The sequence below is a fragment of the Rhodanobacter sp. C03 genome, assembly GCF_002001175.1.
Taxonomy (GTDB): Bacteria; Pseudomonadota; Gammaproteobacteria; order Xanthomonadales; family Rhodanobacteraceae; genus Rhodanobacter.
The window spans coordinates 1-230,686 of record NZ_MUNT01000006.1; the positions used below are offsets into that span (position 1 = coordinate 1).

Sequence of the window (230,686 nt, forward strand, 5' to 3'; positions counted from 1 at the left end):
TCACGCCGTGTCGGCTTCTTCTTGGACTCGAAACTCAGCGAGGCAAAGGAACGCTGCTTCATCGGCGATGGGCTTCCTGGGAACGGCTGGCTATGATGCCGCAGACGGGAAATAAATCAGAGTGTCCTTAGGTGCGCTCTTTTTTGCGGTCGGTCACTTCGTGCTTTTCGACTTTTGCAACTTCATCGGAGTCCGCTTTGTTCAAAGAAGAAGAGTTGAAGAAAATTGTCGCAAAGCGGCGAAGCGACAGGCTCAAGGGTTACAAGTGCCTTGGTGATTACCAGGGCGGCCTCTTCGATTGCGAATTCGTCTCTCCCTATTCCAAGGGCGCGCACAACTTTGATTCGGACGTGATGGTCCTGCTACAGGACTGGAGCTCGGATCATGCGTTGCAGCGGAGTAAGGGGCCGAGCGAGCTTGGACGTGATCCCAACCTTCCTACGAACCGTAACTTGGATTCGCTGTTGAAGTCCGCCCTCGGCATGGAGTTTCATGAAACCTATACGACCAACCTCTTCCCTTACATAAAGGGTGGTGGACTCTCGTCACGCATCCCATTCGTGGACCTTGTCTTCGCGGCTGAGGAATTCGCTATCCCGCAGATCCGGATCGTTGCACCAAGACTCGTCGTTTGCCTAGGCAAGAACACGTTCAATGCTCTGCGGGTGGCGGTTGCCAAGCTTGAGTTGACGCCCGGTCTTTCTCGTTGTCACGACATGGCCGGTGCCATCGACTCTCCGTTCGACATCGAATTCGATGGGTGCAAGATTGCCATCTGGGCCCAGGCCCATCCTGGGGCATGGGGGCAACGGAATCGCAATAAGGGCGATCCCGAGCGCGCATCGAACGACTGGAAGAGGATGAGTCGTGCCGTAGGTCTGAGTTCAAACTCGTGAGACTTTGAATGAACTCCAAGGAGGCAGCGGCCAACGCTTCGGTGCGGGAAGCGCTTCGGTGCATCGAGGACAAGCTGTACGAAACCGGCATGCTGGTGACTGCCACGGGCGACAGCGAGTGCGAAGTAACGATCGCTTTCGACGACGTAGATATCGGAGATGCGAAGGTTTTTGCCTTGATGGTCCGCGTCGCTACCCGTTCTCGTGCCCGTACTTCACGATCCTGTTTTCAGACCGTCCGTCAGTACGTGTTGGAGAGGTACTCGATGCTTCAAGTCGGGCTGCCGGAGGATGTACGCGAACCTTTGCTTGATTGCGTGGGACCGATTGTGTTCGTAAACGGAGCAATGGTTCTCTGACAGGGAAGCGCACCGCGCTTAACTAACTGAGCATGTGAAATAAAGGGCAAGTTCATTTTTGGCAAGCGATAAATTAGCCTGACTCTTTTGTTTTCTGGCTTATGGCTTTGCGCCGACTTCGCGGCAGCAGATCCCTGAAGAGAGGGCATCACCATGCACACTTCCGACACCCTTCGTAACACGACGATTCCTCTTGCCGATGGATCGGGCGCGATTCCAGCGGTTGGCTTTGGTACGTTGATTCCTGATCGTGTCGCTGCCAAACAGGCGATAAAAACCGCCTTGGAAGTGGGGTTCCGCCATCTTGATGGTGCGGAGGCCTACCGCAACGAGGATGTGGTCGGTGATGCGATAAGGGAGGCCATCGCGGAGGGCACGGTTCGACGCGAAGACCTGTTCATCACCACCAAGTTGTGGAACAACAATCACCGCCCGGAGCGCGTCACGCCTGCCGTCGAGGCGAGTCTCCGTCGTCTGCAACTTGACTATCTCGATTGCTATCTGATCCATACGCCTTTCGCTTTCGAACCTGGCGATGAGCAGTATCCAAAGGATGAAGACGGTCGGCCGGCTTATGACACCGGAGTGACCTTGCTGGATACGTGGCGAGCGATGGAGCGTCTCGTTGAGGAGGGCAAGTGCAGGTCCATCGGCCTGTCGGATATCCGCCTGGAGCAGGTGCAGGCGATCGTCGCGAACGCCCGTATCAAGCCGGCGGTCGTGCAGGTCGAATGCCATCCGTATCTGCCCGAGTGGGAGTTGCTCGACTACTGTTCGAAGCATGGCATCGTGCTGCTCGCCTTCGCGCCGCTCGGGCATGGCATGGAGCCGAGGCTGACCGACGATCCGGTACTCAAGGCCATCGCGCAGCGCGTGGGCAAGACGCCTGCGCAAGTCGCGCTTGCCTGGGCAGTCCAGCGCGGCACCGCGTTCCTGACTACTTCGACCCATCCGGACCATATCCGGGAAAATTTCGATATCACTGCGCTGCCCGCCGAGGCCTTGCAGGAGATCCGGGAAGGCATCGTGACGAGCATCCGCTTGAACGGCGTCGTGGACACCGGACTGCCGGGGTTCATCCCGCGGAAGAGATGAAACAAAAAACAAAAGGGTCAGGTTCATTTATTACGAATGGGTAAATGAACCTGACCCCTTGTTCTTGCGTTCTTGCAGCAGCGCCGTTGCCGATTGTCTACGGCTGCCGTTGGCTTACGTGCCCGAGTGGAATCTTGCCCTCGAATGTCGCCCGCTGCTCTTCGATCAGGATCGGCCAGATAAACTCCACACCCACGGCGGCGATCGTCAGTTGCCAGTATTGAGTAGCCGGCGTCTCGGGTTCATTGGGCGGGATCACAGTGAACAGGCATGCAAACGAGAGGCCGATTCCGTTCTGCACCCTGTATTTATTGACCGGAGGCGCGAACTGATTGTATTTATCAAGGCTCCGATGATCGCCGCTCCCTAGCCAATCATTCGCCGCCTTGTCGTAACCAAGGGGAATCGACCCCAGCTTGTTCCCGGCGTCGTAGACATCGATCTGTGTGATGTGCAGGTCACTCGTACTGTCAGTCTTGTACAGCACGAAGATGCGACCCAACTCAGGTTCCACGCCATCGACTGGCGTCGGCGTCGGCACGCCGATGTGACACCAGCGCCAAGACAGGTTCTGTCCGTCCTCGTCATCGCGCGGTCCCGCGTAATTCAGCTCGCTTCCCCAACCGCGGTGCCGGACGTTCGCATATTCTCCCGGATCCTCGACGCGCAGGGCATTGCCGTGAATCCAGCTGGTAGTTGCACTCATGTGCCTACCTCCTTGCCGCTAGGCTTTGACGTATGCCGCCACCATGGACGATCCCCCACGATGAGGGTAGGCGGCCTTTTCCGAAGAAACAATAAAACAAAGGGCCAGGTTCATGTATTACGAATGGGTAATTGAACCTGCCCCTTATTCTTGGGCGACACGCGATTTGCGGTTGATCCAGAAAAGGGTGTCAGGGACAATTTCGGGTGATCTGAAAGAGATGGCCAAACTGTTCCTGACATCAATTTTCAATGGCGCCAGGGAAATTTCTGACAATGCAAGGAAGTTCGAAACGATTCTTCTCGCTGCAACATCCTGACCTGGTCACCAAGATGCCGTTCTCCACATCCCACTCGCGCCTTTCCGCGTTACTGCGTCCATGCTGGATACCGTTGTTTCTCTGGCCAGTCGCCTGGTCGGCGCTTGCAATAGCCGCAACACCGCCACCGAACCTGCAAGGCACCTGGGACGTGGTTCAGGTGGCAGTGGACCAGCAGGACCAGTCGCACTGGCTGTACTTTCCGGATGACCCGCGTTTGCTTGGCCGTGAACTGCGCATCAGCGCGTCCGGTATCAGCCTCAACGACGATTCCCGCGATTGCCAGAAACCTGTGCTTTCGTCGCTTCCGAAGACGTCGCTGCAAAAATTCATCGGCCAGAGTTTCCCGCGCCCGGAACATTTCCAGACGCCAACTTACCCGACACTGTCGGATTACGGCCTCAAGCTTGCCGATGCCGCGGTTTCACCGTGGCAAGCCAGCTGCACTCCCGATGCCTCCCAATGGAACCATGCATGGTTCATCCTGCTTTCACCGGATCGCCTGCTCACCAATGACGACAACAGCGGTTTCGTGCTGGTGCTTCGCCGGCGTGCCGGCAGCACGTCGATCAGGCCTTCATTTGCCTGCGACAAGGCGCAAAGTGCGGCCGAACGGACGATCTGTACCTCCCAGACTTTGGCCGGATACGACCGCAGCGTGACCGCGGCCTATCATCGTGCCCTGGCGACAGCAGGCGATGACACCTCGTCGCTCAAGCAGGAACAGATCAGCTGGCTCAACACCAGAAACGCATGCAACACCGACACAGAGTGCCTGGCGAAGAGCATGCGCGAACGGGTCGACCAACTGATGCAGCAATGAACAACTGAAGCAACTCAAGAAAAAAGTGTCAGGGATAATTTTTGGGGCGCACAGCGCAGTACTGAAATTGTCCCTGACACCATATTTTCTTCTTGTCTACATCGAGGCCGGAGGCGATGACATCGATGTTGCCGCAGCAGGCGGCGTGGCCGTGGTGGCGCCGGCGGGCTTCGCGGGTTGGGTGTCCCCAGTAGCGTATTGCCCGACCTGCAGGGCGAACGGTACCTTTTGACCGGACGGTATCGCCGCTGGATCGACGTACACCTGAATTATGTAAGTCGTCGCTGCCGCAACCGACTCGGACCAGGTGTTCGCCCCGGTCGTGCTTGTGTCGACCAGCTTTTTGTCATGGGTCTGGTCATTCACCTTGAAGTGCAGCCCGGGATTGCTCGAAACGAGATTGATCTTGACTGTCCTGCCTGCCGCGATGGCAACGGTGAAGTTGTGTGCGGCAGCGTCGGAGGCCAGTGTCCCATCTTGTTCCGACCATGGTTTGTTGGCTTCGAATGTCACTGCGGTCGTCGGCGGCTGCATGTCTTCGACGCCGTATTGCCCGATCTGCAACGCGTATTTCGCGGTATCGCCGGACTGTATCGCGGCAGGGTCTATGTAGACCCGGATCGCATACGTGGTGGCTGTCGCGTTCTGTGTCGACCAGGTGGATTCACCCGTCGTGAGGGTGTCCAGCATCAGTTTGCCGTGACTCTGGTCTTTCACCTTGAAATGCACGTTGGGATTGCGGCTGAGCAGGTTGAGCTGCAATGTCTTGCCCGCCGCGACCGCAACCGTGTAATCGAGCGAGTTGTCGGAGTGGTTGAGGTTGCCGATTTCCTGCGCCCAGACACTGTTTGCCTCGAAGGTTACTGTGACCGGCGTGTTGGCGAAGGCGGGCAGCGACATGCAGGCCGCAGCCAGGCCGAGACTCGCGCCCAGGGCGCTGCGGAGAAAATGGAAACGTGACATGTGTCGAATCCTCGCGTGATTTGGAGTTCGCTTGTGAATGCTTCGATGATTCCCCGTCTTGCATCGGCGCAGTCGCGTCGATGTTGCCTTCCTTGGGCATGGTCATGCTTCACCCCTGAGCCAGCCCGTGCGCGGACCATACGCTTACTTCGTGTGACTCGCCATATCGGGAATAAAGCGGAGATAAGGGGACGGAGGTAATTAAACCCTTCGCCATCATGAATACGTGAAAACCTCAGGGACGGAGAAATGCTTATCCCCAATTAATGTCCTCCGTCCCAGTTTCGGTCCCAGTTTCGTCGATCACGACGACCGGTGCTACCGTTCCGCCATGGTCAAATCCACCGCGGTGATCAAGTTCAAGGCGAAGCTGTCGCGCCCCGCGACGCCCAAAGGCGCGGCGTGGACCTTTCTGGTGCTGCCCGTGGCCGCGAGCGCGAAGCTGCCGACGCGGAGCATGGTCACCGTCGAGGGCAGCTTTGAAGATCAGCCCTTCCAGGCCACGCTGGAACCGGACGGCCAGGGTAGTCACTGGCTCAAGATCGACAAGGGCTTGCGCGAGGCCGCCGGTGTCGCCGCGGGCGACAGCGTCGCGTTGGAGATCGCGCCGGTGGGGAAGGAGCCCGAACCCAAGGTACCCGCCGATCTGCGCAAGGCGCTGGCTTCCAACGCGGACGCCAAGGCGACATGGGCCGACATCACGCCGGTGGCGCGACGCGACTGGATCCACTGGATCACCTCCGGCAAGAAGGCCGAGACGCGCGACAAGCGCATCGCCACCGCTTGCGACAAGCTCGCTTGCGGCAAGCGCAATGCCTGCTGTTTCGATCGCTCCGGGATGTACAGCAAGGGCAGCATGGGCGCGCCCGAAGCGGCGGAGTAGGGCAAAGCAGGGGCAAGTTCACTTGGACAAAAGGTGTCAGGGACAATGGTTGGCTGGCCAGGGATCGGCCCACGCTGGAATACGCGCCAACGCATCGAGCCAGCGAAAGATATGGGGAAACGCCTCCAGCGGCATTTCCGATTCGCGCCAGTAGGCCGCCATTGAGGCGAGAGCGAAGTCTGCGATCGTGAGCCTTTCACACGCGATAAAGCGGCGGTCCGCCAGGTGGCCATCCAGAACTTTTGCGTATCTCACAAAATCCGGCACGGACGCCTTCAGCAACGCGCTGTCCGGCTGCCCGATCCCGAATGTCGTCTTGACGACATGTTCGAAATAAAACGGCGCGACGGCGGTCGACCAGTGGCAATCGTTCCACGACAGCCAGCGCAACAGCTCGACCTGCTCGGCCGGATTGTGCGCGGGCCACATGTCCGATCCCGTCTTGATGCAGAGATGGGCCATGATGGCCCCAGACTCCCACAGCACAAGATCACCATCGATCAGCATGGGCGCCTTCATGTTGGGGTTGAGCGCCGCATAGTCAGGCGTCTTGAGCCCACCAGCCATCAAGTCAACTTCAACAAACTCCGCCTTGATGCCGAGATGCTTCACCAGCGCCAGCACACGCCGCGGCGCCTGTGCCTTGATCCAGTAGATTTTCATGGCTGCTCTCCGGTCAAGAGGTTGACCGGCACGAACTCGAATTCGGCATCGAGTTCGTTCAATGCCCATAACACGCGTAGTGAGCGGGTGGCGGCAAATCCATAGAGTTTCAGCATGATCTTTCCTTTCAGACGAAGGGTGGCTGCTGATAACTAGACGAATGGCGAAGGAGAGAATGGACATCTTCGCGAATTATTTTTCCCGGGTGTGAATTGACGCGACTGGCGTGTTTCGACACTGGCCACGCTGCCACGCTGCCACGCTGCCACGCTGCCACGCTGCCACGCTCAGGCGAAGCAGGGTTCGGACAATTTTTGATCGTCTACCAAGTCGCCAGCCTTGTCCCTGACACCATTCTTTGGAAGCGGCGACATGAGTTTTCAGGTTCACTTGGTAAAGGCGCGAAAATGAACCGGCTCCGTTCCTGATGACCTGGTCGGTCAGACCTGGATGCGGGGCCTTTGATGCATGGTGTTTGAGTGGCCCGGCATCAAAACCGCATCCGTCGATGTGTGTCGATTTGGCCATGAGTCGTTCGTCGCATGGTTGGAAGAGTACGCAGATGAGACGTACGACACCGGGAACCGACATGCGAACAGGGGCGGCAACCAGCCGTTGGCAACCCTGATCGAGACACTTCAAATCATACGGAATGACTTGTCATGAACAACACGATCCGAACCGTTTCGCGGCGGCTTGCCGTCAGCTCGGTTGTTGCTTTGCTTGGCGTGCATTGCGCCATGTCCCGTGCTGCCAACGCGTCCGCGCCACCTGCCATGCCTCCTGCGATGGCACCACCCGCGGGCATGTACCAGATCGACAAGACTCACGCGAGTCTGCAACTTCGTGTAAGCCATATGGGATTCTCGACTTACACCACGCGGTTTAGCCGCTTCGATGCAACCTTGATGTTCGACCCAAACAACCTGCCTGTATCCAAACTTGTGGCCACCGTCGACGCTGCGTCGTTGGAAATGGATGCGGCACCGAAGATGTGTGTGGATATCGTGCAAGGACCTCAGTTCCTTGATACCAAAAAGTTTCCCAAGATCGTCTTCCGCTCGGAAAAAATTCGCATGACCGGCGCCAAATCGTTTGAGATCTCGGGCACCTTGGATCTGCATGGCATCACGCGCCCACTGGTGCTGACCGGCACATACAACGGAGGGTATGCAGGCATCGCCAACATGGACCCACACGCTCGTATCGGATTCTCCGCGCATGGGACCTTCAACCGCTCGGATTTTGGTATGGGATACGGCGTGCCCGCGCCGGGCACCACCATGGGTGTGGGCGACTTGATCGACGTGTCTATCGAGGTCGAGTTCAGTGGGCCGTCATTGGCGACTACTGGCGGCTAGTCGCACTCATAGGCTGTAAGTGTCGCGTTGACGGTGTTAGCGCTCAGTGCGTGCACTAGCGCCACTTTGACACCGGACGAATCTGCCGGTGCGGGCAGGAAGTGACCGCATGCCGGGTTGAGTTGGTCACCCTTGCCGGTTGGCGCTGTGAGGCGGCACCTTCGATCGAGCAGGAAAAACCTGAGGGGGAACGTCACGGGACGTGCCGTCAAAGCGTGCACGTGCGGCATGGATATCGCCATGGCAACGGTCCGCCCATTCGATGAGACCCGCCATCGGGTCCAACAGCGATTGGCCTAGCGGGGCCAACCGATATTCAACGCCCGGCGGCTTGGTCGGGAAGACATGGCGGGTGATCAGTCCATCGCGCTCCAGATCGCGCAAGGTCTGGGTGAGCATGCGCTTGGAAATGTCATGGACAGCACGGTGAAGTTCGCTGGAGCGGTGCCGGAATCGATGTTCAACTCGACTGGCATCCGCAATATAACTGGCGCGGCAGTTTGGCGGCGCCATCGATGCTCCGGCCATCTTTAGTCAATAGCGAGGCGCTTTGGATCCACGACGTCGCACACGCGACGCGCTTTGACGTCTGTGAGCAGACCTTTCAGCCAGTCGCGATCGAGGCGTCGCTGTTGGTCGAGATGACGCAGCAGATGTTCGCCGCCTGTTGAAAGCACGGGACGGAGTTCCTTGCGGATCGGACCGAGCTTGGCGATCTGTTCGTCGAGACGAGCAATCCGGTCACGGATGAGATCCTGGACGATGGAAAGATCGCTCAGGTGCAGGAACAGGAGCGCTCCATATAACGTCTGGGATACCGGGCCGTCTTCCTCGAATTGCCGATGCAGCAGGTCCACAAACTCGGTCTTTCCCTTCGCAGTGATCTTGTAGACCGTGCGCATGCCACCGCGGGCCACGCGTTGGTGGGACACGGTCGAAATCAGGCCCTCTTTATCCATTTGCCGGATCGCATAGTAGAGCGTCCCCACCTCAACGTCGGTGTAGCACTCGATCATCGCGTTCTCGAGGCGGCGCTTGATCTCGTAAGGATGGAAGTTCCCGCGATGCAGCACGCCGAGGATGAGAAGTTTTGCCTTCATGGTGAAATAATATTAGTCTAATTAAACTATTACAACGGGAGAAGGCACATGTGGCGTGCTATCGCAGGGGTCACCGCCGGGCTGGTAGCCTGGGTTGTTGTGGTAACGGTCCTGAATTTTGGTTTGCGATGGTGGCTACCGGGCTATGTGCAGGCCGAGCCTGCGATGTTGTTCACGCTCGGCATGAAAATCGCGCGTCTTTCGATCGGGGCGCTCTCGTCCCTCGCCGCCGGTGCGCTGGTACGTACCATCACGCGCTCAAACCTGGCGCCATGGATCGTCGGATTGGTGCTGCTTGCGCTGTTTGTGCCGGACCACATCCACATCTGGAACAAATTTCCGGTTTGGTACCACCTGACATTTCTTGTCACGCTTGCGCCGCTGGCGGCGCTGGGCGCGCGGCTGGTGCCGCGTGCCAAAGTCAATCCGGGATAGACGGCGCGCCAACTTATCGTTTGACACGAGGGCGCCAAGGATCGACCAGCGACCTTCAGTCGGAAGCTCGGCTGGTTGGCGATGCCGGGCAAGTTGGGTGGCGAGCCTGGTCAACTTTGGAACGATAATGGGCCAGCTCAGAGCCACTTACATCTGTTTGATTTTTTCCGGGTAAGAGGGCGCGAAGTGGCTATGGCCCGCTTACGAAGCGGCGCCAGCTGCAGCCCGCATCTCCGCCAGCAGTGCTTCAGCCGACCATGAAGGACGCATGTCGGCTCGTTCGGCTTCGCGTACGAGTTCGCATAGCCGTTCGTTCACGGGTGCTGTTTGCCCAAGGCGTTGGGCGAGGCGCACGACTTCTCCGTTGATCCAGTCGATTTCCGTGGCACGCCCGGCCGCCAAGTCGTCCGACATCGACGATCGCGCGAGCGGATCGATCGTCAGCATCCTGCGGCCGAGCCGCTCGAACCATGCATCGGGTAAGCCGAGAACACGCGGTATCCAGCTGGCCGGAAGCGGCGTCAGCCTGGCGGGTCGTATGTCGGCCCGCTTCAGAAGCGCCAGCGCTTCTTTCTGCGCCATGCCGAGGCAGATCCGGTAGGCGCGTTGCGAGAGTTCCTCCTTCAAGGGCCGATTCGCCAGCGCGTTGATGGCATTGTTGAGATTGAGCAGCAGCTTCGCCCACTGCACCGGCAACATGTCGGCGTGCTGGATCAGCGGCAGCCCCGCGTTGCTGAACGCTTCGACGAACGGCTGCATGGCTGGCGCACGCCTGATCTCCAGTTCGCCCGCTGAGCCTTGATGAAATGCACCGGCACTGCGTTCGACGACATTGAAGGGCACCATCCCCTCCAGCACCGTGCACTGCGGCAGCGCGGCGCGCAGCACGTCCGCGTTGCCGATGCCGTTCTGGAAACTCACGACGATCGTGCCGGGGCGAAGCACGTTCGCCAGTTCTGCCGCGGCCGTGGCTGTCGCGATGGATTTGACGGTTACCAGTACGAGATCCGCTGTGGCAGCCGTCGCAGGGTCCGTCGACACCTCGATCCGCTCCCGGGGCACATGCCAGCGGCTTTCGTCGTGCCGCGACAGCGTGATGCCTTGATGGCGCAACTGGTCGGCGACGCGCGCACGCCCAATGAAATTGACGTCGCTGCCTCCGGCAAGAAGCCGTCCACCGACATAGCAACCAATCGAGCCAGCGCCGTAGATAACGATTTTTGCCATTAAGTTGCTCACGCGATGCGTTGGGAAACAGAGTGCACTCTCATCAACCGCTCGGCCCTGGAAAGTCGATTCTGCCCTCTATCTGGATCCGTTGAAGCAAAGCGGGTCCAGCTCAGAGCCACCTATGCGAAAAGTGACTCTGATCCGTTTGCGCAAGTGACGCATATGCAACGAGGCCAGGGACACATACCCTGGTATATGTCCCTGGCCTCTGGTGGGTGACGCTTGGCATCCCGTCGCATTGCAGCCACGGGTGCCCAGTCAAAAATCAGGAATGCGCGTTGGCTTCGCTGTCATTGTACTTGGTGAGCTGATTTCTGATCGCCAGCTGCACCGCATCGACCAGCGGATCGTTTTCGCCCTGCTTGGTGGCAGGTGCAATCGTTCTCGTGAAAATGCGTTTGCCATTGATGCTGGTATCAATGTAGACGATGTAAACAGAGGCCTTGTTCGGGTCCTCCGCCTGCGTATAGAGGCCACGCTTGTACTCATCGGCGGACATGCCGTCGAACGCTTTTTCGTCGACAAGACTGGTCTGTGCCATCTCGTCGCGGCTGACCATGGCATCGCCGATCAATGCACCGGCTACGCCACCAATAGCCGCCCCGGCGGCGCCATGTCTAAGCTGCGACTTCATGTTTGAGTACACCACGAAGTGGTAGACGGCGACCTGGGGTGATCCATTTTGCGCGTTGGACTGCTTGGCGATCTGGTACTGCAGCAACCTCACGGGGGAGGGTGACAAGCGCGCATCCCCGACGCGCCAGATCCCGTACTCCTTGCTGGTGATCATCAAGCTGAAGATCTGGTGGTCCTTCTCGCTAGTCGGCCGCATGTCACTTACCGTGACCGAATCCGACTTTCCCATGTCCGGAACGCTCACCTTTGTCACTACAGGTGCGCATGCGGTGCACGCGAGCGTCAACAGAGCCACAAGTATCTTTTTCATGTTTTCCCCTGTGATGAAGATACATCTGCAAAAAAAGTTCTATGCCACGATCAAAGTATGCATTCAGGTGAATTGGACGGATAGTCCGAGCTGCCACTCGGCACGGCACAGCGACAAGGTGACTGAGGTCATTGAATCCAGCTCATTCGCAACGCGCGCCATCGCCTTCGGGTTTGCATTGTGGAGGCCAGCCGTTGCTGCGCCAAAATTCGATGAATTTCATGCGCTGCAGAAAACTCTGAAATGCCGGGTCACGGTGCAAGGCAGTGAAATCGACCGTCCACAAGATCTTGCCATTGGGTTGCTGGTCGCCGAGTTCGAATTCAGCGAGTAACGGCGCGGCGTCCAATGGCGGTGCGAAAAGCCGCAACGGGCTCGCGCCACCGATCTTGGTTTCCGATGCTGCGATAGCAGCCTCGGCTTTCGGCCAGCGCGCGGGATCGAGCAACGCCTCGGTGACGGCAGCATACGCAACGGCGGCATATGCATACGCAGTTTTCTCGTCTTCCTCACTGGATTGAGTGGACAGACTGGACATCTGCCCAACGAAATGGCGTGCGGCCGTGTAGTCGTGGCGCCAGACTGCATTGCGCCAGCGCGCGGCTACGGTGAGCCATTCGGGTTCCGATTCGAGGCTCGGTAGCAAATCCAGATAATGCCTGGCTTCGTCGTGACGACCCAGCGTATCCAGCTCGGTGGCAAGATTGTAGGTGCCCCAATAGCTGAGCGGGTCGGACGAGTAGTTGGTTTCGAATTCGGAGAGAGCCTGTTCGCGATATCCGAGTCTGCCCAGCCACATTCCGACAATGGAGTGCATGATTGGATCGGTAGGGGACTGCGCGAGCGCGGCATCGTATTCCTTCTTCACCGTGGCCCAGTCGTGGTTGTGTGAAGCCACCAACCCCAAGGCCGCATGGGCATAGATATCGTCGGGGTCGAGATCAAGCGCATGCCGCGCCTCGTGCAGCGCATCGTTGTCTCTGCCGTCGTCCTCGAAGCCGGATGCAAGATTTGCCGCAAGCAAGCCATGTACAGGAGCAAAATCCGGCGCGCGTGCGGCCAGCGCATTCAGTGCGGTTTCCGCCTTGGTGTTGGCGGCTGAATCGCTCTGCGTAAGAAACACGTGGCGCAATTCGAGGTATTCGCGAAACACCTGCGGATCGACGGTTTTGGCACCGGTATGTGCCATGCCGATGTGCAAAGCCAGTGCAGAAGCCACGGCTTGCGCGATGTCCTGCTGCAGCGCGAATACGTCGGCAAATTTGCGGTCGTAGTCCTGCGTCCACAGCGTGCGACCCGACGGCGTTTCGATCAGGCGCAGGCTGATACGCAGCTGATCACCGGCCTCGTGCAAGCTGCCTTCGATGGCGTGAGTAACATGCAGGCGTTCAGCCAGCTGCTTGGCGTCGAAGCCATCCTGTTGCGCCCGCAGGGCCGACGCGCTGGAAATCAGGCGCAAGCCATTGACGTGTGCGAGCCGTGTCGTCAAATCCTCGCTCAGGCCATCGGCGAAAGCGATCTCATGGCTGTCTGCGCCGGTCGTGCGCAAAGGCAACACGACCAGGACAGGCAAAGGTGCAGGTGCTGCGATCAACGCGTGGTGCAACCACAGCAGGCCAGCAACGGTTATGACCAGCATGCATGCCATGACGGCGTTGCGCATGCGCCTGTGCGGCGTTGCAAGCGCCGGAAGCGCGACTGAGGACGAATCGGCGACAGGCGTCGACGAGATCGGCGAATCCGCAAGCTCGCCGCCAGTTGCAGGTATCGGGGACACGGGCAGGATGTCCACCGCATTCAGTACGGGTGCCAACGCCGTCGCCGAAACGATCGGCTGCGCACTTGTTGTATCAGCATTCGCACCGGACAAGACGGGTCGTGCATCGAGCAGGCGTACTTGTGCGTCGAAGCGGTAGCCGATGCCGTGAAGCGTATGCAAATAGTGTTGATCTTCAACACGTTCGCCAAGCGCCTGTCGGAGCATGGTGACGACGCGATTGAGCACGCCGGGTGTCAAATGGCTATGGCCCCAAACCGCATCGAGGAGTTCATCCCGGCTGAAAGCACGGCCCGGATGCTGCGCGAGCAAGGCAAGCACCGCAAACGCCTTCGGTTCGAGCGGCACGTCCGTGCCGGCCACGAATAGTCGCCGTCCGGCGAGATCAATTTCCACCGCGTCGAACACGATCCATCCAGCTGGATTTTCGGTTTCCATCATCGTGCCTCCCCCGAATGCTCCTATTCGGCACTCAACGGCATTGCCTGTCAAATCAAAGAGATATTTGTTGGGAAATATTGCCCCAACAAATTCCCAAGCATTTCCCAACGACACCCCAACCAGTTCCACACCGGAACATCATGCATTGCGACGTGATCAGCGTGAACCTGCTCCCGTCGGCGTTACAGGCGGCGGCATCAGCCGGACGGGGGAACGAACACCACACCTTCCATCTTTGGTGCGCCAAAGCGATGGCAATCGCACAACGCTGGACCACGGACCCAACGGGCGTAGCGATATCGCCCTTTCCCAAGACAATCCAACGCGAGAGAACGATCATGACTATTCGAAGCGAAGTGGTTTTCTTCAGCGCACTGGCGATGTTGCTGCCGCTATCGGCACCGTCCGCCGCGCAGATGGCCGGGCCGGACAACGCGCAGAATTTCCTGAACCAGCAGGCCACCGGCCTGGTCCAGGCAGTGCGTCTGGCCACCGCCAAATACCAGAACGTGTCACAAGCCATAAAGGATGGCTACCAGGCTGACGCGAACGGTTGTGTCAGCAGCCCCGACGAGGGGGCCATGGGCGTGCACTACATCAATGGCAGCCTGATTGGTGGTGGCCCTCTGGATGCCGCGCATCCGCAGGGGCTGGTGTACGAGCCGCTGGGGAACGGACGGCTGGGGCTGGTGGCAGTGGAATACATCACGATCGCCCAGCTCTGGGATGGCAGTCACACAGACGGCTCGCCGGCCAAACTGATAGGACAGGAGTTCGACTATATGGAAGCGCCAAACCGCTTCCGACTCCCGGCGGTCTACAACCTGCATGTATGGGCCTGGAAGTACAACCCGATGGGCGTGTTCTCGATGTGGAATCCGAACGTGTCGTGCGACAGCTACACGGAGTAGTTCAGCCGCGCAGTTGTGGTTTTGTTTGCCAGGCTTGTCGATCGTGGCTGGGCTCAGATGAGCTTTCATTGGCTGCACCGATGTAGGGGCAGGCGGATTGATGGTGATTTCCATCCCGAAGATTGACCGCTCCAAACTACGGTTGTTGTCCGCACCGTGGATGACTGAGCACCGCGCACCACGAGTGTCATAACGAACCGAGTTTCGCGCTGGTGCGCGAAATGGGGACTTGAAGCCAGGTTCTCGAGGTGAACCGCTTGCTTGATTGCAATGCGTTTTGCTGCGCCGGGATATCTCGATATGGCAAGTCAATTTGATGAATTCAGGAGACATAGTCATGAAAGTGCCCGCAAGAATCTCATGCCATGATTCAACGGTTTCGCAAAAAATTGCAGCAGCATTTTTTTGCATTTTCGGCTATTCATCCTTGGCGCAAGCACAAGCAAATAATGCTCAGGTCGTTGAGCAAATTGTCGGGCCCCCTGGACATACCATTTGGCAGATCACCCGACCAACGATCGACCAGGCACAGACGCAATACCCCCAGATCCAGTTCAAGCCAGGTGAATCCATACTGGTCACTGCGGCTGGTTGTGCCAACCCGGGTGGTCAGGGCAGCACATCGACGCGCTACGTCGATCCATTCGGGGATGATGCAGGGCTGCATCATGGGCAGATTTCAATACCGGGAGCGACGCAAGGGCTAGTGTCATTTACGCCAGCTCAGCCGACGCTGTACCAGATTCCTTCGAATGCCCAATTGCTTCTGTCCGATCATCTCGCACTTGGGTATGTCGACGACAACTACAAGGACAACGGATACAAGCATCACGACAACGGGCCAAACAACCAATGCCAAAACGTCAACGATGCGTCAGTGATTGTTGATATATCGACCCAGGATTCACCAGGCAACGCCCCGGCAACCGCGAATTACCTGTTCAACTTGGAAAATATCACCATTCGCCATTTGCGTTCCAAGAACAACGACACTCTGGATTTGTCGGCGGGCGTCATGGTGGAGGGTACGCCTTCCGATATCGCAAATATGTCGGCTGGCAAGTTCAAGACTGGTTCGCAGGGCGTAAATTTTCCCGTGCTGGTTGACAGTGTTACTCCAACTGACCGGATCAACATTGCCTACAGTGTGGTCAATGCAGGGAATCCAACTGCTCAGAAGACCACTACTCTCGTTACCGGTATCATTGGGCAGATATGGCAAGTTGTCCCTGTCTATGGCTCACTGCTCGGCAAAGTCACGGATGCCATCGGTAGCCTGATTAATATCGTAAATCCGGATTGTGACGGTCCGGTAGTGGCAGGATCTGTTCCAGCGACTGGGGCGGAACTCTTCGAAATGACCCATACGGGGTCTACGTATAGGCGCACGCTTGCATTTCCCGGAGTTGATTCGTCGCCCGGATGTGGTGGAAATTCGTATTATGAAGTCACTTATTCCATCACGCCTACCAGCCAATTACAGCCTGAAGACGTAGTGTTGAAGGTAAATGCGCTGACAAAAGCGACAGTGATTGGTCCGCGTGGAGTACTTCTGAAACATGTGCCGGTCGCTCCCAAAGGTCTAAAGCAGCTGTAACTTGCGAATATACCTGTGACTTGAAGCTTCAAGGACCAGGGCTTAAGCGAATTGAGAGTTTGAGACATTGTCTACCTCACATTTTCCAAATGTATGCGAGGTATCGATGCGTTCCATCTCCAAGCATTCGACGAGGTTGATATGAGTAACGACAGCGATAATCTACTGATTTTCGGCAACCCGGCACCCGTCGCGAGCTATCCCGAATATACGCGGATGACTACCCCTTTGAGTTTACCTGCGCGCTATGTCGAGTTCTTGACCACCGCGATCACGACGCCGCCACCAGCGGTACCATCGCTTACCAATAACCTTTATGTGAGGCTCTATACGCCGCTGTACTTCAGCGACTATGCACCGCCCCCGGCTCCGGTGGGCTCCCCGAATTTTAATGTCGGGAAAATCGCACAAGTGCCTCTTCTCAACAACCCTCAGGTGACGCCCGCCGGTCTGGAACTCTACGACGGTTCGCCAGTGACGGTGGAGAAGGTAAAGGGCATCGGCCCCATTTCAGGCTTTTCCGGGACAGCGAAGGACGGGACACTGTTCCAGCTTTCACTCACCCCTTCCAACGCGGAGTTGCCTGGACGGGTCGCTGGACGGGCTGCGAACCCCAATACCACTTGGGTATTTTGCCGAGCGGATCTGAGCATGGGAGGCAAGCCTCAGTTTTCGATGTCGATGGGCTTCAGCCCTGAAGATCTGCTGGTGACACTCTCCATGTATCACGAGAATGTCAGCTCTTCCATTGGCCTGGATCTGGCCCCCGCGACTGGACCGGGCGGCTATGCCAAGGTCACGCGTGCCGTTACCTACTATGGGCAGACCGTCTCAACGGTGACGGTCAATATGCAAGATGGTGCGATAGCGCCGGTGCAGATTGCGACTTCACCGTTACATCAGTTCGTTTCCACGACGGACCTGATGTCCTCCGCCTTGGCCAGCGTGCTGGGCGAAGTCGCCGGACAAACCCAGACGGACCCGTTGACGGCACTGGGTTCTCTGGACGTTCAATACCCGGAGACGCAGATCAGTTACGTGAACCGCGGCATGGCGCTGACGGGACCGGCGTGTGCCCGCCTGGCCCTGCTGCTGTCGGGATCTCCGATGCCAGGCTTTCCCGACCTTGCACAGTGGATAGGATGGTCGATGGCGAGCCTGGGTGGGCCCTATGTAAGAGACGCTCTAACTGCAACCTATACGGATTTTGAAGCTTGGCGCGCCAAGCAGGGCGTCGGGACGAAATACCCTCCGTATCGAAGCCCTCTCAACGACGGAATCGGAAAAGACATCGTCGATGCTGTCTTCGACTTGGCTTGGAAGCACTGAAGATCGCCTCACGGCTGAAAGCTCAAAGAAAAGGGGGTAGAGCTATTTTTCACGACTGGATAATGCCTCCGACCCCTTATTTATTCTTGTGGAAGCGGTCCGCCCGGGCGGCTTTTGAGGTGTTGACCATGTTTCCGAAAAATCCGATCGCCCGCGCCTTTGCTGGCATGGCGCTATCCGGTATGGCTGCCACCATGCCTTCGCTTGCGCATGCGTGCGCCTGTGGCTGCGGCGTGTTCGACGTCGGTACCAGCGCACTGCTGCCCAACGGCGCAAAAAGCACCGTGTTCCTTCAATACAGCTACCTGGATCAGCCGGAAAACTGGGGCGGCAGTTCGTCGTCGCCCGCCGCAGACAATGACGACAAGCACATCCGCAGCGAGTTTTACGTCGCCGGTTTCCAGCACACGTTCAATCGCGCCTGGGGCGTGATGGTGGAGGTTCCGTACACGCAGCGACACTTCGCCACTACCGATGACGACAGCGGATTGATCGTGAGCAACGATCACGCGGCGCTGGGCGATATCCGGATCATGGGCATGTACACCGGCTTCTCCGATGACATGTCCACCGGTGTCACGTTCGGCGCGAAGCTCGCGACTGGCGACTTCACCTACAAGGGTTTTGATCGCGACACGTCCATTGGCACCGGCACCACGGATCTTCTGCTCGGCGGCTACCACGAGATGCATTTCGGAACCGGCAACTGGGGCGGATTTGTCCAGGCCCAGCTGGATCAGCCGTTGAATACGCGCGAGGGCTATCGGCCCGGCACGGAACTGGATGCTGCCGCAGGCGTGTATCCGGGCGGTTGGACACTGGGCAACGGTGTGCACCTGACGCCAATCTTCCAGGCGCTCATGTCCATACGCAGCAAGGATCACGGCGATAATGCGGACCCGCCGGACAGCGGCTACCAGCGGCTGCTGCTGTCACCCGGACTGGAACTTCGCGTGCGCAGGTTTCGTCTCTACGCGGATGTCGAGCGGCCGGTCTACCAACACGTCAACGGCCAGCAGCTGGTGCCGCACTGGCAAGGCAAGCTGACCGCCAGTCTCAACTTCTAGCCGTTCGGATGCTCGCCAGTGAACACCGCCAGTTGAGCGGCGAAGGCACGCTTGAAGGCGGCCCGCGCTTCGGCGCGGGCGACATAGGCGGCGACGTTCGGATATTCGTCCAGCAGGCCCGATGCTTTCAACCGGAGTAGCACTCCCACCACCATCAGATCGCCCGCGCTGAACGCGCCATCGAGCCAGTCGGCATCGCCAAGGCAAGCGGAAAGTTGCTTCAGCCGGTCACGGATGCGATCCATGACAATAGGCCGGCGCTGCTCGCTCCAGGGCTGGTCGCCTTCCAGGAATTTGACGGTTACAAGATCAAGGATTGGCGGCTCCACCGTGTTGACCGCGGCAAACATCCACGCGATCGCGCGCGCCCGGGCATTCACATCGTCCGGCAGCAGACCCGCATGGCGCTCCGCGATATGGAACACGATGGCACCCGACTCGAACAGGGCGAGGTCGCCTTCCTCATAGGTGGGAATCTGCCCGAAGGGATGCAGCGCCAGATGCGCGGGTTCCTTCATCGCACTGAACGAAACCAGACGAACCTCGTAAGGCTGGCCCACTTCTTCAAGCGCCCAGCGCACGCGCATGTCGCGCGCGAGTCCCTTGCCGCGATCGGGCGACCGTTCAAAGGCGGTGATGGTGGGGATCATGGGAAGTCTTCGTGTTTGAACATACAGGTCACTTCTGTGCCGGCATGGCATTCATGTGGAAGAGCCCCCAGCCATGGCCGTCCGGGTCGATAAAGCTATGCGAGTACATGAAGCCATAATCTTCCGGCTCGTCGTGGGTCGAGCCGCCTGCGGCGAGCGCTTTGGCAACGAGGCCATCTACCTCATCACGACTCTCACAACTGAGGTTGAGCAAAACTTCGACGGCCTTGCTCGTGTCGCAGATGGCTCTGGGCGTGAAGTCACGAAACCTGGCGTGCGTAAGCAACATGACGGAAATCGTGTCGCTGACGACGATGCACGTGCCAGTGTCGTCGGTGAACTGCAGGTTTTGTGAAAAACCGAGTGCCTTGAAGAACGTCAGTGACTTCGAGAGGTCGGCGACCGGGAGGTTGATGAATACTTGTTTGCTCACGGATTTTTCCCTTGCGTTGCTGGCTGCGGTGGTGTGCGGTGCGGCACCCGATCCGGGGACGAACGGGCGTTTGTCAACCGCGCCTGGCGGCCTCGATCGCGGCGATGTCGATCTTCGTCATCCCCATCATGGCGTCGAACGCGCGCTTGGCTGCTGCAGGATCAGAGTCGGTGATTGCTGCCATCAGGACGCGCGGGGTGATCTGCCAGGACAGGCCCCACCGATCCTTGCACCAGCCGCAGGCGCTGGCCTGGCCGCCGTTGTCGATGATCGCGTTCCACAGGCGGTCGGTTTCGGCCTGATCGTCGGTGGACACCTGGAACGAGAACGCATCGGTGTGCGGAACCCCGGGACCACCGTTCAAGCCCAGGCACGGGATGCCCATCACCGTGAACTCGACCGTCAGCACATCGCTCTGCTTGCCGGCGGGATAGTCACCCGGCGCACGATGGACGGCGCCCACGGCGCTATCCGGGAACGTCTTGGCGTAGAACGTCGCGGCGTCCAGCGCGGTGCCGTCATACCAAAGGCAAATCGTGTTCTTGCTGACCATGCGGGTTCTCCTGGTTCGGGGCGGGGAGGATGCTCTTCATTCTCTTCGACGAACGACGGGCGCGCAGATCGACACGACGCCATGTCGATATGCCGGCGAGACAGGCAGGTTCCGTGATCAACCAAAGAGATGTTTAGTGCCCTTCCAAGAGAAAGGGAAGGCACTCCGCTCCCGGTTTTCCTGTCGACAATATGTCGTATATCAGCCGGGATGAAGCTGGCGCGCAGCAGCGTCGGCGGTGTCATCCGGGCGCGTGTTGAATGCGATGGCCGCGCCTGGTGCTGCCTTATGGACGGTGTTCACCACCGTCTCGAACAGTGGCAGGGTTTTCGGCGGAAGTCTGAGGCCAGCGCCGATCACCACACAGTCATAGGTGGCGCTCTTCAGTTGTTTTTCGAGCGTGGAGATGCCGGCCTCGTCGGGTGTGATCATGCACGTGTCGCCCTGCCATCCGCGTTCCTGGATCTTGGTGACGGCAACGGCGATACCGGCGTTGATCTTGTCGGCATCAAAGCCTGGGGGAAGCGACGGGTCGGAAAAATCCACGGTCTCCGGCATCTGGCCGACAAACAGGATGTGGGTCATTCGGTCTTCTCCATTCAACGGGGGAATTGAGAGCGTAACCCTGTCAGGGTCCCTTATCCTGGAAAGCTAGGGAGCCAGTGGCAATCAAGTCAGCTCAACTCCCACTCTTTCCTGCTGCTTTCACGAAGTCCACGAACGCCCGCAATGGCGCGGGCAGGTGGCGGCGGCCGGAGTAGTAGAGGTACGGGCCGGTAAAGTCCTGCCACCAAGGTTCGAGCACGGGTTCGAGCGCGCCGCTGTTCAGGTGTGGCTGCAGCCACGCTTCGAACAGATGGATGATGCCCAGGCCCTCGATGGCTGCGGCCACCTTCAGGTCCACCGCCGCGCCGAGGCGCACCAGCAGGGGGCCGTCGGGATCGACCCGTACGATCTCGCCGTCCCGCTCGAATTCCCAGGTTGGGATGGCGCCGCTGGCGAACTGTCCGCGCAGGCAGGCGTGGGCGAGCAGGTCGCGTGGATGTTGCGGCCGGCCGTGCGCCGCGAGATACGCCGGCGCGGCGGCCGTGGCCATGCGCTGGATGCGCGGCCCGATCGGCACGGCGATCATGTCCTTCTCCAGCCGCTCGTCGTAGCGGATGCCGGCGTCGCAACCGGCGGCAAGCATGTCCACATAGCTGTCTTCGACGACGACCTCCAGGCGGATGTCGGGATAGGTTTTCAGGAACGGCGCGACGATCGCCGGCAGCACCAGTCGCGCCACGACGGCCGGCACATTGAGCTTGAGCGTGCCGGCCGGGCGGTCGCGGTCGTGGTTGACCACGTCGAGCGCCGCTTCCACTTCGCCCAGTGCGGGGAACAGCCGTTCGGCCAGCCGCGCGCCGGCCTCGGTGGGTGAAACGCTGCGTGTGGTGCGGTGGAGCAGGCGTACACCGAGCCGGGTTTCGAGGCGCTGCACGCTCTCGCTCAGTCGCGAGGCTGACATCCCGCTGGCGCGCGCACCTTCGCGGAAGCCACCCGCGCGCACCACGGCCAGAAACGCAAACAGATCACGCAGATTGGCATCCATTGTTCGAAATTCCGTACGGCCCGTGCCGATTGCACCGGATTATCAGGCAACCGGCATGTGCGTACCATGCATGCATGGCGGCACCCCGGCCGCCCCTGTCTGGAGAACGACATGAGCAACCTCACGAAGGCGGGCACGTTTGCCCTGGGTGGTCGCGCGGTGAACCGCATGGGCTACGGCGCCATGCAGCTGGCCGGCCCCGGCGTGTTCGGGCCGCCGAGGGACCACGCTGCTGCGCTGGCGGTGCTGCGCGAGGCGGTGGCGAGCGGTGTAAATCACATCGACACCAGCGATTTCTACGGTCCGCACGTGACCAACCAGTTGATCCGCGAGGCGCTGCATCCGTATCCGGATGATCTGGTGATCGTCACCAAGGTCGGCGCGCTGCGTGGTGCCGACGCCTCATGGAACCCGGCGCAGAGTCCGGCCGAACTTACGTCGGCAGTGCACGACAATCTGCGCAACCTCGGCATCGACGCGCTGGACGTGGTGAACCTGCGCGTCATGGGCGACGTGCATGCGCCGGCCGAAGGATCGATCAAGGCGCAGTTCACCGCGCTGGCAGAGCTGCAGCAGCGCGGACTGATCCGCCACCTGGGCCTGAGCAATGTCACTGCGACGCAGGTGGCCGAGGCGCGCGGCATCGCCGAAGTGGCCTGCGTGCAGAACCATTACAATCTCGCTCACCGCGCGGATGACGCGTTGATCGACGACCTCGGCCGTCACGGCATCGCCTACGTACCGTTCTTCCCACTGGGTGGCTTCACCCCGCTGCAGTCGGACACCTTGTCCGACGTGGCCCGCCGACTGGGCGACACGCCGATGCAGGTAGCACTGGCGTGGTTGCTGGCGCGCGCACCCAACATCCTGCTGATCCCGGGTACGTCCTCCCTGGCGCACCTCCGTGAGAACTTGGCGGCCGCGACGATCCGGCTCGACAATGATGCGCTGGAGGAGCTGGCGATGATTGGTGCGCATGCGTGATGGTGCCGGTCTCGTAGGTTCGAAAAGGTGTCTTTCCCGTTTCGTCTGGACCGCGACATGCTGCCTTTCGTTGAACACGTCGATAAAGGACATGGTTGATGCCACCGCTCGTTTTGAACAAGAAAATCCTGCTCATTGGCGCCTCCCGCGGCCTTGGCTTCGCCCTGGCGGAGGAGTACCTCAAGCGTGGGTGGGACGTTGTCGCCACCGAGCGTGGTGCAAGCCCATCCAGACTGCACGACCTGGCTGAGGCTTACGACGGGCGGCTTGAGATCGAGAGCGTCGACATCGTCCATCCTGTTCAGGTGACCGCGCTGCGCGCACGTCTGGCATTGAGAAAGTTCGACCTGCTGTTCGTCAATGCCGGTGTCACGAATGCCGACCACGAAACGATCGCGGATGTGTCGACCGACGAGTTTGTCCGCGTGATGGTTACCAACGCCTTGAGTCCGATGCGCGTAATCGAAGTCCTGCTGGATGTCGTATTGCCCGATGGCACGATCGGCGTCATGTCTTCCGGGCAGGGAAGTGTCACCAACAACGAGAACGGACATCACGAGGTGTATCGCAGCAGCAAGGCGGCGCTCAACATGTTCATGCGCAGCTTCGCCGCCCGCCACGCCGATGATCAGAGAACACTGCTGCTCATGGCTCCGGGCTGGGTGCGGACCGACCTGGGCGGACCCGAGGCGCGCCTGAGTATCGAGGAGAGCATTCCGAACCTCGCCAACACCATCGATGCGCAGGCGGGGAAAGCAGGCCTGCAGTATCTTGATTACCTGGGCCGGCGGGTTCCGTGGTGAGCGGGGACCTGTCGATGGCCCGGAACATGACGATAGATTGGCTCGACTGATCCTGGCCGCGACGCAAGCGAGCATCGACGGCCAGCCATGTCGCGATTCGCTGTAGCGCGGGTCAGTCCGGAATTTCCGGCTCAACCAGCTTGCCGAGCAGCACCAGCGATTCCTGCCAGCCCATGTAGCACAGCTCGACCGGGATCATCTCGGGCAGGCCTTCCTGCACGATCTGCAATTCGGTGCCGCAGGCCACGGTGCGCAGGGTGATCGTGGTGGTCATCTCGCCGGGCAGGTTGGGGTCCTCGAAGCGGTCGGTGTACTGGATCCGTTCGCCCGGCACGAGCTCCCGGTAGGCGCCGCCAAAGCTGTGGCCGTTGCCGCTGGAGAAGTTGGTGAACGACATCCGGTAGCTGCCGCCGACCCGTGCGTCGAGCTGGTGCACCTTGCAGGTGAAGCCGTTCGGCGGGAGCCACTTGGCGATCGCATCGGCGTCGAGGAAGGCGCGGTAGACGCGTTCGGGCGGCGCGCGCAGCACGCGGTGGAGACGGATGGTGTTGCTAGCCATGATGGTTTCCTTTGCAGAAGATCAGCCCTGGTCTTGCAGGGCGAACGGGTAGCGCGGTGCGATCTGTCATGGTTGCGTTGGCAAACTCACCACCGGCGCGAAGCCGCCGAAGATCATCCGCTTGCCGTCGAACGGGCACTCGCTGGCGGCTGCCATGCGCGGATCATTCATGAATTTCTCCATGCCGGCATCGCGAGTGGCCTTGTCCGGCCATTCGATCCAGGAGAACACCACGGATTCGTCCTGCTCTGCCAGCACGGCGCGACGGAAATCGGTGAGCTTGCCGTCGGGCACGTTCTCGCCCCAGCACTCGACCACCCGGGTGGCGCCGAACTCCATGAAAATGGCGTCGAAGGTGCTGGCGTGCGCAATGAACTGCTCGCGGTTGGCGTTGGGTACGGCGATCACGAAACCATCGATGTAGGACATGGCTGTTTCCTCGGCAGTGGCCGGTATGGCCGCCTTCTTACTTGCGACGAACGAGTGCATGCGGGATCGACATGCCGTCGGGTCCGACAGCCAAGCTCATCGCGTTGCAGCGGAAACCATCATCGGCTGGCGTATCCCATACATCAGCGTCCGCCACAGCCACTCGATGGGACCAAAGCGGTGTCGGCGCAACCACCAGGCGCTCAGAGCCATCTGGCATATGTAGAAGATGATGCCGAAGAACAAAGTCTCGGCCGCACCAAGCCGGCCGAAATAGCCAAGTCCATAGCCAAAAAACACCCAGCTGAAGATCAGGGACTGCATCAGATAGTTGGTGAATGCCATGCGGCCGAGCGGTGCGAATGCCTGAAGGACGCTCCGGGCGCGAGTGAATTCGACCAGCGCAATAACCGATGCGCCATAGCCAAGTCCCATGAAGATGCCAGCGGCATTTTCAAGACAGGGTCTCGTCGCAGGCGGCATGTCCCAGGATGCCATCGCCTGCGTCAGGGCCGGCGAGTTCAAAAGCATCCCTAGCATCAAGCCGAGGCTGGCCACGACAAGCAACAGGCTTCGATGTCGCTGCGGGTCCCGTAGCACGCCGGAACGCCACGCCAACATGCCAACCAGGAACAGTCCCAAGGTGCGTGGGAACACGAACTCATGCAATGGCAAGATGCAAGCCAGTTCGTGCCAGCTGAAACGCAGGATTTGCCCGTACGAACCGGTTGCATAAACGTGATTGGCCTCTGACACATGCTGCTGCAGCCAGACCATGGAAGGCCAGGAGATCGGGAGAGACAGGGCCGGCATGGCGACATAGAACGCGAGCAACCCGAACGCGGCCACTGCCGTGCTCCAGATGGGCAGCCATAGCAACGGCAGCGCCACGAATCCGGCCAGGGCGTACTCAGTCAGGATGTCACCGTTCCAGATCAGCAGCAGGTGAACCAGGCCGATCGCGAGGAGTGCCGCCAGGCGCCGCACCAGCAGACGCAGCCGGCAACCGCTGCGCGCAAGTCGCTCCGACTGGATGGCCAGCCCCACGCCGAACAGGATCGAGAACAGCGCAAACGCCTTCATCTCCAGAAACATCGAGATGAAGCTCTCTACCGCACCGTTGAGCGGCGAGAGGAAGGGCGTTGCAGGAAGAAATTGCTGGAACAGCGATACCCGGAACTCACCCACCAGATTTACCGCGAGTACGCCGAACAAGGCGATGCCCCTGAGCATGTCGATAGCGTGAATCCGGTCCGCGATAGCGACAGGCTGTACCCTTTCATCGGTCGATGAAGGCACTCCTGCAGTCGTGTCGATCAGGCTCATGGTGCAGTGCCTCCGCGGGTCGTGAATCCATCGAGCCAGCGATGGCTAATGATGATGGTCGGTATCGTCATCGCCAAGTTGGCTTCCGCCCATGCTGAAGCCGCCCATGCCGCCACCCGACCCACCGCCCTTTGTGCCACCACCTCCGGCATTGCCTTTGTCGCCGCTTTCGCCCTTGCTGCGTGTTGCGGCGACGCGCGTCGGTCCCTGCATGGGAATGGAAAGTTTTGCCGGAATGGGCTCCAGGTCCAGCACCTGGCGAATGAAGTCGCGCAGCGATGTCACCAGTTCGGCCGTGTGGGTAGGGCGCCCTTCGGCCAGTTCGGTGGCAGCCTTTGCGGCAAGGCGCACCTGATCCTCCGTGCCGAGCAGAATGATGTCGGACAGGGCCGCCTCGACAGCGTCGCGTACCCGGCGTGCGCGGTCGCCGCCGGACAATGGCGCGGCAGAGGCTGAAGGCGGCGTGGCGTTTTCGGTTGAGGCAGGGTTGGAAGCGTCGGCAAGTGCCTGTTCGCGACGTTGCCGCAGATCGCGCATGTGGCTGGGGTCGACCGCGAGATTGCCGCTGAACGAACCACCCAGTGTCTTGTAAGCCGCGATGAGCGTGCGCAGGCGTTCGTTGATCTGGCGGTTCTCGCGTTCACGCCGCTGCTGGATTGCCTGCATCGCCAACAGGCGTAAGCCAACGCCAAGCAGCGTGATCACGGACAGTCCGAGCAGGGTCGAAAGAAGCGTATGCCACGAACTGAAGTCCAGGCTGCGCATGTGAAATCTCCAGAGGCTCAGCGGATAGTCTAAGGCCGGGAGCAGCATGGAGCCTGAAACTGATTTGGTCAGAGTCAACCGCAGCTACTTGCTTTGATGAGCTGGCCGTACAGGGAGCGGCCACAAGGCAAGTCAGAGTCGACTTTTCCAGCAACCGTGCTCTGATCTTTTTGACACTGTCCTTGAGGATGTCGTCGTCAGTGCAGATAGGGGAACAATACGGCGATATAAGCTGCGATGGTGACCGCGCTGAATGGAACAAGTGCCTTGTGGAACCACTCGCGCGAGGTCGAGGCGGCAATGACAGCAGCAATCAAAAAAATCAGCTGGACGCCGAGATCCAACAGGGCTGGCAGGTTGCCAAAGAGAACCAGCTGCTTGGCGATGCTCGTGACCAGCATCAGGCCGAGAATGGCGAAGAACCAGCGATGATTTGCGTAGTAATGCGTGCGCAGGTCGACCTGCCCCTCAATACCGATATCCGGCAACACCAAGCCAGCCATCAGGTACAACGGAACCGTCTGTGCCAGCACCACGGCGAAGCCGACGAAGCTCCAATCATGACGAAAGCGCAGATCGTACATCGCCCACCACACCTGCACGTCGATCACCAGCAACAGGACTGCCCACGATATGCACGGCCAGTAGGCATGCAAGCGGGTGCGGGCCAGCATCAAACCGCGAAAGCCCTGCAATACCTGGGTGATCGCGAGACCAAGAATGATCGACAGTAATACGGAGAGATAGCTGAAGGCATCCATGGTTCAATCTCGTTCGAGCACGGCCGGGTTATGGGATAGGCACGGGAAAGCAGGTGACACAGTCGAGATGACGATAGTCAGGATAGAGGTAGTTCCTCCACCTTCAAAGGTGACCGTCAAACTCGGGCCAGCGCGGAGACATTTTTTGCCGCAAGCAATTATGAAGGACACAGACATGATGCGAATCTTGTTGAGCATGATGGCGATGGTCGCGGCGACGGTCGCGTATGCACAGGACAGAACTCCGATTGCGCCGAGTGGCACGCGCGTCACGACGCAAACAGTACAACTGCTTACCGGTATGCCGGCCGCTTGTGTGTCGCTTGCGGCAGAGCACACAGCTGCCATGATTGTGCTTCCCCGCGACGAGCTCGATCGGCTGGCTGCGCCGCATACGCCAGTTGAGGAGGCTGGGTTGATGCGGCTTGATCTTCTCGCCGAATCACGCGCTCGCGAATTTCTGAAGACCCTTGGCAAGGATCATGACGACCATGGTTGTGTTGCAGTCCGCGGAAAGGTATCAATGGACACGGGCTTCCTGATTGGCTGGCTGCTGGAGCATGGTCACGCTCTCGTGATCACCAAGCGCATGCGCTTGCCGGAGCCAGTGGTCATCGTGCGGCACACCGATACGCGGCTTTTCGGTTACGAGGAGTTTCTGCTTACCGATGACAGCGTGATTTGGGGATACGGCACTTGGGTGTCGTAAGACCAAAGAACCAGTAAGAGCCCGGGTCTTCGGCGCGGCAACGTGCTTGCCACGAGCATGTTGAAGCAGCGCTATTTGTTTCCTGTGCCGTTGTCGGCTTTGCTCGCATCTCCATCCTGCTTGCCATGCATGCACATCAGCGTCTGTTGACCCAGCGCGACCAGCGTGCGCTCCGTGGCAGTCACGGCGGACACTTCGAGCTGGCAGATGGTCAAGGTTCGTCCGGAACGCACGACGCAACCGACGGCTTCCAGGTAGTCACCTCGCGCCGGAGCCAGCAGGTTGATCTTGAACTCGATGGTGAGGACCGAGCTGTCAGCGGGAACAACGTAAAACCGGCATAGCCCCCCGCCGAATCGGCGATCGCGCTGGTGCTGCCGGCATGAAAGAACCCGTGCTGTTGCGTGAGTTCCTCACGGAAGGGCAGCTGGATGCTGACTCGTCCTGGTGTCACTTCCGTGAGCACGGCGCCCAGGTGACGCATCAGGCCCTGCCGGGAAAAGCTGGTCCTGACACGCGCCTCGGCTTCTGCGTCCAGCTCACGTGGAGGGGGCGTGGATTGATCTCTCATGCTGCTTTTCCTCGGCAGGTTGAGTCGCAGGGTTTTCGGCCTGACCCTCGGGAAAACGATGCCTCATGCTGCCAGGCAAAGGCGATGGAAGCGTCTGGTTGTGCAACCAATCCAGTGCGATCGGCCAGAGTGACTCCCGGAAACGCTGGTGGAAAAACGCGAAATGTCCTATCGCGTCCTGACCAATGGCCGCTGGTGTCAGGCGCAGATGATGGCGCTCACTCTGCATATAGTAGCCAAGCAATCGGTCGATGGCCGGTACCGTGCCGAACGGATCATCTTCAATGCCAAGTGCCAGGATCGGGGCACGTATCCGGCCGAAGCGGTGAGCCAGGGTCATCCGGTCAGTTACATCGTCCGGCAGCTTGCGCCTCCGGCGCAGTGAGAGCTCGAAACGCGGTCCCATCCGTGCCCAGTCCAGCGCAACCTCCTTGGGCGTGTCCTCCATCCAGCCCAGACGTTTGCCGGGCACGTAGCCGTACACGTAAGCCAACAGTGGCATGACAACGTCCCAGCGCAGGAGCATGCGTTTTCGCTCGTTCGGCAGGTAGTCGCGCCAGTACGCGTACTGCGCGCCCATCGTGAAGATGCGGCGCACCAGATGTGCGGAGGGCGCCAGGCCAATCAGGAAGCCTCCGATGGAGTGCCCCACGACATCGATGGGTTGGCCGGGAAAGTGTGCGGCGGCGTACTGGAGGACACCCTCGAAGTCAGATGCTCCCCAATCGAGCCAATCGGCCCGGAATCTGCGCAGCGAGCCATGCGCAGACTCGCCAATACCGCGGTAGTCGTAGGTCAGCACATCGCTACCGTGGGCGTGCAGGTAGTTCGCAAACCGCGCGTAGTAAAGGCTACGCACCGAGGTCGCTGGATTGATGATCACGACCGGACGCGGTAAGGAAGACGAGCCAGGGTGGCGCCGAACGACTGCGCCCAGCGAGTAACCGTCGATGGCGTGGATGCGAACGGATTCCGGGTGATTCTGTGTCGTGGTCGAACTCATGCGTGGAAGCCTAAGCCACAATCCGGGGCAGCGGTTAGAGTCGACTTGCCCCGCCTTTGATTGCTGATGGCCGGGGGACCGATGCCTTCTTGCTTTGGAACTTCATCGAGCCGGAGGCATACTGGCGTGAATCGTTCACAAGGGGGTGGATCGTGTCTTCCGTCATTCCGCAGCCGGTTGTCGCCAAGTTTACGAGCGCCGCCATTTTTCTCGTGGTGACGTTGAATCCCGAGCCTCAGCATGAAGCGCCGGTGCGAGCGCTTTGTGGTGACCTCTCGTCGCTTTTGCGCGCGATAGGTTTCCGCGACCCTGACGGTCGCCTGTCCTGCATCATGGGCATCGGGTCGGACGCCTGGGATCGACTTTTCGGGCAGCCGAGGCCCAGCGGTTTGCACCCGTTTCGCGAGATCAGGGGACAGCACCACGCCGTCTCCACGCCGGGTGACATCCTCTTCCACATCCGTGCCATGCGCATGGACCTGTGCTTCGAGTTGGCGACCCAGCTCCTGTCCCGCCTTGGCGACGCCGTTGCAACGGCAGACGAAGTGCATGGCTTCAAGTATTTCGACGAGCGCGATCTGCTCGGCTTTGTTGACGGGACCGAGAACCCGGTGGACCAGGCCGCGATCGATGCGGCGGTCATCGGCGACGATGATGCCAGCTTCGCCGGTGGCAGCTACGTCATCGTGCAGAAGTATCTGCACGATCTGAAGGGGTGGAACGCAGTGCCGGTCGAACAACAGGAAAACATCGTCGGCAGGGCGAAACTCTCGGATATCGAACAGGCTGATGCCGCGAAGGCTCCCTACGCGCACAACGTGCTGACCAATATCGAAAAGGATGGCGAGCAGCTGCAGATCGTGCGCGACAACATGCCGTTCGGCGATGTCAGCAAGGGCGAGTTCGGCACCTACTTCATCGGCTACGCGCAATCACCGGACCGGATCGAGCAGATGCTCGTCAACATGTTTGTCGGCAACCCACCGGGCAATTACGACCGCCTGCTGGACTTCAGCAAGGCCGTCACCGGTTCGCTGTTCTTTGTCCCGTCCGCGACGTTCCTGGCGAATGTTTAGGGGAAGGTGTCAGCGCCGGTTTTCTCTAACGCAATTGAAGACGTAGCGGCAATCCCGGAAGAGAGCACGCGGTCAGCGCAACGCTGGCGTGCGTACGGCAGCAAGCCGAAATGCTGAAAGTCTGTCGTAATGCGGCTGGCACTGTTCGGCCAAGCCGCGCTGGAAGGCAGTCAGCTTGACCTCATGCTCCCGCCATGGCGCGAAGCCGGTGGAACGCTCGACCTCCGCGTACCAGTGCGGTGCCCACACGCCGTCACTGGCGCGCGGGCCGCGTGGCCATTGCAGCATCCGTGCGCTGAAGGGGATGCGCAGGCGCGTGCACAGGGCATTCAAGATGCCCAAGGGATTCTTCAGCACATCGGTGGCGTCGATCACCGGCGGCGTGGTGCCCAGCCGGTCGCATACATGATCGAACAATCGCACCTGCTGTTCGAAGCCGAGCTCCCACGCGGCGGCGTCGGGACGCTGGATGGTGAAGGAGGCCACCACTGCTTCCGGTTCGCGGATCAGGAAGCAGTTGCAGACATCGTCGAGCCAGTCCAGCGGCATATCCGGCAGCATGTGCTGGGTCATGTGTTTCTGGTACCAGAGCGGCCTGCCATCCGGGATCGGGCCGGTCAGCATCGCGGCGACTGCTGCCGCGTCCGTGTTCTGTGCGGCGATCACCTCGTCGCGTCCCGGATGCTGGACGCCGGTCTGCACCAGATAGTGCGCGTAGAACGGCTCGTCAATCACGACGGTGTCCGTCCGGTTCTCCCAGGCACGCATCATTGCGGTGGAGATATTGCGTGGCCCCGACCACATCGCGATGCGCCGTCCATCGCGAGGCGCGTTCATACGCGGGGTTCCAGCCGGCTTTCCGTCCTCACCAATTCCATGTAGAGCTGCTGCAGCCGCGCGACCATGGGGCCGCGTTTGCCGTCGCCCATCGTGCGGCCATCGATCTCGCAGGCCGGCACCACGCCGGCGAAGGTGCCGGTGACGAAGGCCTCCTCTGCGCCGTAAACCTCGGTGAGGCTGAAATTCTTCTCGAATACCGGGATGCCGTGCGCGCGGCACAGCCGGATCACGTTGGCGCGGGTGATGCCGCCGAGGCAGTAATCGCCGGTCGATGTCCACACCTCGCCACGCCGCACGATGAAGAAATGAGTGGAGTTGCAGGTGGCCACGAAGCCATGCGGGTCGAGCATGAGCGCTTCGTCGTAACCGGCCTTCTGTGCCTGGATGCAGGCGAGGATGCAGTTGAGCTTGGAATGGCTGTTGAGTTTCGGGTCCTGCACGTCCGGCGCGCCGCGCCGCACATGCACGGTGAACAGCCGGATGCCTTGCTCGACCGTAGCCGGCAGCGGCTGCTTGTATTCCGGGATGATGACGATGGTCGCGGCACCGATCACGAAGCGCGGATCCTGGTGCGGCGTGGCCTTGACGCCGCGCGTCACCATCAGCCGGATGTGCACGTCCGACTGCATGCCGTTGGCGCGCAGCGTGTCGACGATACGCTGGGTCAATTGCTCGCGGCTGAGGCCGATGTCGAGATCGATCGCGCGGGCGCCTTCGTAGAGACGATCGAGATGCTGATCCAGAAACGGCAGGCCGCCGTCGTGCAGGCGCAAGCCTTCCCAGATGCCGTCGCCCAGCACGAAGCCGCTGTCGAACACCGACACGCGCGCCTCGTGGCGTAGTTGCAGTTCGCCGTCGACGCTGATCCTGATCGTTTCGTTGCGCGGATCGCTCTGGTAGTCGTGCGTGCCTTTGCTCATGGGTTGTGTCCTGGCAAAACAGGCATCAGGGTACCTTTTCTTTGCGGGCTCCGGCATGCCCGGCATGTCAAAACAAGTGAGAGTCGGCGTTATCGCAGCGATAAAAATGGAGATCGAACTCACTTTCTCGTGGCAGCCGGTGAGTCGCTTCCCGTTGCATCATCCATAAGCGCCTGCACACCCGCTTTGTCTAGCGTGATCAATCCCGGCGCGAGGTGCTGGATGTGTCTGGTGCCTTCTCCTACTCTCCGATTCGGCGCGGGGTTATGCTTGAAAGGTCGGGGGTTGCGGTAACCGACCCGCTTAGGGGGTTGATAGACATGGCTGATGTCTTCGTTTCTTACGCACGCAGCGACAAGGCGCGGGTCGCGCCGCTGGTGGCCGCGATCGAGGCAAAGGGATGGACGGTCTGGTGGGACCCCGACATTACGCCGGGTCAGGAGTTCGACGACCAGATCGATGCCGAGATCGATGCAGCCAAGGCCGTGGTGGTGGTCTGGACTCCGGTTTCGGTGGTATCGCGCTGGGTGCGCGGCGAGGCGCGCGAAGCCGCTGAGCGCGGCATTCTCGTCCCGGTGCGATTCGAGCAGGCGCGCCTGCCGATGGACGTGCGTGCCATTCACACCACCGACCTCGACAATTGGGGCGAGGATCCCGAGAGCCCGTCGGCCCAGGAGTGCCTGCGCGCGCTCGGCAGCATGATCGCGCGCGCACAGACATCGCAATCCGGGAAGTCGGGAAACGGTTCGGCGCCGCCACCTTCGGCCAGGGGCTCCGCGCGCTTCACGATCTGCGTGCTGCCGTTCGCGAACATGAGCGGCGATCCGGAGCAGGAGTATTTCAGTGACGGCATCACCGAGGACATCATTACGGATCTGAGCAAGGTCTCGGCGCTGGCGGTCGTCTCGCGCAACAGCGCCTTCATGTACAAGGACAAGCACGTCGATGTGCCAAAAGTTGCGCGCGAACTCAAGGTCAGTCATGTGCTGGAAGGCAGCGTTCGCAAGGCGGGTGGCCGGGTGCGGATCAGCGCGCAGCTGATCGACGGCGCCAGCAACAACCATGTCTGGGCCGAGCGTTACGATCGCGACTCCAGCGATATCTTTGCGCTCCAGGACGAGATCTCCCAGGCCATCGTCAAGGCATTGAAGCTCAGATTGTTGCCCGAGGAGAAGCAAGCCATCGAGCGGCGCGGCACCGACAATGCCGAGGCCCACAATCTCTACCTGATGGCGCGACAGACATACGTGTCCGGGCAGGAGGTCGATGCGCGCTCTGCGCGAGCGATCGTTCGCCTCTGCGCACGTGCCACCGAAATCGACCCCCGCTATGCGCAGGCCTGGGTGCTCATGGCCATTGGCTATTGGCGGTTGCGGGTACTCGGCGACCGGTCCGATGACGGCATGATGTCCGTGGAACGCGCGCTGATGGTGGATCCGAATCTGGCCGAGGCGCATGCGGTCAAAGCCCAGCTTCTGCTGCTTGACGGCGACGCCGATGCGGCGGCTGCGGAAGTCGCACACGCACTCGTACTGGATCCGCAGTCGTACGAGGTCAACCGCTCGGCTGGGCGCTTGAGCTATCAGTTCCACCGGCACGAAGATGCCATTGGCTTCTATGAAAAGGCTGCGACTCTAATGGAGGCGGATATCAATTCAGTCATGATGCTGATCAGTTGTTGCACTGCATTGGGTGATGTCGACGGTGCCCAGCGCAACGCGCAACGGGCGCTCAAACGTACGGAGATCGCCTTGGCGCATGACCAGAACAACGTGGAGGTCACGACTTACAGCGCTTACGCGCTCGCCGCGCTTGGCGAGGGTGAGCGCGCCAAGGCGCGCATGAACCGCGCGCTGCTGATCGACCCCGATAATTTCAATATGCGCTACAACTTCGTGTGTGCGTTGAGTGTGCATCTGAAGGACAGAGAGGCAGCGCTGGACATGCTCGGTCCGGTGTTCGACACGATCTCGGACAATTTCATGTCCTACGCGAAAGCCGACCCCGATCTCGAGTTCCTGCGCCATGATCCGCGCTATCTGGCCATGGTCGCGACTGCCGAGGCACGCCTTGCGGCAAAGGGAACGGAGGCAATCAGGATAGATTGAGTGTCATACGGTTGAGAAAATGATGCAGGGACATTTTTCGGCGCGCTTCGTGGCCACCGACAATCCAACTTCCAGCACCGTGACCCACAGTTCACTGGGACGGCATCCGAAGGAACCGGATCTGCCGACTGAGATGCACGACAACGAGCGCTTCGGATGAGCTGATCAGGAGCTGCCCTGGGCTGAAACCACAGAAGCATGGAGTGTCATTGGGCCAGCTGATGGTCCGGCGCTCGAAGCGCCATCACTTTTCCACGAACGCCTTCAGCCGTGCCAGCGAGGCATCCCATTGCTCGGAGATCTGCTCGACGTAGCTGCGCAGCTCGTCGAGCGCTATGGGATTCAGCGCGAACAGGTTTTCCCGTCCCTCGCGTCGGCTGCTGACCACTCCGGCGCTTTCGAGAATCCGCAGGTGCTTGCTGATCGCCTGACGGGTGAGTGGCTTGCTTTCGGTGAGTTGGGCGATCGACTGGCGGTTGCCGCGACTCAACGCCAGCACGAGCGAGAGGCGGGTACTGTCGCCCAATGCGGCAAAGACGGTGGCGGTCGCATCCGATTGACGGGACAGTCGGGCGAGTGGATTACGCGACATGATGGCGGATGTTTTCCAGCTGCGCGGCCCAGCCACCCTCGTTCATGCGGAACGCCTCGGCGCGACGCCCGCTGGGAACCTTGTCGAAGCCCGTCTCGGTGATCCGCAGCAGGGTGCCGGTGGGGGTCGACTCCAGCCTGAATTCCACCAGGGTGGGCGTTTCGGCCTCGTAGTCGACGCTGGCATCGACCGCATACGGATGCCAGGTGAACGAAAACAGGTGTTCGGGCTCGATCGCCTTGATGGTTGCCTGCCAAATGACGTGCTCATAGCCCGGATGGGTAATCCGCCCCTTGGCCAGCTTGCCTGGTTCGAAGGGCGCGCCCAGCTTCACGCGAAACCACTCGCCGAACTCACGGTAGTCGGTGAGTGCGCGCCATACGCGCGATACCGGCGCCTTCAACTCGATGGACTTTTCGATGCGATCGTTCATATGCCACCTCCAGGTTGCATATAAGTCTAGGTCTGCATCTGCACATACGCAACCATAAAGTTGCTATTAGCGCCTATGTCCGAGTGAGACATAGGCGCATGAGACGCGAATGCCAAGTGCGCGTCCGGCACTGGCATAATCGGCTTGCCGATCCCGCAAACATACGGGGGATGTATCGTTGGTCAATGATCTGGCTACACCTGCCTAGCCCGACGCCAACGGCTTTCATCATGCGATCGTGATTTTGACTGATCGACAGGCATACGCCTGCGCTCGTTGATAGGGGGAGTCCAACCGTGCCTACGAATATCCGTTGCTTCGCGTCTGTCCTGTCGCCGCTCAACACCCGTCGGCATACCCTGCTGGCCGTCGCACTGGCGGGGCTCTGTACCGCTACATCCGCCGGAGCACAGGCGCCGCAGTTGTCGGCGCAGACGCAGCAGTTCGTGAAGTATGCACAGCCCGTGCTGGCGATCACTCATGTGCGGGTGATCGACGGCACCGGCGCAACGGCGCGGGAAAACCAGACGGTGTTGCTGCGTGATGGCCTGATCGCGGCAGTCGGCAAGCACGTGAAGCTGCCGAAGGATGCGACGGTGATCGACGGCAGCGGGCACACGCTGATCCCAGGCTTGGTCGGCATGCACGACCACATGTTTTACCCCGCGCCAAAGGTGAACCCGGAAGCGAAGGAGGCGATCTATCCCGAGCAGGCATCGAGTTTTCCCAAGCTGTATCTGGCCGGCGGTGTCACCACGATCCGCACCACCGGCAGCACCGAGCCGTATACGGACCTTGAGCTGAAGAAGGCGATCGACGCCGGCAAGATCCCCGGGCCGAAGATGCATACCACCGGGCCGTATCTGGAGGGCAAGGGCAGCTTCACGCCGCAGATGCATGAGCTGGTGGATGCGGTCGATGCCATCGACACGGTCAACTACTGGATCGGCGAAGGCGCGACCTCGTTCAAGGCGTACATGCACATCACCCGCGCCGAACTCTCTGCGGCGATCGCGGCGGCGCATGCGAAGCGCATCAAGGTAACCGGGCACCTGTGCACGATCGGTTTCACCGAAGCGGCCGACCTCGGCATCGACGACCTGGAGCACGGGCTGCCGGTGGACACCGAGTTCACCGCCGGCAAGCAGCCGGATGTCTGCCCGGATACCAAGCTCGCGGTGGCCAACCTGGCGACGATGAGCGTCGATGATCCGCGCATCCAGCAGCTGATCAAACACCTGGTGTCGAAGCACGTGGCGGTCACCTCGACCCTGCCGGTGTTCGAGACCTTCGTACCCGGCCGCGCGCCTGTGGATGCGCGCGTGCTGGATGCGATGCTGCCGGAGACTCGGCTGGAGTATCTGGCGACCCGCGAGCGCGTTGCCAAGACGCCCGACTCGCCTTGGGTGAAGGTGTTCAGGCTGGAAGAAGATTTCGAGCATGCCTTCGTGCAGCAGGGCGGCACCTTGCTAGCCGGGCTGGACCCCACCGGCTATGGCGGCGTCATTGCCGGTTACGGCGATCAGCATGAAGTGGAGTTGCTGGTGGAAGCCGGCTTCACCCCACGGCAGGCGATCCAGATCGCCACCCTCAACGGCGCCCGCTTCATAGGCGAGGACAAGCGCATCGGTTCCATCGAAGCAGGCAAAGCCGCTGACCTGGTATTGATCGACGGTAACCCTGCGAAGAACATCAAGGACATCGAAAACGTCGAACTGGTGTTCAAGGACGGCGTGGGCTACGACCCGGCCAAGCTGGTCAAGGCGGCCAATGGCACGGTGGGGCTGCGCTAGCGGAGGCCCGCCGTCGCTGATCCCTCAACCGATGCCGAGCCGGTGCGGCGTGTCCATTCCTGCAGGTTCACGCCTTTCACCAGCAGCCACAAGGCAAGCGACAGTTCCGCGACCAAGCATGGCATCAGGATGAAGGGGAAGAGCTGTCCTTCGAAGTCGGGGGCGAGCAGCAGCGCGAAGCTGTTGATCAGATAGCACGCTCCCGCGACCTGCATCAGCACACCGAGGACGCGTGGCAGGTATCCCGATGCGCGGATCAGATGGCCTTCCACCAGGCAGACGAATCCGAAGAAGATCAGCCCGACGCCGAAGCCGTATTCATGCAGCCGGATCGCGACGTACGACCACGCCTGCAGTTGCGCCGGCTCGAAAGCCTTGAGGTAGGGCGTTTCACCCAGCAGGAACAGCGGCACCAGCAGGTTCAACTTGTTGGCCACCAGCACAGCCGTCTGGATCAGGTTGAGCAGAAGGTTCAGCAAGGCCAGGTTCCGGCTTACCGGCCGTAGCAACACGTAGAGTGCCCACATCACGAAGACATCGCAGACATGCATCACCAGGTCGCCGGCGATGCCCAGACGCCACAGCGTTTCCGAGGCCAGGATGTTGCTGGCGGTGGCTGCTGCATTGCCGGGCACCACCAGCTTGCCGCGAATAAACAGTTCGCCGAGCGCACCGGCCACGATGATGATGAGATAGAGCAGGCCGCCGAACCTTGCATAGCTCTGCGGTGATGCCTGTCTTGCTGCTGCTGTCATCGTGAACTCCCGATCCGCAAACACTCGTTGCAGCGTGACATTCCTGGCGAAGTGCTGCCCCGGTCGCCGCGAGCCTTTCGGGATGCTGCGCCACGTTATACGACGCGCGTTGGGCGCGATACGTGCCAGATGGCATCGTGAGGATTGGGCGGTCCCATAGTTCCAGGACGATGCTTTTCTCCGGCGCCAGCTGGCTATCGTACTGGTGGGTATGGCTTTGGATACTGCAATGAGTGAATTCGAGGCATGCTCTCATCCAGAGCAGGCTTTCCACTCAAAGCAGCTATCCGACCTTTAATGCCGTCAGTTTCTTAAGGACGCATCCCGATGAAACGCTATCTGATATTGCTCGCGTTCCTTGCATGGGGTGTCTCCCCTGCTTACGCACAGGATGCGTTCAAGCCCGTGTCCACTTTCGACGCGCCCGCGATCCAGGGGCGGCCGGTGGAATTGGACAGCCAGGGCAAGCTGTTGCCGTGGCCGTACCCGCACGACATCGGTGCCTCGTACGAGTCGTACTTCCTGACGCAGTGGAGTGTGTTGCGGCGCGAGTACCACGGGCCGCGTGACTATTATTTCTTCTGCTGCGTGGATTTCGACCGCAGCACTTTCGAGCTGATACCGGATCGTCACTGGGCCAATTCCACGGGGTATCTGCGCGCGATGCTGGAGGGCTTCGTCGAGCATCTTTATCCGTATACCGGAGATCCGGAAACGATCCGGTTGCTGAAGGATTTCGTCGACTACGAACTGGCGCACGGCACCACGCCGCGCGATTACGCGTGGAGCGGCGTGCCTTACGCGTCGGCCGATCCCGGCGCGACGACGTATCGGGGGTGGAGCAAACACGCGGTGGATTTCATCGAGCCGCCGATCGTTGGCGAGGATGGCTACGGCTACCTGCGTCTGTACGAGATGACCGGCGAAGTCCGCTATCTGCAGGCGGCGATCCGCTGTGCGGATGCGCTGGTGAAAAATATCCGCCAGGGCGATGCCACCCACTCGCCATGGCCGGTGCGGGTGTATGCGCGTACCGGCAAGGTCGGCAAGCACGCCATGGGCGAATACTCGGCGAATGTGATCGAGCCGATCGAGCTGTTCGATGAGCTGATCCGCCTGCAGCTCGGTGACGTGGCTGGCTACCGGCGAGTCCGCGAACAGGCCTGGCAATGGCTGTTCCGCTATCCGATGACGGACAACGTGTGGGTCGGCTACTTCGAGGACGTGGCGCCCGACATGGCCAACATGAACAACGTGATCCCGCTGGAAACCGCGCGCTATCTGCTGCTGCATCCCGAGCTGGATCCGCACTGGAAGCAGGATGCAGCAGGGCTGATCGACTGGGTAAGGACCACGCCCAAATGGCCGAAGTACATTGTGGGTGGCGCGATGGTGACGACCGAGCAGGGCGACGGCCATCACTTCTGCTGCGGCAAGCCGAACGATTGCTGCGATAGTCACACGGCGCGACTCGCGGCTATCGAGGCGATCTACTACTGGAAGACCGAAGACGAGGATTACAAGGAACAGGCGTTTCGCTCGTACAACTGGGTCACCTACCAGCAGGGATTTCCACCCAAGGGAGTCACACCGTGGGGACAGGGGCAGTGGTGGTTCACCGATGAATTCGCGGATGGGCCGCGACGCATGATGGATGGCCTGTGGGCCGTACCGGAATGGGCGCCTGCCACGAAATCACATTTCCTCGGTAGCACGTCCGTCGTCACCCATATCGTCTACGGTCGCGGTAGCGTCACGTATGCCACCTTCGATGCCGCCGCTGATGATGTGTTGCGCCTGGACTTCACGCCGACGCGGGTGCTGGCCGATGGCCATGCGCTCGCGCCTGATGCGGAAAAGAACGCGGATGGCTATGCGTTCGACGCGGCCAGGCATGTGCTGCGTGTACACAGGTCATATGCGCGCAACGTGAGTATCGAGGGAGCCGGTGGCGTGGAACCAACACACACGGTGGACTTCGATGATCCACACGTCCCGGCGGGAACGTTGCTGCATGGCGCATACCCGAATGGCATTATCGACTGGGGCGCGAATACATGGCGAGTCGGTGTACCCGAGGGGCGCTTCGCGACGTTCAACTTGGCCGTGGCCGATGCCAGAGTCGGGCAGGCGGACTTTTCATTCGTCACGCCTCATGCGCTGGCAGGCATCACGGTATTCAACAGCGGGCCGATCGACATGTCGTTGAAGATCGACTCGCCGCCGAATCAGGTGGTGACGATCACGGTTCCGGCGGGGCGGCTGCAGCGTGTGCAGACAGGATGGAGGTCCGGCACGTTGCGCATCCGCTTGGAAGCCTTGAACGGCACGACACTTGGCAACTGGAAGTTCGACGACATACGCTACAGCGCGGGCGCTACGGTTCCAGAGGCAGCTCCGGACAGGCACTGACGCAGTAATGCGTTGTCCATGGACGGATCGCCATGATGCTGATGACACGGAATGGATCAGACAATCGGGGGCACGATGAGAGAACAACCATCGGCAAAAGCGCTGAAAGAATCAAATAGATTCTGGAATGAAAAGCCGACGAACAGGTTCTGTGTCGGCTTTTGCACGTTTGTCATCGCCGAAATTCTTGTCTACATTACGCTCCACTGGCTAATTCCGATCATTTGATCGCTGGACATGACGGCCGTGCCGCGGGCACCCGGCTACGCAGTTTTCCTCCTGAAGTCATCCGTGGCTACAGATGAACCTGCTGCTTCACCCATTCCGTGATGAGATCCAGTGCGGCCGGGTCAACCGTGATTGGGATCGAGCCGTACTCCTGCGGAGCTCCCGTTTTTGCGGGCTGCAACAGGTGATTCAGCCCCGGCAGTTCGACGATGCGGGCGTGGGCGTTTTTCGCCAGCGCGCTGCGGATGACCGGCAGATTGGCGGCAGGATCAACCTGCAGGTCGCGGGAGCCGGCGATCACCAGCGTGGGTTGCTGCAGCTTGCGCAGCGCGGGCGCGGGATCGTAGTCAAGGGTGGCGCGAAACCAGGGCGAGGAAATTTCGCTGGCCTCAGTCGCTGCACGTTCGGCGGGCATGCCAGCCTGTTCCATGATCTTCTGCGCGGCGGCGTTGGCGCTCGCCTGATCCGCTGAGTGGCGAACGGCATCGAGCAGACGTATTTCGTTGGCATGCAGCTTTTCGGCCTCAGCCTTGGGAACGCCAGAGGCGAGTGCGATGGCCAGTTGCTGCGCGGCGATGATGTCGGCGCCGGGTAGCGCGGGGGCTGATAGCAGCACGACGAAGGCAACCTGCACATCGCGGTTGGCGACCAGCGGAGCTATCTCGGCGCCTTCGCTGTGGCCGATCAGGCCGACCTTGTCCCGGGCGATGCCCGGCTGGGTGCGCAGCCAGCGGGCCGCATCCTGCGCATCGATGGCGAAATCCGCGGTGGTGGCGGTCTTGAAGTCGCCCTTCGAGGCGCCGATGCCGCGCTTGTCGTAACGCAATACCGCGATGCCGGCACGCGTGAGCCGGTCGGCGATCACCAGGAAAATCTTGTGTCCGGCCACGTCCTCGTCGCGGTTCTGCCGACCGGAACCGGCGATCATGACGACGGCCGGAAACGGCCCGTGGCCCTTGGGCAGCATCAGTGTGCCGGCGAGCAGGTCGCCGTCCTTGCCGGGAAAATTCACGTCGCGGGAGGTGTAAGGAAACGGCGGATGCGGTGTCTGCGGGCGGTCCGGTTGCGGCGCAGCGGCTCCTGCAGCGCGTCGGGAAAAATGCGCGGGCATGTTCATGCCACCCTGGGAAAAACGGCCAGTCATGCTCTGGCCATCGGCGGAAAGCGTGCCGGTGAAGCTGGCCTTGACCGAGGAGATGGCGACCGTCACGGTGCTGTCCTGTCGGTTCAGCGTCACCGGTATGCCGGAGGCATTCTGGTCGGGACTATCCATCGTGGCGGCATGCTCGGACAGATGCAGCGTCAGCCGCATCTCCATACCCGTAGGCACCTTGAGGCTGCCATCCCAGTCGCCATTGATCGGCGTTTGGGGTGACGACTGGGCAAAGGCTCCCGTGTACGGGCCAACCAGCAGCAGGCACAAAATGATCAGGCGATGGAAACGCATGGCAGTACTCCAAGTGCGAACTGTAGCGATTCGGCGAACCTTCGTATCACTCGATAGCCGCCAGCAACGGCCATGAGCTTATAAGCAGGAGTGCACTGGAGGCGAGCGTGCGTAGCGCAAGTGGATTTCGAACGCGCAGCCGGCACCATCTATGGCAATCTGTTCTGCCTACGACAGTTGGACGGCATCGCGGCATGATCTCGGCGGAACTCGACAATCCTTTCTGGGCTTCGCTGCGCAGCCGGCATCGCGCGCTGGCACAGTGTCGCGATGATGCAGCGTGTTATCCGGCGGAGTTCGCGCCATTCCTGGGCGTGGCGAGCGCGGAGACAGACGTGGCCGACGCGATCGCGTCCCTGGTCGCGCCGGGCGAAACCCTGAACCTGCTCGGCGTGGCGCCGAAGTTGCCGGGCGAATGGATTCTCGAGGCTTATGCGCCGCTGGCGCAGATGATCTGCACCGCACCGATTCCGCTGATCGACGGGCCCGAGCTGATCGAGTTGTCCGAGGCGCATCGCGCGGACGTGCTGGCGCTGACCGCGCTGGTGTATCCGCATTATTTCCGTCCACGCACGATGGAGCTTGGCCGCTACTTCGGGATTTACCAGGACGGTCGGCTGGCGGCGATGATCGGCGAGCGTCTGGGCATGGACGCGTATCAGGAAATCAGCGCGGTCTGCACGCATCCCGATTTCACCGGTCGCGGTTATGCCCGCCGTCTGGTGGCCATGTTGTCGAACGACAATCTTGAACGTGGCCGTACGCCGTTCCTGCACGTGAGCCAGCAGAATCATCACGCGAAGCTGCTGTACGAACAGATCGGTTATCGCCGACGCCGCGACATCGGCTTCTGGTCGCTGTGCCGGGCATAGGCTGGGCAGCTCAAACCCTGACGTTGTGTTTTCTCGAGCTGGATCTCAGCCCGATGTTGTTCGTCCGCTTCCGACATGCTGAACAGCCAAGGGTTTGCCATCGGGCATAATCGTCGGGGCACAATCTGCTTTCCCGCTAAGGCATCGCATGTCTGACTCAAACAAGCTCCTTGCCGAGGCCACGGCGGTGTACAAGCAGGGGAACTATCGTCAGGCATTTGATCTGGCGAAGACCCTGCTGCCGGTGGCTCCGGATCATGCGGGGCTGCATTACCTGATCGGGCTTGCCGCACTCGGCCTGAAGGAGATGCCGCAGGCAGTGAAGTACCTGCTAAGGGCGGTGACACTGGATCCTCTGCGTGGCGAGTATGCGGCGCAATTTGCGAAGGTACTTTCCCTGGTCAACCAGCAAGCCGTGGCACTGGCTCTCGTGGACCGGAGCCTGACCCTGTCGCCACTCGACCCAACGACACTGGATACCCTCGGGTTCGTGCTCGCGCGCGCCAATGAACATGAGCGTGCACGGACTCTTTACACGCGTGCGGTCGCGCAGGATCCATCCCGCGTCGACCTTCATCACCATCTCGCGAAATCGTTGATGTTCCTGGGCAAGCTGGACGAAGCGGAACAAGAAATGGAAACCTGCCTCGATCTGGCGCCGCAGTCGTGGGAGATCCATCTGACGTTGTCGCATCTGCGTACGCAGACCGTGGCGAGCAATCATCTGGAGCGCTTGCAGTCGTTGTTGCCGAAGAGTGCAGGCAACCTTATCGCGCAGATACATCTGCATCTGGCACTGTTCAAGGAATACGAGGATCTGGCCGACTATCCCAGGGCATTCGAGCACCTTGCCATCGGCAAGGCCGCGGGAAAAGTAGGACGGGACTATTCACGCGAGCGCCAGGAGGCCCTGTTCGCGGCGCTGACCCAGGCGTTGCCGAACCCGGAGACTGCTGCCGCCGGCTTTCCTACCGACGAACCCATCTTCGTCATCGGCATGCCACGTTCGGGCACGACCCTGGTCGAGCGCATCATTTCCAACCATCCGGATGTGCATTCTGCTGGCGAACTGAATAACTTTCCGGTCGCGTTCAAGCAGCTATCAGGCAGTCGCTCACGGCTCCTGCTTGATCCGGAAACCATCGACTGTGTGCCCAACCTTGACTGGCGACGGCTGGGCGAGGCCTATCTCGCCGGTACCCGACCTGCGACGGGCCACAAGCCCCATTTCATCGACAAGCTTCCGCACAATTTTCTTTATGCGGGCTTTATTGCCCAGGCGCTGCCGCAGGCAAAGATCATCTGCCTGCGGCGTGATCCGATGGATACCTGCCTTGGTAATTTTCGTCAGCTTTTCGCGCTGAAGTCGACCAACTACGACTACTCGTTCGACCTGCTCGACACCGGCCACTACTACGTCCTGTTTGATCGCCTGATGGCGCATTGGCAGCAGCTTTTTCCGGGACGCATCCTGGAAGTGGATTACGAGATGCTGGTGGACTCGCAAGAGGCGAGTTCGCGCCAATTGCTGGAGTTCTGCGGCTTGCCCTGGGACGATGCCTGCCTGCGTTTCGAGGACAATCCGGCACCTGTCGCCACGGCGAGTGTCGTGCAGGTGCGCAAGCCCATGTACCGCAGTTCCCTGAAGCGCTGGAAACACTACGAAGCGCAAACGGCCGACCTGCAGAAGCTGTTGATCGACGCGGGTATTGCACTCAGCCCATAGCTCGCCATGCGGCAAGTTGTTTTTCTTTCTTTACCTTGGCGTAAACATGCATGGCGAGAAAGACATTGTGCTTTTCTTAAGCTGGATTTCGCCCTGATGTTGCTCAACCACACCCGACATGTTGAGCAGCTGCAATGGCTTGTCATCGGGCATAATCATCGGGGTGCAACCTACTGTAACGATAAGGCACCGCATGTCTGACCCAAACAAGCTCTTTGCCGAGGCCACGGCGGTGTACAACCAAGGGAACCATCGCCAGGCATTTGATCTGGCGAAGACCCTGCTGCCGGTGGCTCCGGATCATGCGGGGCTGCACTACCTGATCGGGCTTGCCGCACTCGACCTGAAGGAGATGCCAACGGCAGTGAAGTACCTGCAAAGGGCGGTGAAACTGGATCCTCTGCGTGGCGAGTATGCGGCGCAATTTGCGAAGGTACTTTCCCTGGTCAACCAGCAAGCCGTGGCGCTGGCTGTCGTGGACCGGACGCTGACCTTGTCGCCACTCGACCCAACGACGCTGGATACCCTCGGGGTCGTGCTCTCGCGCGCGAATGAACATGAGCGCGCACGGGTTCTTTACGCGCGCGCGGCGGCGCAGGAGCCATCCCGCGTCGACCTTCATTACAACCTCTCCAAATCATTGATGTGCCTGGGCAAGCTGGACGAAGCGGAACAGGAAATGGAAGCCTGCATCGAGCTGGCACCGCAGTCGTGGGGGATCCACCTGACGTTGTCGTATCTGCGCACGCAGACCGCGACGAACAATCATCTGGAGCGCTTGCAGTCGTTGTTGCCGAAGAGTGCAGGCAACCTTATCGCGCAGATACATCTGCATCTGGCACTATTCAAGGAATACGAGGATCTGGCCGACTATCCCAGGGCATTCGAGCACCTTGCCATCGGCAAGGCCGCGGGAAAAGTAGGACGGGACTATTCACGCGAGCGCCAGGAGGCCCTGTTCGCGGCGCTGACCCAGGCGTTGCCGAACCCGGAGACTGCTGCCGCCGGCTTTCCTACCGACGAACCCATCTTCGTCATCGGCATGCCACGTTCGGGCACGACCCTGGTCGAGCGCATCATTTCGAACCACCCTGATGTGCACTCGGCTGGCGAGCTGCATAACTTCCCAGTCACGTTCAAGCAGCTATCAGGCAGTCGCTCACGGCTCCTGCTTGATCCGGAAACCATCGACTGTGTGCCCAACCTTGACTGGCGACGGCTGGGCGAAGCCTATCTCGCCGGTACCCGACCTGCGACGGGCCACAAGCCTCATTTCATCGACAAGCTTCCGCACAATTTTCTTTATGCGGGCTTTATTGCCCAGGCGCTGCCGCAGGCAAAGATCATCTGCCTGCGGCGTGATCCGATGGATACATGCCTCAGCAATTTTCGCCAGCTATTTGCGCTGGAGTCGAGCAACTATGACTACTCGTTCGACCTGCTCGACACCGGCCATTACTACGTCCTGTTTGATCGCCTGATGGCGCATTGGCAGCAGCTTTTTCCGGGACGCATCCTGGAAGTGGATTACGAGACGCTGGTGGAGTCGCAGGAGGCGAGTTCGCGCCAATTGCTGGAGTTCTGCGGCTTGCCCTGGGACGATGCCTGCCTGCGTTTCGAGGACAATCCGGCACCTGTCGCCACGGCGAGTGTCGTGCAGGTGCGCAAGCCCATGTACCGCAGTTCCCTGAAGCGCTGGAAACACTACGAAGCGCAAACGGCCGACCTGCAGAAGCTGTTGACCGAAGCGGGCATTGTGCTCAGCCCATAATTTGCCATGCAGCAAGTCGTTGGAGATGCTGTATTCCTTATGCCAGGCACCATACCTCCAGTCGCGGAATTCAGACTCATTGCCACAGATCGCTCAAGGACCGTTTCTCGGCTGTTCGAATCTGCGGTATCTTGCGGGCAGGCTGGGGAGTCAACGAGCTGATGCTGCACGGTCCATCCGTTGATCGAGTGCGATCCTGACAGGAGTCAGCATGAAAAAGTCCATGCTCGAATGTGTGCTGCTCAGTTCAAGTCTGTACCTGTTGTGCCTCCCGGCGTCGGCCCAAGAGAGCTTGCCTGGCGTGACGGTGACCGCGCCGGCGTACTCATCGCAACACGGCGGCTACCTGATCTCCGGCGATTTCAAGGTCGATCCGCGCATGCCTTCGGTGGTGTTCCCGGCACAGGCGCTGGTGAAGAACGACATCCTGAGCATCGAGCCGATCCATCTGCAGGACGACGAATACCTGGTGCTGCAGGAATGCGCATCAGCCGACTGCCACGAGGCTTCGCTGGTCCGCTTCTGGAGTTCGAGCAATATAGGTGGCGACGATGCGCGACACAATCGGGTCCAGATCACCCACGAGAACAAGTATTTCATCTGGCTCAAGCGGCTGCCGGAAGTCTCCGGCAGGAGCTGCGGCCAGGGCACGTTCCTCGGTTATAACCAAACCGTCAGTTGCGGTGGCCACTTCGCCAGTTTTCAGCAGATCAGCCCGCCCCTGATGCTGATTCCGGAAGGCGATCTGGCTGCATTTCACCAGGACGATCTGCAGAAATCCATTCAGGCCGATCCCGTGCACGTGGCGCAGCAGACGCATGAAGGCTCCACCTACGTGGTGACCTATGAAGGCGGTAGCACGGTGCGCATCCGTCGCATGCACGCGACACAATGAGTTAGTGCCTTGAGAGGGCGGAGCGGGTCGCGCCTTTTCCGAGGCTTCGCGCAAACAGCGGCCTCACCAGTTTCATTGGCACCATCTGGAATGGGCAGAGAACAAATGTCGGCAAGTGTCTTCATGCGACGCATGGCGCTGCTGTTGTCCATGCTGGCTGCGCCGGTGCTTGCCACCGAGCCGCATTTGCTGCTGACCCACGCCACGATCATCGACGGCACCGGGACGCCGGCGCAGCCGCACATGACCATCGAGATCAAGGGCGAGCGCATCGCAGGGATCTATCCCGATGCCAGCCGTCCGGTGCCGGACGGCACACGGGTGGAAGACCTGAGTGGACGTTATGTCATCCCGGGCCTGATCGATGCGCACGTGCACCTCACCGGTGCCGAGCCGGATTTCGCGCACTACCAGCCGCATCTGCAGGCGCTGCTGCGCGGTGGCGTCACCGCGATCCGCGACATGGCCGGTGACGATCGTCTGCTGGCCTATCTCGCGGCGCAGGCAAATTCGGATGCCCTGGCTTCGCCGGACATTTTCTACGTGGCGTTGATGGCCGGCCCGACGTTCTTTGCCGAAGACGCGCGCGCACAGGAAGCGTCCGCCGGCGAGCCGCTGGGCCAAGCGCCATGGATGCAGGCAATGACCCCGACCACCGATATCCCGCTTGCCGTGGCCGAAGCAAAGGGCACCGGGGCGACAGCACTCAAGCTGTATGCCAACCTGCCTGCAAGCCTGGTTGCGAAGATCACGGCGGAAGCGCATCGGCAAGGTCTGCGCGTATGGACACATGCGACGATTTTTCCGGCCACGCCAGGTGATGCGGTGGCTGCTGGCGTCGACACGATTTCACATAGCCCGTATCTGGTGTGGGAGGCGGCGCCGAAGGTGCCGGATGATTACCGCGGACGTGCCATGGGCGATTTCGCACATATCCGGCCCGACTCGCCGCAAATCCTGGCGCTGTTCAAGGCGATGAAACAGCACGGCACGATCCTCGACGCCACGCTGCTGCCGTTCGTCGACGAAGCACAGCAGCACTCGAAAAATGTGGGTGTCGGCATCATGCCGTGGAGCTATGCGGTCACCCGGCTGGCGCACCAGCAAGGCGTGCTGATCGACGTGGGCACCGACAGCTCGGGGCTTCCAGCCGATGCGCATGGGCCGGAGTTGCATGCGTTGCCGTCGGTGCACGCGGAAATGGCCTTGCTGGTCGAGCATGGCGGCTTCACCCCGATCGAGGCGATCCAGGCCGCCACGCAAGTCAGCGCGGCGGCGATGGGGCAGACGACGCTACGCGGCACGATCACGGTCGGCAAGCGCGCCGACCTTGTCGTGCTGACGGCCGATCCGACACGCGATATCCACAACACCGGCAAGATCGCCTTCGTGCTCAAGAATGGGCAAACCTACCTGCCGGACGGTGGTTGAGGTTTCGGCAGTCCGCAGACATCAGGTTGCCGTTTCGCCGCTGCATTGATCATCAACACGGCACTTGGTCGGTGATATCCACTACGCCGAGGTGGCGCAGCAGTTCGTTCTTCTCCATCGGCCTGGCGAAGAAAAACCCCTGGGCGACATCGCAACCGATTTCCTTCAGCCACGTCGCCTGGGCTTCCGATTCGACGCCTTCGGCCACGGTCTCCAGATGCAGCTTCTTGGACAGCGCCACGATCGCTTCGGTGATCTCGCGGTCTTCGCGGTTCAGCGAGCTGCCCTGGATGAAGGACTGGTCGATCTTCACCGTGCCGGTCGGCAGCTGACGCAGGTAGCTCAGGCTCGAGTAGCCGGTGCCGAAATCGTCGATCGAGAGCAGGAAGCCCTTCTGGCGCAATTGCCGCAGTTGCCGCAACGTGACCTCGGGGTTGTGCATGGCCGTGGATTCGGTGATCTCGAAGCGGATGCGCGCGGGGTCGATGCCGTTGAACACGACGGTTTCGTGCACGTTGTCCGCGAACATGGGCTCGCGCAACTCCTGCGGCGACAGGTTGATGGCGACGTACGGGGGTTCGAAACCGCGTGCCTTCCAGCATTTCAGATGTTCGATGACGGTTTGCAACACATGGGCGTCGAGCGCTGCGACCAAGCCTGCGCGTTCCGCGATCGGCACGAAAATCGTGGGGCTGATCATGCCGCGCGTCGGGTGGTTCCAGCGCGCGAGTGCTTCCAGGCCGGCGAGCTTGCCCGTGCGCAAATCGTTTTGCGGCTGGTAGTGCACGTCGATCGCACCCAGGTGCAGCGCTTCGCGCAGCTCCTGCGACAGGGTCAGGCGCTCGCGAGCAAGCGTGTGCATGCTGCGCTCGAAGAAGCGGAAGCCCGATTTGCCGAGTTCCTTGACGGTGTACATGGCGGTATCCGCATTGCGCATCAGGGTGTCGGCGTCCTCGCCATCGGCGGGCGCCACGGCTACGCCGATACTCGGCGATACGGTCACCGTGTGCCCGGCGACCACGACCGGCCGCGACACCAGGTCCAGCACTTGCTGGCAGATCGCATTCAGATTGTCGGTGTTGCGGTAGGCGCGTAGCACCAGCACGAATTCGTCGCCGCCAAATCGCGCGACGATGTCGCGTTCGCGCACACTTGCGCGCAGCGCATGGGCGACCGAACGCAGAAATTCGTCGCCGGCATGATGGCCGAACGAGTCATTGATCGCCTTGAAACCGTCGAGGTCGACGAACAGCACGGCGATGGGTTCGCGCGAATCCTTGAGCAGCTGTCGCAGCGTATCCAGCAGGTAGGTGCGGTTCGGCAGGCCGGTCAATCCGTCGTGGAAGGCCTGGAAGGTGAGCGCATTCTGCGCGCGCGTGAGTGCGGCATCCATGCGCGATTCCCGGCGTTGGATGCGCTGGCGCAGCACCGCCATCGACAGGGTGAACAGCAGCATGCAGAGCGAGATGATCGCGATGATCAGGCCCAGCCATCGACCATGCAGGGCGCTGTTCGTGCTGAGGCACCACGACCCGAAGGGAAACTCGGCGGCCGACATCGCCAGATAATGCATGCCGGCAATCGAACAACCCATCAGGGTGGCTGCGACCCAGCGCAGTGTGGCGCGATAGGTGCGCTGGCGATCGCTGGTGACGCGCATCGCGACCCCGAGGGCCACGGTGGATCCCGCGATCGCGAACAGCACCGAGAGCGCCACCCGCCAGTAGTTCCACACGATGCCCGGATCCATGCGCATCGCGAACATGCCGGTGTAGTGCATCGCGCCGATGCCGCCGCCAAGCAGCACTCCGCACAGCAGCAGTCGCCAGGGTGGCATCGCGCCGTGCGAGACCATCCACATGACCGCACCTGCAGCGACGACGATCGGTGCCACGGACAGCAGGGTCAGCCAGGCGTCGTATCCCAGCGGTGTGCCAATGTCGAAAGCGAGCATGCCGATGAAATGCATCGACCAGACGCCAATACCCATGGTCAGCGCGCCGAGCAGCAGCCAGCCGAATGCCTCCGTACCCCGGCTGCGCGCCAGATGGCGGGCGACGCTGAACGAAACGTAGGAATCCAGGGTAGCGATGACCAGGGAGGTCATAACCAGCCAAAAATTGTAAGACGCGGTCAACACGGCGTATTCCTTGAATACAGGGCGGCAAGGCAGCTGTGACGCCAGCAGCGTCAGTGCTGCCGGAACCAAGGGCGATACCATGCAAGAGCGATGCCCAGGCGCAGTTTCAAGACGGGACCGCGATGGGGTTGCCAGGGTCTCCAGGCCAATCGGCAAGACCCGGGCATTCTTTCAGCCGTGTTGAACGCATCCGCAGAACAACCTACCTTCGACGATCCCCGTGCCGCAGGAGCAAGCCGTGCCCCATCTGTCCGATTTCCCGATCACCTCACGCTGGCCGGCACGACATCCCGAGCGCATCCAGCTCTATTCGCTCAACACGCCGAACGGCGTGAAGGTGTCGATCATGCTGGAGGAGACGGGACTGCCCTACGAGCCGCACCTCGTCGACATCATGAAGGACGAAAGCCATACGCCCGAGTTCCTGTCGCTCAACCCCAACGGCAAAATCCCCGCGATCATCGATCCGGATGGCCCTGGCGGCGAGCCGCTCGGCTTGTTCGAGTCGGGCGCGATCCTGCTGTATCTGGCGGACAAGAGCGGCCAGTTCATTCCGGCCGATCCGGCGCCGCGCTGGGAGACGATCCAGTGGGTGTTCTTCCAGATGGCGTCGATCGGGCCGATGTTCGGCCAGGTGGGGTTTTTCAACAAATTTGCCGGCAAGGAGTATGCGGATAAACGTCCACTCGAGCGCTACGTTGCCGAATCGAAGCGATTGCTGGGTGTGCTCGATGCTCGGCTGAAAGGCCGCCGCTGGATCATGGGCGACGACTATACGATCGCCGACATCGCCACGCTCGGCTGGGTCAACAACCTCATCACGTTCTACGAAGCACGCGACATCGTGGCGTACGACAGCTTCAGCAATGTTGTCGCATGGCTTGAGCGTGGACTGGCTCGCCCGGCGGTGCAGCGCGGATTGAAAATTCCCAGCCGGAGTTGATGCCGTCGCGTGACGTGGTTGCCCCGGTATTGCCTCATCGCTTGCTACGAAAAGCCTTCGCCGGCGACTAGGGTGGGTGAGCTCGCGCACGCGGTGTGCCGACTTTCTGCTGCCAACCCAAAGGTGATCCCATGAACCGTCGAAATCTGCTGAAAGGCGCCGTGGCAGGTGCTTCGGCGCTTGTTCTTCGCCCCACCTTTTCACTGGCTGCCAGCATGGATGGAGCTCAGGCGCGGCTGGCTGCGCTGGAGCGCCAGCATGGCGGCCGACTGGGCGTAGCCATTCTTGATACCGGCAACGGGCGCCGCATCGGGCATCGCGCCGACGAGCGCTTTCTGATGTGCAGCACGTTCAAGCTGCTGGCCGTGGCAGCGGTGCTGGCGCGCGTCGATCGCGAGGCGGAGCGGCTGGATCGACGTATCGTCTTCGACCAGGAGGCGGTGCTGGCGTACGCGCCGGTAACCAGTCATCGCGTGGGTGCGCCAGGCATGACGGTGGCCGAGCTGTGTCAGGCAGCCATCACGGTGAGCGACAACACCGCGGCCAATCTGCTGCTGACGAGCCTGGGCGGCCCGACCGCGGTTACTGCTTATGTACGCAGCCTCGGTGACGGGGTGACTCGACTCGACCGGATCGAGCCCGAACTCAACGTGGCCAGTCCGGGTGATCTGCGAGATACCACCACGCCAAGTGCCATGCTGGCGGACCTGTCTACGTTGCTGCTGGGTGATGCGCTGTCCGCGGCGTCACGCGAGCAACTGGCTGCGTGGCTGCGTGCCACCAGCACAGGCACCGAACAGCTGCGCGCCGGCATGCCAGCCGGCTGGCGGGTCGGCGACAAGACCGGCAGTGGCGCCCAGCGTGAAACCAACGATATCGCCATCATCTGGCCGCCGCAGCGCAAGCCGCTGTTGGTGACGGCCTATTACGCAGGGTCGGCGGCGTCCAACGACGAACGTCATGCCGTGCTGGCTGAGGTCGGTCGCATCGCGGCATCGATCTGACCCCGTGCGTGGTCAGTCACCTTGTGCACCCGGATGATAGACACGCTCGGTATGCCCCACGAGTTGTTCCGGCCAGAAGTAGACCGTGCGCAGGTTGCCGGTGGTGTAGCGCTCGGCCTCGTCGTCGAAATGTTTTGAATCCGGGTGGCCGCTCTCGCCACCGGCGGTAATCGCACGAGCGTGCACCTTGGGGCCGAACTCGACCACGGCGACGAAGCTGTTGCCGCCGGTGCCGTAGTAGCGCTTCGTGCCCGGCCAGCGATGTGCGCCGAACGAGGCGAGCGAGCCCCAGCGTGACGAGGTGAACGGCACCGGGATGCTCGGTTTGGCATCGTCGAACGGTTGCACCAGGGCGCTATTGATGCGCTGGTAGCGGTTGATCTCGCCCCACGGCACGCCCCAGCTGCCGAAGTCTTTCTGCAGGCGGTCGGACGCTTCGACCAGCGCGCCCAGCCGCGCCTTCGCGCCGGCCTTCTCGGCCATGACGTCATAGATCGACAGACCTTCCGCGGTGTCAGCCTTGTCGACCTCGTCCCACAGGATGTCGCCCCAGAACACGGCGAGCGAGGTCGGCATCGAGGCGATGCCCCAGCGGTAATCCCAATGGCGCAGCAGCGCGATCTGGCCGGCCAGTTTGGTCTTGAGTGGATCGTTGGCCGGAAGCGCGTCGTAGTCGGCGACGAGGATCGGAATCTGCCGCGCAAATGCCGGCAGATAGGAATCGAATGCCGCAGTGATCAGCGACGGCAGCGTGAAGTCGCGCTGGCCGGTCAGCACGCGGGTGGCGTGCAGTCCGCGCGGATTCTCGCCGAAGGTGTCCATGTAGCGCGGGTAATCCGCACGCTTCGGGCTGTAGGGGCCGGCAGCGGAATACGGCCAGTCATTGGTGTTCATGATCCAGCCGTTCGGCGGATTGAGCAGGTGCGGGGCAGCGTCGAGCGGGAGCAGGCCCTGCCAGTCGGTCGCCGGATTGCTGCCGTCGACCGGCTTGGTGTAATCGAAGCGGTCGTCGCGCTTGGGGATGAATTGCGGATGCAGATAGGCGATCTCGCCCTTGTCGTCGGCGAAGATCGTGTTGTTGGACGAGTTCGCCTTGAGCTCGGCGACCTTCATGTAGCTGGCGTAATCGCTGGCCCTGGTGCGCAGCCAGCTTTGTTCGAGCGCTTCCATCGGCTTGTTCATCAGCGCGGTGGCGATCCACTTGCCGTCCAGCGCGCGCACGATCGGGCCGTGGTGCGTCGCGTAGGTGGTGAAGCTGCGTGTAGCCATCGAACCGTCGGCCGCGCGATAGGGAATGTTGACGGTGCGCGTGGTGACCGGCCGGAGTTCCTGGCCGTAGCGATAGAACAGCTTGCCGTCCTGGTGCACGATCGTCTCGGCGAATTCGTCGACCGCATCGAGACCGGTCGAGGTATGCATCCAGCCGATGTGGTGGTTGAAACCCTGGTAGATGAAGAACTGGCCCCAGGTGACCGCGCCATAGGCGTCGAGCCCGGCGTCGCTGGTCATCTGCAATTCCGAGCGGAAGAAGAACGAGGTATGCGGATTGATCAGCAGCAGTGCATGACCGTCGGCGCTGAGCTTGGGCGCAATCGCGATGCCGTTCGATCCGGTCGGCTCCTGCCAGCTCGACGGCGGCGCGACCCGCGCCAGCGCCTGAGGGTTATGCCCGTAGAAGGCTTCGAGCTGGTCCAGCGACACGTCTTCGATATCGCCGCCGATGCTGCCTTCGCTGAAGCTCAGCGCCATCCACGGTTCGAAATGCGCGATGACACGCGGATGCACGTCGGAATGTGTGGCGAGGTAGTAGTTCAGTCCATCGGCCCAGCTGTTCATGAGCGCCTGCAGCCAGCTCGGACTTTTCGCGTACAACGCCTTCAGCGTGACCGGGTCGATGAACAGCTTCATCCGCAGGTCCTGCCAGATCGCGGATTCACCTTCGGCCTCGGCGAGCCGGCCCATCGCGTTGAGGTAGTTGGTCTCGACGCGGTTGAAGTCGTCCTCGGCCTGCGCATAGGCCATGCCGAACACGGCGTCGGCATCGGTCTTGCCATGCACGTGCGCGATACCCCAGTCGTCGCGGGTGATCGTGACCGCCTGCGCCTCGCGCTGCCAGCGTGTTTCATCCGGCGTGCGCGCCTGGGCGGTGCCGATCAGGCCGAGTACCAGCAATCCGGCCACCGGGAGCAAGCGTGCCATGACCGGAGCCATGACTGTGGGAACGAAAAAGGTTGCACGTTTCACGAGGTTCCCTTGGAGATTGGTATCCTGCCTGCAGCCAAGATTGCCTGATTAACCGGGTGACTGCCACGGACACACCAGGGTCCCACATAGCGAGGTCGTGATGACACGGGAGTTGTCTGCGCGATGGCTTTTGTTGACGTACGCCGGGTCGGCTGTGTCACTTTCGGCTCATTTTTGGCAGCACGGGCCATGCCGTGAGCTATCTGCGCGAAGGTTGCGACATAGGCTTCGGCCTTGTGTGTCCACGCATCCGGCCAAGCCGAGCTCAGCTGCAGCTTGATGGCGTATTCTTTGCTTGATCAGGGATTGGTCTTGATGGGGATGGACATGGGGGCAAGACGCGCCGGGCATCGATGGTGGGTGCTGATCTGCCTGTGCTGCATGGCGGTCGCGGCGCAGGCTGCCGATCTGCGCGTGCATGTCATGGATGCGGCAGGCGCGTCGGTCGATGATGCGGTGTTTTCGCTGTACCCGGTGGTCGGCGGCCCGGCGCTGCCGAAGAAAGCGGCCGTGATGGATCAGCGTGGGCTGCGCTTCGTGCCGTTTGTGTTGCCGGTCCAGGCGGGGACCTCGGTGACCTTTCCCAACAGCGACAATGTGCGCCATCACGTCTATTCGTTTTCGCCGGCAAAGCGCTTTGAGTTGCGTCTTTATGCGGGCAACCACGCGTCTGCCGTGGTGTTCGACCAGCCCGGCATCGTGACGCTCGGCTGCAACATCCACGACTGGATGGTCGGTTACGTCTATGTGCTGGACACGCCGTATTTCGCCAAGACCGGCGCTGATGGCATCGCGCACCTGACTGGCCTTCCGGCCGGAACCTATGTGGCGCGTCTGTGGCAGCCACGGATAGATGGCGCAACGCCGATCGTGGTGGAGCAGCAGCTGGTGGTCGGCGAAGCTCCATTGCAGCGCGATTACCATCTGCAACTGCACGCGCCCGACCAGAGCAACATGCCGCCTGCCAATCTCGAGATGGGCCTCGGCGACCGGATGCACACGCATGGAGCTTAGATTTCGCACACGGATGACAGTGATGCTGCTGGGGTTGTTTGTGCTGGTGCAGCTACCCACGTTTTTCGCCTTCTACTACGCGACCCGGCAGAGCGCGGTGACGCAGGCGCAGACACGTCTGGAATCCGGCGCGGGGGTGTTCTCCGATCTCATGCACGCGCACGGCATCCAGCTGCTGGATGCCGTGCAGCTGATCACCAGTGACTTCGGCTTCAAGCAGGCGGTGGCGACCGGCGACACACCGACGATTCATACCGTGCTCTACAACCAGGGGCATCGCATCGCGGCGGACCTGGTCGTGCTGTCCGGGCTTGATGGTCAGGTCGTGGCGAGTCTGGATGGCACGGGCCGGCCATTGCCGGTTGGCGACTGGTCGAGTCTGCTGCATCAGGCCGAGCGCAACCAGCAGTGGTCGACGGTCAGCATGATCGGTGGCAAGCCCTACCAGCTGGTGATCGTGCCGGTGAAGGCGCCGACCCCGATCGCGTGGCTCGGCATGGGTTTCGCCCTTGACGACAAGCTGGCGGGGAGCCTGAAGGAGCAGACACGGCTGGAAGTAAGCTTTCTCGCCCAGCCAGTGCAGGGGCCGACCTGGCTCAGCTCGACCTTGCCGGCGGTGGACCCGATGCAAACCGCATCGCTGTTGACGACGGCACGCACGCCAGCATCTCATGGAACCCCGCAGCTGGTCCGGATGGGACGGGACGACTATTTCACGCTATGGCAGCCATTGCAGGCGGCCGGCAACACGCGCATCGGTGCGGTGCTGCAATTTTCGCGGGATCAGGCGTTGCAGACCTACCGGGCGCTGGAGCGCGAGCTGATCCTGATTGCATTGCTCTCGTTCATTGGATCGCTGGTCGGAGGACTGTGGCTTTCCCGCCATGTCACGCGTCCGGTATCCAACCTCGCTGTGGCCGTGCGACGCATCGAACAGGGTGACTACGCGATGGATGTCGGCGTCGTGCGTGACGATGAGCTCGGTGATCTCGCCGGTAGTTTCAATCGCATGCAGCGCGGCATCGCGCAGCGCGAGCAGCAGATCGCGCACCAGGCTTATCACGACAGCCTGACCTCCTTGCCCAATCGGGCCAGCCTGCAGGTGCAGTTGGACGGGGCGATCGACACCGCGCAGACGAAGAGCCACATGCTGGCCGTGCTGATGCTGGACATCGATCGCTTCAAGGAAATCAACGACACCATGGGCCATGCGATCGGCGATCGCGTGCTGATCGAAATGGGGAAGCGCCTGCGCGCGGGCCTGGAAGGCAACGCCATGCTGGCACGCTTCGGCGGCGATGAATTCGTGGTGTTGATCGAAGGCCGCGACGTCGAACAACTCATGCATGCAGCGAATGCGTTGTCCCAGACCGCGACCTTGCCGATGCGGATCGATTCGATGGAGCTGTTCCTCGACGCAAGCCTGGGCATGGCCGTGTATCCCGAGCACGGTGTCACCGCCGAAGAGCTGCTGCGCCGCGCCGACATCGCCATGTACGACGCCAAGCAGGCGCGCACGCGCATGCAGGTCTACCAGACCGGACGCGATGCGCTGCACCTGTATCGGCTGTCGCTGGTGAACGATCTGCGCCGCGCGATCCCGAATGGCGAACTGGAGCTGTATTACCAACCCAAGCTCAATCTCGGTAGTCGGCAGGTGGGGCATGTCGAGGCGCTCTTGCGCTGGAATCATCCGCAGCATGGGCAGATTCCACCGGATGAATTCATTCCGCTGGCCGAGCACTCAGGCATCATCCGGATGCTTACCGACTGGGTCATGCACGAAGTCATCCGGCAGTGCGCGGCATGGTCTGCACAACAGCTGGATATCGGCATAGCGCTCAACCTGTCGGCGATGGATCTGGGCTGTGGCGATCTGCCGGAACTGCTGTCTGCGCATCTGACGACATATGGGGTGGATCCCGCGCGGATCATCCTGGAGGTGACCGAGACCGCGGTGATGCGCGATGCCGTCTATGCCTTGGAGGTACTCAACCGTCTGCGCGCGTGCGGCGTGAAACTGGCCATCGACGATTTCGGTACCGGCTATTCCTCGCTCTCGCATCTGAAGCGGTTGCCGGTGAACGAGTTGAAGATCGACAAGTCGTTCGTGATGACCATGGCCGACGACAACGACGATGCGGTGATCGTGCGCTCGACGATCGAGCTGGCGCACAACATGGGACTGAAAGTCGTGGCCGAAGGCGTGGAAGATGCGCGCACGCTGGAAATGCTGCGGGGCTATCGCTGCGATGTCGCGCAGGGCTATCTGATCAGCCGTCCGTTGCCGGTCAAGCAGGTGACGGATTGGCTGCTTCACTCGCGCACGGCGGCGTTCGAATCGCTCGACTGGAATACGGCTATGGAAGAAGCATGAGCGGCGCCAGAAGCGTCACACGAAGCCAGGCACAGCATGTTCGGCTGCCCCGTTTTCGTCAGCTCCCGTACTGGCTATTGGCGCTATGCGTCATGCTGCCGATCGCACAGGTCGCGCATGCCGGCGATGGCCGGCTGCTGGCGACCGGCGGCGCCACCCAGGTCGAGGGTTCGGCAGGCGGCGGCCTGGTGCCATGGGCCGTGCTCGCTGGCTACGGTACACGCGACGAATTCGGAGGCACCGCCTACTACACGCAACTGCAGCTGCCGGACTATCGGCTGGACAGCTACGGCGCCGCGTTCACGATCGACAACCGGGTGGAATTCTCGGTGGCGCGCGATCGCTTCGATCTGGGCACCTTGGGCAAGGCCATCGGGATGCCTGGCGCGGCACTGCGGCAGGACATCCTCGGCGTGAAATGGCGGCTGGCCGGCGACCTGGTCTATGGCGACCTGCCGCAGATCAGTATCGGTGCACAGCAAAAGCACGATCTGGATTTCACCATTCCGCAGCTGGCCGGTGCGCGTCACGCTTCGGGAACGGACGTCTATATCGCGGCCACGCGGCTGGTGCTGGGTGGAGCAGGGGGCTATGACCTGCTGTGGAACGTCACGCTGCGTTCGAGCAATGCCAACCAGTTTGGCTTGCTCGGTTTCGGCGGCGACCGCGGTGATCGCCATTGGCTGGCTGAAGGCTCGCTGGCCATGCTGTTCAATCCGAACTGGGCGGTTGGGCTGGAATATCGGCAGAAGCCGGATAACCTCAGCTTTGCGCGCGAAGACCATGCCGCCGATGGCTTCCTGGCCTGGTTTCCGAACAAGCGGTTGGCGCTGGTGGCGGCGTATGTCGACCTGGGTTCGATTGCAGGCCTGGATCGCCAGCGTGGATGGTATCTATCGCTGCAGGGGAGCCTTTGACATGGCGACGTGGTTGTCTCGATTCCTGATTTCCGCTGCGTTGCTCGGCATGCTGTCGGCCTGTTCGACGGGGCCGGCACGTGCGCCTGCGACCCTGTATGACCAGCTCGGTGGCGAGCAGGGCATTGCCGCGCTGACCGATGCCGCGCTCGATCACTATGCGGCTGACCCGCGGGTGGCGCCGGCTTTCGCGCATGCCGATATCGGCCGCTTCCGCCGCATGTTCGCCCAGTATCTCTGTCAGGTTGCCGACGGCCCCTGTCACTACACCGGCGACAGCATGGCGGACGTCCATCGCGGCATGAACGTGAGCGAGACCCAGTTCAATGCGGTGGTCGAGGGCCTGACTGCGTCCATGACCTCGCTGCACATCTCCGTGCGGGTGCAGAACCGGTTACTCAGGCGGCTGGCGCCAGAACGCGGCGATGTGATCTACAAATAGGCGCCAGGAAATTGGCGCCTGGATGATCCGTGCCGGCGCTCGTGCTTTGACTATATCCAGCACAGGTACGCCAAGTGCACCGGTATTGCGCCATGCGACGTCAGCCTTGCCCAAGGTCAGTGTGCTTCAACTCACTCATCGTCACTCTTCGGCACGCTGACCTTGCCTTTGACGTTCGTGTAGTGAACGTCACCGCTGCCGTTGGCGCCCACAGTGAAATTGCCGCCGATGCCATTGGCATTGACGTCGCCGGAGCCGGTGCTGCCAACTTTGGCGTCACGGCCGATGTCGTTGAGCGTGATGTCGCCGGAACCGGTGGCACCGACGTTGACGTTGCCGCTCACATTGCTGAAAACCAGATCGCCGGAGCCGGCATGATCTGCCTGGATGTCACCCTGTACCCCGTCGACGCGCACGTCGCCGGAGCCGGTTTCGTGCAGATCGACACTGCCGACGTGCCGGGCCTTCGCATCGGCCGAGCCGAGTTTCAGGGTCAGGGCGCCCGCGATGTGATCCGCGACGAGATCACCTGAGCCGGAATTGAAATCCAGTGATGCGAGGTTGGCGGCGTTGACGTCGCCGGAACCGCTGTCGACGCTGATCGCCAGCGTTGCTGGCACGCGCACCTGCAATTTCAGATAAGCGTAGCTGGAGCCGAACAGGCTGAACGTATTTTCATGGTGATTGTTCTGGACTGCCACGGCAGCACGGTCGCCGTTGCGGCTGGTGCCAATCTGCACATCCTTCAGCCATGCCGCATCCGAAGCGCAGGCGGTGCCGCGCACCTCGATCCTGGTCAGGCCTGGCGTGCTCTGTATATCCAGGTCGGTGGAACCCAGTTTCAGCAGCAGGCTGTTCAGCCCAGCGGCATCGAGATCGGCATTGCGCGGTTCGCTGTAACGGCATTCCATCGCGCTGGCCGCGAGCGGCAGCGTGGTCAACAACAAGGCAAGAAGGGCTTTACGCACGGCGTCTACTCCAGGTGGGCAACATCCGTCAGATGCGCAAGGGGCGCTCAGCGTTTATACGTGATGTGCAGACAGGTCCGATAGCGGCTTGATGCGTGGCTTGTCGCCGGCACAGGCGGTGCCGGCGATCCTTGCATCCCGCAGGCTGCCGCGAGAATCCTGCTGTTCATGATGGTATCTAAGCGGAGGAGACGCGCATGGTGCTGCGAACGCTGGGCAATTCGGCTGGTGCACGGCCTTCATCGAGTGCCGAGAGGATGGCGGTCGGATCGGTCGACCAGACCAGATCGGTAGAGGTGGGGCGGATGGTGGCGCGCACCAGCGCATGCTCGAACGCCACGACTTCGGACAGATAAGGTATTCGTGACAGCACGTCGGGATGGTCCAGAAGAAAGCTGGCGAAATGATCCGCTTCGATCGCTGCATACGTCTCCGGCGTCTGCTGTGCGAAGTAGGCGTCGAGCAGGGCAAGTGTCTCCCGCATGCCCATCGCAACCAGCAACAGCGTCGTCGTGTAGCGAAGCGAGCGGCTCAGGTTGGAGCGACGGGCGTCGTTGATCAACTCCCGAAACACGCGAATGCCAGGATCGTGAGACAGCTCCGTGAAACGTGGCGCGCACTCTTTGTCACCGCGAATCGCAGCGGCGAGAGACGCTTCCCAGGCCGCCACCTCTTCGTGATCCGCCGCATGATCCCGGTCAGCGCAAGCAGTCAGTCTGGTTGTGACGGCATCATTTGCTACGACCGTGCGTGCCGGACGTAATAGCCACAGTTCATCCAGTGCAGCAAGCTGCCGACGCACGCCATCGATGCCGATATTTGGCAAATGCTGGGGCAGGATCTCGAACACGATCGCTCCGAGATTTGGTAGCCGCGGAATGATCTGCGCTGCGAGCTCGTAAACGCCCGCGGGGACGACATCGCTGTGTGCGTCGAGCCAGTAGCCCTGGAACGCCATGCCACCGGCCAGATGCAACTCCCATACCCGATCAAGCGGCAGCTTCGCGATCACGTCCAGCACTCGCCCGCGACCATTCTTTTCGTTGCACCAGAGATTGTGCAGATCAAGCACGATTCCGCACTCGGCCTGCGCCGCGACGGCGCCGAAGTACGCGCCGTCATCGATCTCGTCGTCTCGCCGCTGCAGGTAATTGACGCCGGTCTCGAATGCGAAGGGTCGTTTGGTGGCCTGCGCGTATTTTTCGATATTGAGCACAGCCTGATGCACGCCTGCTGGCGACTGCCGTGGTGGAAGCAGGAAGCCGGCTTCCTGACAGGTCCCGTCGCAGACTGTGCGGTTGAAGCTCAGATGCTCGCTAATCCAGACGGGATCGAGCAGGTCGATGGCGGACTTCAGTGGCGCGAGATATTCAACCGGATCGTCGACCGTTCCACCTATCGGCTGTCCGACGCCGTGCAGGAGCTTGGCCTGTGGATACTGCGCGATCTGTTGCAACAGCGCGTCGTTGGGTCGGTAGTGGTCGCCCTCGGACCCTCTGACTTTCTCCCAATACGCCTGCGGTTCGACTTCGAGGGCACCGACTGATGCGGTGTCCTCGAAGACGGCGGCGAGTTCAGGCCAATAGACCAGCCCTACGCCCAGTTCACGCACGGCGCTTATGCGCATGTTTTCCCTTAGAAGTTGCCGCCGAGTATTTCTCTCGGCTCGAGAGTCTGCGGGTTGACTACGAATTCGGAGATAGCCTGGAATTCGAGTATGCGCCCCGAGTGGCAGCCGCCACATCCCAGCTTGTTCAGGATGTTGGCGGTCACCTTGTTCATCTTCTTGAGATCAAAGGTGATGTCCGGGCTGACATAAATGCGGATGCGCTCTCCGGGCGGAAGCGGTTGCGGGTTGAGATCGCTCATGGGTTTTTCCTCGTGTCGTTGCTGCTGTTGCAGGGTTTCGAGTTTCGCCGCCCGTCATCAGGTTGATCACGGACGGCGCACCGGTCGCGGGTGGACTCAGAACGGCGACGTCGGTGTCGGTGTCAGCAGCGCATGGCGCTGAGATGGATGGAGCCGGCGCAGTCCTTCGGATCGGCTGGTCTGAATCTACGCCTGCGATCATGAGGTACCAATACGCAAGGAGGCTTAGGGCCAATGGCGGATACTCATGAATCGGCAGGCAGATCGGGAAAAGCATGCATTCATGCCGGCCGATTCGTTGGATCGAATGACTGGCGTGTGAGTTCGCTGGTGCCGGTGCGCAGCCTGTCCTATGGTTCGTCAAGCAAGACACAGGAATCGAACCATGAATGTTCTGTTGTTCGGCGCCACCGGGATGGTTGGCCAAGGCGCGTTGCGCGAATGCCTGCTCGCCGACGATGTGCTGCGGGTGCAGACGATCGGCCGCACCGCGACTGGCCAGCAACATCCGAAACTGCGCGAGCTGGTACATCAGGATCTGTTCGACTACCGCGCCATCGAGGCCGATCTCACGAACTTTGATGCCTGCTTCTTCTGCATCGGTGTGACCTCGTCCGGCGTGCAGGAGGCGCAGTACACGCGGCTCACGCATGACCTCACGCTGGCGGCCGCACAGACGCTGGTACGGCTCAACCCGCAGATGACCTTCGTGTATGTGTCCGGTGCGGGCGCAGACAGCAGCGAAGTGGGGAAGGTGATGTGGGCGCGCGTGCGCGGGCGACTCGAGAATGCGCTGCAGCGGCTGCCATTCAAGGCGGTGTACGTGTTCCGGCCCGGCATCATCCAGCCGTTGCACGGGATCCGTTCCAAGACCGGCTCCTATCGCTGGTTCTACACGTTGAGCCGGCCGTTGCTGCCGTTGTTGCGCTGGCTCCTGCCGAACACCGTGCTGAGCACCAAGATCGTTGGCCGCGCGATGCTGGCGGTTGCCCGGCATGGTGCGCCCAAGGCGGTACTGGAAGCAGCGGATATCAGCGCGATCGGGCGCGCCTGATCGATTGATAAGTGGCGTTGCATGCCTGTCCGGTTGCGGGCAAACCCGCTGCGACGGCTGCTTGAGCCAGGTCAGCCTGCGTACCCATCGTGCCGTGCCTGCCAGCCACCAGCCCAGGCCCTCTCGTCGATGACCGGTGCGATCAGGCATTCCTGCCGTAGTCGACCGGCAACGAGCACGCACAGGTACCAGTCGGCGGCCATCCTTGGTAGCCCACTCCCGCATCGTGGCTTGCAGGTCGCGCCTGTACTCCTTCCGTCGGCCGAAGCGTGGCTTCCACATCATCTTGTATGGCCGTACCTGATCGGCCACATCGCGTAGTGGCCGGTGAGATACCGCTGGCCGGCCCGCGCTGTCCGGATGGCGGCACGTTATTCAGACAGCTTCGCCCCGAAGCGGGAGCCTCATTCTCATGACCGGGACGGACGGCGCTACGCTGGGCTGGCGCCGCCTGTAGACAGTTCCTGGGAACGGCGCCGGGATCCGACTGGTGTCCACATCGTGCGGCACGAAGTACGGATCGCGTATCCAGGATTTCCGGCATCCATGCGGATGCCAGAGTACGGCCGGCTGCGTCTATCCCGTGGGTCGGCCACGCAAGGCAGTAAATCCATCGAAACATCCAATCGCAAAGGAGAGTCCCATGAATACCCATTTCGAACGCAGCGGCCCGTTGAATGAACTGACCAGCTACCCCCAGTGGGCACAGGACATGGTGGCCGATTGCGCAAGCACCAAGCAGCGCGTTCTGGATCACGATATCTGGGCCATGATGGTCGACCTGCAGCTCGACCATGAGTCCACCCGCAACTTCATGATGGGGCTGTGGCCCTTCATCGAACGGTTCCCGAGCTACATGGCGCTGAACCTGCTGAAGACCCGCTATGGCCGCAGTCCGGGTGACGATATGGCACGGCGCTGGCTGGTGCGCAACATCCGGGTCGAGCAGAACCACGCCGAATACTGGCTCCACTGGGCCGAGGGTGCCGGGGTGGCGCGTGACGATCTGCTGCATGGCGTCGCCCCGCACGGTACCGACGGACTCCCCCGTTGGTGTGAGGAGATCAGCGCCCGTGGGACGCTCGCAGCCGGCATGGTGTCGACCAATTACGCGATCGAAGGCGTGACCGGCGAGTGGTCACAGATGATCTACCAGAGTACAAAGTACCGCGAGAGCTTTGATCCAGCGATCAGGGCATCGAGCCTGCGCTGGCTGCACCTGCATGCGGCGTATGACGATGTCCATCCGTGGGAGGCATTGGATATAGTGTGTACGCTGATGGGCAAGTCACCTTCGGCCGATGAAGTGGCGCATCTGGTTGAGTGCATCAAGCGCAGCTACATGAGCATGGTCCTGCTGGGTGATCGTTGCATCCGGACGTGTCGTGACTTGTGGGTGGGGAGAGAAGCGGCAGCCTGATAGCCGTATGGAAGCGAACTGGAACTGACGGAGGGCTGCCTTGTCATCAAATCAAGATGGACATGCGATGCGTTTCGTCGGTAACAGTCTGCAGCAGCCACTATCACGGCGCCTGATGCCGTTGGCTTATGCGCTTGCGGTCGCCATTGCACTGATCATGGCGTTGACCTGGGGCGTGCTGCAGGTTCAGGTCACTCTCGCTGGTTTCCTCAACAGCGAGAGTGTCTGGTCCAAGGCCCAGAAGCAGGCGGTGATCGACCTGGACAATTACGCCATGGACGGCGCTGCCGCCGATCTGGCCAGTTTCAGGAACAACGACGGCCTGCTCCAGTCCGACCGCCATGGACGCGATGCGATCACTTCCGGTCATTTCACCCAGCGGGACATCACACAGGCATTCACCCGCGGCAACATCATGCCGGCTGCGCAGCCCGGCATGACCTTCATGCTGCAATATTTTTCCGACGCGCCGCATATGCGCGAGGCACTGGCGGCTTGGCGCTCCACCGATGCGTCGCTGGACGAGTTCGGCACGATCGCCAACGAACTGCAACAGGCCTACCGCAACGGTGGGCCGTCCGCTGCGGAGATCGCGCGGCAGCGCGCGCGCATCCATGCGCTCAATGCCTACGTGGGACCGCGCACGGACCTGTTCTCGATCGAGATGGTGAAGGGTGCGGTCTGGCTGGGCCGCTTCCTGTTCTGGGCTGTGCTGGGTGCATTCGGCATTGCGGCCCTGCTATGGCTGCGCATGGCGCGGCGCATCCTGGAGAGCATCCGCGGCAGCGAGGAGCGCTACCGACTGCTGTTTGACAGCGCCGCCGATGCGATCGTGATGATCGACGAGACCAGTGGACGCATTCTCGACGTCAACCGCACGGCTGCGGCGTGGACTGGCCGTGGTGTCGCCGAGCTGATCGGCGACCGCTATGTGCACCTGTTCAAGCAATCCCTCGTGGGGCAGCCGGCCGGTCGCGCTGCCTGCAACGTCCTGCTCGGCGATGCCGGTACCACGCGGCCGGTGGAGACCCAGAGCAGCATCACCAGCTGGGGCAATCTGCCAGTGCGCCAGGCGATCATCCGTGACATCTCCGAGCGTGTGGCGATCGAACAGGAGCGTCGGGTCGCCGCCGAGGCGCTGGCCAGCATTGCCGAGGGCGTGATCATTGCCGACGCCGATCGCCGGGTGATTTCGACCAATGACGCGCATGCCGACATCACCGGCTACACCAGTCAGGCGCTGCAGGGCCGGCGCTTTGACGAAAGCCGTCGCCTGCCTGACGGCAAGCCGTTGCCGCAGTCGATCTGGGCCGACATTGCCGCCGGCCGCAACTGGCTGGGCGAAGTACAGAGCCGGCGCAGCGACGGCAGCAGTTACCCCGAGCATCTCAGCATCAGCGCCATCCGCGACGCGGACAACCAGGTGGTGTACTTCGTTGCGGTGTTCAGCAACATCCACGAGGCAAAGGCGCATCAACACAGGCTGGAGCATCTGGCGCGGCACGACCCGTTGACGGGACTGGTCAACCGGGCCGAGTTCGAGCGGTGCTGCAGCGAGGCGATCACGCTGGCCGAGCGCGAACGGCTGGCGGTGGTGGTGCTGTTCATCGACCTGGATGCATTCAAGATCGTCAACGACAGCTACAGCCACGCGATCGGCGACCGTCTGCTGGTCAAGGTTGCCGAGCGTATCCGCCGGCAGCTGTCCGAGGGCGATGTCGCCGGGCGCATCGGTGGCGACGAGTTCACCGTATTGATCAACCGGCTCGGCGTGCGTGAGGATGCGCGTGCCGTCGTCAACCGGTTGCTGGCCACCTTGTCCGAGCCGCTGCTGGTCGACGAATATGAGGTCGTCCTCAGCGCCAGCATCGGCGTGGCCGGTTATCCACTCGATGGTGAGGATGCGGCGGCACTGATCGCCAACGCCGATGCTGCGATGTATGCGGCGAAGACCGAGGAGCGCAATACGTTCCGTTTCTACACGCCGATGATGCATGCCGATACCCGTCGGCGCCTGCAACTGGCCAGTGAGTTGCGTCAGGCACTCGTGCGCAACGAGTTCCATCTGCTTTACCAGCCCAGCGTCGAGTTGCGCAGCGGGCGCATCGTGGCGGTGGAGGCGCTGCTGCGCTGGCAGCATCCGGAGCGTGGCGAGGTGCTGCCGGGTGAATTCATTCCGGTGGCGGAAAGCCTGGGCATGATTCGCCGCATCGACGAATGGGTGCTGCAGGCGGTGTGCGCGCAGATCGAGGCATGGGATCTGGCCGGCATGCCACCGATCCGTGTCGCGGTGAACGTTTCGGCGCGCTGGTTCGGCCATCCGGCCTTCGTCGACGGCATCCGGCGCACTCTGCAGTCGCGCCACCTGTTGGCGAAGCGTCTGCTGCTGGAGATCACCGAGAGCGCGATGCTTCAGCTGGGCGATGACACCGAGCGCACCATGCGCACGTTGCATGCGCTGGGCATCGACGTGGCGATCGACGATTTCGGCACCGGCTACTCGTCGATGGCCTATCTCAAGCTGCCGGCGGTCGCCTATCTGAAGATCGATCGTTCCTTCGTCACTGGCTTGCCCGGCAGTGTGAACGACGCGGCGATTGCCGAGGCGATGCTGGCGATGTCGCGCAGTCTAGGCCTGGGCACGATCGCGGAGGGCATCGAAACCGAAGCGCAGCACGAATTCCTGCTGCAGGCCGGCTGCGCTGAAGGGCAGGGCTATCTGTATTCGTATCCGCTGAAGGCGGACGAGATCCAGCGCCTGTTGCGCCCCAACCAGCCGCAGCTTTCAGTCAGCAGGCTCCGGCTGGTACCGCCCAAGCGCACCACCTGAACTCTCCGCTGAAGTTGTCGCTTACAGCGGCGCGCAGTGGCGGTGCAGCCACTCCAGATCGGCGTCTTCCAGCAACGGACTGAGCGCGGCGCGCACACTGGCGTGGTAGTCGTCGAGCCACGCGCGTTCTTCCGGATTGAGCAGGCTCGGTTCCAGCGCGCGGCGGTCGAACGGACACAGCGTGAGCGTCTCGAACGCGTTGAACTCGCCGAACTCGGTGCGATCGGCTTCGATCACCACCGCCAGATTTTCGTGGCGGATGCCATGCCGGCCGGGCTTGTACAGGCCCGGTTCGATCGAGCTGATCATGCCCGGCGCCAGCGCCACCAGCGCGCCGCCGGCGACCGGTGGGCGGATCGACTGCGGACCCTCGTGCACGTTGAGGAAGTAGCCGACGCCATGGCCGGTGCCGTGACCGTAATCCATGCCGCAGGCCCATAGTGGCGCGCGCGCCAGCGCATCCAGTTGCGGGCCGCTGGCGCCTTTGGGGAAACGGGCACGCGACAGCGCGATCATGCCCTTCAGCACCAGGGTGGCGTCGCGGCGCTGTTCCGGCGTCGTCTCGCCGAGTGCCAGCACGCGGGTGATGTCGGTGGTGCCACCAAGATACTGGCCACCCGAATCGATCAGCAGCAGGCCTTCGGCCTGCAGCGTGCTGTGCGACTCCGGCGTGGCGCGGTAATGCGGCAGTGCGCCGTTGGCCTGGTAGCCGGCGATGGTGGCGAAGCTCTCGCCAACCCAGCCAGGCTGGGCCGAGCGCTCCTCGTGCAGCAGGCTGTCGACATCCAGTTCGGTCACCGTCATGCCGGCGGCGAGACGTTGTTCCAGTCGGCGGAAGCCGCGCACCAGGGCGGCGCCGTCGCGGCGCATCACCTCGCGGATATGATCGAGTTCGGCGGCACTCTTGACCGCCTTGAAGGCAGTACTCGGGTTGGCTGCCTCGATCCGGCTTACGGTCGGCGCAATCGCCGCGGCGATCGCGCCGACCACCCTGCCACTGTCCAGCAGCAGGTGGTCGGCGGCGCCCAGTTCCTGCAGGGTCGAGGTGATCGAGGCGTAGTCGGCGATGCCGATGCCATCGGTAGCCAGCGCCGCGACCAGCGCATCGCTGAGCTTGGCGCGGTTGACGAACAAGGTGGCGCGGCTGTCCGCCTGCACCAGCAGGTGGGCGAGAAACACCGGATTGCACTCGACGTCGCTGCCGCGCAGGTTGGTCAGCCACGCGATGTCGTCGAGGCTGGACAGCAGATGGTGGGTGGCGCCGAGCTTGTGCATCGCCTTGCGCAGGCGACTGAACTTGTCGGCGCGCCGGATGCTGGCGTAGCTCAAATCGTGCTCGACCACCGGCGCCTGCGGCAGCACGGGGCGATCCGGCCAGATGCTCCCGGGCAGATCCAGGTCAGTGCGCAGGCTGGCGCCGGTCTCGGTCAGCCGATGTTCGATCTGCCGCTGGGTGGTCAGCGCCAGACTGTCGCCAGCTGCGGCCAGCACATCGCCGTCGCGCAGATGCTGCTGCAGCCATTCCAGATGCTCGGCGGCGTGCGGCACGCGCAGCTTCATCAGGGTGACGCCGCTGCCGGCCAGCTGCTGTTCGGCCTGCGAGAAATAACGCGAGTCGGTCCACAGTCCGGCGTGTTCGCGACTGACGATCAGGGTGCCGGCCGAACCGGTGAAGCCTGACAGCCATGCGCGCGCCTGCCAGTGCTCGGGCAGGTATTCGGACAGGTGCGGATCGGCGCTGGGAACGAGGACGGCGGCGACGCCATGCTGCTGCATGGCCGCGCGCAGGGCGGCGAGACGGGCGGGGATGAGGTTGTTCATCCAGTCATGCTAGCAGGCGACCCGCGGCCGTTTCATCCATGGTGGCGACCGCGGAAATGAATCAAAACAGAGAATTCTTCGCTGCCATCTCGCAGAGGGGCGCTTCTGCAGCTAAAATGCCTAATTTCCAGCACGGCTGCTTTCCATGACCCCCCTGATTTTCGTCACCGGCGGTGTGGTGTCCTCGCTTGGCAAGGGCATTGCTGCGGCGTCGCTCGCTTCCATCCTTGAAGCGCGCGGGCTCTCGGTCACCATGATGAAGCTCGATCCGTATATCAATGTGGATCCGGGCACGATGAGCCCCTTCCAGCACGGCGAGGTCTATGTGACCGACGACGGTGCCGAGACCGACCTCGACCTCGGTCACTACGAGCGCTTCGTGCATACCCGCCTGACCGGCAAGAACTCGATTACCACCGGCAAGATCTATGAGAGCGTGATCCGCAAGGAGCGCCGTGGCGATTATCTCGGTGCGACCGTGCAGGTGATCCCGCACATCACCGACGAGATCAAGCACTGCATCCACGAGGCCACCCGCGGTTTCGACGTGGCCCTGGTCGAAATTGGCGGCACGGTCGGCGATATCGAGTCGTTGCCGTTCCTGGAGGCGATCCGCCAGTTGCGCATCGAGCATGGCCCGGAGAAGGTGGTGTTCATGCACCTCACCCTGGTGCCGTATATCAAGGCTGCCGGCGAGATCAAGACCAAGCCGACCCAGCATTCGGTGAAGGAATTGCGCTCGATCGGTATCCAGCCGGACATCCTGCTATGCCGTTGCGAGCAGCCGCTGCCCGAGGGTGAGCGACGCAAGATCGCGCTGTTCACCAACGTGCCCGAGAACGCGGTGATCAGCGCCGCCGACGTGGACATCATCTACAAGCAACCGCTGTGGCTGCACCAGCAAGGGCTGGATGACATCGTGGTGAAGAAGCTCGGCCTCGATGCGAAGCCGGCGGACTTGTCCGCCTGGCAGCGCACGGTCGATGCGGTGGAGCATCCGAAGGGCGAAGTCACCGTCGCCATCGTCGGCAAGTACGTCGAGCACAAGGATGCCTACAAGTCGCTGGGTGAGGCACTGCGTCATGGCGGCATCAAGCAGCAGACGCGGGTGAACCTGGACTGGATCGATTCCGAGCAGGTCGAGGCCGAGGGCGCCGCCAAGGCACTCGGTAACGCCGACGCGATCCTGGTGCCAGGTGGCTTCGGCAAGCGTGGTTTCGAGGGCAAGATCCTGGCTGCGAAATATGCGCGTGAGCATGGTGTACCGTACTTCGGCATCTGCTACGGCATGCACGCAGCGGTGATCGACTTTGCTCGTCACGTCGCCGGACTGGCCGAGGCCGATTCCAGCGAGAACGATCGCAATACACCGGATCCGGTGATCGCACTGATCACCGAATGGACCACTGCTGGCGGCGAGGTCGAACAGCGCAGCGACCGTTCCGATCTGGGCGGCACCATGCGCCTCGGCTCGCAGGAATGCCGCCTGAAAGCCGGCACGCTGGCGCGTGAACTGTATGGGCAGGACGTAGTGCGCGAGCGTCATCGTCATCGCTACGAATTCAACAACCGTTATCGCCAGCCGTTCGAGGACAAGGGACTGGTGATCTCGGGCAAGTCGATGGATGACCTGCTGGTGGAGATGGTCGAGCTGCCGCAGCAGCAGCACCCGTGGTTCCTAGCCTGCCAGGCACACCCGGAATTCACTTCGACGCCGCGTGACGGCCATCCGTTGTTCATCGGGTTCGTCCGTGCCGCGCGCGAATTCAAGGCGGTGCACGAAGGTGAGCGTTTGGCGACCGCGAGCGCAGCAGCGCTCGCGAACAGCGAAGCTGGCCCGAAGGGCGAGCGCCAGGAAGGCGCGAGTAAGGAGTCGATCGCATGAAGCTGTGTGGTTTCGAGATCGGGCTGAACCAGCCACTGTTCCTGATTGCCGGCCCCTGCGTGGTCGAGTCCGAGCAGTTGCAGCTGGATACCGCCGGCACGCTGAAGGAAATCACCGGTCGGCTCGGCGTGAACTTCATCTTCAAGTCCAGCTTCGACAAGGCGAACCGCTCCTCGGGCGACAGCTTTCGCGGACCGGGCATGGAAGAAGGCCTGCGCATCCTCGCCGAAGTGAAGCGCCAGATCGGCGTGCCGCTGCTTACCGACGTGCATGAATACACTCCGATGGACGAAGTGGCGTCGGTGGTCGACGTGCTGCAGACGCCAGCGTTCCTGTGCCGGCAGACCGACTTCATCCAGAAGGTGGCGCGCGCCGGCAAGCCGGTGAACATCAAGAAGGGCCAGTTCCTCGCGCCGTGGGACATGAAGCATGTGGTCGCCAAGGCCAAGGCGGTCGGCAACGACGACATCATGGTGTGCGAACGCGGCGCCAGTTTCGGCTACAACAACCTCGTCTCGGACATGCGCTCGCTCAGCGTGATGCGCGATACGAACTGCCCGGTGATATTCGACGCCACCCATTCGGTGCAGCTGCCGGGCGGCCAGGGTGCCACCTCGGGCGGTCAGCGCGAGTTCGTGCCGGTGCTGGCGCGTGCGGCGATCGCGGTCGGTGTGGCTGGCCTGTTCGCGGAAACGCACCCGGATCCGAGCAAGGCGCTGAGCGATGGCCCGAATGCGTGGCCGCTGGGCAAGATGGAAGCGCTGCTGGAAACCCTGATGGAGCTGGATGCCGTGACCAAGCGGCACGGGTTCCTGGAGCAGACGGTTTCCTGATCTACCGGGCGCAGCGATGCGCTCTTTCATTATCATCACAACGAACGCAACGGACACCGCATGAGCACTCTGATCACCCGCATCCACGCCCGTGAAATCCTCGACTCGCGCGGCAATCCGACACTGGAAGCCGAAGTCACCCTGGCCGGCGGTGGCTTTGGTCGCGCCGCGGTGCCGAGTGGTGCTTCCACCGGTTCGCGCGAGGCGGTCGAGCTGCGTGATGGCGACAAGGCGCGCTATGGCGGCAAGGGTGTGAAGAACGCGGTGGCGAATGTCAACGGTGTGATCGCCGAGGCTCTGAAGGGCTTCGATGCGGCCGACCAGAAGGGTCTGGATGCCAAGCTGATTGCACTGGACGGCACGCCGAACAAGAGCAAGCTGGGTGCGAACGCGCTGCTCGGCGTGTCGATGGCGGCGGCGCATGCGGTGGCCGCGTCGCGCGATGAGCCGCTGTGGAATTATCTCTCCAATGGCAAGCCGGGTGCGTTGCCGGTGCCGATGATGAACATCATCAACGGTGGCGAGCATGCCGACAACAATATCGACGTGCAGGAATTCATGGTGTTGCCGGTCGGCATGCCGACCTTTGGCGAAGCGCTGCGCGCCGGCGCCGAGATATTCCATGCCTTGAAGAGCGTGTTGAAAGGCCGTGGCCTGAGCACCTCGGTGGGCGATGAAGGTGGCTTTGCGCCCAACCTGCGCTCCAACATCGAAGCGCTCGACACTATTCTCGAAGCGATCCACAAGACCGGCTACAAAATCGGCAGCGAAATCCTGCTCGGCCTCGACGCGGCCAGCTCGGAGTTCTACAAGAACGGCAAGTACGACCTGGCCGGCGAAGGCAAGCAGTACAGCTCGGCCGAATTCGTCGATCTGCTGGCCGGCTGGTCGAAGCAGTATCCGATCGTCAGCATCGAGGACGGCATGGCCGAAGGCGACTGGGATGGCTGGAAGCTGTTGACCGACACCATCGGTGATCGCATCCAGGTGGTTGGCGACGATCTGTTCGTGACCAATCCGGCGATCTTCCGCGAGGGCATCGAGAAGAAGATCGCCAATTCGATCCTGATCAAGGTGAACCAGATCGGCACGTTGTCCGAGACTCTGGAAGCGATCGCGATGGCTGACGCGGCAAAGTATTCGGCGGTCATCTCGCACCGCTCCGGCGAAACCGAGGACACCACGATCGCCGATATCGCGGTGGCCACCACCGCGACCCAGATCAAGACCGGTTCGCTGTGCCGCAGTGACCGCGTGGCCAAGTACAACCAGCTGCTGCGCATCGAGGAACAACTCGGTGCCGCCGCGCGTTATGCCGGTCGCGATGCGTTCCCCAATCTGACCCGCCTGCCGGGCTGAGCGGGAAGATCGCCGACCCATGTTGCGCTGGATCGCCCTGGTTCTGATCCTGATCCTGATCGGACTGCAGCTGAAGCTGTGGACCGGCAACGGGAGCATGCACGAGGTGGATACCTTGCGGGTAGCCGTGAAGAAGCAGACCGACGAGAACGCCAAGTTGCAGCAGCGTAACCAGGCGGTCGGCGCCGATGTGCTTGACCTCAAGCACGGCGACCAGGCTGTCGAGGCGCGTGCGCGCACCGAGCTGGGACTGATCAAGCCGGGCGAAACGTTCTATCAGGTGGTCGAGCAGCCGGCCAACGCCAGCAGCACGCCACCGACACCGGCCACCTCGTCCACCGGTTCGCCATGAACGCGCCGCTGTTGTGGTGCGTGGTGCCGGCGGCCGGACGCGGCACCCGGGTCGGCGGCGATTATCCCAAGCAATACCTGCCTCTGGCCGGGCGGCCACTGATCGAACACACGCTGGAACGGCTTGCCGCGCATCCGCGGATTGCCGGTCTGCTGGTGACGTTGGGAGCGACGGATGCGCATTGGTCCGGCATGACCACACTTCATGGCAAGCCGATACTCACGGCAGTCGGTGGTGCCGAGCGCAGTGACTCGGTCCTGGCCGGGTTGAATGCGTTGCCGGATAGCGTAGGCGCGGATGATTTTGTACTGGTCCACGATGCCGCAAGGCCCTGTGTGCGGCTGGCCGATATCGGCAAGTTGATCGAACTGGCTGGCGCGGCCGACGGCGGCCTGCTGGGCGCGCCCCTGCGCGATACGTTGAAGCAAGCGGATGCCGCCGGTCGCAGCGGATTGACTGAGCCGCGGGATCAACGCTGGCGTGCTTTCACACCGCAGATGTTCCGACGTGGCGCGCTGTCCACAGCCTTGCGCGACGCCGCGCGACGCGGGGTGAATCCCAGCGACGAGGCAATGGCGATGGAGCAGGCTGGCTTCGCTCCGTTGCTGGTCGAAGGGGCTGAGGACAATATCAAGGTAACCACGGCGGCGGATTTCGCGCTGGCCGAGTTCCTGCTCGCGAGGACAGCATGATGCGCATCGGTACCGGTTTCGACGTGCATGCGTTCGGTGACGGTGACCATGTCACGCTCGGTGGCGTACGCGTGCCACATCATCGCGGGGTGATCGCGCATTCGGATGGCGATGTGGTGATTCACGCACTGTGCGATGCGATCTTCGGTGCGCTGGCGCTGGGTGATATCGGCACGCATTTCCCGCCCAGCGACGAACGCTGGCGCGATGCCGACAGCCGCCAGTTCCTGCGCCATGCGGCGATGCTGATGGCGCAGCACGGTTACGCGTTGGGCAATGCCGATGTCACGGTGATCTGCGAGGCGCCCAAAGTCGGCCCGCATGCGCCGGCGATGCGCAAAAAACTCGCTGATGACCTGGATAGCGAGATCGGCCGCATCAGCATCAAGGCCACCACCACCGAGAAGCTCGGTTTCACCGGCCGCGGCGAAGGTATCGCGGCGCAGGCCTGCGTCCTGCTCGAGCGACGCTGAGCGCTGCTTCTCCCTATTTAATGCCGGCGTGACCGGCGGAGTGTCATGTCCGAATCTGAACTTGCCCAAGCCCCGTTGCCATGGGCCTACGGTGCGCCGCCCTTGCAGGCGCAATTGCGCAGCACGCCAGAGGACTTCGTCGTCGAGGAAATCCTCGGTTATGACGCCGATGGCGCGGGCGAACATGCCTTGCTGTGGGTCGAGAAGCGTGGTGCGAACACCGACTGGGTAGCGCGCGAGCTGGCGAAGTTTGCCGGCGTGTCGCCGATGGCCGTCGGCTATGCGGGCATGAAGGATCGCCATGCAGTCACCCGCCAGACGTTTTCGGTGCAATTGGCTGGCAAGCCCGATCCGGACTGGTCGACGTTTCCGCATGCGGAGGTGAAGGTGCTGGCGGCGACCCGGCATTCGCGCAAGCTCAAGCGCGGCGCGCTGCGGGGCAATCGTTTCGTGCTGGTGCTGCGCGCGGCGCAAGGTGATCGCGACGCCGCGGAGCAAGTGCTGGCACAGATCGCTGCACGTGGCGTGCCGAACTACTACGGCGAGCAGCGCTTCGGTCGCGAAGGCGGCAATGTGGCGCAGGCGCGGGCGATGTTTGCCGGGCGCCGGGTCGAACGCGACAAGCGTTCGTTCCTGCTGTCGGCCGCACGTTCGCACATCTTCAACAGCGTGCTGGCGGCACGGGTCGAGCGCGATGCCTGGGACCAGCCGCTGGATGGCGAGATCTGGTCGCTGGCCGGTTCGCGCTCATGGTTCGGCCCGGAGCCGTTCACCGACGTGCTGGCCGAGCGGCTGGCGCGTGCGGACATCCATCCGTCCGGTCCGTTATGGGGACAGGGCGAGCCGCCGACCCAAGGCGAAGCCGGCGCACTGGAGCGCGAGATTGGTGCGGCCAACAGTGATCTGGCTGAAGGCGTGGCCGCGGCGCGCATGGATCAGGAACGACGCCCCCTGCGTCTGCTGCCGAAGGATCTGAAATGGCGCTGGCTCGGCGACGATGTGCTGGAGCTGGCGTTCGAGCTGCCGGCCGGGGCCTATGCCACGGTCGTGGTGCGCGAACTGGCGCAGAGCTAGACGGACAATAGGACGTGCCAGATTCTTGTAGGAGCGGCTTCAGCCGCGATGCTTTGCGCCATATTTTCTTCTATGGGGTGAGCTATCGCGGCTGAAGCCGCTCCTACAGTTGTTCTTCAGCCCTTCAGCAGCACCACCACCGCGCCGGTGCCCCCTTGTGCCGGCCGTGCCGAGGCAAACGCGATTACATCGTCGCGTCGGCGCAGCATCCGGTCGGTGAGGTTTTTCAATACCGGGCCGGCGGCTTTCGAGCGCAGCCCCTTGCCGTGCACGATGCGCACGCAGCGCAATCCACCATGTCTGGCCTCGGCCAGGAAGGTGATGATGCTGGCCTGCGCGGCGGCGGCATTCATCTGGTGCAGGTCGATATCGTCCTGCACGCTGAACTGGCCACGCTTGAGCTGACGCAGCAGCTTCGGCGAGTAGCCGTCGCGCAGGTAGCTCAGCTCCTCGCCCACCTCGAGCGTGGCCGGGTCGAATGCCATCTGCAGCAATTCGCCCGGCACCGCCGCCTCGTCGGCTTCCAGCATGTGCGGGTGGGGCTCCGGTTTCGGCGCGGCTGGCGGCGGTTCGACGTGATCGAGCGGGCGCACGTCGCCGATCGCCTCGCGAAACAGGCGGCTGTCGTGATCGTCGACCGCTAAAGGTGTACGGCGCTTCATGTCGCCATGGTAATGCGTGTCGCCGCTCGCGGCAGCGCGATGCATGTGAATCCGCTTGCCTGCTACGGTAGACTTCGATGGATGGAGTGCGTGCAGGGAATCACCGGCGGCGCACCCGCAGACAGCTTTCGAACGGATCATCATGCGAGTTTTGGTTAGTAACGACGATGGCGTGGATGCACCGGGCATCCGCGTGCTTGCCGAGCGCCTCGGTGCGGTCGGTCAGGTGACGGTGGTCGCGCCCGACCGCGACCGTTCCGGCGCCAGCAATTCACTCACCCTCGACGCGCCGTTGCGCGTGCTGCCGATGGGTAATGGTTATTACCGGGTAGCCGGCACGCCGACCGATTGCGTGCACCTGGCGCTGGCCGGGCTGCTGGCCGAGGAGCCCGACATCGTGGTGTCCGGCATCAACAACTCGGCGAATCTCGGTGACGACGTGATCTATTCGGGTACGGTGTCGGCGGCGATGGAAGGACGTTTCCTCGGCCTGCCGGCGATCGCGGTGTCGCTGGTCAGCCGGGATCACAAGGGTGTGCATTACGACGCGGCTGCCAACGCGGTGTTGCTGCTGATGCAGCGGCTGCTGGTCGATCCGCTGCCGGCCGACACGATCCTCAACGTCAACGTGCCGGACCGGCCATGGGCAGAGATCAAGGGCTTCGAAGTGACCCGGCTGGGACGACGCCATCGCGCCGCGCCGTGCATCAAGCAGACCGATCCACGCGGCCGGCCGATCTGGTGGATCGGACCGCCCGGTGAAGTGGACGACGCGGGTCCCGGTACGGATTTCGATGCCGTGCAGCGCGGGTTTGTTTCGGTGACGCCGATCCACGTCGACCTGACCCGTTTCCAGGCACTGGAGAAGGTCAGCAGCTGGATGCAGGCATTGAGCGACGACATGACGACCGGCCAGACCATCCACAATGATGAGGCCGCCTGAGCGATGAATGTCTATCCCATGTCGGCGGCGGATCTCAAGGGCGAGGGCATGACCTCGCAGCGCGCGCGTGATCGCCTCGTGGCCAGCCTGAAAGAGGAAGGCATCCGCGATCTGCGGGTGATCGATGTGATCCGCAACACGCCGCGCCATCACTTCATCGACCAGGCGCTGCATTCGCGCGCGTACGAAAATACCGCGTTGCCGATCGGCCATGGCCAGACCATCTCGCAACCGTGGGTGGTGGCGCGCATGACCGAGGCATTGCTCGAGTTCGGTATACCGCAGAAGGTGCTGGAGATCGGCACCGGTTCCGGTTACCAGGCAGCCGTATTGGCCTCGCTGGTGCCACAGGTGTTCACCGTGGAGCGGATCGAGGAGTTGCTGCGCCAGGCGCGCCGTCGTTTCCGTCAACTCGGCCTGACCAATCTGCGTTCGCGCTACGACGACGGCAAGCTCGGCTGGCCCGATGAGGCGCCGTTCGACGCGATCATCCTCACCGCTGCCGGCGACACTATCCCCACCAGGATTCTCGATCAGTTGAGCCCTACCGGCGTGCTGGTGGCACCGGTCGGCTCACCCAGCAGGCAGACATTGATCCGCATGCGCGGTGATGGGCAGGGCGATTTCACCCAGGAGGAACTTGGCGCGGTCAGCTTCGTGCCGCTGCTGGGCGGGATCGGTTGATGCGCCTGTTCGGAACGCTTTATGCGCGCGCGCTGGTATGGGCACGCGCCCCACGCGCGGTGTATTACCTGTGCGGACTCAGTTTTGTCGAGGCCTTCATCTTTCCGGTCATGCCCGAAGTGATGCTGGCCCCGATGATGCTGGGCAAGCGGCACAAGGCGTTTTTCTACGCCAACATCTCGCTGTTGTTTTCACTGATCGGGGCACTCGTCGGCTATGCGCTGGGGCACTGGGCTTACGAGGCGGTGAAGCCGCTGTTCAGTCCGCATATGCAGCAAACGGTCACGACCTGGGTGGAAAACCTGCGCACCGACATGAACCAGCATTGGCTGGCCATGCTGGGGGCACTGATGCTGGCTGCGCTGCAGCCAGTGATTCCGATGAAATTTGTCACCTGGGCCGCCGGTATCGTCGGCGTGCCGGTACTGCCTTTCCTCGCCTGCATTGCGGTGGGCCGGGGCAAGCGGGTATGGCTGCTCGCGTTGCTGATCAAGCTGTTCGGCGAGCGCGCCGAGCGCATGTTGCACAAGCATATCGAATGGATCGGCTGGGCCGCGCTGGTGCTGCTGGGCCTGCTCCTGGTGTGGTGGCTGTGGCCGCGTTGATGGCCAGCTGGCTGGCGGAGCGACTGTGCATGAAAAAGCTGTGTCGCCTCGCTATGCTGATGCGCATGGATCGAACTCTTCAATGGTTGATGCCTTTTGTCGTGTCCCTGCTGCTGGTCGGTTGCGGCACCATGCGCAGCTCGGTAGTAGTCGAGCCAGCGCCAGGCAGTGGTTACGATCGCGGCAGCACGACCGTGATGCCAGCCCGCACGCCAATTCCCGGTGGCAGTTATCAAGTGGCCAAGGGCGACACGCTGTATTCGATCGCTTTTCGCAATGGCGTGGATTTTCGCGATCTGGCACAGTGGAACGGCATTGCCGTGCCTTACACGATCTGGCCAGGGCAGCGACTGACGTTGTCGCCGTCGAGTAAGCCTGCCATTGTCCATGTGACCAGCACACCGTCCGCGACGCCTGCCACGCCCCCGCCTGTCGTGGCGGCGGCCCCGGTATTCGAGACAGTGAGGTCGCCACCTGCCACGTCTGCGTCCATCGACACGTCGGCGCATCCTGCTCCGGCTTCGCCGGTGCAGTTGCCGCCATTGCCGAAGCCTGGGTTGCCAACGCATCCCGCCGTGGCATCAACGACGACGGTCGTCCCGGTGGCGGGCCTGCCTACGCCGGCACCAGCAACCTTGCCACCGCCAGCTCCGGTACCGTTGGTGGCCAGCGGCCCCTCACGTGGCGTCAGCGGAGTGAACTGGCGTTGGCCGGCCGAAGGCAGCCTGATCAGTCGGTTCAAGAGTGGCGATGCGATCCCCGGTATCGAGATCGGCGGCAAGCAGGGCGACCCGGTCCGGGCCGCTGCCGATGGCGTGGTGGTTTACAGCGGCAACGGTCTGGTCGGTTATGGCGAGCTGGTGATTATCAAGCACAACGACAGCTTCCTGTCCGCCTATGGACACAACAGCAAGCGACTGGTGAAGGAAGGTCAGCGGGTCAGTGCCGGTCAGCAGATTGCCGAGATGGGTTCCACCGGCGCCACGCGCAACGAGCTGGAGTTCCAGATCCGCAAGGACGGCAATCCAGTCGATCCGCTGGGTTATCTGCCATCCCGTTGAGATAGCCGCGCAGGGTCGCGGCGATCAGTCGGGCGGCAGGATGAATCCGGCCACCACGCGGCGGCCTTCGCCCGCCAGCAGGTTGTAAGTGCGCGCGGCGGCGGCGTTGTCCATCACTTCGATACCGACGCCCTTGCGCAGGAAGCCGGCCACAAACGCGGCGGCCGGAAACACCTGGCGTTCCCCTGTTCCCAGGATCACCAGCTCCGGCTGCAGGGCCAGTACGTTATCGACATGACTGGCATCCAGTGCGCCGACGGTATTCACCGGCCAGTGCTCGATTGCCTGATCCGGTGCCAGCAGGAAGCTGGCATGAAGCTCGCGGTCGATCAGGGTGACGCTGCGGGCGCCGACCCGGCGCACGAACAAATATCCTTCGGGACGGTCGAGTGACAGGTCCATCCGGCAGCCTCTCAGCGCGGCAGGGCGATCTTCGGCTCGTCGTCGTTGCGGCGGAACAGCACGACAACATGGCCGATCTGGTGGACTTCTTCGGCCTTGGTGCCATCGACGAGCACGTCGATCTGCGCCTGCCGTTCATCTTTGTCACCGCCGGAAAGCTTCACCTTGACCAGTTCGTGGATGTCCAGCGTCAGGTTCAGTTCCTTGACCACAGCCGCTGAGGCCCCCTTGTTGCCAAGCAGGATGAGCGGGCTCAGATCGTGGGCGAGGCTGCGCAGGTAACGGATCTGCGAGGAGGAAAGGGCCATGCGGTGGTGCTCGATTCGCGGTCAGTGAACGGCAAAGGGTATCATGCAGCATCCCGATCCCCAATCTGTGACCGAAGACGACATGGCCCGCAGCAAAAGCAGCGCAGTCTGGCTGCGCGAACATTTCAACGACGAATTCGTCAAAAAAGCCCAGGCCGAGGGCTTGCGTTCGCGTGCGGTCTACAAACTGGAAGAGCTGATCGAACGTGACCGCCTGCTCAAGCCTGGCATCAATGTAGTCGACCTGGGCGCCGCGCCGGGCAGCTGGTCACAGCTCGTGCGCAACCGTCTGGGCGACACCGGCAAGGTGTTCGCACTGGACATCCTGCCGATGCAGAGTATCGCCGGGGTGGACTTCCTGCAGGGCGATTTCCGTGAAGAAACCGTGCTGCGCGAGCTGGAGTCCCGTTTGGATGGCTGCAAGCTGGATCTTGTGCTGTGCGATCTGGCCCCCAATATGAGTGGAGTGGCGCTGGCCGACCAGATCCGTGCAATGGCTCTGGCCGACTTGGCGCTGGATTTCAGTCGGCAGTGGCTGAAGCCGGGTGGGTCGTTCCTGATCAAGTTGTTTCAGGGCGTTGGCTTCGACGATTACTTGCGCAGCTTGCGTGCGGACTTCACCCGCGTAACCATGCGTAAACCAAAGGCCTCACGCGCACGTTCGCGTGAGGTGTACGCACTGGCGATGGGCCTCAAACCTTCGGCAGTGTCACCGGGCGAGAACCGTGCATGAATGAAACAGCGAAAAATGTGTTGCTCTGGGTAATCATCGCGGTGGTGCTGTTTGCCGTGTTCCAGAACTTCAATCCGCGCAGCGCGTCCTCCTCGGATCTGCCATACAGCAGCTTTGTGCAGAGCGTGGACAACGGCAACGTGGCCAGCGCCACGATCAGCGCCGACCAGCCGGCCACGCTCAGTGGCAAGCTGAAAGACGGTAGCGCGTACCGCACGGTGGCCCCGATGCTCGGTTTCTCCACCAACGCGGTGGTCAAGCAGATGCAGGACAAGGGCGTGGAAGTCCGCCAGGATCCGTCCGAGGGCTTCTCGCTGATCGGTTTGCTGATCAGCTGGCTGCCGGTGCTGCTGATCGTCGGCGTGTTCATCTGGTTCATGCGCCAGATGCAGTCCGGCGGCGGTGGTCGCGGTGCGATGAGCTTTGGCCGTTCGCGCGCCAAGCTGCAGGGCGAGGACCAGATCAAGGTCAATTTCAGCGATGTCGCCGGTTGTGACGAGGCGAAGGAAGAAGTCGGCGAACTGGTCGAGTTCCTGCGCGATCCGGGCCGCTTCCAGAAGCTCGGCGGCAAGATTCCGCGTGGCGTGTTGATGGTCGGTCCGCCCGGTACCGGCAAGACCCTGCTGGCCAAGGCGATTGCGGGCGAGGCCAAGGTGCCATTCTTCGCGATCTCCGGTTCCGACTTCGTCGAGATGTTCGTCGGCGTGGGCGCCAGCCGCGTGCGCGACATGTTCGAGCAGGCCAAGAAGCACGCGCCATGCATCATCTTCATCGACGAGATCGACGCCGTTGGCCGCCATCGCGGTGCCGGCCTCGGCGGTGGCCATGACGAGCGCGAGCAGACGCTCAACCAGTTGCTGGTCGAGATGGACGGCTTCGAGGGTACCGAAGGCATCATCGTGATCGCCGCGACCAACCGTCCCGACGTGCTGGATCCGGCGCTGCTGCGGCCGGGCCGCTTCGACCGTCAGGTCGTGGTGGGGCTGCCCGACGTGCGCGGTCGCGAGCAGATCCTCAAGGTGCACATGCGCAAGGTGCCCACTGCGAGCGACGTCAATGCCATGACGATCGCGCGTGGCACGCCGGGCTTCTCCGGCGCCGACCTGGCCAACCTGGTCAACGAGGCTGCGCTGTTTGCCGCGCGCGAGAACGCCCGCGAAGTACGCATGGTTCATCTGGACAAGGCGCGCGACAAGATTCTGATGGGTACCGAGCGTCGCTCGATGGCGATGAGCGAGGACGAGAAGAAGCTCACGGCTTATCACGAGGCTGGCCATGCCATCGTCGGCCGGTTGGTGCCCGAGCATGACCCGGTCTACAAGGTGACGATCATTCCGCGCGGGCGCGCGCTCGGCGTCACCATGTATCTGCCGGAAGGCGACAAGTACAGCATCAACCGCGTGGCGATCCAGTCGCAGTTGTGCTCGCTGTATGGCGGTCGCGTGGCCGAGGAGCTGATCTTCGGTGCCGACAAGGTCACCACCGGCGCCTCCAACGACATCGAGCGGGCGACCAAGATGGCGCGCAACATGGCGACCAAATGGGGTCTGTCCGACGAACTCGGCCCGATCACCTATGGCGAGGACGAGGACGAGGTATTCCTCGGTCGTTCGGTGACCCAGCACAAGAGCATCTCCAATGAGACCGCCAGCAAGATCGATGAAGTGGTGCGTGGCATCCTTGATCGCGCCTATGCGCGCAGCAAGGAGCTGCTGACCGCGAATCTCGACAAGCTGCACGCGATGGCTGACGCATTGTTGCAATACGAAACCATCGATGCACGCCAGATCGACGACATCATGGCCGGGCGCGAACCAGGGCCGCCAGCGGAGTGGACGAAGAATGCATCGACCGGTACGCCGCCGCCACCGCCACCGAAGGGTGATACTGGTTCGACCGTGGGCAAGGTCGAGCCAGCAACGCAGAATCGTTCCGGTCTGGATGGTTGATCCGGATTTGGACGGCCATAAGCGTTTCGACGTAGAGTGACGAAAGAGGGCGGCCATAGGCCGCTCTCTTGATTTGTATCGCCGTGATGTGAATTCGTGGCTTCGTCATGGACAAGAGTGGCAAGGCCATCTGTCAGGTCATGTTCGCGTGATTTGGCGAATGTTATGAAAAAATTTCACGAAAAGTGTTGACGCATAGCGCTGGAGCCTGAATAATTCCGCTCCTTGCTTCAACTCCTGATGCGCAGGCATCACGGCGATGAAGTTCGAACAATTTTTTCAGTGCGCCCGTAGCTCAGTTGGATAGAGTACCTGGCTACGAACTAGGTGGTCGGGAGTTCGAATCTCTCCGGGCGCACCATTTTTATACGGCGAGGCGGGGTGCTTGCACCCCGTTTTGTTTTCACGGAGTGGGTGTTTCTACTTCGCGAAAACGATGATCAAGCGACAAAGGTGTGCTTCGATACGGATTGACTGAGCGAGGCGTCACCCGTAACATTTCAAGGCTCCGGTGGTGATGCTGTCGGGGATTCGAAAGCGGGGTATAGCTCAGTCTGGTAGAGCGTTGCGTTTGGGACGCAAAAGTCGGGGGTTCGAATCCCTCTGCCCCGACCAGCGACGCAATCTGCAGTCACAGTAGATGGCGCCTGTAGCTCAACCGGATAGAGCATCGGCCTTCTAAGCCGACGGTTGCAGGTTCGAGTCCTGTCGGGCGCACCAGTTTCAAGATTTATGGTGGGTGTAGCTCAGCTGGTTAGAGTCCCGGATTGTGATTCCGGTTGTCGTGGGTTCGAATCCCATCATCCACCCCAGTTTCAAAGCCTGATTTGCAGGTGCAAGCAAGTTCAGGGGCCGTTAGCTCAGTTGGTAGAGCAGTTGACTCTTAATCAATTGGTCGAAGGTTCGAATCCTTCACGGCCCACCAATCAAACAAAACGCCGATCGCCTGCGATCGGCGTTTTGTTTTGCGGGGCGCAGGTGTGCTCGACCAGTGGCATGCCCGCGTGCCTCATCATCGATGATCGGCGGCAGCCGGAGTGGCTGCGCGGTCGCTGCTGACCGGCTTGTGCTGCAGGGCTTTGCAACCGTAAAATGATCAGCTTTCGTATAAGGTAATCATCGACTTAGACAGGCGTGGCAAGCGCACGCCGAAAGCAACGGCTGGATTTGTGGGGCTGGTAAAAATCAGTTTCATAATCATGTGGTTGCATGAGTTTTCGGGGCAAAAGGCGAGAGTGGCGGAATTGGTAGACGCACCAGATTTAGGTTCTGGCGGTTAACCCCGTGGGGGTTCGAGTCCCCCCTTTCGCACCACGCCCCGTGGGTTTCCTTCTTTTTTGTTGGCGACAGTTGTCGCCATGGCGCCTGTGGCAGGCCCACCACATTCGGTAGTACCAGGAGACGTCATGCAGGTTTCGGTTGAGAACATCGGCACGCTCGAGCGCAAGCTCACGGTGAAATTCCCCGCGGAGCGTTTCGAGACGCAGGTCAGCGCACGTATTGCGGAAATGGGCCGCACGATGCGCCTGAAGGGTTTTCGTCCGGGCAAGGTGCCGACGACGGTGATCAAGCAGCGCTTCGGTTCGCAGGTGCGTGGCGAGGTGTTGTCGGACCTGATCGGCAGCACGCTGCGCGAGGCGGTGGAGCAGGAGAAGCTGCAGCCGATCGCGAATCCGGCGATCAATACCACCGGCCAGCCGGAAAACGGCGAGATCGCCTACACCGCCACCTTCGAAATCATGCCGGAGTTTCCCGCTGTCGACGTCGCTGCGCTCGAGATCAGCCGCCCGGTCGCGGTGGTTGCCGATGCCGACATCGACAAGATGCTGGAGACCCTGCGCCAGCAGCGCCGCAGCTTCGAGGAGGTCGAGCGCGCCTCGGCCGAAGGCGATTTCGTGATGTTCGAATACGCCGCTGAAGCTGGCGACTACCGTTTCCCGGCCGAAGGTCTGGAGCGTGCCGGCAGCGTGATCGGCTCGGGTACCTTGTTCAAGGCGCTGGACGAGGCGCTGACCGGCCACAAAGCCGGTGACAGCTTCGACACGGAGATCGCGTTTCCGGAAGATTTCCGCAACGACCAGCTTGCCGGCAAGACTGCCAAGGTCGACTTCAGGATCATCAAGGTGCAGGAGCCGAAGCTGCCCGAGATCGATGGCGAATTCGCCAAGCTGTTTGGCATCGACGATGGCGACCTGGATACCTTCCGCAAGGAAGTTCGTGCAAATCTCGAGCGCGAATTGAAGGCGGCGCTGATGGCGCGCCTGAAGTCCGAGGTGGCGGAAAAGCTGGCTGATACGCATGGCGAACTGGATGTGCCGAAGCTGATGGTGCAGTCCGAGGCGCGCAACATGGCTGTGGGCAGCGTGCCGCAGGGCCAGCAGCCGCCGCCACAATTGATCGAGGCAGCCATGCCGATCGCGCGCAAGCGCGTGATCGCCGGCTTGCTGATGGGCGAAATCGCCCGCAAGCAGGAGATCAAGATCGATCGCAAGCGTGTTGCCGAGCAGCTCGCCGCAATCGCCTCGACCTACGAAGAGCCGGAAAAGGTCATTGAACTCTACAACGGCGACCCCCAACTGATGTCTGGGCTGCAGAATCGCGTGATGGAAGATCAGGTGGCCGAGTGGGTGGCGGAACATGCCAGGACCACCAACCTGGATCTGAGCTTCGATGACGTGATGCGCCCGGCCGGTGCCTGAGTGATTCAGGTGCCGTGAAAATCGGGCCTGATCTGACTTCAGGCCCGATGCGATACTGTCAGGCACATCAACCGGAGAGCTGCAATGGCCATGGATCAGATCCAGAACCTCAATTTGATACCGATGGTCGTCGAGCAGACGGCTCGCGGCGAGCGCTCCTATGACATCTACTCGCGTCTGCTGAAGGAGCGGGTGATCTTTCTGGTGGGCGAGGTCAACGACCAGGTTGCCAACGTGCTGGTCGCGCAGATGCTGTTTCTGGAGTCGGAGAACCCGGACAAGGACATCCAGTTCTACATCAACAGCCCAGGCGGCGCGGTTACCGCGGGCCTGGCGATCTACGACACCATGCAGTTCATCAAGCCGAACGTCAGCACCATGTGCATCGGGCAGGCCTGCAGCATGGGCTCGTTCCTGCTGATGGCCGGCGCCAAGGGCAAGCGTTTTGCACTGCCGAACTCGCGCATCATGATCCACCAGCCTTCGGGCGGTGCGCAGGGGCAGGCGACCGATATCGAGATCCAGGCACGCGAGATCCTGTATATCCGCGAGCGCCTGAACAGGCTGTATGTTGAGCATACCGGGCAGCCGATCGAGAAGATCGAGCTGGACATGGAGCGCGACCGCTTCATGAGTCCGGTGGACGCCAAGGCTTACGGATTGATCGACGAGGTGCTCGACAAGCGCGCCGGCGAAACGGTCAAATCGGCCTGATTTCCACGCTGTACCCACGAGCCGTGAGACGGGCTCTGCGTCTGGATGCAGACGCGGAGCCCTGTGTTATTCTCGCGGCGCATCCAGATTTACCAGCGGGATCGAAAGTATGAGCGACGACCGGCAGGGGCGTTCCAGCGACAGCGGCAAGATTCTCTATTGCTCCTTCTGTGGCAAGAGCCAGCACGAGGTACGCAAACTGATCGCGGGCCCGTCCGTGTTCATCTGCGACGAGTGCGTGGAACTGTGCAATGACATCATCCGCGAGGAGCTGGAGGAGAAGGCTGCCTCCGGGCGTACCCAGCTGCCCAAGCCGCGTGAGATCCGCGAGTCGCTGGATCAGTACGTAGTAGGCCAGACCCGCGCCAAAAAGGCGCTGGCCGTGGCGGTGTACAACCACTACAAGCGGATCGAGTCGCGCCAGAAGAGCGACGATATCGAGCTGGGCAAGTCCAACATCCTGCTGATCGGGCCGACCGGCTCGGGCAAGACGCTGCTGGCCGAGACGCTGGCGCGCCTGCTCAATGTACCGTTCACGATCGCCGACGCCACCACGCTGACTGAAGCAGGCTACGTCGGTGAGGATGTCGAGAACATCATCCAGAAGTTGCTGCAGAAGTGCGACTACGACGTCGAGAAGGCGCAGTCGGGCATCGTCTACATCGACGAAATCGACAAGATCTCGCGCAAGAGCGAGAACCCGTCGATCACCCGCGACGTGTCGGGCGAAGGCGTGCAGCAGGCGCTTTTGAAGCTGATCGAAGGCACGCTCGCCTCGGTGCCACCGCAGGGCGGACGCAAGCATCCGCAGCAGGAATTCCTGCAGGTCGACACCAAGAATATCTTGTTCATCTGCGGCGGTGCGTTCGCTGGTCTGGAAAAAGTGATCCAGCAGCGTTCCGAGACCACTGGCATCGGCTTCTCTGCCGAGATCCGCAGCAAGGAGCGCACCGAGAATCTGGGCAAGGTACTGGCCGACGTCGAACCGGCGGATCTGGTGCGTTTCGGCCTGATTCCGGAGTTCGTGGGACGTCTGCCGGTGGTGGCCACGCTGGACGAGCTGGACGAGCCGGCGCTGGTGAAGATTCTCACCGAGCCGAAGAATGCCGTGACCAAGCAGTTCAAGAAACTGTTCGAGATGGAGGAGGTGGAGCTGGAGTTCCGCCCCGAGGCGCTGCAGGCGATTGCCAAGAAGGCGCTCAAGCGCAAGACCGGCGCGCGCGGCCTGCGCACCATTCTCGAACAGGTGCTGCTCGACACCATGTACGAGCTGCCTTCACTGGAGCATGTCAGCAAGGTGGTGGTGGACGACGCGGTGATCGACGGGCAGGCCGAGCCCTACCTGATTTATCGCGGCAACCTGCAGCAGCGCGTGGCAGGCGAGAGCAGCGGCGCAGCCTGATCGCGCTCCCGCAGGCTTGTCCTGACGACGGCCCCGGTGATTTCGCCGGGGCCGTTCTGTTTTCAGTGTCCGCTGCACCTTGAGTGAGCACCTTGCAGCCACCACTTGACCTGATGATGTGCCCGGCGCAGTGTCGGGACGAAATCTGTCCGAATTCCGAGGAACCCGTCTTCCATGGCCAAGAACGCCCCCCTTCCCGCTGCGCTGGACGCTCTGCCGGTATTGCCACTGCGTGACGTGGTGGTTTATCCGCACATGGTCATCCCGCTGTTTGTCGGCCGTGACAAGTCCATGCGTGCGCTTGAGCGCGCGATGGAGGGCGAGCGGCAGATCCTGCTGGTGGCGCAGAAGAGCCCGGATATCGATGACCCGGAGATCGCCGACCTGCATCAGGTCGGCACGCTGGCCGGTGTATTGCAGTTGCTGAAGCTGCCTGATGGCACCGTCAAGGTGCTGGTCGAGGGTCAATCGCGCGTGTCGGTCGAGGATTATCGCGAGGAGGGCGGCATGCTCACCGCCCGCTCGCGCCTGATCGAGCCGGTCTACAACGCCAAGGAGCGTGAACTCGACGTGGTATCGCGCACGCTGATCTCGCTGTTCGAGCAACTGGTCAAGCAGAGCCGCAAGCTGCCGCCGGAAGTGCTGGCCAGCCTGTCCAGTATTGACGATCCATCACGCGTCGCCGACTCCATCGCTGGACATCTTTCGGTGCGCATGGCTGACAAGCAACGTGTGCTGGAAACCGCTGATGTGGGCCAGCGGCTGGAACTGCTGATCGGCCTGGTCGATGGCGAGATGGATCTGCAGCAGGTCGAGAAGCGCATTCGTGGCCGGGTCAAGTCGCAGATGGAGAAGAGCCAGCGCGAGTACTACCTCAACGAGCAGATGAAGGCGATCCAGAAGGAGCTCGGCGACAACGAGGAAGGCCCGAACGAGATCGAGGAACTGCAGAAGAAGATCGAGACATCCGGGATGCCGAAGGCCGTGCTGACCAAGGCCCGGCAGGAGTTCAGCAAGCTCAAGCAGATGTCGCCGATGTCGGCCGAAGCGACCGTGGTGCGCAACTACCTCGACTGGCTGGTCGGCGTGCCGTGGAAGAAGCGCAGCAAGGTACGCAAGGATCTGCAGATGGCGCAGGAAGTGCTCGATGCCGATCACTTCGGGCTGGAGAAGGTCAAGGATCGCATCCTTGAGTACCTTGCCGTGCAGCAGCGCGTGTCGGTGATGAAGGGGCCGATCCTGTGCCTGGTCGGTCCGCCTGGCGTGGGCAAGACCTCGCTGGGGCAGTCGATCGCCAAGGCGACCAACCGGAAATTCGTGCGCATGAGCCTGGGTGGTGTGCGCGACGAGGCCGAGATTCGTGGTCATCGGCGCACCTACATCGGCTCGATGCCTGGCCGCATCGTGCAGAACATCAACAAGGTGGGTGCCAAGAACCCGTTGTTCGTGCTGGACGAGATCGACAAGATGTCGATGGACTTCCGTGGCGATCCATCGTCAGCCTTGCTGGAGGTGCTCGATCCGGAGCAGAACCATGCATTCAACGACCATTACCTGGAGGTCGATCTCGACCTGTCCGAGGTGATGTGGATCGCCACGGCGAACTCGTTGAACATTCCCGGTCCGCTGCTCGACCGCATGGAAGTCATCCGCATTCCCGGTTACACCGAGGATGAAAAGCTCGGCATTGCGCAGAAATATCTGCTGTCGAAGCAGCTCAAGGCGAATGGCTTGAAGCCCGAAGAACTCAGCGTGGACGAAGAGGCGTTGCGCGACATCGTGCGTTACTACACGCGCGAGTCGGGCGTGCGCAGTCTCGAGCGTGAGATTTCCAAGATCTGCCGCAAGGTGGTCAAGGAGCTGACCTTGGGCGAAGTGAAAAAGGCCAAGGCTAAAACCTCCTCCGCAAAGACGGGCAAAGCCAAGGCCAAGTCGGGAGCGGGGCGGGTGCGGGTGGACTCGGCCAACCTGGATCATTACCTGGGTGTTCGTCGCTTTGATTTCGGGCGCAAGGAACTGCAGAACGAAGTCGGCCTCGTTACAGGGCTGGCCTGGACTCAGGTCGGTGGCGAATTGCTCAGCATCGAAGCCTCGGTGGTGCCCGGCAAGGGCCGATTGGTGAATACCGGTCAGCTTGGCGATGTGATGAAGGAGTCGATCCAGGCGGCGCTGTCGGTCGTGCGTGCGCGCGTCGATCAACTCGGTATCGACCCCGATTTCCATCAGAAACTCGACGTGCATATTCACGTGCCGGAAGGCGCCACGCCGAAAGATGGCCCCAGCGCGGGTGTCGCGATGTGCACGGCACTGGTTTCCGTGCTGACCAAGGTGCCGGTGCGCTCCGAAGTGGCGATGACAGGAGAGATCACCTTGCGCGGCCGCGTGCTGCCGATCGGAGGCCTGAAGGAGAAGCTGCTGGCAGCGCACCGCGGCGGGATCACCACGGTGATCATTCCGGAGGACAACAAGAAGGATCTGGCCGACATGCCAGCCAACATCACGTCTTCACTGGAAATTCATCCGGTGCGCTGGATCGACGAAGTGCTGGACATTGCATTGGAACGTCCACTGCAGCCGAATCCCGCCAAGGAACAGACTCCTGCCGCGGTGGCCGGGGAGGCGGCGGAAGTGCACTCCCGCCCGCATTGAGCATGCCTTGATCCGATCGGGTCAACTCAGGAATGCCCTGCCTTGGCGGGGCATTTTTTTGCCTGTCTTTCGTCGTTGATCGACCTGGGCGGCGCCGTAGACTTCTGGCGCCCGTTTTGCAAGCGGTTTCGTTTGCCGTCGATCTTCCGGAAACGTTGCTGTGGCTTGTGTTGCGGATTCCAGCAAGGCACTGGTATAAAGGCGTTACCGCAGTCCCGGCGTTGCTTCAGTCAGCGCAGCGATGCGGGGTTGCGTTACGGCGCCTTGCAAGAGCCAACCATCCATGCCGGCGTTGTCCTGTCCCAGGACGGACCGCGTTTGGCGAAAACCGAATAAGGGAGTTTTTTCTAATGAATAAAACCGATCTGATCAATGCCATCGCCGAAAAGGCCGAGCTGACCAAGGCCGATGCCGGCCGCGCTCTCGAAGCCTTCTTCGAAACCGTGCAGAAGTCGTTGAAGAAGGGTGAGGACGTCTCGGTGGTGGGCTTCGGCACGTTCACTGTGCGCAAGCGCGCTGCCCGTACCGGTCGCAACCCGCGCACCAACGAAGCGATCAAGATCAAGGCGTCGAAAGTGCCCGCGTTCAAGGCTGGCAAGACCCTCAAGGATGCCCTAAACTAAGCGGCTGACGCTTGGTTTCGGGTGCTTAGCTCAGCGGTAGAGCGTCGCCCTTACAAGGCGGTGGTCGTAGGTTCGATCCCTACAGCACCCACCAGAAAAATGCGGAGTGGTAGTTCAGTTGGTTAGAATGCTGGCCTGTCACGCCGGAGGTCGCGGGTTCGAGTCCCGTCCACTCCGCCACAGTTCGCAAGGGCGCCCGTGTGGCGCCCTTGTCATTTAGGCAGAACGCATCCGTGTGGTGCTTCGGTCGACCGGGTACGAAGCTGGCGATGGCCCGTGCCATCCATGCATCACGCGCTTCATGCGCCTTCAACCACGTTGCGGGAAGATTTCAATGCTGCAGGCAATGCGTAACAAGATGCATGGATGGCCGTCCATCGTCCTTCTTGGTGTTTGCGTTTTTGCGATGTCGTTCTTCGGCATAGAGACCTACTTCATGTCGCATACGGATTCGTTCGTGGCGAAGGTCGGCAAGCATGAGATCAGCCAGAACGACTACCAGACCCGGATGAATCAGCTGCGGCAGCAGATGAGCACCGAGCAGGGTGAACATTTCGATGCCAGCATCTTCGAGAAGCCCGAAACGAAGCAGCACGTGGTCGATGGGCTGATCGATCAGCAACTCCTGCTGCAGGCCAATGACGACTGGGGCATGCGCGTGGCCGACCAGGCCGTGCGTGATTACATTGCCCAGATCCCCGTATTCCAGGTCAACAACCAGTTCGATGCAACCAGCTATCGCGCGTGGCTGGCCAGCCAGCGCAAGACGCCGGAAATGTTCGAGGACGATATCCGCTCCTCGCTGGCAACCCAGCTGCTGCCGAGCGCCATCAACGACAGCACGATCACCAGCGACGATCAGGTCGATCGTTTCCTGAGCCTGCTTACCCAGCGCCGCGATCTGCATTACTTCCTGCTGCCGAAGCCGAACCTGACGGACAACCAGGTCAGCGATGCGCAGATCGAGACCTATTACAAGGCGCACCTGGCCGACTACATGAACCCCGAGCAGGTCTCGGTGAAGTACATCGAAGTCGACGGTGCCGCTCTCAAGCTCGACACCACGCCTAGCGACGATGATCTGAAGAAGCGATACGAAGACGAGAAGCAGCGCTTCGTGCAGCCGGAACAACGGCTGGTTTCGCATATCCTGATCAACGTGCCGGCCAACGCCACACCGGATCAGCAGAAAGCGGCGCTGGCCAAGGCCGAGAAGATTGCGGCTGAAGCCAACCCCGGTGATTTTGCCAAGCTGGCCGCACAGGATTCCGAGGATCTTGGCTCCAAGCGCCAGGGCGGTGACCTGGGCTGGCTCGAAAAAGGCGTGACGAATCCGGCGTTCGATGCGGCGCTATTCGCGTTGCAGAAAGACCAGATCTCCAAGCCGATCCTGTCGCCTGACGGTTACCACATCATCTGGTTGCGCGATGTCCGCAGCGGTGAATCCAAGCCGTTTGACGAAGTGCGCGATCAGCTGGTCAAGGAGGCTTCGGCGTCTGACCGCGACCGCAAGTACAACGAAGTCGCCGGCAAGATGTCCGACAATACCTATCAGAATCCGAGCTCGCTGGAGCCGGCTGCGCAGGCTCTGGATCTGCCGATCAAGGACACTGCGCTGTTCTCGCGGAAAGGTGGCGAAGGCATCGCGGCGAATCCGAAGGTGATTGTCGCGGCGTTCAGCGATGACGTACTGGTACAGGGCAACAATTCCGCCCTTATCGATCTCGGCAATGATCACTCGGTGGTAATCCACGTCGACAAGCACATCGCTGCCGCTGCCCGTCCGCTGACCGAGGTGCGTGCCGACGCGCAGCAGAAGATTCTTGACGAGCGCGTTGCCGCGGCCGAGAAGAAGCTGTCCGACGAGGCTCTGGCGCGTCTCGACAAGGGTGAGGCTATGCCGGCGGTGGCGACCGCGATGGGTGCCCAGCTCAAGAGCGTGAACGAGGCGACTCGTCAAAGCACCGATGTGCCGGCGTTGCTGCTCACGCAGGCGTTCCTGCTGCCGCATCCGGCGGCAGGCAAGTCGCAGTTCGCTGCGGTCGACATGAAGGACGGCAGCTATGCGCTGCTGGCCGTGGACAAGGTGCAGGGCGGCGACCTGTCCAAGGTGCCACCGGAACAGCGCGATGCGTTGCGTCAGCAGATGGCCCAGGCCTACGGTGCCGAGGCGACGCGCGAACTGCTTGAACTGCTCAAGGCAAGCACCAAGATCAAGATCAACAAGAATCTGATGTAAGCCCTCCAGGCGATCCGTGACACACAAAGTGGCGGCCAATGGCCGCCACTTTTGCATGCCGCCGCGAAGTTCAGATGCCGGTCATGCCGAAGATGTTGTAGCCGGTGTTACCGGCCTCGTCGATGCTGACACTGCGGCGGCACAGCGGTGCGCGGGTGCATCAGTGGGTACTGCCGACCTGCAGCAGCTGACCTGGCTTCAGGACATTTCCGTGCAGATGATTCCAGCGCTGCAGCTCGGCCGTGCTCACGGCGTAACGACGGGCGATCTGCCACAGGCTTTCACCATCCTGCACGGTGTGGGTTTTTCGGCGCGTGCTGGCGACCGCCGGACTGCTGGCCGTGGTGGATGAGGCAACCGGATCGCTAGCACTGCCATCGACGAACGGAGGTGCCACCTTGGCGGTGGTGCCGCTCGTCTGATCCGGCAAGGCATCACGGAACTGCTGGGCGTGGCTGACCGGCAACAGCAAATACGATGCGGCGGCGGTATCGACCGTGTTGCTGCGGAACGCGGCATTGAGATCCTTCAAGGCATCCACTGACATGCCGGCATGATCGGCTGCTTGTGCAATCGGCATGGAGCGGGGGAGTGCCACCTGTACCAGGCGCTGTTCACTCAGCAGCGTGGGCAGGCTCACATTGAAGCGCTCCGGTTCGCGTACCACGCAGGCGATCGCGAGCAGCTTGGTCAGATGTTCGCGAGTCACCTTGCGCACCGGCCACGAGGGAATTACGGGCTTATTCGCTGGCATGCCATGCTGCTGGATCAATTTCCGTACGGCGGATTCACCAGCGTTGTAGGCGTAATCGGCTACTCGCCAGTCGTGAAACTGGTTGTGGTATTGCTCGAGCAATTTCATCACGGCGTTGGCGGCAGCGGGCACATCAAGGCGGCCGTCGTAATGGCCATCGACACGCAATCCCATTGATCCGGCCGTGACCGGCATGATCTGCCACATGCCGGCAGGCAGGCTCCTGCGTCCAGGCACCGGCCGGAAATGACTCTCTACCCAGGGCAGCAACACGAATTCGCCCGCCACGTCGTATCGGGCAGCTACTTGCTGCACGTAGGCCAGTTGCGGCAACACTTCATGCAGCTGGTTCTCGAACTGCTGCGGATTGTGGGTATAGCGCCTGGCCCAGGTCAGGATCCCTGGGTCTGCATCACAGTCGGCCATGGCAAAACTGCCGCGCAGCTGATCCCACATATCGACCGTCGCTGGCGTGACAGCGACTTTGTCGAGTACCGGTACGGCGGCGCTATCAATGGTCGTTGCCGTTGCTGCTGTTGGGGTCACGGTGACTTGTCGATGCGGTGCCTGCGAGGGTACGCCAGCGCAGGCGGCCAGCAGGATCGACAGTGCCAGCGGCAGCGCTTGGAGATGGCGCATCTTCATCAGCAAAATTCGTCCTTGGCGGCGCGCACGGCAGCAAAGCGGGCGACCCGATCGCTGTCGATGCCGTGTTGCCGGCACCATGCAGCCACTGCATCGGTATCGACGCGCAGAAACGGGTTGGTCGCCAGCTCGCGGGCCAGTGCAATTGGCAGCGTCGGGCGAAGCTGCGCGCGCAGTGCCGAGACTTCCTGCAGACGCTGGTGCAGTTCGGGGTTCTCCGGTTCGATGGTGTGTGCAAAACGCCCGTTGGTCTCGGTGTATTCGTGGCCGCCGCAAACCAGGATTTCTCCCGGCAGGCTTGACAGACGATCCAGCGACGCGAGCATCTGGGCCGGACTGCCCTCAAACAGCCGCCCGCAGCCCAGACTGAACAAGGTATCGCCACACAGCAGCAGGCCTGCCCCGACGTAGGCGAGATGGCTGAGCGTATGGCCTGGAATGGCGATCACGTCAAAGCGAACCCGCGGCGACGCCAGCTCGATCGTGTCGCCGTCATGTACCCGGACGGTGGCTGCCTCGATGCGTTCGTCGTCGGGCGCGTACACGGGCGCAGCATGCTGCCCGTGCAGTTCGGCGGCACCGCCGATGTGATCATGATGATGATGCGTCAGCAGGATGGCACGCAGTCGCAGCTGTCGTGCGGCCAGGGCGTGCTCCACTACGCCAGCATCGCCGGGATCGACCACGATCGCATTGCCGTCGTCGTCGTGCAGCAGCCAGATGTAGTTGTCCAGCAGGGCTGGTAACGGGACGAGGTGCAAGATGGAGCTCCGCTGCGTTTTGCGTTTAAGGAACATCCGGTGAAGCGGATGCTGATTCCTTGGCGAACGACAGACGCAGCCATCCGGGGCGTGCGTGAAGCGCCCGACTATAGACAGGCTCCGCCGCAGGCTCGTTAGCAGATCGTTAACCGGGCATTTGATTGTTCAGCTGCGTGCGGCAGTACCGTTTCCTCTGCTGCCGGCGCTCACCAACGGCTACACTCTGCAGACAGAATTGGGATCAGGCCGGCTGCATGCTTCAACGTGATCGCGACATCTATGCCAGTGCGCCGTTGCGCCGATTGCTGGATGAGCAGACGCGTGTGATGGCTACCGATTTGCAGCGCTGTTTCGGCACGCATGGACTCCTGCTGAGCGCGACCATCAACGATGCGCCACCCGTGTTGCCGTTGCTGGGCAGCTGGACTCGGTTGTGCGTGAGCAACAACCGTTATCGCGGGGATCTGCACGCCACCGTGGACGAGCCATTGCCCTTTGTCGACGATGCGTTTGAGCTCGTGCTGTTGCGTCACGCACTGGAGGTCGTACCGGCACCCTCATACGTACTCGCCGAAGCGGTTCGCGTGCTGGCGCCCGGCGGCGTGCTGGTGGTGACCGGCGTGCATCCGCTCAGCGTCTGGGCACCGTGGTTCTGGTGGCGTACGCGTGGCCGGCAACCGGTTCTGCAGGTACCGCTGCGGCTCAGTCTTGGCCTGCAGCAGGCCGGACTGGAGATCGAGCGGGCGCAACGGGTGGGCCGTACATGGCCAGCCGACAGGCCGGCAGCGGGCCCGACTGGCGTGAATGCATGGGGCGGCGGTTTTGTGCTGATCGCGCGCAAGCGTCGCCGCATGGCCACGCCGCTGCGGATCAAACCGGCACCTGTGCGGGTACCGGCCAACAGTCGACTGTCGCCTGGTACGCGGCGCAGTTCGGCGCTGTGACTTTCAATGGAATACGTGGACAACGATGAGCGAAGTGGAAGCATTTACCGATGGTGCCTGTCTGGGCAATCCGGGTCCCGGTGGCTGGGCTGCCCTGCTGCGGGCCAAGGGCAGCGAACGCATGGTCGCCGGTGGTGATCCGGCCACCACCAACAACCGGATGGAGCTGATGGCGGCGATCGGTGCGCTGGAGGCACTGAAGCGCCCGTGCCAGGTGATGCTCACCACCGACTCGCGCTATGTGATGCAGGGCATCGAGGAGTGGGTGCCGAAGTGGCGCGCGAACGGCTGGCGTACCGCCGACAAGAAGCCGGTGAAGAACCAGGATCTCTGGCAGCGCCTGTCCGCGGCGGTCAGCACGCATCAGGTGCGCTGGAAGTGGGTGAAGGGCCATAACGGACATGCCGAGAACGAGCGGGTCGACCAGGCTGCGCGTGAACAGGCCGAACTGATGAAGGGCGCCGCATGAGACAGATCGTTCTCGACACGGAAACCACCGGCCTGGAAGTTCGCCAGGGGCATCGGCTGATCGAGATTGCCTGCGTCGAGATGGTCGAGCGCCGGCTCACCGGCCAGCACTACCAGACGTATCTCAACCCGGAGCGTGCGATCGACGAAGGTGCGCGGCAGGTCACCGGCATTGCCGACGAATTCCTGCTCGACAAGCCGCATTTCGCCGAGGTGGTGGAAGAGTTCCTCGCCTTTATCGATGGCGCCGAACTGATCATCCACAACGCCGGTTTCGATATCGGGTTTCTCGATGCCGAGCTGGGGCGGTTGGACAACGGCAGTGGCCGAATCGGCGATCGCTGCAGCGTGCTCGACACGCTGGTGATGGCGCGCGAACGCTATCCGGGCCAGCGCAACAGTCTCGATGCGCTGTGCAAGCGCTTGGGGGTGGACAACTCGCGGCGTGACCTGCACGGCGGCCTGATCGACGCGCAGTTGCTTGCTGATGTCTATCTGGCGATGACGTCGGGGCAGGAGGCGTTCGATCTCGGTTTCGGTGGTGCGGGCGAGCAGCGCACTACGGCGGCTATCGCGCCGGTGGCCTTGCATGCGCGTCCGCTGGTTCTGCATGCGTCGATGGAAGAGTTGGCTTTACATGAGCAGCGGCTGGATGCGTTGGACAAGAGTGCGGGTGGGGTGAGTGTTTGGCGGGTGGAGTGATTTTTCTGGAGAGGTAAACGTCGCACGCTCGATGTGGCGAGGTGTAGGGTGGGATTGTTCGGCCCATCCTTGGGCCGAACCCCTTCGCTTCGCTGCGGGGCCAGCCATTCGGCTGTCCAAATTCGTTTCGGACGAATTTGTCGAACCGGGTGGGTTCTCACCCAGCCGTCACCATCAGAAAAGCAAAACGCCCCACATGGGGGCGTTTTGCTTTTCTGGCGGAGAGGGTGGGATTCGAACCCACGGTGCGCTTACACGCACGCCTGATTTCGAGTCAGGTACATTCGACCACTCTGCCACCTCTCCAGTGGATTGCATGGTGGCTCATGCGAGCCGGGGATGATACGCGAGAGGACTTGCCGTGACAACCAGCAGTAGTTCCGGCATGCTGCAGCAGCTCGCCTTACCTGAAAGCCCATGATCGAATTCGGACACGGAACGCATGTCGGCCTGCGCCGCACGCGCAATGAGGATACCTATTACGCCGACGCCTCACTGGGGCTGTTTCTGGTGGCCGACGGCATGGGCGGTCATCAGCATGGCGAGGTTGCATCCGCTTTGGTGCGTGATGCGATGGTTGATCTGGTCGGCCGTGGACACAGCCTGATCGAGGCTGTGCAGGGTGCGGCTGAACGGCTGCAGGCGCATGCCCGACCCAGCTTCGACGTGCTGCCGATGGGCACCACGATTGCGGCATTGCGGCTGACAAGCGATGGCTACGAAGTCGCCTGGGTAGGCGACAGTCGGATCTACCTGTGGAAGCGGGAGTTGCGGCAGATCAGCCATGACCACTCGCTGGTGCAGGCGCTGGTCGAGGCTGGCCGGCTCGATCCGGCACAGGCCTCGCAACACCCGCAACGCAATGTGCTTACCCAGGCACTGGGTGTGACCGCAGCCGAGCAGCTGCACATCGGCATGGCACGCGGTCAGCTTGAGCCAGGCATGGGTTTCCTGCTGTGCAGTGACGGCCTGACCGAAGGCGTCAGCGACGCGTCGATCGCACGAACGGTTGCGCGTACCGATCTGGCGTCGCAGGAATGCGTCGATCAGTTGCTGCTCAGCGCACTCGATGGCGGTGGCGACGACAACATCACCGCGATCATCGTGCGCTCCAGCTGAAGCTTTCCTTGGTGGTGAGTGGTCAGGATGCGTTGCTCCGCTGATGCCGGATCAGTCATTGAAACGAAAGTGAGCTGACCGCGATTCCGGCATGTCTGCGAAATGGAAAGGGCCGGATGATTCCGGCCCTCTTGTTCCATGGCAATGGCAGTCAGCCGGCTCAGCTGGCTTTCTTTTTCGCCAGTAGCAGCCAGGTATCGACCACGGTGTCCGGGTTCAGCGACAGCGATTCGATCCCTTGTTCCATCAGCCACTCGGCCAGATCCGGATGGTCGCTCGGGCCCTGGCCACAGATGCCGATGTACTTGCCCTTGGCGCGGGCGGTCTTGATCGCCATCGACAGCAGCTTCTTCACCGCCGGGTCGCGTTCGTCGAACAGGCTGGCGACGATGCTGGAGTCGCGGTCGAGACCGAGGGTGAGCTGGGTCAGATCGTTGGAGCCGATCGAGAAGCCGTCGAAGATATCGAGGAATTCATCGGCGAGCAGGGCGTTCGAGGGCACCTCGCACATCATGATGATCTTTAGGTCGTGCTCGCCCTGCTTGAGGCCGTTTTTGGCCAGCACTTCGATCACCTTGCGGCCTTCGCCCAAGGTGCGCACGAACGGGATCATCACCCATACGTTGTCCAGGCCCATCACTTCACGCACGCGCTTGACCGCCTTGCACTCCAGTCCGAACGCCTCGGCGAAGCTCGGATCGACGTAGCGACTGGCGCCGCGGAAACCGATCATCGGGTTTTCTTCGTGCGGCTCGTAACGCGAGCCGCCGAGCAGGCCGGCGTATTCGTTCGACTTGAAATCCGACAGGCGCACGATCACCGGCTTCGGATAGACCGAGGCGGCGATGGTGGCGATGCCTTCGGCAAGGCGATCCACATAGAAGCTCACCGGATCGGCGTAGCCGGCGATGCGTTCGTCGATCTTCGCCTTGGTCTCGGCGTCCTGCTTGGCGTATTCCAGCAGCGCCTTCGGATGCACGCCGATGTGGCTGGCGATGATCATCTCGAGGCGAGCCAGGCCGATGCCGGCATTCGGCAGCATGCCGAAGTCGAACGCGCGCTCCGGGTTCGCCACGTTCATCATGATCTTCAGCGGCGCTTCGGGCATGTCGCCCAGGTCGGCGGTGACACGCTCGAACTTCAGGATGCCTTCGTAGATCGTGCCGGTGTCGCCCTCGGCACAGGAGACAGTGACCTCGGTGCCGTCGGGGATCAGCTCCAGCGCATTGCCGGTGCCGACCACGGCCGGTACGCCAAGCTCACGCGCGATGATCGCCGCATGGCAGGTGCGGCCGCCGCGGTTGGTGACGATCGCGGAGGCACGCTTCATTACCGGCTCCCAATCGGGATCGGTCATGTCGGCGATCAGCACGTCGCCCGGCTGCACCTTGTTCATGTCGCTCAGCGAGCGGATCACGCGCGCCTTGCCGGCGCCGATCTTCTGGCCGATCGAACGACCTTCGGCGAGCACCTTGCCTTTCTCGCTGAGATGGAAGCGCTCGAGCTGGGTCGTGTGCGAGCGCGACTTCACCGTCTCCGGGCGCGCCTGCACGATGTAGATCTTGCCGGTGTTGCCGTCCTTCGCCCACTCGATGTCCATCGGGCGGTCGTAATGCTTTTCGATGATCAGCGACTGACGCGCCAGCTCCTGCACGTCCTCGTCGTTGATGCAGAACCTATTGCGCATTTCCGCTGGCGTGTCCTCGGTGCGGACGCGTTCGCCGGGCGCGCTGGAATAGACCATGCGCAGCTGCTTGGCACCGAGATTGCGACGCAGCACGGCCGGCTTGCCGTCGCGCAGGGTCGGCTTGAACACGTAGAACTCATCCGGATTGACTGCGCCCTGCACGACCATCTCGCCTAGGCCATAGCTACCGGTCACGAATACCACGTCACGGAAGCCGGACTCGGTGTCCAGGGTGAACAGCACGCCGGACGCGCCGACATCGGAGCGCACCATCAACTGCACACCGGCGGACAGGAACACGTCCTCGTGCTTGAAGCCCTGGTGCACGCGATAGGCGATCGCGCGGTCGTTGTACAGCGAGGCGAAGACTTCCTTCACCTTGTGCAGCACGTCGTCGATGCCGACCACGTTGAGGAAGGTTTCCTGCTGGCCAGCGAACGAGGCGTCCGGCAGATCCTCGGCCGTGGCCGACGAGCGTACGGCGACGGCGATGTCCTCGGCGCCAGCGTCCTTGCACAGCTTGATATAGGCCGCGCGGATAGCCTGCTCGAGCTCGGCCGGCAGGGCAGTGTCGACGATCCAGCCACGGATCTCCTTGCCGGCCGCGACCAGTGTGTCTACATCATCGACATCAAGCGATGCGAGACGCTCCTGGATGCGCTTGGCCAGGCCGCTCTTTTCCAGATACTGCTGGAAGGCGTCAGCGGTGGTGGCGAAGCCACCCGGCACGGACACACCAAGTTTGGCGAGGTTGCCGATCATTTCGCCGAGCGAGGCGTTCTTGCCGCCGACCTTGCCCAGGTCAGTCATGCGCAGTTGGTCGAGCCAAAGCACCAGATCGTTCAAGGGTGTCTCCTCAAGAGCTTTCGATGGATAACGGTATGGATGCGGCAGGCAGACCGGAGGCGGGCTGCAAAGGACTGGTATTGTCCGCTGCCGATGATGCACAGCACAAGAAGACCATTGCCCGGGGATGTCATTCCAACGGCATACCAGTCAGCTGACGGTCAATCGGCGACAGGGTTTTGTGCTTGCGCTAAGGTGCGAACAAACGCACCCACGCGATCGGGACACTGTATGCAGCGCACGGTTTTCTTCATCTCCGACTCCACTGGTATTACCGCGGAGACGATCGGCAACAGCATCCTGGCGCAATTCGAGGGCGTGCAGTTCGACAAGCACCGCCTGCCATTCACCGACAATGCGCACAAGGCGGAGGCGGCCGCGTTGCGCATCAAGACCAACTACGCGCAGAGCGGACAACGCCCAATCGTGGTCAACACCATGGCCGAACGCGCGCTGTGCGACATCGTTGCCGCCAGTGGCGCGCTGATGCTGGATGTATTTGCACCGTTCATCGGACCACTGGAAGAGGAGCTGGCGACCAAGCGCTCGGGTGCGGTCAATCGCTCGCATGGCATGGTCGATTACGCCAAGTACGAGGCACGTATCAATGCGACCAACTACGCGCTTTCCCATGATGACGGCATGGACGTGGATTATTCCCAGGCCGACCTGATCCTGGTCGGGGTATCGCGGTCTGGCAAGACGCCCACCTGTCTGTATATGGCCTTGCATTACGGTGTCAGTGCCGCCAACTATCCGCTGACCGACGAGGACCTGGAAAAACTGGAACTGCCGGTGCGCCTGCGCCCGTACCGGGATCGGTTGTTCGGCTTGACCATCGATCCGCAGCGGCTGACGCAGATCCGCGAGCAGCGTCGCGCGGGCAGCCGTTATGCCACCTTGAAGCAATGCCGCTGGGAGCTGGAGCAGGCCGATCGGCTGATGCGCCAGGCCGGCATTCCCAGCCTCAACACCACGCATGTGTCGATCGAGGAGATCGCCAGCAAGATCTTTGACCGCTTCGGGATCGAGCGGACCATGTTCTGATTGCCGACTGGAGTTGCCACGCCTTTTATGAGTGCCGTACTGGACAATCGCCATAGCCTGCTGCCGGGACGCTTCGAGTTCCTGATGGGGCTGTATGCGGAGAACTATCACCGGCTGACGCGTCTGTTCGCGCCGCAGCAACTCGCGCCTGGTCGCTATGTCTCCGACGTGGATGACGGACTGGACGTGCATCTGCATATACAGGAATGCCATCCCTACACGTTGGAGCTGGAGCTCACCTACGGCTTCGTTGATGCACATACGGGCCAGCGTGCGCCATCGGCACAGCTTCGGATGTATACCGATGCGCATGTGGCCGAGGCGCTGCACTGCCACCCCGGCCGACACTTGTGGCAGGTGCTGGGGCCGTTCACGCCAGCGCATACCGTGTTCCAGCATCGGCTGCGCATGAACGGGTTTCTCTCGCGCTGGCTGGAATATCTGGTGGAGCAGGGACATTCCACCGATACGCTGCGGCCGGTGACTTGAATTGATCGGCGCGGCCAAACGACAGGCAACAAAAAACCCGCACTAGGCGGGCTTTCCGTTTCAGTGGCGGAGCGGACGGGACTCGAACCCGCGACCTCCGGCGTGACAGGCCAGCATTCTAACCAACTGAACTACCGCTCCACATTTCTTTCCAGCTATTGCGGGCCAACTTGGCGTCCCCACGGGGATTCGAACCCCGGTCGCCACCGTGAAAGGGTGATGTCCTAGGCCTCTAGACGATGGGGACAATTCAAGTTGGTGGAGCCAGGCGGGATCGAACCGCCGACCTCCTGCATGCCATGCAGGCGCTCTCCCAGCTGAGCTATGGCCCCGCCGCTGGAAGCCCGAAAGAATAGGTCCGAGTCAGATATCCGTCAAGCTTTTTTTCACGTTCGGTGAACGATGGCAGTCAAGCTCATGCATGGCAGCCGTCGGCGCTTGCGCAGAAGTCGATCGTCGTTCGTTTAAGCTGCAGCGATCTGATGCTTGAAGAGTCGTGGCATGCACGAAATCGGTTTCATCCGCGATCTTGCCATGGTGATGCTGGTGGCCGGTGCCACCACGATCCTGTTCCAGCGGCTGCGCCAGCCGGTGCTGCTGGGTTACATCCTGGCCGGTGTGCTGATCGGCCCGCATACGCCGGGCATGCTGGTGGCCGATCCGCGCGCGATCGATGACATCTCCAATCTCGGTGTCGTGCTGCTGATGTTTACGCTGGGCTTGGAGTTCAGCGTACGCAAGCTGCGTGAGGTCGGCATCGGCGTGCTGGCTGTGGCGGTGGGCGAGGTTGGCCTGATGTTGTGGATCGGTGCAGGCATCGGCGGCTTGTTCGGCTGGAAGGGCATGGATGCGCTGTTCCTCGGCGCGATCATCTCGCTGTCGTCGACGATGGTGGCAACCCGCACTCTGGCGGAAGCCGGTCAGCGGCATCAGCGTTTTGCGCAGCTGGTGGTGGGCCTGCTGGTGGCTGAGGACATGCTGGCGATCGTCATGCTCACCTTGCTGACGGCGGTGGCGATCGGCGGTTCGGTGCAGGCAGAGACTGCATTCACATTGATTGGCCATCTCGGCCTGTTCGTGGTGGTGGGGATGATTCTCGGCCTGCTGTTGCTGCCGCGGCTGGTGGACTACGTGGCCGGGTTTGGTCGCGATGAAACCTTGCTGGTCAGCGTGCTGGGCATCTGTTTTGGCGCCAGCCTGCTGGCTGCGTGGATGGGCTTCAGTGTGGCGCTGGGTGCATTCCTGGCCGGGGCGGTAGTGGCCGAATCGCGCAGCGTGGGACGCGTGCTGCACCTGGTGGAGCCGCTGCGTGACATGTTCGCGGCGCTGTTCTTCGTCGCGATCGGCCTGAAGATCGATCCGTCTATGCTGCTGCAGTACGCATTGCCGGCGTTGCTGATTGCGCTGGCGGTGATTGTCGGCAAGACGCTGATATGCAGCCTGGGCATCTTCGTGGTTGGTCACGATGGGCGCACGGCATTGCGCTCGGGGCTGGGCATGGCGCAGATCGGTGAATTCTCGTTCGTGATCGCCACGCTTGGACTCTCGCTTGGCGTGATCAGCAATTTCATCTACCCGATTGCCGTGGCGGTATCCGTGCTGTGCATGGCGGCTTCGCCGTATCTGACCCGCTCGGCGGACGGGCTGGCGAATGGCCTGCGATGGCTGACGCCGCGTTCGATCCGCCTGCTGGCGACCAGTTACAGCGGCTGGCTGGAAAATCTCAAGCCGGTCAACGAGAACGCGGCGATCGCTGCAATTTTCCGCCGGCTGCTGTGGCATATCGCGATCAACGTGCTGCTGGTGGTAACCCTGTTCATCGTGGGCGCCTATATCAATGCGCACAACTGGAGCTGGTTCACGATGTTCGGTATCGATCGCGATCTGCGGCACACGCTGATCTGGGCGTGTGCATTGTTTCTTTCGCTGCCCATGCTGATCGCGATCTATCGCAAGGCCGAGGCGCTGGGCATGTTGCTGGCCGAGATCGGCATACGTGAGCGGTTTGCGGGAGCCTATACGCAGGCGATCCGTAACGTGCTGGCGCGTGTCATTCCGTTGGTGACACTGCTGGGACTGGGTTTGCTGGTCAGCGTGCTCGGTTCGACGATCCTGCCGCCGCGTAGCATCGCGTTGTTGCTGGTGGTACTCGGCTTGGTGCTGGCGGTGGTGCTGTGGCGCGCTTTGGTGCAGATGCATGCGCGCCTGCAGGCGGCGTTGAAGGAAACCCTGAACAAACCGGGGCCATCGGCGGGCGGTCCGGGCTGATTGGCCGGATCTAGCATTGGCGCTGGGAACCTTTATGCAGACTGACGGTCGGAGCCCTGCAACGTTGCCAAGACCGGACAAGCACCGCACAATGCGAGGCCTGCCTCCATCGGGGGGGCCCGGCCGGCAACGCCGGCATATCCATACATGAGGGAGTTTCGAATGAAGCATTTTCTGCGTCCCACGCTGATGGCGGCCGCGATGGCCGTTGCGCTGGGCATGACTGCGGGCGTGTACGCTCAGGCCGCCAAGACCGGCGCCGCCGCCCCGGCCGCGGGTACGGTCGACAAGGCCAAGGCCAGCTACGTAGTGGGTTGGGAAATCGCTTCCCAGGTTCCGCCGATCATGCGTGACGAGCTGGACGCTGCGGCCGTTGGCCGTGCCGTGCAGGCGGCGCTGTCCGGCCAGAAGCCGAGCATGAGCGAAGCCGAAGCCAAACAGGTGCATGACGCGTTCATGGCCAAGATCCAGGCCAAGTACCAGGCCGAGATGACCCGGGTCGGCGCCAAGAACAAGGCCGAGGGCGACGCCTTCCTGGCCAAGAACAAGAGCGCTGCGGGCGTGAAGACCACAGCCTCGGGCCTGCAGTACCAGGTGATCAGCCAGGGTACCGGCGCACGTCCGGGTCCGAACGACACGGTGAAAATCGACTACACCGGTACCTTCATCGACGGGACCGTATTCGACGCTTCGGCAAAGCACAATCCGCCGGGTCCGGCACCGATCCCGCTGGCTGGCGTGATTCCCGGTTTCCGCGAAGGTCTGCAGCTGATGCAGGTAGGCGGCCATTACAAGCTGTTCATCCCGGCGTCGCTGGCCTACGGTGCTGAACCGCAGCCGCCGATGCCGCCGAATGCTACGCTGATCTTCGACGTGACTCTGGTCGGCACCGGCCCGACGCCGGCTGGCGCTGCTCCCCAGGGTGGCGCTCCGGGTGGCGGCCAGTAATACCGTTACGCGGTCGTGACATGACAGAAGGGCGCGGAGTGATCCGCGCCCTTCTGCTTTTTGGTCGTCGTCAATGCCGTGTGCCGTCGGCTGCGCGGTTAGAATAGGCGGCTTACGTTTCAAGGGATCATCACGACGATGATGAAGGTCACCATATTCGGCACCGGTTATGTGGGGCTGGTCACCGGCGCCTGCCTGGCGGAAATGGGCAATCACGTGATCTGCGTCGACGTCGACGCGGACAAGATCGAACGCCTGAAACGCGGCGAGATTCCGATCTACGAGCCGGGTCTGGAAGCGATCGTCAAACGCAACCACGCCAGCGGACAACTCGATTTCACCATCGACGCGGCTCCCGCGATCGCGCATGGTGAGGTGATCTTCATCGCCGTCGGCACCCCGCCGGATGAGGACGGCAGTGCGGATCTGAAGTATGTGCTGGCAGTGGCCGGGACGATTGGCCGGCATCTGGATCGCTACACCGTGGTGGTAAACAAGTCGACTGTGCCGGTCGGCACCGCCGATCGAGTGCGCGAGGCATTGGCGTCGGAATTGGTTGCGCGCAACGCCAAGGTCGGGTTCGACGTGGTATCCAACCCGGAATTCCTGAAGGAAGGCGCGGCCGTGGAAGACTGCCTGCGGCCGGACCGGATCATCGTGGGCGCCTCCAGCGAACGTGCGGTGGCGGTGTTGCGCAAGCTGTACGCGCCGTTCAACCGCAATCACGAGCGCATGGTGCTGATGGACGAACGCTCGGCCGAACTGACCAAGTACGCCGCCAATGCGATGTTGGCGACCAAGATCAGTTTCATGAACGAGATCGCGAATATCGCCGAGCGGGTCGGTGCCGACGTGGAACTGGTGCGCCAGGGTATCGGCTCGGATCCGCGGATCGGCTACCACTTCATCTATCCGGGCGCCGGTTACGGCGGCTCGTGTTTCCCCAAGGACGTGCAGGCGCTCGAACGCACCGCGCACAGCTACGGTTATGAGGCACGCCTGCTCGGTGCCGTCGAGGCGGTGAACCTGCAGCAGAAGGGCAAGCTGTTCGAACTGATTTCGCGTCACTTCGACGGGCGGCTGGCCGGCAGGACCATCGCGCTGTGGGGACTGGCGTTCAAGCCGAATACCGACGACATGCGCGAGGCTTCCAGTCGGCAGCTGATGGAGGCGTTGTGGGAGGCCGGCGCCAAGGTGCGCGCGTTCGATCCGGAAGCGCGTGCGGAAGCCCGCCGGCTGTACGGCGAACGCGAGGATCTGGTGCTGTGCGAGCACGCCAACGAAGCTCTGCAGGGCGCCGATGTGCTGGCGGTGGTGACCGAGTGGAAGGCCTTCCGCAGTCCCGATTTTTCGCGGGTCCGTGCTGCGCTGGCCGAGCCGGCGATCTTCGATGGCCGCAATCTGTACGATCCCGCGGCGGTGGAGGAGGCTGGTCTGGCCTATTACGGCATCGGCCGTGGCCGCAGCCTGAGAGTGACCCGATGAATGCAAACGACGCACATGAGCAGCGGCTCGACGAGATGGAGGTCAAGCTGACCTTCATCGATGACACGGTGCAGGCGCTGGCGAGCGCGGACGCCGATTTGTCGCAGCGGATAGCTGCGCTGGAACGTGCGATGCGCGAACTGCATGGCGAGCTTTCGGCGATGCGCGTCGCGCAGGCCGATGACCCGCACAACGAACCTCCGCCGCCGCATTACTGATATTCCAGATCACCGACCACGGATCATTCTCATGGCCGATTCCCTGCGCGATCAGCTGCTCAAGAGCGGCATCGTCAAACAGGTTCAGGTAACCCGCGTTCAAACGGACCGTCCGCGCGAAGACAAACGCAACGCGCCGCCGCAACCCGGCAAACCCGTGCGCAAGGGCGGCGGAAAGCCGCACGTCTCGTCGCACGCGCCACGACCAGCGCGACAGAGTCAGGAAGACATTGACCTGGCCAAAGCCTATGCGATACGCGCACAGACCGAAGCGCATGAGCGCAAGCGGGTTGAACAGGAAGCTGCTGAGCAGGCCCGGATGCGTCGGGAGCGTAAATTGCAGATCCAGCAATTGCTCGACGGCAAGGTGCTGAACAAGGCCGAGGCCGATCAGCCACGCAATTTCGAATACGGCGGCAAGATCCGTCGGGTGCATGTGGATGCCGCGCAGCTGGCGGCACTCAATGCCGGTGAGCTGGGCGTAGTGCAGCAAGGCGGCCGCTACCTGCTGGTCAGCCGCGAGATCGCCGAACAGGTGCGGGCCATCGATGCACATCTGGTCGCGCTGCTGATCGATCCGAATGCAAGCGGCGTGGGTGACGACGGCGTGCCAGACGATCTGATGTGGTGACAAGCGAGAAGTGAGTAGTGTAGGAGTGAAAAAAGAGTGGGCGACGTGTTGCTTTTACTCACTTCTCACTCCTCATCCACTCACTCCTCGCTCTTGCTTTCCAGAGCGGAATGATCCCAGCCGTTCTTCGGCTTGAAGCGGTCGCCGTAGCGCTGGGCCAGTTGCTGCAGTCTTGTCTTGAGCTTGTCGGCGCCTTCGCTGCGCGCGTACTGGATCGGGCCGCCGCGGAACGGCGCAAAGCCGGTGCCGAAGATCACCCCCGCGTCGAGCAGGTCGGCATCATCGACCACGCCATCGGCGAGACAGGCGATCGCTTCGTTGACCATCGGCAGGATCATGCGCTCCTGCAGGTCCGGCGGCGTCACATAGTCCTTGTCGATTTCGGGTTTCTGCGGCTTGCCGTCCTGCCAGATATACAGACCCTGGCCGTCCTTCTTGCCGCGCTTGCCGACTTCAATCTTGTCGTCCAGGCCTGACGGCACTTCCAGTCCGAGGAACGGTGCGAGTTCCTTGCCGACCGAGGCGCAGACGTCCAGACCCACGGTGTCGGCCAGTTCGATCGGTCCCATCGGCATGCCGAACTTCTTCGCTTCGCGATCCAGCACCGGCCCCGGCACGCCTTCGCCGTACAAGCGCATCGCTTCCAGCAGGTACGGCATCAGGATGCGGTTGACCAGGAAACCCGGCGTACCCTTGACCACCACTGGAAGTTTGCCGATCGCCTTGCAGAACGCCAGCGCGCGTTTCTCGATCGCCGGATCGAGCTGATCATGACGCACCACTTCGACCAGCGGCATCTGCGCCACCGGATTGAAGAAGTGCAGGCCGAGGAAGCGTTGCGGTGCCTTCAGGCTTCCGCGTAATTGATCCAGCGGAATGCTGGACGTATTGCTGGCGAGGATCTCGTCGGTCTGGAACTGCGGCTCGATCCTGGCGTACAACTCACGCTTCGCCTCGGCATTCTCGTAGATCGCCTCGATCGCCAGATCGGCTGTTGCCACCCCGCTGCCTTCGACGTCGGCGCGCAGGCGACGGACGGCTACCTCGATCTGCTCCGGCACCTTCAGCTTCTTCTCGTACAACTGGCGGGCACGATCCAGTGCAGGCTGGATGAATTTCATCTCGCGGTCCTGCAGGGTCACCTCGAAACCCTTGAGCGCGGCCCACGCGGCGATGTCGCCGCCCATCACGCCGGCACCGACCACATGTACGTGCTTGATGCCTGGATCAGTACCGCCACCCTGGCCCTTCAGGCGCTCCTGCAGGAAGAAGAGGCGGATCAGGTTCTGCGCGGTCGGCGTCTTGGCAAGCTTCGCCACCGAGCGTGCCTCGAGTTTCAGCCGCTGCTGGATATCGGAGCCGCCGCGCTTCCATACGTCGATCATCGCAAACGGTGCTGGGTAGTGTTCCTTGCGCACCTTCGCTGCGGTCTGCTTGAGCACCACCGGGGCGAGGATCTGCCGCGCCAGCCAGGTGTTGGTGGCCCAGGCCTTGGCGCGCCGCGCGAATGGGTGTGGTTGCGGGCGACGCAACAGCAGGCGCGCCTCGACCAGCAGCTCCTCGGGACGAGCCAGGCGATCGACTACGCCCAGACCCAGCGCGCGTTTGGCCGACAGCGACTTGCCGGTGAGCATCAGCGGCAGGGCTTCGGTGGCGCCGATCAACCGTGGCAGGCGTGCCGTGCCACCCCAGCCGGGATGGATGCCGAGCATTACCTCGGGTAGCGCGATCCGGGTCTTGTCGTCATCGGCTGCGATGCGCTGGCGGCAGGCCAGGATCAGTTCGGTGCCGCCACCCATGCAGGCACCGTGTACGGCGGCCACCGTCGGGCAGGGCAGGCGCGCCAGCGATTCGTAGACGCGCTGACCGTGCTCGATGTTTTCCAGCACGGTGTCGTGCTTCGCGTACTCGACGAAAGCCTTGATGTCGGCACCCACTGCAAACCCGGCGGGCTTGGCCGAATGGATGATCACACCGGCCGGTTTTTCGATCGCCAGCCGCTCGACGATCTGTTCGAGCTCGTCCAGAACGGCGCGGGAAATCGCGTTGACGCTGCTGTCGGCACGGTCGAGCGCCAGCGTGACGATGCCGTCATCACCCTCGCTGGTCTTCCAGTGGTTGAAGCGCAATCCTTCGAACATGGGGATACAGGCGTGGTGGGGGAGGCCTGAACCATACCGTCCCGCCGTCGCGATTGCGAGATGTGACGCGCGTGCTTGACCATGACCGGGAAGCGGGTATGAAATCCATCAGTTGCCGGAAACCAACTCGTTGGGCGTGGCTGTTTCGTCTGGCATGCCGGCGAATGGACTGTCTGACTGGACAGCGGGGCGGTTCGGCGTGGTTCAATGCGTCACCTTCAGGCCGGATCGGCCACTGGGCTGCATTGCCAGCCACGAAGGGTCTGGTTTCACCACGGTATTACCGCAGGCACTGCAGGACAGGGATGCAATGACTTCCGTGATGGCTTCCACTTCACCGCAAGCCGGCGCCGATATTTTCGAACGCATCCTGGCGGCATCCAGCGGCCTGGTTGTGCTGGACTGCAAGGACGCCCACGTGCTGATCGAGCAGTTCCGGGCGATTGCCCGGCATACCGGCCAGGCGGTTTATCTGTGGCAACCGGATACCGGGCTGGGCAGCCTGCGTGACGCCCATGCGCGGGTGCCGGATTGCCAACGGCTGGGCAACGCGCTGCGCTACATGCAGCAAAGCATGCATTTCGGTGTCTATTTCCTGCTGGGACTGGAGTTGCCGTTGTCGGCGATGGACGCCACCTTGCTGCGCCAGCTGGCTCGCGCCCCGAAGGAACATCTGCGGCGTGTCGTGCTGATCGATGCGCCAGCGCCACTCACCGAGCATCTGGGTGAGCTGGCGGTACGCATGAGCAGCGAAGACAGCCAGCCGCGGCGTCTGCGCCTGCGTGACGGCCGTTGGCTGGTTTGAGGCCGGATACTTTGAGGCAGACCCGCGCATGAACTCCGGCATCCTGGTAGTCGCTGCACAGCGCGAGTTGCGCCGTCGCCTGTTCGATGCGCTCGACCAGGCGGGTTATCCGCAGATCCACAGTGCGCGTGACGTATCGCATGCGGCGATCCTGCTGGAAGGGCGTCCGCCGTTGCCGCCGTTGCAACTGATGGTGGTGGTACTGGCTGGCGACCAGCAGCAGGCGCTGAGTGTCTGTGAGCAGTTGCGCCGGCTGCCGGGCGGATCCGAGACACCGCTGATCGTGGTGTTGGCCGAGGAGGCCACGCTCAGTTCAGCCGATCTGCCGGCGGGCATCACCGACTGGTTGTCGGCTTCGCAGATCGGCACCGAGCTGGTGGCGCGCTGGCGGCGCGCGCTGGCAACGCCGCAAGACCTGCGCAAGGTGTTGTTGCCCGACAGTGACGCGCATGAGGATTACCGCTACGTGTTCGAGGAGGGCAACAGCGAATGGATGATTGTCGATGCCCAGAGCGGTCGTCTAGTGGAGGTCAGTCCGACCGTAGTCCGGCATAGTCGGCTGCATGCCAGTCAATGGGAAGGGTTGTTGCTGTCAGAGGTGCTGCGCTTCGAGGGCGTTGCGCTCGCGCAGGTGCTGGCCGAAGCGAACCGCAACTGGTATCCATGCCAGCGCAAATCGGTGCAGGGCGCCGATACCGGCCAGGCCAGCGTGCGCCGCATACGGCATGCCGGGCGCGACGCGCTGGCACTGATGTTCCGCAGCGATCGGGCCGACCTGCGCGCTGAGGCGGCGTTGTCCCTGCTCTCGCGCATTTTTGCCTCGACCAGTGGTGTCGATGCGCAGGGGGCTGCCGCTCGTCTGCTGTTCGACGAGCTGGGGCTGGATTATCTGGCGGTCTGGTCGGCGCGCCAGGATAGTGCCGATGCGCCCATGCAGATGCTGCAATTGTGGAATGGCGATGATCCGGTGTGGCCGCCAGCGCAACTGCAGACTTCGTTGCAGCTGGTGCTGGGCGGCAAGCCGATTCTGTATCGGTCCGATGCGAAGCGGCTGGCGCCGGTCGATCCCTTGCTGCAGCAACTCGATCTGTCCGGGTTTGCCGGTTTGCCGCTATACGACGAACGCCACACCGTGCTTGGTGCCATGCTGGCCGGCAGTCGTCGGGGTTTCGGTGTGATGGGCATCATCGAGCCGGTATTGCGCTGCTCCGCCGCCCGCTTCGCGCAGGTGCTGGAGCTGGGGCGCACGCGCGAACAGGGTCGCGCGGAGGGTCTGGTCGATGCGTTGACCGGCTTGCCGAACCGCTTGTTGTTCAATGACCGGCTGGACACGATCATTCGCGAGGCGATCCGCAACGGCGAGTGTTTCGCAGTGCTGTTCGTCGACCTCGACCGCTTCAAGACGATCAACGACACCTACGGCCATGCCGCCGGCGATCAGGTGCTGCGGACAGTCACGCAACGCCTGTGTGGCAGCATCCGCGCCTCTGACACCGTGGCGCGCTACGCCGGCGACGAGTTCACCATCGTGTTGCGACATATCGTGAAGAACGACGATGTGTCGCGCGTGGCTGAAAAGATCGTGCAGTTGATGGAAGCGCCGCTGTACCTCGACGATGGCACGGAGCTCCAGGTCACCGCGTCGATGGGTCTGAGCTTCTTCCCCGACGATGCGGGCGATGCACAGACCCTGCTGAAGCATGCCGACGAGGCGATGTATGCGGCCAAGCATCTCGGCCGCAACAATTTCCAGATCTACGAGGTGAGCCCGGAGTACGCGCAGGAACACGGCATGGCGTTGAAGACGCGATTGCGTCATGCCGAAAGCCATGGCGAGTTTCGGGTGGTCTATCAGCCGCAGGTCGATGCCGAGAGCGAAGATATCGTCGGCATGGAGGCGCTGGTGCGCTGGGAGCATCCGGAGCTGGGCATGATCAGCCCGGCGGTATTTATTCCGCTGGCCGAGGAGAGCGGCCTGATCGTCTCGATCGGCGAATGGGTGATGCGCACCGCTTGCCATCAGGCCATGGAATGGGAGCAGCGCTACGGACTGCGCCTGCGGCTGGGCGTGAATCTGTCCGCCGTGCAGCTGATGGAGCCGAAGCTGCTGGATACCGTGGCCAGGGTGTTGCGCGAGACCGGCATGGATCCCACCCTGCTCGAACTGGAGATCACCGAGAGCATCAGCATCAAGGAGGCGCCGAACCTGGTCGAGAACCTGCATGCACTGCACCGGCTGGGCTGCCATATCGCGATCGACGATTTCGGCACCGGTGCAGCCTCGCTGGACTATCTGCGCCGGCTGCCAGCCGACCGCATCAAGATCGACCAGAGTTTCGTGCGCAACATCGGTGTCGATCCCGACGACGAGGCGATCGTGCGCGCCACTATCGAGATGGCACATCGACTGAAGCGTGCGGTGGTGGCGGAGGGCGTGGAAATCGAACAGCACATGCAGTTCCTGCGCAGTCATGGTTGCGACGAGCTGCAGGGCTATCTGTTCTGCCGGCCGCTGCAGCCAGTCAGTTTCGACAAGTTGCTGGCCGAGCGGCAGCGTCTGCTGGAAGTGCAGGTGACCGAACCGGCTTGAGCCGGTGGTCGGAGCCCCCATAACAGGCATGACAATCAGTGAACGGCCCGTGCGTTATGGTTCGCGAGATACCACGCACACTGAACTTGCGCGATCGACGATGGTCTGATCCGCGCATTCAGTTCCCAACAAGTTCCCGCAGCGGATGACGGCATTGACGATGGATACGGCCCGGATGGGCGAAAACGAACTGGATCGCGCGCTGGTCGAACGTGTCCAGAATGGAGACAAACGGGCCTTCGATCTGCTCGTGCGCAAGTATCAGCACAAGGTGATCGGGCTGGTGTCACGCTATGTAAGGAGCTATGCCGAGTGTGAGGACATCGCGCAGGAGTCGTTCATCCGCGCCTGGCGCGCGATTGGTTCGTTCCGTGGTGACAGCGCGTTCTACACCTGGTTGTACAAGATCGCCGTGAACACCGCCAAGAATCATCTGGTGGCGATGGGGCGGCGGCCGCCGACCGATGACATCGATGCCGAGGATGCCGTGTTCATGGCCGGCGCCGAGCGCATGCACGACAGCGCCACGCCCGAGCGCGAGATGATGCGCCAGGAAATTGAACAATCCGTATTTTCCACTGTCCAAGCCCTGCCCGAAGAGCTGCGGACAGCCATCACGCTGCGCGAGGTGGACGGTCTCAGCTACGATGAAATCGCCGAAGCGATGGGCTGTCCGATCGGTACGGTGCGTTCGCGCATCTTCCGGGCGCGTGAGGCGATCGACGAAAAACTGCGGCCCCTGTTGTCGGACCGCGAGGATCAGGCATGAACCAGACAGACATGAATCAGGACGTGCGGGAAACCCTCTCCACCGGCATCGACGGCGAGTTGTCGAAGGAGCAGTTGCGTTTTCTGCTGCGCCGAATCGACCACGATGCCGCGCTGCAACAGGTGTGGACGCGGTACCACCTCGCCCGCGACGGTTTGCGTCGACAGTTGCCGTCGATGGCCACGGCTGGTTTTGCCGATCGGGTGATGCTGGCGATCGAACAGGAATCGGTACCAGTCGCTGCAGCCACCCGGCGTCATCACTGGCTGCGCTGGTCGGCCGGCGGCGCGATTGCCGCGAGCGTGGCCGCTGCCGCCTTGATGATTACCCAGCCGACTGGCGATGCCGAGCGCAATGCCACTGCGGCGCTGGCCAGCCAGCAGCAGACCAGGGCAGTCGCCCAGGTCGTGCCAGCGAACCGACCGACCACGCCGGCGGCCGTGCCGCCGTGGCTGAGCGGCAACTCTGCCGGGCTGCTCAGCCAGCAGGCATCGGCCACACTGGGCGCCTCGTTTGACGTGAACCAGCCGCTCTATACCCGGCGCCTGTCGGGGTATCCGTCGCTGCCTCGCTACCGCACGCTCGACAACAAGGACGGCAGTTATCTGCTGCTGCTGGATCCGGAGCAACGAGCCACACCGGTCAACACCTCGCGTCAGGCTGCTGCCGTCGCGCAATAGCGTGCCGCGTGTGCCTGTCCGCGGCTCCAAGCCCTCGCCTCGTCTCACACGGCCCCGTCAAGCGGGCCGGATGGTGGCGTGCGCGCTGGTGTCGCTCGGCCCCGTGAAGTGCCACCCATCCCCATCGAGTCCGAAAGCCGTGCCGTCCTGAGGTCTTTCGGGTCGAATCAACCTGAGTAAGGAGGAGTCATGCATCGTTCCATCTTGCGCACGTTCGCGTGCAGTGCGTTGATCAGCGTTGCTGCCATCGGCAGCGTGCAGGCGCAATCGGCACCCACCGCCGCGGCGTTGCCGGATTTCACCACCATCGTGCAGAAAAATGCCGCTGCCGTGGTGCACGTCGAGGCCAAGTACACCGGCGAGAGTTCCCGGACGAATCAGGCTGCGCAGGGGCAGATGACGCCGGACCAGGGCATGCCCGACGACCCCCAGGCCGAAATCTTCCGTCGTTTCTTCGGCATGCCGGCGATGCCGTCGCCGCAGGAGCAGAAACATACCTCGCTCGGCTCCGGCTTCATCATTTCCGGTGACGGCTACATCCTGACCAACAACCACGTCGTCGATCATGCGGACAAGGTGACTGTGCGCCTGCAGGATCGGCGCACGCTGACCGCTAAAGTGATCGGCACCGATCCTACCTACGACATCGCCCTGCTCAAGGTCGAGGCCGGTAGCAGCCTGCCGGCAGTGAGCATCGGCGATTCGCGCAGCCTGAAGCCGGGCCAGTGGGTGCTGGCGATCGGTTCGCCGTTCGGCTTCGACTACACCGTGACCCAGGGCATCGTCAGCGCGGTGGGGCGCAACCTGGGCCAGCGGGACCAGCCATATACCTCGTTCATCCAGACCGACGTGCCGATCAACCGCGGCAATTCAGGCGGCCCGCTGTTCAACCTGCAAGGCCAGGTGGTGGGCATCAATTCGCAGATCTATTCCAACACCGGCGATTACATGGGCGTGTCGTTCTCGATCCCGATCGATGTGGCGATGAACGCGGTGCAGCAACTCAAGAGCAAGGGCTACGTATCGCGCGGCATGCTCGGGGTGACCGTGCAGCCGGTTGGCGATGACATGGTCAAGGCGTTCAAGCTCGACAATGGTGTGGGTGCCGCCGTGGTCGAAGTCACTCCTGGCAGCGGGGCGGCCAAGGCGGGCATCCAGCCGGGCGATATCGTGCTCAGCTACAACGGCCAGGTATTGCAGCAGTCCGCGGATCTGCCGCCACTGGTCGGCATGACCAAGCCGGGCAGCAAGGTGCCGGTCGAGATCCTGCGCAATGGCAAGAGGCAGACACTCGAAGTCACCATCAGTGAAACATCACGTGACCAGTCCGTGGCAGGCAAGCCGGACGCCACACCATCCGCGCACAGCGGCACCGCCGCGCTGGGCCTGACCGTGCAGGCGCTGGACAATGACACCCGCAAGCAACTCGGTTTGGCGTCGGGGCAGGGCGTGGTGATCAGCGACATCAGCGGTCCGGTGGCGGCACAATCTGCCTTGCAGGCCGGCGACGTGATCCTGATGGTCAACCAGCAGAAGATCGGCAGCGTGGCCGAGTTCCAGGCAGCGACGAAGGGCGTGAAGGCCGGCGATACGGTGCTGCTGCTGGTGCGTCGGGGCGAACAGAGCCAGTTCATCGGTCTGACCGTGCCGGTCGGCAAGTAGCCCCGCGATCAGCCGTGACGCTGCTACCAGCATGGGTGTCCCGCGCGAACACCCATGCTGCAGAGCCTCGCACGGTGGCAACGGCGGGTTCCATGCGATAATGCCGGGTTAGCGTCGCCCAACGGCGATGCGCTGTCATGCATGGTGCGTGGTGGCAACGACCCAAGCCCGACAGGCCGCCCGCGTTCCATGGAATTGATCCGCAACTTCTCCATCATTGCCCATATCGACCACGGCAAGTCGACCCTCGCCGACCGCATCATCCAGATCTGCGGCGGTCTGGCCGATCGCGAGATGGAAGCGCAGGTGCTGGACACCAATCCGATCGAGCGCGAGCGTGGCATCACGATCAAGGCGCAGTCAGTGTCGCTGCCGTACACCGCGCGCGACGGCAAGACCTATCAGCTGAATTTCATCGATACCCCCGGCCACGTCGATTTCTCCTATGAAGTCAGCCGCTCCCTGGCTGCCTGCGAGGGCGCACTGCTGGTGGTCGACGCGGCACAAGGCGTCGAGGCGCAGTCGGTGGCAAACTGCTACACCGCGGTGGAGCAGGGGCTGGAAGTGGTGCCGGTGATCAACAAGATCGACCTGCCGACCGCCGATGTCGAAAAGGTCAAACTCGAGATCGAGGCAGTGATCGGTGTCGATGCCACCGACGCGGTGGCGATCAGCGCCAAGACCGGCCTGAATGTGATCGAGGTGCTGGAGGCGATCATCGCGCGCATCCCGCCGCCGAAGCCGCGCGACACTGACCGGCTGCAGGCACTGATCATCGATTCCTGGTTCGACAACTACCTCGGCGTGGTGTCGCTGGTGCGCGTCATGCAGGGCGAGATCAAGCCCGGCGACAAGCTGCTGGTGATGTCGACCGGACGTACGCATGAGGTCGGCGATGTCGGCGTGTTCACGCCCAAGCGCAAGAAGCTGGACAAGCTCGGCGCCGGCGAAGTGGGCTGGATCAATGCCTCGATCAAGGACGTGCACGGCGCGCCGGTCGGCGACACGCTGACCCATGCCGGCAAGCCGGCCGACAAGCCGCTGCCCGGCTTCCAGACCATGCAGCCGCGCGTGTTCGCCGGACTGTTCCCGGTGTCTTCGGATGATTACCCGGCGATGCGCGAGGCGCTGGACAAGCTGCGCCTGAACGACGCCGCGCTGTTCTTCGAACCGGAGTCCTCCGAGGCGATGGGCTTCGGCTTCCGCTGCGGCTTCCTCGGCATGCTGCACATGGAAATCGTGCAGGAGCGGCTGGAGCGCGAATACGATCTGAACCTGATCACCACCGCGCCGACCGTGGTGTACGAGGTGCTCAAGAGCGACGGTTCGATCCTCATGCTGGACAACCCGGCCAAGCTGCCGACCAACTCCAGCCTGGTGCAGGAGATTCGCGAACCGATCATCGTCGCCAATATCCTCACGCCGCCGGAATACATCGGCAACGTGATCACCCTGTGCGAAGAGAAGCGCGGCGTGCAGCGTTCGATCCAGTACCTGGCGACCCAGGTACAGATCAGCTACGAGATGCCGCTGGCCGAGGTGGTGATGGATTTCTTCGACCGGCTGAAATCCGTCTCGCGCGGCTATGCCTCGATGGACTACCACTTCGAGCGCTTCGAAGCCGGCCCGTTCGTGCGTACCGACGTGCTGATCAACGGCGAGCGCGTCGACGCGCTGAGCCTGATCCTGCATCGCAGCCACGCCGACCGCAAAGGTCGCGAACTGGTCGAGCGGATGAAGGATCTGATCCCGCGCCAGCAGTTCGACGTGGCGATCCAGGCGGCGATCGGCGCACAGATCATCGCGCGTTCCACGGTGAAAGCCTTGCGCAAGAATGTTCTGGCCAAGTGCTACGGCGGCGACGTCAGTCGCAAGAAGAAGCTCCTGGAGAAGCAGAAGGAAGGCAAGAAGCGCATGAAGCAGGTCGGCCGGGTGGAGATTCCGCAGGAAGCCTTCCTGGCTGTTCTGAAGGTGGACAAATAACACATGCGATCAGCGATGATCCGTCTGGCAACCTGGAGTTAAGGCATGGAATTCGATTTTTCAGCGATTCTGCTTGGCCTCACCGTGCTGTTCGGCGTGGTGTGGGGTCTGGATCGCCTGTTCTTGTACAAGCAGCGCAAGGCCCGTCTGGATGCGTCCGGCAAGGAATACAGCGATCCGATGCCGGTGGACTGGGCGCGCTCGCTGTTTCCGGTGGTGCTGGTGGTGTTGCTGCTGCGCTCGTTCGTGGCCGAGCCCTTCCGGATTCCGTCCGGCTCGATGATGCCGACGCTGGATGTAGGCGATTTCATCCTGGTCAACAAGTTCGCCTATGGCCTGCGCATGCCGGCGTTCAACAACAAGTTCGTGAGCGTGGCTGAGCCGAAGCGTGGCGACGTGGTGGTGTTCCGCTTTCCCGGCTACCTGTGCGAAGACGGCGGCACCCTGATCCGCAGTGGCGACATGAGCTGTGCCGATCCGCATGCGCCGGTACCGCAACAGAACTGGATCAAGCGCGTGATCGGTCTGCCTGGCGATACCGTCGAGGTGCATGGCGATGAGCTGGTGGTCAACGGCCAGCCAGTGGCAGCCGACGAGATCGGCCCCTACCTGGGCAACCCGCAGCGCAGCGTGGATCAGGTCATGCTGAACATGGGCGCTACGGTCTGGAACGAACACCTGCCGGGCCAGGGTGGCAGCACGGTCAACCACACCATCGCGCGGATGCCGGCCTACACCACGCCGAATTCGATCCCCAACGAGCGGGTGCCGTCGAAAGTACCGCAGGGCTGCTATCTGGTGATGGGCGACAACCGCAACGACAGCCTCGACAGCCGCTGGTGGGGCTGCATGCCGGAACAGAATCTGGCCGGCAAGGCGTTCCTGATCTGGATGAGCTGGAAGGGCTGGGGTACCGGTGGCGTGGATTTCTCGCGGATCGGCAACGTCATCCATTGATCCGGTTGCCGCGTCAAAGCACGACAGGGTCGAGTGTTCCCAGCGCAGGACCGGCAACAATGCGAGAATCCGCTGGCATAATCGACCCACTGGATCGATCCCGTGGGTGATCGGTATTTGTCATTGATGGGCACGCCGCACAGTCGGCATAGCGAGGGGACTATGAAATCGAAGCAGTCGGGCGTCACCCTGATCGGGTTTCTGATCATCATGGCCGTGGTGGGCTTCTTTGCTTACATCGGGATGAAGCTGCTGCCGTCCTATTCCGAATACATGGGCGTGGTCAAGGCGATGAACCAGATCGCCAGTGAAGGTACCGATGGCAAGACACTGGATGCCATTCGCCGCGAGCTGTTCTTCAAGATGAACTTCCAGTACGTCGACGACGCCACCATCAAGCCGGCGGACATCACCATCCAGCGCAATAGCGGTGGCGCCAACCTGCTGAACGTGAATTACGACAAGCAGATCCCGTTCATGTACAACATCGACTTCCTGCTGCACTTCGACAAGAGCGTGCCATTGCAGGGCAACCTGGGTCAGTAAAACCTTGAACCTGCCTTACCGTTTTCGCGACCCGGCGCTGGCGCAGCTCGCACTCACCCATCGCAGCATCGGCAAACCGAACAACGAACGGCTGGAGTTCCTCGGCGATGCGCTGCTGGGCGCGATCATCGCCGAGATGCTGTATGAGGTGCACCCCAAGGCCAGCGAAGGCGAGTTGTCGCGGTTGCGCGCGCAACTGGTCAATGGCCAGGCGCTGGCCGTGCTGGCGCGCGAACTGGAGCTGGGCGACGGGCTGAAACTCGGCCCCGGCGAATTGAAGAGCGGCGGTTTCCGGCGCGACTCGATCCTCGCCGACGCGTTCGAGGCGCTGGTGGCGGCGGTGTACCTGGACGACGGGTTCGATGCCTGCCGCCATGTTGTACGCGAACTGTTCGGTGAGCGGATCGCGGCGCTGAGGAAGTCCTCCAAGGATGCCAAGACCCGTCTGCAGGAATGGTTGCAGGCCGGCAACTGGCCACTGCCACAGTACGAACTGACCGCCAGTCATGGCGAAGATCACGCCAAGACGTTCGATGTCAGCTGCACGATCAGCGAGCCGCTGCCGCTCGGTGCCGAGGCCCGCGGTGGCAGCCGTCGTGCTGCCGAGCAGGATGCGGCCGAGATCGTGCTGAACCAGCTGCTGGAGCAGCAGCGCAAACCCTGACCCACGCTTTCACCGATCCGCACGCTGGTACGCCCGGTGACGCGGCATCGCCCCCGGGTGGCGTCATGCGCACCAGCGCCTGCCGTTTCCGGCGAAGCACTACACTTGCCATCCGACTTGCCGAGCACATCACGCCATGAACCACGAACTGGAACCCGCCGGCAGCTTGCCGCATGAAAATTTCCGCTGCGGCATGGTCGCGCTGGCCGGCCGCCCCAACGTGGGCAAGTCCACCCTGCTGAATGCGCTGATCGGCTTTCGCCTGTCGATCGTCAGCCCGCGCCCGCAGACCACCCGCCATCGTATTCTCGGCATCGCCAACAGCGAGGCCGGGCAGATCATGTACGTCGATACCCCGGGGCTCCATCGTGGCGCCAAGCGGGCGATGAACCGCAGCCTGAACCGTGCCGCCCGTTCGGCGATCAGCGATGTGGATCTGGCAGTGCAGGTGATCGAGGCCGGCCGCTTCACCGACGAGGACGAGGCGCTGTACGCCGCCCTGGTCGAGCAGTCGTCGCCACGCTTCCTGGTGATCAACAAGGTCGACCTGAACAAGGACAAGACCGTGATGCTGCCGTTCGTGGCCGAGCTGGTCGCGAAGCACAGCTACGACGAAATCCACTATGTCAGCGCGCTCAAGGCACAAGGCCTGAAGGAGCTGGAACAGGCGATCCTGCAGCGTCTGCCGATACAGCCGCCGGTCTACGGCGAAGACGAAATCACCGATCGTAGCGAGCGCTTCCTTGCCGCCGAGATGGTGCGCGAGCAGCTGATGCTGCGACTCGACCAGGAACTGCCATATGCCACCACGGTGGAGATCGAGCAGTTCAGCGACCGCCCGGACGGCATCGCCGAAATCCACGCAATCATCTGGGTCGAGCGCGACGGCCAGAAAGCCATCGTGATCGGCAACGGCGGCGCCCAGCTCAAGGCGATCGGCACCAGTGCACGGCGTCACATGGAGCGCATGTTCGAGCGCAAGGTGTTCCTCAAGCTGTGGGTGAAGGTGCGCGAAGGCTGGGTCGACGACGAGAACATGCTGAAGAAGTTCGGCTATACGGACTGACGGCCGGGATTTCTGGCCAAGCGCCATGCGCCTCGAACAGCAACCCGCCTATGTCCTGCACGCGCGGCCGTATCGTGAGACATCGCTGTTGCTGGAATGCCTGACGCGTGAACACGGACGGTTGGGTGTGGTGGCGCGCGGCGTGCGTGGCGAGAAGGCTCGCCTGCGACGGGCCCAGCTCGAGCCGTTCCAGCCGCTGGCGCTGGATCTGTTGTTGCGCGGCGAGCTGGCCACGCTGACCGCAGTCGAGGCGGTCGGCACATCGCCGCGTTTGATCGGCGACGCCGGACTCGCCGGGCTCTACCTCAACGAACTCGTCGTGCGTCTGACCGAGCGGCAGGATCCGTTTCCGTTGCTGTTCGATGCCTATGCGCAGACGCTCGCGCGATTGGCCGGTGGCGAACCACTGGCGTGGAGCCTGCGTCGGTTCGAGCGTGACCTGCTGGAGGCGATCGGCTACGGCCTGCAGCTGCAGTACGAGTCGGACACCGGCGAGCCGCTGGAGCCGAATGCGCACTATCGCTATCTGGTGGAACAGGGCGCGGTGCGCTGTGCTGCCGGGCATGGGCAAGCCATGCGCGGCAGCGATTTGCTGGCGCTGGCGCAGGACCAACCACCCGACAACCCAGGCCTGAAAAGTCTGCGCGACCTGATGCGCGAGGTGATCCGCTTCCATCTGGGCGGTGGCGAACTGCGCGCCTGGCGGGTACTGGCGATGGCGGTGTCGCGTCGTTAGTGTGTCTTAGCGATCCAACGCCTGCAGCGTGGCCAGCAGTGCCTTGCGGAAGCGGGCCAGTGCCGCCGGGGACGGCAGATCGCGCTGCGACAGCTGTTGCTGCAACCACACGGTCTGCGTCGACAAGGCAGTTGCGCCACAGAATCCGCAGGACGAGCGCAGCCGGTGCAGGCGTTCGCCGAATCCATCCGGGTCGCGACTCAGCGGCTCCAGTTCCCGTTCGAGCTGGACCAGTTCCTCGCGCAGCAATTGCCGTAACGCATGCATGGTGGCGGCGTCGCCGCTGCTGGTCAGGGCAGCTTGGTCGTCGAGTACGCAGGCGTCAGTGAGCTCCGGCCGGACCAGCGCCAGCATCCGTTGCAGATCGGCCAACCCACAGGGCTTCAGCAGGATCTCGCTGAAGCCGGCGGCCAACAACGACTGGCGGTCACGCGGCGCCAGTTCGGCGCTGGTGGCCACGGCGATACTGTTCGCCGAGCAGGCGTGCACATCTCCACGCAGTGCGTTGAGAACCTGCAGCGCACCAGCCCCTGGCATGCGGCAATCCAGCAATAGCAGGTCGAATGACCCGGTGCGGGCGTGCGCCAGCGCGGTCGTGCCGTCGCCACAGGCCAGTGCCTGCGCGCCCAGCGAGCGCAGCCCATCGCACAGGAAACGGCAGCTGGCGGGGTCGTCGTCGGCCACCAGCACCCGTGGAGTCACGCTGTCGGCGGGGTCGATAACAGAGGCATTGGAGTGGCTGGGCATGACGAAATCCGTGTCGTTCAGCTTTATTTGGCAGAATGGCCTGACATGCGTCCCACATCAAGCCATCTTTTGCTTTGCTGCTGCCTGCTGCTGGGGATCGGCTGGGCGTTGCCTGCGCGGGCGGATGTACTGCTGACGGCCAGATCGGTCAGTGTGCCTGGTGTCCGCCTGCAGCAGGTGACTGTCAGGATCGACGAGAGCGCCACAGGCGGTCTGCATCTGCACTTGAGTGCTGCGCAGGCGGATGTGCCGGCGATGGGCTGGCAGCGCCTGGGCCTGACCCTCGACGGCAGCCTGCAGCGCGACGAGCGCCTGCACTGGATATTCGACGGCGGTGTGCGTCTGGCGGGCGCGCCGGGTGGGGCGCTCAGCGATGCGCATGTGAACATCCAGCTGAGCGAGTCGGCGAACACCTTGCAGGTCGATATTTTGCAGGGCAAGGCGCAGGCCAGTACCGCGTTGCCGCTGGACCAGCTCAGCCATGCGCAGATCAGCCTGAAAAATCTTCCTGCCGGCTGGCTGCAGGGCCTGCTCGGCACGGTGTGGAGCGGCCGGGCCACGGCTGGCCGGCTTGATGCCGAGCTGGCACTGGATGTGCGTGATGCAGGCCTGCAGTCGTCCGGACAGTTCACGCTCAACGATGTCGGCTTCGATACCCCGACCGGCACGCTGGCCGGGCAGGGTGTGGACGGCAACGGTCGATTCAGTCTCGATACCACCGGTGGACCGGCGGCGATCGACCTGGATGCCAGCCTGCACGGTGGCGAATGGTTGCTGGGTCCGCTCTACGCGAAATTGCCGAGTCACCCGGTGCAGCTCGGCTTGCGCGCGAACGTGGAGAACGGTGTCTTCGAGCTGCACCGGCTGCGGGTGAGTGATGCCGATGCACTGCAGCTCGATGGTGCACTGGCCTTCGATGCGAAGGGCGAGCTGAAGACGCTGAAACTGGATCATCTGCATGCCAGCTTCCCGGCGGCCTACCAGCGTTACGGTCAGGCGTGGCTGAACGCATTGGGCCTGCGCGACATGAGCATCGCCGGCCAGTTGAGCGGCAGCCTGGACCTGCGCGGCGATGGCCTGCACAGCTTTGCGTTCGACACCGATGGCCTGAACCTGGCCGATGCGAATGGCAGTGTGGCGATCGACGGTTTGCGCGGCGGCCTGGACTGGACGGCCCAGGGCGAACGCCCGGCGACCACGCTGGGCTGGCGCAGCCTGCAGTTCTACCGGATCACCAATGGTGCCGCGCTGTCGCAGTGGCAGAGCCGCAGTGGCACGCTGAGCCTGCGCCAGCCACTGGAAGTGCCGGTGCTGAAAGGCCAGCTGCGGGTGGCTGAACTGGACTGGCGCCCGGCCGCGGCGAAAGGACAACGACTGGAAACCTCACTGGTGCTGACCGGGGTCGACATGGCCGCCTTCAGCCACGCCATGGGCTGGCCGGCGTTCCCCGGCACGCTCGGCGGCGCGATCCCGTCGCTGCGCTGGGTCGATGATCGCTTCGAGCTGCAGGGCGGCCTGTCGGCCAGCCTGTTCGGCGGCTTCATCGACATCACCCGGCTCTCGCTGCAGCAACCGTTCGGTGCGAATCCGGTACTGAGCGGTGACATCGCCTTGAGTCAGCTCGATCTGGGCGCGATCACCAGCGTGTTCGATTTCGGCAGCATCACTGGCCGCATGGACGGTGCTATCGACGGCCTGCGGCTGGTCAACTGGAGTCCGGTCGCGTTCAAGGCGAGCCTGCTTGCCGGTGGTGGCGGCCGGATCAGCCAGCGCGCGGTGAACAACCTCACCACCGTCGGTGGTGGCGGCATCGCCGGCGGCTTGCAGGGCGCGGTGCTGAAACTGTTCAAGACCTTTGGCTACAAGCGCATCGGTCTCGGTTGCACGCTGCAGGGCGCGATCTGTCAGATGAGCGGACTGGAGGCCAATGGCGACGGTTACACTATCGTCGAAGGCAGCGGCTTGCCGCATCTGCAGGTGATCGGTCACCAGGCCCAGGTCGACTGGCCGACCCTGGTGCGGCGACTGCGTGATGCCATCAATGGCACGGCTCCGGAAATCCACTGAAGGGCCAGTTACCTGTTCTGTCCACGTGTTTTGACTGCTGGAGTCCATCATGCGCAAGCTCGTCTACGTCATCCTGACCTCACTGGCCGTGGCGTTGGTCGGCTGCGTCACCATCAATGTGTATTTCCCGGAAGCGGCGGCGCAAAAAGCAGCCGACCAGTTCATCGGCAACGTGCTCGATGATGCTGGGCAAACCCCGGCGCCGAAGCCGCAGCCACAGAAACCTGCCACGGACGGCCACGGCCAGCCGCCTGCGGCGATGCTGCTCGATCTGCTGATTCCTTCGGCATACGCGGCCGATACGCCGAATCTGCGTATCCAGACCAGCACCACCGAAGCGATCAGCGAGCGCACCCGTGAGCGCTTTCAGGGAGCTCTGGGTGCGTTGCTGGACAGTGGTGCGGTCGGCTTCACCAATGACGGCATGGTGGCCATGCGCGATGCCGCCAAGGTGCCGCTGAGCCAGCGCGCGCAGGCCAATGCCACGGTGGCTGACGAAAATCGCGACCGTACCGCGCTGTACCGCGAAATCGCCAATGCCAACAGCCATCCGGAATGGGAGCCGCAGATCCGCGCCACCTTCGCCAAGGGCTGGATCGAGAAGGCCCATGCCGGCTGGTATTACCAGGACGCCGCCGGCACCTGGCAGAAGAAATAAATCTGCGGCGCACCCCGCGCATCCTGATCCTGTGGGAGCGTGTAGGAGCGGCTTCAGCCGCGATGCTTTTCCCGCATTTGGCCAAAGAGCTAAAAAGCATCGCGGCTGAAGCCGCTCCTACAAAGAGCGTGCACGGAGCATTCGCGCACGACCGAAGGAAGTTCCTTGTGGACAGGGTGCGCTCCTGCATGACATCGAAGCGCTCGCGGGCGCCATCCGGGCCGATCTGGGATAATCGGCGGCCAGCCCCAGCGGCCTCAACCGTCCGAGCCTCATGTCCCGATCCAACTCCGTTCCGTCGACCCCGTTCGAAGCCCACATCACCGACCTCAGCCATGACGGTCGTGGCGTAGCCCGCATCGACGGCAAAACGGTGTTCGTCAGTGGCGCGCTGTTGGGCGAACAGGTGCTGGCCAAGCTGCGCAAGCGGCATCGCCACTTCGACGAGGCCGAAGTCGTCGAGTTGATCACCCGTTCACCACATCGGGTGGAGCCGCGCTGCCGCCACTTTGGCCAGTGCAGCGGCTGCTCGCTGCAACACCTCGACGCGCCGTCGCAGATCGCGACCAAGCAGCGCGTGCTGGCGGAGAACTTCGAGCGCATCGGCAAGGTGACGCCGTCGTCATGGCTGCCGCCGCTCATCGGTGAACCCTGGGGCTACCGGCGCAAGGGCCGCCTGTCGGTGCGCAATGTGGTGAAGAAGGGCCGTGTGCTAGTGGGTTTTCGCGAAGAGGAGAACCCGCGTTTCGTCGCCGATATCCAGCAGTGCGAAGTGATGCATCCCGCGCTGGGCCCGAAAGTCGGTCTGCTCGCCGAGCTGCTCAACGGCATGGATGCGGCCAACGACATTCCACAGATCGAGTTTGCCGGTGGCGACGACACCATGGCGCTGGTGTTTCGCCATATGCAGCCGTTGAGCGAGCGCGATCTGACGGCGTTGACTGCGTTCGGTCAGCAACACGGGCTGGCGATCTACCTGCAGCCGGGCGGCAACAGCAGCGTGCATCCGCTGTGGCCGGAACAGCCGCGACTGGCGTTCCGCATTGCCAGCGGCGATGCGCATGTCGATGACGTCGAGCTGGAGTTCCTGCCGCTGGACTTCGTGCAGGTCAATGCCGACATGAACCAGCGCATGATGGCACGCACGCTCGAACTGCTCGATCCGCAGTCGACCGACCGCGTGCTCGACCTGTTCTGCGGTCTGGGCAACTTCACCTTGCCGATCGCGCGCCGCGTGGCCGAAGTGGTGGGCGTGGAAGGCGAACACGGACTGGTCGAGCGCGCTGCGCAGAACGCCGCGCGCAACGGCATTGCGAACGCGCACTTCCATGTCGCCAACCTGTTCGAGGATCAGCGCAATGCGGACTGGGCACGCCAGCCATGGGACAAGGTACTGCTCGATCCGCCGCGCGCCGGCGCCGACAAGGTGCTGGAATACCTGCCGCACAAGCAGACGCGTCGCATCGTGTACGTGTCGTGCCATCCGGCCTCGCTGGCACGCGACGCCGGCATCCTGGTCAACCAGCACGGTTTCAAGCTGAAGTCGGCCGGTGTAATGGACATGTTTCCGCATACCTCGCATGTCGAGTCGATTGCGTTGTTCGAGCGCGACTGAGTCGAACGCATGGGCATCGAAATCGAACGCAAGTTTCTCCTCGCCAGCGACGACTGGCGTGCAGCCATCGAGCGCAGCGAGCCGATCGCGCAGGGTTATTTGGTCGGTGCGCAGGCCCTGCGCGATGGCAGTGCGCGTGCCTCGGTGCGCGCCCGGCTTGCCGGCGAACAGGCATGGTTGAACATCAAGGCAGCGACGGCGGGTATCGCGCGTGCCGAGTTCGAATACGCGATACCGGTCGCTGATGCCAGGTCGCTGCTGGCCACGCTATGCGATGGCGTGCTGGAAAAGATCCGCCATCATGTCCATGTCGATGGCATGCTGTTCGAGATCGATGAATTTCTTGGTGACAACAGCGGATTGATCGTTGCCGAGGTCGAATTGCCGGCCGTCGATGCGCCGTTCCCACATCCGGCGTGGCTGGGCCGTGAGGTAAGCACACTGACGCGCTACTACAACGTCAACCTGATCGCGCATCCGTATCGGCTATGGTCGCCGGCCGAACGCGCTGCCGAGGATGTCGCATGTTGATGATCGGTGTGGCCGGGCTGCAACTGGCCGAACACGAGAAACCCTGGCTCACAGCGTCGGGCGTCGCCGGCGTGCTGCTGTTTGCGCGCAACTACCAGTCGCGTGAGCAGTTGATTGCGCTGTGCGATGCGATCCGCGAGGTCGGTGGCGACGAGCTGCTGATCGCGGTCGATCAGGAAGGCGGCCCGGTGCAGCGTTTCCGCGACGGCTTTACCCGACTGCCGCCGCTGGCGGCAGTCGGTGCGGTCTACGCGCGTGACCCGATCGAAGCGGTGCGGCTGGCCGAGGAACACGCCTGGGTGATGGCCAGCGAGTTGCGTGCCAGCGGGGTCGATTTCAGTTTTGCGCCGGTGGTCGATCTGGACCGTGGCAATGCGGCGATCGGCCTGCGTGCCTTCCATGCCGATCCGGCGGTAACCGCCGAGCTGGCGCAGGCTTACGTGCGAGGCATGCATCTGGGCGGCATGGCGGCGGTACTGAAGCATTTTCCGGGACACGGTTCGGTCGCCACCGATACACACAAGGCGCAGGCAATCGACCCGCGCAGCCTTGAGCTGATCCGCCGCGACGACCTGCTGCCGTTTGCCGAGTGCATCGAAGCGCGGGTCGAGGCAGTGATGATGGCGCACGTGATCTACCCGGCGGTGGACAGTCAGCCGGCCGGTTACTCCAAAGTGTGGATCGAACAAATCCTGCGCGGCGAGCTGGGCTTTGCCGGCGCCGTGATCAGCGACGACATCAGCATGGCCGCCGCCGGTGCCGCCGGCAGCGTGGGTGAGCGCGTGCGTGCGCACCTGGACGCTGGCTGCGATCTGGTGCTGGCCTGTTTCCCCGACGTGGTGGACGAGGCGATCGCCGCCATGCAAGGTCGCAGCACAACACTGCCGCCGCAGCTGGCCGCGATGCGTGGCGCGCTCGGCCCCAGTTGGGCCGGTCTTACCGACAATCCGCAGCGTGACCGTTTCGTCGCGCGCATCACGGCGCTGAATGCCGAACCAGGAATCGCATGAATACTCCAACCCCTTCGCTGACCGACGCGCTGGCACAGTCGGACCTGCTGCACGAGCGCGACGAACTGGAAACCGTGATCGCCGACATCGGCCGCCGGATCGACGCCTCGCTGGACGGCGAACGCGCTGTGTTCCTCACCGTGATGAACGGCGCACTGATCTTCGCCGGCCAGTTGGCGCTGGCGATACGCACCGATCTGGAATTCGACTACGTGCATGCGACGCGCTACCGCGGCGCCACCTCCGGTAGCGAGTTGCACTGGCTGCGTGAACCACTCGTGCCACTGGCTGGTCGCGTGGTGCTGCTGGTCGACGACATCCTCGACGAGGGGCACACGCTCAAGGCCGTGCGTGACGATTGCTACAAGCGCGGCGCCAAGCGCGTGCTGATCGCCAGCCTGTGCACCAAGCGGCATGATCGCCTGGTCGAAGGAGTCGCCTCCGATTTCAACGGGGTCGAACTGCCGGATCGCTACGTGTTCGGTTACGGCATGGATTACTACGAACAGGGGCGCAACCTGCCGGGGATCTATGCATTGAAGGAGACCACTGCATGAGTATGATCGATCTGGCCGTGATCGGCGGCAGTGGCCTGTACAAGTTTCCCGGGCTGGAAAATGTCACGCGGCATGTGGTGGACACGCCCTACGGCGCTGCCTCGGGCGATGTGGTGATCGGTGACTTCACCGGCAAACGCGTGGCCTTCCTGGCCCGCCACGGTGAGAGCCACGCACTGCCGCCGCATCGCGTGAACTACCGCGCCAACCTGTGGGCGCTGCACAGCCTGGGCGTGCGCCGGGTGATCGGCGTCAATGCGGTGGGTGGCATTCGTGGCGACATGGGGCCGCGGGTGATCGTGGTGCCGGATCAGCTGATCGACTACACCCACGGTCGCTTTACCAGCTACTGCGACGTCGACGGTGCCGAGGTGAAGCACATCGACTTCAGCGAGCCGTATACCGAGTCGCTGCGCCAGCAACTGCTGTTGGCAGCACGCGCGGCGGATATCGCGGTGATCGCTGGCGGCTGCTACGGCGCCACCCAGGGGCCACGGCTGGAGACCCGTGCCGAGATCGCCCGCATGAAGCGTGACGGCTGCGACTTGGTCGGCATGACCGGCATGCCCGAGGCATCGCTGGCGCGCGAACTGGAACTCGAATACGCCTGTCTTGCCCTAGTCGCGAACTTCGCCGCTGGTTGTGGCGACGAGGCGGAAATCAGCATCGACGAGATCTTTGCGCATCTGGCGGCAGCCACTGCCGAGGTGCCACGCATCCTCGCGGCGATGCTGAAAAGCTGAGCACCGCGTCAGGATTTGGGCGCCCGGTGCGCTGTTGCATATTGCGTTGAACCTGAACAAGTTGGTACTTTCCCCACGCCGGGACGGCGAACCAGTGGGGGATAGTGGTTCTGCAAGGGTAGCTCGGCGCACCCATTCCATGATCCAGAGGTTCACGCAATGAGTTTCGGTACGGTCAAGTGGTTCAACGACGCCAAGGGTTTCGGTTTCATCTCACCCGAGGACGGCGGGGCGGACGTGTTCGTCCATTTTTCGGCGATCACCAGCAAGGGCTTTCGTAGCCTGCAGGAAGGTCAGCGCGTGCAGTTCGAAATTACCCAGGGGCCGAAGGGCGCTCAGGCTTCAGGTGTCGAAGCAGCCTGATCATCCAGGCGAGCGTTGTACAGCAAGAATGAAACCCCGCATCCTGTGCGGGGTTTTTTGCTTTGGTGACCTGGAGAACGTGATGACTGATCGCAGGCGTTTCCTGAAGGCCTCCGTACTGGGAGCCTCCGTTTCGATGCTGGCATGGGGCAACAAACTGATAGCCGGATCGGCGCCCCGAATACCGGCGACGACGACCGTACGGGTGGTTTCGACCTGGGATTTCGGCGTGGCTGCGAACCAGTCGGCGTGGGCCATCCTCGGCAAGGGCGGTCATGCGCTGGATGCGGTCGAGGCCGGTGCGAGGGTGCCCGAGGCCGACCTGAAGAACCACAGCGTCGGCAGGGCCGGTTATCCGGATCGCGATGGCCACGTCACGCTGGACGCCAGCATCATGGACGCCGACGGCAACTGCGGTGCGGTCGCCGCACTTGAACATATCGCCCATCCGATCTCGGTGGCACGCCGGGTGATGGAGCGCACGCCGCATGTCCTGCTGGTCGGCGAGGGCGCATTGCAGTTCGCGCTGGAACAGGGCTTCAAGAAAGAGAACCTGCTGACGCGGGAATCCGAGCAGGCCTGGCACGAATGGCTGAAGACGGCGAAGTACCAGCCCTCGATCAACAGCGAAGTGCATGACTACGGCAAGGACGGCAAGACAGGCATGCCCGGTGGCGCCGCCAACCACGACACCATCGGCATGCTGGCGCTGGATGCACAGGGCCGACTGGCCGGTGCCTGCACCACCAGCGGCATGGCGTGGAAGATGCGCGGCCGCGTCGGCGACAGCCCGATCATCGGCGCTGGCCTGTACGTCGATGGCGAGATCGGCGGCGCCACCTCCACCGGCGTCGGCGAGGAAGTGATCCGCAATGCCGGCAGCTTTCTCGTGGTCGAGCTGATGCGTCAGGGCCGTTCGCCGCATGAAGCCTGCAAGGAAGCAGTGATGCGCATCGTCAAGAAGCGCCGCGAAGCCTCCAAGACCCTGCAGGTCGGCTTCCTTGCGATGAACCGCGCAGGCGAAGTCGGCGCGTACGCGATCCAGCACGGCTTCTCCTACGCCGTGTGCGATGCGAAGAAACAGGATGGCTTGATCCCGTCGCAAAGCGTCTACACCACGAGCTATTCGTGATACTGGAAATCGCCGCCAACTCGGTTGCCTCCGCATTGGCCGCCCAGCAGGGCGGAGCGGGGCGGATCGAACTCTGCACCGCGCTGGAACTGGGCGGGCTGACGCCGTCGCATGCGCAGATCGCGTTGGCCCGCGAGCGTTTGCGCATCCCGCTGTACGTGCTGATCCGCCCACGCGCCGGCGATTTCCTCTACAGCCATATCGAGTGCGAGGTGATGTTGCGGGATATCGAAGCCTGCGTGGCGCTCGGCTGCGACGGCGTGGTACTCGGCGTACTCGATGCCGAGGGCAGGGTGGACATGCCACGCTGCCACGCATTGATTGCCGCGGCCGGGAAACTCGGCGTGACCTTCCATCGCGCCTTCGACCTCAGCCACGAGCCTGCACAGGCGCTGGAGGATATCGTCGCACTCGGCTGCGAACGCATCCTGACCTCGGGCGCGCAGGCCAGCGCACCGGAAGGTGCGGCGCTGATCCGCGAGCTCGTGGTGCAGGCCACGGGACGTCTCGCGGTGATGCCCGGCGCAGGCATCACCGCGCTGAACATCGCCGCGCTGGCCGCCACCACCGGCGCGCACGAATTCCACGCCTCGGCCAAACACCTGCTGCCATCGGGCATGCGGCACCAGCGGAATGTACTGACCGGGATGGAAGGCGGCGAACTGCGCAGTGACACCGAACAAGTGCGCTCGCTCGTTGCCGCACTGCACGCCTCGGCTCGTGAGTATCCCTGAACCCTGCAGGCAGCCAGCTTTTGTAGGAGCGACTTCAGTCGCGACGCTTTTGCTTCGGAACCCCCAAACAAAGCGTCGCGGCTGAAGCCGCCCCCACCGTGGCCATCCAGCCTGCTGGACGACCCACCTGCGGCAGCATCATTCCCTACGGCAGCGCATGGCCGCCCCGCTTGGTTACTATGGCGAATTGCCGAGCCGTTCCAGGAGCCATTGCCGTGATCATCAAGCCCAAAGTCCGCGGATTCATCTGCATCACCGCTCACCCGGTCGGTTGCGAACACAACGTGCTCGACCAGATCAAGGTCACCCAAGCCGCGGGCCACGCGAAAGGCAACGGCCCGAAGCGCGTGCTGGTGATCGGCGCCTCCACCGGCTACGGCCTGGCCTCGCGCATCACCGCGGCGTTCGGTTACGGCGCGGCCACGCTCGGCGTGTTCTTCGAAAAGCCCAGTACCACGGAGAAAACCGGCACCGCCGGCTGGTACAACTCCGCCGCGTTCGACAAGGCGGCCAAGCAGGCTGGCCTGTACAGCAAGTCGATCAACGGCGACGCGTTCGCCAACGAAACCCGCGCGCGCGCGATCGAGATCATCAAGAACGAAATGGGCGGCCCGATCGACCTGGTGGTCTATTCGCTGGCCTCGCCCGTGCGCAAGCTGCCGGACACCGGCGAAGTGGTGCGCTCGGCGCTCAAGACCATCGGCCAGCCGTTCACCAACACCTCGGTCGACACCAACAAGGACACCGTGATCGAGGCCACCATCGAGCCGGCCACCGAGCAGGAAATCAAGGACACCGTCACCGTGATGGGCGGCGAGGACTGGGCGCTGTGGATCGACGCGCTGAGCGCCGCCGGCGTGCTGGCCGAACACGCCAAGACCGTCGCCTACAGCTACATCGGCACCGAAATCACCTGGCCGATGTATTGGCACGGCACCCTGGGCCAGGCCAAGCAGCACCTCGACAACACCGCCAAGCAACTGCGCAGCCGCCACCCCGGCCTCGAAGCCTACGTCGGCGTGATGAAGTCCGTCGTCACCCAGGCCAGCGCCGCCATCCCGGTGATCCCGCTGTACGTGTCCATCGCCTTCAAGATCATGAAGGAGAAGGGCATCCACGAAAATCCGATCGAACAGGCCAACCGCCTGTTCCACGACCGCCTCTACCGCGCCGACGGCACCGCCCCGCAAACTGACAACGAAGGCCGCTTGCGCCTCGACGATTGGGAACTGCGCGACGACGTCCAAGACGCCTGCAAAACCCTCTGGCCCACCGTCACCACCGAAAACCTCAAACAGATCACCGACTACGCCGGCTACAAGCACGAGTTCTTGCAGCTGTTCGGGTTTGATCGGGCGGATGTGGACTATGACGCTGAGGTGGAGGCGGATCGGCGGTTTGACTGTCTGGAGATTTGAGGAAACAGGGTGATTGGAGAGGTTGGGCAGCCTGATCTTTTTGGAAGACGGGCTTGGCTTTTTAGGGGAAGCATGCCAATGGAATTGGAAGAGTGGTTCGAAGGACGGCCGAAGTGGCTGCAGACCGCTGCGGTGCTCAGGCTCGCGAAAGCAACCCTGACTGAGGCCGACTACCAGCAACTGTTCAATCTCTGCCAACAGGAATCGGAGAACATCAATCAAACGGGGTTCTCGTCGCTTTCGTCTGGCAGTCTGAATAACCCGGTGATGTCGCCTTCGGTGAGGATAGCGACTATCCACGATCTGAAGGGCATCAATGCCCTGCGACCAGCAAGGCCGCTTGATTTCGCAGTGGGCGACAACGAACTCACTGTGGTGTATGGATTCAATGGTTCTGGCAAAAGCGGCTATTCAAGGTTGTTGAAGCATTTGTGCGGCTCCCGTTTTTGCGAAGATCTTCATCCCAATGCTTTCGATTCAGTGGTCACAGAGCAAACGGCAGGCGTCCAGATCCTTGTCAACGGTCAATCCGTGCCGCTCCAATGGCGAAAGGTTGATGGGCCGCTTGAGCCGCTTAGGCACGTACACATCTTCGACAGTGAGTGCGCGAGTAGCTACGTCAGCAAGTCGATTGAAGCGGCATTCGAGCCAGCCCCAGTAAGATTTTTGGCGGACCTGGTTGCTGACTGCGTCAAAGTTGGCCAAAAGTTTGATGACTTGATGGGCACGTACCGTTCGCGTCTTCCTCTGTTTCCACAAGAGCTTCAAGAAAGCGTTGCAGCAACGTGGTTAAAAGCACTGTCACCGACGACAACTGAGGCAGAGCTTCTTGAATGGTGCTCATGGAGCCTTGCTGAAACAACTGAGCTGGTGGGGCTGGATAGTGATTTGGCTCAGGCTGATCCTGTGTCGCTAGTCGCGGGCAAGAAACGCAAGAAGAGTGCGGCCGAACTACTCATCCTGAAATTGCATGGGTTTGAAAGTTCGTGGTCGTCAGCTGTTGCGGAGCAGATAGCAGTAGCCAGAGAACAGTTGGCTGCATGCAGACGAGTGGCTGCAGAAGCGGCTCAGCAAGTTTTTAGCGGAGCACCGCTGACAGGCATCGGTGAAGCGACGTGGCGAGCCTTGTGGGATGCCGCAAAAGTCTATTCGGAGAAAGTGGCCTATCCAGATCGCGCATTCCCTGTGCTAGATGATGCGGTATGTGTGCTTTGCCAGCAGTCCATGTCGGCAGCAGGAAGCCAGCGCATGCAGAGCTTCAACGCGTTCGTGCAGGGTGCATTGGATGCCGCTGTGGTTGATGCCCAGGCGAGCTTGGACCGTCTTACGGTGGCGGTGGTAGATGCGCCAACTGCCGAAATACTTGCTGCTCAATTTGATGCAATTGACGTATCGATGGATGCCGATTCTTTGCATAAGAAGCTTGGCGCGCAACGTGACGCGTTGATGAGCCATCAGTCAGGAGGATCGCTGCCGAGTCTTGATTTGACTGGTGTGATTCAGCCGATCGAGGCACATGTTGCAGAGCTCCAGATCGAAATATCGAACCTTGAGGCAACCGTCGATACCACAGAACGAGCCCGGAAACAGCAGCGCCGGAAGGGGTTGCGTGGGAAACAATGGCTGAGTCAGCAAGTAACAGCTGTACGTGAAGAGGTGCATCGACAAAAGGCTCTGGCGTCCCTTGCGACGGCGAAAAAACTCGCCAGCACCAATGCACTGACTCAAAAGAAGAATGATCTTGCTGCCGCTCTCTTGGCTACGGCGCATGCAAACCGTTTTGTCGTGGAGCTTCGTGAGTTGGGCGGAGACAAACTGCCGATCAAGATTCTTCCAACACGGGGCAGCCGAACGACACAACCAGGGTTTCAGGTTAGCCTTGAAGGTGCTTTGCGCTTGAGTCCGTCACAGGTTTTGAGCGAGGGGGAAAGCCGCATCGTTGCACTTGCTGCGTTCATGGCTGATGTGACCGCAGGGCCGGTGAACGTCCCATTTGTCTTTGACGATCCGATTTCTTCACTCGACCAAAGGTTCGAAGAAGCGACGGCTCGCAGGTTGATACGGGAAGCGAAGGTTCGCCAGGTAATCGTGTTCACGCACCGGTTGTCGATGCTCGCGCTTCTTGACGATTTGAGCGGTGAAGAGGGCATTAAGGTTGATGTTGTGGCGCTTCGGGGTGCTCCGGAAGGGACGGGTACGCCAGGGCAGACGGCAATACGGGAGAAGAAGCCAGAGAAAGCTGTGAACAAGCTGCTGGGTGAACGTCTTCCCAAAGCTCGCAAGGCGCTCGCAGACGGTGATCGTGAATCAGGCGAGATCCTGCTTCAATCCGTTTGCAGTGACTTCCGTGTTCTCGTTGAGCGGCTCATTGAAATGACCTTGCTGAATGGTGTAGTTCAGCGCTTTCAGAAGAACCTCACGACCAAGGACAAGCTCGCCGGCTTGGCCAAGATTCGGCCCGAAGACTGTGTGCTTCTGGAGTCGATGATGACCAAATATTCATACCAAGAGCATTCCCAGCCGCAAGAAACGCCAGTGCCGCTGCCGTCAACGGATGAGTTGGGAATCGACCTGAAGGCCGTTGTTGATTGGATTCAGGAGTTTTCTACTCGTGGTGTGCCGTTGCCTGCGGGATGAATGTTCCGACGTCTTATTGCACGCTTAAATGATGCATGCAAATGCTCCCGCGCCCTGATCGGATATGCCGATGCCACCACTGCTAGCCATTGTTGAAATATTGGAACGCAGCGACCAAGGCGTGACACGGCCGTTCCTGTGTCGCTGCGATGACGGCAATTTGTACTACGTGAAGGGTCGTGGGGCTGGACGAAGTAGCCTTCTGTGCGAGTGGTTGGCGGGACATTTGGCGCTTGCGTTTAATCTACCGATACCGCCATTCGCCGTCGTCGAAGCGCCGCAGTCGTTGGTCGAGCTTTTTCCGGAAGGAGGGGATCTCGGCGCAGGGCCAGCCTTTGGTTCGCGGGTGGTGGCGCACACCCAAGAGTTGTCAATGTCGCATCTTGGCGACGTGCCTATGCAGCTGCAGCGCGACGTGCTGATGTTCGACTGGTGGGTCCGCAACTCGGATCGAACGCTGACTTCACTCAGTGGCAACCCGAATCTGTTGTGGGATGCCGATGCGAAGCAGCTGGTGGTGATCGACCACAATGTGGCGTTCGATCATGACTTTAGCATTCAGTCGTTCAGCGAAACGCATGTGTTTAGACAAGAGGTTCCGAAGGTATTTCAAGACCTTGTGGAGCGTCTGTCGTATGCCAAACGGTTGCATGCGGCGCTGGCAGCTTGGCCCGCTGCCTGCCAGAATGTCCCTGACGAGTGGTGGTTCGCAGACGAGGAACGCACGGTTCCCGCAGACTTCGACCCAGACGCCGTACTGGCGTCATTGAACCGCTGCACGCACGAAGATTTCTGGAGGTTAGCGCCATGAACAGGTTCGCCTGCCAATACGCGATCATCCGCTTTCTGCCCTATGCAGAAACGGGCGAGTTCGCCAATGTCGGCGTGGTGCTGGCATGCCCGGCGAGTGGTTACTTCGGTGCGAAGCTGATGCCGGTCAAGAAGACCGGTCGTATCACCGGCTTCTTCGAGCAGTTGGACAAGCGTATCTATCGTGAGGCGATGGCTTATCTGAGAGATGAGCTGGAGCGCCTTGACGAGCTGGTATGTGAGCGGGGTGCGGGAAACCAGGGCTTCGTGCAGCAAACCTTTGCAGGGCTCACCCGGCCACGCGAGGCCTTGCTGCGCTTTGGCGAAACCCGCGTGATTCTTGCCGAGGAGCCTGCCGAGACGTTACGCAAACTGTTTGCCAATTTTGTCGAGCGGGAATTCGCTAGCAAGGAGTACCACGATCAAGTGCTCGAACGTGGTGTGCGCGAGACCTTGCGTAAAGCCAACTTGCGTGAATACTTCAAGCCGGCTGAGATTGGCAACGACAACCTGCACATCAATGTGCCGTTCGTGTATCAGCGCGATGGGCTTGTGCAACTTGCCATCAAGCCGCTCGACTTGGCCAAGGATGAGCCTAACAACGTGTTCGACCTTGGTGGCCATTGGGTAGATCGTGTGCGGCGTTTGGGCAAGCATCAGCTCCTGCCAGAGCGGATGTTATTTGCTGTGAGATTGCCTGGTACGGCAAATGAAGGAGCGCGCAAGGCTGCCAACGAAATCATCGGCGAGCTGCGTGAGCAAAACATCGTGGTTGCTGCATCCACCGACGCGGCGGCGATCACGAAGTTTGCTGCAGGCGCCTCGATTAAGTAGTGTGGGAAAAGGTGTCAGAGACAATTTCTGACGCGCATAGCTCTCCGTGGCCATCAACTGCCTAGGCAGAAACCCGAGTCAAAGTGCACTTCAATAAGTCGGATTCTTTGGGTGCGCTCCGGCCAAGCAGTTCCCCGAGAAGCTCTGAACTGGACCGAGGCCGCCCGGTGTCAAACCGGGCGGCCTTTTCTTGCCGCCCGCGCCCCAGCGCTAAGATGACCTCGTATGGGGCGAGCGGAGACGGGGATGTGGAAGCGGGTGGTCGGCTACGGGGCGTTGCTGGCGGCGGGAACGCTCGCCCTGCAGTGGCTCGACTACCAGCGCCTGGCGCGGATGCATTCGGGCGACGTCTACTTGTTCCTGGTCGCGGCCGCCTTCCTGGTGCTGGGCATCGTGCTGGGCGTGCGGGTGTTCGCCGCGCCGGCGCCGGCCGCCTTCGACGGCAACCCGAAGGCGCAGGCGGCGTTGAGGCTGAGCGAGCGAGATCTGGAGGTGCTGCACGAACTGGTCGCCGGCCACTCCAACAAGGAGATCGCGGCGCACCTCCACATTTCGCCGAGAAGCTGGGCGCGAAGCGGAAACGGGAAAAGGTGTCAGGGACAATTTCCGCCTGTATTGATGTCCTGCCGCATGGCGTTTGGTGCGGCCGAATTTTCCTTGACACCATTCTTGTGCCGTTTTGGGCTTGCAAGCGGGGCGCGCTGTTACTTGCGCGGGGCCTTCATGTTTTTGTGCCCTTGCCCGAAAGGGGATGCGGTCTGGCTTCCTTCGGGATGCACGGAGGTTTGCCAAGAAGCTCGACCAGCCGCGACTCGCATGGGGAGAAATCATGACCCCGTCGTTGCGAGATCACGAACGTGAGCGGACCAAGGTGCCAGGCGCGGCGTTCAAGTTCGACGAGCTCTCCCTTTGCCAGATCCTCGCCGACGAGGTGTCGCGGCAGGTGTCCCCAGCCGAGGCCGGCCTTGAGAAGGTCACGCTTGGCGCCGAGATCATTGACCAGCCACAGCCGCTTGCCGGCAACGCCCTGTTGGGTTTTCTCCGCTTCCGGTTGGTTGTCCGTCACGACGATTTGAACATGTCGACTCAACTCGTCCTGCGGGACGGGTTTCGGTAGTGAAGCGAGGGGATGGGATGGCGCACATAGCGTCACCATCTGCGCATCGCACAGCCAGTGGCGTTCGATGGCGTCCGGGTTGACTTCCGGTACGTTCTCGACCGTGATGGCCAGCGCGCACACCTTTTCCAGCACCAGTCTCTCGCCGCCCTGCATGGTCGTGATGCGCAGGTTGATCGCTGCGGTTGGGAACTCCGCTTGCAGCGTCCGCAAACCGTCAATGAGGTGTGCGCGCGGGAAGTAGACATCGACCGCCACCGAAAGCTGGGGTGCGCCGACTCGGGCGATCGAGCCGGCGCGGCTCTTCATTTCTTCCGTGCGTGAGATGACCGCCCGCGCGTCCGGCAGCAGGCTGCGTCCCGCCGCGGTGAGCTGCGCCTTGCGTGTATTGCGATCGAACAATTCGACATCGAAGGCGCTTTCCAGCGCCTTGATCGCGTGGCTGATGGCCGACTGCGCGCGACCGAGTTGCCGTGCTGCACCCGAGAAGCTTCCCTGATCGCATACCGCAACGAACGAACGCAGTTGGTTGATGGTGACGTTGTCGAGCATACATATCCAAAAACAAGATCTTATTAAGACATATTTCGTCAATTGTATTGATGTGTCAACAGAACCATCTTCGTCAGGACCTTAAACAAGAAACGAAGGATGCATGACATGAACAGACTGAATGGAAAGACGGCGGTGATCACGGGCGGCGCTACCGGCATCGGACTCGCCGCAGCCAAGCGCTTCATCGAGGAGGGCGCTTTCGTCTTCATCTTCGGCCGCCGGCAGGACATGCTCGACGCCGCGGTGGCTGACCTCGGGCCCCATGCCCGCGCGGTGAAGGGCTCGGTCTCGGATGAGGCCGACCTCGACCGACTCTACGCGGCGGTGAAGGCTGAGCGCAAAACCTTGGACATCGTCTTCGCCAATGCCGGGGCGGGCAGCCCGCTTGCACTCGGCGAGATCACCGCCAGGCACATCGACGAAACCTTCGACACCAATGTGAAGGGCACGATCTTCACGGTCCAGAAGGCGCTGCCGCTGATGGGCGAGGGCGGTTCGATCATCCTGACCGGATCGAGTGCCGGCACCACGGGCGCGCCGGGATTCACTGCCTACAGCGCGAGCAAGGCGGCGGTGCGCAACCTCGCGAAGACCTGGGCGGAGGATCTGAAGGGCACCGGCATCCGGGTGAACGTGCTGTCGCCCGGAGCGACGGCGACCGAACTGGCGAAGGCGGCGTTGGGCGAAGAGGGCCAGAAGGCCTATGGCGCGATGACTCCGCTCCAGCGCATGGCCGATCCGTCGGAGATCGCGGCCGCGGCTGCCTTTCTCGCGTCGCCAGACAGCAGCTTCATGACCGCCAGCGAGCTCGCCGTCGACGGCGGCCTGGCGCAACTCTGACGCGCTACGCCTGGGTGGTCACTCCATTCGATATCCGGAGCCCGCAGGGCGTAGTCAACAATGAAAAGCAAAAAGGAAAAGCACATGAACAACCATAGTGGACAAAAACTGGCTGGAAAAATTGCGGTCATTACAGGCGGAAGCAGCGGGATTGGCTTGGCCACAGCCAAGCGCTTCGTGGAAGAAGGTGCGCACGTCGTGATCACCGGGCGACGAGAGAAAGAGCTGAAGGAGGCCGCCGCCTCCATCGAGAGAAACGTCACGACGGTCGTGGGCGACGTGTCGCGCCTCGAAGATCTGGACCGGCTCTATGCTGTCGTGAAAGAGAAGCATGGTCACATCGACATTCTCTTCGCGAACGCGGGCGCAGGGACACTCGCACCGCTTGCGGTAGCTACTGAGGACCATTTTGATCAGACCTTCGACGTGAACGTGAAGGGCATGTTCTTTACGGTGCAGAAGGCCCTTCCCCTCTTCAAAGATGGCGGTTCGATCATCCTGACCTCTTCGGTCTCAAACGTGCTCGGGCTTCCAGGATTTACTGCTTACGCCGCGAGTAAGGCGGCTGTGCGCAACCTCGCGCGCGGCTGGGCCAAGGAATTGATAGATCGCAAGATCCGCGTGAATTGCATGAGCCCCGGAGCAATTGATACCCCGGCCCTAGCGACGACGGCGGGCCTTACCCCTGAACAGGTCGAGCAAGCAATCGCACAGTTCACCACGCAGATCCCCATGGGCCGCAGAGGCATGCCCGAGGAAATCGCCGCAGCAGTCGTGTTCCTCGCCTCCGATGAAAGTTCTTACATCACCGGTATAGATCTTCCCGTCGATGGGGGCATGGCGCAGGGCTAACCCTGGCGCGGTCCCCCGTACGCTCGTCGAATATCAACCGTAAAGGAGATCCCTATGTACAACCAAACCAAGCAATCCGAGTTGATCCGGTTCGCACGAGTCGAGGCGGGCTCCACCGTCATCGACGTTTACCCAGGCGATGGCGACTGGACCCGTCTCTTCTCCGACATCGTGGGACCCGAAGGACGGGTCTACAGCTTCGTGCCGGCCGAAGTCGCCCACTTCAAGAACGATCCGGTCGGCGGCATGCGGACGCTTGCGAAGGAGCCGGGCCGAGAGAACGTCGAAGCCGTCTCGGCGGACCTCGTGGCGATGCCGGAGGTCACGCAACCAGCGGATGTGCTGTGGCTGCACCTGTTCTACCACGATCTCCACACCGCGCTTATGCAGGCCAAAGGCGCGACGGCGGCGGAGTTCAATCGAGCTGTCTACGAGCGGCTGAAGTCCGGTGGGTCCTACGTCATCGTAGACCACGCCGCCGCCGTCGGGACGGGCACGAGCGACGCCCAGTCGCTGCATCGGATTGAGCCTGCCACCGTTCGCGAGGAGGTGGAGGCGGCCGGCTTCGTACTGGATGCGGAAAGCACCATGCTCGCGAACAAGGACGATCCGCACTCGATCAAGGTGTTCGATCCCTCGATCAAGGGCGAGACCGATCGCTTCGTCTATCGGTTCGTGAAGCCCTGACAGGTCCCGGCTTCGTGCCCACTTCGGCAAGGCGGCAACCGGGCAACCGGGACGGAGGAAGTTAAGTCGAATGGGTTGTGCGCGTTCACCTGATCGCACGTCCAAGGACCCGGCAGCACGGCGTGAGCGGGCAACGGCCCAAAAAGAATTCAGGTTGAAATCGCGCTGAGCTGGACGAACGATGGCCGCCGATGCTGCATCGATTGTTCACGCCAGCAAAAGCACACTCGAGTTCTGATTCCCGGAATGTCTTGCCATGTCCGATATCCGCCGCGACTCCCAAGCCGGGCCGACCGATACGCGCAAGCCCCGCAACCATGGGTGGCTGCGTGTCATCGCGGTATACAAGGCCGCCAAGACCATCGGCTTGGTCCTCGTGGCGATCGCGGCCTTCCATCTGGATCGTTCGCAGAACTTCGAACATCTGGTGCACTGGCTGGAGCAGTTGTCGCTGAGTGATAGCAACGGCCTGCGCTGGAGGCTGGTGGAGAAGCTGCAGTCGATGGGCCCGAGCAAGTTCGTGGCGATCGGACTGGTCGCGCTGGCCTATGCCGCGGTCTTTGCGACCGAGGGCATTGGGCTGTGGTTGCAGAAGTACTGGGCGGAATGGTTCACGGTAGTCGCCACCGGCTCGCTGGTGCCGCTGGAAATCTACGAGGCCGTGCACCGTTTCAGCGGGTTCAAATTGGTTGCGCTGATCGCCAACATCGCGATCGTCGCGTATCTGGTACGCGTCGCCCTGCAGTCACGGCAATCGCGCTCATTGGAGTGATCGGACCCCTTCCGGGAAATGGTGGTGTACTTTTCGTTTGCTGCTGTGCTGAAAAAGCTTGAAGCACGATTGGCCAAGGCAGCGAAGCTTCGGCATGACATTCAAGATCCGCTTCGCAGAGGAAGCGTTGGTCGACCTTGAACCGCTGTATGACTTTGCCTTGGCACACCAGCATTAAGATGACCTCGTATGGGGCGAGCGGAGAAGGGGGTGTGGAAGCGGGTGGTCGGTTACGGGGCGCTGCTGGCGGCGGGAACGCTCGCCCTGCAGTGGCTCGACTACCAGCGCCTGGCGCGGATGCATTCGGGCGACATCTACCTGTTCCTGGTCGCGGCCGCCTTCATGGTGCTGGGCATCGTGCTGGGCGTGCGGGTGTTCGCCGCGCCGGCGCCGACGACCTTTGACGGCAACCCGAAGGCACAGGCGACGCTGGGTCTGAGCGAACGGGAGCTGGAGGTGCTGCACGAACTGGCCGCTGGCCACTCCAACAAGGAGATCGCGGCGCGCCTCCACATTTCGCCGAAAAAAGTAAGAGGCTCTGACCCAGATATTCATGTGCGAAATCAGGGCGCTTCTTGAACACCAGCGCACTCTTTGGAAAGTTTCAAAGAGTGCGCTGGTGCTGTCTTATTGAATCAATGCCTTGCTACGCCCAGCGGCGTGGCATTGTCGAAGCGGGTTTTCATGCGTTTGGCAAGATTCGGTTTGGTCGCAGCCGACATGAGGTTGCCGTCGCTGGTTGAAATGCCGTTCGAAGCACCGAGCATGAAATCGCTGCCGTCATCATTCGTGATACGGAAACCCGTGGGGCCGTAGACATCGAAGTTGTTGGAGCCGTTGCTTTCGGTGGACGTAATCGTGACATAGCCATATGCGTTGGTGGTAATGGATGAAACATCGCCCGACGTAGATGAGCCGGCAATCGATGCATACGCCAGGTTTGATTCCCGAACTTGAATTGCAGACGCACCTTGATTGGTTCCGATATAAAGAAACCCGTTGCCGCTTGCCATAAAGGTTTGTGTGTGGCTGCCGCCAATGAGAGGCAAGGTGAGTGTCCCAGTGAGATTCATGGTGACCTTATCTTCATCCAGGGTGAATGTATCTTTTTTCGTATATACATAGAGGGTCACGCCACTCCCGCTTCCTTCCGCATCGCCAACAACGTAAATGTTGCGCGTGACGGTATTGCCGTTCGCCACTTCATTGCCTTCAATAGCCGCACCGATGTGACCAAATGGCTCCAGGCGACCGGCGCCATAGCAGCCATCGCTGCCATCCTGAAAGTAGCCGCACGTTACCCATTCCATCGCCGTATATGAATACAAAAAGTTGTAGGTGGTGAAAAACCCATAATCGATTGGGGTGGCGACATTGGAGGCAGCCAGAGTGTCCGACAGCGCAGTTTTTCCGAGTCGCTTTTTCATGCGTGTCGCAGGATTCGTTTCAGTTGGATACGATATGAAGTTGCCGTTGCCAGTCGAAATGCCATTCGTAGTATCGAGCATGAAATCACTGCCACCACCATCTTCAGCCAGGTGGCCAGTGGGGTCCAAGCTATAGAAGCCGCTGGAGTAGGTATTGTTGTTGTAGGAAGTAACAGTCACGTAGCCATATTTATCGGTGGTAATGGAGGAATCACCCTCAGGCGGTGAAAATCCGCCGCCCAGTCCGTTAATAAGATTGGATTCATCGATTTGGACGTATCCATTAGTTTGGTTGTTCCCGACATAAAGCAGGCCGTTGTCACCAGCCATGTAGGTTTTCGTATTGCTGCCACCCTGGAGAGGCAGTGCAACGGATTGTGCGAGATTCACGCTGACCATATCGCCGGTTGAGGCCACTTCGTCCGTTTTCGTATAGACATAAAGAGTCACCCCGGTTCCACTACCCGCTGCATCGTCCACGACATAGATGTCACGCGTGACCGTATTGCCGTTCGCCACCGGATTACCCTCGACAGCTGCGCCGACGTGGCCGAACGGTCCCATGCTCCCGTAGCCATAGCAGCTGTGGGATTCCAATTGGTAGCCGCATGCAGCCCAATTCAGGTTGGTGTAGCTATTCGAGAAGGAATAGGTGGTGTAGAACGCGGCATCAGGGAGAACATTCGGGTTCCGCGGAAGAATTCTCGGCGGAAGAATTCCGATGTTTTGCGCGCTATGGATTGTCGGGGTTTGTGCACTTAATGGTAACGCCAGGATGCTGGCAAGCAGAAAGCCGCTGACCAGCAGCGTATGTCGGTTGCGTATGATGCGCATGTCGTTCGTTCCCCTGATTTTCAGTGTACTAAAAACCGTTTGCGGATTTTATATCGTAGGCTCAGCGCCATTACAATGCCGCCATAGTGCGATAGGTCAAATATCGGTGGCAGGCCAAATGGGAAAAGGTGTCAGAGACAATTCCTAGCGCGTGGCCTTTCCTGCTCACTACGTCCAGACCCGTGGAACGGCGGAGGTATACCCGCTCGCAGTCCCAAAACTCCCACAAAACCGGGGTCAGTGTCGAACTAGCTGGGTCAGAGCCCGTTACTAACGAGCAGCAACGATATCGGGGGTCAGGTTCCGCTATCTGTATCTCGAAAGTGAACCTGACACTGTTCCCGGACCGAGGCCATACGGTGTCGATCGGAGCGGCCTTTTCTTGCCGCCCACGCACCGGCGCTAAGATGACCTCGTATGGAGCGAGCGGAGACGGGGATGTGGAAGCGGGTGGTCGGTTACGGGGCGTTGCTGGCGGCGGGTACGCTTGGCCTGCAGTGGCTCGACTACCAGCGCCTGGCACGGATGCATTCGGGCGACATCTATCTGTTCCTGGTTGCGGCCGCCTTCCTGGTACTCGGAATCGTTCTGGGCGTGCGGGTGTTCGCCGCGTCGGCGCCCGTCGCCTTCGACGGCAACCCGAAGGCGCAGGCGGCGCTGGGCCTTAGCGGGCGGGAGCTGGAGGTGCTGCATGAACTGGCAGCGGGCCACTCCAACAAGGAGATCGCTGCGCACCTCCACGTGTCGCCGAACACGATCAAGACGCACGTGGCGCGGCTGTTCGAGAAACTGGGCGCGAAGCGGCGCACCGAGGCGATCCGCCGGGCGCGCGAGCTGGGGATCGTGCCCTGACGCCCGATATCCGGGGCGATATTCGGGATGAATAGGCCGAAATCACCCATTCGGGCGATTGCCGGGCGACACCGGATCGCGGTCAATGACGGCCCTATCCACCACTCAAGGAGTCACACCATGTTGCGCACCATCCTGAAATACGGCCTGATCGCGGGTCTGGTCGTCGGCGGCTTCGAGCTCGTCACCTTCGTCGCGTTCTCCGGGATGCCGCCGCTGAAGTACGGCATGGTGATCGGCTACACGACGATGCTGATCGCACTGAGCGCGGTGTTCGTGGGGATCAAGCGGCACCGGGACGTGGACCGGGGCGGGGTGATCGGGTTCTGGCCGGCACTCGGGGTTGGGCTGGGCGTCAGCTTCATCGCCGGGATCTTCTACGTGGCCGCGTGGGAAGCGGTGCAGGCGATGACGCACATGGATTTCGCCACTTCCTATGCGAACGCGATCATCGCGAGCGAAAAGGCGAAGGGCGCGAGCGCCGAAGCGCTGGCGAAGCTGAGCACCGACATGGATGCGTTCAAGGTCCAGTACGCGAACCCGATGTACCGCCTGCCGATGACGTTCGCGGAGATCTTCCCGGTCGGCGTGCTGGTGTCGCTGGTCTCGGCGGGACTGCTGCGCAACAGCCGGTTCTTGCCTGCGCGGCGGGGTTGAAGCCGACTGCATCGCCCAGGCTTTCGTGGCCCACCGGCAACCCGAACTCCTCGTTCCTGCAGCAGGCTTGCCCGAAGAAATCCACTGAAGCGGCTGAAGCAGGCCCGATGCGGCGTGCAGCATCGGGAAGTGGGGTTAGAACTTATTTCCTGCCTTGATCGCAGAACTTTGGCGAGCGCCAAAACGGAGGAGTGTCATGAAGCTTTGGGCGATTGCCCTGTGTCTGCTGGCCGCATGCGGAAGCGCGCATGCAGCGACGCCGGTCTGGCAGCCCACAGCGGGAAACACGCAAATACCGATCTGGCCCGGAGCGGCGCCTGACGCACAACAAGTTCCCGGTCCGGAAACTGCGAAGGTGAGCGACGAACTGTTGGCCGGCAAGCCGGTGACCGCAGTGACCAATGTGACCAGCCCCACGATGACGGTCTATGCGCCCAAGGGGAAGAATACGGGAGCTGCGGTCGTGGTGTTTCCAGGTGGCGGTTTCCAGATCCTGGCCATGGATCTCGAAGGCACCGAAATCTGCGACTGGCTGACGTCAAGGGGCATCACCTGCGTCGTGCTGAAGTATCGCGTTCCGAGTGTGCCCTATGTCTGGAAGTGCGATTGCCGTCCGCACAATTACCAGTTATCGGTACCTTCGTTGCAGGATGCCCAGAGAACCATGCGGCTGGTGCGCCATCACGCCGCGGAGTGGCACATCGATCCGCACAAGGTGGGTGTGATCGGGTTTTCAGCGGGTGGCTATCTGGTGGCGGAAATCAGCACGAACTTCAATCGGCGCCTGTACGCACCCGTCGACGCAGCCGACAAGGAAAGTGCGCGCCCGGATTTCGCGATGCCCATCTATCCGGGGCACCTCGCGGTCGACAACGACAGCAAGTTGAATCCGAATGTCCCGGTCTCACGTGAAACGCCACCCACGTTTCTGGTGCAGGCAGAAGACGACAACGTGGACGGCGTCCAGCAATCCCTGGTGTATTTCACTGCTCTCAAGAAGGCCGGCGTGCCGACGGAAATGCACCTGTATGCACACGGCGGGCATGCGTTCGGACTGAGGCCAACGTCGAATCCGATCACGCTTTGGCCAGCTCTGGCCGAGACATGGATGAGCACGATTGGGATGATTCCCGCTGCGAATCAAAGGGTCGGAGGTCATTGAATTCCCTTGCTGTACCCATCGACTCAGCGCCATTGAATTCGCTTTCCAACATTGACGCGGAAAATTTCGTCGCTTATGGTTCGTCCATGAACCGCACCCACAGCCAGATCTCGTTGATTATTTGCACCACACGAGAAATGGTGGGTTAGCGCATTCCGAAGCTGCTAAAACAACCCGCCCTCGAGGCGGGTTGTTTGTATCCGGCTCCTGGGCATACGAAGTCAACAAGGAGCCCTTCATGAATTCCGATATTTTCCAGTCGCCGGTGCTTCACTTGGTGTGCGGAAAGATCGCGGCAGGAAAATCAACGCTGACACGGCAGTTGGCCGAGCGTCCAAACACCGTGCTGATCAGCGAGGACGTCTGGTTGTCGCAGCTCTATACCGACGAGATCCATACGCTTGGTGACTACGTTCGCCGCTCGGGTCAACTGCGCAACGCACTGGCCCCGCACATCGAATCGCTGTTGCGGGTCGGGCTCTCGGTGGTGCTCGATTTCCCGGCGAATACGCTCAGCAATCGCCGCTGGATGAAAGACATCATCGATGGCGCGGGTGTCTCCCACGAGCTGCACTACCTCGATGTCTCCGACGAGGTTTGCAAGACGCGGTTACGTGAGCGCAATACCTCGGGCGCTCACCCTTTTGCGCCCAGCGATGCCGAATTTGACGAAATCACCCGGTATCTCGTGCCACCCACCAGCGATGAAGGTTTCCACATCGTTCGTCATGAACCGTAGCGATTGAGGTGTCAATCAAATGGGTCGACGTAATTAAATTACCTTGACTGCCTCGGTTCCCTTTACCCGTTGTCCTTCGATCCAGCCGCGCTTTCCTTCAGAAGCCCAAGCTGCAGGAGGCTTTCCGCGGTGGCGACGATGGCTTCCTCACTCGAACGTGGCACCCAGCCGAGCACGCGTTGGGCTTTTTCGCTGGTGGCGTTCTTCGGCCTGCCGAGTTCGGGAAGGACCTGTTTGACCGCCGGGTCGCCTAACGCGGCGAGGCGAACCAGCCAGTTCGGCAATTGCCGGGTCGGCACCCGTTTGGCCGATGCGCCCATGCGGTTCTTCAAGATCATGGCGATGTCGCGGATCGAGAGGAAATCGCCAGCCACGGCGAGGAATCGCTCACCCTTCGCGGCGGGATCGGTCATGGCGCGGATATGCAGGTCGGCGACGTCACGCACATCGACGACACCGAAGCTGAGCTGCGGGCAGCCGGGCATGGCGCCGTCCATCAGCCGCTGTACCAGCAGGATCGAGGTCGAGTAGTCCGGCCCCAGCACCGGGCCGAACACGCCTACCGGATTGACCACGGCAAGTTCGAGGCTGCCGCCTTCGCGGGCGATGAAATCCCAGGCCGCGCGCTCGGCCAGGGTCTTCGATTTCGCGTAAGGCTGCACGTCTTCGCCCGCGGGATCGGTCCAGTTGCTTTCGTTGAACGGTGCCTGCTGCACTTCCTGCCCATAGCCGATCGCCGCGAACGAGGAGGTCAGCACCACGCGCTTGACGTAAGCATCGCGCGCGGCGCGCAGGACCCGCAGCGCGCCTTCGCGCGCCGGCACGATCAACTCGTCTTCGTGCTTGGGGAGGGTGGAGGGAAAAGGCGACGCGATGTGCAGCACGTAATTGCAGCCGGCGACGGCTTGCGGCCAGCCATCTTCACTCTCGAGATCGGCGACCACAAAGGAGAGCCGTTCGTCCGACTCGGCGCCAGCTTGCTTCAGCATCGCGCGCACGTCGCCTTCGCGGTTCAGGCTGCGCACCGTGGTACGTACCAGATGGCCTGCTGCCAGAAGCTGCAGGATGGCCTGGCTGCCGATGAAGCCTGATCCGCCGGTTACCAGAACTGTGCTCATGGTCATTCCTGCTCGAAAGGGACAGAGGCCATTAAATTACCTTAACTACTGTGATTCCTTCGCTGTTGTCTATTCATCCACCCTCAAAAGTCCAAACCCGAACAGGCTTTCAGCAGAGGTGCCAATGGTTTTCGCGCGAGCGCGGGTCTCAGCCGGGCACATACTCGTTCTTCAGCTGATGGCGTTCTTCGGCCTGTCGCGTGCGGGAAGGAAATGCGTGGCAACCGGATCGAGCATCGTCGCGCGGTGCAACAGCCAGCTCGGCAGTACCGGGTGGACCCTGTCAGGGCCGCCGATGCGTTGATGCGGTGCTTCGCCGTACCGCTGAAGTTGCGTATCGAGGTGCAATCGTCAGCCTGGCTGAAGATCTCGCGAGCGGCCACAAATAACAAGTCGCTATAGATTCTAGCAACCCGTCACGGACTGCTGATGATGATTGCCACGCGGCGATTCTGCGCGCGCCCCTCGGACGTGCGGTTGCTGGTTACCGGGTTGCTTTCTCCAAAGCCCTGGATGTCCAGATCTTGCAGTCGCATGCCGGTGACCACTAGGCCGCCCGCCACCGCCTGGGCGCGCTGGCGGGAAAGCTTGAGGTTGTAGTCGGGTTGACCGGTGTTGTCGGTAAAGCCGTCGAGCTGAGCATGCTTGATGCCCACACCAAGCAAGCCGTGACCGATGCGCTCGATGATTTTCCGACCGTCCGGACTCAGTTCGGCCACATTGATGCCGAACAGTACCTTTTCGTTTCCGTCGAACTCCCATCCTGCCGGCGTTTCGTAAAACCCCTGGTGTCGCAGCTCGGCAATCTGTGACGCTGTGAAGCGGCCGCTTGCCGGTGGTCGTGTCGGGGTGTTCTGGCAAGCTGCCAGGAAGTACAACAGGGCCAGCAGAATGGAAGCGCGAAATAATTTCATCAGGTGCACTGTCTTGTATGGCGAAATGTTCAAGAGTGGATTGTCTCGTCGAGAGCCGGGGTGCGGACAGCCAGAGCCATCTGCCAATCGCCGCCAAGCTGGTGCTTGGCGTGGTACATCGCTGCGTCGGCGGCCTGCATCAACGTTTCGACATCGTCGGCATGGTCGGGCAGTACGGCTATGCCGATGCTTATGGACACCGAGATCTGCTGGCCGTCGGCTAGCGTAAAGGGAGCCTGCATGCCGGTCAGCATGCGCCGGGCTATATCGACGGCGTCGTCGACGCTGCGCAGCGATACCAGCAGCACGGCGAATTCGTCGCCACCGAGGCGGGCGGCCATGTCGCCTTCGCGCAGTTGCGCGCGGATGCGCGATGCCACGCCGACCAGTGCGGCATCGCCTGCGGCGTGTCCGAAACTGTCGTTGATCACCTTGAACCTGTCCAGATCGATGAACAGCAAGGCGACATGCTCGTTGGGGGCGGCATTTTCGGTTACCTGACGCAGGTAAGTGTCAAACAAGGTGCGCTTGGGCAAGGTGGTCAGGTCGTCGCGTGTCGCCTGATGGGTCAGCTCAGCGTTTTTGCGCTGCATGCCGTGCTCCCACGCCTCCAGTTCGTCCAACAGCCCGTTGAAATCATTGCCCAGTTCGTTCAATTCGATGATCCGCGTATACGGCACGCGCCGCTCGAAAGCTCGTTCCCGGCGTATCGCGTGCGTCACCTGAGCCAGCCCACGCAACGGATGGATGATTTCGCGCAGCATTTTGCGCGAAAGGTAGAGGGCACCAAGTGCACTGACCAGGAGACAGAGCAGTATCCAGCACAGCCCGTTCAAGAGGAATTCGCTCAGGCGGCCTCCGTAGCCGACCACGCGCAGTTCGCCAACACGAACGTGGTCGTGCATGATTGGCAGGACGATCGGCGCCGGCAGCAGCCAGCGGGTGCTCCGCACGGCAAGCGTTTGCAGTGGTGTTTCTTGCCGATCACGGTGCCAGACGGCCATGGGTTCGCCGCGACTGTCCCTGATGACAACTTCGGCGATCTCGTTTTGTTCGTCCCCAGCCTGTCGCGTCACAGCCTGTGAAGCAGCGACAGGATCGTGGAAAACCACGGCGGCTTCGACTGTATAGCCCATCGAACGAGCGATCATGTGCAGGCTGTAGTCAGCTGAGCTGCGCAATGCCAGCATGGCAAGCACGGTCAGCGAGATACCGACAACGCTCACTGAGAACAGCGACACGCCCAGATAAGTGCGTCGCAGAACGGTGCGCAGATTGCGTCGCGCTGTGCCGGTTTCGCGTCGCTGCATCATGGCTTTGATCCCGTTCCGGGATGGGACAGCAGGAGTACGTGAGGGTCCACGCGCACGCCGCTGCGCGCGACGGAATCCAGATTGGTCTTGAAACGGACCGTGTCCGTATCCTCCACGTACAGGCAGAACATGCTGCCCGCCGCGCAGACAGCATCCGCATCGCTGATGCTGAGCACGGGATGTCCGGACAGTTGCTCGAATATCTTCTGGCGCTGCGTGTCCGTGACTGCGCCGAGATAGACCACGTTGCAATCGCGGCCAAGGCGGGGATCATCGATATCCATCTGGCGCGCGACGATCTTCAATCCCTCGGACGCCAGTGCTCCATTCAAGAGAGCACCTGCATACAACGGCTTGGCCAGCACGCACAGTTGCAACTGTGGAAGGCTGATCGGCCATTGCGTATAGCTGATGATCCCGAGCACCACTTCGGAGACGGCGTGGGTTCGACGGGCCATGAGTGGGGAAGGCGTCGCCACAGCCTGCGCAAATGCAGCGCCACTACAGCTCAGCCAGAGCAGGAACAGGCCGAGCAGGCTGACCTCCCAGTGATGCCATCTACCGAAGTATCGGGCAGTCGCAATGTGCGATGGCATCCTCATGAAAGTCCGCTAAAGTGTGATCTACATCTCATTTTAGCAAAATATTCGGTCTTGTCGGGCTTCCCAGGTTGCACACGAACGGGAGCGCGAGGGCCGGTCGAGGCCTGCGATCGGATGGAAAGCAATGCTCAAGCAGGCATTCGATAGCTTGGATCGACCGCGATGCACGTCGCCAAGCCCGGTTTCATCCATGATGACGAAGCATTACGAGGGATGATCAGCCGGGTGGTTTGACACCGGCAGAAACCACCGGATGGGCGGGTACGAACGATGCGAAAAAGCGATCGGAAGCCGGTGCGTGAGCCACAGCCGCCCGGAGATATTGAACAGGTTCTCACGGGCGTGTGCCTCTCGTTGCCTGACATTTTCGCGTTGCTTGTGAAGTAGCGCTCCAGCTTCAATGCACGTCCCGAAAAATCGGTGCCTCCAGACTCTGGACATGGTGTAATTGACGGGCCGATCCATGCGTTCGCCGTCTCATCCGCCTGCTGATTGTCGTCGGTGACCGACATGAGCAGCTGGCTGCAACGGCAAAGTGTGAATCGGCCGACTCTGGGATCTGGTCGCTCTCCGCCATGGTTGGCCATAATTCCGGACATCATCGAAAGCGGCTGATTCACCTGTGCCGCTACAACAAGGAGTAATACAGATGAAGTCTCGTTCCATCAGGTTCGTTGTCACCGTATCGCTGGTCATGCTGGGCGCTGTATCGCTCCCACTGCTCAGTGTTTCCAATGCTTTCGCACAGGTTTCGGATAACGCTTCGGCCGCACCGATGACCAATGCGGATGTCGTCAAGCTGGCCAAGCTCGGTTTCGACAGCGACGTCATCAAGTCGAAAATCGACCAGTCACCCGCCGTCGATTTCAAGCTTGGGATCAATGACCTCGGGAATCTGAAGCACGCGGGGGTGCCGCAGGATGTGATTTCCGACATGCTCAAACGCGCCAGCGGTGGCGGTGCTTCTGCCGCGGGTCCGGGGAGGAGTGGTTCGATGAGCGTCGAGGGCATGGCCGCACTGAAAATGGGCGATGTCACGATGGTCACGAAGGACGGCAATGTGCACCTGCTCGGCATCAACGGCACCATCAGCACAAGGAATGCCTTCGTCACTGTTCTTGAGTTTCAAGACTATCCGGGTACTGCGGCTACCGTGCGTACGCACGATACGCGGCCGTCGTTCACCGTGTACACGACGAACAACCCGAAGGGTTCGATCTATATTGCGTCGCTCGATGTGAACAACGGCGACCAGAACCGTTCGCTGAAGATGGGCAACAGTGGGTTCGGCAGCATCAAGAACGCAGGCGCCCCGGACAAGGACAACCAGATCCCCTATGACGCGGTTCAGATCGACAACAGCGGCCAGTGGCGGCTGACGCCGACCAAGGATCTGAAGCCCGGTGAGTATGGTGTGCTCCACGGCTCGTTGTACGACTTCGGCGTCGATCGGTGATGCCATCGGCTGCATAAAAAGCCGGATCGGATTGACCGAAAAGCCCCGCCTCGCGCGGGGCTTTTCGTTGGAAAAGGTGTCAGGGATAACTTCATCTACTGTGCCGGCTCTTGGGGTAAGGCCGCGATATAGCTTGAACTGATCGTTGGGACTCAGGTCAGAGTACATGGCAGCGAACCAGGTCCTGATCGAGTACGAATTGTGCTTTTCCGATAAGGATGCGCCCCAGCGCAGTTCGGTAGGTAAGATGATAGTTCCGTCACCGCTCCGGCACTCATCAACTATGTATTCCAGAATCTGCGTCGGCTTGCTTGCGGCAGCATTCGGCCTGATCTGCTCGCTGCCATCGGCGGCCAGCGAACAGAGTGCACCAGCCATCGGCCGGCAACGCGAGGCGGTACTGTTCTGGCCGCAGGCGCAACGCGAGGTGCAGTTCCGGCGGATGTATGAGCTGTTTCCCAGTGATCGGGCCGCACACGGCACGCATGTTCATGCGCTACCGCAGGGCAAGCCGCTGGCGCTGTCCGAACAGGATGGATCAGGGTTGTTGGCCAGCTACATGGACCAGCACCACCTCGCCGGCGTGATGGTGTTGCAGGGCGGTCGTATCCGCCTGCAGCGTTATGCGCTGGGCTTCGGGCCGGAGCAGCGCTGGGAATCGTTCTCGGTGGCCAAATCGGTCACTTCCGTCTTGCTGGGGATCGCGCTGCAGCGGGGTGACATCCACAGCATGGAGGACACGCTGGGTACCTACATCCCCGAGTTGCGCGACAGCGCCTACGCCAAGGTCACGGTGCAGCAGTTGCTGACGATGACCTCCGGCGTGCACTGGAACGAGGACTACGCCGACGCCAAGTCGGACGTGGCGCAGATGTATCTCGGCACCTGCGTCGACGGGCAGGCGCACATCGTGACGTACTTGCGCAAACAGCCGCAGCAGTGGCCAGCCGGCACGCACTGGAACTACAACACCGCGGAAACCGACCTGCTCGGCATCCTGGTGCAGCGTGCCACCCACCGTTCGCTCGCGGCGTATCTGTCGCAGACGATCTGGCGGCCGTACGGCATGGCGGCGGATGCGTACTGGATCAAGGACGAATGCGATGGCACAGACACCGGCGGCAGCGGCCTGTCGGCCACCTTGGGCGACTACGCGCGGCTGGGGCAATTCATGCTCGACGGCGGTCGCATCGCGGGCAAGCCGGTGGTCGCCAAGGCGTGGCTCGAGGGCGCGATTCGCCACCAGGAAAACGTCGACGAACCGGGCCATGGCTACGGTTATCTGTGGTGGACGGACAGCGATGGCAGCTACGCCGCGATCGGCATCTTCGGCCAGATGGTCTACGTCGATCCCTCGCGTCAGCTGGTGATCGCCCAGGTGGGCGCGTGGCCGCATGCGACATCCGACGAACTGGTTGCCGCGCGGTGGGCATTCGTGGCGGCGGTAAAGCGCGCGGTGGATGCGGAAGGGGATCGATCGGCGCACTGAATCGCGTTGCGTGAGAAGAGCGGTGGTCGTGGCCGTCGGGCTTGCTCCATCAAACGAAGAAGCCCGGCACCTTGATGATGCCGGGCTTCTTCGACCATCGCAGACGCAACGAATCAATCGTGCGACTTGGCCACCACGCTGCCGTCGTCCGGATCGACCAGCAGGTCGACGTCGTCGCCATGCGGAGTCTTGGCTTCGGCGGCCCACAGGCCCTTGTCGAACTTCACGTCCTTGACGTTCTGGTAACCGGCCGTTGCCAGCTTGGCGCTGATCTCGTCCTTGTTGAGTTTGGACGGAGCATCGGCTGCATACACCTTGCCGTTGACCGGCCCGACCGCCAGCTTGACCCACTTCTTGTTGCCGCCGCGAGCCTCGCTGCGCCACACACCGTCCTTGAATTTCAGGCCCTTCACTTCCTTGTAACCGGCGTTGGCAATCGCGGTCTTGACGGCATCCTCGGTCGATCCGCCCGTGGGCGGCTGGGCCGGCCACGTAATCGTAGTCACCGTGGTGGTGTGGTGCGTGGTCGTGGTGCTGGTCGTCGACGCGGCGGTGGCAGGCATGTCTTGCGCGAAGGCGGCGCCGCAAATCGACAGTCCAATCAACAGGGGAAGCATGCGCTTGATCATGGGAAATCCTTGGTGGTTGAAACGAGCTGTATCGCCAGCTTGCGCAGGCGTCGCTGAAAGGACTCAGCAGCGACGCCTGCTGTCTAGATGGGACCACCATGTTCAGGACGACGGCGTGAAAGCACGCGTGACTATCAGGTGAAAGCAGGGGTGGGGTTCAGGTAGGTCAAAACGGCGTTGAGCCGGCACCCTGCGTTGGCCCGCTCGGCGTCATGCTGACCAGTGGGGGGTATGCTTTGGCATGGGGATGGATGGCGATGCAACGCCGCATGTCTCGATCGGACCTGCTCATTACCGAATCCTCACCGTCTTCTCATGACAGGGCAGCCATGCGGGGAGCATAGTCAGCCGATGCCGCGGAGCATCGATGGATGGCAGGCGGCAGGCTTGGTCGACGCAGTGATCCAGCATGGAACTTCACGTCAGCAACGTTGAATGGGGTGGATGATGGATGCCGAATCTGGTCATGCCGGAACGCAAACGTTGCAGCGATTGGCTGACGCCCTGCGCGGTCCGCTATTGCGCCCCGGCGATCCGGATTACGAAGAGCGCCGGCGTGTCTGGAACGGCGCCATCGATCGTCGGCCGTTGGCGATCGCACGTTGCGCGGATGCCGAAGATGTCAGCATCGCCGTCAAATTCGCAGCCAAGGAACACCTGCCGCTCACGGTACGTGGTGGCGGCCACAATGTGGCAGGTCTCGCTGTTCGCGACGGCAGCTTGATGCTGGATCTTGGCGCGCTGAATCGCGTCGAGGTCGATGCGCGGGCGCGCATCGTGCGTGTCGAAGGGGGCGCCTTGTGGCGCGACGTCGATGCAGCGACGCAGCCGCACGGTCTTGCCACCACCGGTGGCTTCGTTTCGAGCACCGGGGTAGGCGGCCTCACACTGGGCGGCGGCGTGGGCTGGCTCATGCGGCAATATGGTCTGACGATCGACAATCTGCTCTCGGCTGACGTCGTCCTTGCGGATGGCCGTTGCGTCGTCGCCAGTGCCGAGCAGCATGCCGATCTGTTCTGGGCACTGCGGGGCGGCGCTGGCGGTCTGGGTGTCGTGACGCGCTTTGCGTTTCGCCTGCATGAGGTCGGCGAAGTGCTGGCTGGTGCCGTGTTCCATCCGTTGGAGGCCGCGCCCGCGCTGCTGCGGGCGTTTCGTGCATTCGTGCCAACAGCACCGGAGCCGTGCACGTTCATGCTGGTGTTCACGGCGGCGCCACCCGCGCCGTTCCTGCCGCCACGGGTGCATGGTCAACGCGTCCTCGCACTTGCTTATTGCTGGAGCGGCGATCCGACGCAAGGCGAGCAGGCGATGGCGCCACTCACCGGCTTCGGCGAGCCACTGGGCCGAGTTGGTGGCGCGATGCCATACGCCGCTTGGCAGCAGTCCTTCGACGTGCATGCGCCGGCAGGTGATCATTACTACTGGACCACGTCGATCCTGGATGGGCTCGACGACGGCCTGATCGATGCGCTGGTCCTGAAGGCTGCAATGGCGCCTGATCCCTTGTGCGAGGTCCATGTGCACCATCTGGGCGGAGTCGTGGCCGCGCTGCCTGCTGACGCCAGCGCCTTCGCGCATCGTGATGCGCCTTTTTTCATCAATGCGATCGGCCACGCGCAAGGACCGGAGAAATTGACCGAGGTGCGCGAGTGGGCGCGCGAACTGCGTTCCTCGTTACTACCTTGGGCACGTGAGGGAATGCAGCCGAATTTCGCTGGCGAGGCGGCTGACTGGCAGGCGCAGACGCATGATGCCGCCACGCGTGCGCGGCTCGAAGGCATCCGCCGGAAGTACGATCCATCGGGCTTGTTCGGGCTCGTGCGTCGCGACTAGGCCACGAGGTCACTCAACAGCGCTCGCGTCTGCTCGACCACGTCTTCGTATCGCGCGGCGGCACCCCGCTTCTGGACGGCCTCGAACGCCGTGCCGAGCGTCTCACGCGCAAGGGCTTCGGCCTCGGCATGCACTGCGTGCCATTGCGGGAATATTGGCACACCGGTCAGTTCGCGCACGCGCGCGGCCGCGGCAAGCAGCCGTGCAGCGCAGTCGGCATCGCCTTGCTTGAGTACGAGATAAGCTGCGCCTTCGACGCAACCGGCCGTACCGCGCCGGTTCTGCAACCTGATGCTCAACTCGAGCATGCGCAACCAGTCCTGCGCTGCACCGCGTACATCATCGAGTTGGTACCGCTGCAAGGCGCGATTGATCACCACGTAACCGTACTGGAAGACATCGCCGTCAGGCGATGACACCAGTTCCGCGGCTTCGCTCAACCAGGTTTCGGCATCGCGGTGCTGACCGCGCATCGCACAAGCAATGCCACGACCCAGCAGCGCCATCGAGCGTAACCAGGCTGAGCCGTGTGCTTCCGCGACGGACAATGTGGCTTCCACACACCGTTCCGAGCCGTCTAAGTCACTGCAGATGGCAAGTACGAACGCAAGCATGCCCTGGCCTGACGCAGCGAGTACATCGTCGCCAAACTGCGCGGCCAGCGCGATGCCTTCCTGCAGCAGCACGACGGCGCGTGTGTGTAGCTGGCGATGGTGATAGACGCTGCCACTGGCGATCAGCGCGCGCGCGCGATGCAGAGTCTGGGTGTGCGATGCCTCAAGCGCCAGGTCCAGCCAACGGCATGCCTGGTAGTAATTACCTTGTACCCTGAAGTACCAGCACAGATTGGCGCAGAGCGTGATCGTGCCATCGACGAGATCGACCTGCGCCAATGCGTAATCGAATGCCGCCTGCAGGTTCGCCTGCTCCCGCAGCACCCGCTCATTCCAGAGTTGCTGGCGTTCACCACGTATTTCCGCATCCACGCGTGCCGTGAAATCGATGTAATGCGTCAAATGCGCTCGTCTGACACGCGCCTCGTCGTCGCTTTTGACAAGGCGCGCCAGTGCAAACAGTCGCACGCTGTCGAGCAGGTTGTAACGTGGTGGGTTGCTGCGGGCATCGACCGTGACCAGCGACTTGTCGACGAGTCCGCCCAGCAGATCCAGCGTCTGTTCGTCATCGAATTCAAAAGCCGCACCGATGGCGATGGCGCCATCCAGCGTCCAGCCACCGACGAATACGCCCAAGGCGCGCAGCAGCTCCTGCTCCTTCTCCGATAGCAACGCGAAACTCCAATCGATCAGGGCCCCCAGTGTCTGGTGGTGGGCCCTTCGCCCGGCTGGCGCATCCGCCAGCCACTGGAAACGATCCTGCATGCGTAGCAGCAATTGCTCGGGGCTCAACAGGCGCAGGCGCGCTGCAGCCAGTTCCAGCGCGAGCGGCAAGCCATCCAGGCGGCGGCACAGCTCGGCTACGGCGCTGGCATTCGTCGGTGTCAGCGTGAATCCTGAAGCCAGCGAACGCGACCGTATCAGCAGTAATTGAACGGCAGGCACCACGGCCAGACGAGCGACTTCGTCCGCGGTGGCCCAGGCACCCGACGCAGGCGCTTCCAGGGGCGGCAGGGAATAAATCGTTTCGCCGGTGCAATGCAGGCACTGCTGACTGGTTACCAGCACGCGCAACTCTGCACACAGGGACAGCAAAGACGCAACGAGATGGCTGAGCGGTTCGGCCACTCGCTCGCAGTTGTCGAGCAGCAGCAGAACATTGCGCCTGCGCAGCACTTCGACCAGTCTTTCGAGCAGACCGCCCGCGCCAGGATCTTCGCGGATGCCGAAGGCATCGGCCAAGGTGTGCGCCAGCCTGTCGCCGCTCGTGTGTGTGGTGAAGTCGAACAACCAGACCCCATCCGGAAATGCCTGTGCGCACACACGCGCCGTTTCCAACGCAGTTTGCGTCTTTCCGATACCACCCGGTCCGGTCACCGTCACCAGGCGCGCACTGCCAAGCAATCCACTGAGTTCGACGATCGTCCGCTCACGCCCAATTAGTGCGCCGGTGCGCTCAGGCAGGCGTGCGTGTACGGGCGGAGCAAAACTCAACGCGAACGGTGCCGGGCTCGACGTGCTGGTCAGCGGCGCGATGAAGCGGTAACCCAAACCGTGCACGGTCTGGATGCAGCGAGGCGACTTGATGTCGTCGCCCAACGCGCGTCGCAACTGGACGACGAGGCGATTGAGTGTTGCCTGGGTGACATAGGCGTGGCCCCACACCGCATCGAGCAGCTGGTCACGGCTGAGCATTTGATCTGGATGGGCCAGAAATTCGAGCAGCACCGCGAACGCCTTGGGCTCGAGACCGACTTCTGTCCCGGCGCGTGTCAGACGATGCGCACCGGCGTCCACCTGCACGTCGGCGAAGGAAAACACGCCGACCGGTGCCGCATGTTCTGGAGGTTTTTCCTTGCCCACCCTCGCATTATCACCCCGATTCATATCGTCCGATCAAGCGGTTTTGCCGCAATGTCTCACCATTTCCCTCTCGCACCCTCATGCTCTCCGATCCGGTGAATAGCATGCTCCCTAGCGAGCCGCTGCCGGTGCGGTAAGGCCAGCACGGGTCATCAATCCTCAATAAGGAGACCTGCCATGAATACCCGTTTGCATACAGCCATCGCCCTCGCTGCCTTGGGAGTGTCCGCTGCCGCGCTTTCCACCAAGGCGGATGCCTGCAGCATCACTGGCTACAGCTTCCCCAGTTCGATCCATTGGTCGTTGCCACATACCTTGTCGAGCAGTGCGGCGGCGTCGGTAGTCGAGGCTTCGGCGGCCGCCCAGGCCTCGCCAGCCTCCAATAGTGCCGCGGCAAGTGTCGTGAACCCGCTGCAATTTCTCGAGCCGATCACCGGCTTGTGGCAATTCACTTTCACGGCGAAGGGCAATAACAATCCCAAGATCCCGGACGGCGCTCCCATAGATGCGGGCTTTGTGACCTGGCACGCTGACGGCACCGAGATCATGAATTCCGGAAAGCCGCCGCCGAGCAGCAATTTCTGCATGGGTGTTTACCGGCACACCAGCGTCTATGGCTACAAGCTCAACCACTATGCGCTGGGCTGGGACAACAGCGGGACGGTCTTCTACGGGCCGGCCAATATCCGCGAACAGATTCAACTGGATCGCGGCGGCAACACCTACTCGGGCACCTTCTCGATCACTCAGTTTGCACAAGACGGCACGACGGTAATGCAATATGTCATCGGCACCGTCGCGGCGCAGCGCCTGACACCGGACACGAACTGACTGCGCGGGTCTTTATCCGCAGGATCAGTTTGGTCCGGCAGCAGGAACGGTGGCGAGGACGGCGAAAGGACATCGCCGTCCTCGCCTGATCGTGGAAATGCCGAGCCCGCCGCCTCCATCGCGAAGGTGTCACCGTGCATCAGGTAGCACCTCGGCCACGTCGGTAATCTGTTGATCGCCCCTCAAGCCACGAACTGCAACCGCGCCAGCTCTGCATACAAGCCACCCTCAGCCAGCAGACTTTCGTGCGTGCCTTGCGCCACGATGCGACCGCCGTCCATCACCACGATGCGGTCGGCGCGCTGCACGGTGGCGAGGCGGTGGGCGATGACCAAGGTAGTGCGGCCTTTCTCCAGTCGCTCCAGCGCCTGCTGGATCGCCGCTTCGGACTGCGCATCGAGTGACGAGGTGGCTTCGTCGAGCAGCAGCAGCGGTGCGTCGCGCAGGATCGCGCGGGCGATCGCGATGCGCTGGCGCTGGCCACCGGACAGGCGCACGCCGCGTTCGCCCAGTTCGGCGGCGTAGCCGTCGTTCAGTGCGCTGATGAAGTCGTGCGCTTCAGCTGCGCGTGCGGCTTCGCGTACTTCCTCGTCGCTGGCGTCCTGTCGGCCAAAGCGGATGTTGTCGGCCGCGCTGCCGGCGAAGATCACGGTTTCCTGTGGCACCAGTGCGATCGCGCCGCGCAGGTCGGACAGAGTCGCGGCACGCAGATCGATGCCGTCGATCTCGATGCGGCCGCTCTGTGGATCGTAGAAGCGCAGCAGCAACGCGAATACCGTGCTCTTGCCGGCACCGGACGGCCCGACCAGGGCGACGGTTTCGCCAGGCTTGATGTCCAGCGTGAAGTCGTGGAGTGCTGCAGTATCCGGTCGCGTCGGGTAGTGGAAGGTCACCGCATCGAAACGCAGCGCGCCATGCATCGGCTGCGGCAGCGTCGTCGGTTGTGCGGGGTCGACGATGTCGGCACGCTCACCGAGCAATTCACCGATGCGCTCCATCGCGCCGGCGGCACGCAGCACATCGCCCCAGACTTCGGACAATCCCGCTACCGAGCCGGCGGCGAAAATGGCATACAGCACGAACTGGCCCAGCACGCCGGGATCGAGCGTGCCGGCGAGTACGTGGCGGGCGCCGGCCCACAACACCAGGGTGATCGCGCCGAACACCAGCACGATTACCGACATGGTCAGCAGTGAACGCATGCCGATACGCCGCCGAGCCGTGGCCAGCGCGCGGATGATCGCACTGCCGTAGCGGGTGCTTTCGATGTCTTCGCGCGCATATGCCTTGACGGCGGTGGACGCGTTCAAGGTCTCGTTGGCAATCGCTGCCGCATCGGCCAGCCGATCCTGGCTTGCGCGCGACAGTTTCTGCACGCGACGACCGAACACCAGGATCGGCAGCATCACGGCCGGAATCACCAGCGCGGTCAGCCCTGCCAGCGACGGCGCGGTCCACACCATCGCCACCGCCGCGCCGAGCAGCATCACGGCGCTGCGCAACGCCACCGAGATGCCGGAGCTGATCAGCACCTGCACCACCTCGGTATCGGCACTGAGGCGCGAGAGCAGCTCGCCGACGCGGCTGCGCTCGAAGAAACTCACATCCAGCCGGATCACGTGCGCGTAGAGCGTCTTGCGCAACGACGCCAGCGCCCGTTCGCTCAACAGGGTGATGCAGAAGTAGCGCGCGGCGGTGGCAACGGCGAGTACCAGCGCGACGCCGAACATGGCGGCGAAGGTGCGGTTGATCACCGCGTAGCTGGAATGGCCGAAGCCCTGGTCGATGATGTGGCGAAACGCCATCGGCAGCACCAGCGAAGCACCGGACGACAGTGCGAGGAACAGCAGCCAGCCGATCGCCAGAGCACGGTGCGGTTTCAGGAAAGGCCAGAGCTGGCGCAAGGCGCCGAGGCGGCGGGCAGGGCGGGGCGTGTCGCTGGTGGCGTCGCTCATGAGCTCTCGCAGGATGGGTCGCAGAAGGTGCGTACAGCGGCACGCGGCTATTGAAGTGGGGTGGATCGTGGCTGATTCAATCCGCAGGCGGTGCCTTTTCAGCATTCAGCCAGCCCTTGCTGCACGCGGGAGCGCAGCAAGGGCGCGAACAAGTGCGGGAGCGACTTCAGTCGCGATGCTCTTGCTGGTCACCCAGAAAGCTATCGCGACTGAAGTCGCTCCCACAGGAAAAGCATCGCGCACAGAGCCTGCCCCGGACTCGATCTGGGGCAGCGCTCCTACGGGGGCTCAATCGAGGCGTCTCGTGGCGCTGCGGCCGCGGCTGATGTCGCTGACTCGCAACAGGGCTTCGGCCACGCGGTTTGCTGGCAGGCGCAGCTGAAACTCCACGCCATCGGCACCGAAAACCTCATGTTCGACTTCAGCCTGCAGTTCCTTCAGCCGCGCCTTGAGCAGGGCCAGCTCGGCAAAGTCGCAATGCACGCTGAGCCGCGCCATCGCCACGATCGGCACGCGTTCGGCGCGGCGCAGGCATTCGGCGGCCGTACCGCCATAGGCGCGTACCAGGCCGCCGGCGCCGAGCTTGATGCCACCATACCAGCGCGTCACCACCACCATCACCCGATCCATCGCCTGACCTTCGATCGCCTGCAGGATCGGCCGCCCGGCGGTGCCACCGGGTTCGCCGTCGTCGTTGAAACGGTAGTCCTGGTCGATGCGGTATGCCCAGCAGTTATGCGTGGCGGCCGGATCGCCCACTTCACGCAAAAAGGCCAGCGCCTGCGCACTCGACTCCACCGGGGCGGCCAGGGCAAGGAAACGGCTTTTGCGGATCTCTTCCTGATGCCGGCATAGGCCCGTCAGCGTGTGCAGCGATTCACTCATGCGACTTAGTTTCCCATGTCGCGCCGGGCTGTTGGCGGGTGCCCGGTTGACCGACGCGGTAGCATGGCGCCTTTCCAAGTGACTTGCCGGACCTGCCATGATCAACAACGACGTACTGCGCGCCATCCGCTACATGCTCGACCTCAGCGACGGCAAGGTGGTGGAGATCACCCATCTGGCGGACGCGAATTTCCCGATCGCGAAGGAAGATGTGCAGGCGTTCCTGAAGAAGGACGAGGAGCCGGGTTACGTCGAGTGCAGCAACAAGATGCTGGCGCATTTCCTCGACGGCCTGGTGTTTTACCGTCGTGGCCGCGACGAAAGCCTGCCGCCACGTCCGGTGGAAAAACGCGTCACCAACAACGTGGTGCTGAAGAAGCTGCGCGTGGCGTTCGAGCTGAAGGACGTGGACATGCACCAGATCCTCGAAAGTGCCGGTTTCCCGGTCTCCAAACCCGAACTCAGTGCGCTGTTCCGTCAGCCCGACCACAAGAATTTCAAGTTGTGCGGTGACCAGCTGCTACGGAATTTCCTGAAGGGGTTGACGATGCGGGTGCGCGGCAACGGCTGAGAGAAGAGAGTGCTGCGCCACTTCTGAATTGCCTGCTTGCGGCAACGGATTCAACGTCGAAGCTCAGGCGCCACCCGCGGGCGCAGCGAGTCCGCCACGACCCAGGCGGCACCGATCAGGGCGAGATTCAGGGCGTTCTCGCTCATGATCCAGTGGCTGGAGGGATTGGCCACCAGCATCGGCCCGTGCACCAGCACGGTGAAGGACGCATACATCGTGGTCAGCAGGATCGCGGCGAGGCGGGCCCGCACGCCCGTCAGGATCGCAAGGCCCGCCGCGATATGGCCAAGCCCGGTCGCATAAGCCCAGAACTCTTGCGAAGGCGGCAGCCAGTGGGGGACCAGTGGGGCGGTGAAGTTCATATAGACAAAATGCGCCCCGCCGAAGATCAACGCGCAAACCCCGAACGCCAGTTGGCCCAGGCGCGTGAGGCGTGCGGCCAGGGTCGCATTGATCCGGGCGTGGGCGGCGTAGACGATCAAGCCACCCGCCGCGATCGCGAGCTGCTCGGCGATGCTTTCATACGTACCGTATTCGGTGTAATGGGCGAGTACCACGCGGCCGTTCATCAGGATGACGACGATGAGCGTGTAGTAGGCGGTGAGCGCCGCAGCGCCCCAGGCCACGGTTCGACGCCATTCGACGGCTGCGCCCGCGATGAGCATGAACGCCGCAACGACATAGGCCAGGGTGGTGCGGTCGGGAAAGTCCTTGGGCACCGGCTGCCCGGTGTCGAAGGTACCCCACGCCAGGCAGAGGATGCCCAACGCCATCACGCCCAGGCCATAGATGCGCCAGCCGAAGGAAATCGTCGTTTTTTCTGCGGTCATGACTCTCCACCTTCAAGCGTGAACGCGAGGCCAGTGTGCCGTGTGCACTAGAAGCCTGTTCGAGAGACTATTCAAATTCGTGCTTTGGGATGTTCGCTTTGGGTGGCGGATACAACGAGCTTGCTAAGCGATAGGCCTGAGCGCAAGTCTCGTGGGGTTGAGTCTAGACATCCATGCATCATCTCGCGAGTCGTGCCGCCATTGCTGCCACGCGCTGTCAGCAATGACGACGACGAGACGGCCTGCATGGTGGGTTTTGGCCGGCTCTGCGGGCATCATGGGTGCACTGTTCTCCCCCGCGGCTGCGCTCATGTCATCACGTACCACCGTTGCTCCGCTCGCGCTCGCGGTCGGCATGCTGTTGGTCAGCATGGTCTCGTACCAATGCGGCGCGTCGCTGGCCAAGCACCTGTTCCCACAGGTCGGCGCGCAGGGCGCTACCGCTTATCGGCTGGGATTCAGCGCGCTGATCCTGCTGCTGTGGCGACGGCCCTGGCGTTGGTCCGGTAGCCGGCGCGACTGGCGCGCGCTGTGGGGTTATGGCCTCTCGATGGGTGCAATGAACCTGGTGTTCTATATGTCGCTGCGCACGATCCCGCTGGGCATCGCGGTGGCGTTGGAGTTCACCGGGCCGCTGGCGCTGGCGCTGTTCGGTTCGCGTCGGCTGCTCGACTTCATCTGGATCGCGCTGGTGGTGGCCGGACTGGCCCTGTTGCTGCCGCTGCGCGGGCAGATGCAGGCGCTCGATCCGGTCGGCGTGATCTATGCGCTGGCTGCCGGCGTGGGTTGGGCGTTGTACATCGTGCTGGGAAAGAAGGCGGGCGCGGCCTACGGTGCCGATGCGGTGACGCTGGGCACCTCGATCGGTGCGTTGCTGGCGATCCCGTTCGGGATCGCGCATGCCGGCAGCGCACTGCTGTCGCCGGCGCTGTTGCCGTATGCGCTGGGCGTGGCGGTGCTCAGCTCGGCGCTGCCGTATTCGCTGGAGATGGTCGCGCTTACGCGGTTGCCGGCGCGCACGTTCAGCACCTTGTTGAGCGTGGAGCCGGCGATCGCGGCGGTGGCCGGCGTGGCATTGCTGGGCGAACAGCTCAGCCTGCTGCAGTGGCTGGCCATCGTGACGATCATTGTGGCGGCGGCGGGTACCGCCTTGAGCGTGCGTCGGCCTGTGCTGACCGAGCCACTGGCGAACTAGACTCAGGGACGTCGCTCACGACTTCAACTCATCGCTGGTGTTCACCGTCGCCTTGCGCTCCTGCTTGCCCCAGCCAACCGAAGGCCCGCGGATAGCCGTCCAGACGGAACGAACCACCACGTAGTACATCAGCTGGCGGTAGCCGAAACGCTGCAGCACCAGCCACCACATCAGGCTCCACTTCTCCTTCTTCTCCATCGCGAAGGCGAGTGCGGCGGCGCCGAGATCGACTGCCATGAAGGCGGCGTAAAAGATCAGCATCTTGATCAGGTTTTCGTCGTTGAACTGACCGCGGTGCTGCAGGTAGTCCAGGCCGGTGGCGATGATCTGCCAGACCAATACCAGATCGACCAGCGGCGATACCACCGAGAACACGATCTGGAACAGCCACACCTGCGGCAGGGCGACCATGCCGAGTGCGCCATAGCGTGGGCGGAAGATCGCATCGTGATGTTTCCACAGGCATTGCAGGGTGCCGTAGGACCAGCGGAAGCGCTGACGGGCGAGTCCGCCGGCGGTATCCGGCGCCTCGGTCCAGGCGATCGCCTCGCTGTCGAACAAGGTGTGGTAGCCAGCCTTCTGCACGGCGAGAGTGAGGTCCTGATCCTCGGCCAGCGTGTCGGCAGGGAAGCCGCCGAGTTGCTCCAGCACCTCGCGCCGCCATGCGCCGACGGCGCCTGGCACCACGGTGATTGCGCCCAGCGCAGCCAGCGCGCGGCGCTCCAGGTTCTGTGCGGTGATGTATTCCAGCGCCTGCCACAGGGTGATCAGGTTGACCCGGTTGCCGACCTTGGCGTTGCCGGCGACGGCGCCGACTTTCGGATCGGTGAACCAGCGCACCAGCCGTGGAATCGTGTCCGGCTCGAACTGGGTATCGGCATCCAGCGCCACCACCACCGCACCGTTCGATTCGTGCAGCGCGGTGTTGACCGCGTGCGCCTTGCCGCCGTTCGGGATGGTGATGAGCCGCACGCGCGGTTCGTGCGCGTAATGCTCGCCGACCACCGTCGAAGTGGCGTCGGTGGAACCGTCGTCGACGACGACGATCTCCAGGTTGCGATAGCGGCTCCGCAGGATGTGGCGGATCGAGCTGGCGATCACTTTTTCCTCGTTGTAGGCGGGAATCAGCACCGAGACCAGCGGTGGATCATCGCCGAGCACAGGCAAGCTGCGTCGCCGCTCGCGCGCCTGGTTCCACAGGGCAAGTCCGCCGAGCAGCAACAGGCGTGCGACGCCCAGCGAGATCGCCGCAATCAAGAGCCAGCGGATGAAATGACCGAATACGCCCAGGGCAAGGAAGACCGAGCGGTCGGCCCAGCGCGACAGCGAGCCGGGCGGCAATGGCGGCATCGTCTGGTCGCGGGTGAGGCCGGCCAGGGTCGACACGGTGACGAAGTCGTAACCCTGCGCGCGCAGGCCGTCGATGATGCGCGGTAGCGCCGCCACCGTCTGCGAGCGTTCGCCGCCGCTGTCATGCAGCAACACCACCTGGCCCTTGCGGTCCGGATTGGTGGTGGCGATCTGGGTCAGCACATTGTTGACGATCTGGTCGGTGCCGGGTCGCTGCCAGTCCTCCGAATCGATGTGCAGGCCGACCGAGAGGTAGCCCATCTTCTGCGCGATCTCGATCGGCACCAGCTCGTCGGCGGTGGTCGGTTCGGCATCGCCGAAGTAGGGCGCGCGGAACAGCCGCATCGAGTGGCCGGTCAGCGCTTCGAACAGTCGCTGGGTGGCATTGAGTTCCAGTGCCACGATGCTGGGTGGGCTGTCACCCAGGTTGGGGTGGGTGAAGGTGTGGTTGCCGACGTCGTGACCTTCGTTGACTTCACGCTGCACCAGTTTCGGCGACATCTCGGCGTTCGCGCCGATGATGAAGAACGTCGCCGGCACATGTTTGGCCTTGAGGATGTCGAGGATCTGCGGCGTCCACTCCGGATCGGGGCCGTCGTCGAAGGTCAGCGCGATCTTGTGCGGCAAGGTGCCGGCGCGCTGGATCACATAGGAACTGGGCAGGCTGGTATAGCTCTCGTCGTCGATGCTGCCGTCATCCTTGTCCAGCTCGATGGTGCGTGCGCCCGGTGAAGGCAGGGCGGCGATTTCGAGCACCTCGCCCGGGCCCTCGAAGTCGATGTCTTCGCCTGCGCCGATCGTGCGCAATTGCTGCGGTGCCGGTGCGCCGTAGTTGCGGCCCATCACCGACCAGATCGATGGATCCTCCGAACCCAGCCGCCACAGCGCGTAGCCGTAGGGCTTGTAGTCGTCGGCGGCGTGGATCTGGTTGTACGCGGTGACCGCGTCGAGGAACCATGCCTGATGCGCGGTGCCGTCGTCCTCGCTGTAGGAGAACCGCGGGTTTTGCTTGTCGGGGTCGAATGTGATGTTGGCCTGCGCATCGGTGGCACGATCCATCGCGTCCTGGAAGGTGAGCGTCTCGGCGGTCTGGCCATGCGCCCAGTCGTAGCCGTAGCTGCCGATCGCCACGATGGTCTGGTCCGGGTCGAGTACCTTCATGCGCTTGTCGAGCGTGCGCTCGAACCAGTCCTGGCTGGCGATGCTGCCCGGATCCTTGCCGGCCCAGTGCTCGTCGTAGGCCATCAGCAGTTCGAAGTCGACGATGTCGGCGTAGCCCTTGTAATCCCACGAGGCATCGTCGAACGGCACGGTCAGCACGATGCCCCATCCGTGCGGGTCGAACGCGTCGTTGAGCTCATTGAGGAAGGCCTTGAGGTTCTTCTGCGCGCTCTCGGGCACTTCCTCAAAGTCCACCGTCACGCCCTGGAAATGATTCGCGTCGACGAACGCGACGATCTGCGCGATGCGTGCCTGGCGCAGCGCGGGATCCGCCAGCATGCGCGTCAGGCCCTCGCCGTCCCACTTGCTGTCCACGGCGTTCTGCAACAAAGGCAGGATCGGCGTGGTGGGTTTCTGCGTGCGGATCAGGTTCAGCGCCTTGGCGTCGACGCTGGTATGCAGCGCCATGTCCGCACCGCTCACGCTCATCCAGGTGGGGATCACCCAGTCCAGCGTGGGCAGCGCACGCTTCAGCGACGGATAGCTGGTGTCGTCCCAGTTGACGTAGAAGCCGATCGCCAGCGGCCGGTCGGCCGGCTTGTCCAGCGACAGGGGCGGCGGCGTGCGTGCCGCATTGCCCTTGCCGGCATGCGTGCGCGGCGGATGCAGCAGCTTCTGTCGGGCGCGTACCTCGGCGGCCAGCTTGGCGGCCGGTTTCAGCAGTTCCGGATCAGCCGCCTTCACCCCGCTCAGCCCATGCCGGGCCTTGCCTTGTCCGCCAAGGTGAATGCCGCTCATGCTCGGCCCGACGAACAGGCTGATCGCGCAGACCACCACGAACAGCGTGCTGACCACGCCGGCAAGCAGCGCCAGCCGCGAGACATGGCTGGCGCGTCGGCCGGTGGGGTCGAAGAAGATCGGTTTCTTTTGCATGCCTTGACCGGGTCGACAAACGCTGCAGATCGCCTGTTGGCGAAGATCCCTGGACTACGTTGGCGCAGGTGTGCTGCCAGGAATGCGTAGTATCGCTGATCCGCATGCCTTTCCATGCGCTGGCTCTGCTGAGCCGGTCAGTCTGCGTTGTCGCACGGTTTGCGCATCGTGACAGCCGCGAAGCATGCAGTGGTCTGCCGCATCACCTGTGCGGCGCCTGCAACCAAAGCTTCATTCGCCCTGATAGACCCACACCGTGTCTTCGCTGCCCGTGCTGAGGATGCGGCCGTTGCGCCGAATCAGATGTTCGATCGATTGGCTGCGCGAGAGCGTCATGTTACCCAGTCGCATGGCGCTGCTGATTTCGACGGTTGCCGATTTGTGATTGGGTGTCAGCGTGATGGACTTGATCTCGAAGTCGAAGTCCGGTTCCAGCATGCCGCCGGTTCGTTCGCTGAGCAGCTTGAGCCGATGCATGGCCTTGGTCCATGTCGCGCATGCGGCAGCTTTGCCATGCGTTTTCTGCGGCGTGCTGTCCGACCCGCGCACGGTTACGCTGGCCGTATAGCTGTCGTCCATGGCGGTGCAGATCGGTTCGGCATCGAACTGGCCGAGTGCGTCGATCTGGGCCTGGTAGCTTGCGCGGATCGAGGCATCGGTCATCCTGCGACTGAAGTCGAAGTACCACACCGCGGCGGCGATCACGAGCACAAGCAGAATCACTTTCGTCATCATTTCTTCCCTGATTCGAGTCGTCGATTTCCTTGCTGGCCGGCTTCCGATGATCTGAACTTCGGGGCGGCGGATGGACGGTATCGTAACTTCTTGCGAGCAGGAGGCGCCAGCACAAACACGCGTATTCACTCCTGTGGACGTGTCGACAAGCGTCAGCCGATCACGGTGCCCACCACCGGCTGGCTGAAATCCTCCGGGGCCAGGTTTTGAGTCAGCCGAAAGACGCCTTCGTGGAGCTTGCGCGGCAGTACCACGTCGAGCACGGTGGTCTGGTGCGGGCCGAGCATGCCGAACAGGTCATCGCTGGCCGCGCTTTTCGCCAGCGCATGATGGACCAGGCCGTCGAGGTCGGCGGGTTGCACGCAGGCACCGTAGGGCCGATGGCTGGGGACGGCGTTGCGCAGTGTCTTGCGGGTGTTGCCGGGATCGGCGACGCGGGCATCGCCGGCGAGCAGGGCGTAGTTGAGGAACAGCGACACCGTCGTACGACTTTTCGAGTTGGCCTGACGGTCGAGCATGAAGTCGTCGGGCATCAGGTCGGGGCTGGCTGGCGTTCCGGCGGTGAGCAGATAGCCGGCGCCGGCGAGCGGCTCGCCGGCCTCGTCGGTGAGTCGCACGATCAGCAGGCTGCGCGGATCGTGGATGTGTACGCGCGGGCCGAACAAGCCGGGATCCAGTTCCACCTTGTCCGCGTCGCGCTGGACGTTCTCACGATCGAAGGCATTGCACAGGTTGCCGTAGTCGGCGGCGCTGCGCACCTGCAGGCAACGCAGGATCGCGTCGATCGTGGTGGCTGCGGCGCTTTGCAGGATGCCGTGCGCACTGCCCGAATGGGCAGCATCGGCGATCAGCTTGAACGCGCAGCGTGGCCCCTGCTGCTGGTTGAGCGCCAGCGTATCCGCCGTGCCGCCGGCGTTCGGTATCGCCAGCACGGCATGCCGCGCGTTGAGATTGGCGGCGGCGATGCGTACCACGCCGTCGGAGCCATCCTCGCCGGTGTAGCTGTTGAGGTGGTCGTAGAGCGAACGATCCGGACGGTCACCGGCGAGCACGAACAGATAGTGGCCGCTGGCCGTGGGGTCGGCGCCGTGGATGTGATCGAGGTTGAGCGAGAGCGATTCGGTGCTGCCCAGCTCCAGCCAGTCGAGGATGCGCTGGCCGGGTTGCACGCCATCGAACCACGACTTGAGCCGGCCCAGGACGCCCTTGCCGAGTTGCGCCAGCGCCGAGCCGAAGTTCGCCGGCGCCAGCATCACCAGATGGCTGAGCTTGATCGTGCTGGTGCTGCCGGGCTTGTCGCGTTGTGCGCGCAGCCATTCGCGTACCACCGGCCCGCCGGTGGAGTGGGTAATGCAGGCGAAGCTGGCGTCGAGCAGGTGCAGGTCGCGCAGCGCGTGATCGAACGCGCGCACCAGGTCGGGCATGGTCACGGCATCGTCGAAGCTGACGTACTCGGACAGCCACACGTCGGCCAGGGTCAACGGCAGGCCTGCCGCAGCGGCGCGCAGCTGCAGTTGCTGTGGCATCTGGCCGTAGGTTGAGGTGTTGCTGACACTCCAGCCGTGAACGAACACCAGCGTGGTCATGGCTCAACTCCGCGAGGCGGGACCTGCGCATGATGCAGGATCATGCCGCGGCGAAATACTGGCCCATCGGAATAGGCCTGAGCATGTAAGCGCCGCGCCGGCGCCCCGTGTGCCTGCGTGCGGCTGACATGTCGGCTGCGTTACGCTGCAGATTGTTTCCACGGAACCTGTCGTCATGACGTTGATCGTACTTGTGCTGCTGTTGCTGCTGGCGTTCATGGCCAGCTGGCGCAAGCGGTGTTGGCTGGCACGCAGTCTTGTCGTGCTGGCCCTGCTGCTGTTTCTGGCGATGGGCTGCGGCCTGTTGCCGCGCTGGCTGCTGTCCCGGCTGGAAGCGCCATACGCGCTGCAGCCTGCGCTGCAATGGGCACCCAACAATGCGATCGTGCTGCTGACCGGTGACGCCCTGCACGTTCCGGGCAGCGCGGTCGAACCCAGTCTCGGCGCCTACGGCCGGATCACGCAGGCGGCCATGCTGTACAACGACTGCAAGCACGCCGGCATGGGTTGCAAGTTGCTGGTCAGCGGTGGCGATCCTTCGCATCTGGGCACGTCGCTGGCGGCTTCCTATGGCGCGGTGTTGCGCCGGCTCGGCGTGCCGGCGGAGGATCTGATCCTCGAATCGCGCAGCAACACCACCTGGCAGAACGCGCAATTCAGTCGTCCACTGCTGGACGCCCTCGGGGTGCAGCGGATCTGGCTGGTGAGCTCGGCATACCACCTGCAGCGCAGCCTGCTGTACTTCGCGCATTTCGGCATCAGCGTCACGCCGGTGCGCGGGGATTATCTGAAAGCAGAGTTCAGCGCCTGGCCGAGCTGGTCGAATCTCAGCCTGGGCGAAGTCGCCTCGCATGAGTACGTGGGCATCGCCCGCTATCACGTCTACAACGCGATGGGCTGGAATGCGCCGCAGATGCCGCCGCTGGTGCTGGCGCCGGCGCGCTAGTTAGTCGACGTTAGCGTTCGCGCTTCGCGATCAGGCCACGCGCATCACCATCAAACGGACTTCGGTCATGTCCTCGATCGCGTAGCGCACGCCCTCGCGACCGAGACCGGACAATTTGACGCCGCCGTACGGCATGTTGTCGACGCGGAAGCTGGGGATGTCGTTGACGATCACGCCGCCTTGTTCCAGCTCGTTCCACGCGCGCATCGCGTGGTCGAGGCTGTCGGTGAAGATGCCAGCCTGCAAGCCGTAGTCGGAATCGTTGACCAGCGCGATCGCGTCGCTGAACTGCTTGAACGGGGCGAGCAGGGCGAATGGGCCGAACGCTTCCATGCGATTGGCCTTGGCATCGCTTGGCACGTTTTCCATCAAGGTCGCATCCAGCATGTTGCCGTTGCGCTTGCCGCCGCACAGGATCTTGCCGCCGGCCTGCTGCGCTTCAACGATCCAGCCGTGCAGGCGTTCGGCAGCGGCTTCGTCGATCATCGGGCCGAGGAAGACATCCTTCTGTTTCGGATCGCCAGCCTTGAGCTTCTTCGTGGCCGCGACGAGTTTCTTCTTCAGCGCGTCATAGACGTCGGCATGCGCGTAGATGCGTTGCACGCCGATGCAGCTCTGGCCGGACTGGTAGAACGCGCCGAAGATCAGCCGTTCGACCACGCGGTCGAGGTGCGCGCCCTGATCCGCATCGACGATGCAGGGGGCATTGCCGCCGAGTTCCAGTACAACCTTCTTGCGACCGGCGCGCGCTTTCAACTCCCAGCCGACCTGGCCGCCGGTGAACGAGAGCAGCTTGAAGCGCTCGTCCTCGACCAACGGGCCGGCATGCTTGCCGTCCAGCGTGAGGATCGAGAACGCGCCTTTCGGCAAGTCGGTCTCGGCCAGCACTTCGCCGATGATCAGCGCGCCGATCGGTGTCTTCTCCGACGGTTTCAGCACGAACGGACAGCCCGCGGCGATCGCCGGCGCCACCTTGTGTGCGACCAGGTTCAGCGGAAAGTTGAACGGAGTGATGAACGACACCGGCCCCAGCGGTACGCGTTTGGTATAGCCGTGATAGCCATCCAGACGCGAGGCCAGTTCCAGGTTCAGCGTCTCGCCGTTGCTGCGCACGGCTTCCTCGGCGGCGATCCGGAACGTCTCGATCAGCCGGGTTACTTCACCAGCGGCATCCTTGATCGGCTTGCCGGCCTCGATACATAGCGCCTCGGCCAGCTCGTCGCGGCGTTCGGCGAAACGCTGCGCGCAATGCTGCAGCACGGCTTGCCGCGCCCATGGCTTGAATTCACGCATCGGTGTGGCGGCCTTCACGGCGGCGGCGATCGCCTTTTCGGTGGCCTTCGCATCCGGCACCGCCACCTGCGTGGCGAGCTTGCCGCTGTACTTGTCCAGCACATCCAGCATGACCTTGGACGTCTGCGGCTGGTTGGCGAGGTAGTAGGGATAGGTTTTCTTGAGCATCGTCATGACCATCGAAAAGCAGGTTGCCGGACAGCATAGACGGGCGGCATGTTCAGCATTCGTGACAAGCTGTCGTGCAGGATTCCGCGTGGAAAATAAGGGTGCTGCATGACGCAGACACGCGCGTACACTGATGACCTCGGCTCGATCCACTCTGGGTGATTTCCATGCCTCTATTCGGTTTCATTGTCGTAGTGATTTTTCTCGGCCTCAGTGGCCTGCGTGTGCTGCAGCAGTATCAGCGCGGCCTGGTGTTCCGGCTGGGTCGCTACAGCGCTACCCGCGAGCCGGGCCTGACCTGGATCATCCCCGTGATCGAACGGATGCAGGTAGTCGACGTGCGCGTGATGACCCAGGACATCGAACCGCAGGAAACCATGACCAATGACAACGTGCCGGTGAAGGTGCGTGCGGTGGTCTGGTACAAGGTGATCAACCCGGAGCGGGCGATCGTGCAGGTGGCGAATTTCGAGGACGCAGTGCGCCAGACCGCGCTGACCAGCCTGCGCAGCGTGATGGGCCAGCATTCGCTGGACGAGTTGCTGAAGGAACAGGAGAAGCTGTCCAGCATGCTCGGCGAGATCATCGACAAGGTCACCGAGCCGTGGGGCGTCGAAGTCGATCGCGTGCAGATCAAGGATGTGGAGATCCCGCAGTCCATGCAGCGCGCAATGGCGCAGGAAGCCGAAGCACACCGCGAGAAGCGTGCCCGCATCATCAAGGCTGAAGCCGAACACGATGCTGCGCTGAAGCTCACCGAAGCGGCCGCCAAGATGGCGCACATGCCGATGGCGATGGAACTGCGCCGGATGCAGATGCTGACCGAGGTCGGTGCGGAACAGAACACGATGACCATCGTGATGATGCCATCGGAGTTCGTCAGCGCAGCCAGTGCCTTGGTGCGTCTGGCCGACAAGGCGACGGGCGGCAGCGATTGAGCGGATGAATTCAGGTAATTCCTGAACTTTCCGGAGCATCTTTGGCATTTGCGCGTGTTCTGCACGCTTCGTGCGGCACATGCATCGCTACGAATAATCCCGGCGCTTGGTGATTTGAACCGCCAGGAAGATCAACATGCCTGCGATCGCCATCATTGAAACCAGTAGCGCCCAAGGCGGCGCCCCCACCAGCTGTGCGGTATGCGCATCGAAATACGGCATCGCCAATCCGGACATGATGTGGTGAATATTCAACGGATACCGGTTCAACGGAGGAAAGAGCACCGTAATGGGATAGAAGATCATGAAAACAAATGAAACCGCCAGCGCCGTATATTCGCTACGGAACAACGTCGCCGACAGAAAGGCCACGGCGAAGAACACCGCACCACCGACGAACCACAACAAGCCGAAGCGTGCCATCTGCTCCAAGGGATACGACACGTGTGCCAGCTGCGAGCACGCGGTCAGCAATAGCAGAGGCAGCACCGACAGCACCGCGATCTGTCCCAAGCCGAGCAACGCCTGCATCCATACCAGCCGCGCACGGTCCACAGGCAGCGCCAGGGTGAATCCCACGGTCCGGTGCAAGCGTTCGCGCTGCAGGCCACCCAGCGCAAGCACCATGGTCATGATGGTGAACAGGCCGCGTGCCGGGCCGCCGTAGACCAGCCGGTAGATGTAAGCGACATAGGAGTCGCCGACAAACGGTCCGTTTGGCACGAGTACCTTCATCAGGCTGGCGCGGCACAACACGCCAAACACGCAGATGGCTGCCAGCAGCGTGGCGCTCAGCAGAAACCGTCCCCGGCTCTCGCGCCAGGCCTTGAGCAGCAATGGCGTCACGACGCTCATGAAAAGTCCCGTTGCGCGGTGATACTGCCGGCCGCCCCCACCAGGCACAGCGCCACCAGCGTGTACAGGCCCAACGACAGCCAGGGCAGCGGAACAGCGAAGGCGGCCAGCGACGTCTCGCCATGGACGGTCGAAAGCTGCGCGCCGTGTATGGTCTCAAGCAAATCGAACGCGGAATGGCCCTGAAACGGCGGCAGCTTGGCGAGGACCGAGCATACGATCAACCCGGCTACGGAGGCGATTGCTGGCGAGTAAGCCCCCGGCAAAACGACTGAAAAGAAAAACGTCAGTGCAAAAATCACCATGCCACAGGCCGCCCACAACACGCTGAATTGCAAGGCACGCACGAACGGAAAGGATTCTCCAAAAAAGGGCGACAGTAACGGGATCAATAGCGCGGGCAGCAGCGCCAAGATCGCAACTTGCACGAATCCCATGGTCGCCCTGGCGTAGGTCAGCTGCCACCGGCTCACCGGCAGCGACAGCGTGAAGCCCACCGTGCCCTGAGCGCGTTCCTGCAGCACGCCGCCGAGCCCGAGCACGATCACGAGCAGGATGTACATGTCCAGGACATTGGCCTTGTAAACCGCGCTCCAGATGTAGTGCGCGTAACTCAGCGGCTCATCGGCATGGGCGCGCACTTGCTGTTGCAGCAACACCACGGCACCGCACATCCACAACAGAGCCACGGCACTGATGGCGAAGCGGATCCAGCTCTCCCACCACATCTTGTACCAGAGCATCAGGGCGCTTCCCTGACGATGTCGAGAAAGACATCGCGCAGATTCACTGGTGTCACCTGCACGATGGCATCGAGCGAGCGCGCATGGGCCACGATGCCTTCGATATTGGAGCTGGCGAGTACCCAGGCCTGGCGTCCCCTGATACGAGTCCGCTCGACGCCGGCAAGATCGAGCGCCGGCACCGGGCCCTGTGCAGCGAATTCCATGTTGATGTTGCGGTAATTGTTCAGCAGGTCGCCGAGCAGGGTGTTCATGACCAGCTGTCCGTGATCGATCATCAGCACCCGGTCGGCAATCCGCTCCACCTCACTCAATTGATGCGAGGAAAAGAAGACGCTGGTACCGGCGGCACGCACCTCCTGCAAGGTCTGCAGCAGCTCTTCGGTGGACACCGGATCGAGTCCTTCCGAAGGCTCATCGAGAATGAGGAGTTCGGGCCGCCTCGCCAGCGCCAGCAGCAGCGCCAACTTGGTGCGCATGCCCTTGGAAAGGGCCTTGACCTTGCGACCGAGCGGCAATTGGTACTCCCGGAGCAGGCGCGCCTCGATTTGCGACTGCCAGTCCGGATAGAAAGAGCGGGTAAAACGAATGAGGTCGGCGACGGTCATGTAGCCGTACAAACCTTTGTCTTCGCCCACGTACGCGATGCGCCGACGAATCTCCAGACTCTGTGCGGGATCGGTGATGTCGTATCCCAGCACCCGGCCGACACCGGCGGTAGGGCGAATCATGCCAAGCAGCATCTTGATCGTGGTGCTCTTGCCGGCGCCGTTGCGCCCGAGGAATCCCGTGATGCAATGGCGCTCCACCGTCAGGCTCAGGTCACACACCGCCTCGACAGTGCCGTAGCGCCTGCTGAGGCCGTGAGTTTCAATGACCAGTTCGTGAGTCATGTGTGCCGAAGTCCGCCAAAGTGTGATCGTCCACTGACGCCATCCCCACGCCGGTTACTTGCCAAGCACCTGCAGACTGAGTTCGCCATCGCTCACGCGGGCATTGACGGTATCGCCTTCGCTGACAGCGACGACAGAGCGCACGACCTGTCCCGCCTCGTCAAACAGGATCGCGTAGCCACGCTCCAGCGTGGCCAGCGGACTCACCGCGTGCAGCGCGTGGCCGGCATGACGCAGGCCGGTCTGCCGGCGTTCGAGGATGTGCGCGATCGCGCGACGCAGGCGCTGATCCTGTTCGGCCAGCCGGCGCGCCAGCAACGGTAGCTGTGCGCGCGGATGCTGGGTCAGCAGGCGTGCATGCAGCCGTTCCAGCCGGGTATGCCTGAGCTGGCTCTGTTCGCGCAGCACGACGCCGAGGCGGTGTTGCAGGTGCTGCAGTCGTTCGCGATCGTGCGCCAGTCGCGCTTGCGGTCGCTGCGTCTGCAACCGAACCAGCAGGTGGTCAACTCGTTGCGCCTGCGCCTGCAGCTGACGTTGCTGCAGGGTGACCAGGCGCTGTTGCAGTTGCTGCAGATGCCGGTCGACCGCGACCGCATCGGGCACCAGCAATTCAGCCGCCGCCGAGGGCGTGGGCGCGCGCAGGTCGGCGACGAAGTCGGCGATGCTGAAGTCGATCTCGTGGCCGACCGCGGAAACCACCGGTACCGCGCTGGCGTGGATCGCCCGCGCAACAGCCTCGTCGTTGAACGCCCACAGGTCTTCCAGCGAGCCACCACCGCGGGTCAGCAGCAGCACATCGTAACGACCGCTGGCCGAGGCCTTGCGCAGCATGCTCACGATGGCCGGCGGCGCTTCGCGGCCCTGCACCGGCACCGGCAATACTTCGACATCAGCCAGCGGCCAGCGTCGGCCCAGCACGCTCAGTACGTCACGTACGGCAGCGCCGGTGGCCGAGGTGATCACGGCGATGCGCCGGGCGTACCGGGGCAGGGCGCGTTTGCGCGTGGGCTCGAACAAGCCTTCGGCATCGAGTCGCGCCTTGAGCTGTTCGAACTCGCGTTGCAGCGCGCCTTCGCCGGCCGGCTCCATGTATTCGGCAACCAGCTGGAATTCGCCGCGCGGTTCGTACAGGCCGACCTTGGCGCGCAACAGCACCTGCATGCCATCGGCTGTACGAAAGCGCAGTGCAGCGGCTTTCGGCTTGAACATCGCACAGCGCACCTGGGCGCCGCTGTCCTTCAGGGTGAAGTACAGATGCCCCGACGCCGGCTTGGCCACGTTCGACAGTTCGCCTTCGATCCACACCTGCGGAAACACATCGCCCAGCAGGTCGCGCACCAGCCGGTTGAGCGAGCTGGGGGTCAGGATGTGGCGTGGCGTGGTGTCGTCGGACGGCGCTGGCATAAGGGCAACGAGCCTAGCATGGCCAAAGTATCAAGTCGTGAGAAAACATCCGCTTGACGTCAAAAGCGCAGGAAACGCATCAAGCTATGGAATGGCGACGATCAGTCGTCGGCTGCTTCGTTCAGTGCGTGCCAGCGTCGCTTGCGCAAACGCCAGCCGCGAATGCCCAGGTTCAGCGCGAACCAGCCGGCCAGCACGCCGAACGGCCAGCCGATCCACGCCGGCCACAGAATCGCGATGACCGCCAGCGCGGCCAGCGTCAGGGTGCCGATGAGCAGCGGGCCGCTGGAGTTGTCGTCGAGTACGCGTCGATTGGTCAGGGCAGCACCCACGCTGTTGGCAATGCGCAGGGCGCCGGCGGCGGCGCGGCCGGAACTGCCGCCACCATGGCGCACCCGCGTCGGTCGCGTTGCGCTGCTGCGCACCTGCTCGCTGCTGCCATGACGGCGGCGACGGGTGGCAAGCACGATCTCGGTGGCGTTGGCCAGATCCTTTTCATATTGCGCGGCGAGCTGGCCGGCGAAACCGGCATCCTCGACCGCCACGTCGAGCTCCTGGTTGCCGAGCCAGCTGGCGATGTTGAGGTTGGACGAACCGACCCGCGCCCATTGCCCATCGGCGACCGCGGTCTTGGCGTGCAGCATCGAGCCGTTCCACTCGAACACGCGGATGCCGGCCTTCAACAACGGCCGATAACCCGAGCGCGACATGCTCGCCACGGCCGGAATGTCGCTGCTGCCGGGCACCAGCAAGCGCACGTCGACACCATCGCGCGCGGCGGCGAGCAGCGCCTGCACATACGGCGCCAGACCGACGAAGTAGGCATCGGTGAGCCATAGCGTCTTGCGCGCCATCGAGGCGATCAGCTGATCGAGCCGATACATGCCGGCGGTCGCCGGCTGGGTGGCGATCAAGCGCAAGCAGACGTCGCCTGCGGGTGCGGCAGGTTCCGCAACAGGCGGCAGTGGTGCCAGCGGCGCACCGGTCTCGCTCCAGCTTTGCGCAAACGCCGCTTCCAGTTCCGCCACCGCTGGACCGCGCAGCGCCACGCCGGTGTCGCGCCAGGGCGGTACATCGTGTTTGGGATCGCCCAGCCATTTCGCACTGATGCACACGCCGGACAGAAAGCCGAGTACGCCGTCGACCACCAGCAGCTTGCGGTGGTCGCGGCTGATCCAGCCGAACGGCTGGCCCAGCTGCGGCGGATTGAAGATGCGGACTTGACCACCAGCTGCCCGCAGCGGTGTCCACAAGGCGTTGCGCGACTGGCCGAAGCAGCCTACCCAGTCGACCACCACCGCGACGAACACACCGGCTTGTGCACGCTCGACCAGCGCATCGCGGAACGCGCGGCCGACCTCGTCGTCGCGGACGATGTAGTTCTCCAGCAGTACGCGCTGTTGCGCGCCGCGGATTGCCGCCAGCCACGCTTCGTAATGCGCGGCCGCGTCGATCAGCAGTTCCACGGCGTTGCCGCCGAGCAGCGGTGCACCGGCGGTGCGGCTGAGCGCCTGCTCGGCCAGCAGGCGGTTGGGCGTGTCGGTGATGACTGGCATGGGTCGAGTGTAGGTGATGGTCTGTCGGCTCACCGTCATTGCGGGCCTTCTGGCATGATCTGGCGCATGCCGATCGAGCACCGCTACAGCGACATCGAGGCCTGTGCGCAATACCTCGCCGACGAGCTGGGTCCGGATCTGCGCATTGCCGCGCCGTTGGGGCTGGGCAAGCCGCATGGACTGCTCAATGCGCTGTATCGACGCACCGCGAGCGACCCGACCCGCTCGTTGCGCCTGTACACCGCGCTGTCGCTGACCCGGCCGCAGCCGGCGCCGGGATTGGAGCAGCGTTTCCTCGGGCCGTTCCTGGAACGGCATTTCGGTGCCGACCAAGTCGATCCGCAATACGCGCTGGACCAGGTGCGCGGCACGTTGCCGTCGAATGTCGAGGTGCACGAGTTCTATCTGCAGTCCGGCGCGCTGCTGCATTCGGACAGCGCCCAGCGCAACTACATCAGCCAGAACTACACCCATGTCGCGCGTGATCTGGCAGTGCAGGACATCAACCTGCTGGTGCAGCTGGTGGCGCGCCGCGAGGGACCGGACGGCGTGCATTACAGCCTGTCGTGCAACCCGGACCTCACCCTGGATTTCCTCAGCCAGGTGCTGGCTGCGGGTCGGCAGCGGCCGCTGTGCGTGGCGGTGGTGCATCCGGACCTGCCATACATCGGCGGCGATGCCGAGGTGGCCGCAGCGTATTTCGACGTGGAGTTGCGCCCGGAAACATTGCCACGGCTGTTTGCGCTGCCGCGGTTGCCGGTCGACCTCACTGAATATGCGTTGGGCCTGCATGCCAGTGCGCTGGTCAGGGATGGTGGCTGCCTGCAGATCGGCATCGGCGCGTTGTCCGATGCCCTGGTCAAGGCACTGCTGATGCGCCAGCAGGACAACACGCAATGGCGGCGTGCCTTGGTGGCGCTGGACCCGACCGGCGCCACCCACGCACTGGCTGGCCGGTTGGGTGGCCTGGCGCCGCTCCAGAGCGGCCTGTATGGCGCCAGCGAGATGGTGATGGACGGTTTCATGCACCTGCAGCGCGGCGGCATTCTCAAGCGGCGCAGCTGGGACAGCCTCGCACTGGAACGTGCTTCCGCCAGCGGCCGGCTGAGTCCGGCCACACCAGGCGGCCACTATCTGCGCGGCGCGTTCTTCCTCGGTTCGCGAGACCTGTACGAGTGGCTCGATGCCACCGAAGCGGCCGACCCGGATGCGATCGACATGTGCGCGGTCTCCAACGTCAACCAGCTCTATGGGGATCACCAGGCGCTGGCGGTGCTGCAGCGGCGCGGCGCGCGTTTCTTCAACACCTGCATGATGGCGACCCTGCTTGGTGCGGCGGTGTCCGACACGCTGGACGATGGTGCGGTCGTCAGCGGCGTCGGCGGCCAGTACAACTTCGTCGCGATGGCGCATGAACTGCCGGATGGCCGCTCGGCGTTGCTGCTGCGCTCGACCCGCAGCAGTCGTGGCGGGATCGAGAGCAATATCCGCTGGAACTACGGCCAGACCACGATCCCGCGGCATCTGCGCGACCTCGTCATCACCGAGTACGGTGTGGCCGACCTGCGCGGCAAGAGCGACAGCGAGTGCGTCGAGGCCATGCTGTCGATCAGCGATGCGCGTTTTCTCGATGCGTTGTGCGCGGAAGCGAAATCGCACGGAAAGCTCGCGGCGGATTTCCGGATACCCGAGGCCTGGCGCCGGCATCGCCCGCGCCCTCTGCACGAGGCACTGGCGCCGTTCCGGCAAAAGGGCCTGTTGCCACAGTTTCCGTTCGGCAGCGATTTCAGCGAGGTCGAGCAGCGCCTGCTGCCTGCACTGACCTGGCTGAAGTCGGCGCAGGGCAGCTGGCGCGGCAAGTGGCAGTTGCTGCGCAGGCTGCTGAATCCCGGCAAGCCGGTAGTCGAAGAGCCGGCAGCGCTGGCACGGATGAAACTCGAACAGCCGCATGGCCTGACCGAGCGGATCGAACAACGGCTGCTGCAGGCGGCATTGCGCCGAACCGCCTCGCCGGACTGAGTCCGACGTGTGTGGAAGCATCAGGCTCTTTGCAGCTCGACCGAAAAGCGGCTGCCATGACCGAGTTTCGAACGCACATGCAACGGATGCCCCAGTGATTCGGCGGTACCGCGCACGATCCACAGCCCCAGACCCAGGCCTTCACTGTGTGGATTGACCTGATGGAATGCGCTGAACAATTCATCCGAATTCGCACTATCCATGCCCATGCCGGTGTCGATGATCTCGACCACGACATTCGTGCCGCGACGCCGGCAGCCGATCAGTACCGAGCCATGTTCGGTGTACTTGACGGCGTTGCCCAGCAGATTGCCAAGCAAAGTGGTCAGCAGGGCCGGGTGACTGCGCACACGTAGCCGCGTAGCTACGCTGCGCAATTGCAGCCCCTTGTTGAGAGCCGGCTGCTGCCAGTTCGTCACGATCGTTCCCAGCACATCGGCGAGATCGAACTCGAACAGGTCGGGAGTAGTTGCGACGCCCTCGATCCCGGCCATCGCGGCCAGCTGGGTGAACTCGCGATCGATCGTGGCCAGCGCCTCGGTGACCACGGTCAGTCCCGCTGCCTGCTCAGCACTCAGGCTGCGCTGCACCTTGCGGATCGCATAGGACGCGGTGCGCACCGGTGTCTTCAAGTCATGCCCGGCGATCGCCATCAGCCGTCGGCGATAATGGTTGGACTCCTGCGCCTGCGCCAGCAGCCGGCGCAATTCGATCTGCGCCATGGCTTGTCGGGCGAGCGCCCGCAGTGCTTCGATTTGTTCGGGACGAAGCTGGCGCGGTTGCCTGTCCAGCACGCAGACCGTGCCGAGCGGCAGGCCATCAGGCGTTCGCAGCGACGCGCCGGCATAGAACCGCAGATGTGGGTCGCCGGTGACCAGCGGATTGTCAAGAAAGCGGGTGTCCTGCAGCGTGTCCGGGACCACGAATACGTCCGACTGCAGGATCGCGTGGGCGCAGATGGAACTGCCGATCGGTGTCTCGCTGGCACCCAGGCCCAGTTCACTCTTGAACCACTGGCGATTGCGGTCGACCAGGCTGATCAGCGCGATCGGCGCTTCGCAGATCAAGGCGGCGAGTCGGGTGATGTCGTCGAATCCGGCTTCCGGTGGCGTATCCAGGATGCCGTATGCGTACAGCGCATCCAGCCGGAGTGTTTCGCTGGTGGGTTCTGTAGAGCAGCTGATTCGTGCTGGCTCGGGCAGCGTGGACGGCATGATCTGGTTTGTCATCGGAGCTGGGAGCCTGAAGCGCAGGAAAGTGAGGTTCGATACCGGACAGCATAGGTTAGTGCGGCAATCCCTGCGCGTTCCTGATGACGGCAGCCGGCACGGCCTGTCTCGGTAGGCAAACAGCATCGGGTATCCTTTACGCAACGCCGCGCCAAGTTGTGATCGGCACTTTTCGACTATTCATCATGAGCAACGATTCTTCGCAAAAACCCCGTTATGCCGGATCCGCGCTGCGCCGTCCCAGTGTGAGCGTGCAGATCGGCAAGGTCATGGTGGGTGGCGGTGCACCGATCGTGGTGCAGTCGATGACCAATACCGATACCGAGGATCCGGCCAGCACCGCCAAACAGATCGCCGAGTTGGCGCGCGCCGGCTCCGAGCTGGTGCGCATCACGGTGAACACGCCGGCCGCTGCCGCGGCGGTGCCGCGCATCGCCGAACGCCTGGCGATGATGGGCGTGGACGTGCCGATCATCGGCGACTTCCACTACAACGGCCATCAGCTGCTGGAAAACGAGCCGGCCTGCGCCGAAGCATTGGCGAAGTACCGCATCAATCCGGGCAATGTCGGCTTCGGCAGGAAGAAGGACAGTCAGTTCGCCGCGATCATCGAGCTGGCGCTGCGCTACAACAAGCCGGTGCGCATCGGCGCGAACTGGGGTTCGCTCGACCAGAGCATGGTCACCACGTTGATGGACGAAAACGCGCGGCGTGCCGATCCGTGGGATGCCTCGCATGTGGCTCGCGAAGCCTTGATCCGCTCGGCACTGGATTCCGCCGCACGCGCCGAGGAAATCGGGCTGGCGCGTGATCGCATCATCCTGTCGTGCAAGGTCTCCGGCGTGCAGGAACTGATCGCGGTGTATCGCGACCTCGCCGCACGCTGCGACTACGCGTTGCACCTGGGTCTGACCGAAGCCGGCATGGGCTCCAAGGGCATTACCGCCTCCAGCGCGGCGCTGGCCGTACTGCTGCAGGAAGGCATCGGCGACACCATCCGTATCTCGCTCACCCCCGAACCGGGCGCCTCGCGCACGGGCGAGGTGATCGTGGCGCAGGAGCTGCTGCAGACCATGGGCCTGCGTTCGTTCACGCCGCTGGTCACGGCCTGTCCGGGTTGCGGGCGTACCACCAGCGAGTTCTTCCAGGTACTGGCGAAAACCGTGCAGGAGCATGTGCGCGAGCAGATGCCGCTGTGGCGGATGAAATACGACGGCGTGGAGAACCTCACCCTGGCGGTGATGGGTTGCATCGTCAACGGCCCGGGTGAGTCCAAGCACGCCAACATCGGCATCTCGCTGCCCGGCAACGGCGAAGCACCGGCAGCGCCGGTGTTCATCGATGGCGAAAAGGCGATGACCCTGCGCGGCGACAATATCGCGAATGAATTCGTCGGTATCCTGGACGATTACGTGGCGCGCAAATACACGATGCGGGCCAGCTGATCTCAGTCTGTCGTCTGGCGTGCTGATTCCGCTGAACACGGCTGCAGCAGTCGGTGCGTGTAATCGGCCCAGCTACTTACGTGGCCAGGCAGGCGAACGAGCTGTTCGACCTGCTGCAGGTATTGTTCGCGGGTTATCTCGAGCGCACCCAGCCCTAGCGTATGCGGATTGCTCACCTGGGCATCGATCAGTGGAAATTCCAGCTCGCGCAGCAGCTGGGCCAGCGCGACCAAAGCAAGCTTCGAACCGCCGCTCTCGGTGCTGAACATCGACTCGCCGCAGAACAATCGACCGATCGCGATGCCATAGACGCCGCCGACCAATCGCGTGTCGTCCCATACTTCCACGCTGTGCGCATGACCCTGCCGATGCAGTTGCGCATAGGCATCGATCATCGCCGGCACCAGCCAGGTGCCTGATTCCCTTGCACGCGGTGCGGCGCAGGCGCGGATCACCTGGTCGAACGCGTGATCGACGCTAAGTCGCCAGTGCTTGTCGGCGAGTTGTCGGCGCAGGCTGCGATTGAGTTTCAGGCTCTCCGTGCGAAACACACAGCGCGGATCCGGCGACCACCACAGGATCGGTTCGCCCTTGCCGAACCAGGGAAAGATGCCGAGACGGTAGGCCGCCAGCAATCGTTCCGGCGACAGGTCGCCGCCGAACGCGAGCAGGCCGTTCGGCTCGGCCAGTGCATGGCGCGGGTCGGGGAAGTGATCCCATGCCTCGGGATCGAGCAGCGGCAGGTGGTTCATCGTTTGGCAGTGCTGTGATCGGCGCGGCTGTGATCTGCGTAGGGACTGTGGCTTTGCAACTCGATGGCATAAGCGTCGACCGCTTGCGCCTCGTGTGCAAGCGCCGCGGCCACGGCGGCGCGAAAATCCGGATTCACCAGGTAATGCCTTGAATAGGTGCGGACAGGCAGGAAGCCGCGCGCCAGTTTGTGCTCGCCCTGCGCGCCCGGCTCGAAGCGGGTGAGTTGGTGGGCGATCGCGTACTCGATGCCGCGGTAGTAGCACAGCTCGAAATGCAGTCCGGGTACGTCCACCGAGGCGCCCCAGTAGCGGCCATACAGCACGCCACCGCCCTGCACGAACAACGCCATCGCAACGATGCTTTCCCCGTGCCGTGCCAGCGCCAGTTGCACCGTCTGGCCCAGTCCGCCCAGGCGCTGAAAGAATGCCGCGGTCAAGGCGGCATGGTTGCCCTTGGCGTCGAACGTGGCTTCGTACAGCGCGTGCACCTGCCGCCATTCGTCGTGGCTGAGCGTATCGCCGCTGCGCCATTCGATCGCCGCGCCGCTGGCTTCCACCTGGCTGCGTTCGCGCAGAATGTTCTTGCGCTTCTTGTGGTTGAGCGTGGCGAGAAAGGCAGGGAAGTGGCGGTAACCGTGGTTGTGCCAGTGGAATTGCACGTCCGAGCGAGTCAACCAGCCGCTGCCGAACGCATCGAGTTCGGCTTCCTGCAGAAAATTGGCGTGCACCGAGGACAGCCCGAGCCGCTCGGTCTCACGGCGCATCGCCTCGACCAGCGCGCGTTGCAGCTTTGGTGTCTCTTCGCCGTTGCCGGCCAGCAGGCGCGGACCCGGCACCGGCGAGTAGGGCACGGCGTTGAGCAGCTTCGGGTAGTACTCACCGCCAGCACGTTGCCATGCACTGGCCCAGCTGAAGTCGAACACGAATTCGCCGTGCGAATTGCCTTTCAGATACAGCGGTGCAGCGGCGAGCAGCCGGCCATCTTCATACAGACCCAGGTGATGGGCCTGCCAGCCCCAGTCGGGAAGAATGCAGCCGCTCTGTTCCAGCGCGGCGAGGAACGCGTGCGACACGAACGGGTTCGGGTCGGCGCGCAGCGCGTCCCATGCGTCTGCCGGCAGCTGATCGATCGCCGGGTGGAAGCGTGCCTCGATCAAGACACGCTTGCGCTGATGGCCGCATTGCCGTGCAGGTGCATCAGCCGGCCGGGGTCTGCTGATCCAGCCAGCGCTCGGCATCCAGTGCGGCCATGCAGCCGAAGCCGGCTGACGTTACCGCCTGGCGATACACATGGTCAGCCACATCGCCAGCAGCGAACACGCCCGGGATCGAGGTCATCGTGGCCATGCCGTGCTGGCCGCTGTGGATCTTGATATAGCCGTCGTGCATGTCGAGCTGGCTTTCGAAGATGCCGGTGTTCGGCGTGTGGCCGATCGCCACGAAGAAGCCTGTTGCCTCGATGTCGCGGGTGACGCCGGAGTTGACGTCCTTCACGCGCACGCCGGTGACGCCGGTGTCGTCGCCGAGCACCTCGTCGATGCTGTGGTTCCACACCAGCTCGATCTTGCCGGCCGCGGCCTTCTCGAACAGCTTGTCCTGCATGATCTTCTCGGCGCGCAGCTTGTCGCGGCGATGCACCAGGTAGACCTTGCGGCCGATATTGGCCAGGTACAGCGCTTCCTCGACCGCGGTGTTGCCGCCGCCGATCACCACCACGTCCTGGTCGCGGAAGAAGAAGCCGTCGCAGGTGGCGCAGGCGGACACGCCCTTGCCCTTGTACTTTTCTTCGCTGGCGATGCCGAGGTATTTCGCGGTGGCGCCGGTGGTGATGATCAGTGCGTCGCAGGTGTACTCGCCCGAATCACCCTTGAGCCGGAACGGGCGCTGCTTCAGATCCGCCGTATGGATATGGTCGAAGATCATCTCGGTATGGAAGCGTTCGGCGTGTTCGGCCATGCGCTGCATCAGCGCCGGGCCCTGCAGCCCCTCGACGTCGCCCGGCCAGTTGTCCACGTCGGTGGTGGTCATCAGCTGGCCGCCCTGCTGCAGGCCGGTGATCATGGTCGGCTTCAGGTTGGCACGGGCCGCATACACCGCAGCGGTGTAACCGGCGGGGCCGGAGCCGAGGATCAGCAGGCGGCTGTGCTTGGGGGTCGTCATGGTTATAATCCTTGGGTTAACTGGCAGCTTTGATCGTTATTCGCTTCCACCCCTGCCGCGGTTTCATCTGGCCGTTTCGCGGGACGAGGCGGAGCTTTGAATCCGCAAGGATGGGGAAGGGAGCACCCCGATTCAAGCTTTCCAGCTCCTTGATGCTTTATTAACCAGGCTCGGTGCATCCAAGTCGCCCCGGCTTAAGAACCCACAGGACTGCTCCCATGCGTATCGGTATCCCCTCCGAAACCAAGACCCTTGAGGGTCGCGTTGCCCTTGTTCCCGCCGCCGCCGCCGACCTGGTGCGTCGTGGCCACGAAGTGTTCCTGCAGTCCGGTGCTGGCCTGAAGAGCGGCTTCTCCGACGAGGTCTACATCAAGCAGGGCATCAAGATCGTGCCGGACGCGGCCGCGCTGTACGAGGCCGGCGAGCTGATCGTGAAGGTGAAGGAGCCGGTCGCGGGCGACCTGGCGCTGTTGAAGAAGCACCACCTGCTGTTTTGCTACCTGCACCTGGCCGCCGAGCCGGCGCTGACCAAGAGCCTGCTCGACATCGGCCTGACCGGCATCGCGTTCGAGTCGGTGGATGAGAACGGTGTGCTGCCGCTGCTGCTGCCGATGTCGGTGATCGCCGGCCGTATCGCCACCCAGATCGGCACGACCCTGCTGCATCGTCCGCAGGGCGGCAAGGGCAAATTGCTGGGCGGCATGGCTTCCACCCCACGCGGCAAGGTCGTCGTGCTGGGTGCTGGCGCTGCCGGTGGCAATGCCGCTGCACTGGCTGCGGCGGCCGGTGCCAACGTGGTGGTGTTCGACAAGCGCCAGGACCGCCTCGCCGAGATGATGGCGATGGGCCCGAACGTCACCGCGCTGTATGCCTACGAGTCCTCGGTCGCCGAGGAAGTGCGTGATGCCGACATCGTCGTCGGTGCCGTACTGATCCCCAGCGCCAAGGCGCCGCGTGTGGTCACCGAGGCCATGGTCAAGACGATGGAGCCGGGCTCGGTGCTGGTCGACATCTCGATCGATCAGGGCGGCTGCTTCGAGACCTCCAAGCCGACCACTTGGAAGGAACCGACCTATGACGTGCACGGCGTGACGCACTTCTGCGTGACCAACATGCCGGGCGCGGTGCCGCAGACCTCGTCGGTGGCGATCTCCGCCGCGATCCTGCCGTACGTGCAGCGTCTGGCCGGTGGCAACGAGTGGCGCGAGTTTGCTCCGCTCGCCGGCGGCATCAATGTCGACGGCGGCAAGCTGGTACATCCGGCATTGCAAGGTATGCTCTGACCCTGACTGGCAAAAGGAAGCCTTCCAAGGTGGCGCGAAGCGCGAACGTCAAACAACAACCGAAGGAAGGCCTCAGCGAGGAGCTGAAGCGCCGGCTGCGTGAAGCCGGCGCTCTGCTGCTGATGCCGCTGGCGCTGTACCTGCTGATCTGCCTGCTCACTTACGACGCGCGTGATCCCAGCTGGACCAATGCCAACCAGATCAACCTGGTGCAGAATTTCGGCGGCACGTTCGGTGCGCATCTCGCCGATTTGTTGCGCTGGATCTTCGGCTACGTGGCGTATTGTTTTCCGCTGCTGCTACTGCTGCTGGGCGTGCAGGTGCTGCGTCAGCATGGCGAGCGCACCGCGCACGCATGGGAACCCTCGCTGCGGCTGATCGGTTCGGTGTTTTTCTTTGTCACCGGACCCGCGCTGCTGTATCTCGATTTCGGGGATGACCCGGTACCGCCGCAAGGTGCCGGCGGCATCATCGGCCTGTGGGTCGGACGCCCGCTTGCGCAGGCGCTGGACAAGGGCGCGCCGCTACTCCTGCTGGCGCTGTTCCTGGTCGCGGTGACCCTGGCCACTGGGCTGTCGTGGTTCAAGGTGATGGACTGGATCGGGCAGGGCGTGCTGAAACTGGTCGACTGGCTCAAGGGCAAGTTGCGCGAGGCGCCGCAGGCGCTGGCCGCACGGCAGGCGCGTACCGAACGCGAGGTGGTCAAGAAGGCCGACGCGGTGAAGCAGGCCAAGCGCGAACCGGTACGGATCGAGGCGCCTCCCGCGCCGGTGGCGAAAAGCGAGCGAGCCAAGCTCGAGACGCAGATTCCGTTGTTCGTCGGCGCCGCCACGCCGGGTGAGCTGCCGCCGTTGTCGCTGCTGGACGAGGCGCCGCCGCAGGGGCCGGGTTATTCCGAGGAAACCCTCGAAGTGCTCTCGCGCCAGGTCGAGTTCAAGCTGAAGGATTTCAAGATCGACGCCAAGGTGGTCGGCGCGTATCCGGGCCCGGTGATCACCCGTTTCGAGATGGAACCGGCCGCCGGCGTGCGCGGTTCGCAGGTGTCTAGCCTGGACAAGGACATCGCGCGCGGCCTGTCCGTGGTCAGCGTGCGCGTGGTCGACGTGATTCCGGGCAAGAACGTGATCGGCCTGGAAATCCCCAATACCAAGAAGCAGATCGTCTACCTGTCGGAGATCCTGCGTTCGGACAAATACGACCAGCTGAAGTCGCCGCTGGCGCTGGCGCTGGGCAAGGACATCGGCGGCAAGCCGGTGGTGGTCGACCTGGCCAAGATGCCGCATCTGCTGGTCGCCGGCACGACGGGCTCCGGCAAGTCGGTGGCGGTCAACGCAATGGTGCTTTCGCTGCTGTACAAGGCCAGCGCGAAAGACGTGCGGATGATCATGATCGACCCGAAGATGCTGGAGCTCTCGGTCTATGAGGGCATCCCGCACCTGTTGGCGCCGGTGGTCACCGACATGAAGGAAGCGGCCAACGCCTTGCGCTGGTGCGTGGCCGAAATGGAGCGCCGCTACAAGTTGATGGCTGCGGTCGGCGTGCGCAATCTCGGCGGCTTCAACAAGAAAGTGAAGGACGCGGAGAACGCTGGCCAGCCACTGCTCGATCCGCTGTTCCGGCCGAATCCGGACATGCCGAATCTCGCCGCGGAACCACTGGAACCGCTGCCCTACATCGTGATCATCATCGACGAGTTCGCCGACATGATGATGATCGTCGGCAAGAAGGTCGAGGAGCTGATTGCCCGCCTCGCGCAGAAGGCGCGTGCCGCCGGCGTGCATCTGATCCTGGCCACCCAGCGCCCGTCGGTGGACGTGATCACCGGCCTGATCAAGGCGAACATCCCGACCCGCATCGCGTTCCAGGTCTCCAGCAAGATCGACTCGCGCACGATCCTCGATCAATCCGGCGCCGAGGCGCTGCTCGGTCACGGCGACATGCTCTACCTGCCGCCCGGTACCGCCACGCCGGAACGTGTGCATGGCGCCTTCGTCGACGATCATGAGGTACATCACGTGGTCGCCTGGCTGAAATCGCAGGGTGCGCCGCAATACATCGAAGGCGTGCTGGAAGAGGCGCAACCGACCAGCGACGGCAAGTTCATCAACGACTCCGGCCTGCCGCAGGATGGCGAGGAAGGCGGTGGCGATGCCGATACCCAGCTGTACGACAAGGCGGTGGCGATCGTCACGCAGACCCGACGCGCCTCGATCTCCGGCGTACAGCGACACCTGCGCATCGGCTACAACCGCGCGGCACGGCTGGTCGAACAGATGGAGCAGGACGGCGTGGTCAGCGCCCCGCAGCACAACGGCAACCGCGAAGTGCTGGCGCCACCGCCGCCGCGGAATTAAAAGCCTGCTGTTGTAGGAGCGGCTTCAGCCGCGATGCTCTTCGCAAGGTGCGGGAAAGCATCGCGGCTGAAGCCGCTCCTACAGTCCGGTTAAGCCAGCACGATCCACACTTCACTGCCATCGACATGTTCCAAGGGAATCCGATGAAACGCTTCATGCTTGCCATCACTGCCGTGCTGACGCTGTCATTGAGTGCCATGGCACAGGCCGCTGCCGGCCCGGCGCGCGCGCGGCTGGACGCCTTCGCCACCGGCCTGCATTCGCTCACCGGCCACTTCAGCCAGTCGCTGACCGACATCAACGGCCAGACCAACAAGACCAGCGCCGGCACGCTGGCGCTGGAGGCACCGCGGCAGTTTCGCTGGGACACGCTGACGCCGTACAAGCAGACCATCGTTGCGGACGGCAGCCGGGTGTGGATGTACGACCCGGAGCTGGAGCAGGTCACCGTACGTATCCAGAGCAGCGAGGAATCGCACAGCCCGCTCACCGTGCTGACCGATCTCAAGCAGATGGACAAGGACTTCAAGGTGGTCGAGCAGGGCGAGCATGACGGGCTGGTGTGGCTGCGGCTCACCTCCACCGCAAAGGATCCGCAGTTCGACCACGCCGACCTCGGCTTCGATGCGAACGGCCTGGCACGCATGACGTTCCGCGATCAGCTCGGCTCCACCACCGACATCCGTTTTTCCGGCTGGCAGCGCAATGCGGCGATTCCGCCGTCCGATTTCAACTTCGTGCCGCCGAAGGGTGCCGACGTGATCGGCGACGTGCCGGTGATCACCACCCAGCCGCTGAAAGACTGATCCGCCGGTGCCTATCCTGCGCCAGTTGCCAGGATGGGCGTGGATCGGCGGCGGCGTATTGGCCTTCATCGCCGGCATCGTCAATGCCGCCGGCTACATGGGCTTCCGCCATCAGTCCATCACCAACCTGACCGGTTCCACCAGTCTGCTTGGCATTTCGCTGGGCACGGCTGACGGTGGCGAGGCCGTGCATTGGGTACTCTCGATAGGTGCGTTTCTGGTTGGCGCCATCCTCAGTGGCTTGCTCGTGCAGCAGCGCACGCTGAAGCTCGGACGCCGCTACGGTGCGGCCCTGATGCTGGAGTCGCTGCTGCTGTTTGCCGCGGTACCGCTGCTTGATGCAGGCAATTCCATCGGCCTGTACCTGGCCTCGATGGGAGCCGGGCTGCAGAACGGCATGGTCAGTACCTACAGCGGCATGGTGTTCCGCACCACCCATGTCTCCGGCATGTTCACCGACCTCGGCATCTACATCGGGCAGCGCTTGCGCGGGCTGGCGGTGGATACGCTGCGTGTGCGTGTCTGTGTCCTGGTGATCGGCACTTTCATGCTCGGAAGCGTCGCTGGCGCGCTGCTGTTCGGTGTGCTGCAGGAACGCACCTTGTTGATCCCGGCTGCGTTGACCGGCTTGTGCGGTCTGGCTTACGCCTTGTACTGCCAGTACACGATCAGCGCTGGAGCGCACACCGATACAGACTGACCCGGCGCTTCAGGGCGCCATGACGCAGCGATTGCGGCCGTCGTGCTTGGCTTCATACAAGGCCTTGTCGGCGCGCGACAGCCATTGCTCGATGGATTCGCCAGGCCGCAGCGCGGCGACGCCGATGCTGACGGTAACCGCGATCGAGTGCCCGTCGTGCGCCACCACGGAAGTAGACAACTCCTTGCGGATGCGTTCGGCCGTGTCGAGCGCATCCGACAGGCTGGTATCGGGCAGGCACAGCACGAATTCCTCGCCGCCATAGCGTCCGACCAGGTCGCCCTGCCGGCAGTGCTGGCGGATCACCTCGATCGCGCAGCGGATCACCGCATCGCCAGCCAGATGCCCATGGGTGTCGTTGATCCGCTTGAAGCGATCCAGGTCGAACAGCGCGATGCAGATGGAGCGATCCTTCGCCAGTTCGAATTCGCCGCCGGCCAGCTCAAGGAAGCGGCGGCGGTTGTAGACGCCGGTCAGTCCGTCGGTGCCGGCCAGCTCGTCGAGACGCTGGTTGGCCGCCAGCAGGTCGCGCGTGTGTTCATCGATCTGCCGCTGCAGTTGCACGGCCTGGCGCCTGAGATAGAGCGTGCGCAGATGAACCAGCAGGACAACCAGCGCGATCAGCAACAGCAAGGCGACGAACCGGCTGAGCACGGTTTCGTACCAGCGGGGTTTGACCTTGATGCCGACACTGGTCTCGATGCTGTGTGGTTGCATGCCATGGGTTTCGGCGCGCAGCCGCAACCGGTAGTCGCCGTGGGGCAGGTTGGTATAGATGGCACTCGGCAGCGCGCCCCGGGGAATCTGGGTCCAGCCCTCGTCGAGACCTTCCATGCGATAGCTGTACGAGGTTTCCAGTGGCGTCTGGTAGTCGAGCAGGGCAAAGTCCACACGCAGGTTGCGGCTGCGCGAATCCAGGTTGATCGTCTGGCCGTCGTGCGGAAGCTCTCCGAACGGCACCTCGTCACCGTTGACGATGGCATGCGTGATCGCCAGCGGCGCGGCCGTGGCCGCCGGCGCCCGCCAGTCTGGCCGGATCACGGTCAGGCCGCCGAGGCCGCCGAACAGCAGTTCGCCACCCGGTGCGCGCGCGGCACCCACGTAGACGTAGCTGGGTATGCGCAACCCGTCGCGCGGACCGAGGTTGTGCACCGCCTGCGTGGCGTGGTCGATCATCGACACGCCATTGGAGGTGCTGATCCACAGGTTGCCGCGGTCGTCGTCCAGCACGCCACTGATCTTGTCGCTGGCCAGCCCCTGCGCGACGCCGATAGTACGGAAGCGGTAGGGCCCACCGGGCGAATAGTGGTCGATCAGACCCAGCCCGCCGAACGTGCTGACCCATAGCCGCTCCTGCGGATCGAGCGTGATCGAACTGATGTAGTTCTGCGGCAGGCTTGATGGCTCGTCGCCATGGTGGCCAAGGTTCTCGAAGCCGTTATTGTCCAGCGTGCTGTTGGCGATGCTGATGCCGCGCGTGGTGCCATACCACCAGCTGTCGCCTACGCGGGCAATCTGTCGCACGGTGTTGCTGGCCAGGCTGCTCGAATCGCCTGGATCATGCTCGACATGATCGAGTGTGCCGCTCCGCGTGTCGTAGCGATACAGGCCGTCATAGGTGCCGATGAGGATGCGCGAGCCATCCCGCTGCAGGCTCAGTACCGGCTTGTTCTCCAGTGCCTGCAGTATCGAAGGCTGGATTGCCAGCGTATCGGGATCGATCCGGGCCAGCCCCTGCGTGCCAACCAGGATCGAACCATCCGCTGCTTCGACGAAGGTCTGTACATCGCGATGGAGCTGGTTGCCGCCCAGCTGCAGGTGGGTCATGCGGCCGAGCTTGAGGTCGATCATGTCGATCCGGCCGGAGCCCAGGCCTAGCCAGATGCGGCCACGCGTATCGACGTAGATGCCACGCACACTGGTGTCGCTCAGTGCGTTCTGCTCCAGTGGTGAGGGCAGCAGCGAGAAGGCCGCGCGGGCGTTGGGATCGGTGCGCGCGAGGCCGAGGTCGGTGGCGACCCAGATATTGCCCGAACGATCCTGCAGCAATCCCCGCACCGAGTCACCCGGCAGTGATGAGGCGATGGCGGCATCGTGCTTGATCTGGCGCAGCTGGGTATCGCCGGCGGTATACGCAAGCACACCGCTGCCGTCGGTGGCGATCCACATCGTGTTGGGGGTGATCTCCAACAGGTCGCGCACCGTCGATTGCTGGGCGCCATCGCGGTAGCCACTGAATCCCGGTACTGGATGCCACTGGCCGTCCGTATCCAGATAGACCGCACCGGCCTGTCCGCTGCCCACCCACAACCGTCCTTTGCTGTCCTCGTGCAGGGCCCAGATCTGGTTGGTCAGCACGGTGGCCACGGTGCCGGCTGGAGGCTCAGGCCGCTCGAACGCTGTCGAGCCGGCGCGGCGCACGAACAAACCCTTGTCGTTGCCCAGCCACACGTTGCCGGCGCGATCCTGCAGTACGCTGAAATTGCGTGGCGCCGCGTCCGCGCCGGTGTGCAGCTGGGTGATCGTGTTCGTGCGCGGGTCGAGGTGGTCCAGCCCCGCATCGGTGGCAATCCAGACCCCACCGGCATGATCGTCGGCGAGATCGTAGATCTTGCGGTCCGAAGTGCCGTTGGCGCCGATCGGGTAGGTGAGGAAACGATTGGTGGCCGGATCGAGGCGAACCAGTCCGCCAGCGTTGGTCCCGATCAGCAGCCCGCCATCGGGCAACGCGAGCAGGCAACGTACATAGGCGTCGGGCAGTCCCGGGGTGCTGCCGTTGCGGGTGTCGAACACCTGCGTGCGATAGCCGTCATAGCGGGCCAGGCCCACCATGGTGCCGACCCAGACCAGGCCACGCTGATCCTGTGCGATCGAGGTGATGATCGACTGCGGCACCCCTTCGCTGCTGCCGACCCGGTCGAACCAGGGCGCATCGAATGGTGCCCATGGGTCGCTGGACGAGGCTGGGGTGGCGATGACGCCGAAAGACAGCAGAAGCAGACCGAGCAAGCCCAGACAGCAACGGCGAAAGAGGCGATACCGATCAATCATGCGGCGTGCAGGAGACCGGATCTGTGTATGCAGGCAAGGCCTGTATCCATGGCCATCCATGTAGAGGAAAGTGCAACCCGGACTTCACTTACGTCCCGCCCCCCGGCGTGCATGGCGGGTCAAGGCCGCCATTGGGTCCATCATAGCGGCAAATTCCGCTTTCAATAGAGACAGGGAGGAAGGCGGCCTGTCCGGGGCAGAGCCAACGGGTTCGCTGGAATCTGCCTTATCCGCCCATGGCTGGCTTCAGCATCAGGGCCTTTCGCAATTCGTCGCGCGCCGCAAGGAAATCGGCATGCCAGGCCGGATCCCGCAGCAATTGCGCCGCGATGACGGTACCTGCGGTCCGGCCTGCTTCCACGTCGCTCGGAAAATGCACGCCCATCACCACGCGATGATGGGCATACAGCGCCGCCCGATCGAAGAGGGCCGCACGTTTTTCCGGCAGCATGTCGCCCAGCAGGACGGCAGTGGTGTAGCCGAACGTGGCATGCCCGCTGGGGTAGCTCCAGTCGCCGGGTTTTTCCACGCTCAGCGGATGCACCTTGTCCGAAACCTCGCTGGGACGCGGATGTTTCCACCAGGACTTGGCCAGCTTGACGCTGGCCTTGTCGAGTTGCTCGACGCGTTTGAAGAAGGCCGCCGTGCGCGGCAGCGTCGAGGGTGCCAGGTTCGGGCCAAGCACGTCGGTGAAGCGAAACACGGAGCGATCCGCATCGGCCTTGGCCGCTTCGTCCTCGTCGGCCGTCCGCGCTGCCTGGGCAGCGAGGACGGCCTGGAGGTCGTCAAGTGCGGTCGGCGACCCTGCTGCCGGCGGTGGCGCCAGCAGCAGGGTCAGGTCGATGCCATCCGTGATGCTCTCTGTCTGGGCGCTCCCGTCGGCGGCAAGTGCCGGGACGACGGGCAGCAGCAGTGCAGCTAGCAGGAGGAAACGGCGAGCTGTCATTGGAACTTGGCCGACAGAGTGACGAAATAGTTGCGCTCGGGAATTGTGTAGTACAGCGGTGTGTTGTCCTGCGCCGTGTAACCGGCCAGGTTGTAGATGCTCTTGTTGTCGAAGATGTTGTTCACCTGCAATCCGAGCTTGATGTCCTTCAGCTCACCCATGTCCTGCGCGAACGTGTAGCTGGCAGCGAAATTGGTGATGGCGTAGCCGCCGATGGGCTGCGAATTGCCGGTGTCGCCATAGCTGTGGCCGACGAACTTGTCGATGAGCGACGCATACAGCGGGCCGCTGCGATAGATCAAGCCCAGCGCCGCGGTCTTGTGCGGCGCATTGGGTACCCAGTCGCCGGTAGTCTTGTCGTTGGCGCGATTGAGCGAGCCATTGGCGTAGATGCTGAAGCCAGCGCCGAGTAGATAAGTGCCCTCGGTCTCGAAGCCTTTGTAGACGGCACCGCCCTCGTTGTAGAAATACGTGACACCGCCGATCTTGCGGCTGTTGATCAGGTTGTTGAAGTCGATGCTGTAGACGTCAGCCGAGAGTGTCAGGCGGTCATCGCTCCAGGTCGTGCCGAGCTGGCGGTTGACGGTCTGTTCCGGCTTGAGGTCGCCGCTCGCCGACGGATTGGTGGTGTAGAAGGTGTTGAGGTTGGGCGCGAGGAAGCCTTTCGCCCACTGCGCGTACGCCGTCCAGTTCTGGCTGAACTGCCAGTGCAGCGCGAGCGAGGGCAGCGGCTTGCTCCAGTCCTTGCTGTAGTCCAGCGGCTTGCCGGTTTTCTGGTTCACGATGGCATTGATGTCGCGCTGGAAGTCGGCGTACTTCACGCCACCGGTCAGCGATGCCGCGTCGGTGATGTTCCAGTTGTATTCGACGAACGGCTGGAAGGTCTTCAGCGAGTCGGTCATGTTGCGATCGACGGCTGCCGATGCAGGTATCGCGTTTGGCGCGAAATCCAGAGTGTCATCCACTTCATTCTGCCAGCGCAGGTTGTCCTGGTCGTCGTACCAGAAGCCGGCGCGCAGCTCGCCGGGTCCGAGTTCCTTGCTGATGCGGAAGATGTCGCCCCAGGAGCGGTACCAGTTGCGCATCGTCTGGCCGGGTACGTTGTTGGGGCCGTAGACCGTGCCGTTCGGTGTTTCGCCGTTCGGGTCCTCGCCGTTGTAGCCGAAATGGTTGTAGGCGATCGTGTACAGCTTGTTGTCGATGGTCCAGCCGTCGAATGCCGAATGCAGTCCGATGTAGCCCATGTAAGTGCTGATCTGGTCGAAGTTGTAACCGTAATAATTCTGCTTGGTCGGGTCGCTGCTCAGGCCGTAGTTCGGGCCATCCTGCGCAATCTGTGCGCGTGTCTCGCCGAGTGACACGTACTGGTGGATCTGGTTGTACATGCCGACGAAGGTGAGCGTGGTGTTGTCGCCGATCGGCTGCACCACTTTCGCGAAGATGTTCTGCCGGCGCTGTCCGGCATCGGTCAGGTAGCCGTCCGAGCTTGAGTTCTGCACGTTGATGAAGGCGGTGGTCCCGCCGGTCTGCGCGATCGCGCCAGTGTTCAGTTGCAGACTCTGCACCTGGGTGTCCCAGCTGCCGAAGCTCAGGGATGGCTCGAGGCTGAACGTGCTGGAAGGCGTGCGCGAATCCACCGCGATGGTGCCGCCGAAGGTGGCATTGCCCAGCGTGCTGGCGGTGCCGGGGCCACGATCGACGACGATGCCACCCGTATCCTGGTTGGTGTAGTACGAGGTCGAGTGATGGGTGAAGTCGTTCGAGTCGCCCCACGGGATGCCGTCGAACGTCACGTTGTACTGGCCGTCCTGGAAGCCGCGCATGGTGACGCTCGCCGCTTCCATCAGGCCCGGCCCGTTCGGCGCGACCGTGGATACGCTGGGCGAGATCGAGATGGCGTCGGTGTAGTCGCCGGTCGGCGATACGTTTTCGCGCAGGTACAGCTCGCCGATGCTCGACTGCGGCTGTATGGCCACCATCGAGCCTTGCGTGGGTGCGATGTTGCTCACCGTAGTCGCGGTACCGGTGACGTGGACGGCATCGAGGTTCTGCGCATTCTGGATCGACGTGGCCGCGCCCGCATCGTTATTCGGAGCTGGATTATTCGCGAAAGCATTCGATGCAGAACTGGTCGGAGCGGATATGGCGCCAGTCGCCGTGGTGTCATCGGCAAAGGCCGGTGCGGATAATGCCGCGGCAATGCAAAAGGCGAGCAGGGCGGGTTTGCGTAGTCGGAGGGTCGAAGTCTGCCGCGTCATGGGTTGTCCCAAAGTTGTTGTTGGTTAGGGGCGCTGTGCGGGGCGCCAACCTAGTCATCCGACATGACAATTGGGTAACAACCAGATTATTTGAAAATCTTTCGACATAATCGAAAGTTGATGCGCTAAGCAGGACCTAAGCTTGGTAATCGAATACAAATAAAATAGGGATGTCGGATATTTTCATTAATCGATCGATGTGGTCGATTTTCATGCTTCGAGGTGCCTGGCGGCGAGCCTTGGTCATCGAGCTGCGCGGATCGTTTCGTCTGGCCGCTGGCCGGATGTCTTATCATCCGAATATGTCATCCCGTGTTTCACCCGGCATCCCCGGCCTGTTCGCCGAACCCGACGCACTCAAGCCGCTGGCCGAGCGCATGCGTCCGCGCAGCCTCGATGAGATCGTCGGCCAGCAGCGACTGGTCGGCCCGGACAAGGCGCTGCGCCGCGCGCTGGAGGCCGGAAAGATCCATTCGATGGTGTTGTGGGGGCCGCCCGGTTGCGGCAAGACCACGCTGGCGCTGCTGGTGGCGCGCTATGCCGATGCGGATTTCCGCGCGATCTCCGCGGTGCTGTCTGGCCTGCCGGATGTGCGCAAGGCGCTGGCCGAAGCCGAGGTGAATTTCGCCCAGGGTCGGCGCACCGTGCTGTTTGTCGACGAGGTGCATCGCTTCAACAAGACCCAACAGGATGCCTTCCTGCCGCATATCGAAAAAGGCGTGATCATCTTCATCGGTGCCACCACCGAGAACCCGTCGTTCGAATTGAACTCCGCGCTGCTGTCGCGCTGCCGCGTGCACGTGCTGGAACCGATCTCCACCGACGACATCGTGGCTGCGCTCAAGCGTGCGCTGGCCGACAGCGAACGTGGTCTTGGTGAGTTGCAGCTGCAGGTGGGCGACGAGTCGCTGGAGTCGATCGCCCAGGCTGCCGATGGCGACGTGCGTCGCGCATTGACCCTGCTGGAAATCGCCGCCGAGCTGGCCGAAGACAAGAAAATCGACGAGGTCACGCTGACCCAGGTGCTGGCCGACCGCACCCGCCGCTTCGACAAGATGGGCGAGCAGTTCTACGACCAGATCTCGGCACTGCACAAATCCGTGCGCTCGTCCGATCCCGATGCCGCCGTGTACTGGCTGTGCCGCATGCTCGATGGCGGCGTCGATCCGCTGTACCTGGCGCGCCGGATGACGCGCATGGCAGTAGAAGACGTCGGCCTGGCCGAGCCGCGCGCGTGGCGGATGGCGCTGGATGCGTGGGATACCTACGAGCGCCTGGGCAGTCCTGAAGGCGAGCTGGGGCTGGCCCAGCTGGCGATCTGGCTGGCGATCTCGCCCAAGAGCAACGCCGCCTACATGGCCTACAACAAGGCCCGCGCCGCGATCCGCGAAGGCGGCACGCTGGAAGTGCCGATGCACCTGCGCAACGCGCCGACCAAGCTGATGAAGGGCCTTGGCTACGGCAAGGGCTACCAGTACGACCACGACGCCGAAGGCGGCATCGCACTCGACCAGCAATGCCTGCCCGACGAACTCGTCGGCAGCGTGTTCTACGAACCGGTCGAACGCGGGCTGGAACTGCAGCTGCGCGAAAAACTGCTGGCCCTGCGCACTGCCCGCGAGAAGGCTCGCAAGTAGGAGCGCACCCCCGGATCAAGTCCGGGGCAGGCGCTGTGCGCGAAATCGGCCAACCCGATGCCAGCCAGGGCGGCAGCCCGCGCTGCATCAGCCCTTGCAGTCGCCAGCATGCAAAGCATAGATTCGCCCCACCAACCGGGGAGGGTGAGTCATGCGCGTACTCGTAGCGGGTCTGATCGGCGGCATCCTGATGTTTCTCTGGGGTGTGGTGGCGCATATGGCGCTGGGACTAGGCAACGTAGGCATCAGGCAGCCACCCAACGAAAGCGTGGTGCTCAGCGCGCTGCATGAGGGGCTCGGCGAGCAGGCTGGCGTCTATATCCTGCCGTCGCTGGATCCGAAGAAAATGGGCGACAAGGCAGAGGTCATTGCCTACCAGCAACAGGCCATACGCTCGCCTTACGCCTGGGTGGTCTACCTGCCGCAAGGTGACGACATGACCCAGATGGGGCCGCAGATCGGGCGGCAGTGGGCGTCGGATACCTTGAGTGGACTGGCGCTGGCCTTCGTGATGGGACTGGCGGGGCTCGGTTTCCGCCGTCGCCTCGCGCTGGCGGCCGCGGTGGCGGTGTTCGCCTGGCTGAGCACGATGGTGCCGTACTGGAACTGGTACCGCTTTCCGCTCGACTTCACCTGGGCCGCGCTGATCGAGCAGCTGATCGGCTGGCTGATCGCCGGCGCCGCGATGGCATGGTGGCTGGGTCGCAGCGAGCGCAAGCTGGCGAGCTGACCGGATCGCAAGCCGGGCGGCGTGGCCACGCCGCCCGGTATTCAATTGCGGTGCTTGCCACTAGTAGCGTCTTCATTGCGGTGCTTGCCACCCACCAGCGATAATTCGCGGTTCAAGCCTTCATCTGGACTCGATCATGCTGGATCCCGCACTGCTGCGTTCGCGCCTCGCCGAAACCGCCGCACGCCTCAAGGAAACCCGCGGTTTCACGCTGGACGTCTCCGCAATGGAGGCGCTGGAAAGCTCGCGCAAGCAGCTGGCAATGGAGACCCAGGAGCTGCAGAACCTGCGCAACACGCGCTCCAAGGCGATCGGGCAGGCCAAGGCGAAGGGTGAGGACGTCGCCGCGCTGATGACCGAAGTCGCCGGCATCGGCGACAAGCTCAAGGCCAACGAGCAGGCGCTGGCCGAGGCGCAGGGCAAGCTTTCCGATATCACGCTGCTGATCCCGAACATCCCGCACGAGTCGGTGCCGGTCGGCAAGGACGAGAGCGACAACCTCGAAGTCAGCCGCTGGGGCACACCGAGCGCGTTTAATCTGTTCGAGGCAAAGGATCACGTCGTGCTGGGCGAGCGCCATGGCTGGCTCGACGGCGATGCCGGCGCCAAGCTCTCCGGTGCGCGCTTCACCGTGCTGCGCGGCCAGCTCGCGCACCTGCATCGCGCGATCGGCCAGTTCATGCTCGACCTGCACACCAGCGAACACGGCTACCTCGAATGCAACGTGCCGGTACTGGTCAATGCCGACAGCATGCTCGGCACCACCCAGTTGCCGAAGTTCGAGGAAGACCTGTTCTCCGCTCAGGTCGGGGACTCGAAGCGCTACCTGATTCCCACCGCCGAAGTCTCGTTGACCAACCTGGTACGCGACACCATCCAGGAAGCCGACGCGCTGCCGCTGCGCTTCACCGCGCACTCGCTGTGCTTCCGCGCCGAAGCCGGCAGCTACGGCCGCGACACCCGCGGCATGATCCGCCAGCACCAGTTCGAGAAAGTCGAGATGGTGCAGGTCGCCCGCGCCAGCGACTCCTACACGCAACTCGAAGAAATGGTCGGCCACGCCGAGAAAGTGCTGCAGAAACTCAACCTGCCGTACCGCAAGCTGCTGCTGTGCACCGGCGACATGGGCTTCCAGTCGACCAAGACCTACGACCTCGAAGTGTGGCTGCCCAGCCAGCAGACCTACCGCGAAATCTCTAGCTGCTCCAACTGCGAAGACTTCCAGGCACGTCGCCTGCAGGCCCGCGTACGCAACGCCGACACGGGCAAGCCCGAACTCGTACATACCTTGAACGGCTCCGGCCTCGCCATCGGCCGCACCCTGATCGCGGTGATGGAGAACTACCAGAACGCCGACGGCTCGATCAGCGTGCCCGAAGCACTGCGCTCGTACATGGCCGGCCTGGACCGCATTGCATGAACGCGCCGGCACCCGTTCGCGGGAAGTGGGACAAGGTCGAGTTCTACACCAGCTACTTCCTGCTGCTGGTGCTGATCTCCTTCATCGGCACCCGGCTGGCCTTCGCCACCGTGTGGCAACTGCCGACCATCGACTTCGTCCTCTCGGTCATCGCCATGCTGCTGGTCCTCGCCAGCTTCTGGTTCGGCCGCCACAGCCGCCGCTGGCGCCTGTGGACCATCGGCTTCGCCGCTGCCACCCAGATCGTGCCGATGGTGATCCGCGAACCTGTGCTGCTGTTTCCGCTGATTGGTGCGTTGATCCCGATTGCGATCCTGGTGGGGTGCTTGATGGCTTTGTCGAAGAAGGACGCAAACGCTAGCCCGCCGACAGGTTCCTGATAAACTGCGACGCTCGCTGGCAGCTCAAGCCGATCAGCGACAAGTTTTGGAGAGGTGGCCGAGCGGTTTAAGGCAGCAGTCTTGAAAACTGCCGTAGTGGTAACACTACCGTGGGTTCGAATCCCACCCTCTCCGCCAGAAAAGCAAAAAGCCCCTGATTTCAGGGGCTTTTTGTATGGATCTGCATTCTATCCGCAAATCTTCCCATGATCGCAGTTACGCCTGTTTTCGCTCGCGCTTCATGAAATCGGCCACAGGGCCCTTATCCGCGCCGGACGCTTTTGCTCTGCGGACAGCTTCCTCGTATTTCTCGTGCATGATGTCTTTTAACTCAGACACGACGAAACGATTCAGCAGATCACGCACCAGCGGCTGATACGAAACACCACGGTGTTCCGCAATCAGCTTCAGGCTTGCGATAAGAGATTTCTCTAGGCGAATCGACACTGGATGAAGTCCCAGCGAATCATCCAGCGCTCTGCAGTCGTCATCGCTGACGACGCCGACATGGTCCATGCTCCGCCCAAGCTCGCCGCTCTCCCACGCGTCGTTTTGCTGCGCGTTGTTGGACTTGATGGTCATGTGTGCTCCCTTAAAAGTCACTTGGTTTGCCGTGCGCACGATATATGCGCAACTCTTCGTCACTGGCGATGTATGCCGTCCGAATATGGACGTTGCCCTCCCTGGGAACGAAACAGACCTTGAGCAGCCGGCGATGGTTCGTCAGCGCGATGAACCATTGTGTGCGAGGGTCGGTGGCGTGCTGCTCACGAAGATCAAATAGCAGCTTTCCGGTACGGTTGTCGAACGCTTCGTGGACTTCCTTCTCCGACACGCCATGCCTATCGGTCAGTTTTTCCAGTATTTGCTTGGAAATGATGATACCCATTCATACGTGTCCTGAACGTGACTGGGATCAGTGTATATACAAATCCTACAGATGGCAATATAGTTAGCTTTGTCCGTATATACATGTGCCGTTCGTCACGGATTTCAATACTCATTCGAACGCTGCATACAGGACAGAATCATGCCAAATTTTTTGACTCGAGTTGAACTCCACGGCGCTACCGACGCTGACTACAACACGCTACATGAAGACATGGGCAAGCGTGGTTTCGCCCGCACAATCCGTTCTGGCGATGTGCAATACAAGCTCCCTACAGCTGAATATGAGTGCAGCACGAACCTGACGTGCGGCCAAGTGCGCGACGTGGCTATTGAGGCGGCAAAAGCTACCGGACGGAATCACTGGGTTCTGACGGTCGAATACGTCAACTCCGCATGGGTGTTGGTTCCCACGGCGTAATTCTGCAAAACCTGAGACAGAGCCGGCAGCGCCGGCCCTGTCTCTTTCTCACGACGCCACACCGGATCAATCATGCCGTTGACTCTAATCACGCGGGGTTCAAAGCACGGGCGCTGCAACATATGCGGCGCAGTCGGGCCGTTGACGGAGGATCACACGCCCCCCAAAGGATGCGTGCGTCCAACGGCCATGATGCTCGAGCACGCTGTCGATCGTCTCGAGATGCGGAAGGGAATAAAGGCCAAGGCAAATGACGGAGTGAAGTATCGGACTCTGTGCTCTCGCTGCAACAACGCTTTATTGGGCGGACGCTACGATCCAGCTCTGATCGATTTCGTAAACCGTGTTAGCGGGTTGCTGGAATCTCCCCTTCTGTTGCCGGCCACCGTAACGGTTCCAGCGAAGCCGCACCTCATCGCTCGCGCCGTCTGGGGGCACATGGCGGCTGTCGGCGTGGACCGATATCCAAAGGGTCCGGACACCGAGATGTTGAGAGAATTTTTCTTAGATGAGTCGCTACCGCTTCCGCGTCAATTGAATTTTTACTACTGGCTATACCCATACCGAAGGCAGGCGCTCATCAAGGACGCCGGCGTTCTCGATATGCGCGGGGGAAACGCCGTCTTTTGGATGATGAAGTTCTATCCGATGGCTTTTGCGATTTGGAGAACCGACAGCGGCTACAGATCAAATTATCGGGATCTGGCCCAATATCGGTCAGGTAGACCGAGCGACGTTCAGTACGTGATGCTTGACCTACATTCGATTCCCCACGAACTGATACTGGAAGCGCCAACCGAGACGCAAGCGATCATGTACGGGCAAGAAGCCATCGTGGCAAACGGTCGCCCACCATTGGGTCGCGTTTTGCGTGTCTAAATGCGCAACTTTCCGGGTCAGAGCCACTTCCCAAGCACCATTCTTTGGCCCAGCCACTACGACCGAACCCGCAGCCACACAACCTCACCATGCGCTCCCTCGGCCGCACCGCTCGACGGCTTGGCCACCCGATAGGTCAATTCATCGCCGTTGATGGTGTAGCCCGAGTCTCCGCTCTTGCCGTCCCAGTTCGGGAACGATGCATGCAGGATCTGGCTGTGCATGACCTTGGCGTCGGCGCTGACATGGCCGTAGTGGGCATTGCTGTCCATCGAGGCGGCACGGTACTCGTCTGCTGTTCCCTTGGACTTGTCGTTCGCCGCGAATGGCATTCGCTTCGCCCGCACGATCTGCATCATGTAGTCGCCCTGCGCATCGATAAGCCACATGCCCTCTGGGTGGGGACCGTATAGCTCCACGCGGTGGCCATCCGGGTAGACATTGTCGCAGCGGACGAGGGTCCAGGCGCCGATCAGTTCCCTGGGCACCATCGAGTGATCGCCGGCACTGCCACTGTGTTTCATCGCCGCATCCTGGGCGGCGGCCGGGATCGGTGATGCGACCATCGGGGCGAGGAGGGCGGCGAGCAACAGGAGTTTTGCGCGTGACATGGGGATACCTCGGGTGTGGGGTAGGTGGCATCGTCTCCCGCGCCTTCCCATTTGATAATGGGCTTCGATCTTTATTGATATTCAAATGGAATTTGAAGATCATCCCGCCTGTACCTTCCGCAGCCCGGACCTGATCCCATGAACCGCCTTAGCGACATGCAGCTCCTCGTCGATGCGGCCGACCTCAACAGCCTGTCGGCTGCCGGGCGTCGGGCAGGGCTCTCGCCTGCCGCTGCCAGTGCCTGTCTGCAACGGGTCGAGGCCATGCTCGGCGCGCGGCTTTTCGAACGCACGACGCGTCAATTGCGCCTGACTGAGGAGGGGCGCATCTACATCGCGTCCTGTCGGGTAGCGATCGAGACGATGAAGGAAGCCGAGCGCGCGGTTCGCAGCGGCACCGACGGTGTAAGCGGGACGCTGCGTGTATCGGCGCCTTCCGATCTGGGGCGCAACCTGCTGGTCGACATCCTCGACAGTTTCATGGACCTCCACCCGGAGGTGCGCATTGTCCTGACGCTGTCGGATTCGCTCTCGCGTTTCGTGCCGGATGATATCGACGTAGCCATCCGCGTTGGTCCCTTGGAGGATAGCGATCTTGTTGCGCGTCATCTTGCCGATAGCTGGCGTGTGGTCTGTGCTTCGCCAACATGTATCGCGACTTATGGAATGCCAAAGCATCCCGAGGATCTCGTCGAATTGCCGACGCTGGTACTGACCACGAATGCCGGGCCACGCAATGAGTGGCGTCTCGGGGAAGCAGTCGTGCGGGTTCGGCGATATCACGAGTGCACCGACAGCGAAGTCATACGCCAGTGGGCTGTTCTCGGTCGCGGGTTCGCCTACCGGCAGCTTTGGGCGGTGACGACGGATGTACGCGAAGGTCGGTTGGTGCTCGTCAACGCACCCGCGTGGTCTACCCCCACGCCCATCCATGCGATGTACCACCCGAACGTCTTTCAGCCACCACGTGTACGCCGGTTCGTCGATTTTCTGCATGCCGAGGTGGCGCGGCGGCTTTCGTCAAATGCCGCTGACGCAACGGCGTTTTCATCGACATGATGATCGCGCCAGTTGGCAGCTCGGTGGTTGTGAAACCGACAGCATTCCATTGCGCGCGAGTTGCCAGCTCGGGACTTCGCTGATCACAGCGCGCCTCTCAGGTAAAAAATCCTGGGTTTGCGTCAAAGGCTGCCTTGGTCAGGAACGAGCCCAGGCAGCGATAGGCTTCAAACTGGGACTCGTCGAACCATTGATCCAGGGTCGTCTGTTGGGGAAAGGTCTCATCGCCACGGGCATAGTTGTAGACGTCGGCGGGTTCGAGTTTGTCTTTGCCGAGCGTGGGTTTGATGAGCAGGATCTTGCCTGTCGCGCGTTCGTTGTTGGTCGCGTAGGTCACTTGCCCGCGGACGAAGCCTGCCATGCTGCGACCCGTCTTCAGCGCATATAGATCGCTCAGCTTCAACTCGATCTCCGCGCCGAGATCGACACGCACCTTGCGGATCAGGTTGCCAAGATCTTCGAAGGCACGAGCGGGGTCTGCGCCAGCATCAACCATGACGATGTGTGAGCAGCGGCGGCGCACAAGTTCATAGACGGCCGTGTTCTCGAAGTGTCCGCCATCGGAAAGATAGACGAAGCTCCTTCGCTCATTGGTGTTGCCGCTCGCTTCCGCGATAAGCCAAGCCAGATTTGAGCGCGGACCGGATCGCCGCCAATCCTGCTTGCCAGGGTTCGGGCACCAGCGACCCAGTCGAATATTGAAGAAGGTCATCAGCATCGCAAGCGCTGGCTGCGTGTTGGCACCCATGTTGGGACTGACTGCCGCACCGGAGGTCGCCATGGCCATTCCGATCGTGAATCCCGTGCGCTCCCCGTTATCGATATTGGCCGGAAGATTATGAGGTCCCGCTGTGCGATAGGCGCTCATCTCATCGCGTGATGCGTTGTCTGCATACAACGCGGTTGGGCGAAACGCCTGCTCCGGTGCCGCACCTGCTGTTTGGGTACACGGCCCTGCGAAAAGCGGTTTGTCGCCAGTGGCAGGCGCGAGGTTGTAACCGCAAAACGTGGGAGTGAGCACAAACAGGGCAGATTTCCGTTCCTGCCAGGCCAACTCTGATCCGTGAACGAGATTCAGCGCGGTGTTGAAGATGGGAAAAGGACGCTGCGGCTCGGCATTCAACGGGATATCGTTCTCGGGCGCGCGTTTGGCGGATGAACCACGAACGGGTGCCGGCTCAACTGATTGGAGTGGAGCGAGATCGGCCAACGCGATGTCGTCGTTGGGATCGAAACCGGTGAACAGGTTCGGTTTGCGCATCTGATTGGATGCGCCCAGATAGCATCGTATCAACCGATTCTTGTACATGTCGTGGAGCGAGAAGCGATTGATGTCCACGCGCCAGCCAAACACAACGGCGGTAATGGCGCTGGCAAGCAAGACCATCCATGCGGCGGGCAGGTAATGAAGAGCTGCGAAGGCTGCTGTGGGCGCTGGCACCTGGGTCGTACAGCAAACCCAGTAGGTCACATCGACGAAACCGTTTCCTTGCGGCAGGATCGGTGTGTTCCATTGCATGAGTGCGAAAACCCCACAAGCAATGGCGATCACCAGCATCACCAGCACCACGGTGGCCAGAATGGCGGCGATGCTTGCACGCATCGGTAGCGTCTTTCCCGAGGTGGCGTTTCCGGACAAGGAGCGCACCAGTCCAATAGCCGTCGCGAGCGAGCCGATCCAGCCGGCGGCAATAACGTGATTCGTCCACGGGCCGATACCTGCCAGCCACGCAGGCAGATACATCGGTACATAGGTGGCCAACGCGCACCAGGCGATCCAGACCGCGCCCACGGATATCGCCGCGCCCCCCACGCGACTCCACCATTCCCGATACATCTCCGGATAGTCGCGCCCCAGCAAGCCTATCCACAATGTGACGCTGACCGCGACAACACCCACCAGCAGTGGGGCGCCGAAAACCAGCATCAAGGCCGCGTTTTCGGCCGTAGCGCCCCTTGAATGCCACCCGTGATTCAAGCCAGCCAGCATCAGGAAACCAACGGCCACGACCACGGCAGTCGCCGGCGCATAGACCGCAAAGCGAAACGCGCTCACGCTGGGCGATGACGAGACAGGGCCGAGCCGGCTCAGGGCTGCCTGGGTCACTGCCATGATCGCCACGATACCCAGCATGGTGAACAGACATGCGTGAACCCACGGTGCGCTGTCATCCACGGACACCAGGAAGGCTGCGCCAAACAACGCGGTGAGAAAGCCCGGTGCGATCACTGTGGCGTAGACGAGCAGCGGACGTGTGACCCGTGGCCAGCGCTGGCGGGATCTGGGAGAGAGCTGAATGAAGCAGGCAACCAGCGCGATCAAACCGAAGATCGCCGTACCGGCGCGTGCCACAGAAGCATGATTGAGCAGGGCTTGAACAGGGGCGACAAAGAAAAGAGGCACCACGACTATGGCCGCGACGAAAGCGACCAGCACGCACATGTTGAGCGCGACGTTGCGCAGGTAGGTCGCAGCAACAGTCAGTGCATCCAGGCTCAATGCGCCGACGCGGGGAGTCAGGTAGTTGCTGTAGCGGCGCAGCCATTGAACCTGCGGTGGTTCGGTTTCGTTGTTTTCCGGGCAACGCTTGAGCGCACTCCATACATCCGCCGGTGAGCTGCGATGAATCCACGCGGACAGAAATGCCCCCATGTAGCCGCCGCCGGATACCGTGGAAAGCATGTCTATTTCTTTCAATGTGTCGCGCATCGCCATGCGCTGAAGCACACCGAGGCTGAAGGTGGCGCTGCGAATGCCTCCGCCCGACAAAGCCAGCCCGATTCGTTTGATGCCATCGACCTCCTGTTCGGGCTCGCTGTTCGAATCCAGAACCGATGGTTGTCCACGCCACTGGTCACCAGTCAGCGACCACTCGGCCGAGGGCATCGATGCAGGAGCATCTTCCGAAACTGATTCGATCGGAGAAATGCCGAACGGTGCATCTGTGGCGTCAGCAGGAACACGGATGGGCGCTTCACCCGACGATTCACGCAACGGGGGAGGCGAAGCCGCTGTGCTCTGCTCGTGGAGCGCTCGCTTTCCGGCAAGCGCTGAGGCGTCGGCTTGATATACCGCATCGGCGGTCTGGAATTGTTGATCGGACACGACGTTCCCCTAGAAGTCACTCAACGGTTCAAGACGCTGCACCCGAGGCAACGATGACTAAGCTGCTGCTTTGCCGACGATGCAGGGAGTGTCTGGTGTGACCGCGACGCTGCCAAAGTCCAGCATGGCGGCATAGCAATACGCGTGGTGATTGCAGACGATATCGTTCTGGATGATGGCCTGGGCGTCGCAGGCTTTGATCCAGATGGTCTGCGAAAACGATTCGAAGTTGATGGGCAAAGGCAACGATGGCGGTACATGCGGCACGAGATCACGCATGTAGTTGTAAACGCGATAGGCATCGACAGCATCGTCCACACGCTGGACAAAATCGCGACCGCCAGCGCGCGGACATGCAAACAAACTGCCCTCCACGCGATAGGTACGCTGAGGCACGCTGGCGAGATCCAGCATCAAATAAGATGCCAGGGCAGCACCCAAACTGTGGCCGATGACGGTCACGGTCACGCTTGCGGGAAGTGTCGCAGCGATCGCCGACGCGGCGGACATGGTTGCCGCCGCAGCAGCGGGCGCGGCACCCAGCTCGACGTATGTCATGGAGCCATAAATCGAATCGAAGCCTTGTTCGACCCAGCCGATACTAGGGCGGTCGATCAGCAGTCCCTCGAAGTTTTCCAGCCATTCCACCGTGGTTTCCGTCCCGCGAACGACGGCGACAACGTTCGTCGCGTCACTTTTGTTGACAGCGAGGAATCCGTAATACGTTGCATCACCGAGCTGAAGCTTTTGGCCCTCGAACAACGCATTCCTGGCGATCAAATGGCCGAGGAGCCTCCACTCGCCCGCGCATCTTGGATCGATGACTGGTGCAAGAGTTGCGGTCTGGGGATCAAACATGTCTTCCGCGTACATCGCGAGCAAAGCGCGCTTGGCGGCAACCGGTTCGCTAATCATGGCCTTCCTCCTTGAACGGACTTGGCGTGACAAGCGCGAGAACTCATCGAGGAGGCCTCGACCTGTGCACATTTCCCCAACGTGGCTCAACGTCAAGCACAGATCGTTTCACCAGCTTCTCGCCCGTATCACATGGCGCGAGCTGGACACCCGCTTGAATGAATCCTCATGGCTGACAACGGCTTTGCAATCCATGGTCGAACTCTTCCAAGAGCATCATCGATGCGCCCGCCGACGCATATTGAACCTGCTTCAGCTTGCGCACCAAGTTGACCGAAGGACATAGAACCATGGGCCGATTTCGAGCCAAGGTCACGCCGGAAACGCTCGTCACTCACATCAAACAAGGGCGATCGATACGGTGAGGGTTTTGAGTTGTGTGCCTTCCTTGCCTGTCAGGTGCCGAGTGATTCTCTTGAGCCTCGGGTCTGGCGTTTGCGCATGGCATGTACGGTTGTCGATGGCGGGGCGACGAGTGCTTAATTGGCGTGTCCGAAAAAATCGGTCCGCCTCGGGAATAATTTCCTGAAAGGGATGCCTCAGAGCGACTTGCCCGACATCACTCTTTGAGTTTTCCACGAACGAAAATTCGGAAAATCTGCACCAGACCATTCGCCGTTACATGGATGTACCAACAAGGCGTGCTCACAAGTCAGGCCATGGTCGTAGATGGCGGTCAGTATCGCGTTGGTTAATCGCGGCGTAAGAAAATAGTGTCAGGAGCAATTTCTGAAAGATGCTGCGGATGGATCGGTTCCGCTCGTAGGTCGAAACCAAGGCAGGCCGTTTCGCTCCGTCCATCCTTCACTGGCCAATCACTCCTTGAGCGGCTTTAGAGTTTTCGCCATCATGCGCCGAGCATCCATGCCAACTGGTGCTCGACGACCACGCCTGCATTCCGCAGCCTTGGCATGCAAAGGGGAGCGGTGACAATGAGGATGTTGCGTTTGGGCTGCCTGGGCATCGGCGTTTTGCTCGCAAGCCACGCTTGGGCTGATGGCTGCCAGTTGAAGGATTACGGCACGTTGCCGGTGGAAATGGTCGGCGGCCAAGCCACGACCATGGTGAAGATCAACGGGAGCGATACGCGCTTCATCCTCGATACCGGGGCATTCTTCAACACCATGTCGCATGCGAACGCGTCGTCGCTGGGGCTCAAGCTGCGACCTGCGCCATTTGGTTTTCGCATCAACGGCATTGGAGGCAGTGCGGGTGTCCAGTTCACTCAGGTCAAGGACTTCGGCATTCTCGGTACGACGCTCCACGATATTGCTTTCATCGTTGGAGGCACGGATACGGGTCATGGCTTGCTCGGCGCCAACCTGCTCGATCTGGTCGATCTGGAAATCGATCTGGCACAGGGAAAATTGACGCTGTTCAAGGCGGAACACTGCGACAAAAGCTCGCTGGCCTATTGGTCCAAGGATGGCAAGTACAACGTCGCCGATATCATGTCGGCCGATAACCAGAACGACCGGCGTACTTTTCTCAACGTGACGATAAACGGCAAGCAGGTGCGGGCGGTGCTCGATTCGGGTGCGTATGCCACGTTGCTCAGCCGTCGCGCCGCCGAGCGGGTCGGCATCGACCTGAATACGCCCGAGGTCAGGGCTGGCAGAAGCTTCGGTATTGGCGCCAAGTCGGTCAAGACATGGACGGTACGCATTGATTCTTTCTCGGTCGGCACGGAAACCATCCAGCACAGCCAGATGCAGGTCATCGACGGAAACATTGGCGGAGGTGAAACCGACATGCTGCTCGGCGTGGATTTTCTGCTCGCCCATCACATGTTCATCGCCAACAGCAAGAAGAAAGCTTATTTCACCTACAACGGCGGCCGCGTGTTTACCCTGGCCGAAGCGCCGAGCGACAACGATAAACCCGGTGCCGGCGTTGCTGCGGACGACAACGGCGCAGCGCCCACGAGCGCACCCGATTATGCTCTGCGCGGCGAAGCGTACCTGTCTCGCGGCGAACCGAAGGCTGCCGAAACCGATCTGGACGAGGCAATCCGCATGGCGCCCGATCAAGCCGTCTACTATGTTGCCCGTGCGCGGGCACGTGCGGCGGACAAACAGCCTGACGCGGCACTCGCCGATCTGGACAAATCCTTGAGCCTGGATCCGAAAAACGTCGACGCGTTGCTGCTGCGCGCCGAACTTCGCTTCGTGCACAAGGACCGCACGGGTGCGACAGCCGACGTGACGGCGGCAGGCGCCTTGGCACCTGCGGGATCAACGCAGGCGCGTTCGATTGCTGGTCTGTATATCCGACTCGATCAACCGGCTGCGGCGCTACCCATCCTCGACGACTGGATTCGCCTGCATGGCGATGACGCCATGCTTGGCTTGGCGCTCAACCAGCGCTGCTGGGCGCGCAGCCTGAGCAATCAGATGCTCGACGATGCCTTGAAGGATTGCCGCAAGGCGATCAGGCGCGATGGCGAAAAGCCAGTCTACCTCGACAGTCTCGGCATGGTGCAGCTGCGGCTCGGACACTATCCCGAATCGATCAAGGCCTACGAGCAGGCTCTCGCGCAAACGCCGCATTCCGCGTGGTCACGCTACGGCCTTGGCTTGGCGAAAATCCGCAGTGGCCAGACGGATGCGGGCGATGCCGATCTGGTCGCCGCGCGTGCGCTTGATCCGGACATCGAGGCACGTGCCGCCAAGTATGGTTTGACCGCAGCGGGGCCATAGATCGCATCGGAAATATTCTGGGTGCTATCCGGGCCACTTCAACCTGACACCTCTTTTCCTCAGGATTTGGGTGTGGCATCACCCGGCTTTTCCACACGGCGGCCACCGGCGATCGGCAGCTGCCAGCCGCGCCGCACCGCCAGCATGCGCAGCCCGAAGCAGAGTAGGGCTCCGGCGATCATCGTTGCGGCGGACGGCAACCCCAGCGACGCGCCGATGACGACCACGGTCGCACCGGCCAGCGCAGCCACCGCATACAGATCGGCGCGCAACACCATCGGCACGTCGGCCAGCAGCACGTCACGCACCATGCCGCCGCCGATGCCGGTAAGCATGCCGAGCAGTGCTGCCATGACCGGGTTCAGTCCGAACGCCAACGCTTTCTGCGCGCCGGCGACTGCGAAGAGGGCCAGGCCGGCCGCGTCGAACATGCGCACCGGGTTCTGCAGCCGCTCGATCAGGGGAGCCCACCAGAACGTGATCACGCCGGCGCATACCGACACGGCGAGATAGCGCCAGTCGCTGATCGCCGCCGGCGGCACCGCGCCGATCAGCAGGTCGCGCGTGATGCCACCGGCATTGGCCGCCGCAAACGACAGCACCAGCACGCCGAACAGATCGAGTCGGCGCCGCGTCGCCGCCGTCGCGCCACTGAGCGCGAACACGAAGGTGCCGATCAGGTCGGCGATCAACAGCAGCAGTTTCGTCGTCGGCATGCGGAAAGCCCCTGTGTAGACAACACAATGTAGCGTCAGGTCGGTGATCCGTCTCGTGTCGGCAAACGCAGGGCAGCAGCGCAGAGCACTGCTACTTCGCCGCCAGCCATGCATGCACGGCGATGACCAGCGTTTCGACGCCGGTGCGCAGAGTCGGCTGGATGACCGGTGCGAACCGCGGGTTGTGGTTGGTCGGCAAATCGTTAAGCCGGCCCGCGGCCTGCGCCTTCGCGTAGACCTCCGCATCGGTGCCCCCGACGAACCAGAACACCGAGGGCACCTTCCACTGCGCACCGAAGCAGCCAAAATCTTCGCTCGCCGAGGTCGGCAGGGTTTTCTCGACGCGCCCCTCCGGGAAATACTGGCGGAATGCATCGCCGACCTTCTGGTTCGCGTCGGCGTCGTTGACGACCAGCGCGTAATGATCCAGCGGCGTGATCTCCGGCGGCCTGGGCGCGCCCGACGCGGCCGCCTCGGCGTTGACGATGCGCGTGATCGCGGCGAGCACGCGCTGGCGCACGCCCTCGTCGAAGGTGCGCACGTTGAGCTTGATGATCGCCTCGTCGGGGATCACGTTCTCCTTGGTGCCGGCCTGCAGCGAGCCGACCGTGACCACGGCGGCTTCGGTGGCGGCGAGCTCGCGCGACACGATCGTCTGCAGGCGCAGCACGGTCGCTGCGGCCATCACCACCGGGTCGATGCTTGCCTGCGGCATAGAGCCGTGTGCGCCGCGACCGAACAGGCGGATCTGCAGGCTGTCGCCGGCGGAGGTGATCACGCCGGCGCGGCCGCTGATCGTGCCGGCCACGCCGACCATCACGTGTTGGCCGAGCACGATGTCGGGCTTCGGGAAGCGCTCAAACAGGCCATCGTCGATCATCGCCTGCGCGCCGGTGCCGGTTTCCTCGGCGGGCTGGAACACCGCCATCACGGTGCCGCGCCAGTGCTCGCGCACCTGCGCGAGCAAAGTGGTTGCACCGATCAACCAGGTGACGTGCATGTCGTGACCGCAAGCGTGCATCACCGGCACCGTATGGCCATCCTTGTCCTTCGCCGTGACCTTGCTTGCATACGGCAGACCCGTCGCCTCTGCGACCGGCAACGCATCCATGTCGGCGCGCAGCATCACGGTCGGGCCGTCGCCGTTGCGCAGCAGGCCGACCACGCCGGTGCCGCCGACGCCGGTGGTTACTTCGAAGCCGGCTTGGCGCAGATGGGTGGCAGCAAGGTCGGCCGTGCGCGTCTCCTGCGTCGACAATTCCGGATGGGTATGGATGTCGGTGTACAGCGCTTCGAGGTCGGGCAAAAGGCTCGGCAGGTTCGCGAACCACGAATCGGAAACACTCGCGTTTTTAGTGTTCATGCAAACCCTCACAGCACAGATGTGGCAGAGCAATAGGGGCGCCCTTCGTTCGTGCAGCCGAGGACATGAAGGGCGACGGGAGATGTGACTGTCCGCCGAAACCGGAGGCACGGCAAGCCCACGTGTCCATTCAATCGCGAACGCCAAAACTATTCGAGTCAGAACTACTTACCTGACATCATTCTGTCGTTTTCCCCTAATTGAAAAGGCGGCAAGGTTTCCTCGCCGCCTCATGTTCAACAACCACCGTACTGTTTCAGCTTGCCGCCACCGGCTTCACTTGCAGCCGCAACAAATCCTCCAGCCCGATGCGACGAAACATCTCCGCGCGGACACGATCAGCGACACCATTGACGATTTCGCAGCCATCCTGGGAGGGGTCGATATGCGTGCGGAACGGGCGCTGGCCGAATGGCATGCCGACTACCTTCACGATGGCATCGGCAACGGTCGCCGTATCGGCATCGGCGGGTTCGAGCGAGGCGAGGCCTTTCAAGGCCTGCGCCGGCACGCCGGCATAGGGGCCGTTGTCGTATTCGGCGGCGCGATCCTTGTCCGCGGGTGAACTCGAATGTGCGAAGTGATTGGTGCCCTTGGTGAAGGCGCCTGGCACGATGATCGAGGTTTCGATGCCCCAGCGCGAAAGCTCGCTGGCGTAGCTGACGGCGAGCGAATCCATCGCCGCCTTCGCCGCGAAATACGGGGAGAGATAAGGTGGCGTGCCGCCACGCGCACTGCTGCTGGACACCCACACCACCAGACCACGACCCTGTTTGCGCATGTGCGGCAGGGCGGCACGATTGACGCGCTGTGTGCTGAGCACATTGATGTCGTAGAGCTGGGCGAACTGCTCCGGCGTGAACGCCTCGGCCGGTCCGAACGACATGTGGCCGGCGTTGTGGATGACGACGTCCAGACGGCCGCTGTCGGCCAGGACCTGCTGGATGCCTGCTTCAGCCGAGGCTTCGCTGGCAACGTCCAGCTCGACGGCACGCAGATCGACACCGTGCTCTGTGGCGTACTTGTTCACTTCTTCGACTTGCGGTGCATTGCGGCCGGTGGTTTCACGCATGCTGGCGTAGACCGTATGCCCGGCATGGGCGAGCGCGCGGGCGGCGAGGGCGCCAAAGCCACTGGAGGCGCCGGTGACGACGATGACCTGTTTCATGATGGGATTCCTCAGTCAGTGTGAGCGCCGTGTGGGTGACGCGACGCGTGGGGTTCAGATGATTCCGCCGTTGGCACGCAGGACCTGGCCGTTGATCCAGCCAGCGTCGGGGCCGGCGAGGAAGGCGATTGCATCGGCGATGTCTTCGGGCTGGCCCAGACGCTCCAGCGGAGCGAGCTTGGCGAGGCGATCGACGACTTCCTGCGGCTTGCCCTTGAGGAAGAGATCCGTAGCGGTGGGGCCGGGTGCAATCGCGTTGACCGTGATGCTGCGTCCGCGCAGTTCCTTGGCGAACACGCTCGTCATCGCCTCGACACCGGCCTTGGTGGCGGCATAGATGCCGTAGCCGGGTTGCAGCAGGCCGACGACGCTGGACGAGAAATTCACGATGCGGCCGCCGTTGCGCAGGCGCGTGGCGGCTTCGCGCAGCGTGTTGAAGGTGCCTTTCAGGTTCACCGCGATCTGCCGATCGAACGAGGCGTCTTCCGCATCCGCCATGTTCGCCAGCTGCATGATGCCGGCGTTGTTCACCAGCACATCCACGCCGCCGAAGGCGGTTTCCGCGGCATCGAACAGGCGACGGACATCGGCGGTGTTGCTCACGTCCGCTTTCGCCGCCAGGGCCTGACCGCCAGCCTGCTGAATCGAACGGACCAGGGCTTCGGCCGGCTCCGCGCTTTCGGTGTAGTTGACGATGACGGTGAAACCGTCGCGGGCCAGTCGCTGCGCAATGGCTGCGCCGATACCGCGGGATGCGCCGGTGACCAGGGCGACTTTCTGATTCTGCTTGTTCATGGAATCTCTCCAGACCGGCCAATGCCGGGGTGTGGAGAAACTTTAGGCTTTCGCTGTGGACAAATAATCCATGCTAAATTGTCAACACTATTCGCTTTTAACGAACAATTGGGTGGCGAGATGGACCGGCTGGATGTCATGCGGCTGTTCACGCGAATCGTGGAGCGACAAAGTTTTACCCTCGCTGCACAGGATCTCGAACTGCCTCGTTCGACCGCTACGCAGGCGATCAAGGAGCTGGAGAAACGGCTGGGAGTGCGGCTGCTGCAGCGGACCACGCGCCATGTCCGATCCACGCTGGACGGTGAAGCGTTCTACCAACGTTGCGTCGCCATTCTTGCTGAGGTCGAAGACGCCGAGGCCGTTTTCAGCAACGCCAAACCGCGCGGGCAACTGCGTGTGGACGTCCATGGCACGCTGGCGCGCCATTTCGTGCTGCCAGGGCTGCCGGCGTTTCTGACGGAATACCCGGACCTGCAACTGCATCTGGGGGAGGGCGATCGTCTCGTCGATCTGGTGCGCGAGGGTGTGGATTGCGTGCTGCGGGTGGGCGATTTGAAGGACAGCGCGATGGTCGGGCGGCGTGTCGCGGTGCTTGAAGAAGTGACTTGCGCGAGCCCGGACTATCTCGCCCGTCATGGTATGCCCGTCAGCATCGACGATCTCCAGGCCCACCAAGCAATCGGCTTCCTGTCGTCAGCGACCGGGATGACGTTGCCGCTCGAGTTTTCGATCAACGGCGAGTTGCGAAACGTCGTGCTGCCGGCGCCGCTTACAGTGGCGTCTGCCGAAACCTATGTCGCCGCTGCGCGGCTTGGCCTCGGCTTGATCCAGGTGCCGCGCTATCACGTTGATGCCGATCTTGCCGCCGGCACGCTGGTTAACGTGCTTCCCGAGTTTCCACCGTCACCGACACCGGTTTCCCTGCTCTATCCCCACAGCCGGCAACTCTCGCCGCGCGTACGCGTATTCATCGACTGGCTGACGCGCGAGTTGGCGAGTCGTGCGTAGATACGGATGGTAGCCGCGTTCCGCAAATTGTTTCTGACGGCATTCTTTCAGACTACAAGGGAACCTCGAGTCCGGCATTTACATCGCTATCCTCAACACTGAACCGTATTCGGCGGCCCTCGACCTTTATCCGCAAACCCCGATACCTCATCAAATACTGCACCCCAACCACCGCTGCCCCAAACCCCGAAGCGTTTCCAAGGTGGTCTTCATCAACACCAAGTACTCCTGCCTTGCCGAGTTGAGCCAGACGCACAGCTTCAAGGCGATCTGGAAACCGGACTTCATCAGCAAGCTGGCTCTGGAAGACCGTTGCCACCTCAATGGCCTGGCGATGGTCGACGGTGCGCCCAAGTACGTCACCGCGGTGTGCAAGAGCGATGCGGTGGATGGCTGGCGCGACCGTCGCCACAACGGCGGGGTGGTGATCGACATCGACACCAACGAGATCGTCTGCGAAGGCCTGTCGATGCCGTACTCGCCGCGCTGGGCCAATGGCAAGCTGTGGGTACTGAATGCCGGTACCGGTCATCTGGGCTGGGTGGACTTCACGACCAAGTCGTTTGTACCCCACGCGTTCCTGCCCGGGTTCGTGCGCGGCCTGTCGATCTTCGGCAACACCGCGGCGGTGGGTTTGTCCAAGCCGAGGAACCAGCGCTTCGAAGGGCTGCAGCTGGATGCGGAACTGACCCAGCACGATGTCGAGCCATGGTGCGGCGTGCAGATCATCTCGCTGACCAATGGCGACGTGCTGCACTGGATCCGTTTCGAGGGCGACATTTCCGAGATCTTCGATCTCTGTTTCCTGCCGAACGTGCGCAATCCGATGATGGTGGAATTACGGACACCGGAGATCCGCGAGCTGATCACGTTTGAGACGGAGTTCCAAAAGGAGGGAGTCACTCCATGAAGGCGGCCAGGAGAAGGAGAACGCTCTCACGGACGCCGGCCACAAGGCTCAAGGCGAACAAGAAAGGTGTGGGGGACAATTTGAACAGCACCCAAAGGTGTCGGAGACATTTCCTATTATCGTCCTGTGTCAGGAGGCGGATGGCGTGACAAGTGAGCTGTACAAGCTGCGCGCCCCGCAGATGATGCAATCATCTGGGCATAACGACAGGAACAGCCCGCGATGCAGTATGGTTCGAACCTGACAGTCTCATTCCTCTGCACAGTCCCTCCATGTCTGCTGAAACCTTGCGCCTGCTCCTTATCGATGATGATGCTTTATTGCGGGACAGGGTGCTTACGCCACGGCTCAGGCAGTTCGGTTTCGAGGTAATGGCCATCGGCCATGTGGGGGAGATGGCGCAGGCCATCGAGCGACGCAAGCCGGATATCGTGCTGCTGGATATCGGCCTTCCCGACCACGACGGGTTCGAGGTATCGCGAACCTTGCGTGCGCGGTTTTCCGATATCGGCATCGTGATGCTGACCGGTCGGTCGGAAACCACCGACCGGGTGCGCGGCTTGAGCGAAGGTGCTGATGCCTACCTGTCCAAGCCAGTGGAAATCGACGTGCTGGTTGCCACCCTGCATAGCGTCGCGCGCAGGCTCAAGTCGCCGTCGAACTCGGTCGTACCCGCCGGCACATGGAAACTTGATTCGGGTGACTGGCTGCTGCTTTCACCTTCCGGCGGCCGGGTGATCCTGAGCAAGACCGAGCGACTGCTACTGGAGGAACTGATGAAGCAGCCGAACCAGGTCGTCGCGCGCGACACCCTCATCGCCGCCATCACCGACGATATCCATGCGTTCGATCCGCATCGGCTGGATTCCCTGATCCATCGCCTGCGCCGAAAGGTGCTCGCCTCCACCGGCGAGCCACTACTCCTGAACGCGGTTCACGGGCAGGGCTATTTGCTGGCGGTGAGCTGACCCGTTTCCATCGCAGCCGCATGCCGTCGGGTTGCAGCGGCAAAGACGCGTGCCAGCAGTGCGGAAGGGGGAAACGGTTTCGGCAGGCGCTCGCTGTAGATGTCCTCCGGCCCGGCAGCTGAGCCGTCGCTCTCCAGGTAGGCGGAAATGAGGATGGCGGGTACCGAGTGCAGGGTCTGCCGCAATCGGCGCAGCAGCGAGGTCCCGTCCGTGTCAGACATGCGGTAGTCGCAGACCAGCACATGTGGCGGCTGTCCCATGTGTTCCACCAGTCGATCCGTTTCTGCGCCGCTGGCCGCCTCGCTCACGTCGCAGCCGCCTTTTTCCAGGGCGGAAGCGAGTACGCCGCGCAAGCTGTCGTCGTCATCAATCAGCCATACGCGGATGCGATCCGTTGGCGGCGCGGCAGGTACCTCCACCGCGACGGTGACCGCCATCGGTAACTGAATGCGGAAGATTGTGCCGCCGCCAGGTGCGCTGTGCACGGTGATGTCGCCACCGGCGCGGTGAATCAGGCTGTAGACGACGCTGAGGCCGAGACCGGTGCCCCGGTCGACCGGCTTGGTGGTGAAGAACGGTTCGAAGATGCGATGTCGAAGTTCCTCGGGGATGCCAGTACCGGAATCCTGGATCGACAGGGTAACGGTCGAGGCATCGTGCGAAGTGATCGCGATCGTGCAGCGTCCGCCGTCGGGCATGGCATCGCGCGCATTGGACGCGAGATTGAGCAGGGCGAGTTCGAACTGGCTGCGATCGAAGCGTATCGGCAAGCCGATGCGCGACGTATCGATGGACAGATGGACCGAAGAGGGCATCAGCTGCCGAAGCAGTGGCTGAATATCGCGCAGTGCCGAGACGGCATCGAAGGTTTCCGTGTGTGTCACATCATGGCGACTGAAGTTCAGCAGCTTGCTGCACACAGCCGCGCCACGCCGGGCGGCCAGCTCCACGCCCTCCAGCGCATCGGCCATCGCCTGTACATCCTCGTCGGGCGGGAGGTCGGGATTCAGGCGATCCCGTTCCATCGCAAATCCAAGGATGATGCCGAGCACGTTGTTCATGTCATGCGCTATGCCGCTGGCCAGCTTGCCGACGGCATCCATCTTCTGGGCATGCAGCAGCTGCTCCTGTGTGCGCTCGCGCTCGGCGATCTCGCGTTTCAGTTCACGCCGGTGCGCGTTCGACTCGGCCAGGCTCTCGCGCAGGGCGTTGATGCTGCGGTCGATCACGATGGCAATCAGCAGATAGCTCATCAGCGCGCGGCCGGGAAAGGCGATATAGGTTTCCACCGCCACGCGCCACAGGCGGGCATCGCTGAAGATCTGTGGCGGAATCACGCCGATCGCGAAAACCAGCATCAGCACGCCGTAGGTGGTCCAAAGCGCGCGCCGCCCCAGCATCAAGCCACTTAGCGCCAGCACCACGACCAGGGTCAGGTCGACGAAGTTTTCGTGATAACCGAAGGCGCCGTAGGCCAGCGCTGCCGATGCCAGCACTACCCCCACATACAGCGCCACGGCCGGACGGAAGCGGCCGCGGCGGATCAGCCAGATGCCGATCCAGGCCGCGAGCGTCATGGCGACGTCCGTGGCCAGGTCGATGGCGATGGCCACGTGCGGGCCCGTACGTGCTGCGTCGTACAGGGTGTCCCTCATGTAGTTCCAGTTGAACAGAAGCAGGTAAAGCTTGTTCAACGGCATCCGCAGGCCTTCGAACAACAACATCCACTGCATGAAGACGCCATTGCGCCGATCGACCGGATCGTCGATCGGGATGCGCTGGAACCAGGCAAGAAGTCGTTGAAGCATTACCGCAGGCACTCCGATGGGCCTTCCAAACGTCCAGACAAGTTCCGTGCGTGGGCACGTCGGCGTATCGATACGCCGCAGTATGTCGTTTGAAATTTAGACGTCTAAATGTAGGTGAGAATTGGGTGATCTTACGTGCATAACGCCGTGTGTGACTAACGCCGATCGCTGACCTAAGCTCGAGAGGTCCGTGGAGCTGTGTGCACGCAGACATCATCGGAGCCGGTGCTCGTTGACGGGGACAGTCACAACTTCAATTCATCGCACGATTTCTAGTGGGGATATCACATGTCAAGCAACAGGCCTTTACCGTGGCTGGCGGGAGCAGCCATGGCACTGACGGGGATGCTGTCAACGGGGGCGCACGCCGCTGTCCCTGCGACCAACGTTCCTACGTACGCGCCCGATACGGCACGCATTACCGACGCAATCGACAATTCCAGGCTTTCCGCAGTGGCCGGCAGCAAACCGGCGCTGGCGTTGGCGAAATACGACACCGGCCTGTTGTCCCCGACACGTACCATCCACAATGTGACGCTGCTGCTCAAACGCAGCGCCAGCAAGCAATCCCAGTTCGAGAGCTATCTGGCCCAGTTGACCACACCCAGTTCACCGTATTTCCATCACTGGCTGACCGCTGCGCAGATCGGCACGATGTTCGGGCCGGCTTCCGCCGATATCGGCAAGGTCGAGCAGTGGTTGCAATCACAGGGGCTGCATGTCGAGTCGGCATCCCCTACAGGCATGATGATCAGCTTCTCCGGCACGTCGGCAGCGATTGGCCAGGCGTTCCACACCACGCTGCACGGTTACACGGTGAACGGTGAAAAGCATTTCGCGAATGCCACCGAACAGCAGATTCCGGTCGCGCTGGCCTCGGTCGTGATGGGTGCGGCGTCATTGGGCAACTTCTTCCCCAAGCCGCAACACACTGACGTGGGCACGGTGACCCGCGACAAGCGCTCCGGCAAGTGGAAGATGGTGGCGCGGGCCAAGGGTGCTCCGCAGATCACCGTGCCGCCGGGCACGATCGATACGCAGACGACGTATGACGTCGCGCCGCAGGATTTCAACACGATCTACAACGTCACCCCGTTATGGAACCGCAGCACGCCCGTGCGCGGCGCGGGCCAGACCGTGGCCGTGCTGGAGCGCACGGATGTTCTGCCTGCGGACGTGCAGACGTTCCGCAATGCCTTCCTGCCTGCAGGTGTGAGTGGCACGGTGAACTACATCAATCCGCTGCAGGCTGTGGGTGACACCAGTTGCCCGGATCCAGGCACCAATGGCGATGAAGGCGAGGCTGCACTGGATACAGAGTGGATCGGCGCAGCAGCACCGGACGCCAGCATCGTGTTCGCCTCCTGTGATGACAGCCAGAGTGCGACCTTCGGACCATTCACGGCGGCCCAGAACCTGCTCAGTGGCTACTCCACGCCGATGCCCAGCGTGTTCAGCCTGAGCTACGGCGATTGTGAGGCCGCGGGCTTCGTCGACGGCACCGCTGCGCAGGCGGGCGACCTGTGGTCGCAGGCAGCCGCCGAGGGCGTGACCGTGTTCGTCTCCACCGGTGATGCCGGTTCTGCTGGTTGCGACCAGAACGAATCGGCGGCTTACCAGGGCATCGCGGTCAACGGCATGGCTTCCACGCCGTACAACGTGGCGGTGGGTGGCACTGACTTCAATGATTACAACAACGAGGCTCAGTATTGGAGTTCGTCGAACTCCGCGCTATACGGCTCCGCCTTGAGCTACATCCCGGAGCAGACCTGGAATACCTCATGCGCCAGCAACACGCTGGATGCGCTGCTCGGTTTCAGCAATGGCGTGGCCGCGTGCAACAGCGCGACAGGTCAGCAGTATCTGAATACCGGCGGCGGTAGTGGTGGCGCCAGCAACAACTGGTTCCAGCCGCTGTGGCAGGTGGGCATCTACGGTTCGAACAACTACGGCGCACGCCTGATGCCAGACGTCTCGTTGTTCGCGGCCAATGGCCTGTACGGACATGCGTTGGTGTTCTGCATGTCCGATGCGAACGAGGGCGGCACCATCTGTGACTACACCAACCCGGACAATGTGCTGTTCAACAGTGCCGGGGGTACATCGTTCGCGGCACCGGCGATGGCCGGTGTGCAGGCGCTGATCAACCAGGCTTCGGGCCAGAACAGCGGCAATATCCTGCCGGCCCTGTACAACATCGGCGTCAAGGAATACGGCACGAATAGTTCACCCAACACCGCGATGCTGACTGCCTGCAATTCCACCAATGGCACCAAGGTCGGCGCCGGCTGCGTCTTCAACGATGTCACCGTCGGTACCATCGATGAGCCTTGCTATGAGGGCACCAACGACTGTTATACCGGCAAGACCCCGCAGGCGTATGGCGTGCTTAGCGCCGGTGGCATCGACCAGCTCGATCCGGCATGGAGCACCGGCGCCGGCTACAGCATGGCTACCGGTCTGGGCAGCATCAACGCCACCAACCTGGTGAATGCACTGACGACGTTCTACGCCCCGTTCAAGAACGGCTATGTCGCGCCGTCGGATTACCTGTCGTCAGCGAACTACGGCGAAGGCGACGGATTCAGTGACATCGCCGTGCTCGAACCGGGCAAGGGCAGCTTTCTGCAGTTGGGCATGAAAGGCTCGATCGCCATGAATGAGGTCACGCAGCCGATGCCAGCGGGTTATTCGATCAGTGCCATCGGCAATTTCTTTTCGCCAGCCGCGAGCAACTTCTCTCGCGACATCGACAGCCTGGCGCTGACCGGTCCGTTCAACCAGCTTTACATCATGCTTTCCGATGGTCTGGGCGGCACGGCAAACTACTACGAAGCCCAAGTGGGTACCCCGTATCCCGCGGGATGGAGCATTGCCGGCGCCGGCAGTTTCGACAGCGCCGGTACCGACGAACTATTCCTGGTGAATACCCAGACCGGTCAGGTCCAGTGGCAGCAACTGGGTTACATACTTTTCTACATTCTGGGGCGCCCGCACTACATCTTCCATTCCACTTTCTCTCCGGTGTTCAACGGTCCGGCGGGCTTTGTGCCTCGCCTTGCCGACGTCAACGGCGACGGCTACGCCGACATCGTGTGGACCAGCCCGAACATCAACAACACCACCGTGTACCTGTCCATCAACAACCAGCAAGGTGGCTTCGTCACGACACAGATTGCCAACCGTCCAGCCGGCTTCACCCTGTTTGGTGCGGGTGACGTCACCGGCAACGGAGTCACCTCCCTGTTCTGGACCAACCCGGGCGCCAACGAGCTGATGCTGTGGAACATGAACGGTGCCGACATTTCATCCCAGCAGACGATGCCCGTGCCCGCGGGTTACACGATGGTCAGCATCGCCGACTACGATGGTGACGGCCTGGCCGATATCCTCTGGTCTGCCAAGGGGGCGTCTGGAATCAATATCCCGTTACCCGGTGTCCTGCAGGAATGGCTCAGCAACGGCAGTGGTGGCTTCACCGCACAGGCTGTGGCAGATCTGGACGGCAAGCCGGTGATCGTCACTCAAAATGCCGTAATCCAGGCCAACCGTCTGCAGGGTGGCAGAGTCACTTCCGGCGTCGATACATCCCTGGGTATCAGCCACTAGTCCGATAGCGCGCAAGCAAATCTGAGAATGGGAAGGAGTCGAGCGAGTAATCGCCCGACTCCTTCTCTTTAGTTGAAAGCAGGCATCGGTTTGAGTATTTGCAATCGCATAAAAGTCCCGCAGACGAGTTGTTTGAGCAGAGCTTCCGGATGGTCGATGGTGTTGACGGCAATGCACACAATGCCGTCTTGCTGAACAATCCTGCGCGTCACCCTGCCGGCTCATGATCAAGTGGCTCAGGCTGTTAACCGCTTAACCGAAGCATCAGGTTATAGAGGAGCATTGAGCAGGTTCCCTGTTTTGTCATCATCAACACGAAACCGCAGCCGCCCACCCTCAACCAGTACCCGCAATCCCCGATACCTCATCAGATACCTCACTCCAACCATCGCCGCGCCAAAACCCGAAGCGGCGCCAACCCAAAGCGCCCAGCGCGGCCCGAACGTATCCGCCACCCATCCCACCAGCGGCGCACCCACCGGCGTGCCGCCCATGACAATGGCCAGCAGGATTGCCATCACCCGTCCGCGCATCGCCGGCTCGGTGGACAGTTGCACCAGGCTGATCGTCGAAGTGGTGAGGGTCTGCGCGGATACGCCGATGATGACGAGGGCGAGGCCGAACAGCCGGACACTGGGCATGACAGCGGCCAGTGCGAAACCGAAGCCGAAGATGGCCACGGCGACGAGCAGCAACGCAATGTGGGGCTTGCCGCGCTGGGCCGCCAGCAGTGCGCCGGCAACCGAGCCGATCGCCATGACCGAGGTCAGCAATCCGTATTCGGTCGCGCCAGCGTGGAATACGGTGACCGACATGGTGGAGATGAAGATCGGGAAGTTGAGTCCGAACGTACCGATCAGGAACAACATCAGCAGGATGGCTTTCAGGTCGGGCCGATGCCAGACGTACCGAAAGCCTTCGACGAGGCTGCCGCGGGTGCGCACGGGGCGACTGCCGATATGCAATTCGCCAGTGCGCAGGAAACCGAGCGAACAGAGCACGGCAACGAACGAGGCCGCATTGATCAGGAACACCCAGCCGGTGCCCACGCCGGCGATCAGGATGCCGGCGACGGCGGGGCCGATCATCCGTGCCACGTTGAACGAGGTGGAATTCAGCGCCACCGCATTGGACAGGTCAGTTTCGCCGACCAGGTCGGAGACAAAGGTCTGGCGTGCCGGTGAATCGAACGCGGCGACGCAGCCGAGCAGGAAGGCGAATACGTATACATGCCACAACTGCACGAGGC

General features: G+C 62.3%; 202 protein-coding genes and 13 tRNA genes (1 of these 215 cut by a window edge). 132 read left to right on the forward strand and 83 right to left on the reverse strand.

The features are described from left to right. Window positions 1-197 precede the first annotated feature (197 nt). The 3 genes from B0E48_RS08215 (at window position 198) to B0E48_RS08225 (ending at window position 2,350) form a co-directional block, all read left to right on the forward strand. Window positions 198-896: a hypothetical protein gene (locus B0E48_RS08215; protein WP_077517680.1), complete on the forward strand. Its 699-nt coding sequence runs from the start codon at window positions 198-200 to the stop codon at window positions 894-896. Window positions 897-904: 8 nt separating this feature from the next. Beyond that, a complete protein-coding gene (locus tag B0E48_RS08220) occupies window positions 905-1,255 on the forward strand; it encodes a hypothetical protein (RefSeq protein WP_077517681.1) in 351 nt (116 codons plus the stop codon). A 153-nt stretch (window positions 1,256-1,408) separates the two neighbouring features. Beyond that, window positions 1,409-2,350 (forward strand): aldo/keto reductase, encoded by a 942-nt coding sequence (locus B0E48_RS08225; protein ID WP_077517682.1) that lies wholly within the window; start codon window positions 1,409-1,411, stop codon window positions 2,348-2,350. 97 nt (window positions 2,351-2,447) lie between these two features. On the opposite strand, the gene B0E48_RS08230 is transcribed toward B0E48_RS08225, so the two are convergent. Then, window positions 2,448-3,056, reverse strand: a complete 609-nt coding sequence (locus tag B0E48_RS08230; RefSeq protein ID WP_077517683.1) for a DUF6623 family protein — start codon at window positions 3,054-3,056, stop codon at window positions 2,448-2,450. 112 nt (window positions 3,057-3,168) lie between these two features. Between B0E48_RS08230 and B0E48_RS17765 the strand changes: the two genes are divergently transcribed. After that, entirely contained in the window at window positions 3,169-3,375 is a 207-nt protein-coding gene (locus tag B0E48_RS17765; protein WP_168170319.1) for a hypothetical protein, read from the forward strand. Between the two features lie 73 nt (window positions 3,376-3,448). Beyond that, complete coding sequence (locus tag B0E48_RS08235; protein ID WP_168170320.1) at window positions 3,449-4,198, forward strand: lysozyme inhibitor LprI family protein; 750 nt, start codon at window positions 3,449-3,451, stop codon at window positions 4,196-4,198. A 96-nt stretch (window positions 4,199-4,294) separates the two neighbouring features. Here the strand turns inward: B0E48_RS08235 and B0E48_RS08240 are convergent, their stop codons facing one another. Continuing rightward, complete coding sequence (locus B0E48_RS08240) at window positions 4,295-5,161, reverse strand: hypothetical protein (protein ID WP_077517685.1); 867 nt, start codon at window positions 5,159-5,161, stop codon at window positions 4,295-4,297. 331 nt (window positions 5,162-5,492) lie between these two features. Between B0E48_RS08240 and B0E48_RS08245 the strand changes: the two genes are divergently transcribed. Continuing rightward, entirely contained in the window at window positions 5,493-6,044 is a 552-nt protein-coding gene (locus B0E48_RS08245; RefSeq protein ID WP_077517686.1) for a YdeI/OmpD-associated family protein, read from the forward strand. A gap of 36 nt (window positions 6,045-6,080) precedes the next feature. Here the strand turns inward: B0E48_RS08245 and B0E48_RS08250 are convergent, their stop codons facing one another. Next, window positions 6,081-6,707, reverse strand: a complete 627-nt coding sequence (locus tag B0E48_RS08250; protein WP_077517687.1) for a glutathione S-transferase family protein — start codon at window positions 6,705-6,707, stop codon at window positions 6,081-6,083. Beyond that, the gene (locus B0E48_RS17505) at window positions 6,704-6,823 is read right to left on the reverse strand and encodes a hypothetical protein (protein ID WP_217317908.1); all 120 of its coding nucleotides are present in this window, start codon (window positions 6,821-6,823) and stop codon (window positions 6,704-6,706) included. The genes B0E48_RS08250 and B0E48_RS17505 overlap by 4 nt, the downstream gene beginning before the upstream one ends. Window positions 6,824-7,369: 546 nt before the next feature. Here B0E48_RS17505 and B0E48_RS08260 point away from each other — a divergent pair. Beyond that, a complete protein-coding gene (locus B0E48_RS08260; RefSeq protein ID WP_077517689.1) occupies window positions 7,370-8,068 on the forward strand; it encodes a YceI family protein in 699 nt (232 codons plus the stop codon). Between the two features lie 126 nt (window positions 8,069-8,194). Here the strand turns inward: B0E48_RS08260 and B0E48_RS08265 are convergent, their stop codons facing one another. Both B0E48_RS08265 and B0E48_RS08270 read right to left on the reverse strand, forming a co-directional pair. Next, entirely contained in the window at window positions 8,195-8,581 is a 387-nt protein-coding gene (locus B0E48_RS08265; protein WP_254423900.1) for a helix-turn-helix domain-containing protein, read from the reverse strand. 17 nt (window positions 8,582-8,598) lie between these two features. Then, a complete protein-coding gene (locus B0E48_RS08270) occupies window positions 8,599-9,168 on the reverse strand; it encodes a PadR family transcriptional regulator (RefSeq protein WP_077517691.1) in 570 nt (189 codons plus the stop codon). Window positions 9,169-9,216: 48 nt separating this feature from the next. Here B0E48_RS08270 and B0E48_RS08275 point away from each other — a divergent pair, with 48 nt between their 5' ends. After that, on the forward strand, window positions 9,217-9,603 hold the full coding sequence (locus B0E48_RS08275; protein ID WP_077517692.1) for a hypothetical protein: 387 nt from the start codon (window positions 9,217-9,219) through the stop codon (window positions 9,601-9,603). A 201-nt stretch (window positions 9,604-9,804) separates the two neighbouring features. On the opposite strand, the gene B0E48_RS08280 is transcribed toward B0E48_RS08275, so the two are convergent. From B0E48_RS08280 to B0E48_RS08290, 3 genes are all read right to left on the reverse strand, one after another. Continuing rightward, entirely contained in the window at window positions 9,805-10,830 is a 1,026-nt protein-coding gene (locus B0E48_RS08280) for a 2-dehydropantoate 2-reductase (protein ID WP_077517693.1), read from the reverse strand. Between the two features lie 268 nt (window positions 10,831-11,098). Further along, complete coding sequence (locus B0E48_RS08285) at window positions 11,099-11,779, reverse strand: hypothetical protein (protein ID WP_139350210.1); 681 nt, start codon at window positions 11,777-11,779, stop codon at window positions 11,099-11,101. 142 nt (window positions 11,780-11,921) lie between these two features. Next, window positions 11,922-14,126 carry a winged helix-turn-helix domain-containing protein gene (locus B0E48_RS08290; protein ID WP_139350211.1) on the reverse strand — a complete coding sequence of 735 codons (2,205 nt, stop codon included), beginning with the start codon at window positions 14,124-14,126 and terminating at the stop codon, window positions 11,922-11,924. Between the two features lie 209 nt (window positions 14,127-14,335). Here B0E48_RS08290 and B0E48_RS08295 point away from each other — a divergent pair, with 209 nt between their 5' ends. The 4 genes from B0E48_RS08295 (at window position 14,336) to B0E48_RS08310 (ending at window position 18,901) form a co-directional block, all read left to right on the forward strand. Next, window positions 14,336-14,908 (forward strand): hypothetical protein, encoded by a 573-nt coding sequence (locus B0E48_RS08295; protein ID WP_217317912.1) that lies wholly within the window; start codon window positions 14,336-14,338, stop codon window positions 14,906-14,908. Window positions 14,909-15,245: 337 nt separating this feature from the next. Beyond that, complete coding sequence (locus tag B0E48_RS08300) at window positions 15,246-16,505, forward strand: hypothetical protein (RefSeq protein ID WP_139350212.1); 1,260 nt, start codon at window positions 15,246-15,248, stop codon at window positions 16,503-16,505. 141 nt (window positions 16,506-16,646) lie between these two features. Then, entirely contained in the window at window positions 16,647-17,834 is a 1,188-nt protein-coding gene (locus tag B0E48_RS08305) for a hypothetical protein (RefSeq protein ID WP_139350213.1), read from the forward strand. Continuing rightward, complete coding sequence (locus B0E48_RS08310) at window positions 17,822-18,901, forward strand: hypothetical protein (protein ID WP_139350214.1); 1,080 nt, start codon at window positions 17,822-17,824, stop codon at window positions 18,899-18,901. The genes B0E48_RS08305 and B0E48_RS08310 overlap by 13 nt, the downstream gene beginning before the upstream one ends. Here the strand turns inward: B0E48_RS08310 and B0E48_RS08315 are convergent. The 5 genes from B0E48_RS08315 to B0E48_RS08335 all read right to left on the reverse strand — a co-directional run bounded on the left by B0E48_RS08315 (window position 18,898) and on the right by B0E48_RS08335 (window position 22,107). Further along, the gene (locus tag B0E48_RS08315) at window positions 18,898-19,551 is read right to left on the reverse strand and encodes a glutathione S-transferase family protein (protein WP_077517699.1); all 654 of its coding nucleotides are present in this window, start codon (window positions 19,549-19,551) and stop codon (window positions 18,898-18,900) included. The genes B0E48_RS08310 and B0E48_RS08315 overlap by 4 nt on opposite strands. A gap of 28 nt (window positions 19,552-19,579) precedes the next feature. Beyond that, the gene (locus B0E48_RS08320; RefSeq protein WP_077517700.1) at window positions 19,580-19,984 is read right to left on the reverse strand and encodes a VOC family protein; all 405 of its coding nucleotides are present in this window, start codon (window positions 19,982-19,984) and stop codon (window positions 19,580-19,582) included. Window positions 19,985-20,057: 73 nt separating this feature from the next. Then, entirely contained in the window at window positions 20,058-20,537 is a 480-nt protein-coding gene (locus B0E48_RS08325) for a VOC family protein (RefSeq protein ID WP_077517701.1), read from the reverse strand. A gap of 201 nt (window positions 20,538-20,738) precedes the next feature. Then, window positions 20,739-21,122: a hypothetical protein gene (locus B0E48_RS08330; protein ID WP_077517702.1), complete on the reverse strand. Its 384-nt coding sequence runs from the start codon at window positions 21,120-21,122 to the stop codon at window positions 20,739-20,741. Between the two features lie 94 nt (window positions 21,123-21,216). Continuing rightward, the gene (locus tag B0E48_RS08335; RefSeq protein ID WP_217317980.1) at window positions 21,217-22,107 is read right to left on the reverse strand and encodes a LysR family transcriptional regulator; all 891 of its coding nucleotides are present in this window, start codon (window positions 22,105-22,107) and stop codon (window positions 21,217-21,219) included. A gap of 132 nt (window positions 22,108-22,239) precedes the next feature. On the opposite strand from B0E48_RS08335, the gene B0E48_RS08340 reads away from it, so the two are divergent. Continuing rightward, window positions 22,240-23,112: an aldo/keto reductase family oxidoreductase gene (locus B0E48_RS08340; protein WP_077517704.1), complete on the forward strand. Its 873-nt coding sequence runs from the start codon at window positions 22,240-22,242 to the stop codon at window positions 23,110-23,112. A gap of 98 nt (window positions 23,113-23,210) precedes the next feature. Then, on the forward strand, window positions 23,211-23,915 hold the full coding sequence (locus B0E48_RS08345; RefSeq protein WP_077517705.1) for an SDR family NAD(P)-dependent oxidoreductase: 705 nt from the start codon (window positions 23,211-23,213) through the stop codon (window positions 23,913-23,915). Window positions 23,916-24,027: 112 nt separating this feature from the next. On the opposite strand, the gene B0E48_RS08350 is transcribed toward B0E48_RS08345, so the two are convergent. The 5 genes from B0E48_RS08350 to B0E48_RS08370 all read right to left on the reverse strand — a co-directional run bounded on the left by B0E48_RS08350 (window position 24,028) and on the right by B0E48_RS08370 (window position 27,755). Beyond that, on the reverse strand, window positions 24,028-24,474 hold the full coding sequence (locus B0E48_RS08350) for an SRPBCC family protein (protein ID WP_077517706.1): 447 nt from the start codon (window positions 24,472-24,474) through the stop codon (window positions 24,028-24,030). 66 nt (window positions 24,475-24,540) lie between these two features. Then, complete coding sequence (locus tag B0E48_RS08355; protein ID WP_077518349.1) at window positions 24,541-24,903, reverse strand: DUF1428 domain-containing protein; 363 nt, start codon at window positions 24,901-24,903, stop codon at window positions 24,541-24,543. Between the two features lie 96 nt (window positions 24,904-24,999). Further along, complete coding sequence (locus tag B0E48_RS08360) at window positions 25,000-26,229, reverse strand: DUF418 domain-containing protein (protein WP_077517707.1); 1,230 nt, start codon at window positions 26,227-26,229, stop codon at window positions 25,000-25,002. A gap of 45 nt (window positions 26,230-26,274) precedes the next feature. Further along, complete coding sequence (locus B0E48_RS08365) at window positions 26,275-26,994, reverse strand: hypothetical protein (RefSeq protein WP_077517708.1); 720 nt, start codon at window positions 26,992-26,994, stop codon at window positions 26,275-26,277. Window positions 26,995-27,191: 197 nt separating this feature from the next. Continuing rightward, entirely contained in the window at window positions 27,192-27,755 is a 564-nt protein-coding gene (locus B0E48_RS08370) for a hypothetical protein (RefSeq protein ID WP_077517709.1), read from the reverse strand. 175 nt (window positions 27,756-27,930) lie between these two features. On the opposite strand from B0E48_RS08370, the gene B0E48_RS08375 reads away from it, so the two are divergent. Beyond that, entirely contained in the window at window positions 27,931-28,464 is a 534-nt protein-coding gene (locus B0E48_RS08375; protein WP_139350215.1) for a hypothetical protein, read from the forward strand. 71 nt (window positions 28,465-28,535) lie between these two features. Here the strand turns inward: B0E48_RS08375 and B0E48_RS18025 are convergent, their stop codons facing one another. Then, the gene (locus tag B0E48_RS18025; RefSeq protein WP_254423901.1) at window positions 28,536-28,679 is read right to left on the reverse strand and encodes a hypothetical protein; all 144 of its coding nucleotides are present in this window, start codon (window positions 28,677-28,679) and stop codon (window positions 28,536-28,538) included. A 324-nt stretch (window positions 28,680-29,003) separates the two neighbouring features. Further along, window positions 29,004-30,038, reverse strand: a complete 1,035-nt coding sequence (locus B0E48_RS08385) for an alpha/beta fold hydrolase (protein WP_077517711.1) — start codon at window positions 30,036-30,038, stop codon at window positions 29,004-29,006. Window positions 30,039-30,190: 152 nt separating this feature from the next. Here B0E48_RS08385 and B0E48_RS08390 point away from each other — a divergent pair, with 152 nt between their 5' ends. Then, on the forward strand, window positions 30,191-31,114 hold the full coding sequence (locus B0E48_RS08390; RefSeq protein ID WP_077518350.1) for a Dyp-type peroxidase: 924 nt from the start codon (window positions 30,191-30,193) through the stop codon (window positions 31,112-31,114). 72 nt (window positions 31,115-31,186) lie between these two features. Here B0E48_RS08390 and B0E48_RS08395 read toward each other — a convergent pair whose 3' ends face one another. Both B0E48_RS08395 and B0E48_RS08400 read right to left on the reverse strand, forming a co-directional pair. Beyond that, complete coding sequence (locus B0E48_RS08395) at window positions 31,187-31,951, reverse strand: sulfotransferase family protein (protein ID WP_077517712.1); 765 nt, start codon at window positions 31,949-31,951, stop codon at window positions 31,187-31,189. After that, window positions 31,948-32,874, reverse strand: a complete 927-nt coding sequence (locus B0E48_RS08400) for an aminotransferase class IV (protein ID WP_077517713.1) — start codon at window positions 32,872-32,874, stop codon at window positions 31,948-31,950. Before B0E48_RS08400 ends, B0E48_RS08395 begins: the two co-directional genes overlap by 4 nt. A gap of 320 nt (window positions 32,875-33,194) precedes the next feature. Between B0E48_RS08400 and B0E48_RS08405 the strand changes: the two genes are divergently transcribed. Continuing rightward, entirely contained in the window at window positions 33,195-34,982 is a 1,788-nt protein-coding gene (locus B0E48_RS08405) for a TIR domain-containing protein (protein ID WP_168170321.1), read from the forward strand. 244 nt (window positions 34,983-35,226) lie between these two features. On the opposite strand, the gene B0E48_RS08410 is transcribed toward B0E48_RS08405, so the two are convergent. Continuing rightward, window positions 35,227-35,574 (reverse strand): metalloregulator ArsR/SmtB family transcription factor, encoded by a 348-nt coding sequence (locus tag B0E48_RS08410; RefSeq protein WP_077517715.1) that lies wholly within the window; start codon window positions 35,572-35,574, stop codon window positions 35,227-35,229. Beyond that, window positions 35,564-36,007: an SRPBCC family protein gene (locus B0E48_RS08415; protein WP_077517716.1), complete on the reverse strand. Its 444-nt coding sequence runs from the start codon at window positions 36,005-36,007 to the stop codon at window positions 35,564-35,566. The genes B0E48_RS08410 and B0E48_RS08415 overlap by 11 nt, the downstream gene beginning before the upstream one ends. A 296-nt stretch (window positions 36,008-36,303) precedes the next feature. Between B0E48_RS08415 and B0E48_RS08420 the strand changes: the two genes are divergently transcribed. Further along, the gene (locus tag B0E48_RS08420; RefSeq protein ID WP_077517717.1) at window positions 36,304-37,800 is read left to right on the forward strand and encodes an amidohydrolase family protein; all 1,497 of its coding nucleotides are present in this window, start codon (window positions 36,304-36,306) and stop codon (window positions 37,798-37,800) included. On the opposite strand, the gene B0E48_RS08425 is transcribed toward B0E48_RS08420, so the two are convergent. Continuing rightward, entirely contained in the window at window positions 37,797-38,555 is a 759-nt protein-coding gene (locus B0E48_RS08425; RefSeq protein ID WP_077517718.1) for a DUF4386 domain-containing protein, read from the reverse strand. The two genes, B0E48_RS08420 and B0E48_RS08425, sit on opposite strands and share 4 nt — an antisense overlap. Window positions 38,556-38,882: 327 nt before the next feature. Between B0E48_RS08425 and B0E48_RS08430 the strand changes: the two genes are divergently transcribed. Further along, on the forward strand, window positions 38,883-40,967 hold the full coding sequence (locus B0E48_RS08430) for a hypothetical protein (RefSeq protein ID WP_217317917.1): 2,085 nt from the start codon (window positions 38,883-38,885) through the stop codon (window positions 40,965-40,967). Between the two features lie 295 nt (window positions 40,968-41,262). Here B0E48_RS08430 and B0E48_RS08435 read toward each other — a convergent pair whose 3' ends face one another. Further along, a complete protein-coding gene (locus tag B0E48_RS08435; RefSeq protein WP_077517719.1) occupies window positions 41,263-42,642 on the reverse strand; it encodes an alpha/beta hydrolase in 1,380 nt (459 codons plus the stop codon). Window positions 42,643-42,836: 194 nt separating this feature from the next. Between B0E48_RS08435 and B0E48_RS08440 the strand changes: the two genes are divergently transcribed. The 5 genes from B0E48_RS08440 to B0E48_RS08460 all read left to right on the forward strand — a co-directional run bounded on the left by B0E48_RS08440 (window position 42,837) and on the right by B0E48_RS08460 (window position 49,337). Then, window positions 42,837-43,514: a GNAT family N-acetyltransferase gene (locus tag B0E48_RS08440; RefSeq protein WP_077517720.1), complete on the forward strand. Its 678-nt coding sequence runs from the start codon at window positions 42,837-42,839 to the stop codon at window positions 43,512-43,514. A 148-nt stretch (window positions 43,515-43,662) separates the two neighbouring features. After that, window positions 43,663-45,240, forward strand: coding sequence for a sulfotransferase (locus B0E48_RS08445; RefSeq protein WP_077517721.1), 1,578 nt, complete (start codon window positions 43,663-43,665; stop codon window positions 45,238-45,240). A 193-nt stretch (window positions 45,241-45,433) separates the two neighbouring features. Next, window positions 45,434-47,011, forward strand: a complete 1,578-nt coding sequence (locus B0E48_RS08450; RefSeq protein WP_077517722.1) for a sulfotransferase — start codon at window positions 45,434-45,436, stop codon at window positions 47,009-47,011. A 211-nt stretch (window positions 47,012-47,222) separates the two neighbouring features. Then, window positions 47,223-47,906, forward strand: coding sequence for a hypothetical protein (locus tag B0E48_RS08455; RefSeq protein ID WP_139350216.1), 684 nt, complete (start codon window positions 47,223-47,225; stop codon window positions 47,904-47,906). Between the two features lie 105 nt (window positions 47,907-48,011). Then, a complete protein-coding gene (locus B0E48_RS08460) occupies window positions 48,012-49,337 on the forward strand; it encodes an amidohydrolase family protein (RefSeq protein WP_168170322.1) in 1,326 nt (441 codons plus the stop codon). A 52-nt stretch (window positions 49,338-49,389) separates the two neighbouring features. Here B0E48_RS08460 and B0E48_RS08465 read toward each other — a convergent pair whose 3' ends face one another. After that, window positions 49,390-51,444 carry an EAL domain-containing protein gene (locus tag B0E48_RS08465; RefSeq protein ID WP_168170323.1) on the reverse strand — a complete coding sequence of 685 codons (2,055 nt, stop codon included), beginning with the start codon at window positions 51,442-51,444 and terminating at the stop codon, window positions 49,390-49,392. Between the two features lie 271 nt (window positions 51,445-51,715). Between B0E48_RS08465 and B0E48_RS08470 the strand changes: the two genes are divergently transcribed. Then, on the forward strand, window positions 51,716-52,420 hold the full coding sequence (locus B0E48_RS08470) for a glutathione S-transferase N-terminal domain-containing protein (RefSeq protein WP_077518352.1): 705 nt from the start codon (window positions 51,716-51,718) through the stop codon (window positions 52,418-52,420). Between the two features lie 131 nt (window positions 52,421-52,551). Continuing rightward, window positions 52,552-53,424, forward strand: a complete 873-nt coding sequence (gene bla / locus B0E48_RS08475; protein WP_077517726.1) for a class A beta-lactamase — start codon at window positions 52,552-52,554, stop codon at window positions 53,422-53,424. Window positions 53,425-53,436: 12 nt separating this feature from the next. On the opposite strand, the gene B0E48_RS08480 is transcribed toward bla, so the two are convergent. After that, entirely contained in the window at window positions 53,437-55,623 is a 2,187-nt protein-coding gene (locus B0E48_RS08480; protein ID WP_077517727.1) for a penicillin acylase family protein, read from the reverse strand. 372 nt (window positions 55,624-55,995) lie between these two features. Here B0E48_RS08480 and B0E48_RS08485 point away from each other — a divergent pair, with 372 nt between their 5' ends. The 4 genes from B0E48_RS08485 (at window position 55,996) to B0E48_RS08500 (ending at window position 60,418) form a co-directional block, all read left to right on the forward strand. Beyond that, window positions 55,996-56,682, forward strand: coding sequence for a methylamine utilization protein (locus tag B0E48_RS08485; RefSeq protein WP_254423903.1), 687 nt, complete (start codon window positions 55,996-55,998; stop codon window positions 56,680-56,682). 22 nt (window positions 56,683-56,704) lie between these two features. Next, window positions 56,705-59,059, forward strand: a complete 2,355-nt coding sequence (locus tag B0E48_RS08490; protein ID WP_168170324.1) for an EAL domain-containing protein — start codon at window positions 56,705-56,707, stop codon at window positions 59,057-59,059. A gap of 92 nt (window positions 59,060-59,151) precedes the next feature. Beyond that, on the forward strand, window positions 59,152-59,976 hold the full coding sequence (locus B0E48_RS08495) for a DUF3034 family protein (protein ID WP_077517730.1): 825 nt from the start codon (window positions 59,152-59,154) through the stop codon (window positions 59,974-59,976). A 1-nt stretch (window position 59,977) separates the two neighbouring features. After that, on the forward strand, window positions 59,978-60,418 hold the full coding sequence (locus tag B0E48_RS08500) for a group 1 truncated hemoglobin (protein ID WP_168170325.1): 441 nt from the start codon (window positions 59,978-59,980) through the stop codon (window positions 60,416-60,418). 131 nt (window positions 60,419-60,549) lie between these two features. Here B0E48_RS08500 and B0E48_RS08505 read toward each other — a convergent pair whose 3' ends face one another. The 3 genes from B0E48_RS08505 to B0E48_RS17770 form a co-directional block, all read right to left on the reverse strand. Then, the gene (locus B0E48_RS08505; protein ID WP_139350217.1) at window positions 60,550-61,386 is read right to left on the reverse strand and encodes a DUF4097 family beta strand repeat-containing protein; all 837 of its coding nucleotides are present in this window, start codon (window positions 61,384-61,386) and stop codon (window positions 60,550-60,552) included. 178 nt (window positions 61,387-61,564) lie between these two features. Beyond that, complete coding sequence (locus tag B0E48_RS08510) at window positions 61,565-63,013, reverse strand: DUF692 family multinuclear iron-containing protein (protein ID WP_168170326.1); 1,449 nt, start codon at window positions 63,011-63,013, stop codon at window positions 61,565-61,567. 8 nt (window positions 63,014-63,021) lie between these two features. Next, window positions 63,022-63,255: a hypothetical protein gene (locus B0E48_RS17770; protein ID WP_168170327.1), complete on the reverse strand. Its 234-nt coding sequence runs from the start codon at window positions 63,253-63,255 to the stop codon at window positions 63,022-63,024. Window positions 63,256-63,640: 385 nt separating this feature from the next. On the opposite strand from B0E48_RS17770, the gene B0E48_RS08515 reads away from it, so the two are divergent. From B0E48_RS08515 to B0E48_RS08525, 3 genes are all read left to right on the forward strand, one after another. After that, the gene (locus B0E48_RS08515; RefSeq protein WP_077517734.1) at window positions 63,641-64,309 is read left to right on the forward strand and encodes an epimerase; all 669 of its coding nucleotides are present in this window, start codon (window positions 63,641-63,643) and stop codon (window positions 64,307-64,309) included. A 643-nt stretch (window positions 64,310-64,952) separates the two neighbouring features. Further along, entirely contained in the window at window positions 64,953-65,729 is a 777-nt protein-coding gene (locus B0E48_RS08520) for an iron-containing redox enzyme family protein (protein WP_077517735.1), read from the forward strand. Between the two features lie 67 nt (window positions 65,730-65,796). Continuing rightward, window positions 65,797-68,559: an EAL domain-containing protein gene (locus tag B0E48_RS08525; RefSeq protein WP_077517736.1), complete on the forward strand. Its 2,763-nt coding sequence runs from the start codon at window positions 65,797-65,799 to the stop codon at window positions 68,557-68,559. Window positions 68,560-68,580: 21 nt separating this feature from the next. Here B0E48_RS08525 and B0E48_RS08530 read toward each other — a convergent pair whose 3' ends face one another. Then, window positions 68,581-70,380, reverse strand: a complete 1,800-nt coding sequence (locus B0E48_RS08530; RefSeq protein WP_077517737.1) for an aminopeptidase P family protein — start codon at window positions 70,378-70,380, stop codon at window positions 68,581-68,583. Between the two features lie 145 nt (window positions 70,381-70,525). Here B0E48_RS08530 and B0E48_RS08535 point away from each other — a divergent pair, with 145 nt between their 5' ends. From B0E48_RS08535 to truD, 7 genes are read left to right on the forward strand one after another with little or no spacing between them, the layout of a single operon-like run. Next, the gene (locus B0E48_RS08535; RefSeq protein WP_077517738.1) at window positions 70,526-72,265 is read left to right on the forward strand and encodes a CTP synthase; all 1,740 of its coding nucleotides are present in this window, start codon (window positions 70,526-70,528) and stop codon (window positions 72,263-72,265) included. Beyond that, the gene (kdsA, locus tag B0E48_RS08540; protein ID WP_077517739.1) at window positions 72,262-73,098 is read left to right on the forward strand and encodes a 3-deoxy-8-phosphooctulonate synthase; all 837 of its coding nucleotides are present in this window, start codon (window positions 72,262-72,264) and stop codon (window positions 73,096-73,098) included. The genes B0E48_RS08535 and kdsA overlap by 4 nt, the downstream gene beginning before the upstream one ends. Before the next feature lie 60 nt (window positions 73,099-73,158). Continuing rightward, window positions 73,159-74,457 (forward strand): phosphopyruvate hydratase, encoded by a 1,299-nt coding sequence (eno, locus tag B0E48_RS08545; RefSeq protein ID WP_077517740.1) that lies wholly within the window; start codon window positions 73,159-73,161, stop codon window positions 74,455-74,457. 19 nt (window positions 74,458-74,476) lie between these two features. Beyond that, window positions 74,477-74,809 carry a cell division protein FtsB gene (ftsB, locus tag B0E48_RS08550; protein ID WP_077517741.1) on the forward strand — a complete coding sequence of 111 codons (333 nt, stop codon included), beginning with the start codon at window positions 74,477-74,479 and terminating at the stop codon, window positions 74,807-74,809. Further along, window positions 74,806-75,501, forward strand: a complete 696-nt coding sequence (gene ispD / locus B0E48_RS08555; RefSeq protein WP_077517742.1) for a 2-C-methyl-D-erythritol 4-phosphate cytidylyltransferase — start codon at window positions 74,806-74,808, stop codon at window positions 75,499-75,501. The genes ftsB and ispD overlap by 4 nt, the downstream gene beginning before the upstream one ends. Further along, window positions 75,501-75,974: a 2-C-methyl-D-erythritol 2,4-cyclodiphosphate synthase gene (ispF, locus tag B0E48_RS08560; protein WP_077518353.1), complete on the forward strand. Its 474-nt coding sequence runs from the start codon at window positions 75,501-75,503 to the stop codon at window positions 75,972-75,974. Before ispD ends, ispF begins: the two co-directional genes overlap by 1 nt. A gap of 45 nt (window positions 75,975-76,019) precedes the next feature. Beyond that, a complete protein-coding gene (gene truD, locus B0E48_RS08565; protein ID WP_077517743.1) occupies window positions 76,020-77,048 on the forward strand; it encodes a tRNA pseudouridine(13) synthase TruD in 1,029 nt (342 codons plus the stop codon). 116 nt (window positions 77,049-77,164) lie between these two features. On the opposite strand, the gene B0E48_RS08570 is transcribed toward truD, so the two are convergent. After that, a complete protein-coding gene (locus B0E48_RS08570; RefSeq protein ID WP_077518354.1) occupies window positions 77,165-77,710 on the reverse strand; it encodes a Smr/MutS family protein in 546 nt (181 codons plus the stop codon). Between the two features lie 142 nt (window positions 77,711-77,852). Between B0E48_RS08570 and surE the strand changes: the two genes are divergently transcribed. From surE to B0E48_RS08590, 4 genes are read left to right on the forward strand one after another with little or no spacing between them, the layout of a single operon-like run. Then, on the forward strand, window positions 77,853-78,653 hold the full coding sequence (surE, locus tag B0E48_RS08575) for a 5'/3'-nucleotidase SurE (protein ID WP_077517744.1): 801 nt from the start codon (window positions 77,853-77,855) through the stop codon (window positions 78,651-78,653). A gap of 3 nt (window positions 78,654-78,656) precedes the next feature. After that, window positions 78,657-79,337, forward strand: coding sequence for a protein-L-isoaspartate(D-aspartate) O-methyltransferase (locus tag B0E48_RS08580; protein ID WP_077517745.1), 681 nt, complete (start codon window positions 78,657-78,659; stop codon window positions 79,335-79,337). Beyond that, window positions 79,337-79,942 (forward strand): VTT domain-containing protein, encoded by a 606-nt coding sequence (locus B0E48_RS08585; RefSeq protein ID WP_077517746.1) that lies wholly within the window; start codon window positions 79,337-79,339, stop codon window positions 79,940-79,942. The genes B0E48_RS08580 and B0E48_RS08585 overlap by 1 nt, the downstream gene beginning before the upstream one ends. A gap of 53 nt (window positions 79,943-79,995) precedes the next feature. After that, window positions 79,996-81,003 (forward strand): peptidoglycan DD-metalloendopeptidase family protein, encoded by a 1,008-nt coding sequence (locus tag B0E48_RS08590; RefSeq protein ID WP_077517747.1) that lies wholly within the window; start codon window positions 79,996-79,998, stop codon window positions 81,001-81,003. A 24-nt stretch (window positions 81,004-81,027) separates the two neighbouring features. Here the strand turns inward: B0E48_RS08590 and B0E48_RS08595 are convergent, their stop codons facing one another. Next, window positions 81,028-81,405, reverse strand: coding sequence for an Mth938-like domain-containing protein (locus B0E48_RS08595; RefSeq protein ID WP_077517748.1), 378 nt, complete (start codon window positions 81,403-81,405; stop codon window positions 81,028-81,030). Between the two features lie 11 nt (window positions 81,406-81,416). Continuing rightward, window positions 81,417-81,713, reverse strand: coding sequence for a YhbY family RNA-binding protein (locus B0E48_RS08600; RefSeq protein WP_077446100.1), 297 nt, complete (start codon window positions 81,711-81,713; stop codon window positions 81,417-81,419). 82 nt (window positions 81,714-81,795) lie between these two features. Here B0E48_RS08600 and rlmE point away from each other — a divergent pair, with 82 nt between their 5' ends. The 16 genes from rlmE (at window position 81,796) to B0E48_RS08680 (ending at window position 94,721) form a co-directional block, all read left to right on the forward strand. Next, the gene (gene rlmE, locus B0E48_RS08605; protein ID WP_077518355.1) at window positions 81,796-82,446 is read left to right on the forward strand and encodes a 23S rRNA (uridine(2552)-2'-O)-methyltransferase RlmE; all 651 of its coding nucleotides are present in this window, start codon (window positions 81,796-81,798) and stop codon (window positions 82,444-82,446) included. Then, on the forward strand, window positions 82,443-84,395 hold the full coding sequence (gene ftsH / locus B0E48_RS08610) for an ATP-dependent zinc metalloprotease FtsH (RefSeq protein ID WP_174566729.1): 1,953 nt from the start codon (window positions 82,443-82,445) through the stop codon (window positions 84,393-84,395). Before rlmE ends, ftsH begins: the two co-directional genes overlap by 4 nt. 284 nt (window positions 84,396-84,679) lie before the next feature. Then, window positions 84,680-84,756 (forward strand) — tRNA-Arg (locus tag B0E48_RS08615). Between the two features lie 177 nt (window positions 84,757-84,933). Beyond that, window positions 84,934-85,010 (forward strand) — tRNA-Pro (locus B0E48_RS08620). Between the two features lie 28 nt (window positions 85,011-85,038). Next, window positions 85,039-85,115 (forward strand) — tRNA-Arg (locus tag B0E48_RS08625). Window positions 85,116-85,130: 15 nt separating this feature from the next. Next, window positions 85,131-85,207, forward strand: a tRNA-His gene (locus tag B0E48_RS08630). Window positions 85,208-85,244: 37 nt separating this feature from the next. Beyond that, a tRNA-Lys gene (locus B0E48_RS08635) sits at window positions 85,245-85,320 on the forward strand. 304 nt (window positions 85,321-85,624) lie between these two features. Continuing rightward, a tRNA-Leu gene (locus B0E48_RS08640) sits at window positions 85,625-85,709 on the forward strand. A 92-nt stretch (window positions 85,710-85,801) separates the two neighbouring features. After that, entirely contained in the window at window positions 85,802-87,094 is a 1,293-nt protein-coding gene (gene tig / locus B0E48_RS08645) for a trigger factor (RefSeq protein WP_077517750.1), read from the forward strand. 90 nt (window positions 87,095-87,184) lie between these two features. Further along, window positions 87,185-87,808 carry an ATP-dependent Clp endopeptidase proteolytic subunit ClpP gene (gene clpP / locus B0E48_RS08650; RefSeq protein WP_343124598.1) on the forward strand — a complete coding sequence of 208 codons (624 nt, stop codon included), beginning with the start codon at window positions 87,185-87,187 and terminating at the stop codon, window positions 87,806-87,808. A gap of 109 nt (window positions 87,809-87,917) precedes the next feature. Further along, window positions 87,918-89,210 carry an ATP-dependent Clp protease ATP-binding subunit ClpX gene (clpX, locus tag B0E48_RS08655; protein WP_077517752.1) on the forward strand — a complete coding sequence of 431 codons (1,293 nt, stop codon included), beginning with the start codon at window positions 87,918-87,920 and terminating at the stop codon, window positions 89,208-89,210. A 174-nt stretch (window positions 89,211-89,384) separates the two neighbouring features. Further along, the gene (lon, locus tag B0E48_RS08660; RefSeq protein WP_077517753.1) at window positions 89,385-91,859 is read left to right on the forward strand and encodes an endopeptidase La; all 2,475 of its coding nucleotides are present in this window, start codon (window positions 89,385-89,387) and stop codon (window positions 91,857-91,859) included. Between the two features lie 350 nt (window positions 91,860-92,209). After that, complete coding sequence (locus B0E48_RS08665) at window positions 92,210-92,482, forward strand: HU family DNA-binding protein (protein ID WP_007511239.1); 273 nt, start codon at window positions 92,210-92,212, stop codon at window positions 92,480-92,482. Window positions 92,483-92,501: 19 nt separating this feature from the next. Then, window positions 92,502-92,576, forward strand: a tRNA-Val gene (locus B0E48_RS08670). Window positions 92,577-92,585: 9 nt separating this feature from the next. Then, window positions 92,586-92,662 (forward strand) — tRNA-Asp (locus B0E48_RS08675). A gap of 154 nt (window positions 92,663-92,816) precedes the next feature. After that, window positions 92,817-94,721, forward strand: a complete 1,905-nt coding sequence (locus B0E48_RS08680; protein WP_077517754.1) for a SurA N-terminal domain-containing protein — start codon at window positions 92,817-92,819, stop codon at window positions 94,719-94,721. Window positions 94,722-94,881: 160 nt separating this feature from the next. On the opposite strand, the gene B0E48_RS08685 is transcribed toward B0E48_RS08680, so the two are convergent. Together B0E48_RS08685 and gloB are read right to left on the reverse strand one after the other, a co-directional pair. After that, window positions 94,882-96,114, reverse strand: coding sequence for a transglycosylase SLT domain-containing protein (locus B0E48_RS08685; protein WP_343124599.1), 1,233 nt, complete (start codon window positions 96,112-96,114; stop codon window positions 94,882-94,884). A gap of 5 nt (window positions 96,115-96,119) precedes the next feature. Further along, window positions 96,120-96,881 carry a hydroxyacylglutathione hydrolase gene (gloB, locus tag B0E48_RS08690; RefSeq protein WP_077518357.1) on the reverse strand — a complete coding sequence of 254 codons (762 nt, stop codon included), beginning with the start codon at window positions 96,879-96,881 and terminating at the stop codon, window positions 96,120-96,122. 254 nt (window positions 96,882-97,135) lie between these two features. Here gloB and B0E48_RS08695 point away from each other — a divergent pair, with 254 nt between their 5' ends. From B0E48_RS08695 to dnaQ, 3 genes are read left to right on the forward strand one after another with little or no spacing between them, the layout of a single operon-like run. Then, the gene (locus tag B0E48_RS08695) at window positions 97,136-97,825 is read left to right on the forward strand and encodes a methyltransferase domain-containing protein (RefSeq protein ID WP_077517755.1); all 690 of its coding nucleotides are present in this window, start codon (window positions 97,136-97,138) and stop codon (window positions 97,823-97,825) included. A 25-nt stretch (window positions 97,826-97,850) separates the two neighbouring features. Further along, a complete protein-coding gene (rnhA, locus tag B0E48_RS08700; protein WP_077517756.1) occupies window positions 97,851-98,294 on the forward strand; it encodes a ribonuclease HI in 444 nt (147 codons plus the stop codon). Continuing rightward, on the forward strand, window positions 98,291-98,995 hold the full coding sequence (dnaQ, locus tag B0E48_RS08705) for a DNA polymerase III subunit epsilon (protein ID WP_077517757.1): 705 nt from the start codon (window positions 98,291-98,293) through the stop codon (window positions 98,993-98,995). Before rnhA ends, dnaQ begins: the two co-directional genes overlap by 4 nt. Window positions 98,996-99,211: 216 nt before the next feature. Here dnaQ and B0E48_RS08710 read toward each other — a convergent pair. Then, window positions 99,212-99,301: transfer RNA gene (locus B0E48_RS08710), tRNA-Ser, on the reverse strand. Window positions 99,302-99,412: 111 nt separating this feature from the next. Between B0E48_RS08710 and B0E48_RS08715 the strand changes: the two genes are divergently transcribed. Further along, on the forward strand, window positions 99,413-100,114 hold the full coding sequence (locus B0E48_RS08715; protein ID WP_077517758.1) for a protein phosphatase 2C domain-containing protein: 702 nt from the start codon (window positions 99,413-99,415) through the stop codon (window positions 100,112-100,114). Between the two features lie 160 nt (window positions 100,115-100,274). Here B0E48_RS08715 and ppsA read toward each other — a convergent pair whose 3' ends face one another. Then, window positions 100,275-102,647 (reverse strand): phosphoenolpyruvate synthase, encoded by a 2,373-nt coding sequence (gene ppsA, locus B0E48_RS08720; protein WP_077517759.1) that lies wholly within the window; start codon window positions 102,645-102,647, stop codon window positions 100,275-100,277. A 231-nt stretch (window positions 102,648-102,878) separates the two neighbouring features. Between ppsA and B0E48_RS08725 the strand changes: the two genes are divergently transcribed. Beyond that, window positions 102,879-103,694 carry a pyruvate, water dikinase regulatory protein gene (locus B0E48_RS08725; protein ID WP_077517760.1) on the forward strand — a complete coding sequence of 272 codons (816 nt, stop codon included), beginning with the start codon at window positions 102,879-102,881 and terminating at the stop codon, window positions 103,692-103,694. A 27-nt stretch (window positions 103,695-103,721) separates the two neighbouring features. Next, window positions 103,722-104,183, forward strand: coding sequence for a DUF1249 domain-containing protein (locus B0E48_RS08730; protein WP_077517761.1), 462 nt, complete (start codon window positions 103,722-103,724; stop codon window positions 104,181-104,183). A gap of 64 nt (window positions 104,184-104,247) precedes the next feature. Here B0E48_RS08730 and B0E48_RS08735 read toward each other — a convergent pair. From B0E48_RS08735 to B0E48_RS08745, 3 genes are all read right to left on the reverse strand, one after another. Continuing rightward, a tRNA-Asp gene (locus B0E48_RS08735) sits at window positions 104,248-104,324 on the reverse strand. A gap of 30 nt (window positions 104,325-104,354) precedes the next feature. After that, a tRNA-Glu gene (locus tag B0E48_RS08740) sits at window positions 104,355-104,430 on the reverse strand. A gap of 9 nt (window positions 104,431-104,439) precedes the next feature. Beyond that, a tRNA-Ala gene (locus B0E48_RS08745) sits at window positions 104,440-104,515 on the reverse strand. A gap of 169 nt (window positions 104,516-104,684) precedes the next feature. Here B0E48_RS08745 and B0E48_RS08750 point away from each other — a divergent pair. From B0E48_RS08750 to B0E48_RS08770, 5 genes are all read left to right on the forward strand, one after another. Further along, complete coding sequence (locus B0E48_RS08750; RefSeq protein WP_077517762.1) at window positions 104,685-106,451, forward strand: cation:proton antiporter; 1,767 nt, start codon at window positions 104,685-104,687, stop codon at window positions 106,449-106,451. Between the two features lie 162 nt (window positions 106,452-106,613). Beyond that, window positions 106,614-107,399: an FKBP-type peptidyl-prolyl cis-trans isomerase gene (locus tag B0E48_RS08755; RefSeq protein WP_077517763.1), complete on the forward strand. Its 786-nt coding sequence runs from the start codon at window positions 106,614-106,616 to the stop codon at window positions 107,397-107,399. 141 nt (window positions 107,400-107,540) lie between these two features. After that, window positions 107,541-108,884, forward strand: coding sequence for a UDP-glucose/GDP-mannose dehydrogenase family protein (locus B0E48_RS08760; protein WP_077518358.1), 1,344 nt, complete (start codon window positions 107,541-107,543; stop codon window positions 108,882-108,884). Next, window positions 108,881-109,102, forward strand: a complete 222-nt coding sequence (locus B0E48_RS08765; RefSeq protein ID WP_077517764.1) for a SlyX family protein — start codon at window positions 108,881-108,883, stop codon at window positions 109,100-109,102. Before B0E48_RS08760 ends, B0E48_RS08765 begins: the two co-directional genes overlap by 4 nt. Before the next feature lie 31 nt (window positions 109,103-109,133). Then, window positions 109,134-109,733, forward strand: coding sequence for a DUF2058 family protein (locus tag B0E48_RS08770; RefSeq protein WP_077517765.1), 600 nt, complete (start codon window positions 109,134-109,136; stop codon window positions 109,731-109,733). 80 nt (window positions 109,734-109,813) lie between these two features. Here B0E48_RS08770 and B0E48_RS08775 read toward each other — a convergent pair whose 3' ends face one another. Continuing rightward, a complete protein-coding gene (locus tag B0E48_RS08775; RefSeq protein WP_077517766.1) occupies window positions 109,814-111,874 on the reverse strand; it encodes a 3-hydroxyacyl-CoA dehydrogenase NAD-binding domain-containing protein in 2,061 nt (686 codons plus the stop codon). Between the two features lie 310 nt (window positions 111,875-112,184). Between B0E48_RS08775 and B0E48_RS08780 the strand changes: the two genes are divergently transcribed. The 11 genes from B0E48_RS08780 (at window position 112,185) to recO (ending at window position 124,332) form a co-directional block, all read left to right on the forward strand. Further along, entirely contained in the window at window positions 112,185-112,679 is a 495-nt protein-coding gene (locus B0E48_RS08780; protein ID WP_077517767.1) for a hypothetical protein, read from the forward strand. 28 nt (window positions 112,680-112,707) lie between these two features. Next, window positions 112,708-115,269, forward strand: a complete 2,562-nt coding sequence (locus B0E48_RS08785) for a GGDEF and EAL domain-containing protein (RefSeq protein WP_077517768.1) — start codon at window positions 112,708-112,710, stop codon at window positions 115,267-115,269. Between the two features lie 175 nt (window positions 115,270-115,444). Beyond that, window positions 115,445-116,038: an RNA polymerase sigma factor RpoE gene (gene rpoE / locus B0E48_RS08790; RefSeq protein ID WP_174566737.1), complete on the forward strand. Its 594-nt coding sequence runs from the start codon at window positions 115,445-115,447 to the stop codon at window positions 116,036-116,038. Then, window positions 116,035-116,718 (forward strand): sigma-E factor negative regulatory protein, encoded by a 684-nt coding sequence (locus B0E48_RS08795; RefSeq protein ID WP_077517769.1) that lies wholly within the window; start codon window positions 116,035-116,037, stop codon window positions 116,716-116,718. The genes rpoE and B0E48_RS08795 overlap by 4 nt, the downstream gene beginning before the upstream one ends. A gap of 189 nt (window positions 116,719-116,907) precedes the next feature. Beyond that, the gene (locus tag B0E48_RS08800) at window positions 116,908-118,380 is read left to right on the forward strand and encodes a DegQ family serine endoprotease (protein ID WP_077517770.1); all 1,473 of its coding nucleotides are present in this window, start codon (window positions 116,908-116,910) and stop codon (window positions 118,378-118,380) included. A gap of 189 nt (window positions 118,381-118,569) precedes the next feature. Then, on the forward strand, window positions 118,570-120,363 hold the full coding sequence (gene lepA / locus B0E48_RS08805) for a translation elongation factor 4 (RefSeq protein ID WP_077517771.1): 1,794 nt from the start codon (window positions 118,570-118,572) through the stop codon (window positions 120,361-120,363). A 45-nt stretch (window positions 120,364-120,408) separates the two neighbouring features. Beyond that, window positions 120,409-121,320, forward strand: a complete 912-nt coding sequence (gene lepB, locus B0E48_RS08810; protein WP_077517772.1) for a signal peptidase I — start codon at window positions 120,409-120,411, stop codon at window positions 121,318-121,320. Window positions 121,321-121,482: 162 nt separating this feature from the next. After that, window positions 121,483-121,866 carry a DUF4845 domain-containing protein gene (locus tag B0E48_RS08815; RefSeq protein ID WP_077517773.1) on the forward strand — a complete coding sequence of 128 codons (384 nt, stop codon included), beginning with the start codon at window positions 121,483-121,485 and terminating at the stop codon, window positions 121,864-121,866. Between the two features lie 4 nt (window positions 121,867-121,870). After that, window positions 121,871-122,530, forward strand: a complete 660-nt coding sequence (rnc, locus tag B0E48_RS08820; RefSeq protein ID WP_077517774.1) for a ribonuclease III — start codon at window positions 121,871-121,873, stop codon at window positions 122,528-122,530. Between the two features lie 136 nt (window positions 122,531-122,666). Continuing rightward, the gene (gene era / locus B0E48_RS08825; RefSeq protein ID WP_077517775.1) at window positions 122,667-123,596 is read left to right on the forward strand and encodes a GTPase Era; all 930 of its coding nucleotides are present in this window, start codon (window positions 122,667-122,669) and stop codon (window positions 123,594-123,596) included. A gap of 25 nt (window positions 123,597-123,621) precedes the next feature. Then, window positions 123,622-124,332, forward strand: coding sequence for a DNA repair protein RecO (recO, locus tag B0E48_RS08830; protein ID WP_077517776.1), 711 nt, complete (start codon window positions 123,622-123,624; stop codon window positions 124,330-124,332). A 6-nt stretch (window positions 124,333-124,338) separates the two neighbouring features. Here recO and B0E48_RS08835 read toward each other — a convergent pair whose 3' ends face one another. Beyond that, window positions 124,339-125,079, reverse strand: a complete 741-nt coding sequence (locus tag B0E48_RS08835) for a response regulator (protein WP_077517777.1) — start codon at window positions 125,077-125,079, stop codon at window positions 124,339-124,341. A 45-nt stretch (window positions 125,080-125,124) separates the two neighbouring features. On the opposite strand from B0E48_RS08835, the gene B0E48_RS08840 reads away from it, so the two are divergent. The 14 genes from B0E48_RS08840 (at window position 125,125) to B0E48_RS08905 (ending at window position 140,188) form a co-directional block, all read left to right on the forward strand. After that, the gene (locus B0E48_RS08840; RefSeq protein ID WP_077517778.1) at window positions 125,125-127,146 is read left to right on the forward strand and encodes a hypothetical protein; all 2,022 of its coding nucleotides are present in this window, start codon (window positions 125,125-125,127) and stop codon (window positions 127,144-127,146) included. Between the two features lie 49 nt (window positions 127,147-127,195). Further along, window positions 127,196-127,804, forward strand: a complete 609-nt coding sequence (locus tag B0E48_RS08845; protein WP_077517779.1) for a YdbL family protein — start codon at window positions 127,196-127,198, stop codon at window positions 127,802-127,804. A gap of 274 nt (window positions 127,805-128,078) precedes the next feature. Further along, a complete protein-coding gene (rlmD, locus tag B0E48_RS08850) occupies window positions 128,079-129,419 on the forward strand; it encodes a 23S rRNA (uracil(1939)-C(5))-methyltransferase RlmD (protein WP_077517780.1) in 1,341 nt (446 codons plus the stop codon). Window positions 129,420-129,428: 9 nt separating this feature from the next. After that, on the forward strand, window positions 129,429-129,950 hold the full coding sequence (locus tag B0E48_RS08855) for a CYTH domain-containing protein (RefSeq protein WP_077517781.1): 522 nt from the start codon (window positions 129,429-129,431) through the stop codon (window positions 129,948-129,950). Beyond that, window positions 129,944-130,960 (forward strand): beta-N-acetylhexosaminidase, encoded by a 1,017-nt coding sequence (gene nagZ, locus B0E48_RS08860; RefSeq protein WP_077517782.1) that lies wholly within the window; start codon window positions 129,944-129,946, stop codon window positions 130,958-130,960. Before B0E48_RS08855 ends, nagZ begins: the two co-directional genes overlap by 7 nt. After that, entirely contained in the window at window positions 130,957-131,517 is a 561-nt protein-coding gene (locus tag B0E48_RS08865; protein ID WP_077517783.1) for a hypoxanthine-guanine phosphoribosyltransferase, read from the forward strand. The genes nagZ and B0E48_RS08865 overlap by 4 nt, the downstream gene beginning before the upstream one ends. Continuing rightward, on the forward strand, window positions 131,514-132,260 hold the full coding sequence (locus B0E48_RS08870) for an S-methyl-5'-thioinosine phosphorylase (RefSeq protein ID WP_077517784.1): 747 nt from the start codon (window positions 131,514-131,516) through the stop codon (window positions 132,258-132,260). Before B0E48_RS08865 ends, B0E48_RS08870 begins: the two co-directional genes overlap by 4 nt. 159 nt (window positions 132,261-132,419) lie before the next feature. Continuing rightward, entirely contained in the window at window positions 132,420-132,623 is a 204-nt protein-coding gene (locus tag B0E48_RS08875; protein WP_077517785.1) for a cold-shock protein, read from the forward strand. Window positions 132,624-132,705: 82 nt separating this feature from the next. Continuing rightward, window positions 132,706-133,755 (forward strand): N(4)-(beta-N-acetylglucosaminyl)-L-asparaginase, encoded by a 1,050-nt coding sequence (locus B0E48_RS08880; RefSeq protein ID WP_077518360.1) that lies wholly within the window; start codon window positions 132,706-132,708, stop codon window positions 133,753-133,755. Then, complete coding sequence (locus B0E48_RS08885) at window positions 133,752-134,489, forward strand: copper homeostasis protein CutC (RefSeq protein ID WP_077517786.1); 738 nt, start codon at window positions 133,752-133,754, stop codon at window positions 134,487-134,489. The genes B0E48_RS08880 and B0E48_RS08885 overlap by 4 nt, the downstream gene beginning before the upstream one ends. Window positions 134,490-134,704: 215 nt before the next feature. Next, window positions 134,705-135,907 carry an enoyl-ACP reductase FabV gene (gene fabV, locus B0E48_RS08890; RefSeq protein ID WP_077517787.1) on the forward strand — a complete coding sequence of 401 codons (1,203 nt, stop codon included), beginning with the start codon at window positions 134,705-134,707 and terminating at the stop codon, window positions 135,905-135,907. Window positions 135,908-135,985: 78 nt separating this feature from the next. After that, window positions 135,986-138,544, forward strand: a complete 2,559-nt coding sequence (locus tag B0E48_RS08895) for an AAA family ATPase (RefSeq protein ID WP_168170328.1) — start codon at window positions 135,986-135,988, stop codon at window positions 138,542-138,544. A gap of 70 nt (window positions 138,545-138,614) precedes the next feature. Then, window positions 138,615-139,355: a HipA family kinase gene (locus B0E48_RS08900; RefSeq protein WP_254423904.1), complete on the forward strand. Its 741-nt coding sequence runs from the start codon at window positions 138,615-138,617 to the stop codon at window positions 139,353-139,355. Then, window positions 139,352-140,188, forward strand: a complete 837-nt coding sequence (locus B0E48_RS08905) for a DUF3037 domain-containing protein (RefSeq protein WP_077517789.1) — start codon at window positions 139,352-139,354, stop codon at window positions 140,186-140,188. The genes B0E48_RS08900 and B0E48_RS08905 overlap by 4 nt, the downstream gene beginning before the upstream one ends. A 721-nt stretch (window positions 140,189-140,909) precedes the next feature. Here B0E48_RS08905 and B0E48_RS08915 read toward each other — a convergent pair. Continuing rightward, the gene (locus B0E48_RS08915; RefSeq protein WP_077517790.1) at window positions 140,910-141,857 is read right to left on the reverse strand and encodes a LysR family transcriptional regulator; all 948 of its coding nucleotides are present in this window, start codon (window positions 141,855-141,857) and stop codon (window positions 140,910-140,912) included. A gap of 108 nt (window positions 141,858-141,965) precedes the next feature. On the opposite strand from B0E48_RS08915, the gene B0E48_RS08920 reads away from it, so the two are divergent. From B0E48_RS08920 to B0E48_RS18150, 5 genes are all read left to right on the forward strand, one after another. Further along, window positions 141,966-142,700 carry an SDR family oxidoreductase gene (locus B0E48_RS08920; RefSeq protein ID WP_077517791.1) on the forward strand — a complete coding sequence of 245 codons (735 nt, stop codon included), beginning with the start codon at window positions 141,966-141,968 and terminating at the stop codon, window positions 142,698-142,700. A gap of 84 nt (window positions 142,701-142,784) precedes the next feature. Then, window positions 142,785-143,552, forward strand: a complete 768-nt coding sequence (locus B0E48_RS08925) for a glucose 1-dehydrogenase (RefSeq protein WP_077517792.1) — start codon at window positions 142,785-142,787, stop codon at window positions 143,550-143,552. Window positions 143,553-143,606: 54 nt separating this feature from the next. Then, entirely contained in the window at window positions 143,607-144,239 is a 633-nt protein-coding gene (locus B0E48_RS08930) for a class I SAM-dependent methyltransferase (protein ID WP_077517793.1), read from the forward strand. A 256-nt stretch (window positions 144,240-144,495) separates the two neighbouring features. Beyond that, window positions 144,496-145,011 (forward strand): DUF2127 domain-containing protein, encoded by a 516-nt coding sequence (locus tag B0E48_RS08935; RefSeq protein ID WP_077517794.1) that lies wholly within the window; start codon window positions 144,496-144,498, stop codon window positions 145,009-145,011. 210 nt (window positions 145,012-145,221) lie between these two features. Next, complete coding sequence (locus B0E48_RS18150) at window positions 145,222-145,590, forward strand: helix-turn-helix transcriptional regulator (protein WP_217317920.1); 369 nt, start codon at window positions 145,222-145,224, stop codon at window positions 145,588-145,590. A 56-nt stretch (window positions 145,591-145,646) separates the two neighbouring features. Here the strand turns inward: B0E48_RS18150 and B0E48_RS08945 are convergent, their stop codons facing one another. After that, on the reverse strand, window positions 145,647-147,272 hold the full coding sequence (locus B0E48_RS08945; protein ID WP_139350218.1) for a hypothetical protein: 1,626 nt from the start codon (window positions 147,270-147,272) through the stop codon (window positions 145,647-145,649). A gap of 438 nt (window positions 147,273-147,710) precedes the next feature. On the opposite strand from B0E48_RS08945, the gene B0E48_RS18155 reads away from it, so the two are divergent. The 4 genes from B0E48_RS18155 to B0E48_RS08965 all read left to right on the forward strand — a co-directional run bounded on the left by B0E48_RS18155 (window position 147,711) and on the right by B0E48_RS08965 (window position 150,682). Further along, window positions 147,711-148,124, forward strand: a complete 414-nt coding sequence (locus B0E48_RS18155; RefSeq protein ID WP_077517797.1) for a response regulator transcription factor — start codon at window positions 147,711-147,713, stop codon at window positions 148,122-148,124. A 120-nt stretch (window positions 148,125-148,244) separates the two neighbouring features. After that, window positions 148,245-148,781, forward strand: coding sequence for a DUF4199 domain-containing protein (locus B0E48_RS08955; RefSeq protein ID WP_077517798.1), 537 nt, complete (start codon window positions 148,245-148,247; stop codon window positions 148,779-148,781). 196 nt (window positions 148,782-148,977) lie between these two features. Further along, window positions 148,978-149,943, forward strand: a complete 966-nt coding sequence (locus B0E48_RS08960) for an alpha/beta hydrolase (RefSeq protein WP_077517799.1) — start codon at window positions 148,978-148,980, stop codon at window positions 149,941-149,943. A 238-nt stretch (window positions 149,944-150,181) separates the two neighbouring features. After that, the gene (locus tag B0E48_RS08965) at window positions 150,182-150,682 is read left to right on the forward strand and encodes an ATP-binding protein (protein WP_077518362.1); all 501 of its coding nucleotides are present in this window, start codon (window positions 150,182-150,184) and stop codon (window positions 150,680-150,682) included. A 62-nt stretch (window positions 150,683-150,744) separates the two neighbouring features. Here B0E48_RS08965 and B0E48_RS08970 read toward each other — a convergent pair whose 3' ends face one another. The 4 genes from B0E48_RS08970 to B0E48_RS08985 form a co-directional block, all read right to left on the reverse strand. Continuing rightward, window positions 150,745-151,806, reverse strand: coding sequence for an aldehyde reductase (locus tag B0E48_RS08970; RefSeq protein ID WP_343124600.1), 1,062 nt, complete (start codon window positions 151,804-151,806; stop codon window positions 150,745-150,747). Between the two features lie 410 nt (window positions 151,807-152,216). After that, entirely contained in the window at window positions 152,217-152,714 is a 498-nt protein-coding gene (locus B0E48_RS08975; protein WP_077518363.1) for an OmpA family protein, read from the reverse strand. 29 nt (window positions 152,715-152,743) lie between these two features. Beyond that, entirely contained in the window at window positions 152,744-153,904 is a 1,161-nt protein-coding gene (locus tag B0E48_RS08980) for a diguanylate cyclase (protein WP_217317927.1), read from the reverse strand. A 119-nt stretch (window positions 153,905-154,023) separates the two neighbouring features. Next, complete coding sequence (locus B0E48_RS08985) at window positions 154,024-154,506, reverse strand: YfiR family protein (protein ID WP_217317930.1); 483 nt, start codon at window positions 154,504-154,506, stop codon at window positions 154,024-154,026. Window positions 154,507-155,278: 772 nt separating this feature from the next. Between B0E48_RS08985 and B0E48_RS08990 the strand changes: the two genes are divergently transcribed. Continuing rightward, on the forward strand, window positions 155,279-156,085 hold the full coding sequence (locus tag B0E48_RS08990) for a hypothetical protein (protein ID WP_139350220.1): 807 nt from the start codon (window positions 155,279-155,281) through the stop codon (window positions 156,083-156,085). 283 nt (window positions 156,086-156,368) lie between these two features. Then, complete coding sequence (locus tag B0E48_RS08995; RefSeq protein ID WP_077517804.1) at window positions 156,369-157,574, forward strand: serine hydrolase; 1,206 nt, start codon at window positions 156,369-156,371, stop codon at window positions 157,572-157,574. Window positions 157,575-157,687: 113 nt separating this feature from the next. Here B0E48_RS08995 and B0E48_RS09000 read toward each other — a convergent pair whose 3' ends face one another. Beyond that, window positions 157,688-158,203, reverse strand: a complete 516-nt coding sequence (locus tag B0E48_RS09000) for a PepSY domain-containing protein (RefSeq protein WP_077517805.1) — start codon at window positions 158,201-158,203, stop codon at window positions 157,688-157,690. A gap of 483 nt (window positions 158,204-158,686) precedes the next feature. Between B0E48_RS09000 and B0E48_RS09005 the strand changes: the two genes are divergently transcribed. Then, complete coding sequence (locus B0E48_RS09005; RefSeq protein WP_168170329.1) at window positions 158,687-160,036, forward strand: FAD-binding oxidoreductase; 1,350 nt, start codon at window positions 158,687-158,689, stop codon at window positions 160,034-160,036. Here the strand turns inward: B0E48_RS09005 and B0E48_RS09010 are convergent. Continuing rightward, the gene (locus B0E48_RS09010) at window positions 160,033-162,537 is read right to left on the reverse strand and encodes a winged helix-turn-helix domain-containing protein (protein WP_077517807.1); all 2,505 of its coding nucleotides are present in this window, start codon (window positions 162,535-162,537) and stop codon (window positions 160,033-160,035) included. The two genes, B0E48_RS09005 and B0E48_RS09010, sit on opposite strands and share 4 nt — an antisense overlap. Before the next feature lie 153 nt (window positions 162,538-162,690). Here B0E48_RS09010 and B0E48_RS09015 point away from each other — a divergent pair, with 153 nt between their 5' ends. Beyond that, the gene (locus tag B0E48_RS09015) at window positions 162,691-163,344 is read left to right on the forward strand and encodes a hypothetical protein (protein WP_077517808.1); all 654 of its coding nucleotides are present in this window, start codon (window positions 162,691-162,693) and stop codon (window positions 163,342-163,344) included. Window positions 163,345-163,526: 182 nt separating this feature from the next. Here B0E48_RS09015 and B0E48_RS09020 read toward each other — a convergent pair whose 3' ends face one another. Further along, a complete protein-coding gene (locus tag B0E48_RS09020; protein WP_077517809.1) occupies window positions 163,527-165,299 on the reverse strand; it encodes an ABC transporter transmembrane domain-containing protein in 1,773 nt (590 codons plus the stop codon). 288 nt (window positions 165,300-165,587) lie between these two features. Next, window positions 165,588-166,184, reverse strand: a complete 597-nt coding sequence (locus B0E48_RS09025; protein ID WP_077517810.1) for a YigZ family protein — start codon at window positions 166,182-166,184, stop codon at window positions 165,588-165,590. 97 nt (window positions 166,185-166,281) lie between these two features. Here B0E48_RS09025 and B0E48_RS09030 point away from each other — a divergent pair, with 97 nt between their 5' ends. Further along, window positions 166,282-166,755 (forward strand): DUF1456 family protein, encoded by a 474-nt coding sequence (locus tag B0E48_RS09030; protein ID WP_077517811.1) that lies wholly within the window; start codon window positions 166,282-166,284, stop codon window positions 166,753-166,755. A 50-nt stretch (window positions 166,756-166,805) separates the two neighbouring features. Here B0E48_RS09030 and B0E48_RS09035 read toward each other — a convergent pair whose 3' ends face one another. Further along, the gene (locus B0E48_RS09035) at window positions 166,806-167,585 is read right to left on the reverse strand and encodes a DoxX family protein (protein ID WP_077517812.1); all 780 of its coding nucleotides are present in this window, start codon (window positions 167,583-167,585) and stop codon (window positions 166,806-166,808) included. 310 nt (window positions 167,586-167,895) lie between these two features. On the opposite strand from B0E48_RS09035, the gene B0E48_RS09040 reads away from it, so the two are divergent. Continuing rightward, on the forward strand, window positions 167,896-168,780 hold the full coding sequence (locus B0E48_RS09040; RefSeq protein ID WP_077518364.1) for an EamA family transporter: 885 nt from the start codon (window positions 167,896-167,898) through the stop codon (window positions 168,778-168,780). 15 nt (window positions 168,781-168,795) lie between these two features. On the opposite strand, the gene B0E48_RS09045 is transcribed toward B0E48_RS09040, so the two are convergent. The 3 genes from B0E48_RS09045 to B0E48_RS09055 all read right to left on the reverse strand — a co-directional run bounded on the left by B0E48_RS09045 (window position 168,796) and on the right by B0E48_RS09055 (window position 174,545). Then, window positions 168,796-172,224, reverse strand: a complete 3,429-nt coding sequence (locus B0E48_RS09045) for a glycosyltransferase (protein WP_077517813.1) — start codon at window positions 172,222-172,224, stop codon at window positions 168,796-168,798. Between the two features lie 231 nt (window positions 172,225-172,455). Continuing rightward, on the reverse strand, window positions 172,456-173,088 hold the full coding sequence (locus B0E48_RS09050; RefSeq protein ID WP_139350221.1) for a hypothetical protein: 633 nt from the start codon (window positions 173,086-173,088) through the stop codon (window positions 172,456-172,458). Window positions 173,089-173,111: 23 nt separating this feature from the next. Next, entirely contained in the window at window positions 173,112-174,545 is a 1,434-nt protein-coding gene (locus B0E48_RS09055) for a phospholipase (RefSeq protein ID WP_077517815.1), read from the reverse strand. 175 nt (window positions 174,546-174,720) lie between these two features. Between B0E48_RS09055 and B0E48_RS09060 the strand changes: the two genes are divergently transcribed. After that, entirely contained in the window at window positions 174,721-175,491 is a 771-nt protein-coding gene (locus tag B0E48_RS09060) for a YdcF family protein (protein WP_077517816.1), read from the forward strand. Between the two features lie 30 nt (window positions 175,492-175,521). Here the strand turns inward: B0E48_RS09060 and B0E48_RS09065 are convergent, their stop codons facing one another. Beyond that, window positions 175,522-176,952 (reverse strand): aldehyde dehydrogenase family protein, encoded by a 1,431-nt coding sequence (locus B0E48_RS09065; RefSeq protein ID WP_077518365.1) that lies wholly within the window; start codon window positions 176,950-176,952, stop codon window positions 175,522-175,524. Window positions 176,953-177,119: 167 nt separating this feature from the next. On the opposite strand from B0E48_RS09065, the gene B0E48_RS09070 reads away from it, so the two are divergent. Beyond that, window positions 177,120-177,890, forward strand: a complete 771-nt coding sequence (locus tag B0E48_RS09070) for a slipin family protein (protein ID WP_077517817.1) — start codon at window positions 177,120-177,122, stop codon at window positions 177,888-177,890. Window positions 177,891-177,977: 87 nt separating this feature from the next. Here B0E48_RS09070 and B0E48_RS09075 read toward each other — a convergent pair whose 3' ends face one another. From B0E48_RS09075 to B0E48_RS09095, 5 genes are all read right to left on the reverse strand, one after another. Then, window positions 177,978-178,745 carry a hypothetical protein gene (locus B0E48_RS09075; RefSeq protein WP_077517818.1) on the reverse strand — a complete coding sequence of 256 codons (768 nt, stop codon included), beginning with the start codon at window positions 178,743-178,745 and terminating at the stop codon, window positions 177,978-177,980. Continuing rightward, window positions 178,742-179,488 carry a hypothetical protein gene (locus tag B0E48_RS09080; protein WP_077517819.1) on the reverse strand — a complete coding sequence of 249 codons (747 nt, stop codon included), beginning with the start codon at window positions 179,486-179,488 and terminating at the stop codon, window positions 178,742-178,744. The genes B0E48_RS09075 and B0E48_RS09080 overlap by 4 nt, the downstream gene beginning before the upstream one ends. Then, window positions 179,488-180,381 (reverse strand): ABC transporter ATP-binding protein, encoded by an 894-nt coding sequence (locus B0E48_RS09085; RefSeq protein ID WP_077517820.1) that lies wholly within the window; start codon window positions 180,379-180,381, stop codon window positions 179,488-179,490. The genes B0E48_RS09080 and B0E48_RS09085 overlap by 1 nt, the downstream gene beginning before the upstream one ends. Window positions 180,382-180,435: 54 nt before the next feature. Continuing rightward, window positions 180,436-181,785, reverse strand: a complete 1,350-nt coding sequence (gene xseA, locus B0E48_RS09090; RefSeq protein ID WP_077517821.1) for an exodeoxyribonuclease VII large subunit — start codon at window positions 181,783-181,785, stop codon at window positions 180,436-180,438. Between the two features lie 101 nt (window positions 181,786-181,886). Next, a complete protein-coding gene (locus B0E48_RS09095) occupies window positions 181,887-183,380 on the reverse strand; it encodes a phospholipase D-like domain-containing protein (protein WP_077517822.1) in 1,494 nt (497 codons plus the stop codon). 27 nt (window positions 183,381-183,407) lie between these two features. Between B0E48_RS09095 and B0E48_RS09100 the strand changes: the two genes are divergently transcribed. After that, the gene (locus B0E48_RS09100) at window positions 183,408-185,360 is read left to right on the forward strand and encodes an acetyl-CoA hydrolase/transferase C-terminal domain-containing protein (RefSeq protein ID WP_254423905.1); all 1,953 of its coding nucleotides are present in this window, start codon (window positions 183,408-183,410) and stop codon (window positions 185,358-185,360) included. 20 nt (window positions 185,361-185,380) lie between these two features. On the opposite strand, the gene B0E48_RS09105 is transcribed toward B0E48_RS09100, so the two are convergent. Continuing rightward, window positions 185,381-186,589, reverse strand: a complete 1,209-nt coding sequence (locus B0E48_RS09105; protein ID WP_077517824.1) for a GAF domain-containing sensor histidine kinase — start codon at window positions 186,587-186,589, stop codon at window positions 185,381-185,383. A 185-nt stretch (window positions 186,590-186,774) separates the two neighbouring features. Between B0E48_RS09105 and ispG the strand changes: the two genes are divergently transcribed. Beyond that, window positions 186,775-188,034 carry a flavodoxin-dependent (E)-4-hydroxy-3-methylbut-2-enyl-diphosphate synthase gene (ispG, locus tag B0E48_RS09110; RefSeq protein ID WP_077518366.1) on the forward strand — a complete coding sequence of 420 codons (1,260 nt, stop codon included), beginning with the start codon at window positions 186,775-186,777 and terminating at the stop codon, window positions 188,032-188,034. A 2-nt stretch (window positions 188,035-188,036) separates the two neighbouring features. On the opposite strand, the gene aat is transcribed toward ispG, so the two are convergent. The 3 genes from aat to trxB are packed head-to-tail and all read right to left on the reverse strand — an operon-like array spanning window position 188,037 to window position 190,946. Next, on the reverse strand, window positions 188,037-188,786 hold the full coding sequence (gene aat / locus B0E48_RS09115; RefSeq protein WP_077517825.1) for a leucyl/phenylalanyl-tRNA--protein transferase: 750 nt from the start codon (window positions 188,784-188,786) through the stop codon (window positions 188,037-188,039). Then, window positions 188,783-189,943, reverse strand: coding sequence for a GNAT family N-acetyltransferase (locus tag B0E48_RS09120; protein ID WP_077518367.1), 1,161 nt, complete (start codon window positions 189,941-189,943; stop codon window positions 188,783-188,785). Before B0E48_RS09120 ends, aat begins: the two co-directional genes overlap by 4 nt. 40 nt (window positions 189,944-189,983) lie before the next feature. Next, window positions 189,984-190,946 (reverse strand): thioredoxin-disulfide reductase, encoded by a 963-nt coding sequence (gene trxB / locus B0E48_RS09125; protein ID WP_077517826.1) that lies wholly within the window; start codon window positions 190,944-190,946, stop codon window positions 189,984-189,986. Between the two features lie 218 nt (window positions 190,947-191,164). Between trxB and B0E48_RS09130 the strand changes: the two genes are divergently transcribed. The 4 genes from B0E48_RS09130 (at window position 191,165) to B0E48_RS09145 (ending at window position 196,089) form a co-directional block, all read left to right on the forward strand. After that, window positions 191,165-192,229, forward strand: coding sequence for an alanine dehydrogenase (locus B0E48_RS09130; RefSeq protein ID WP_077517827.1), 1,065 nt, complete (start codon window positions 191,165-191,167; stop codon window positions 192,227-192,229). A gap of 83 nt (window positions 192,230-192,312) precedes the next feature. Continuing rightward, the gene (locus B0E48_RS09135) at window positions 192,313-194,583 is read left to right on the forward strand and encodes a DNA translocase FtsK (protein ID WP_256363550.1); all 2,271 of its coding nucleotides are present in this window, start codon (window positions 192,313-192,315) and stop codon (window positions 194,581-194,583) included. 143 nt (window positions 194,584-194,726) lie between these two features. Continuing rightward, on the forward strand, window positions 194,727-195,389 hold the full coding sequence (lolA, locus tag B0E48_RS09140; RefSeq protein ID WP_077517829.1) for an outer membrane lipoprotein chaperone LolA: 663 nt from the start codon (window positions 194,727-194,729) through the stop codon (window positions 195,387-195,389). A gap of 13 nt (window positions 195,390-195,402) precedes the next feature. Further along, window positions 195,403-196,089 (forward strand): YoaK family protein, encoded by a 687-nt coding sequence (locus tag B0E48_RS09145; RefSeq protein ID WP_217317984.1) that lies wholly within the window; start codon window positions 195,403-195,405, stop codon window positions 196,087-196,089. Window positions 196,090-196,098: 9 nt separating this feature from the next. On the opposite strand, the gene B0E48_RS09150 is transcribed toward B0E48_RS09145, so the two are convergent. From B0E48_RS09150 to B0E48_RS09160, 3 genes are all read right to left on the reverse strand, one after another. Then, on the reverse strand, window positions 196,099-199,140 hold the full coding sequence (locus B0E48_RS09150; RefSeq protein ID WP_077517831.1) for a ligand-binding sensor domain-containing diguanylate cyclase: 3,042 nt from the start codon (window positions 199,138-199,140) through the stop codon (window positions 196,099-196,101). 226 nt (window positions 199,141-199,366) lie between these two features. After that, window positions 199,367-200,086 carry a phosphatase PAP2 family protein gene (locus B0E48_RS09155; protein ID WP_077517832.1) on the reverse strand — a complete coding sequence of 240 codons (720 nt, stop codon included), beginning with the start codon at window positions 200,084-200,086 and terminating at the stop codon, window positions 199,367-199,369. After that, a complete protein-coding gene (locus B0E48_RS09160) occupies window positions 200,083-202,344 on the reverse strand; it encodes a TonB-dependent receptor (RefSeq protein ID WP_077517833.1) in 2,262 nt (753 codons plus the stop codon). Before B0E48_RS09160 ends, B0E48_RS09155 begins: the two co-directional genes overlap by 4 nt. Before the next feature lie 302 nt (window positions 202,345-202,646). Here B0E48_RS09160 and B0E48_RS09165 point away from each other — a divergent pair, with 302 nt between their 5' ends. From B0E48_RS09165 to B0E48_RS09185, 5 genes are all read left to right on the forward strand, one after another. After that, window positions 202,647-203,981, forward strand: a complete 1,335-nt coding sequence (locus tag B0E48_RS09165) for a replication-associated recombination protein A (RefSeq protein ID WP_168170330.1) — start codon at window positions 202,647-202,649, stop codon at window positions 203,979-203,981. 151 nt (window positions 203,982-204,132) lie between these two features. Beyond that, window positions 204,133-204,711 carry a hypothetical protein gene (locus tag B0E48_RS09170; protein WP_077517834.1) on the forward strand — a complete coding sequence of 193 codons (579 nt, stop codon included), beginning with the start codon at window positions 204,133-204,135 and terminating at the stop codon, window positions 204,709-204,711. A gap of 136 nt (window positions 204,712-204,847) precedes the next feature. Further along, window positions 204,848-206,131 (forward strand): serine--tRNA ligase, encoded by a 1,284-nt coding sequence (gene serS, locus B0E48_RS09175; RefSeq protein ID WP_077517835.1) that lies wholly within the window; start codon window positions 204,848-204,850, stop codon window positions 206,129-206,131. Further along, window positions 206,128-206,511 carry an LrgA gene (locus B0E48_RS09180; RefSeq protein ID WP_077517836.1) on the forward strand — a complete coding sequence of 128 codons (384 nt, stop codon included), beginning with the start codon at window positions 206,128-206,130 and terminating at the stop codon, window positions 206,509-206,511. The genes serS and B0E48_RS09180 overlap by 4 nt, the downstream gene beginning before the upstream one ends. A 48-nt stretch (window positions 206,512-206,559) precedes the next feature. Beyond that, window positions 206,560-206,649, forward strand: a tRNA-Ser gene (locus tag B0E48_RS09185). Window positions 206,650-206,727: 78 nt separating this feature from the next. On the opposite strand, the gene B0E48_RS09190 is transcribed toward B0E48_RS09185, so the two are convergent. Together B0E48_RS09190 and B0E48_RS09195 are read right to left on the reverse strand one after the other, a co-directional pair. After that, entirely contained in the window at window positions 206,728-207,093 is a 366-nt protein-coding gene (locus tag B0E48_RS09190) for a hypothetical protein (RefSeq protein ID WP_077517837.1), read from the reverse strand. A 10-nt stretch (window positions 207,094-207,103) separates the two neighbouring features. Then, window positions 207,104-207,400 carry a hypothetical protein gene (locus tag B0E48_RS09195; protein WP_077517838.1) on the reverse strand — a complete coding sequence of 99 codons (297 nt, stop codon included), beginning with the start codon at window positions 207,398-207,400 and terminating at the stop codon, window positions 207,104-207,106. 141 nt (window positions 207,401-207,541) lie between these two features. Here B0E48_RS09195 and B0E48_RS09200 point away from each other — a divergent pair, with 141 nt between their 5' ends. Both B0E48_RS09200 and B0E48_RS09205 read left to right on the forward strand, forming a co-directional pair. Next, window positions 207,542-207,820 carry a DUF2622 domain-containing protein gene (locus tag B0E48_RS09200; RefSeq protein ID WP_139350222.1) on the forward strand — a complete coding sequence of 93 codons (279 nt, stop codon included), beginning with the start codon at window positions 207,542-207,544 and terminating at the stop codon, window positions 207,818-207,820. A gap of 189 nt (window positions 207,821-208,009) precedes the next feature. Next, window positions 208,010-208,699, forward strand: a complete 690-nt coding sequence (locus B0E48_RS09205) for a hypothetical protein (RefSeq protein ID WP_077517840.1) — start codon at window positions 208,010-208,012, stop codon at window positions 208,697-208,699. A 56-nt stretch (window positions 208,700-208,755) separates the two neighbouring features. Here the strand turns inward: B0E48_RS09205 and B0E48_RS09210 are convergent, their stop codons facing one another. Beyond that, window positions 208,756-209,310, reverse strand: coding sequence for a lipocalin-like domain-containing protein (locus B0E48_RS09210; protein ID WP_168170331.1), 555 nt, complete (start codon window positions 209,308-209,310; stop codon window positions 208,756-208,758). Window positions 209,311-209,448: 138 nt separating this feature from the next. Here B0E48_RS09210 and B0E48_RS09215 point away from each other — a divergent pair, with 138 nt between their 5' ends. Continuing rightward, a complete protein-coding gene (locus B0E48_RS09215) occupies window positions 209,449-210,369 on the forward strand; it encodes a LysR family transcriptional regulator (protein ID WP_077517842.1) in 921 nt (306 codons plus the stop codon). Between the two features lie 97 nt (window positions 210,370-210,466). Here the strand turns inward: B0E48_RS09215 and B0E48_RS09220 are convergent, their stop codons facing one another. Both B0E48_RS09220 and B0E48_RS09225 read right to left on the reverse strand, forming a co-directional pair. After that, a complete protein-coding gene (locus B0E48_RS09220; protein ID WP_139350223.1) occupies window positions 210,467-213,475 on the reverse strand; it encodes a patatin-like phospholipase family protein in 3,009 nt (1,002 codons plus the stop codon). A gap of 57 nt (window positions 213,476-213,532) precedes the next feature. Beyond that, a complete protein-coding gene (locus B0E48_RS09225) occupies window positions 213,533-214,390 on the reverse strand; it encodes a lipase family protein (RefSeq protein WP_168170332.1) in 858 nt (285 codons plus the stop codon). A gap of 932 nt (window positions 214,391-215,322) precedes the next feature. On the opposite strand from B0E48_RS09225, the gene B0E48_RS09230 reads away from it, so the two are divergent. Then, complete coding sequence (locus tag B0E48_RS09230) at window positions 215,323-217,089, forward strand: aspartyl protease family protein (RefSeq protein ID WP_254423906.1); 1,767 nt, start codon at window positions 215,323-215,325, stop codon at window positions 217,087-217,089. A gap of 59 nt (window positions 217,090-217,148) precedes the next feature. Here B0E48_RS09230 and B0E48_RS09235 read toward each other — a convergent pair whose 3' ends face one another. From B0E48_RS09235 to B0E48_RS09250, 4 genes are all read right to left on the reverse strand, one after another. Then, window positions 217,149-217,805 carry a trimeric intracellular cation channel family protein gene (locus tag B0E48_RS09235; protein WP_077517845.1) on the reverse strand — a complete coding sequence of 219 codons (657 nt, stop codon included), beginning with the start codon at window positions 217,803-217,805 and terminating at the stop codon, window positions 217,149-217,151. Window positions 217,806-217,896: 91 nt separating this feature from the next. Further along, window positions 217,897-219,168, reverse strand: coding sequence for a M20 family metallopeptidase (locus tag B0E48_RS09240; protein ID WP_077517846.1), 1,272 nt, complete (start codon window positions 219,166-219,168; stop codon window positions 217,897-217,899). 256 nt (window positions 219,169-219,424) lie between these two features. Further along, window positions 219,425-220,336: an SDR family oxidoreductase gene (locus B0E48_RS09245; protein WP_077517847.1), complete on the reverse strand. Its 912-nt coding sequence runs from the start codon at window positions 220,334-220,336 to the stop codon at window positions 219,425-219,427. A gap of 54 nt (window positions 220,337-220,390) precedes the next feature. Next, complete coding sequence (locus tag B0E48_RS09250; RefSeq protein ID WP_077517848.1) at window positions 220,391-221,131, reverse strand: SDR family oxidoreductase; 741 nt, start codon at window positions 221,129-221,131, stop codon at window positions 220,391-220,393. Window positions 221,132-221,251: 120 nt separating this feature from the next. Between B0E48_RS09250 and B0E48_RS09255 the strand changes: the two genes are divergently transcribed. The 3 genes from B0E48_RS09255 to B0E48_RS09270 all read left to right on the forward strand — a co-directional run bounded on the left by B0E48_RS09255 (window position 221,252) and on the right by B0E48_RS09270 (window position 224,020). Continuing rightward, window positions 221,252-222,142, forward strand: coding sequence for a LysR family transcriptional regulator (locus B0E48_RS09255; RefSeq protein ID WP_077518370.1), 891 nt, complete (start codon window positions 221,252-221,254; stop codon window positions 222,140-222,142). Window positions 222,143-222,344: 202 nt separating this feature from the next. Continuing rightward, entirely contained in the window at window positions 222,345-223,052 is a 708-nt protein-coding gene (locus tag B0E48_RS09260; RefSeq protein ID WP_254423907.1) for a TIGR03032 family protein, read from the forward strand. Window positions 223,053-223,324: 272 nt separating this feature from the next. Next, the gene (locus B0E48_RS09270; RefSeq protein ID WP_077517850.1) at window positions 223,325-224,020 is read left to right on the forward strand and encodes a response regulator transcription factor; all 696 of its coding nucleotides are present in this window, start codon (window positions 223,325-223,327) and stop codon (window positions 224,018-224,020) included. On the opposite strand, the gene B0E48_RS09275 is transcribed toward B0E48_RS09270, so the two are convergent. After that, entirely contained in the window at window positions 223,999-225,828 is a 1,830-nt protein-coding gene (locus B0E48_RS09275) for an ATP-binding protein (protein WP_077517851.1), read from the reverse strand. The two genes, B0E48_RS09270 and B0E48_RS09275, sit on opposite strands and share 22 nt — an antisense overlap. 330 nt (window positions 225,829-226,158) lie before the next feature. On the opposite strand from B0E48_RS09275, the gene B0E48_RS09280 reads away from it, so the two are divergent. Continuing rightward, window positions 226,159-229,437 carry a protease pro-enzyme activation domain-containing protein gene (locus B0E48_RS09280; RefSeq protein ID WP_168170333.1) on the forward strand — a complete coding sequence of 1,093 codons (3,279 nt, stop codon included), beginning with the start codon at window positions 226,159-226,161 and terminating at the stop codon, window positions 229,435-229,437. Window positions 229,438-229,706: 269 nt separating this feature from the next. Here B0E48_RS09280 and B0E48_RS09285 read toward each other — a convergent pair whose 3' ends face one another. Further along, a protein-coding gene (locus B0E48_RS09285; RefSeq protein WP_077517853.1) for an MFS transporter crosses the window boundary here: on the reverse strand, window positions 229,707-230,686 show its 3' portion. Its footprint extends 304 nt past the window's final position; only the last 980 of its 1,284 coding nucleotides appear in the window; its start codon lies beyond the right edge, outside the window; it ends in the stop codon at window positions 229,707-229,709.

Bases quoted from the DNA above. Each gene is read 5' to 3' on its own strand.
- B0E48_RS08330 (WP_077517702.1), bottom strand. From the start codon at position 21,122: ATGACCCACATCCTGTTTGTCGGCCAGATGCCGGAGACCGTGGATTTT.
- B0E48_RS09155 (WP_077517832.1), bottom strand. From the start codon at position 200,086: ATGACAGCTCGCCGTTTCCTCCTGCTAGCTGCACTGCTGCTGCCCGTC.
- B0E48_RS08485 (WP_254423903.1), top strand. From the start codon at position 55,996: ATGGGGGCAAGACGCGCCGGGCATCGATGGTGGGTGCTGATCTGCCTG.
- B0E48_RS08780 (WP_077517767.1), top strand. From the start codon at position 112,185: ATGACTTCCGTGATGGCTTCCACTTCACCGCAAGCCGGCGCCGATATT.
- B0E48_RS09000 (WP_077517805.1), bottom strand. From the start codon at position 158,203: ATGATCAAGCGCATGCTTCCCCTGTTGATTGGACTGTCGATTTGCGGC.
- ispF (WP_077518353.1), top strand. From the start codon at position 75,501: ATGCGCATCGGTACCGGTTTCGACGTGCATGCGTTCGGTGACGGTGAC.
- B0E48_RS09080 (WP_077517819.1), bottom strand. From the start codon at position 179,488: ATGCTCTGGTACAAGATGTGGTGGGAGAGCTGGATCCGCTTCGCCATC.
- B0E48_RS08590 (WP_077517747.1), top strand. From the start codon at position 79,996: ATGCTGATGCGCATGGATCGAACTCTTCAATGGTTGATGCCTTTTGTC.
- B0E48_RS09270 (WP_077517850.1), top strand. From the start codon at position 223,325: ATGTCTGCTGAAACCTTGCGCCTGCTCCTTATCGATGATGATGCTTTA.
- ftsH (WP_174566729.1), top strand. From the start codon at position 82,443: ATGAATGAAACAGCGAAAAATGTGTTGCTCTGGGTAATCATCGCGGTG.
- B0E48_RS08400 (WP_077517713.1), bottom strand. From the start codon at position 32,874: ATGAGCAAAGGCACGCACGACTACCAGAGCGATCCGCGCAACGAAACG.
- B0E48_RS08685 (WP_343124599.1), bottom strand. From the start codon at position 96,114: ATGCGCCATCTCCAAGCGCTGCCGCTGGCACTGTCGATCCTGCTGGCC.
- B0E48_RS08360 (WP_077517707.1), bottom strand. From the start codon at position 26,229: ATGAGCCTGATCGACACGACTGCAGGAGTGCCTTCATCGACCGATGAA.
- B0E48_RS08570 (WP_077518354.1), bottom strand. From the start codon at position 77,710: ATGAAGCGCCGTACACCTTTAGCGGTCGACGATCACGACAGCCGCCTG.
- B0E48_RS09215 (WP_077517842.1), top strand. From the start codon at position 209,449: ATGAACCGCCTTAGCGACATGCAGCTCCTCGTCGATGCGGCCGACCTC.
- B0E48_RS08775 (WP_077517766.1), bottom strand. From the start codon at position 111,874: ATGTTCGAAGGATTGCGCTTCAACCACTGGAAGACCAGCGAGGGTGAT.
- B0E48_RS08275 (WP_077517692.1), top strand. From the start codon at position 9,217: ATGTGGCGTGCTATCGCAGGGGTCACCGCCGGGCTGGTAGCCTGGGTT.
- B0E48_RS08460 (WP_168170322.1), top strand. From the start codon at position 48,012: ATGTCGGCAAGTGTCTTCATGCGACGCATGGCGCTGCTGTTGTCCATG.
- B0E48_RS08755 (WP_077517763.1), top strand. From the start codon at position 106,614: ATGAAGCATTTTCTGCGTCCCACGCTGATGGCGGCCGCGATGGCCGTT.
- B0E48_RS08355 (WP_077518349.1), bottom strand. From the start codon at position 24,903: ATGTCCTACATCGATGGTTTCGTGATCGCCGTACCCAACGCCAACCGC.
- B0E48_RS09180 (WP_077517836.1), top strand. From the start codon at position 206,128: ATGAACGCGCCGGCACCCGTTCGCGGGAAGTGGGACAAGGTCGAGTTC.
- B0E48_RS08855 (WP_077517781.1), top strand. From the start codon at position 129,429: ATGGGCATCGAAATCGAACGCAAGTTTCTCCTCGCCAGCGACGACTGG.
- B0E48_RS08665 (WP_007511239.1), top strand. From the start codon at position 92,210: ATGAATAAAACCGATCTGATCAATGCCATCGCCGAAAAGGCCGAGCTG.
- B0E48_RS17765 (WP_168170319.1), top strand. From the start codon at position 3,169: ATGTATTACGAATGGGTAATTGAACCTGCCCCTTATTCTTGGGCGACA.
- B0E48_RS09065 (WP_077518365.1), bottom strand. From the start codon at position 176,952: ATGCTCAAGAAAACCTATCCCTACTACCTCGCCAACCAGCCGCAGACG.
- B0E48_RS09010 (WP_077517807.1), bottom strand. From the start codon at position 162,537: ATGAATCGGGGTGATAATGCGAGGGTGGGCAAGGAAAAACCTCCAGAA.
- B0E48_RS09105 (WP_077517824.1), bottom strand. From the start codon at position 186,589: ATGACAAACCAGATCATGCCGTCCACGCTGCCCGAGCCAGCACGAATC.
- B0E48_RS08465 (WP_168170323.1), bottom strand. From the start codon at position 51,444: ATGACCTCCCTGGTCATCGCTACCCTGGATTCCTACGTTTCGTTCAGC.
- B0E48_RS08270 (WP_077517691.1), bottom strand. From the start codon at position 9,168: ATGAAGGCAAAACTTCTCATCCTCGGCGTGCTGCATCGCGGGAACTTC.
- B0E48_RS08445 (WP_077517721.1), top strand. From the start codon at position 43,663: ATGTCTGACTCAAACAAGCTCCTTGCCGAGGCCACGGCGGTGTACAAG.
- B0E48_RS08265 (WP_254423900.1), bottom strand. From the start codon at position 8,581: ATGGCGCCGCCAAACTGCCGCGCCAGTTATATTGCGGATGCCAGTCGA.
- B0E48_RS08495 (WP_077517730.1), top strand. From the start codon at position 59,152: ATGCTGCCGATCGCACAGGTCGCGCATGCCGGCGATGGCCGGCTGCTG.
- B0E48_RS08500 (WP_168170325.1), top strand. From the start codon at position 59,978: ATGGCGACGTGGTTGTCTCGATTCCTGATTTCCGCTGCGTTGCTCGGC.
- B0E48_RS08980 (WP_217317927.1), bottom strand. From the start codon at position 153,904: ATGCTGGCATTGCGCAGCTCAGCTGACTACAGCCTGCACATGATCGCT.
- lolA (WP_077517829.1), top strand. From the start codon at position 194,727: ATGAAACGCTTCATGCTTGCCATCACTGCCGTGCTGACGCTGTCATTG.
- B0E48_RS08365 (WP_077517708.1), bottom strand. From the start codon at position 26,994: ATGCGCAGCCTGGACTTCAGTTCGTGGCATACGCTTCTTTCGACCCTG.
- B0E48_RS08305 (WP_139350213.1), top strand. From the start codon at position 16,647: ATGAGTAACGACAGCGATAATCTACTGATTTTCGGCAACCCGGCACCC.
- B0E48_RS08795 (WP_077517769.1), top strand. From the start codon at position 116,035: ATGAACCAGACAGACATGAATCAGGACGTGCGGGAAACCCTCTCCACC.
- B0E48_RS08920 (WP_077517791.1), top strand. From the start codon at position 141,966: ATGAACAGACTGAATGGAAAGACGGCGGTGATCACGGGCGGCGCTACC.
- B0E48_RS08750 (WP_077517762.1), top strand. From the start codon at position 104,685: ATGCACGAAATCGGTTTCATCCGCGATCTTGCCATGGTGATGCTGGTG.
- B0E48_RS18155 (WP_077517797.1), top strand. From the start codon at position 147,711: ATGTGGAAGCGGGTGGTCGGTTACGGGGCGTTGCTGGCGGCGGGTACG.
- B0E48_RS08840 (WP_077517778.1), top strand. From the start codon at position 125,125: ATGCGTCCCACATCAAGCCATCTTTTGCTTTGCTGCTGCCTGCTGCTG.
- B0E48_RS08385 (WP_077517711.1), bottom strand. From the start codon at position 30,038: ATGAGTTCGACCACGACACAGAATCACCCGGAATCCGTTCGCATCCAC.
- B0E48_RS17770 (WP_168170327.1), bottom strand. From the start codon at position 63,255: ATGAGCGATCTCAACCCGCAACCGCTTCCGCCCGGAGAGCGCATCCGC.
- B0E48_RS08900 (WP_254423904.1), top strand. From the start codon at position 138,615: ATGCCACCACTGCTAGCCATTGTTGAAATATTGGAACGCAGCGACCAA.
- B0E48_RS08480 (WP_077517727.1), bottom strand. From the start codon at position 55,623: ATGGCACGCTTGCTCCCGGTGGCCGGATTGCTGGTACTCGGCCTGATC.
- B0E48_RS08300 (WP_139350212.1), top strand. From the start codon at position 15,246: ATGAAAGTGCCCGCAAGAATCTCATGCCATGATTCAACGGTTTCGCAA.
- trxB (WP_077517826.1), bottom strand. From the start codon at position 190,946: ATGACGACCCCCAAGCACAGCCGCCTGCTGATCCTCGGCTCCGGCCCC.
- B0E48_RS09015 (WP_077517808.1), top strand. From the start codon at position 162,691: ATGAATACCCGTTTGCATACAGCCATCGCCCTCGCTGCCTTGGGAGTG.
- B0E48_RS08730 (WP_077517761.1), top strand. From the start codon at position 103,722: ATGAGTGCCGTACTGGACAATCGCCATAGCCTGCTGCCGGGACGCTTC.
- aat (WP_077517825.1), bottom strand. From the start codon at position 188,786: ATGAACCACCTGCCGCTGCTCGATCCCGAGGCATGGGATCACTTCCCC.
- B0E48_RS08990 (WP_139350220.1), top strand. From the start codon at position 155,279: ATGAAGTCTCGTTCCATCAGGTTCGTTGTCACCGTATCGCTGGTCATG.
- B0E48_RS09165 (WP_168170330.1), top strand. From the start codon at position 202,647: ATGTCATCCCGTGTTTCACCCGGCATCCCCGGCCTGTTCGCCGAACCC.
- B0E48_RS08960 (WP_077517799.1), top strand. From the start codon at position 148,978: ATGAAGCTTTGGGCGATTGCCCTGTGTCTGCTGGCCGCATGCGGAAGC.
- B0E48_RS09230 (WP_254423906.1), top strand. From the start codon at position 215,323: ATGAGGATGTTGCGTTTGGGCTGCCTGGGCATCGGCGTTTTGCTCGCA.
- era (WP_077517775.1), top strand. From the start codon at position 122,667: ATGAACCACGAACTGGAACCCGCCGGCAGCTTGCCGCATGAAAATTTC.
- bla (WP_077517726.1), top strand. From the start codon at position 52,552: ATGAACCGTCGAAATCTGCTGAAAGGCGCCGTGGCAGGTGCTTCGGCG.
- B0E48_RS08250 (WP_077517687.1), bottom strand. From the start codon at position 6,707: ATGAAAATCTACTGGATCAAGGCACAGGCGCCGCGGCGTGTGCTGGCG.
- B0E48_RS08435 (WP_077517719.1), bottom strand. From the start codon at position 42,642: ATGCGTTTCCATCGCCTGATCATTTTGTGCCTGCTGCTGGTTGGCCCG.
- nagZ (WP_077517782.1), top strand. From the start codon at position 129,944: ATGTTGATGATCGGTGTGGCCGGGCTGCAACTGGCCGAACACGAGAAA.
- B0E48_RS08845 (WP_077517779.1), top strand. From the start codon at position 127,196: ATGCGCAAGCTCGTCTACGTCATCCTGACCTCACTGGCCGTGGCGTTG.
- B0E48_RS08510 (WP_168170326.1), bottom strand. From the start codon at position 63,013: ATGCGCATAAGCGCCGTGCGTGAACTGGGCGTAGGGCTGGTCTATTGG.
- B0E48_RS08760 (WP_077518358.1), top strand. From the start codon at position 107,541: ATGAAGGTCACCATATTCGGCACCGGTTATGTGGGGCTGGTCACCGGC.
- ispD (WP_077517742.1), top strand. From the start codon at position 74,806: ATGAACGCGCCGCTGTTGTGGTGCGTGGTGCCGGCGGCCGGACGCGGC.
- rlmD (WP_077517780.1), top strand. From the start codon at position 128,079: ATGTCCCGATCCAACTCCGTTCCGTCGACCCCGTTCGAAGCCCACATC.
- surE (WP_077517744.1), top strand. From the start codon at position 77,853: ATGCGAGTTTTGGTTAGTAACGACGATGGCGTGGATGCACCGGGCATC.
- B0E48_RS08770 (WP_077517765.1), top strand. From the start codon at position 109,134: ATGGCCGATTCCCTGCGCGATCAGCTGCTCAAGAGCGGCATCGTCAAA.
- B0E48_RS08430 (WP_217317917.1), top strand. From the start codon at position 38,883: ATGAAACGCTATCTGATATTGCTCGCGTTCCTTGCATGGGGTGTCTCC.
- B0E48_RS09035 (WP_077517812.1), bottom strand. From the start codon at position 167,585: ATGACCGCAGAAAAAACGACGATTTCCTTCGGCTGGCGCATCTATGGC.
- B0E48_RS08230 (WP_077517683.1), bottom strand. From the start codon at position 3,056: ATGAGTGCAACTACCAGCTGGATTCACGGCAATGCCCTGCGCGTCGAG.
- B0E48_RS08285 (WP_139350210.1), bottom strand. From the start codon at position 11,779: ATGAAAAAGATACTTGTGGCTCTGTTGACGCTCGCGTGCACCGCATGC.
- B0E48_RS08410 (WP_077517715.1), bottom strand. From the start codon at position 35,574: ATGTCGCGTAATCCACTCGCCCGACTGTCCCGTCAATCGGATGCGACC.
- lepB (WP_077517772.1), top strand. From the start codon at position 120,409: ATGGAATTCGATTTTTCAGCGATTCTGCTTGGCCTCACCGTGCTGTTC.
- B0E48_RS09055 (WP_077517815.1), bottom strand. From the start codon at position 174,545: ATGACCACGCTGGTGTTCGTTCACGGCTGGAGTGTCAGCAACACCTCA.
- rnhA (WP_077517756.1), top strand. From the start codon at position 97,851: ATGAGCGAAGTGGAAGCATTTACCGATGGTGCCTGTCTGGGCAATCCG.
- rpoE (WP_174566737.1), top strand. From the start codon at position 115,445: ATGGGCGAAAACGAACTGGATCGCGCGCTGGTCGAACGTGTCCAGAAT.
- B0E48_RS08415 (WP_077517716.1), bottom strand. From the start codon at position 36,007: ATGAACGATCGCATCGAAAAGTCCATCGAGTTGAAGGCGCCGGTATCG.
- B0E48_RS09160 (WP_077517833.1), bottom strand. From the start codon at position 202,344: ATGACGCGGCAGACTTCGACCCTCCGACTACGCAAACCCGCCCTGCTC.
- B0E48_RS08295 (WP_217317912.1), top strand. From the start codon at position 14,336: ATGACTATTCGAAGCGAAGTGGTTTTCTTCAGCGCACTGGCGATGTTG.
- B0E48_RS09025 (WP_077517810.1), bottom strand. From the start codon at position 166,184: ATGAGTGAATCGCTGCACACGCTGACGGGCCTATGCCGGCATCAGGAA.
- B0E48_RS08785 (WP_077517768.1), top strand. From the start codon at position 112,708: ATGAACTCCGGCATCCTGGTAGTCGCTGCACAGCGCGAGTTGCGCCGT.
- B0E48_RS08520 (WP_077517735.1), top strand. From the start codon at position 64,953: ATGAATACCCATTTCGAACGCAGCGGCCCGTTGAATGAACTGACCAGC.
- B0E48_RS09020 (WP_077517809.1), bottom strand. From the start codon at position 165,299: ATGAGCGACGCCACCAGCGACACGCCCCGCCCTGCCCGCCGCCTCGGC.
- B0E48_RS09245 (WP_077517847.1), bottom strand. From the start codon at position 220,336: ATGAAACAGGTCATCGTCGTCACCGGCGCCTCCAGTGGCTTTGGCGCC.
- B0E48_RS08585 (WP_077517746.1), top strand. From the start codon at position 79,337: ATGCGCCTGTTCGGAACGCTTTATGCGCGCGCGCTGGTATGGGCACGC.
- B0E48_RS08695 (WP_077517755.1), top strand. From the start codon at position 97,136: ATGCTTCAACGTGATCGCGACATCTATGCCAGTGCGCCGTTGCGCCGA.
- B0E48_RS08450 (WP_077517722.1), top strand. From the start codon at position 45,434: ATGTCTGACCCAAACAAGCTCTTTGCCGAGGCCACGGCGGTGTACAAC.
- B0E48_RS08260 (WP_077517689.1), top strand. From the start codon at position 7,370: ATGAACAACACGATCCGAACCGTTTCGCGGCGGCTTGCCGTCAGCTCG.
- B0E48_RS08350 (WP_077517706.1), bottom strand. From the start codon at position 24,474: ATGGCTAGCAACACCATCCGTCTCCACCGCGTGCTGCGCGCGCCGCCC.
- B0E48_RS09195 (WP_077517838.1), bottom strand. From the start codon at position 207,400: ATGGGTATCATCATTTCCAAGCAAATACTGGAAAAACTGACCGATAGG.
- B0E48_RS08680 (WP_077517754.1), top strand. From the start codon at position 92,817: ATGCTGCAGGCAATGCGTAACAAGATGCATGGATGGCCGTCCATCGTC.
- B0E48_RS08870 (WP_077517784.1), top strand. From the start codon at position 131,514: ATGAGTATGATCGATCTGGCCGTGATCGGCGGCAGTGGCCTGTACAAG.
- clpX (WP_077517752.1), top strand. From the start codon at position 87,918: ATGAGCGACGACCGGCAGGGGCGTTCCAGCGACAGCGGCAAGATTCTC.
- recO (WP_077517776.1), top strand. From the start codon at position 123,622: ATGCGCCTCGAACAGCAACCCGCCTATGTCCTGCACGCGCGGCCGTAT.
- B0E48_RS08325 (WP_077517701.1), bottom strand. From the start codon at position 20,537: ATGGTCAGCAAGAACACGATTTGCCTTTGGTATGACGGCACCGCGCTG.
- B0E48_RS08455 (WP_139350216.1), top strand. From the start codon at position 47,223: ATGAAAAAGTCCATGCTCGAATGTGTGCTGCTCAGTTCAAGTCTGTAC.
- B0E48_RS17505 (WP_217317908.1), bottom strand. From the start codon at position 6,823: ATGCTGAAACTCTATGGATTTGCCGCCACCCGCTCACTACGCGTGTTA.
- eno (WP_077517740.1), top strand. From the start codon at position 73,159: ATGAGCACTCTGATCACCCGCATCCACGCCCGTGAAATCCTCGACTCG.
- B0E48_RS08800 (WP_077517770.1), top strand. From the start codon at position 116,908: ATGCATCGTTCCATCTTGCGCACGTTCGCGTGCAGTGCGTTGATCAGC.
- B0E48_RS08375 (WP_139350215.1), top strand. From the start codon at position 27,931: ATGATGCGAATCTTGTTGAGCATGATGGCGATGGTCGCGGCGACGGTC.
- B0E48_RS09200 (WP_139350222.1), top strand. From the start codon at position 207,542: ATGCCAAATTTTTTGACTCGAGTTGAACTCCACGGCGCTACCGACGCT.
- B0E48_RS08345 (WP_077517705.1), top strand. From the start codon at position 23,211: ATGCCACCGCTCGTTTTGAACAAGAAAATCCTGCTCATTGGCGCCTCC.
- B0E48_RS09150 (WP_077517831.1), bottom strand. From the start codon at position 199,140: ATGATTGATCGGTATCGCCTCTTTCGCCGTTGCTGTCTGGGCTTGCTC.
- B0E48_RS08580 (WP_077517745.1), top strand. From the start codon at position 78,657: ATGAATGTCTATCCCATGTCGGCGGCGGATCTCAAGGGCGAGGGCATG.
- B0E48_RS09190 (WP_077517837.1), bottom strand. From the start codon at position 207,093: ATGACCATCAAGTCCAACAACGCGCAGCAAAACGACGCGTGGGAGAGC.
- B0E48_RS08715 (WP_077517758.1), top strand. From the start codon at position 99,413: ATGATCGAATTCGGACACGGAACGCATGTCGGCCTGCGCCGCACGCGC.
- B0E48_RS09255 (WP_077518370.1), top strand. From the start codon at position 221,252: ATGGACCGGCTGGATGTCATGCGGCTGTTCACGCGAATCGTGGAGCGA.
- B0E48_RS08995 (WP_077517804.1), top strand. From the start codon at position 156,369: ATGTATTCCAGAATCTGCGTCGGCTTGCTTGCGGCAGCATTCGGCCTG.
- B0E48_RS09130 (WP_077517827.1), top strand. From the start codon at position 191,165: ATGCGTATCGGTATCCCCTCCGAAACCAAGACCCTTGAGGGTCGCGTT.
- B0E48_RS08370 (WP_077517709.1), bottom strand. From the start codon at position 27,755: ATGGATGCCTTCAGCTATCTCTCCGTATTACTGTCGATCATTCTTGGT.
- B0E48_RS08875 (WP_077517785.1), top strand. From the start codon at position 132,420: ATGAGTTTCGGTACGGTCAAGTGGTTCAACGACGCCAAGGGTTTCGGT.
- B0E48_RS08440 (WP_077517720.1), top strand. From the start codon at position 42,837: ATGATCTCGGCGGAACTCGACAATCCTTTCTGGGCTTCGCTGCGCAGC.
- B0E48_RS09205 (WP_077517840.1), top strand. From the start codon at position 208,010: ATGATGCTCGAGCACGCTGTCGATCGTCTCGAGATGCGGAAGGGAATA.
- dnaQ (WP_077517757.1), top strand. From the start codon at position 98,291: ATGAGACAGATCGTTCTCGACACGGAAACCACCGGCCTGGAAGTTCGC.
- kdsA (WP_077517739.1), top strand. From the start codon at position 72,262: ATGAAGCTGTGTGGTTTCGAGATCGGGCTGAACCAGCCACTGTTCCTG.
- B0E48_RS08220 (WP_077517681.1), top strand. From the start codon at position 905: ATGAACTCCAAGGAGGCAGCGGCCAACGCTTCGGTGCGGGAAGCGCTT.
- B0E48_RS09030 (WP_077517811.1), top strand. From the start codon at position 166,282: ATGATCAACAACGACGTACTGCGCGCCATCCGCTACATGCTCGACCTC.
- ispG (WP_077518366.1), top strand. From the start codon at position 186,775: ATGAGCAACGATTCTTCGCAAAAACCCCGTTATGCCGGATCCGCGCTG.
- rlmE (WP_077518355.1), top strand. From the start codon at position 81,796: ATGGCCCGCAGCAAAAGCAGCGCAGTCTGGCTGCGCGAACATTTCAAC.
- B0E48_RS08945 (WP_139350218.1), bottom strand. From the start codon at position 147,272: ATGCGCATCATACGCAACCGACATACGCTGCTGGTCAGCGGCTTTCTG.
- B0E48_RS08280 (WP_077517693.1), bottom strand. From the start codon at position 10,830: ATGGCAAAAATCGTTATCTACGGCGCTGGCTCGATTGGTTGCTATGTC.
- B0E48_RS08880 (WP_077518360.1), top strand. From the start codon at position 132,706: ATGACTGATCGCAGGCGTTTCCTGAAGGCCTCCGTACTGGGAGCCTCC.
- B0E48_RS08905 (WP_077517789.1), top strand. From the start codon at position 139,352: ATGAACAGGTTCGCCTGCCAATACGCGATCATCCGCTTTCTGCCCTAT.
- B0E48_RS08515 (WP_077517734.1), top strand. From the start codon at position 63,641: ATGAATGTTCTGTTGTTCGGCGCCACCGGGATGGTTGGCCAAGGCGCG.
- ftsB (WP_077517741.1), top strand. From the start codon at position 74,477: ATGTTGCGCTGGATCGCCCTGGTTCTGATCCTGATCCTGATCGGACTG.
- B0E48_RS08405 (WP_168170321.1), top strand. From the start codon at position 33,195: ATGGCTGATGTCTTCGTTTCTTACGCACGCAGCGACAAGGCGCGGGTC.
- B0E48_RS08315 (WP_077517699.1), bottom strand. From the start codon at position 19,551: ATGATCCCCACCATCACCGCCTTTGAACGGTCGCCCGATCGCGGCAAG.
- B0E48_RS08970 (WP_343124600.1), bottom strand. From the start codon at position 151,806: ATGACCATGAGCACAGTTCTGGTAACCGGCGGATCAGGCTTCATCGGC.
- B0E48_RS08835 (WP_077517777.1), bottom strand. From the start codon at position 125,079: ATGCCCAGCCACTCCAATGCCTCTGTTATCGACCCCGCCGACAGCGTG.
- B0E48_RS09235 (WP_077517845.1), bottom strand. From the start codon at position 217,805: ATGCCGACGACGAAACTGCTGCTGTTGATCGCCGACCTGATCGGCACC.
- B0E48_RS08595 (WP_077517748.1), bottom strand. From the start codon at position 81,405: ATGGACCTGTCACTCGACCGTCCCGAAGGATATTTGTTCGTGCGCCGG.
- truD (WP_077517743.1), top strand. From the start codon at position 76,020: ATGTCCGAATCTGAACTTGCCCAAGCCCCGTTGCCATGGGCCTACGGT.
- B0E48_RS08975 (WP_077518363.1), bottom strand. From the start codon at position 152,714: ATGAAATTATTTCGCGCTTCCATTCTGCTGGCCCTGTTGTACTTCCTG.
- B0E48_RS09070 (WP_077517817.1), top strand. From the start codon at position 177,120: ATGCCTCTATTCGGTTTCATTGTCGTAGTGATTTTTCTCGGCCTCAGT.
- lepA (WP_077517771.1), top strand. From the start codon at position 118,570: ATGGAATTGATCCGCAACTTCTCCATCATTGCCCATATCGACCACGGC.
- B0E48_RS08490 (WP_168170324.1), top strand. From the start codon at position 56,705: ATGCTGCTGGGGTTGTTTGTGCTGGTGCAGCTACCCACGTTTTTCGCC.
- serS (WP_077517835.1), top strand. From the start codon at position 204,848: ATGCTGGATCCCGCACTGCTGCGTTCGCGCCTCGCCGAAACCGCCGCA.
- B0E48_RS09095 (WP_077517822.1), bottom strand. From the start codon at position 183,380: ATGACGGTGAGCCGACAGACCATCACCTACACTCGACCCATGCCAGTC.
- B0E48_RS09045 (WP_077517813.1), bottom strand. From the start codon at position 172,224: ATGCAAAAGAAACCGATCTTCTTCGACCCCACCGGCCGACGCGCCAGC.
- B0E48_RS08525 (WP_077517736.1), top strand. From the start codon at position 65,797: ATGCGTTTCGTCGGTAACAGTCTGCAGCAGCCACTATCACGGCGCCTG.
- B0E48_RS08425 (WP_077517718.1), bottom strand. From the start codon at position 38,555: ATGACAGCAGCAGCAAGACAGGCATCACCGCAGAGCTATGCAAGGTTC.
- B0E48_RS09085 (WP_077517820.1), bottom strand. From the start codon at position 180,381: ATGACTCACGAACTGGTCATTGAAACTCACGGCCTCAGCAGGCGCTAC.
- B0E48_RS09060 (WP_077517816.1), top strand. From the start codon at position 174,721: ATGACGTTGATCGTACTTGTGCTGCTGTTGCTGCTGGCGTTCATGGCC.
- B0E48_RS09170 (WP_077517834.1), top strand. From the start codon at position 204,133: ATGCGCGTACTCGTAGCGGGTCTGATCGGCGGCATCCTGATGTTTCTC.
- B0E48_RS09075 (WP_077517818.1), bottom strand. From the start codon at position 178,745: ATGAGCGTCGTGACGCCATTGCTGCTCAAGGCCTGGCGCGAGAGCCGG.
- B0E48_RS08765 (WP_077517764.1), top strand. From the start codon at position 108,881: ATGAATGCAAACGACGCACATGAGCAGCGGCTCGACGAGATGGAGGTC.
- B0E48_RS08395 (WP_077517712.1), bottom strand. From the start codon at position 31,951: ATGAACGCGCCTCGCGATGGACGGCGCATCGCGATGTGGTCGGGGCCA.
- B0E48_RS08225 (WP_077517682.1), top strand. From the start codon at position 1,409: ATGCACACTTCCGACACCCTTCGTAACACGACGATTCCTCTTGCCGAT.
- B0E48_RS08865 (WP_077517783.1), top strand. From the start codon at position 130,957: ATGAATACTCCAACCCCTTCGCTGACCGACGCGCTGGCACAGTCGGAC.
- B0E48_RS08530 (WP_077517737.1), bottom strand. From the start codon at position 70,380: ATGAACAACCTCATCCCCGCCCGTCTCGCCGCCCTGCGCGCGGCCATG.
- B0E48_RS08340 (WP_077517704.1), top strand. From the start codon at position 22,240: ATGAGCAACCTCACGAAGGCGGGCACGTTTGCCCTGGGTGGTCGCGCG.
- B0E48_RS08535 (WP_077517738.1), top strand. From the start codon at position 70,526: ATGACCCCCCTGATTTTCGTCACCGGCGGTGTGGTGTCCTCGCTTGGC.
- B0E48_RS09275 (WP_077517851.1), bottom strand. From the start codon at position 225,828: ATGCTTCAACGACTTCTTGCCTGGTTCCAGCGCATCCCGATCGACGAT.
- B0E48_RS09040 (WP_077518364.1), top strand. From the start codon at position 167,896: ATGTCATCACGTACCACCGTTGCTCCGCTCGCGCTCGCGGTCGGCATG.
- B0E48_RS09240 (WP_077517846.1), bottom strand. From the start codon at position 219,168: ATGAACACTAAAAACGCGAGTGTTTCCGATTCGTGGTTCGCGAACCTG.
- B0E48_RS09280 (WP_168170333.1), top strand. From the start codon at position 226,159: ATGGCACTGACGGGGATGCTGTCAACGGGGGCGCACGCCGCTGTCCCT.
- B0E48_RS09225 (WP_168170332.1), bottom strand. From the start codon at position 214,390: ATGATTAGCGAACCGGTTGCCGCCAAGCGCGCTTTGCTCGCGATGTAC.
- B0E48_RS08895 (WP_168170328.1), top strand. From the start codon at position 135,986: ATGGAATTGGAAGAGTGGTTCGAAGGACGGCCGAAGTGGCTGCAGACC.
- lon (WP_077517753.1), top strand. From the start codon at position 89,385: ATGGCCAAGAACGCCCCCCTTCCCGCTGCGCTGGACGCTCTGCCGGTA.
- clpP (WP_343124598.1), top strand. From the start codon at position 87,185: ATGGATCAGATCCAGAACCTCAATTTGATACCGATGGTCGTCGAGCAG.
- xseA (WP_077517821.1), bottom strand. From the start codon at position 181,785: ATGCCAGCGCCGTCCGACGACACCACGCCACGCCACATCCTGACCCCC.
- B0E48_RS08600 (WP_077446100.1), bottom strand. From the start codon at position 81,713: ATGGCCCTTTCCTCCTCGCAGATCCGTTACCTGCGCAGCCTCGCCCAC.
- tig (WP_077517750.1), top strand. From the start codon at position 85,802: ATGCAGGTTTCGGTTGAGAACATCGGCACGCTCGAGCGCAAGCTCACG.
- B0E48_RS08965 (WP_077518362.1), top strand. From the start codon at position 150,182: ATGAATTCCGATATTTTCCAGTCGCCGGTGCTTCACTTGGTGTGCGGA.
- B0E48_RS08930 (WP_077517793.1), top strand. From the start codon at position 143,607: ATGTACAACCAAACCAAGCAATCCGAGTTGATCCGGTTCGCACGAGTC.
- B0E48_RS09210 (WP_168170331.1), bottom strand. From the start codon at position 209,310: ATGTCACGCGCAAAACTCCTGTTGCTCGCCGCCCTCCTCGCCCCGATG.
- B0E48_RS08725 (WP_077517760.1), top strand. From the start codon at position 102,879: ATGCAGCGCACGGTTTTCTTCATCTCCGACTCCACTGGTATTACCGCG.
- B0E48_RS08955 (WP_077517798.1), top strand. From the start codon at position 148,245: ATGTTGCGCACCATCCTGAAATACGGCCTGATCGCGGGTCTGGTCGTC.
- B0E48_RS08915 (WP_077517790.1), bottom strand. From the start codon at position 141,857: ATGCTCGACAACGTCACCATCAACCAACTGCGTTCGTTCGTTGCGGTA.
- B0E48_RS09100 (WP_254423905.1), top strand. From the start codon at position 183,408: ATGCCGATCGAGCACCGCTACAGCGACATCGAGGCCTGTGCGCAATAC.
- B0E48_RS08925 (WP_077517792.1), top strand. From the start codon at position 142,785: ATGAACAACCATAGTGGACAAAAACTGGCTGGAAAAATTGCGGTCATT.
- B0E48_RS08240 (WP_077517685.1), bottom strand. From the start codon at position 5,161: ATGTCACGTTTCCATTTTCTCCGCAGCGCCCTGGGCGCGAGTCTCGGC.
- B0E48_RS08935 (WP_077517794.1), top strand. From the start codon at position 144,496: ATGTCCGATATCCGCCGCGACTCCCAAGCCGGGCCGACCGATACGCGC.
- B0E48_RS08815 (WP_077517773.1), top strand. From the start codon at position 121,483: ATGAAATCGAAGCAGTCGGGCGTCACCCTGATCGGGTTTCTGATCATC.
- B0E48_RS09250 (WP_077517848.1), bottom strand. From the start codon at position 221,131: ATGAACAAGCAGAATCAGAAAGTCGCCCTGGTCACCGGCGCATCCCGC.
- B0E48_RS08245 (WP_077517686.1), top strand. From the start codon at position 5,493: ATGGTCAAATCCACCGCGGTGATCAAGTTCAAGGCGAAGCTGTCGCGC.